This window comes from Bradyrhizobium genosp. L, from assembly GCF_015624485.1.
Taxonomy (GTDB): Bacteria; Pseudomonadota; Alphaproteobacteria; order Rhizobiales; family Xanthobacteraceae; genus Bradyrhizobium.
Genome location: NZ_CP061378.1, coordinates 2,722,666 through 2,953,351 on the forward strand (window position 1 = coordinate 2,722,666; position 230,686 = coordinate 2,953,351).

205 protein-coding genes and 1 riboswitch (2 of these 206 running past the window's edge) are annotated in these 230,686 nt (G+C 64.2%); of the genes, 120 read left to right on the top strand and 85 right to left on the bottom strand.

The genetic code is table 11. The annotated features are described in order from the left end of the window. A protein-coding gene (locus IC762_RS12690; protein ID WP_195789126.1) for a hypothetical protein crosses the window boundary here: on the bottom strand, positions 1-444 show its 5' portion. The gene continues 687 nt to the left of window position 1, outside the view; the window shows 444 of its 1,131 coding nt (coding positions 1-444); its start codon is at positions 442-444; its stop codon lies beyond the left edge, outside the window. Between the two features lie 160 nt (positions 445-604). Here IC762_RS12690 and IC762_RS12695 point away from each other — a divergent pair, with 160 nt between their 5' ends. From IC762_RS12695 to IC762_RS12705, 3 genes are all read left to right on the top strand, one after another. Next, positions 605-835: a hypothetical protein gene (locus IC762_RS12695; protein WP_195789127.1), complete on the top strand. Its 231-nt coding sequence runs from the start codon at positions 605-607 to the stop codon at positions 833-835. 136 nt (positions 836-971) lie between these two features. Then, entirely contained in the window at positions 972-1,226 is a 255-nt protein-coding gene (locus tag IC762_RS12700) for a hypothetical protein (protein WP_195789128.1), read from the top strand. Between the two features lie 32 nt (positions 1,227-1,258). Further along, on the top strand, positions 1,259-1,711 hold the full coding sequence (locus tag IC762_RS12705; protein WP_246801529.1) for a hypothetical protein: 453 nt from the start codon (positions 1,259-1,261) through the stop codon (positions 1,709-1,711). 6 nt (positions 1,712-1,717) lie between these two features. On the opposite strand, the gene IC762_RS12710 is transcribed toward IC762_RS12705, so the two are convergent. Next, positions 1,718-2,359 (bottom strand): hypothetical protein, encoded by a 642-nt coding sequence (locus tag IC762_RS12710; RefSeq protein WP_195789129.1) that lies wholly within the window; start codon positions 2,357-2,359, stop codon positions 1,718-1,720. A gap of 43 nt (positions 2,360-2,402) precedes the next feature. Beyond that, on the bottom strand, positions 2,403-3,140 hold the full coding sequence (locus IC762_RS12715) for a metallophosphoesterase family protein (RefSeq protein ID WP_195789130.1): 738 nt from the start codon (positions 3,138-3,140) through the stop codon (positions 2,403-2,405). A gap of 195 nt (positions 3,141-3,335) precedes the next feature. Here IC762_RS12715 and IC762_RS12720 point away from each other — a divergent pair, with 195 nt between their 5' ends. Further along, complete coding sequence (locus IC762_RS12720) at positions 3,336-3,965, top strand: transglutaminase-like cysteine peptidase (RefSeq protein ID WP_195789131.1); 630 nt, start codon at positions 3,336-3,338, stop codon at positions 3,963-3,965. Between the two features lie 512 nt (positions 3,966-4,477). Then, positions 4,478-4,843, top strand: a complete 366-nt coding sequence (locus IC762_RS12725) for a hypothetical protein (protein WP_195789132.1) — start codon at positions 4,478-4,480, stop codon at positions 4,841-4,843. A 12-nt stretch (positions 4,844-4,855) separates the two neighbouring features. On the opposite strand, the gene IC762_RS12730 is transcribed toward IC762_RS12725, so the two are convergent. From IC762_RS12730 to IC762_RS12745, 4 genes are all read right to left on the bottom strand, one after another. Then, complete coding sequence (locus IC762_RS12730; RefSeq protein WP_195789133.1) at positions 4,856-5,077, bottom strand: hypothetical protein; 222 nt, start codon at positions 5,075-5,077, stop codon at positions 4,856-4,858. A gap of 80 nt (positions 5,078-5,157) precedes the next feature. Further along, the gene (locus IC762_RS12735) at positions 5,158-6,426 is read right to left on the bottom strand and encodes a hypothetical protein (protein ID WP_195789134.1); all 1,269 of its coding nucleotides are present in this window, start codon (positions 6,424-6,426) and stop codon (positions 5,158-5,160) included. A 139-nt stretch (positions 6,427-6,565) separates the two neighbouring features. Next, on the bottom strand, positions 6,566-6,850 hold the full coding sequence (locus IC762_RS12740; RefSeq protein WP_195789135.1) for a hypothetical protein: 285 nt from the start codon (positions 6,848-6,850) through the stop codon (positions 6,566-6,568). Between the two features lie 91 nt (positions 6,851-6,941). Continuing rightward, positions 6,942-7,490 carry a hypothetical protein gene (locus tag IC762_RS12745; RefSeq protein WP_246801531.1) on the bottom strand — a complete coding sequence of 183 codons (549 nt, stop codon included), beginning with the start codon at positions 7,488-7,490 and terminating at the stop codon, positions 6,942-6,944. 293 nt (positions 7,491-7,783) lie between these two features. On the opposite strand from IC762_RS12745, the gene IC762_RS12750 reads away from it, so the two are divergent. The 9 genes from IC762_RS12750 to IC762_RS12790 all read left to right on the top strand — a co-directional run bounded on the left by IC762_RS12750 (position 7,784) and on the right by IC762_RS12790 (position 20,037). Further along, entirely contained in the window at positions 7,784-8,983 is a 1,200-nt protein-coding gene (locus tag IC762_RS12750) for a polysaccharide biosynthesis/export family protein (protein WP_195789136.1), read from the top strand. A gap of 156 nt (positions 8,984-9,139) precedes the next feature. Next, the gene (locus IC762_RS12755; RefSeq protein ID WP_246801532.1) at positions 9,140-9,682 is read left to right on the top strand and encodes a hypothetical protein; all 543 of its coding nucleotides are present in this window, start codon (positions 9,140-9,142) and stop codon (positions 9,680-9,682) included. A 24-nt stretch (positions 9,683-9,706) separates the two neighbouring features. Next, positions 9,707-11,209 carry an O-antigen ligase family protein gene (locus tag IC762_RS12760; RefSeq protein ID WP_195790100.1) on the top strand — a complete coding sequence of 501 codons (1,503 nt, stop codon included), beginning with the start codon at positions 9,707-9,709 and terminating at the stop codon, positions 11,207-11,209. Positions 11,210-11,337: 128 nt separating this feature from the next. Further along, positions 11,338-11,958, top strand: a complete 621-nt coding sequence (locus IC762_RS12765) for a hypothetical protein (RefSeq protein ID WP_195789137.1) — start codon at positions 11,338-11,340, stop codon at positions 11,956-11,958. A gap of 239 nt (positions 11,959-12,197) precedes the next feature. After that, on the top strand, positions 12,198-14,465 hold the full coding sequence (locus IC762_RS12770) for a polysaccharide biosynthesis tyrosine autokinase (protein ID WP_195789138.1): 2,268 nt from the start codon (positions 12,198-12,200) through the stop codon (positions 14,463-14,465). A gap of 28 nt (positions 14,466-14,493) precedes the next feature. Then, positions 14,494-15,219 carry a hypothetical protein gene (locus tag IC762_RS12775; protein ID WP_195789139.1) on the top strand — a complete coding sequence of 242 codons (726 nt, stop codon included), beginning with the start codon at positions 14,494-14,496 and terminating at the stop codon, positions 15,217-15,219. A gap of 422 nt (positions 15,220-15,641) precedes the next feature. Next, positions 15,642-17,789: a glycosyl hydrolase family 28-related protein gene (locus tag IC762_RS12780; RefSeq protein WP_195789140.1), complete on the top strand. Its 2,148-nt coding sequence runs from the start codon at positions 15,642-15,644 to the stop codon at positions 17,787-17,789. A gap of 160 nt (positions 17,790-17,949) precedes the next feature. Next, the gene (locus IC762_RS12785) at positions 17,950-19,191 is read left to right on the top strand and encodes a hypothetical protein (protein WP_195789141.1); all 1,242 of its coding nucleotides are present in this window, start codon (positions 17,950-17,952) and stop codon (positions 19,189-19,191) included. 18 nt (positions 19,192-19,209) lie between these two features. Beyond that, on the top strand, positions 19,210-20,037 hold the full coding sequence (locus tag IC762_RS12790; RefSeq protein WP_195789142.1) for a DUF268 domain-containing protein: 828 nt from the start codon (positions 19,210-19,212) through the stop codon (positions 20,035-20,037). A gap of 39 nt (positions 20,038-20,076) precedes the next feature. On the opposite strand, the gene IC762_RS12795 is transcribed toward IC762_RS12790, so the two are convergent. The 8 genes from IC762_RS12795 to IC762_RS12830 all read right to left on the bottom strand — a co-directional run bounded on the left by IC762_RS12795 (position 20,077) and on the right by IC762_RS12830 (position 28,201). Then, complete coding sequence (locus tag IC762_RS12795) at positions 20,077-20,778, bottom strand: FkbM family methyltransferase (RefSeq protein WP_195789143.1); 702 nt, start codon at positions 20,776-20,778, stop codon at positions 20,077-20,079. 10 nt (positions 20,779-20,788) lie between these two features. Then, positions 20,789-22,105, bottom strand: coding sequence for a hypothetical protein (locus IC762_RS12800; protein ID WP_195789144.1), 1,317 nt, complete (start codon positions 22,103-22,105; stop codon positions 20,789-20,791). Next, entirely contained in the window at positions 22,102-23,052 is a 951-nt protein-coding gene (locus IC762_RS12805) for a hypothetical protein (protein WP_195789145.1), read from the bottom strand. Before IC762_RS12805 ends, IC762_RS12800 begins: the two co-directional genes overlap by 4 nt. 26 nt (positions 23,053-23,078) lie before the next feature. Further along, a complete protein-coding gene (locus tag IC762_RS12810) occupies positions 23,079-24,221 on the bottom strand; it encodes a glycosyltransferase (protein ID WP_195789146.1) in 1,143 nt (380 codons plus the stop codon). A gap of 29 nt (positions 24,222-24,250) precedes the next feature. Next, positions 24,251-25,267 (bottom strand): glycosyltransferase family 4 protein, encoded by a 1,017-nt coding sequence (locus tag IC762_RS12815; RefSeq protein WP_195789147.1) that lies wholly within the window; start codon positions 25,265-25,267, stop codon positions 24,251-24,253. A 49-nt stretch (positions 25,268-25,316) separates the two neighbouring features. Then, on the bottom strand, positions 25,317-25,973 hold the full coding sequence (locus IC762_RS12820; protein ID WP_246801535.1) for a WcaF family extracellular polysaccharide biosynthesis acetyltransferase: 657 nt from the start codon (positions 25,971-25,973) through the stop codon (positions 25,317-25,319). A 77-nt stretch (positions 25,974-26,050) separates the two neighbouring features. Further along, complete coding sequence (locus tag IC762_RS12825) at positions 26,051-26,677, bottom strand: O-methyltransferase (RefSeq protein WP_195789148.1); 627 nt, start codon at positions 26,675-26,677, stop codon at positions 26,051-26,053. A gap of 24 nt (positions 26,678-26,701) precedes the next feature. Beyond that, on the bottom strand, positions 26,702-28,201 hold the full coding sequence (locus tag IC762_RS12830; RefSeq protein WP_246801537.1) for an undecaprenyl-phosphate glucose phosphotransferase: 1,500 nt from the start codon (positions 28,199-28,201) through the stop codon (positions 26,702-26,704). 376 nt (positions 28,202-28,577) lie between these two features. Here IC762_RS12830 and IC762_RS12835 point away from each other — a divergent pair, with 376 nt between their 5' ends. From IC762_RS12835 to IC762_RS12850, 4 genes are all read left to right on the top strand, one after another. After that, positions 28,578-29,459, top strand: a complete 882-nt coding sequence (locus IC762_RS12835) for an ABC transporter substrate-binding protein (RefSeq protein ID WP_246801539.1) — start codon at positions 28,578-28,580, stop codon at positions 29,457-29,459. A gap of 214 nt (positions 29,460-29,673) precedes the next feature. Continuing rightward, positions 29,674-29,955: a hypothetical protein gene (locus IC762_RS12840; RefSeq protein ID WP_246801540.1), complete on the top strand. Its 282-nt coding sequence runs from the start codon at positions 29,674-29,676 to the stop codon at positions 29,953-29,955. A gap of 239 nt (positions 29,956-30,194) precedes the next feature. Continuing rightward, positions 30,195-31,169 (top strand): GDP-L-fucose synthase family protein, encoded by a 975-nt coding sequence (locus tag IC762_RS12845; RefSeq protein WP_283816356.1) that lies wholly within the window; start codon positions 30,195-30,197, stop codon positions 31,167-31,169. A 61-nt stretch (positions 31,170-31,230) separates the two neighbouring features. After that, positions 31,231-32,538 (top strand): WcaI family glycosyltransferase, encoded by a 1,308-nt coding sequence (locus IC762_RS12850; RefSeq protein WP_195789150.1) that lies wholly within the window; start codon positions 31,231-31,233, stop codon positions 32,536-32,538. Positions 32,539-32,644: 106 nt separating this feature from the next. Here the strand turns inward: IC762_RS12850 and gmd are convergent, their stop codons facing one another. Then, positions 32,645-33,736, bottom strand: a complete 1,092-nt coding sequence (gene gmd, locus IC762_RS12855) for a GDP-mannose 4,6-dehydratase (protein WP_195789151.1) — start codon at positions 33,734-33,736, stop codon at positions 32,645-32,647. A 575-nt stretch (positions 33,737-34,311) separates the two neighbouring features. Here gmd and IC762_RS12860 point away from each other — a divergent pair. The 5 genes from IC762_RS12860 (at position 34,312) to IC762_RS12880 (ending at position 39,501) form a co-directional block, all read left to right on the top strand. Next, the gene (locus IC762_RS12860) at positions 34,312-35,028 is read left to right on the top strand and encodes a class I SAM-dependent methyltransferase (protein WP_195789152.1); all 717 of its coding nucleotides are present in this window, start codon (positions 34,312-34,314) and stop codon (positions 35,026-35,028) included. Positions 35,029-35,347: 319 nt separating this feature from the next. Further along, positions 35,348-36,682: a UDP-glucose dehydrogenase family protein gene (locus IC762_RS12865; protein ID WP_195789153.1), complete on the top strand. Its 1,335-nt coding sequence runs from the start codon at positions 35,348-35,350 to the stop codon at positions 36,680-36,682. 25 nt (positions 36,683-36,707) lie between these two features. After that, positions 36,708-37,082 (top strand): VanZ family protein, encoded by a 375-nt coding sequence (locus tag IC762_RS12870; RefSeq protein WP_195789154.1) that lies wholly within the window; start codon positions 36,708-36,710, stop codon positions 37,080-37,082. Positions 37,083-37,101: 19 nt separating this feature from the next. Continuing rightward, complete coding sequence (locus IC762_RS12875; RefSeq protein WP_195789155.1) at positions 37,102-37,671, top strand: hypothetical protein; 570 nt, start codon at positions 37,102-37,104, stop codon at positions 37,669-37,671. A gap of 393 nt (positions 37,672-38,064) precedes the next feature. Beyond that, entirely contained in the window at positions 38,065-39,501 is a 1,437-nt protein-coding gene (locus tag IC762_RS12880; RefSeq protein WP_195789156.1) for an undecaprenyl-phosphate glucose phosphotransferase, read from the top strand. A gap of 190 nt (positions 39,502-39,691) precedes the next feature. Here the strand turns inward: IC762_RS12880 and IC762_RS12885 are convergent, their stop codons facing one another. From IC762_RS12885 to IC762_RS12905, 5 genes are all read right to left on the bottom strand, one after another. Next, a complete protein-coding gene (locus IC762_RS12885) occupies positions 39,692-39,997 on the bottom strand; it encodes a hypothetical protein (RefSeq protein WP_246801542.1) in 306 nt (101 codons plus the stop codon). Positions 39,998-40,436: 439 nt separating this feature from the next. After that, positions 40,437-42,692, bottom strand: coding sequence for an AAA family ATPase (locus IC762_RS12890; protein ID WP_195789157.1), 2,256 nt, complete (start codon positions 42,690-42,692; stop codon positions 40,437-40,439). A 30-nt stretch (positions 42,693-42,722) separates the two neighbouring features. Then, positions 42,723-43,139: a hypothetical protein gene (locus IC762_RS12895; protein ID WP_246801543.1), complete on the bottom strand. Its 417-nt coding sequence runs from the start codon at positions 43,137-43,139 to the stop codon at positions 42,723-42,725. A 202-nt stretch (positions 43,140-43,341) separates the two neighbouring features. Next, a complete protein-coding gene (locus tag IC762_RS12900) occupies positions 43,342-43,599 on the bottom strand; it encodes a hypothetical protein (protein WP_195790449.1) in 258 nt (85 codons plus the stop codon). A 144-nt stretch (positions 43,600-43,743) separates the two neighbouring features. Continuing rightward, a complete protein-coding gene (locus IC762_RS12905) occupies positions 43,744-43,920 on the bottom strand; it encodes a hypothetical protein (RefSeq protein ID WP_195789158.1) in 177 nt (58 codons plus the stop codon). A 132-nt stretch (positions 43,921-44,052) separates the two neighbouring features. Between IC762_RS12905 and IC762_RS12910 the strand changes: the two genes are divergently transcribed. From IC762_RS12910 to IC762_RS12925, 4 genes are read left to right on the top strand one after another with little or no spacing between them, the layout of a single operon-like run. Further along, positions 44,053-45,279 carry an acyltransferase family protein gene (locus IC762_RS12910; RefSeq protein WP_195789159.1) on the top strand — a complete coding sequence of 409 codons (1,227 nt, stop codon included), beginning with the start codon at positions 44,053-44,055 and terminating at the stop codon, positions 45,277-45,279. Further along, positions 45,276-46,619 carry a hypothetical protein gene (locus IC762_RS12915; protein ID WP_195789160.1) on the top strand — a complete coding sequence of 448 codons (1,344 nt, stop codon included), beginning with the start codon at positions 45,276-45,278 and terminating at the stop codon, positions 46,617-46,619. The genes IC762_RS12910 and IC762_RS12915 overlap by 4 nt, the downstream gene beginning before the upstream one ends. A 20-nt stretch (positions 46,620-46,639) precedes the next feature. Beyond that, a complete protein-coding gene (locus IC762_RS12920) occupies positions 46,640-47,746 on the top strand; it encodes an acyltransferase family protein (protein WP_195789161.1) in 1,107 nt (368 codons plus the stop codon). Beyond that, complete coding sequence (locus IC762_RS12925) at positions 47,743-48,837, top strand: acyltransferase family protein (protein WP_246801544.1); 1,095 nt, start codon at positions 47,743-47,745, stop codon at positions 48,835-48,837. The genes IC762_RS12920 and IC762_RS12925 overlap by 4 nt, the downstream gene beginning before the upstream one ends. Before the next feature lie 13 nt (positions 48,838-48,850). On the opposite strand, the gene IC762_RS12930 is transcribed toward IC762_RS12925, so the two are convergent. The 3 genes from IC762_RS12930 to IC762_RS12940 all read right to left on the bottom strand — a co-directional run bounded on the left by IC762_RS12930 (position 48,851) and on the right by IC762_RS12940 (position 52,668). Continuing rightward, positions 48,851-49,987 (bottom strand): glycosyltransferase family 4 protein, encoded by a 1,137-nt coding sequence (locus tag IC762_RS12930; protein ID WP_195789162.1) that lies wholly within the window; start codon positions 49,985-49,987, stop codon positions 48,851-48,853. An 83-nt stretch (positions 49,988-50,070) separates the two neighbouring features. Continuing rightward, positions 50,071-51,546, bottom strand: coding sequence for a lipopolysaccharide biosynthesis protein (locus tag IC762_RS12935; RefSeq protein ID WP_195789163.1), 1,476 nt, complete (start codon positions 51,544-51,546; stop codon positions 50,071-50,073). Positions 51,547-51,837: 291 nt separating this feature from the next. Then, a complete protein-coding gene (locus IC762_RS12940; RefSeq protein WP_195789164.1) occupies positions 51,838-52,668 on the bottom strand; it encodes a polysaccharide pyruvyl transferase family protein in 831 nt (276 codons plus the stop codon). Positions 52,669-52,806: 138 nt separating this feature from the next. Between IC762_RS12940 and IC762_RS12945 the strand changes: the two genes are divergently transcribed. Then, positions 52,807-54,288, top strand: a complete 1,482-nt coding sequence (locus IC762_RS12945) for a lipopolysaccharide biosynthesis protein (protein WP_195789165.1) — start codon at positions 52,807-52,809, stop codon at positions 54,286-54,288. Between the two features lie 11 nt (positions 54,289-54,299). Here IC762_RS12945 and IC762_RS12950 read toward each other — a convergent pair whose 3' ends face one another. The 7 genes from IC762_RS12950 to IC762_RS12980 all read right to left on the bottom strand — a co-directional run bounded on the left by IC762_RS12950 (position 54,300) and on the right by IC762_RS12980 (position 67,620). After that, positions 54,300-55,439 carry an acyltransferase family protein gene (locus IC762_RS12950; RefSeq protein ID WP_246801546.1) on the bottom strand — a complete coding sequence of 380 codons (1,140 nt, stop codon included), beginning with the start codon at positions 55,437-55,439 and terminating at the stop codon, positions 54,300-54,302. Positions 55,440-55,722: 283 nt separating this feature from the next. Beyond that, entirely contained in the window at positions 55,723-60,138 is a 4,416-nt protein-coding gene (locus IC762_RS12955) for an RHS repeat protein (protein ID WP_195789166.1), read from the bottom strand. Positions 60,139-60,778: 640 nt separating this feature from the next. After that, positions 60,779-62,170, bottom strand: a complete 1,392-nt coding sequence (locus IC762_RS12960; RefSeq protein ID WP_195789167.1) for a hypothetical protein — start codon at positions 62,168-62,170, stop codon at positions 60,779-60,781. 58 nt (positions 62,171-62,228) lie between these two features. Further along, complete coding sequence (locus tag IC762_RS12965; protein ID WP_195789168.1) at positions 62,229-63,452, bottom strand: glycosyltransferase family 4 protein; 1,224 nt, start codon at positions 63,450-63,452, stop codon at positions 62,229-62,231. Positions 63,453-63,540: 88 nt separating this feature from the next. After that, on the bottom strand, positions 63,541-64,893 hold the full coding sequence (locus IC762_RS12970) for a cellulase family glycosylhydrolase (RefSeq protein WP_246801547.1): 1,353 nt from the start codon (positions 64,891-64,893) through the stop codon (positions 63,541-63,543). A 105-nt stretch (positions 64,894-64,998) separates the two neighbouring features. After that, a complete protein-coding gene (locus IC762_RS12975; RefSeq protein WP_246801548.1) occupies positions 64,999-66,165 on the bottom strand; it encodes a glycosyltransferase in 1,167 nt (388 codons plus the stop codon). A 363-nt stretch (positions 66,166-66,528) separates the two neighbouring features. Further along, complete coding sequence (locus IC762_RS12980) at positions 66,529-67,620, bottom strand: glycosyltransferase family 4 protein (protein WP_195789169.1); 1,092 nt, start codon at positions 67,618-67,620, stop codon at positions 66,529-66,531. A 474-nt stretch (positions 67,621-68,094) separates the two neighbouring features. On the opposite strand from IC762_RS12980, the gene IC762_RS12985 reads away from it, so the two are divergent. Beyond that, on the top strand, positions 68,095-69,507 hold the full coding sequence (locus IC762_RS12985) for a mannose-1-phosphate guanylyltransferase/mannose-6-phosphate isomerase (RefSeq protein ID WP_195789170.1): 1,413 nt from the start codon (positions 68,095-68,097) through the stop codon (positions 69,505-69,507). 54 nt (positions 69,508-69,561) lie between these two features. Here the strand turns inward: IC762_RS12985 and galE are convergent, their stop codons facing one another. After that, on the bottom strand, positions 69,562-70,566 hold the full coding sequence (galE, locus tag IC762_RS12990) for a UDP-glucose 4-epimerase GalE (RefSeq protein ID WP_195789171.1): 1,005 nt from the start codon (positions 70,564-70,566) through the stop codon (positions 69,562-69,564). 212 nt (positions 70,567-70,778) lie between these two features. Beyond that, positions 70,779-71,156, bottom strand: coding sequence for a VanZ family protein (locus IC762_RS12995; protein ID WP_195789172.1), 378 nt, complete (start codon positions 71,154-71,156; stop codon positions 70,779-70,781). A gap of 256 nt (positions 71,157-71,412) precedes the next feature. On the opposite strand from IC762_RS12995, the gene IC762_RS13000 reads away from it, so the two are divergent. The 11 genes from IC762_RS13000 to IC762_RS13050 all read left to right on the top strand — a co-directional run bounded on the left by IC762_RS13000 (position 71,413) and on the right by IC762_RS13050 (position 86,616). Beyond that, positions 71,413-72,084: a response regulator transcription factor gene (locus tag IC762_RS13000; RefSeq protein ID WP_195789173.1), complete on the top strand. Its 672-nt coding sequence runs from the start codon at positions 71,413-71,415 to the stop codon at positions 72,082-72,084. Positions 72,085-72,173: 89 nt separating this feature from the next. Beyond that, entirely contained in the window at positions 72,174-73,550 is a 1,377-nt protein-coding gene (locus IC762_RS13005; RefSeq protein ID WP_195789174.1) for a sensor histidine kinase, read from the top strand. 264 nt (positions 73,551-73,814) lie between these two features. Beyond that, the gene (locus tag IC762_RS13010; protein WP_195789175.1) at positions 73,815-75,212 is read left to right on the top strand and encodes a hypothetical protein; all 1,398 of its coding nucleotides are present in this window, start codon (positions 73,815-73,817) and stop codon (positions 75,210-75,212) included. Positions 75,213-75,361: 149 nt separating this feature from the next. After that, the gene (ccmI, locus tag IC762_RS13015) at positions 75,362-76,468 is read left to right on the top strand and encodes a c-type cytochrome biogenesis protein CcmI (RefSeq protein WP_195789176.1); all 1,107 of its coding nucleotides are present in this window, start codon (positions 75,362-75,364) and stop codon (positions 76,466-76,468) included. A 59-nt stretch (positions 76,469-76,527) separates the two neighbouring features. After that, on the top strand, positions 76,528-77,010 hold the full coding sequence (ccmE, locus tag IC762_RS13020) for a cytochrome c maturation protein CcmE (RefSeq protein WP_195789177.1): 483 nt from the start codon (positions 76,528-76,530) through the stop codon (positions 77,008-77,010). Beyond that, positions 77,007-78,995 (top strand): heme lyase CcmF/NrfE family subunit, encoded by a 1,989-nt coding sequence (locus IC762_RS13025; RefSeq protein WP_195789178.1) that lies wholly within the window; start codon positions 77,007-77,009, stop codon positions 78,993-78,995. Before ccmE ends, IC762_RS13025 begins: the two co-directional genes overlap by 4 nt. Beyond that, positions 78,995-79,501, top strand: coding sequence for a cytochrome c-type biogenesis protein (locus IC762_RS13030; RefSeq protein ID WP_195790111.1), 507 nt, complete (start codon positions 78,995-78,997; stop codon positions 79,499-79,501). Before IC762_RS13025 ends, IC762_RS13030 begins: the two co-directional genes overlap by 1 nt. Positions 79,502-79,671: 170 nt before the next feature. After that, positions 79,672-81,252 carry a Do family serine endopeptidase gene (locus IC762_RS13035; protein WP_195789179.1) on the top strand — a complete coding sequence of 527 codons (1,581 nt, stop codon included), beginning with the start codon at positions 79,672-79,674 and terminating at the stop codon, positions 81,250-81,252. Between the two features lie 265 nt (positions 81,253-81,517). After that, positions 81,518-82,198, top strand: coding sequence for a response regulator transcription factor (locus IC762_RS13040; protein WP_195790112.1), 681 nt, complete (start codon positions 81,518-81,520; stop codon positions 82,196-82,198). A 3-nt stretch (positions 82,199-82,201) separates the two neighbouring features. Further along, positions 82,202-83,656: a sensor histidine kinase gene (locus IC762_RS13045; protein WP_195789180.1), complete on the top strand. Its 1,455-nt coding sequence runs from the start codon at positions 82,202-82,204 to the stop codon at positions 83,654-83,656. Then, positions 83,653-86,616, top strand: coding sequence for a bifunctional [glutamine synthetase] adenylyltransferase/[glutamine synthetase]-adenylyl-L-tyrosine phosphorylase (locus tag IC762_RS13050; RefSeq protein WP_195789181.1), 2,964 nt, complete (start codon positions 83,653-83,655; stop codon positions 86,614-86,616). Before IC762_RS13045 ends, IC762_RS13050 begins: the two co-directional genes overlap by 4 nt. Positions 86,617-86,729: 113 nt before the next feature. Here IC762_RS13050 and IC762_RS13055 read toward each other — a convergent pair whose 3' ends face one another. The 5 genes from IC762_RS13055 to IC762_RS13075 are packed head-to-tail and all read right to left on the bottom strand — an operon-like array spanning position 86,730 to position 92,705. After that, positions 86,730-86,951, bottom strand: a complete 222-nt coding sequence (locus IC762_RS13055; RefSeq protein ID WP_195789182.1) for a formate dehydrogenase subunit delta — start codon at positions 86,949-86,951, stop codon at positions 86,730-86,732. Next, positions 86,935-87,771 (bottom strand): formate dehydrogenase accessory sulfurtransferase FdhD, encoded by an 837-nt coding sequence (gene fdhD / locus IC762_RS13060; RefSeq protein WP_195789183.1) that lies wholly within the window; start codon positions 87,769-87,771, stop codon positions 86,935-86,937. Before fdhD ends, IC762_RS13055 begins: the two co-directional genes overlap by 17 nt. 2 nt (positions 87,772-87,773) lie before the next feature. Continuing rightward, the gene (gene fdhF / locus IC762_RS13065; RefSeq protein WP_195789184.1) at positions 87,774-90,650 is read right to left on the bottom strand and encodes a formate dehydrogenase subunit alpha; all 2,877 of its coding nucleotides are present in this window, start codon (positions 90,648-90,650) and stop codon (positions 87,774-87,776) included. 13 nt (positions 90,651-90,663) lie between these two features. Beyond that, complete coding sequence (locus tag IC762_RS13070) at positions 90,664-92,232, bottom strand: formate dehydrogenase beta subunit (RefSeq protein WP_195789185.1); 1,569 nt, start codon at positions 92,230-92,232, stop codon at positions 90,664-90,666. Next, positions 92,229-92,705 carry a formate dehydrogenase subunit gamma gene (locus IC762_RS13075; RefSeq protein WP_195789186.1) on the bottom strand — a complete coding sequence of 159 codons (477 nt, stop codon included), beginning with the start codon at positions 92,703-92,705 and terminating at the stop codon, positions 92,229-92,231. The genes IC762_RS13070 and IC762_RS13075 overlap by 4 nt, the downstream gene beginning before the upstream one ends. 243 nt (positions 92,706-92,948) lie before the next feature. On the opposite strand from IC762_RS13075, the gene IC762_RS13080 reads away from it, so the two are divergent. Then, positions 92,949-93,845, top strand: a complete 897-nt coding sequence (locus IC762_RS13080) for a LysR family transcriptional regulator (RefSeq protein WP_195789187.1) — start codon at positions 92,949-92,951, stop codon at positions 93,843-93,845. 376 nt (positions 93,846-94,221) lie between these two features. On the opposite strand, the gene IC762_RS13085 is transcribed toward IC762_RS13080, so the two are convergent. Beyond that, positions 94,222-96,543 (bottom strand): sensor histidine kinase, encoded by a 2,322-nt coding sequence (locus tag IC762_RS13085; RefSeq protein ID WP_195789188.1) that lies wholly within the window; start codon positions 96,541-96,543, stop codon positions 94,222-94,224. A gap of 256 nt (positions 96,544-96,799) precedes the next feature. Then, entirely contained in the window at positions 96,800-98,179 is a 1,380-nt protein-coding gene (locus IC762_RS13090) for a cation diffusion facilitator family transporter (RefSeq protein ID WP_195789189.1), read from the bottom strand. A gap of 235 nt (positions 98,180-98,414) precedes the next feature. Between IC762_RS13090 and IC762_RS13095 the strand changes: the two genes are divergently transcribed. Beyond that, entirely contained in the window at positions 98,415-99,383 is a 969-nt protein-coding gene (locus tag IC762_RS13095; protein WP_195789190.1) for an aldo/keto reductase, read from the top strand. A gap of 163 nt (positions 99,384-99,546) precedes the next feature. On the opposite strand, the gene IC762_RS13100 is transcribed toward IC762_RS13095, so the two are convergent. The 13 genes from IC762_RS13100 to IC762_RS13160 all read right to left on the bottom strand — a co-directional run bounded on the left by IC762_RS13100 (position 99,547) and on the right by IC762_RS13160 (position 112,033). Then, positions 99,547-100,515 carry a zinc-binding dehydrogenase gene (locus IC762_RS13100; RefSeq protein WP_195789191.1) on the bottom strand — a complete coding sequence of 323 codons (969 nt, stop codon included), beginning with the start codon at positions 100,513-100,515 and terminating at the stop codon, positions 99,547-99,549. 27 nt (positions 100,516-100,542) lie between these two features. Continuing rightward, positions 100,543-101,538 carry an alpha/beta hydrolase family protein gene (locus IC762_RS13105; protein WP_195789192.1) on the bottom strand — a complete coding sequence of 332 codons (996 nt, stop codon included), beginning with the start codon at positions 101,536-101,538 and terminating at the stop codon, positions 100,543-100,545. A 62-nt stretch (positions 101,539-101,600) separates the two neighbouring features. Next, the gene (locus tag IC762_RS13110) at positions 101,601-102,596 is read right to left on the bottom strand and encodes an NAD(P)H-dependent flavin oxidoreductase (RefSeq protein WP_195789193.1); all 996 of its coding nucleotides are present in this window, start codon (positions 102,594-102,596) and stop codon (positions 101,601-101,603) included. A 205-nt stretch (positions 102,597-102,801) separates the two neighbouring features. Continuing rightward, the gene (locus tag IC762_RS13115; RefSeq protein WP_195789194.1) at positions 102,802-103,236 is read right to left on the bottom strand and encodes a CBS domain-containing protein; all 435 of its coding nucleotides are present in this window, start codon (positions 103,234-103,236) and stop codon (positions 102,802-102,804) included. A gap of 261 nt (positions 103,237-103,497) precedes the next feature. Continuing rightward, the gene (gene oxlT, locus IC762_RS13120) at positions 103,498-104,814 is read right to left on the bottom strand and encodes an oxalate/formate MFS antiporter (protein WP_195789195.1); all 1,317 of its coding nucleotides are present in this window, start codon (positions 104,812-104,814) and stop codon (positions 103,498-103,500) included. A gap of 240 nt (positions 104,815-105,054) precedes the next feature. Continuing rightward, positions 105,055-106,344 carry an oxalate/formate MFS antiporter gene (oxlT, locus tag IC762_RS13125; RefSeq protein WP_195789196.1) on the bottom strand — a complete coding sequence of 430 codons (1,290 nt, stop codon included), beginning with the start codon at positions 106,342-106,344 and terminating at the stop codon, positions 105,055-105,057. A 258-nt stretch (positions 106,345-106,602) separates the two neighbouring features. Further along, entirely contained in the window at positions 106,603-106,740 is a 138-nt protein-coding gene (locus tag IC762_RS13130) for a hypothetical protein (protein WP_195789197.1), read from the bottom strand. Between the two features lie 217 nt (positions 106,741-106,957). Next, positions 106,958-107,437 (bottom strand): DsrE family protein, encoded by a 480-nt coding sequence (locus IC762_RS13135; protein WP_246801549.1) that lies wholly within the window; start codon positions 107,435-107,437, stop codon positions 106,958-106,960. Positions 107,438-107,470: 33 nt separating this feature from the next. Then, entirely contained in the window at positions 107,471-108,013 is a 543-nt protein-coding gene (locus IC762_RS13140; protein WP_195789198.1) for a hypothetical protein, read from the bottom strand. After that, positions 108,010-109,047, bottom strand: a complete 1,038-nt coding sequence (locus IC762_RS13145; RefSeq protein WP_195789199.1) for a TAXI family TRAP transporter solute-binding subunit — start codon at positions 109,045-109,047, stop codon at positions 108,010-108,012. The genes IC762_RS13140 and IC762_RS13145 overlap by 4 nt, the downstream gene beginning before the upstream one ends. An 87-nt stretch (positions 109,048-109,134) precedes the next feature. Continuing rightward, positions 109,135-111,108, bottom strand: a complete 1,974-nt coding sequence (locus IC762_RS13150; RefSeq protein ID WP_195789200.1) for a hypothetical protein — start codon at positions 111,106-111,108, stop codon at positions 109,135-109,137. Between the two features lie 214 nt (positions 111,109-111,322). Continuing rightward, on the bottom strand, positions 111,323-111,631 hold the full coding sequence (locus tag IC762_RS13155; RefSeq protein ID WP_195789201.1) for a monooxygenase: 309 nt from the start codon (positions 111,629-111,631) through the stop codon (positions 111,323-111,325). 3 nt (positions 111,632-111,634) lie between these two features. Further along, positions 111,635-112,033 (bottom strand): tautomerase family protein, encoded by a 399-nt coding sequence (locus tag IC762_RS13160; protein WP_195789202.1) that lies wholly within the window; start codon positions 112,031-112,033, stop codon positions 111,635-111,637. Positions 112,034-112,142: 109 nt separating this feature from the next. Here IC762_RS13160 and IC762_RS13165 point away from each other — a divergent pair, with 109 nt between their 5' ends. Both IC762_RS13165 and IC762_RS13170 read left to right on the top strand, forming a co-directional pair. After that, the gene (locus tag IC762_RS13165) at positions 112,143-112,997 is read left to right on the top strand and encodes a LysR family transcriptional regulator (RefSeq protein WP_195789203.1); all 855 of its coding nucleotides are present in this window, start codon (positions 112,143-112,145) and stop codon (positions 112,995-112,997) included. 283 nt (positions 112,998-113,280) lie between these two features. After that, positions 113,281-113,847 (top strand): hypothetical protein, encoded by a 567-nt coding sequence (locus IC762_RS13170; RefSeq protein ID WP_195789204.1) that lies wholly within the window; start codon positions 113,281-113,283, stop codon positions 113,845-113,847. Positions 113,848-114,004: 157 nt separating this feature from the next. Here the strand turns inward: IC762_RS13170 and frc are convergent, their stop codons facing one another. From frc to IC762_RS13185, 3 genes are all read right to left on the bottom strand, one after another. Beyond that, on the bottom strand, positions 114,005-115,282 hold the full coding sequence (gene frc, locus IC762_RS13175; protein WP_195789205.1) for a formyl-CoA transferase: 1,278 nt from the start codon (positions 115,280-115,282) through the stop codon (positions 114,005-114,007). A gap of 64 nt (positions 115,283-115,346) precedes the next feature. Then, positions 115,347-117,080 (bottom strand): oxalyl-CoA decarboxylase, encoded by a 1,734-nt coding sequence (gene oxc / locus IC762_RS13180; protein ID WP_195789206.1) that lies wholly within the window; start codon positions 117,078-117,080, stop codon positions 115,347-115,349. 87 nt (positions 117,081-117,167) lie between these two features. After that, on the bottom strand, positions 117,168-117,863 hold the full coding sequence (locus tag IC762_RS13185) for a GntR family transcriptional regulator (RefSeq protein ID WP_195790114.1): 696 nt from the start codon (positions 117,861-117,863) through the stop codon (positions 117,168-117,170). A 217-nt stretch (positions 117,864-118,080) separates the two neighbouring features. Here IC762_RS13185 and IC762_RS13190 point away from each other — a divergent pair, with 217 nt between their 5' ends. The 4 genes from IC762_RS13190 to IC762_RS13205 all read left to right on the top strand — a co-directional run bounded on the left by IC762_RS13190 (position 118,081) and on the right by IC762_RS13205 (position 122,926). Further along, positions 118,081-120,210, top strand: a complete 2,130-nt coding sequence (locus IC762_RS13190; protein ID WP_195789207.1) for an acetate--CoA ligase family protein — start codon at positions 118,081-118,083, stop codon at positions 120,208-120,210. A 178-nt stretch (positions 120,211-120,388) separates the two neighbouring features. Beyond that, positions 120,389-120,775, top strand: coding sequence for a DUF1236 domain-containing protein (locus IC762_RS13195; RefSeq protein WP_195789208.1), 387 nt, complete (start codon positions 120,389-120,391; stop codon positions 120,773-120,775). A 170-nt stretch (positions 120,776-120,945) separates the two neighbouring features. Further along, positions 120,946-121,731 carry an NYN domain-containing protein gene (locus IC762_RS13200; protein WP_195789209.1) on the top strand — a complete coding sequence of 262 codons (786 nt, stop codon included), beginning with the start codon at positions 120,946-120,948 and terminating at the stop codon, positions 121,729-121,731. 133 nt (positions 121,732-121,864) lie between these two features. After that, entirely contained in the window at positions 121,865-122,926 is a 1,062-nt protein-coding gene (locus IC762_RS13205; protein ID WP_195789210.1) for a ketopantoate reductase family protein, read from the top strand. A gap of 118 nt (positions 122,927-123,044) precedes the next feature. Here the strand turns inward: IC762_RS13205 and IC762_RS13210 are convergent, their stop codons facing one another. Together IC762_RS13210 and IC762_RS13215 are read right to left on the bottom strand one after the other, a co-directional pair. Further along, the gene (locus tag IC762_RS13210; protein WP_195789211.1) at positions 123,045-123,644 is read right to left on the bottom strand and encodes a thiamine pyrophosphate-dependent enzyme; all 600 of its coding nucleotides are present in this window, start codon (positions 123,642-123,644) and stop codon (positions 123,045-123,047) included. An 8-nt stretch (positions 123,645-123,652) separates the two neighbouring features. Next, positions 123,653-124,204 carry a thiamine pyrophosphate-binding protein gene (locus IC762_RS13215; RefSeq protein WP_195789212.1) on the bottom strand — a complete coding sequence of 184 codons (552 nt, stop codon included), beginning with the start codon at positions 124,202-124,204 and terminating at the stop codon, positions 123,653-123,655. Positions 124,205-124,374: 170 nt separating this feature from the next. Between IC762_RS13215 and IC762_RS13220 the strand changes: the two genes are divergently transcribed. The 5 genes from IC762_RS13220 (at position 124,375) to IC762_RS13240 (ending at position 130,992) form a co-directional block, all read left to right on the top strand. Beyond that, positions 124,375-125,340, top strand: coding sequence for a Bug family tripartite tricarboxylate transporter substrate binding protein (locus IC762_RS13220; protein WP_195789213.1), 966 nt, complete (start codon positions 124,375-124,377; stop codon positions 125,338-125,340). A 4-nt stretch (positions 125,341-125,344) separates the two neighbouring features. After that, complete coding sequence (locus IC762_RS13225) at positions 125,345-126,241, top strand: amidohydrolase family protein (protein WP_195789214.1); 897 nt, start codon at positions 125,345-125,347, stop codon at positions 126,239-126,241. Positions 126,242-126,256: 15 nt separating this feature from the next. Continuing rightward, complete coding sequence (locus tag IC762_RS13230) at positions 126,257-127,306, top strand: hydroxyacid dehydrogenase (protein WP_195789215.1); 1,050 nt, start codon at positions 126,257-126,259, stop codon at positions 127,304-127,306. Between the two features lie 321 nt (positions 127,307-127,627). Beyond that, a complete protein-coding gene (locus IC762_RS13235; RefSeq protein ID WP_195789216.1) occupies positions 127,628-130,351 on the top strand; it encodes an autotransporter outer membrane beta-barrel domain-containing protein in 2,724 nt (907 codons plus the stop codon). A 425-nt stretch (positions 130,352-130,776) separates the two neighbouring features. Next, positions 130,777-130,992 (top strand): hypothetical protein, encoded by a 216-nt coding sequence (locus tag IC762_RS13240; protein WP_195789217.1) that lies wholly within the window; start codon positions 130,777-130,779, stop codon positions 130,990-130,992. A gap of 6 nt (positions 130,993-130,998) precedes the next feature. Here the strand turns inward: IC762_RS13240 and ilvD are convergent, their stop codons facing one another. Beyond that, a complete protein-coding gene (gene ilvD / locus IC762_RS13245; RefSeq protein ID WP_195789218.1) occupies positions 130,999-132,846 on the bottom strand; it encodes a dihydroxy-acid dehydratase in 1,848 nt (615 codons plus the stop codon). A gap of 134 nt (positions 132,847-132,980) precedes the next feature. Then, on the bottom strand, positions 132,981-133,976 hold the full coding sequence (locus IC762_RS13250; RefSeq protein WP_195789219.1) for a LysR family transcriptional regulator: 996 nt from the start codon (positions 133,974-133,976) through the stop codon (positions 132,981-132,983). A gap of 104 nt (positions 133,977-134,080) precedes the next feature. Between IC762_RS13250 and IC762_RS13255 the strand changes: the two genes are divergently transcribed. The 10 genes from IC762_RS13255 (at position 134,081) to IC762_RS13300 (ending at position 147,441) form a co-directional block, all read left to right on the top strand. After that, entirely contained in the window at positions 134,081-135,106 is a 1,026-nt protein-coding gene (locus tag IC762_RS13255) for an ABC transporter permease (protein ID WP_246801550.1), read from the top strand. Positions 135,107-135,172: 66 nt separating this feature from the next. Next, positions 135,173-136,195: a sugar ABC transporter substrate-binding protein gene (locus tag IC762_RS13260; protein WP_195789220.1), complete on the top strand. Its 1,023-nt coding sequence runs from the start codon at positions 135,173-135,175 to the stop codon at positions 136,193-136,195. Positions 136,196-136,293: 98 nt separating this feature from the next. Further along, positions 136,294-138,444, top strand: coding sequence for an ABC transporter permease (locus tag IC762_RS13265; protein ID WP_195789221.1), 2,151 nt, complete (start codon positions 136,294-136,296; stop codon positions 138,442-138,444). Positions 138,445-138,448: 4 nt separating this feature from the next. Beyond that, the gene (locus IC762_RS13270; RefSeq protein WP_195789222.1) at positions 138,449-139,570 is read left to right on the top strand and encodes an SMP-30/gluconolactonase/LRE family protein; all 1,122 of its coding nucleotides are present in this window, start codon (positions 138,449-138,451) and stop codon (positions 139,568-139,570) included. After that, positions 139,567-141,102: a sugar ABC transporter ATP-binding protein gene (locus IC762_RS13275; RefSeq protein WP_433995890.1), complete on the top strand. Its 1,536-nt coding sequence runs from the start codon at positions 139,567-139,569 to the stop codon at positions 141,100-141,102. Before IC762_RS13270 ends, IC762_RS13275 begins: the two co-directional genes overlap by 4 nt. Positions 141,103-141,510: 408 nt before the next feature. After that, positions 141,511-143,823 carry a bifunctional salicylyl-CoA 5-hydroxylase/oxidoreductase gene (locus tag IC762_RS13280; protein WP_195789223.1) on the top strand — a complete coding sequence of 771 codons (2,313 nt, stop codon included), beginning with the start codon at positions 141,511-141,513 and terminating at the stop codon, positions 143,821-143,823. Further along, on the top strand, positions 143,820-144,599 hold the full coding sequence (locus tag IC762_RS13285; RefSeq protein ID WP_195789224.1) for an SDR family NAD(P)-dependent oxidoreductase: 780 nt from the start codon (positions 143,820-143,822) through the stop codon (positions 144,597-144,599). Before IC762_RS13280 ends, IC762_RS13285 begins: the two co-directional genes overlap by 4 nt. 11 nt (positions 144,600-144,610) lie before the next feature. Further along, entirely contained in the window at positions 144,611-145,450 is an 840-nt protein-coding gene (locus IC762_RS13290; RefSeq protein ID WP_195789225.1) for an enoyl-CoA hydratase family protein, read from the top strand. Position 145,451: 1 nt separating this feature from the next. After that, positions 145,452-145,847 carry a RidA family protein gene (locus IC762_RS13295; protein WP_195789226.1) on the top strand — a complete coding sequence of 132 codons (396 nt, stop codon included), beginning with the start codon at positions 145,452-145,454 and terminating at the stop codon, positions 145,845-145,847. Positions 145,848-146,199: 352 nt separating this feature from the next. Continuing rightward, on the top strand, positions 146,200-147,441 hold the full coding sequence (locus tag IC762_RS13300; RefSeq protein ID WP_195789227.1) for a flavin-dependent oxidoreductase: 1,242 nt from the start codon (positions 146,200-146,202) through the stop codon (positions 147,439-147,441). 198 nt (positions 147,442-147,639) lie between these two features. On the opposite strand, the gene IC762_RS13305 is transcribed toward IC762_RS13300, so the two are convergent. After that, entirely contained in the window at positions 147,640-148,092 is a 453-nt protein-coding gene (locus IC762_RS13305; protein ID WP_195789228.1) for a cupin domain-containing protein, read from the bottom strand. 23 nt (positions 148,093-148,115) lie between these two features. After that, the gene (locus IC762_RS13310; protein ID WP_195789229.1) at positions 148,116-149,282 is read right to left on the bottom strand and encodes an ABC transporter substrate-binding protein; all 1,167 of its coding nucleotides are present in this window, start codon (positions 149,280-149,282) and stop codon (positions 148,116-148,118) included. A gap of 262 nt (positions 149,283-149,544) precedes the next feature. Between IC762_RS13310 and IC762_RS13315 the strand changes: the two genes are divergently transcribed. The 3 genes from IC762_RS13315 to IC762_RS13325 all read left to right on the top strand — a co-directional run bounded on the left by IC762_RS13315 (position 149,545) and on the right by IC762_RS13325 (position 152,645). Beyond that, positions 149,545-150,039 carry a MarR family winged helix-turn-helix transcriptional regulator gene (locus tag IC762_RS13315; RefSeq protein ID WP_195789230.1) on the top strand — a complete coding sequence of 165 codons (495 nt, stop codon included), beginning with the start codon at positions 149,545-149,547 and terminating at the stop codon, positions 150,037-150,039. Between the two features lie 3 nt (positions 150,040-150,042). Continuing rightward, positions 150,043-150,858, top strand: coding sequence for an alpha/beta hydrolase (locus IC762_RS13320; protein WP_195789231.1), 816 nt, complete (start codon positions 150,043-150,045; stop codon positions 150,856-150,858). A gap of 143 nt (positions 150,859-151,001) precedes the next feature. Continuing rightward, positions 151,002-152,645 (top strand): benzoate-CoA ligase family protein, encoded by a 1,644-nt coding sequence (locus IC762_RS13325; protein WP_195789232.1) that lies wholly within the window; start codon positions 151,002-151,004, stop codon positions 152,643-152,645. A gap of 34 nt (positions 152,646-152,679) precedes the next feature. On the opposite strand, the gene IC762_RS13330 is transcribed toward IC762_RS13325, so the two are convergent. Further along, positions 152,680-154,287, bottom strand: coding sequence for an MDR family MFS transporter (locus IC762_RS13330; protein WP_195789233.1), 1,608 nt, complete (start codon positions 154,285-154,287; stop codon positions 152,680-152,682). A 28-nt stretch (positions 154,288-154,315) separates the two neighbouring features. After that, positions 154,316-155,509, bottom strand: a complete 1,194-nt coding sequence (locus IC762_RS13335) for an HlyD family secretion protein (RefSeq protein ID WP_195789234.1) — start codon at positions 155,507-155,509, stop codon at positions 154,316-154,318. A gap of 263 nt (positions 155,510-155,772) precedes the next feature. Here IC762_RS13335 and IC762_RS13340 point away from each other — a divergent pair, with 263 nt between their 5' ends. Continuing rightward, complete coding sequence (locus IC762_RS13340; RefSeq protein WP_349629752.1) at positions 155,773-156,381, top strand: TetR/AcrR family transcriptional regulator; 609 nt, start codon at positions 155,773-155,775, stop codon at positions 156,379-156,381. After that, positions 156,381-156,803 carry a hypothetical protein gene (locus IC762_RS13345; protein ID WP_195789236.1) on the top strand — a complete coding sequence of 141 codons (423 nt, stop codon included), beginning with the start codon at positions 156,381-156,383 and terminating at the stop codon, positions 156,801-156,803. The genes IC762_RS13340 and IC762_RS13345 overlap by 1 nt, the downstream gene beginning before the upstream one ends. 10 nt (positions 156,804-156,813) lie before the next feature. Here IC762_RS13345 and IC762_RS13350 read toward each other — a convergent pair whose 3' ends face one another. Next, positions 156,814-158,508, bottom strand: a complete 1,695-nt coding sequence (locus tag IC762_RS13350) for an ATP-binding protein (RefSeq protein WP_195789237.1) — start codon at positions 158,506-158,508, stop codon at positions 156,814-156,816. A gap of 357 nt (positions 158,509-158,865) precedes the next feature. Here IC762_RS13350 and IC762_RS13355 point away from each other — a divergent pair, with 357 nt between their 5' ends. Beyond that, positions 158,866-159,993 (top strand): PepSY-associated TM helix domain-containing protein, encoded by a 1,128-nt coding sequence (locus tag IC762_RS13355; protein ID WP_195789238.1) that lies wholly within the window; start codon positions 158,866-158,868, stop codon positions 159,991-159,993. Continuing rightward, positions 159,990-160,181, top strand: a complete 192-nt coding sequence (locus tag IC762_RS13360) for a hypothetical protein (protein WP_195789239.1) — start codon at positions 159,990-159,992, stop codon at positions 160,179-160,181. The genes IC762_RS13355 and IC762_RS13360 overlap by 4 nt, the downstream gene beginning before the upstream one ends. A 4-nt stretch (positions 160,182-160,185) precedes the next feature. Here IC762_RS13360 and IC762_RS13365 read toward each other — a convergent pair whose 3' ends face one another. Further along, the gene (locus IC762_RS13365) at positions 160,186-161,112 is read right to left on the bottom strand and encodes a LysR family transcriptional regulator (protein WP_195789240.1); all 927 of its coding nucleotides are present in this window, start codon (positions 161,110-161,112) and stop codon (positions 160,186-160,188) included. 207 nt (positions 161,113-161,319) lie between these two features. On the opposite strand from IC762_RS13365, the gene IC762_RS13370 reads away from it, so the two are divergent. The 12 genes from IC762_RS13370 to IC762_RS13425 all read left to right on the top strand — a co-directional run bounded on the left by IC762_RS13370 (position 161,320) and on the right by IC762_RS13425 (position 175,140). Continuing rightward, positions 161,320-162,300 carry a class 1 fructose-bisphosphatase gene (locus tag IC762_RS13370; RefSeq protein ID WP_246801650.1) on the top strand — a complete coding sequence of 327 codons (981 nt, stop codon included), beginning with the start codon at positions 161,320-161,322 and terminating at the stop codon, positions 162,298-162,300. Between the two features lie 11 nt (positions 162,301-162,311). Beyond that, positions 162,312-163,187, top strand: a complete 876-nt coding sequence (locus IC762_RS13375; protein ID WP_195789241.1) for a phosphoribulokinase — start codon at positions 162,312-162,314, stop codon at positions 163,185-163,187. Then, positions 163,184-165,202 carry a transketolase gene (tkt, locus tag IC762_RS13380; RefSeq protein ID WP_195789242.1) on the top strand — a complete coding sequence of 673 codons (2,019 nt, stop codon included), beginning with the start codon at positions 163,184-163,186 and terminating at the stop codon, positions 165,200-165,202. The genes IC762_RS13375 and tkt overlap by 4 nt, the downstream gene beginning before the upstream one ends. A 15-nt stretch (positions 165,203-165,217) precedes the next feature. Continuing rightward, positions 165,218-166,300 carry a class II fructose-bisphosphate aldolase gene (gene fba, locus IC762_RS13385; protein WP_195789243.1) on the top strand — a complete coding sequence of 361 codons (1,083 nt, stop codon included), beginning with the start codon at positions 165,218-165,220 and terminating at the stop codon, positions 166,298-166,300. A 30-nt stretch (positions 166,301-166,330) separates the two neighbouring features. Continuing rightward, positions 166,331-167,794, top strand: a complete 1,464-nt coding sequence (locus IC762_RS13390; protein ID WP_195789244.1) for a form I ribulose bisphosphate carboxylase large subunit — start codon at positions 166,331-166,333, stop codon at positions 167,792-167,794. A 12-nt stretch (positions 167,795-167,806) separates the two neighbouring features. Then, the gene (locus tag IC762_RS13395) at positions 167,807-168,232 is read left to right on the top strand and encodes a ribulose bisphosphate carboxylase small subunit (RefSeq protein WP_195789245.1); all 426 of its coding nucleotides are present in this window, start codon (positions 167,807-167,809) and stop codon (positions 168,230-168,232) included. 109 nt (positions 168,233-168,341) lie between these two features. Beyond that, a complete protein-coding gene (cbbX, locus tag IC762_RS13400; protein WP_195789246.1) occupies positions 168,342-169,262 on the top strand; it encodes a CbbX protein in 921 nt (306 codons plus the stop codon). Further along, positions 169,259-169,975, top strand: a complete 717-nt coding sequence (locus tag IC762_RS13405; RefSeq protein WP_195789247.1) for an HAD family hydrolase — start codon at positions 169,259-169,261, stop codon at positions 169,973-169,975. Before cbbX ends, IC762_RS13405 begins: the two co-directional genes overlap by 4 nt. A gap of 406 nt (positions 169,976-170,381) precedes the next feature. After that, complete coding sequence (gene chvE, locus IC762_RS13410; RefSeq protein WP_195789248.1) at positions 170,382-171,449, top strand: multiple monosaccharide ABC transporter substrate-binding protein; 1,068 nt, start codon at positions 170,382-170,384, stop codon at positions 171,447-171,449. A gap of 45 nt (positions 171,450-171,494) precedes the next feature. Next, positions 171,495-173,060, top strand: coding sequence for a multiple monosaccharide ABC transporter ATP-binding protein (gene mmsA, locus IC762_RS13415; protein ID WP_195789249.1), 1,566 nt, complete (start codon positions 171,495-171,497; stop codon positions 173,058-173,060). Further along, on the top strand, positions 173,057-174,247 hold the full coding sequence (gene mmsB / locus IC762_RS13420) for a multiple monosaccharide ABC transporter permease (protein ID WP_195789250.1): 1,191 nt from the start codon (positions 173,057-173,059) through the stop codon (positions 174,245-174,247). The genes mmsA and mmsB overlap by 4 nt, the downstream gene beginning before the upstream one ends. A 59-nt stretch (positions 174,248-174,306) precedes the next feature. Beyond that, positions 174,307-175,140 carry an inositol monophosphatase family protein gene (locus IC762_RS13425; protein ID WP_246801552.1) on the top strand — a complete coding sequence of 278 codons (834 nt, stop codon included), beginning with the start codon at positions 174,307-174,309 and terminating at the stop codon, positions 175,138-175,140. 171 nt (positions 175,141-175,311) lie between these two features. Here IC762_RS13425 and IC762_RS13430 read toward each other — a convergent pair whose 3' ends face one another. Then, a complete protein-coding gene (locus IC762_RS13430) occupies positions 175,312-176,481 on the bottom strand; it encodes a glycosyltransferase family 87 protein (protein WP_195789251.1) in 1,170 nt (389 codons plus the stop codon). A 244-nt stretch (positions 176,482-176,725) separates the two neighbouring features. On the opposite strand from IC762_RS13430, the gene IC762_RS13435 reads away from it, so the two are divergent. Beyond that, the gene (locus IC762_RS13435; RefSeq protein WP_195789252.1) at positions 176,726-177,421 is read left to right on the top strand and encodes a DUF4336 domain-containing protein; all 696 of its coding nucleotides are present in this window, start codon (positions 176,726-176,728) and stop codon (positions 177,419-177,421) included. 52 nt (positions 177,422-177,473) lie between these two features. Here IC762_RS13435 and IC762_RS13440 read toward each other — a convergent pair whose 3' ends face one another. Beyond that, positions 177,474-178,400: a LysR family transcriptional regulator gene (locus IC762_RS13440; protein ID WP_195789253.1), complete on the bottom strand. Its 927-nt coding sequence runs from the start codon at positions 178,398-178,400 to the stop codon at positions 177,474-177,476. 113 nt (positions 178,401-178,513) lie between these two features. Between IC762_RS13440 and IC762_RS13445 the strand changes: the two genes are divergently transcribed. The 5 genes from IC762_RS13445 to IC762_RS13465 are packed head-to-tail and all read left to right on the top strand — an operon-like array spanning position 178,514 to position 183,711. Further along, positions 178,514-179,770 (top strand): CaiB/BaiF CoA transferase family protein, encoded by a 1,257-nt coding sequence (locus IC762_RS13445; protein WP_210338436.1) that lies wholly within the window; start codon positions 178,514-178,516, stop codon positions 179,768-179,770. Between the two features lie 56 nt (positions 179,771-179,826). Next, on the top strand, positions 179,827-181,047 hold the full coding sequence (locus IC762_RS13450; RefSeq protein ID WP_195789255.1) for an ABC transporter substrate-binding protein: 1,221 nt from the start codon (positions 179,827-179,829) through the stop codon (positions 181,045-181,047). Positions 181,048-181,065: 18 nt separating this feature from the next. Next, a complete protein-coding gene (locus IC762_RS13455) occupies positions 181,066-181,683 on the top strand; it encodes a DsbA family protein (protein WP_195789256.1) in 618 nt (205 codons plus the stop codon). Positions 181,684-181,703: 20 nt separating this feature from the next. Then, on the top strand, positions 181,704-182,435 hold the full coding sequence (locus tag IC762_RS13460) for a glutathione binding-like protein (protein ID WP_195789257.1): 732 nt from the start codon (positions 181,704-181,706) through the stop codon (positions 182,433-182,435). A 1-nt stretch (position 182,436) separates the two neighbouring features. Further along, positions 182,437-183,711, top strand: coding sequence for a CaiB/BaiF CoA transferase family protein (locus IC762_RS13465; protein WP_195789258.1), 1,275 nt, complete (start codon positions 182,437-182,439; stop codon positions 183,709-183,711). A gap of 6 nt (positions 183,712-183,717) precedes the next feature. Here the strand turns inward: IC762_RS13465 and IC762_RS13470 are convergent, their stop codons facing one another. Next, positions 183,718-184,686: an NAD(P)-dependent oxidoreductase gene (locus IC762_RS13470; RefSeq protein ID WP_349629755.1), complete on the bottom strand. Its 969-nt coding sequence runs from the start codon at positions 184,684-184,686 to the stop codon at positions 183,718-183,720. Positions 184,687-184,782: 96 nt separating this feature from the next. On the opposite strand from IC762_RS13470, the gene IC762_RS13475 reads away from it, so the two are divergent. Next, the gene (locus IC762_RS13475) at positions 184,783-185,925 is read left to right on the top strand and encodes a 2-methylaconitate cis-trans isomerase PrpF family protein (protein ID WP_195789260.1); all 1,143 of its coding nucleotides are present in this window, start codon (positions 184,783-184,785) and stop codon (positions 185,923-185,925) included. Here IC762_RS13475 and IC762_RS13480 read toward each other — a convergent pair. Genes IC762_RS13480 through cobU form a run of 5 tightly spaced genes read right to left on the bottom strand, consistent with a single transcriptional unit; the run spans position 185,922 to position 188,300 of the window. Next, positions 185,922-186,662, bottom strand: a complete 741-nt coding sequence (locus IC762_RS13480; RefSeq protein ID WP_195789261.1) for a CbtA family protein — start codon at positions 186,660-186,662, stop codon at positions 185,922-185,924. The genes IC762_RS13475 and IC762_RS13480 overlap by 4 nt on opposite strands. 10 nt (positions 186,663-186,672) lie before the next feature. Further along, positions 186,673-186,834 (bottom strand): CbtB domain-containing protein, encoded by a 162-nt coding sequence (locus IC762_RS13485; RefSeq protein ID WP_195790119.1) that lies wholly within the window; start codon positions 186,832-186,834, stop codon positions 186,673-186,675. A 50-nt stretch (positions 186,835-186,884) separates the two neighbouring features. Continuing rightward, positions 186,885-187,187, bottom strand: coding sequence for a hypothetical protein (locus IC762_RS13490; protein ID WP_195789262.1), 303 nt, complete (start codon positions 187,185-187,187; stop codon positions 186,885-186,887). Continuing rightward, entirely contained in the window at positions 187,165-187,800 is a 636-nt protein-coding gene (bluB, locus tag IC762_RS13495; RefSeq protein ID WP_195789263.1) for a 5,6-dimethylbenzimidazole synthase, read from the bottom strand. Before bluB ends, IC762_RS13490 begins: the two co-directional genes overlap by 23 nt. Further along, the gene (gene cobU, locus IC762_RS13500) at positions 187,797-188,300 is read right to left on the bottom strand and encodes a bifunctional adenosylcobinamide kinase/adenosylcobinamide-phosphate guanylyltransferase (RefSeq protein WP_195789264.1); all 504 of its coding nucleotides are present in this window, start codon (positions 188,298-188,300) and stop codon (positions 187,797-187,799) included. The genes bluB and cobU overlap by 4 nt, the downstream gene beginning before the upstream one ends. A gap of 128 nt (positions 188,301-188,428) precedes the next feature. Here cobU and cbiB point away from each other — a divergent pair, with 128 nt between their 5' ends. Beyond that, entirely contained in the window at positions 188,429-189,370 is a 942-nt protein-coding gene (cbiB, locus tag IC762_RS13505) for an adenosylcobinamide-phosphate synthase CbiB (protein ID WP_195789265.1), read from the top strand. A 12-nt stretch (positions 189,371-189,382) separates the two neighbouring features. Beyond that, positions 189,383-190,348 carry a threonine-phosphate decarboxylase CobD gene (gene cobD, locus IC762_RS13510; protein WP_195789266.1) on the top strand — a complete coding sequence of 322 codons (966 nt, stop codon included), beginning with the start codon at positions 189,383-189,385 and terminating at the stop codon, positions 190,346-190,348. 4 nt (positions 190,349-190,352) lie between these two features. Here the strand turns inward: cobD and IC762_RS13515 are convergent, their stop codons facing one another. After that, positions 190,353-191,801: a cobyric acid synthase gene (locus tag IC762_RS13515; RefSeq protein WP_195789267.1), complete on the bottom strand. Its 1,449-nt coding sequence runs from the start codon at positions 191,799-191,801 to the stop codon at positions 190,353-190,355. An 11-nt stretch (positions 191,802-191,812) separates the two neighbouring features. Then, a complete protein-coding gene (gene cobO / locus IC762_RS13520; RefSeq protein WP_195789268.1) occupies positions 191,813-192,466 on the bottom strand; it encodes a cob(I)yrinic acid a,c-diamide adenosyltransferase in 654 nt (217 codons plus the stop codon). A 36-nt stretch (positions 192,467-192,502) separates the two neighbouring features. Next, positions 192,503-192,718, top strand: a riboswitch (cobalamin riboswitch). Positions 192,719-192,807: 89 nt separating this feature from the next. On the opposite strand from cobO, the gene IC762_RS13525 reads away from it, so the two are divergent. The 7 genes from IC762_RS13525 to cobJ are packed head-to-tail and all read left to right on the top strand — an operon-like array spanning position 192,808 to position 200,717. Then, positions 192,808-193,182, top strand: a complete 375-nt coding sequence (locus tag IC762_RS13525; RefSeq protein ID WP_195789269.1) for a DUF1636 family protein — start codon at positions 192,808-192,810, stop codon at positions 193,180-193,182. Further along, positions 193,179-194,213, top strand: coding sequence for a cobalamin biosynthesis protein CobW (gene cobW / locus IC762_RS13530; protein ID WP_195789270.1), 1,035 nt, complete (start codon positions 193,179-193,181; stop codon positions 194,211-194,213). Before IC762_RS13525 ends, cobW begins: the two co-directional genes overlap by 4 nt. Continuing rightward, a complete protein-coding gene (gene cobN / locus IC762_RS13535) occupies positions 194,213-197,464 on the top strand; it encodes a cobaltochelatase subunit CobN (RefSeq protein ID WP_195789271.1) in 3,252 nt (1,083 codons plus the stop codon). The genes cobW and cobN overlap by 1 nt, the downstream gene beginning before the upstream one ends. After that, positions 197,461-198,624 (top strand): precorrin-3B synthase, encoded by a 1,164-nt coding sequence (gene cobG / locus IC762_RS13540; RefSeq protein ID WP_195789272.1) that lies wholly within the window; start codon positions 197,461-197,463, stop codon positions 198,622-198,624. Before cobN ends, cobG begins: the two co-directional genes overlap by 4 nt. Beyond that, entirely contained in the window at positions 198,624-199,253 is a 630-nt protein-coding gene (locus IC762_RS13545; RefSeq protein ID WP_195789273.1) for a precorrin-8X methylmutase, read from the top strand. Before cobG ends, IC762_RS13545 begins: the two co-directional genes overlap by 1 nt. 1 nt (position 199,254) lies before the next feature. Then, positions 199,255-199,986, top strand: a complete 732-nt coding sequence (locus IC762_RS13550; RefSeq protein ID WP_195789274.1) for a precorrin-2 C(20)-methyltransferase — start codon at positions 199,255-199,257, stop codon at positions 199,984-199,986. Beyond that, the gene (cobJ, locus tag IC762_RS13555) at positions 199,983-200,717 is read left to right on the top strand and encodes a precorrin-3B C(17)-methyltransferase (protein ID WP_195789275.1); all 735 of its coding nucleotides are present in this window, start codon (positions 199,983-199,985) and stop codon (positions 200,715-200,717) included. Before IC762_RS13550 ends, cobJ begins: the two co-directional genes overlap by 4 nt. Here the strand turns inward: cobJ and IC762_RS13560 are convergent. Continuing rightward, positions 200,693-201,442: a cobalt-precorrin-6A reductase gene (locus IC762_RS13560; RefSeq protein WP_195790120.1), complete on the bottom strand. Its 750-nt coding sequence runs from the start codon at positions 201,440-201,442 to the stop codon at positions 200,693-200,695. The genes cobJ and IC762_RS13560 overlap by 25 nt on opposite strands. On the opposite strand from IC762_RS13560, the gene cbiE reads away from it, so the two are divergent. The 6 genes from cbiE to cobF are packed head-to-tail and all read left to right on the top strand — an operon-like array spanning position 201,441 to position 206,558. Beyond that, positions 201,441-202,622 carry a precorrin-6y C5,15-methyltransferase (decarboxylating) subunit CbiE gene (cbiE, locus tag IC762_RS13565; protein ID WP_195789276.1) on the top strand — a complete coding sequence of 394 codons (1,182 nt, stop codon included), beginning with the start codon at positions 201,441-201,443 and terminating at the stop codon, positions 202,620-202,622. The genes IC762_RS13560 and cbiE overlap by 2 nt on opposite strands. Continuing rightward, complete coding sequence (locus tag IC762_RS13570; protein ID WP_195789277.1) at positions 202,619-202,987, top strand: cobalamin biosynthesis protein; 369 nt, start codon at positions 202,619-202,621, stop codon at positions 202,985-202,987. Before cbiE ends, IC762_RS13570 begins: the two co-directional genes overlap by 4 nt. Further along, positions 202,984-203,769: a precorrin-4 C(11)-methyltransferase gene (gene cobM, locus IC762_RS13575; protein ID WP_195789278.1), complete on the top strand. Its 786-nt coding sequence runs from the start codon at positions 202,984-202,986 to the stop codon at positions 203,767-203,769. The genes IC762_RS13570 and cobM overlap by 4 nt, the downstream gene beginning before the upstream one ends. After that, on the top strand, positions 203,766-205,076 hold the full coding sequence (locus tag IC762_RS13580; protein ID WP_195789279.1) for a cobyrinate a,c-diamide synthase: 1,311 nt from the start codon (positions 203,766-203,768) through the stop codon (positions 205,074-205,076). The genes cobM and IC762_RS13580 overlap by 4 nt, the downstream gene beginning before the upstream one ends. Further along, positions 205,073-205,801 carry a uroporphyrinogen-III C-methyltransferase gene (gene cobA, locus IC762_RS13585; RefSeq protein WP_195789280.1) on the top strand — a complete coding sequence of 243 codons (729 nt, stop codon included), beginning with the start codon at positions 205,073-205,075 and terminating at the stop codon, positions 205,799-205,801. Before IC762_RS13580 ends, cobA begins: the two co-directional genes overlap by 4 nt. Before the next feature lie 7 nt (positions 205,802-205,808). Further along, on the top strand, positions 205,809-206,558 hold the full coding sequence (cobF, locus tag IC762_RS13590) for a precorrin-6A synthase (deacetylating) (protein WP_195790121.1): 750 nt from the start codon (positions 205,809-205,811) through the stop codon (positions 206,556-206,558). A 5-nt stretch (positions 206,559-206,563) separates the two neighbouring features. Here cobF and IC762_RS13595 read toward each other — a convergent pair whose 3' ends face one another. The 3 genes from IC762_RS13595 to IC762_RS13605 all read right to left on the bottom strand — a co-directional run bounded on the left by IC762_RS13595 (position 206,564) and on the right by IC762_RS13605 (position 208,017). Further along, on the bottom strand, positions 206,564-206,755 hold the full coding sequence (locus IC762_RS13595; protein WP_195789281.1) for a hypothetical protein: 192 nt from the start codon (positions 206,753-206,755) through the stop codon (positions 206,564-206,566). A 185-nt stretch (positions 206,756-206,940) separates the two neighbouring features. Beyond that, the gene (locus IC762_RS13600) at positions 206,941-207,447 is read right to left on the bottom strand and encodes a YkgB family protein (RefSeq protein WP_195789282.1); all 507 of its coding nucleotides are present in this window, start codon (positions 207,445-207,447) and stop codon (positions 206,941-206,943) included. A 33-nt stretch (positions 207,448-207,480) separates the two neighbouring features. Beyond that, positions 207,481-208,017 (bottom strand): carboxymuconolactone decarboxylase family protein, encoded by a 537-nt coding sequence (locus IC762_RS13605; protein WP_195789283.1) that lies wholly within the window; start codon positions 208,015-208,017, stop codon positions 207,481-207,483. 130 nt (positions 208,018-208,147) lie between these two features. Between IC762_RS13605 and IC762_RS13610 the strand changes: the two genes are divergently transcribed. Further along, on the top strand, positions 208,148-209,128 hold the full coding sequence (locus IC762_RS13610; protein WP_195789284.1) for an AraC family transcriptional regulator: 981 nt from the start codon (positions 208,148-208,150) through the stop codon (positions 209,126-209,128). On the opposite strand, the gene IC762_RS13615 is transcribed toward IC762_RS13610, so the two are convergent. The 4 genes from IC762_RS13615 to IC762_RS13630 all read right to left on the bottom strand — a co-directional run bounded on the left by IC762_RS13615 (position 209,118) and on the right by IC762_RS13630 (position 213,383). Further along, entirely contained in the window at positions 209,118-209,792 is a 675-nt protein-coding gene (locus IC762_RS13615; protein WP_195789285.1) for a peroxiredoxin-like family protein, read from the bottom strand. The genes IC762_RS13610 and IC762_RS13615 overlap by 11 nt on opposite strands. Before the next feature lie 155 nt (positions 209,793-209,947). After that, on the bottom strand, positions 209,948-210,826 hold the full coding sequence (locus IC762_RS13620; RefSeq protein WP_195789286.1) for a LysR family transcriptional regulator: 879 nt from the start codon (positions 210,824-210,826) through the stop codon (positions 209,948-209,950). 155 nt (positions 210,827-210,981) lie between these two features. Continuing rightward, positions 210,982-212,196, bottom strand: coding sequence for an ABC transporter substrate-binding protein (locus tag IC762_RS13625; protein ID WP_433995907.1), 1,215 nt, complete (start codon positions 212,194-212,196; stop codon positions 210,982-210,984). A gap of 47 nt (positions 212,197-212,243) precedes the next feature. Further along, on the bottom strand, positions 212,244-213,383 hold the full coding sequence (locus IC762_RS13630) for an acyl-CoA dehydrogenase family protein (RefSeq protein WP_195789288.1): 1,140 nt from the start codon (positions 213,381-213,383) through the stop codon (positions 212,244-212,246). Positions 213,384-213,463: 80 nt separating this feature from the next. Between IC762_RS13630 and IC762_RS13635 the strand changes: the two genes are divergently transcribed. From IC762_RS13635 to IC762_RS13655, 5 genes are all read left to right on the top strand, one after another. Further along, positions 213,464-214,327: a FadR/GntR family transcriptional regulator gene (locus IC762_RS13635; protein WP_195789289.1), complete on the top strand. Its 864-nt coding sequence runs from the start codon at positions 213,464-213,466 to the stop codon at positions 214,325-214,327. 55 nt (positions 214,328-214,382) lie between these two features. Next, complete coding sequence (locus IC762_RS13640; RefSeq protein WP_246801553.1) at positions 214,383-215,192, top strand: enoyl-CoA hydratase/isomerase family protein; 810 nt, start codon at positions 214,383-214,385, stop codon at positions 215,190-215,192. A 101-nt stretch (positions 215,193-215,293) separates the two neighbouring features. After that, positions 215,294-217,426 (top strand): acyl-CoA dehydrogenase family protein, encoded by a 2,133-nt coding sequence (locus IC762_RS13645; protein WP_246801554.1) that lies wholly within the window; start codon positions 215,294-215,296, stop codon positions 217,424-217,426. 10 nt (positions 217,427-217,436) lie between these two features. After that, a complete protein-coding gene (locus tag IC762_RS13650) occupies positions 217,437-218,636 on the top strand; it encodes a CaiB/BaiF CoA transferase family protein (RefSeq protein WP_195789292.1) in 1,200 nt (399 codons plus the stop codon). 91 nt (positions 218,637-218,727) lie between these two features. Continuing rightward, a complete protein-coding gene (locus IC762_RS13655; protein WP_195789293.1) occupies positions 218,728-219,963 on the top strand; it encodes a cytochrome P450 in 1,236 nt (411 codons plus the stop codon). Positions 219,964-219,965: 2 nt separating this feature from the next. On the opposite strand, the gene IC762_RS13660 is transcribed toward IC762_RS13655, so the two are convergent. After that, positions 219,966-220,460 (bottom strand): MarR family winged helix-turn-helix transcriptional regulator, encoded by a 495-nt coding sequence (locus tag IC762_RS13660; RefSeq protein ID WP_195789294.1) that lies wholly within the window; start codon positions 220,458-220,460, stop codon positions 219,966-219,968. Between the two features lie 204 nt (positions 220,461-220,664). Here IC762_RS13660 and IC762_RS13665 point away from each other — a divergent pair, with 204 nt between their 5' ends. The 10 genes from IC762_RS13665 to IC762_RS13710 form a co-directional block, all read left to right on the top strand. Beyond that, positions 220,665-220,988, top strand: coding sequence for a type II toxin-antitoxin system HicB family antitoxin (locus IC762_RS13665; RefSeq protein ID WP_195789295.1), 324 nt, complete (start codon positions 220,665-220,667; stop codon positions 220,986-220,988). A 13-nt stretch (positions 220,989-221,001) separates the two neighbouring features. Then, the gene (locus IC762_RS13670; protein WP_195789296.1) at positions 221,002-222,321 is read left to right on the top strand and encodes a Rieske 2Fe-2S domain-containing protein; all 1,320 of its coding nucleotides are present in this window, start codon (positions 221,002-221,004) and stop codon (positions 222,319-222,321) included. Positions 222,322-222,324: 3 nt separating this feature from the next. After that, the gene (locus tag IC762_RS13675; RefSeq protein WP_195789297.1) at positions 222,325-223,287 is read left to right on the top strand and encodes a PDR/VanB family oxidoreductase; all 963 of its coding nucleotides are present in this window, start codon (positions 222,325-222,327) and stop codon (positions 223,285-223,287) included. Positions 223,288-223,320: 33 nt separating this feature from the next. Continuing rightward, positions 223,321-224,538 (top strand): ABC transporter substrate-binding protein, encoded by a 1,218-nt coding sequence (locus tag IC762_RS13680; RefSeq protein WP_195789298.1) that lies wholly within the window; start codon positions 223,321-223,323, stop codon positions 224,536-224,538. A gap of 38 nt (positions 224,539-224,576) precedes the next feature. After that, positions 224,577-225,869 (top strand): CaiB/BaiF CoA transferase family protein, encoded by a 1,293-nt coding sequence (locus tag IC762_RS13685; RefSeq protein ID WP_195789299.1) that lies wholly within the window; start codon positions 224,577-224,579, stop codon positions 225,867-225,869. After that, positions 225,866-227,062 carry a thiolase C-terminal domain-containing protein gene (locus tag IC762_RS13690; protein WP_195789300.1) on the top strand — a complete coding sequence of 399 codons (1,197 nt, stop codon included), beginning with the start codon at positions 225,866-225,868 and terminating at the stop codon, positions 227,060-227,062. Before IC762_RS13685 ends, IC762_RS13690 begins: the two co-directional genes overlap by 4 nt. Continuing rightward, a complete protein-coding gene (locus IC762_RS13695; RefSeq protein WP_195789301.1) occupies positions 227,059-227,517 on the top strand; it encodes a Zn-ribbon domain-containing OB-fold protein in 459 nt (152 codons plus the stop codon). Before IC762_RS13690 ends, IC762_RS13695 begins: the two co-directional genes overlap by 4 nt. Before the next feature lie 305 nt (positions 227,518-227,822). Next, positions 227,823-228,977 (top strand): transporter substrate-binding domain-containing protein, encoded by a 1,155-nt coding sequence (locus IC762_RS13700; RefSeq protein WP_210338437.1) that lies wholly within the window; start codon positions 227,823-227,825, stop codon positions 228,975-228,977. After that, a complete protein-coding gene (locus IC762_RS13705) occupies positions 228,974-229,615 on the top strand; it encodes an ANTAR domain-containing response regulator (protein WP_195789302.1) in 642 nt (213 codons plus the stop codon). The genes IC762_RS13700 and IC762_RS13705 overlap by 4 nt, the downstream gene beginning before the upstream one ends. A 127-nt stretch (positions 229,616-229,742) precedes the next feature. Next, positions 229,743-230,686, top strand: the 5' portion of a protein-coding gene (locus IC762_RS13710) for a transporter substrate-binding domain-containing protein (RefSeq protein ID WP_195789303.1). It continues 307 nt past the right edge of the window; 944 of the gene's 1,251 nt are visible here — the first part of the coding sequence; its start codon is at positions 229,743-229,745; its stop codon lies beyond the right edge, outside the window.

A 230,686-nucleotide genomic window follows, 5' to 3' on the forward strand; every position in this document is an offset into this window, starting at 1 on the left:
GGCGCCGATGATTGCAACCAGCAGGAGCACGGCGGCCAATCGCATGACGACTGTGAGGGCTCCGCTGCGTTTCGCCCGGTCGGCCGGCGTGCCGGCCCGGCCGATCTCCGCTTCGATCTTGCGCAGCAGGGATGCGCGATTGCCCGGCTCGGACGTCGCGGCCGGCGGGAGAGCGGGCGGCGCAGCCGCGGCTTCCTGCGCCAACGTTTCCTCGACCGCCTCGACGGCGCGATCGAAGGCGCCCAGGATCTCGCGCGCGCGGCCGGCGTCGTCATGGGTGAATTGCTCGAGCAGCTTGATCCGTGCCAGCTCGTAGACCATCTCCCGCATCTGCGCCGGGTTGCGCGAGATCGACTGGACCCGGCCCGCCAGAATGCGCACGAACCCGGCCGCCATGGCTTCGGTTGCCGCGTCCGCATCAGCCGTCTTGCTGGTCTCGCTCATCGGAGCCGATCACCTAACCCGGAAAGCGCTGCTTCGCCAGAAATTTGCACGCGTTACAGGGACATACCGACGCAGCATCCTCGGGAAGCTACGGCAACGGGCTTGCTTTTGCGGAAAAACCTGCAACATTCCGGCGAAATTTCTTAAGGGGTGTCCGACCATGCGCGGCCTCGTCACGGCTCTCTTCGTTTCGGCGTTCCTCATGCAGCCCGCGCTGGCGCAGGGCATCAAGGATCCGGCCAACTTTCCGGTGACCCAGAGCACCAAGAAGACGACGACCCAAACCACGCAGACCGCGTCGCGGCCGACGGCGATCCGGAACCTGTCCGGGACCGGCGTCACCGCTCAGGGCGTTTGGAAAGACGGCAAGCTGACCGCCGTGCCGCGCTAGCACGCGATCGGATCGCTCACGCGCGATGGGGATCGCTGAAGCGCGATGGGGATCGCTGACGCGCGACGGGGATCGCGAGCCCGCGATCGGGAACAGCGGCGCGGCGTTCGGCGTTGGTGCGCGAGAGGGTTTTGCGATGAAGCGCTTTGCTGCGATATATCTGGCTCTGACCGTGATTGCACTGACGATCCCTGCCGGCGCCCGGGCGCAAGGGGTCAATGATCCCTCGACACCGAACCACAACGTGATCATCGTCAATCCGTCGCAGCCGGCACGGCCCAATGCGACCCGCAATATTCCGACCGGGATCCAGGCACCTCCCGTCGTTCGCGGCCGCGCCCGGGTCTATCACGGCCCCCGCACGCGGGGCAGCGGCACGGGCCGGCGGTAACGCCGTCTGGGACAGGTTCGATCCAGGGCGCCATGACGCTGCATCCGACCGAGAGAGGTCTGTCCGTCCGCCTGAGCCGGATGCGGCTAGCGTTGCTGGCCATTGCTGTCGGTCTTGCCGTCGTCCTTGCCGTTTTGCCTGCAACGAGCATCGCCGCCGAGCAGGACGAGCCGGGCGCTACGGCTGGCGAGGCGCCCAATACCGACGCGCCGGAGCCCTCACGCGATCAATGGCGGCAACGGATCGATGCGGCGAGGCAGCGCGCCAAGGAGGTCGCCAGGGAGCGTCGGGAGAATCCGCAGGCCTATTTGCCTGTTCCGGAAGACCCGGACCTCGCCGCAAACCGGCGCATTCTCAATGACGACAGCCTGCACCCCGGCGATATCGTCACGACGTCGCAGGGGATGTTCATCTACCAGGGACGGCCGGACCAGCCGCGCAGCCCGGAGGATTTTGTGCCCGTCAATCCGAAGCCAGGCCGCTGAGACGCGTCAGTAACGCTGCAAAGTGGCGTTGAATTTCGGATCGATCGATCGCGTCGCATCCAGCAGCAGCGCCTTTCCTGCTGCCGTTGCCTTGACGTAGACGCCGATCAGCGGCGCCTGGAAATGAGACCCGTTGGCAAGCGTCGCGCGGACGTCGGACTGCGCCAGCAGCTTGACCTCCTCGTCGAGGGCGGCCGGCGTCGACGTGACGGCTTGCAGCCGGGCCAATGCGACCTCTACCGGCACCGTGCCGGTCAAATAGGACATCTTCAGCGCCGGGGCGACAGCGGCGCTCGATCCGGTCCTGAGCTGGCCCAGCGCGAGCCAGAGCGCGGGCCTGATCGGGGAGATGTCGAGCGCGGCGACCACGGCGTCCTGGGCGTTCGTGTTGTCTTCGGCGTTGCCGGGCGTACCGAGCGGCTTCGCTGCCTTCACGGCGGCGGCGTCGGCGAGCAAATCGCCATTGAGCGACAGGCGCGCTGCCAACCCGGCCGAGGGCGCGCCGGGTGCAGGCGAACGGCCAAGGAACAGATCGCTTGCATGAAATGCTGGCTGCGCGAGGTCGCCGACGAAGCTCAATCCGGCGTAGGTCGCAAGCGCGACTGCGACGCAGGCGCCGAGCGCGCGAAGCAAGGTCAGCTGCTGCATGGTGAAAACTCGATGATTGCCGAAGCGCAGAAAAATTGGCCGCCTAAATCGCCAGCAGACTATCACCCTGGATCGTCAGCAGGGTCAAGTTGCCGGTCGCATAGGCTCCGGTGTCGATGTTGATCCGGTTGGGACGGATGTCGGGGGTGGGGACCGGCGTGTGGCCGTGGACGATGTACTTGCCGAACCGTTCCTCCGACTCGAGGAATTCGTCACGGATCCAGAGCATGTCCTCGTCGCGCTGGCGGTCGAGCGGCACGCCCGGCTTGATGCCGGCATGGACGAAGAAGTAGTCGCCGCAGGTGAAGCTCGACGGCAGCTGCTGCAGGAACGCCAGATGCTCGGGCGGGATCACCTGCTTCAGCCGATCGATCAGCTCGACCTGCTGTTCGGCCGAGGGATTCATCGTCGGCGTGATGCCGTAGGAGACGAGCGTCAGCAGGCCGCCATAGTGCCGCCACTCCTGCAGCCGGGCCGGATCGTTGAGGACCTCGAGCAGGAACACCTCGTGATTGCCCTTCAGGCAGACCGTCTCGTGCGTCTGCGAACGATCGATCAGCAGGTCGAGCACCGCGCGGGAGTCCGGTCCGCGATCGACATAGTCGCCGAGGAAGACCTGGATCGCGCGCTCCGGCGCCGAGCGCGCGAGGTCGGCATCGATCACCGTTAACAGCGATTGAAGAAGATCGGCCCGGCCATGCACGTCGCCGATCGCGTAGACCCGAAGACCGTCGGGAAGCCGCGGTCTTGGTTTCTTACGGAAACGTCTGGAAAGGCCCATATTGCCGATTGAATCCTGGCGAATCTGGATGCTGCCAGATCATCCCTCGCTGGTAACAGAACAAGCTCTGCAACGGTATTGTTAATTGTTTGCCAAAGAGATGATTTGACTTTGATTCAATGACGCCCTGGCCGGTGAGCGTGATCTCAACGCGCGCTTTGTAGGTTTCCCCCAACAAGAACGGGGGAGCGCAAAATGCGCAAAGTTGCAAAATTCGTCGCAGGATCGTTGGCGATCGCCGCGGCGGTATTGGGGATCGGTGTCACGCCGGGCGCGAAGGCTGCATTCGTCGGCGCGCCGATGGGCCTGCGCGGTGCCATCCAGTACATCAAGTTCGATCAGCCGACGCTGCCGCCGATGGCGTTCACGATGTTCTGCCTGAAATATGAAGGCGAGTGCAGGCCGCACCGGATGATGTTCAGGGGCGGTCGCCTGAAATTGACCGACGAACGGATGGCGCAGCTGCAGGAAGTCAACGCGCTGGTCAACCGCGCGATCCGTCCCGAGCCCAACCTGGAAGGCCTGCGCGGCGAGAAGTGGCTGCTGCATCCGGTGAGCGGTGACTGCAACGACTATGCCGTGACAAAACGTCACGACCTGATCGCCAAGGGCTGGCCGGCCCATTCGCTGCTGCTGAGCGAGGTCGTCACCACCTGGGGCGAGCATCACCTCGTGGTCGTGGTGCGGACCTTCTCTGGCGACCTCGTGCTGGACAATCTCTCCGGCCACATCTCGCCGTGGTCGAAGAAGCCGTATCGCTGGGTCCGCATCCAGACCCCGAAGAACCCGAACTACTGGGCGGCGCTGGGCGACCGCACGGTCTGACAATGTCGGTTGGCGTCTCCTCGTCCGGCTGGAGCCTGTGACGGGGAGCATGGCCGAACGCAAATCACTTCAGATCATGTCATCTCGGCTGGCCGCAGCGCTCCGCTCCGAGATCCTGCGCTCGGATGACCAGTCGATCTGAGGCGTTCGCCGGCGCTCGCGGTCAAGTCCGAACGCGATCTTCAATCGCGTTCGTGCGAGATCGAGGGCAACACCCGCAACACCGATGAGCACCAGGACCGAGTAGATCGCGGTCCTCACTACGAGGGGCATCCGGTTCAAGGTTGTTCGATCATGCATCGTGCCGGCCAGCAAAGCTGACGGGCTTGAACGTGCCGTTAAGGAATTCATCACCGCGCGTTATGAGGGTATCAGTCCTCTCCGGTCAGCGATCGCGCGATGTTCGTGACGTTTTGTTTCGCTGGATGGCCGACACGGCTTCCGCATTGACTGCGGCCGGCGCGTGATAGCTTCATGGCTCCCATGATGCTGCCGGCCGGGGGACATGCTGCATGGACGGGAAGATCGTTGCTTTAGGAATTTGCATTGCTGCGTTTGGCGCGATTGGGCGCGCCCCGGCGGGAGAGTGCCTGTCCCGCCCCAGACTGGCTCAGTTGAATTCCGATACCGTCCATTGGACCATCGAGGTGGCGCGCTGGGCCGAGTGTCTTCAGGGCCTCCGCGGCAAAACGATGCTGATCGATCAGGTGCGGATCGTCGATCCGCCGAAGGCAGGCACGCTCACGCTGTCTGGACCATCGTTCCGCTACACGGCGCCGGCGACCGATGCTGCCGACAGCTTCAGGCTGGAAATCACCGGCGAAAATCGCAAGGTGCGCGGCACGTCCGTCATCGAGGTCGACGTCGTGCCGCGCTAGGAGCCGATCTGTCTAGCGTTGCGACTTCTTGTCGGACCCCATGCCGGGGCTGGTGCCGAAGTTCGGGGTCCCTGTCCCCTTCATGGCGCCGCCCATCGGGTCAGGTTTTGAACCGCCGGTGCCGCGCGACGTCTGCGATTGCGTCGATTGGTTGTCCTTGGTGCCCTGGCACCAGGACGGAGAGCTGTAAGCGACCGCGGCCGCTGCGGCGATGACAAGAGCAAGCTTAGTCATGAAGTCCCTCATGTTCGAACACGCTTTTATTTTGAGCATGATCTTCTCGGAAAACCACTTCGCACTTTCCCGGATCAGGCTCATCGTCCGGATTGGCCGACGCTTTGCGACAGCCCGAGTCCGATGATTGCCGCAAGGCAGATCACCGCTCCCGGCCGCAGCAAGCCTGGACCGGCGAATGCCTCGACCATTGCAAAGCAGAGGCATCCGGCTGACGCCGCGGGAAAGAACGAGTCACGACCACGTTGTAACGCGCCGAAGAACAAACGGATCAGCAGCGCAGCCGCAACGATAATCGCGGCCGCGAGACCGATCCAGCCGGTATCGGCAAAAATGCCGACGGCAGCGCAGGGCGCGGTGAGGAGCGCGGCGGCGTCGCTTTGATAGATCTGGCCGACGGCCGCAAAACTGCCGGCGCCCGCGCCGAGCCACCTCGTATCGGCCAGCATGCGCTCCAGCGCGGCCGTGGTCTCGGCCGGCAGTGGCGGGACAAGCCGCAACAGCGTCAGGCCGGTGCTCTTCTCGAACACGAACGCCAGCACGATGCCGGCGCCGACCAGGGCAGCGACCGATAGAGCGGTAGCGGCGATCGTCGACAGATCGAGCCTGCGGATGACGAGGATGAGCAGCAGCAGCACCATGCCGAAGGTCGCGGCGACCGCGCTGTTGGTGCTGGCGAAGCCAAAGATCGCAACCGCACTGATCAGGACGCCGGCAAGGCCGGCGAGGCCGATCGCGACCGAGCGCGACAGCGCGTGATGGGTCTCGGCCCGCTCGGCGGCGAGCTGCATCACCGCGAGATTGAGCACCAGGCCGAACCCGGCCAGGGCAGGGGCGCCATCGACCGTTTCGGCGCTGACCAGCCCCGGCACCGAGCGGTGCAGGTCCAGCGCCAAGGCCGACACCGCGGTTACGCCGGCGAGGACGAACAGGATCAGCTCGGCGCGGCTGCGATCGCGGGCGACCACGATCGCGACGCCGATTAGCGCGATGGCTGATAGCTCCAAGACCAGCGCGCCCAGCGTCAGGCCGAGATCGGCCGTGACATAGCCGGTCGGCAGGCCGCCCAGGGCGTCATGGGCGCTGCTCCAGATCGGGTGCGCCAGCGGAAGCCATATTGGGACCAGTTGGACCGCGATCAGTGTGGGAATGACGAACAGGGCCCAGCGCACCCAGGCTGACGCGCGTAGATAGTGATCGTAGTCGGCCTTGCGGGCGGAGAGCGAGGCCGCCAGCAGGCTCAACGCCGCGGCCATCGTCCCGAGCTGCGCGCCGAATCTGGCGCCGGCAATGTCGAGATTGGAAGCAGAAACGATGGAAACGATGAGGGCAAAATAAGCGAGGGACAAACGGCGCGCTCGAGGCAATGTCTGGGACCAGCGCGGGCCACCATACAAGCCGTCAGTCGGTTTTCAAGCAGGGGCGCATCACAAGACGCGGATGCACGCGCTTTAGCGTCGCGACAAGCGCGAAGCGTTTGCGTGGGGGTCAGCGCGCGGTCTTCGCGGCCTTGAAGGGACGGGGCAAGACGCGTGTCGCACGGGCGGCGGCAAGCCAATAGCGCACCGCCGATCCGAAGAGGTAGCCCGCTTGCAGCACCAGGGCGCCGAGCACGAGATCCTTCAACGCATCGAGAAAGCTGAGGTTGGCGATCAGCCCGGCCGGGATCGCAATCAGCGCCATGACAAAGGTCAGCGGCAGCAGCACCAGCACCTGGAAGCGCTGGCCCAGCACGGCTCCGACGAGAAAGGTCAAAATCAAAATCGCGGTCATTCCAAAGCACTCCAGTGCTTCGGAGAGTGCCGTTTGTGGCCTTAAAACGGCATTAAGTTGAGGACAGTGATTTTATCCTTTGCGGCTAATTTTACAGGCTGCAGCTGGCGAGCAGCGAATTATAGGCTTCGCGGAGCCCGTTCAGCGCGACCATCCCTTTGATCTCGCTGTCGTTTTCTTTCACGCTGATCGCGAGCGAGGGCGTGGTTTGCCATTTTGCCGCAGCAAAGGCCGACACCTCGTCGGGCAACAGCACGGCTACGCCTGCTCCGGCCATGCTGGCCTCGAACGTCAGGCTGCCGCCGCCCGCCGAGGCAATCGTCACCTGGGGATGGCTGCGTGGCGGGAACGGGCGGATCAGGGCCACCAGCACGTCGACCTTGCCCTTCGGTGCGCAGCGCACGATCAGGCCGGCAAAGTCCGGGTCGGACTGGGCGGTGTCGGCGGTCTTCATGATGGCGGCTAAGGTCTCGCCCTCCTTGGCGCCCTGGGTCCGGGTGAACTTCCAGGCGGAGGAGGGGGCGGCCGTCTGGACGATGCAGGACGACCGCGACAGATCGCCTGCGCACGACCGGTCGGCGGGAGCCGCAACGAGATGGCTGGAGACCAGTCCAGCGAGAGCAACAGCCAAAGTCGGCACGTTCGAAGGCTCCTTGGATCGCGAGAATGGCTTCTTACCAACGACAGTGCGCGGAATGAGATCAGGCGCGCCGTGGGGGGGATGTCTACCTACAATCAATTTGCACTCAGAAGCGGCAAAGAAAGTACATCGTTTAGTCATAAACAATTGGTCGGGCTGCGAAAGAGTCACCGCCACGCAACACTGTCGGACTCATTGCGCCGTTAACCACCCTGTTCCGGCCTGGAACCCTTGCCGCACCGCCCTCGACGCCGTACCAATTTCCCCAATTGGGGATTTCTGGGGCGCGATTCATGCATTCCTTTGCCAAGACCTTTGTATTTCGGCCGGTATTTCTGGCCGCCGCGCTGGCCCTCGGGGCCTGCTCGACCAATCCTGGTTCGGGACCGCTGACCGACGACGTGCTGTCGCAGCAGACGGCCAACGGTCCGCAGTTTGAGCTCATTCCGATCAACAACGCGACGGTGAAGATCCTTCACACGCACGAGCCGCAGGGGCTCGCGGGTGCCTTCACCGACCAGCGGCCGCCGGCGAGCATCGTGTTCGGCATCGGCGACGTGGTCAGCGTCACGATCTTCGAAGCCGCCGCGGGCGGTCTGTTCATCCCGGCGGAAGCCGGCGTCCGTCCGGGCAACTACGTGACGATCCCGGACCAGACTGTCGACAATGACGGCTTCATCACGGTACCTTATGCCGGCCAGATCAAGGCCGATGGCAAGACCGCCGTCGATATCCAGCGCGCGATCGTCGAGAAGATCGCCAACCGCGCCATCGAGCCGCAGGCGGTGGTCTCGATGTCGTCGCAGCGCACCCAGCTGATCAGCGTGCAGGGTGAAGTCAACGCGCCGGCGCGTTATCCGGCGAGCGCCGCGGGTGCCAAGGATCGCGTGCTCGATGCCATCACCCGTGCCGGCGGCATCAAGGGCCAGGGCTTCGAGACCTGGGTCATGCTCGAGCGCAAGGGCAAGCGGGCGACCGTGCCGTTCGAAAATCTCGTGATGGCGCCCGAGAACAACATCTATGTGCGGCCCGACGACAGCATCTATGTCTATCGCGAGCAGCAGAAGTTCATGGCGTTCGGCGCCAGCGGCCAGAGCGGCGAGTTCAATTTCGATGCCTGGCGAATCAATCTGAGCGAAGCTGTCGGCAAGGCCGGTGGTCTGCTCGACGCCCAAGCCGATCCGGCCGCCGTGTTCATGTATCGCCGCGAGCCGCGTGACGTCGCCCAACAGCTCGGCATCGACGTCAGCAAGTACACGTCCGACACCATTCCGGTGATCTTCAGCGTGAACCTGCGCGATCCCGGCGGCTTCTTCCTGGCCACAAAGGTCATGATGAAGAACCAGGACATCATCTACGTCTCGAACTCGCGCAACGTCGAAGTCACCAAGTTCCTGACTTACCTCCGGGTGATCATGGGTACGGGCAGCGATGCGGTGAACCTCGCCAACGACTCGCTGATCTTCCGCAACAACATCAAGCTCGCGCCGTAAGGTTAAGGCGCGAAGGCTGCGAGACAGATGGCACCGGGCTTTGTCCCGGTGCCATTTTCGTTTAGATGCAATCCTTCGCTTGGATCGAGGTCATTTCGCCGCCCTTCGGGAGCCCTTATGCATTGCAGGCAGCCATGGCTTTGCCGCGCTCTGATCGTGGTGGCGGTCATCTGCGGGCCCGGTCGCGAAGCTGCGCCGGCCCAGACGACGATGGGGGTCCGCCATCGGATCGATGTCGTCGTCTCGGCCGAGCCCAACTCGCCGATCCTCGCGCGTTTGCGCCGCGCCAAGGGCTCGCTGACCTTCACCGTCAGACTTTCGGCCAACTCCATGGAGAGCCGGTTTTTCGGCATGCTGCATCCCGCCTTTTCGGATATCGTGGTGCCGGACAAGGCGGGTGAACCGCTCGTCAGACAGACCAAGCTGTGGGAGGAGGAGAAGTGCCATCAGCGGCGAGGGCTGCCGAAGGTCACCGTGACGCAGCTTGCCGGGGAGTTTGGCGAGGGCGAGCACCGGATCGCCATCTCAGCCATCAACCGTCACATCGGGCTGCTCGTGCCGCCTGACGAACTGACCCCGGGAATAAAGCTCGAGCCGGGGAGTGATAGTCTCGGGCCATTCTATGCGTTTCGGGCGCAGACCCGGGACAGCAGGCTGAATGTCGACCTGAAGATCTATCCGTTCGATTGCTTCCTTTAAGAACAGGCCCCGGCCTTGACGACGATGCGCCTTCGGCTTCCCAACATCAGCTGGTCCAATATCTCCTGGTCTTGGAGCCTGCCGGCTACGTTCATCCTGTTTTTCGTCGTCGCCAGCGCGCCGTTTCCGTTCGGCTCGACCAACGACATTTCGATTGCGTTCTGGTGCTTGTGCCTCGGCGTCGCATTGATGGTGGCGCCGTTGCGCGATCTGCGCCGCCCGCATTTGTGGATGATCGCAGGCATCGGTGTGATCGTCGTGGCTTACGCCTTCGTGCTGCACGAGCAGCTCTCCGACCATCCCTGGGTTGCCCCGTTTCATCCGATCTGGAAGCAGGCCTCGGAGCTGCTCGGCGTGCCGATCGCGCCGTCGGCCTCGATTGTGAAGAACGAGGCGTTCTTCGCACTAGGGGCGCCGCTTGCGAATATCCTCGCCATCCTGCTCGGAATCTGCGTCGGTGCGGACCGTGGCCGGGCGCGGCAGATCCTGTGGGTGATCGCGATCTCCGGCAGCCTCTATGCGCTGTATGGCGTGTTGTCGTTCCTGATCGAGCCGACCATGATCCTGTGGCGCGACAAGCAGTATTATCTCGGCAGCGTCACCGGCACCTTCATCAACCGCAACACGGCGGCAGCTTATTTCGGCTCGTCCGCGGTGATCTGGATGCTGCTGATCCTTGAGGACGTGCGCCGCCGGCTTCCCGAACGGCACCTCGAATGGCGGCGGCTGTGGCGGGATGTCTCCGACATCCCGCCACGCGAGATCCTGCCGCAGCTCGCCGCGCTGTTGATCTGCCTGATGGCGATGTTCATGACCACCTCGCGCGCTGGCGTCGGCCTATCGCTGCTCGCCATGATCGTGTCGTTCACCGTATTCCTGCGCAAAGATCTGCCGCCGCGCATCGGCATCTGGATTTCGCTCGGCTCGGGCGTCGCGGTCGCGCTCGGCCTGCTGCAGCTGCTCGGCGGCCGGGTCTCCAGCCGCTTCGACAGCCAGGGCCTGGTCGACGAGGGGCGGGTGGAGGCCTGGAAATCCACGCTGCATATCATCGCCGACAATCCCTGGTTCGGCACCGGCATGGGCACCTTCCAATGGGCCTTCCCGCCCTACCGCAGCCCGAACATCTCGATTCGCGGCATCTGGGATGCGGCGCATTCCACGCCGCTCGAGCTTGCCTCCGAGGTCGGCATCCCGATGGCGCTTTTGGTGGCGGCCGCATGGGCAATCATGTTCGTCATCCTCGCCAAGGGCGTGTTCGGACGCCGGCGCGACGCCATCATCCCGCTGGCAGCGGCGGCCACCGCGACCCTGTCGCTGCTGCATTCGTGCCTCGACTTCACCCTTCAAGTCCCCGGTTACAGCATTCCGTTCTTTGCACTTTTCGGCGTGGGGCTGGCGCAATCCTTGCGCAGCACCGAGGCTGCCGGACGGGTCGAGATGGTGCCGCAAAATCCGCGCGAGGAGGAGCCGGGCGCGAGCCGTAACGGGACTGCCCGACGGACACCGGAGCTTCATAAAAGTGTCTAGATTTGAAGCAGTTGCGCTATTTACGAAGTCTTTAGATTAAGTGGACAGTTCCATCGGCTTCAGCTAGTTTCTGCAATGCACAGCCATTTTGTCCGCTGCAAGCGGCAGTCGATATTTGGAGATTTGTTATGAGCGTTTTCAGCTTTGCGCTTCGTCTGGCTGCGGCCGCAGCCGTCGCGGCGACGATTTCGACGGCGGCAAGCGCCGCCGTCTATCCGCCGCAGCGCCAGCTGCCGCCCCAAGTCATCACCGATTTCAAGGCCTCGCCGAAGACCCTGCTACAGCAGTACCAGGGCGGCCCGCAGCTGATCTCCCGCGTCCGCGACCTCGGCGCGTCCGACCCGACGACACTCCCGGGCATCATTTCGCTGTTGACCGATCCGACCACGACGAAGGAGCAGGTTCGCGCGATCGTCGCCGGCCTCGCCCAGGTGGCGCGTATGGCGGCCTCGACCGACCAAGCCTACGCCAATGAGATCCAGACCGCGATTGCGGGGACGAAGAATGCCGACGTGATCGCTGCGTATCAGGCCGCAACGGGTGACGTCGCGATCGCGGCGTCCGGCGGTGGCGGTGCAGGCGGCGGTGGTTCGGGCGCAGGTGGTTCGACCGGCACCGGTGGCTTTGCGTTTGGCGGGACGAGCACCGGCGCCAGCTCGATCGGTGGGCTGCACTATGCGACGTCCGGGTCGAGCATCAGCGGCGGCGGCGTCGGCGGTGCCTCCGGCAGCAGCGTCAGCCCGCGCTGAGCTCCAAACCGAGTAAGTTGTGACCTGACTTGGCACGGGGTCACTTGACAGTTGAAACGGCGCGTCGTTGAGCGCCGTTTCGCGTTTTGGCGTTAAGCTTTTGAGCAAATTGTAATGCGCCAACGCCTTTGTGCGACCGCAATTGAGTTCAGGTGTGCTCTTGAGCGTGCTATAGCTAACATAGGTCGTTGATCTCATTTTGCGACGCCGATGTCGGAATCCTTTTCAGGAAAAATTCAATGTTGCAGGTGAACAAGCCGTCATCCGAGATCAACCGCGATTACGTCGCTTCGGAAGGCTCAACGGTCCAGACACTCACCTCCTACGTTGATATCATTCGCCGGCAATTTCCGACGATTGTCGCTATCGTATCGGCCTGCGTGCTCCTTGCCTTGCTGTATCTCTTCACCGCAGCTCCGCAATTCACCTCGACCGCGACGATGGTGATCGACACGCGCAAGGTTCAGCTATTCCAGCAACAATCGGTGCTTGGTGATATCGCAGTCGATTCAGCAACTGTGGAGACGCAGGTTGAGATCCTGAAATCCGAGAATATCAGCCTCGCGGTGATCCGTGATTTGCACTTGATCGAGGATCCCGAATTTACCGGTAGTGGAGGCGGGCTGCTTGGCTCGGTGATCAGCAGCATTTCCGATTTGTTTTCGGATGGGCGCGCACCATCGGAGTTCGAGCAGACCCGTAAGGCTCTGGAGCGCTTCGAGAAGAACCGTACCATCAAGCGGCTCGGGCTGACTTACGTGATGGAGATCGGCTTTACGTCGAAGGACCCGCAAAAGGCGGCCAAAATTGCAAATGCGATCGCGGACTCCTATATCGTGGACCAGCTGGAAGCGAAGTATCAAGCGACCCGCCGCGCGAGCGTCTGGTTACAGGACAGGATCAAGGAGCTGCGCACGCAGGCTTCTGGTGCTCAGAAGGCCGTGGTGGATTTCAAGACCGCCAACAATATCGTCGACACAGGCGGTCGGCTGATGAATGAGCAGCAGCTTGCGGAAGTGAATAGCCAGCTCGTTCTGGCGCATGCCGCTACTGCGGAGGCCAAGGCGCGGCTCGATCGCATGACCGAAATCCTCAAGCAGGATATTCCGGATGCCAACGTGGCCGACGCGCTCAAGAACGACACCATCGTCAAGCTGCGCGGCCAGTTTGTTGATATGGCTTCGAAGGAATCGATCTGGTCGGCCAGATATGGCTCGGACCATCTTGCCGCCGTCAATCTGCGCAAGCAGATGGCCGAGATCAAGAAGAACATTCAAGACGAACTGAAGCGCATTCAGGAGTCCTACAAGAGCGACTACGACATCGCCGTTACGCGCGAGGACGCAATCAAATCGAGTCTCAACAATGTTGTCTCGGAATCGCAACTCACCAATCAAGCGCAGGTGCAGCTGCGCGAGCTTGAGAGCAATGCGCAGTCCTACCAGGCCATGTATGACAATTTCCTGCAGCGCTACATGGAATCGGTGCAGCAGCAGTCATTCCCGATCACCGAGGCGCGAGTCATCAGCGCGGCGACCACGCCGCTGAAGAAGAGCTATCCCAAGACGTTGATCATCCTCGCTATAAGCTTGCTCGGTGGGTTGATCCTGAGCTTCGGCACGGCGATGGCACGAGAGCTTACCGACAAGGTCTTCCGCACCACGGGTCAGGTGGAGGAGGCGCTGGGCGAGAATTGCATCGCCATCCTGCCCGCACTCGGCGCTGCCGCGTCGGTGCAGGGGCTTGGAGAGAAATTTGCCGGTCGCAAGTCTCCGAAGAAGAACAATCCGCAGCCTGACCTGCTGCGCTATGTCGTCAACAATCCGCTGTCGCGCTTCTCGGAGGCGATCCGCTCGCTCAAGGTGGCGGTGGATCTCAATTCAATCGTACGTGAAAACCGAGTGCTCGCAGCCACATCTACGCTTCCTAACGAGGGCAAGAGTACATTGTCGACCAACCTCGCCCAGCTCATCGCACATGGTGGCGCGCGCGTTATCTTGGTCGATGCGGATCTGCGCAACCCATCACTATCGCGCGCTCTGGTGCCGGACACCAAAGTCGGGCTGGTGGACGTTGTGGCGCAGAAGGTGCAACTCGAGGATGCCGTCGTCGTCGATCCGGAAACTAAGCTCTCGATCTTGCCAGCCGGTACGACCTCAAAGTTGTTGCACACGAATGAAATTCTGGCGTCAAAGGCGATGCATGCCCTCGTGATGCTCTTGCGCTCGAAATACGATTACGTCGTGCTCGACATGCCCCCGATGGCGCCTGTGGTCGACGTGCGCGTGACATCGTCCTTCGTGGATTCCTATGTGTTTGTAGTGGAGTGGGGTAAGACCAATATCGATGTCATCAAGCATAACCTGCGCAGTGCGCCGGAGATACAGGAGAAGTTGCTTGGCGTCGTCCTGAACAAGGCCGATACCAAGCTTCTCGCACGTTATCAATCTTACCATGGCCGCTACTATTACCAGAAGTACTACGCCCGCTATGGTTACGTGGAGTAACCTTCATCCACTGCGACGCGTGGTTTCTATGGTGCCCCTGTTTGCGCTTGGGCTCGCCTCGGTAATCTGGTCCTGTTCGGCTTTACCTCTTTTCGTGCTCGCGCTGCCGGCCCGGGACATTGCCGGTCGGATTGTAGCCGACGAGCGCTTCCGAGCCGGCACGCTGGCTGAGATGGTCTCAAACGCCAGGCTCGAACAAAAAGTGGCCATCCTGCAACCGGAGTTGGCAAGCGCCCGGGCATTAATGCAGCTGCGCGTCGCAGAAGAAGCGATGCAGCGAGAGAGCTCAGACGTAACGTCACGCAAGATGGACGAGGCCTACGAGGACGTTAGAACAGCGCTGACCGTGGCGCCAACTAACTCGTTCCTCTGGCTATTGCTCTATTCGGTGCAGATGGTCCGTACGGGACTTGAATCTAGCGTGGTCGTCTACCTCGGTCATTCATACACCACCGGGCCCCTGGAGGGCTGGATTGCCTTGCGGCGAAATCGGCTTGCTCTGTCTGCCTTTCCATTTCTCAACCCGGTCACACAAAGATTGGCAATTTCCGAGTTTGCCGAGATGGTTGATGCGGATCTTACTGACGAGTCGGCCACGAACCTGTCGGGGGTGGGTTGGCTTTATCGTGATCGGTTGTTGGCGGGACTGGAAGGCGTTGATATGGCCAGTCGCGAGAAATTGGCCAAGCGTCTCGCGCGCGATGGCATTAAGGTACGTGTTCCAGGTGTCGAACAGGATGACAGGCCGTGGTAGTAGCGACCAAATGTGCGCGCAACTCACTCGATTTTTGTCTCATCTTGCTGGTTACTGTCCAGTCGACCTGTTCGCCAGCGCGATCCCAGACAAGTCAGCCCTCATCCAGCACATCGCGTTTGACGTTGCAGGCGCCGATCGAGCAGACCGGCACCGGCATAGTCCGAGATGGGCTGGGACGGCCCTGTCTCGACGTTGAGGCCGCAGCGCGAGGGCACGTCGCGAACCCCCAGGTGGTCGATCATGTTGTTAGCGTTAAGAACAACTGTCCTCGTGTGATCAAAGTGAAGGCCTGCTACTATGGGTCTGACCGATGTAACAATCTCGTGCTGCAGCCCTACGGGCGGGTCGACACAATATTGGGGACGATGTCAGGGGTGACGACCTTTCGATACTCGTTGTCTCAACAATGACAGGTCCCGATGGCCATCTCGCGTCGCCTTTTTCATCGACTTGCCGGCGGATCCGTACCAGCACTTGCCGGAAGCTCGAGTGGTGGTCTGGCCTCCGAGCGGACATCCGGTGTCGTCCGTTCAATTGCCGATCTGCGTAATACATCCATCGCAAGCGATCTCGTATTTTCCGAAGGCTTTGCCGCACCAGGAGATGGCGGCGGCGGTTTCTTCTTTTGGTCTCCCAATGATGAGCGTCCCGACGACGGGGCTATGATCGTTGCTCGGCCGGACGGCGCACTAGGCCGATGGGTCCGTCAACATACCTTCGGCGAGATCGATGTTCGGTGGTTCGGCGCAAGGGGAGATGGTCAATCAGACGATACTCTCGCTTTCGAGAAGGCGCGGGATTTCGCCAAGAGCCGATCGCGAAAGGATCCGCAACTTGCGACGGACCCTCTCGGATCAATCAAAATAAGGATTCCTTCCGGGACGTATCTGATCACCCGGCCTGAAGCCATGCTCGATCGCGACTGGCCGAGCTCGACACTCGGACTGAGCTACGAAGGCGCGGGGGCAGGAATATCAGCGATCAACTATCGGCCGGCGCGGGCCGGTTCGCTTTTCTTCAACAACAACGCGGTCCTGTACCTGCGCTTGTCCGGAATTCTGTTCGCGTGCAACGACGGACTCTCAGTTTTCTATGAGGCGGTGTCCGCAGCGAAGGCTCAGGACGTCCGCTGCGACGACATCGTTTGGAATGGTTCGTGGTCAACCGGCTTCAAGCTGTCGGGAACGAATACCAACAGCGAATACAAATGGACGGCATGCACGATCGCCGGATCATGGGACTACTTCCTGGACCTTGACGGAAACGATCAGCTCCTCAACTATTGGTTCACGCAGTGCAAATTCTGGGTGACGAGAGGAGGCGGATGGGTCCGTGCCAGGCGCGGAGGCCATATAAAAATCTCCGAGTGCGACGTTAGCGGTTGGATCGAGCGAACCGGTCGCCCGCTGTTCGCGCTGTTAGGAACGGCGCACGCGCGAGGCGTATGCCACTTTCTCTGCATTGGATCTCGGTTCGAAATTCGGGCTGACAATGCGCCGATCATCAGATCGCAATGGCCGCACGGAGTCATCTCGTTCATAAACGTCGACTTCGGGTCGCAGGCGCCCTGGCGATCTCATGACTATGTAGAGGCATCGTTCGAGATCGGTCCGGCTGGCCACGCGATGGTGCGGTGGCAGGATTGCTCACTCATCGGCCGGCACACTTACGCGGCAATCCAATCGCCGGTGCCGACGAGCCTTAGCGAAGCGTACCGCTACCTGGCCGATCCGATACGCACTCAACCGCGAGTTATGGTGCAATATGATGGCTGCACTCATCTTTCCGCGGCTACGCCCGACGAAATGGTTGTCTTGGATGAAGCCCTTTCCAAATCGTCAAATTCCCCACTGATCACCTTTAACAATTGTCGATCTGAGAACGTACGCGACGGTCGTCCTGTCCTGCCGTGGACGAACACGTTCGGGTGGAACTCTTCGCGTCCCTCGATCATTTGCCGCAAGACCGAGTGCTGCTCACTGTTCCTTCCCAATCTTACCGGCCTGAGAGCCAGCGTCCCCCAAGGCGCACTTATAACTAAGGTCCAGCTTTGCATCTTGCAGGATACGACCTTCAAGGAGCAGGATTTCGTCAGCGTGTCCGCGCCAGGGCCGGAGGTTGTCCTGTACGAACCTGCAAAGAGCGAAGGGCCGGACGGTTGGTTGATCCCGGATCCAGGAAATTATCTGGTTAGGGTGGTTGTAAGTGGCCGGTCAAAAGGCTCGCTGGTTTTACGCGATCCTCAGAGGGAATTGGGGCGCGTTTCGCAGAATGGCCCTTCCTCGTTGCTTTTCTCCATGAAAGTCGGTGAAAAAGTTACTGCCGAGAAAGACAGCGAATTTGATGGAAAGCTCGAGCGGATCGTCGTTCGTCGGCTTGGCGCAAGGAAGATTTGCGAATTCGACGGGCGTGCACTCCAGAGTTCGTCACTTGCCGTCGATAACCTGAGTTTCCTCGTCGACGGCTTCAACGGTGGTATCCTTGATGTCGCAGCAAGCATCGGTGATCACACGCGGAACTCGAGCGATAAGGCTTGGGGAATTGTGTTGATCGACTTTCTAGGCTGACTTCCCAGCGGGCGATATGACAATTGCAAGAGAACTTCCCCGGTTTGAATCTGTCGCGCGGTCTACCAGTACGCGGAATGCGTTCTGGGTTGACATTTGCTTTGCGACATTGGTCGCGACGTACGCGGCGTACTATTTAGTCACGCTGATTGCGGGCAACTTGATCGACGATGCTGCGGTTCTGATGTTGTTTGCGATATCGATCATCAACGCTTTCGGGGTGGTCATCGCGCTTAGAAAGAACAGCCTGTCCTACACGGCCATCTTTTACTTCAACACGACCTTTTTTGTTTTTGCTCCCCTTCAGCAGCTGTATCTGGCCTTCGATCCAATATTCAACAACGCGGAGGTGATGCATACCGCGCTCGCGCTCGTTCTCATGTGGTGCACTTTAAGCATGATCTTCCTGATCAGGAGTCAAGACGGCGGTAACTCCAGAGAGTTCTGGCGAACACAATCTCTTCCGTTCAATCCCCTGGTCCTTTGGATATTCAGCATCACCGCGTCCGCGGTCGGCATAACCATATACGGATCCAATCTGTTTAGCTCGCGGGAGCTTGCGAGCAAGGCCATGGCCGAACGGTTCGATTTGTCGATCAGCCTCCTGCTTACGGGTTGTATCTTCCCGTTCTCGTTTTATAGCGCGCTGGTCGGGTTGCGCCTTGCCTACTTGAGAAATCATGTGCATTGGCGATTTCTATTTCTGGTCGCCATGGTCATGTCGCTCATGCTCAACAACGTGACCGTCCTTTCTCGATATCAGGTCGCAGCGTTTGCTTTCGCTGGTCTGTTCTTTTGGCTCGGTGTACGCCCGTGGAGTTCCAGGCTGCTGCTGGTTACCTTGTTGGCAGGCACTTTCGCGTCGCCTCTGTTTCACGTCTTTCGATCGACGCAGGGAACGACGGGAAGCCTGGACTATGAGACCTTCTTTTCCGCGATGGATTATGATGCGTTCTCGATGCTCTGCCACACGATCCTTCACGTTGATCATAGTGGTACGACCTACGGCGCAAACATCCTTAGCGCGGTATTTTTCTTTGTTCCCAGAGGTGTTTGGGCCGACAAGCTCCAGGCGACGCCGTTCTATCTGATGGATACGCTGTCATTCTATCGCGGACTGTGGAGTTTCAATCTTTCAGAGCCCCTGATCGCAGAAGGCTATTTTGCCTTGGGTTGGGCGGGAGCCGTGGCTGTTTCGGCGATATTCCTCATGCTCGTTAACAGGCTGGAGTCAGCCAGCCGCGGGTCGTTTAGCACCTTGCTTTTATTCGGATGCGCCTTTCCGATTATCGCGCTAATGGTCTTGCGGGGATCGCTGATTGTTGGCGTCTCAATCGTTATCGGCCACTTGATTGCAGTAAAGATGGCGATCGTACTTTCCCAACTCAGAGCGTCACGATGACAACTGGTGAACAATTGTATGGATAGCAGTGTTGGAACGGCGCAACAGGGCGCGGCCTCTGTTGGCGAGGCGCCCCGTCAATCTCTGTTCGAGGCCGTGGGACGTCTCCTGCTGGCCGTTGGTCTTGACCCCCGGCGGCTGCGGCTGCTTGTCAAGTATCCACGGTACATCGTTGACTACCGGAAGTTTAAGGCTAGGGGCGGTCGTGTTGCAAAAATTTATCCAGTGCTCATTGACTTTGCGGCGCAGGCTGGATCTGTCCGCGGCCATTATTTCCATCAAGACCTGCTTGTTGCATCGCTCGTTTTCCAGGCTAATCCGGTACGGCATATCGACATCGGCTCGAGGGTAGACGGATTCGTCGCGCATGTGGCCGCATTCAGAAGCATCGAAGTGATGGATATTCGAGCCCTCGATGACACCGGTCATCCAAACATCAGTTTCCTGCAAGCAGATCTGATGCAGTTGCGAGCTGAGTATACCGAAAGTGCGGATTCGATTTCATGCCTGCATGCGCTCGAGCATTTTGGTCTTGGACGATATGGCGACGATATCGACCCTGCCGGCCACATTGCCGGATTTCGCAACATACTGAAGATGCTCAAGACGGGCGGCACGCTTTACATCAGCTTCCCGATCGGTCGATCGAGCCAGGTTCATTTCAACTCGCAACGGGTTTTCACCCCGCTCGAGGTGCTCGGCTGGATCGATTCGGACGTGAAGCTGGAGTTGATGCGCTTCGATTTTGTCGACGATGATGGCGTCCTGCATACGAAGGTGAATATCCACGAAGCCGATATCGACGTGAGATATGGATGCGGGATTTACACCTTCTGTAAATTGTAGGTTCTGCCAGCTCGATGTTGGCTTGAGGAGCGGCGCAACTCAAGCAGGCGAAACAAAGAGGTTGCAGCCGATCTCGTTGACTATCTTGTAGCCCGCACGGTCGAAGATCTGCGCGGCAGTCTCCCGGGTCTCGCTTGAAATGATCTCAACGCAGATCAATGAAGGACGAAAGCGGGAGTAGTCGATCGAATTGATCACGTCCGCATCCAAGCCTTCAATATCGATCGAAAGGAAATCGACTTGGCCTTGCTCTGTTGTTTGGCGGATAACCTGATCAATAGTCAGAACCGGAATGTGGTATTTCTTGAGAAGCGTAGCTTTCCCTTGGGCTATGTACTCATTCGCGACCGATGCATCGAGCGTCGAAAGCACCGACGGAAGCATCTCGAAGAACTCGAGCTCACCTGCGGTCGTACCCACGCCGACGGGCAGCAGCTTATCTCTCGGACGCCATCGTCTGTGAAGCGCTCCGAGGCGTGGAATTGGTTCAACCGTAACCCCTTTCCAGCCTGAGCGATAAAGGAGGTAAGTATTGCTTATCTTGAAGGGATGAGACGCTCCAATGTCCAAGTACACGCCCGTCTTTCGCGACGTGAAGAAATCACGAATGAAGCGGTCTTCACCATGCTGCGAGAAACTGCCCTTTCGGGTCGCCCTTACCCACACCTGTAGGTCATGAGCCCACATCGCGCTGGAATAGATCGGACTCGTTCTGATCCGCTTGGCAATCTCTAGTTTCACTCTAAACCCCTCAGGTTTGCGAGCCGGCCTTAGTGCCGCTTCGCCAAATTAGATGGTGGATCGCCACCAGCAAGATCATTGGTAGGCCCATTCCCAAAGCGAGGACTTCAAGTGCGCGGTGAGGCCCACCTGTAACCCAGCCAACGACGGCTGCAACCGATGCGGCCAGCACGACGGCGAATGTTCCTAGGGAAAGAAGGCGCGCTTCTGCAATCGAATAGACCAACTGGGCGTATGCCTTTTGTGCAACGATAGCGCCGAAGAACAACGCGATCGCGACGAGGTCGAATGTCGTCGGTCGAGGAAGATCGTGGAAGATCGATAAATAGTGATCTGAGCCAAAATAGATGACGCTTGCGACAACGCATCCGTAGGAAAGCCCCACCATGGCCATGGTTCGAATGGCCCTGAGGCGAGTTTGTAAGGGCCAATGCGGCCATTTGAGAGCAACAAAGGTCGTTACCGGCAAAAGAACTAATAACACCGGGGCAAGTAGAGTTTGAAATGCGCGCATCAGGGTGCCGTACCAAGCAGCGACATCGGTCGCGCCAAGAGCTCCGAAGCTATATAGGCTGGTATTCAGGGCGGCAAAGACGGCTCCGTCGGCAAGCGTGACCAATAACGCCGACCTCAGAATTTTCGGTATCTCGGGTGAGAACTTGAGGTTGATCAGGATAGGGCGCTCCCGAATCAACATGAGAAACGTCAACAGGCTTGAAACAACGAAGGGCAGCGTCAGCACGAGCCCTGACGTGAATACCGCGCCTTGTGCCACACCAAAGTAGATGACGATGCCATAGATTATGAGCTGCGATATCGTGAGGAAGACAGCGGTTATGTACTGCTCGTTATAAGCGGCCCGGAGATTGTCGAAGATATTTGCGGAAGCTGCCGCGACGGGGAGGATCGACAAGGCGGCGAGCGACCAGCTACTGGCCGTGACCGCAGCAACGATCATCGTAGGGAGAGCTGTGACGAGACCGACCAGGAGGGAGCACAATATGGCCTCCGAAACTGCGACGGATTGGGCCGTAACGTCACCACGGGCGACCACGGCGCCTAACCGGCGGCGTCCGACGACGTTAATGCCTCCAAACAGGAGGGTGGACGCTGAACCGAGAGCCAGCATCGAAAGAAATTCACCGTATGCCGCGGTGCCGAGGCTCTTGTTGATCAGCGGAAGAACGACTCCGATTGCCAAAATCGCCGGAGACTTCGCAACCAAGTTTAATCCAACCGACGCAAGCAAGCGCAGTCTGTCCGGCGACATCGCAAGTCGTTTGCAGGCAATCAGCATCGAGCCGTATCGAATCTTATAGGTTGTCATGTCGGGAAGGAGCTCAGAGCTCCATCGGCTCCCACCGGGATGTAGTACATATTTCGATCATCGCGAGATGGAGTTTCGTCTCGCTTCAGACGTGCTGTCCAGATGGATGGCATTCCGCCGAGGAAGGATGCCCAGCGCGAGAACGTCGAGTTGGATCCAACAAGAAGTGAAGCGGACGCCAGGGACAAAAGGTCACCGATATCTGATCCGGTTCTCAACAATCGTGCGCCTGCATTGATCAGTTCTGCGAGTTCGGCCTCTTGGCCGTCGGAGACGATCAGTATCGGTCGATCCGGAGACGATTGCTTTATTCTTTTGATGATGTGGACATACCAAGACATCGGTACGCGCTTGTTCGACGCTCCCCCGTTGATGGCTGCAATATCCGTCGTGGTCGCAAAATCGCCCAGCCGCACATGGATCGCCGCATAAGGAGAACTCCCCCAGCCAAAGCCATCGGGAAGCGACTTACGGGTCATAGCGACGAGGCGTTTGCGAATGAGGTCCTTGTGCTCATAAAGGCCGCGAAAAATGAACTCCTTGCAGTTTACCAAGTTCAGTCGCGCCGCGTCGACCGTAACTCGTTCGGCGTCACCTATGGTAATTACGTTTGGGCGAAAAAGGGCTTTTCTGAGCAGGACGTACTTCATCAGTCCGGCCATCTCGTCATCCTGCGGCTCGAACAGCCCGATATAGAGCCGCTTGCTTGCGTCACCGCGCCGAATGGGGCCCGACTTCAGGGACATCCAAGCAGGAAAGATCAGTTGCCCATTGCATTGGTTCGCCAGCACGAATGCGTGAAAATAGCTGTAGAAGCTGTTTCCGAGACCATTGCCGGATAGTCGCACAAAGCCAAGATCCTTGGCGCCCCCGAGCACGGGATAAATGATTGGCCGATCTCGCCCTGATCTAGTAGCGGTATCCAACTGATGATTGAGTTGAGTCATTGGCTTTGTGCTTGATGAATGTTGTCTTATCTGCGCGCGTGGATCGAGGTCGCGCCTTCCAAAATTCCGCGAGCGGCTATTTGCGGGGTGAAAGCCTCGCTCTTCTGTATGCATGCCTCGGCGATGGAGAGCCCGTCGCTGAAGCGCGCGGGAGCGCTGACAATTTTGTCCGTGAGGTCGTCGAGACTACCCCAGTCGAAGGAGTATCCGGTTTGCCCCTCGTCGATCAATTCTGGCACGCAGCCACAGCGATTGCTGACGATAGCAGGACATCCGAAGCTGAGGCTCTCGTTCACGACGAGTCCCCAAGGTTCGCTGTAGCTCGGAAGAACAAGGCAAGTTGCTTTCAGATACTCTTCGACGAGGCTTTCGTCGAACTTTGCCCCCGCAAATTGGACGTGCTGCGATATGCCAAGGTTGCCCGCCAGTTCTTGCAACGCATTTTCCGCCGGCCCCTTGCCGACCAGGACAAGCGTCGCGGAGGGGTGTTTCGGCAGTACGCGAGAAAATGCTCTCAGCAGTAGGTCTAGGCTCTTCTCGGTAGAAAGCCGGCCAACGTACAAATATCTAGGCTTATCCGGGCTGGGTGACAGAGCGGCGCGCCGCGCGAAGGCGGTTTCGCGCGAATAATCCTTTGGCAGCGCTGCTGCTTGCCGTCGTATAAAGATCTTGTCCTTAGGCACACCATGGTTGTGGATGTAGTCCGATGCTCGCTCTCCGTAACAAAATACTCCGTCGGCCATTCGAAACAGAACGCGTTTGGCGAGGCTCTTTGGGCCATTCGGTGGATTGTCGTAAATTGTCGAGTCGCAGAACCAGGCAAATCGTCTGCGCAGAAGGAACAGAACGCACGCTTGAACCCAAATATGTGGATGTTCATAGCCGGTGAGTATCGTTACATCGGCCCGGTCACTCCAGGTGCGACGAACAAGTTGCTTCAATAGGGCGAGGCGCGGTATGGCCGAATATGGACCTTTGAATAACAGTACATGGGGGTATACATGCCAACTGGCGTCAACAGGCGAAAGTGCAACGCGATTGCTGTCCGTTTCCGCGATTTGGTAGATCCTTAAGCCAACGCCCTGGCTCTTGGACTGTTGGTGCAGCGCGGAGAAAACCGCGGCCTTGTAGCGGGCCCACATGATATTGTGCCAAACGATTAGCTTCATGAGGCGGCCCAATCCCAATCCGACCGTGGTCAGGTTGCTGTCAGGTTCGTCGCCGCGGCAAGCGCGAGAGCCCTGGATTGATTGAAGTTGCGAATAATGGTCCGCCGCTGGGCGGCGGACCTTTGTTGACTGAGTTCCAGAATGAAGTCGCAGGCTCGTGCGCAGAAGTCATCTGTGGCCGCAATCGCAATTCCATTTTGTTTCACTTGGGACGCTATGCAGCCACGGTCGAACGCAATGATCGAGTTGCCGGCGGCGAGCGCCTCGAAGAGAACGGTCGGCTGGGCTTCGTTCGCGTATTGCGTAGGAAAGACAAAAACATCGAGCTCGCGATAGAATTGATCCTTCGCCGCGCCATAGACAGGGCCGACGTAGTTAAGCGCGCCGCCCAATTCTCTTTCTGCCACGGCGACGTTGGCCTGGTCCCGCGGATCCGCGATCGGACCTGCCAAGACGGCCTCTACTCCGAGCTTCATGTCCTTCAAGGCTCGTACTAGGTCGATGAATGTGTAGAGCCCCTTTTCCCGCGTGAGATTGCTCAGCATCCCAATCCGGATTGGATTGGATTGGATGGAGGAGTCCTGGATGTCCTGTCCGGGCGCGACGAAAGCGGCATTTGAGATGATCTGAGTATAATGAGCTCGACCGTATTGGCTCTCAAAGCGGTCACGCATGGTCGTGCAGAGAAATATGTGGCGAATGTGATCGCCGCCAATGTGAGTAATGAACCGCATCATCGAGAATGATTTGTCGACATAGCCAAAGCTATGATGGTGAAGAAGGACCGCATAACCAAGCATGCGTGCGGTCATAACGAGCGCGCTTGTATAGACGAGTCCCCAGTCGCCTTCGCAGCCGATGTAGGTAAGCTTTGCGCCTCTGGTGTGGCGCGTCAGCTGCCAGCAAGCCCATAGGGTTTGATAAGTCTTGTGCACGTGCTTCAGCACGCCACGGCGATGACCGGGCGAAATGTTGACCGTTTCGACCTCAGCGGATTGCTGGAGGGTTTCGATCATGCGGGCAGTGATGTACGCGTAACCGGTCACGGGAGGGGGAACTTGTCCCACTGCAATGATCCGGGCTCGCGCGCCGGGTCTAGCTGCTGCAGGCACTTCTATGTCCTTTGAACTCCGCTGGATGACCGGCGACAATGGTCGCCGGAGCAACAGAGCTTAGCACGGTGCTGCGAGCGCCCACTATGGCTCCAGCGCCGATTGTTACCCCCGGTGCAATAAAGCAGTCTGTGGCGATCCAAGCTTCACTTTCGACGAGGACGGACCTCGCTACGAGGGGAAACGTGATGTCGTTGTAGTTGTGTGTTGCGGCACAGATGTACGAGCGCTGGGAGATCACCGCGTGTTCGCGGATCGTGATCGAGCCCAAGCTGTAGAGCTCGGCATTGTCACCGATCCAGCAGTAGTCACCGAGTTTGACTTTCCACGGATACGTTATGCGGGCGGTAGGCCTCACAAGGACTCCCTTGCCCACCTCAGCTCCAAACAACCGCAGCAACCATCTACGCCAAACGTAGGCTGGTTGAGGAGACCACGCGAATAGAGTTTGATGGACGATCTGCCAAAGCAGGACAATTATCCCCGAACGGCCTCTGAAGTCCGCGGGCACGGTGAATCGCGATAGATCTTGAAACCTTAGGCGTTCGTGGGCCGTCATTTCTGGTTCGCGATCAACGGGGAAGGCGCGGTCAAGCTGGCCACCAGCACGCGCGCCGACCTGAAAGACGAAGAAACCCATTTGATCTCGGCCAGCTTCCGAATCAGTTTCAGCCGATGGCGTCCAATCGCGTTCATGTTCGATCCCGGACGCCGCCTCTACGACAACTTCGTAAGCAGGGTGGTTTCGTTAGGATGCAGCACACCCGGTGCGTAACCTGAATATCTTTCGACGTCGAAAGTGCCTGAAGCGAGTGCAGCTGGGATTAGATCGAGATTTACGTCTGTGTTGTCGAGAATGAGTAGACCTCCCTTGCGTAGCCTAGGAACCCCTTCCTCGACGCAGCGCCGGCGATTAATTCCGTCGACCAGGATTATATCGAAACTTTCCTCCGACAGATTGATCCGACGTGCATATTCTTCAGGATCTGAAACAAGTAGGACACCGGCCTTACCTTCGGTCGCAAGAGCCGAGTTGATTCGATTTGCCCAGTCCTTGTTGGATTCTACCGAGGTGACCGAAGCTGCCCTCTCCGAGAACCACAACGTGGACATTCCCGCGCCAAATTCAAACACACGGGCGTCGTTGACGTGGCGCTCAATGGCGGGAAGTGCCTTGCCGACAAGCCAAGGGCGCTTTGCGAGTATTCCAAATACGGCGCGGTTGAATGTCGTGGCCGCCGCATAGCTGAGCTCAAGAGGGTCGGCGCACAAGACGCCTGTGGCGGTGTGAAAGCGCGACTTGCGGCTTTCGTCAGCGCGGTAGACACGCTCGATGAAATTCAAACGAGTATCTCCGTACGATAGTGGCTAGTAAGCCTTGCCCTGCTCAAAAATGCCTACGCCAGTGCCGATAATGATCCGCACATCCAACCACAGGGTCCAATTGTTGATATACCACAGATCATACTCCACGCGCTTCTCCATCAGCTCGAGCGTGCGGGTTTCTCCGCGGTAACCATTAATTTGGGCCCAGCCCGTGATGCCGGGTTTGACGTGGTGGCGGAAGGCGTATTGGCCGATCAGGCGCTCATATTCGGAATTGTGAGCGGCAGCGTGAGGGCGGGGGCCGACCAGGGACATGTCGCCCTTGAGCACGTTGAAGAGTTGCGGCAACTCGTCGATCGAGGTCTTGCGCAGCCATTTGCCGACCGCCGTCACGCGCGGGTCGTCCTTGGTCGCCTGCACGATCTTCGGGCCATCCTCGAGCACGCGCATGGTACGGAATTTGAAGATCCTGAAGGCGCGGCCGTTGAAGCCGTTGCGGGTCTGGCGGAAGAACACCGGGCCGCGCGAGGTGCATATGACGAAGAGGGCTGCGACCAGCATGATCGGGCCGAATACGATGAGGGCGACGCTGGCGCCGACGATATCGAGCAGGCGCTTCAGCGCGCGTTCCTTCCAGCTCAGCGGCGCGCGGCGGAGCTCGGCGGTCCAGGTGTTGCCGGTGTTGGCCAGCGGATAGCTCAGGAAGCGCGATACATTGGCGTCCGGCACGAGATGCACCGGGATCGGCAAGATCTTGAGTGCATCGAGGATGCTGTTGATGGCGTGCTGGCGGCTCCAGTCCATCAAGAGGAATACGTGCTCGATGCGGTGCTCGCGCGTGAAGGCAATCAACTCCTCGAACTGGGCGTTGATCTGCGACATCAACAGTGGCGAGGCGAGCTCTTTGCCGCGGATCTCCAGCGTGTGCATGACGCGATAGCCGTGCTGGCACAGGTCCATCAATGCCGCCGAGGAGGCCGGCAATCCGAATTCGGCGATCACCACCACCTGGCTGTTGGCAAACGCGCCGGTGCGCAGGGTGTTTGCGGTCCAGCGCGAGGCGGCCGTGCGCCAGATCAGTAGCGCGATGAGGCCGACGAGATAGAACGAGATCGTGGTGCCGCGGGAGAACTCGTCGCTCACCTTCATGGTGAAGGCGATCGCCAGCAGCGCGGCGAATACGCCGGTCCACGTTGTCAGGATGATCCGCCACTGCCGCGGCAGGTTGGTGATGTTCTTCAGGCGGTAGCCGTGCTGCACCGTGACCAGCAGGCCAAAGTTGACCGCCACCAGCAGGCTAGCGGCACCGTAGACGTCGGTCTTCCCGAGCGACGACTGCGTGTATAGGTGATATACTACCGCGCAGCCAATGCCGCAGGCCAGGATCAGGAAGGCGTCGCTGACCATCATCAGCCACTCGACGAATTCGGGACGCAGCCACGTCAATCCGGCACGGGCGGGCGCAAGGGCCGGCGCGTCCGCGACCCGCAAATCGGCCCGCTCGTCGGGGCCGGGATCTGAGCGATAGGATGCAATCGTCATAAGTATGAAGGGTCCTGCCCCTAAAAAAGCTTACCAGTATCCGCCGCACACTTGAGAAAAATGACAGTTAGAACAACGATTACGGTTAAGTAACCTTAACGCCATCAGTGTACCGCGACGGCTCCATAAGCTCAACTGGTGCGCTCTGCGCGAAGACTGCAGGAAATCCGAAGTGGCTCGAACACGGTCGCGGCGAACGCCCAGGCGAAGGTCCCGAATGGTGCTCAGTGTTGCGCTTGCGGTCGCGGCCGTCGCGGGCTTCGTCCTCCTGGCGCTGCGTCCAGACGTCGTGCCGCTGACGACAAGCCATCCCGAGGAAGCCGCGCAGCTGGCCTTCTTGCTGGACGGTCCGCTCGGAGCGCGTTTCGCCGGCGAGATGATCGCCCAGAAGCAGGGCTTCTTCGCTTCCAACATGGTGCTGCACGCCGACCCGGACGATCCCGATTTTGTGGCAACCGTCGCACGCCAGCATGCCATCGGCGTGACAAGCGGCCAGAAGTTCTTGCTGGCGGCCTGGCGCGGTGCGCCCGTGACCGCTTTCGCGGCGAGCCTGCTCGACACCTCAACCACGATCTTCACCCTGGAGAGCTCGGGCCTGCGGCGCCCGGCCGACCTGGTTGGCAAGCGGGTCGGCTACAGAATTGGCAGCGACGGGGATGTCATATTCGACGCGATGATGGCGCAGCTTGGCCTGCCGCGAAGTCAAATCACCAAGGTGGCCGGCCGGGACACCTTCGATGCCCTGCAGAAGGGCGAGGTGGATGCGATCATCGCGGCGGTCGGCCAGGAGCCGCTGCCGTCGGGCCCCGCTGCCCCGCGGTTGAACGCGATCAAGCCGCAGGAATATGCCATCCACGTCCCGGGGATGGTCTATTTCGCCAGTTCTGACCTGCTTCATGATCGTCCCTCGGCGATTGCGAAAGCCCTCGAGGGCCTCATCAAGGGCTGGCAGTTCGCCTATTCCGACTATGCACGCAGCGTGCCTGTTCTGGTCGGCTATGATCCGAAAAAGCTCGATCCGGACCGGGTGAAATTCGAGCTGCAGCAGCAACGCAGCCTGATCCTGCCGACCGGTGGCCGCATCGCCGACTATGACGAAAGCCGCTGGAGAACGCTGCGGGATATCCTGATCTTCGCCAAGCTTGGGGAGGAGGACGTCCCGCTTGCGCAGTCGATCAATTACCAGATGTTGCGTGATGTCTACCGCCGTTCGCCTGACCTCGGCGCCCCCGGGGCCTGGAGCGGCAGTGAGAACTAGGACACAGAAGCCACAGTCCCGGGCTATATCGACCCAAAGGGCAGATTTCGTTCCATCAGCACGTTGCCTTCCCCGGGGACGGCTTGGTAAACTTAAGCCGGCTATTGGGCTGACTCTATGAGTGTTTGGGGATCTCGTTTGCAGCCGGCCGCTGTTCGTTCGCAGGCTGCGCAATTCATTGGCAGATTCCGTTAGGGGCAAGGGAGCTTTTCGGATGTTGAAGACATGGGCGCAGGTGGGTCTGTTGGCTTTGGCCGCTTCGGTCGGGCTGGCGGCCAGCTCGAATGCCGCAGTGCTGATGCCTGCAAAGGCCGCCATCCTAGCGGGTGAAGCGCAGGCCACGACGCCGGTCACATTCTGGGCCCAGCCCTATCCCTACCGCTTCGTACCGCGGCACGTTCGGTGCCCGCGGGTTCGCGTCGAGACTCCATACGGCTGGTATTGGGATCGCGCCTGCGTTGCCTCCGGCGAGCCGGTTCTCCGTCGCGCTTACTGAGCTTCAAAGTTAGCTCGCATTGAGACCAGAGAGGCAGCTCCGCCGCTTGATGCGGCTGTGGCTGCCTATTTGCGCGTCGGGATCTGTTCTCATTTTGCGCATCTGAGTTGCATTCACCATTAACCGCCTCGCGTTGCGAAACAGGCTGTTGCATGGTGAAGATTGTGTTAGCAATTTGCTGAGATTTCGCCGGTCTGCACGCCAGGTCGGGCTCTAGACGTTTTATTGAAGGCTGTAGCATGACAGGGGTTTCGGCCTACGGGTTGTCCGGAAAGCGGGTTTTCGTTGCCGGGCATCGCGGCATGGTGGGGTCAGCCATCGTGCGCCGCCTCGCTTCGGAAACTTGCACGGTGCTGGTGGCAGACCGTCGCGAGCTTGATCTCACGCAGGAAGCGCCGACGCTCCGATGGCTGGAGGCCAATCGGCCCGACGTCGTGGTTCATGCGGCCGCAAAGGTCGGCGGGATCGCCGCGAACAGCAATTTCCCGGTCGATTTTCTCTGCGACAATCTTGCCGTCGAATTGAACGTCATCCGGGCGAGCCACGCCATCGGCGTTCAGCGTCTGCTGTTCCTGGGCTCGTCCTGCATCTATCCCAAGCACGCCAGGCAGCCGATCAGTGAGGATGAGTTGCTGACCGGCCCACTCGAGCCGACCAATGAGTGGTACGCCATCGCGAAAATCGCCGGCCTTAAGATGTGTCAGGCGTATCGTCGGCAATTCGGCGACGACTTCATCTCGGCGATGCCGACCAATCTCTATGGCCGCGGCGACAATTATCATCCCGATCACAGCCACGTGCCGGCGGCGCTTATCCGGCGTTTTCACGAGGCCAAGCTGGCGCAGGCGCCGACCGTCACCGTCTGGGGCACCGGAACGCCGCTACGCGAATTTCTCAACGTCGAGGATCTGGCCGACGCCTGCATCTTCCTCTTGAAGAATTATTCGAGCGACCTGCCGATCAATGTCGGCAGCGGCGACGAAGTGTCGATCGCTGATTTCGCGACGCTGGTGGCTGAAGTCGTCGGCTTCACGGGACAGCTGGTTTTCGACACATCCAAGCCCGACGGCACGCCGCGCAAGCTGCTCGACAGCTCGCGGATCCGTTCGCTCGGATGGCGTCCGACCGTTGCCCTCAAGGCGGGTCTGCGCGCGGCCTACCACGATTTTCTCCAAGGCTATGGTCGACACCTCGAAGTCGACGCAGTCCGCTGACTTTGGCCGGCTCGCGCCGGTCAAGAAGCTTGGTGTGGAATTTTGAGTTGGATTGTATTTGATGCGGATTCTTCTCATCGGAATTAATTATGCGCCCGATCTGATCGGGGTCGCGAAATATAATACTGAGCTGTGCGAGAGCCTCGCGGCTGATGGCCACGAGGTGAGGGTGATCACTGCGCCGCCCTACTACCCGGATTGGAAGATACCCGCGGCTTTTCCGAACTCGTATTTCAAGGCGCGAAACGTCGGCGGCGTTCGCGTGACGCGCACACCGATCTACGTGCCCGCGCGTCCCTCCGGCGCCAGGCGTTTGCTCCATCACGCGTCGTTTGCGCTGACCAGCGTAGTGCCGATTCTTCGCGAAGCTTTCTCCTGGCGGCCCGATATCATGCTGTCTGTCGCCCCCTCGTTGATGTCGGCCGCATTGGTCCCCGTCGTTGCGCGCCGGGTCGGCGCGAAATCGTGGCTGCACGTGCAGGACTTCGAGGTCGACGCTGCGTTCGACCTTGGGCTGCTCAGCAACGGCTCGCTTCGCAAATCGATGCTCAAGGTCGAGGCGTCCATTCTTCGTTCGTTCGATCGTGTTTCGTCGATCTCGTCTCAGATGGTGGGGCGCCTGAAGAGCAAGGGGGTCGCTGCCGAACAAACCGCCGAAGTCCGCAACTGGATCGACACCGTCGCGATAACTCCTGGTTCGAAGCGCACGAGCTATCGCGAGGCGTTGGGTCTTGGCGAGGACGACGTCGTGGCGCTTTATTCGGGGACCATGTCGGCCAAGCAAGGGCTCGATCTCGTGATCGAAGCCGCTGCGCTCCTCGAGGAGAGCCATCCGCGTATTCATTTCATCCTCGCGGGCGAGGGGCCACATAAGGCAAGGCTGGTCGAAATGGGCGCCGGCCGATCGCGTGTTCACTTCCTAGGATTGCAATCCAACGAGCGCTTCAACGAACTGATGGCGACCGCCGACATCCATCTGATCCCGCAAAGGGCCGAGGCCGCAGATCTGGTGTTGCCATCGAAATTGGGGGCGATCTTCGCGTCCGGACGGCCTGTGATCGCGATGGCCGGGCAGGGCACTGGCCTTGCGGCCGAGGTCGAGGGAGCGGGTCTCGTCATTCCGCCCGGTGACTCCCGTGCGCTCGCATCGGCGATCTGCAGGTTGAGCGAGGACCCGGCGATCTGCGCGCAATTTGCCGCGGAAGGGCGCAGTCGCTCGATCGAGCGTTGGGATCGCCAGACCATCGTTCGCCGCTGGGCCGACGATATGGCCGCAACGCGGGGCCTCGCCGGCAGTGAAGGCGTCGGCCGTGCAAAGTCCGGGCAGAGGTTGCCGCTTCCGGTAGAAGACGCGATTCACTCATCCTGACGGAAACGAAAGACCGCCTGTTGGTTGCAGGCGGTCGCGGATCGAAAGCGTCCAACTGGGGCGCCGCGCGAGCTCGGCGCCCTGAAGCCAAGCTATCGCCTGGCCGTCATTCGTGCCGCGGGAAATACCGGAAGCCGTGCTGCTTGATGAGCTCGTCCCGCTTGGCCGCCGCGAGGTCTTCCTGCATCATTTCTCGCACCAGGCTCTCGAACGAGGTCTTGGGCACCCAGCCGAGCTTCTGTTTTGCCTTGGAGGGATCGCCGAGGAGGGTGGCGACCTCGGTTGGCCGGAAGTAGCGCGGGTCGACCGACACGATGCACTTGCCGGTTGCGGCATCGTAGCCCTTCTCGTGGGCGTCGCTGCCTTCCCAGCGCACACGGATCCCGACCTCGTTGGCTGCGACATTGACGAAGTCCCGCACCGAGTGCTGTACGCCGGTCGCGATCACGAAATCCTCGGGCTTCTCCTGCTGCAGCATCATCCACTGCATTTCGACGTAGTCCCGGGCATGGCCCCAGTCCCGCAAGGCGTCGAGATTGCCAAGATAGAGCCGCTCCTGCAGACCAAGGTGAATGCGCGCGAGCGCCCTTGTGATCTTGCGGGTGACGAATGTCTCGCCCCGGACCGGAGACTCGTGATTGAACAGGATGCCGTTGCAGGCGTACATCCCGTACGCTTCCCGATAGTTGACCGTGATCCAGTAGGCGTAAAGCTTGGCCACCGCGTAGGGCGACCGCGGATAGAAGGGGGTGGTTTCCTTCTGTGGAATCTCCTGCACCAGGCCATAGAGCTCGGACGTGGAGGCCTGGTAGAATCGGGTCTTCTGCTCGAGCCCGACGATGCGCATCGCCTCGAGGAGGCGTAAGGTACCGAGCCCGTCCGAATTTGCGGTGTATTCGGGCTCCTCGAACGACACGGCGACGTGGCTCTGTGCCGCGAGATTATAGATCTCATCCGGTTGCACCTGACCGACAATCCTGATCAGGCTCGATGAGTCCGTCAGATCCCCGTAGTGAAGGCGAAACGGCGGATCCGGCTCGTGCGGATCGAGGTAAAGATGGTCGATGCGGTCGGTGTTGAACAGCGAGGTCCGGCGCTTGATGCCGTGAACCTCATAGCCCTTCTCGAGAAGCAATTCCGCCAGATAGGCGCCGTCCTGACCCGTGACGCCGGTGATCAATGCTCGCTTTTTAGCCATGCAATATCTCTTACGTATTGAAGCGCTGTTCTTACCCAAAAGGCGCCAACGGTGCTACCCAAAGCTAGAGATTTTCGGTCCGATCGTCCGCTAGTATTAATGGATGGCGCATGGTTGTCCGAGATCGCCACACCCCGATAGTGGGCCAACGACGCCCAAGTTCTGGTTCGTGGCAGGGAGCGGCGAGAGCATCTTACTGGCAGATGCTCCCTACCGATACGCTCGTAAACCTAATCCCAAGTCTGCCTCTTTATCCGTCGAGGAAGACGTGTTTTAAGGCGGCCGTGGGCATATTCTGCTCGTCAAGGTCGGGTTCTTAATGTGCGTTGTCCGAACGAGGGGCGATCTCGAATAAGTCTCCTACGCGTATTTTGCTGGAGGGGCTCGTCCGTCGGTATGGAGCCCTACGCGGAATGTCTTGCGTCTGGGAGACCGAGAACAACTTGGACGTGAATGATCGGATCTAGCAAGCCAGATCAGTCGGAGAATTGAAGAGCGTGACTTTCAATAGGTGAGAGTAGCTTAGCTGATCGTGTCACAACAGTGCGATCGACGCGCATGTGCGGGGTAATTCGATGCTTTCAGAAAGATTCGTTGTTCCCGCCTTCAACGTACATTACGAGGGCGAGTACTCGGAACGAGAACTTGTTTGGCGCCAGATCTGTGCGCGTGACAAAGCCGCGAATCTCCGAGCGTTGCTTGGAGATCGCAAAGTTGATGCAGTCCTTGAGGTCGGCTGTGGAACGGGGGCGGTCTTGGCTGCGGTAAGGGACGCGGGTGTCGGGCTGTCGCACGTCGGGGTTGATTACGCAGACCCTTCGGAACATACCGACCCACAGGCAAAAGACCTCAAACTAGGACCGTACGACGGCAAGAAACTTCCCTACGATGATGGCCGTTTTGACCTTGTCTTCGCGAGTCACGTCGTTGAGCATGTCCCGGACCCTCGCGGGTTCTTGGGAGAATTGGCAAGGGTTTCGCGCCGTTTCGTTTACGTCGAAGTTCCGTGTGAATTGCACTCGAGGACGTCGTTGTCGGCAATGCAGCGCACATTAAATATCGGTCACATCAATGCTTTCACGCCGGATTCGTTCTTGCTCCTTTTGCAAACGAGTGGACTCCAAGTAGAGAAAATTGACATCTTCGACCATTCGCTTGAAGTCCATTCCTTTCAGAAAGGACGGCTGAAGGGGAGCGTCGCGATGTCGCTGCGTCAAGCTCTTCGGAAATTTGACCGAAGGCTGGCTTCACGGGTGTTCACGTATCATTGCGGCGCGCTGTCAACTCGGTAATCGAATCGATTGGTCGAGGGGTCTGGAGGTCTCGAGAGGAACTGACGGGCGGCGCTTCCACAGCCAGGGCTGGAGATTCTGTGCATCCAAGTTCGATCGGGCCGCGCATTTCAACAATGGGATGGCTCTCGCTCGAATCTCGGTGCTGGTGAACCGAGTGCAATCGTTGGGCGTGTCGGTTGTACTGATGCTGCGGGACGTCCACGCGTTTTGGCACCGCTGCAGACCTTATCGCCAAAGCAATCCTTTCACGCCAAGTGAAATGCGTGTTCTAAGACGTCAATAGACGTTCGCCACTTTAGACAGACAGGATTTACTTATGCGCATTGCGATGATCGGCACGGGTTACGTGGGATTGGTATCCGGTGCCTGCTTTGCGGATTTCGGTCACGAGGTGACTTGCGTCGACAAGGATGCGAGCAAGATCGCAGCGCTCCATCGCGGCGAGATCCCGATCTACGAGCCTGGACTGGACGAACTGGTCGTAGCCAATGTGAAGGCGAAGCGGCTTGACTTCACGACGGATCTTACTGGGCCGGTGGCCGAGGCGGACGCCGTGTTCATCGCCGTCGGCACGCCGTCGCGTCGCGGTGATGGTCACGCCGATCTGTCCTATGTCTACGCGGCTGCGCGTGAGATCGCGAAGGCCATTTCCGGCTTCACCGTCGTGGTGACGAAATCCACCGTTCCGGTCGGCACCGGCGACGAAGTCGAGCGCATCATTCGCGAGACCAATCCCGACGCCGATGTTGTGGTCGCCTCGAATCCGGAGTTCCTGCGCGAAGGTGCGGCCATCCGTGACTTCAAGTTTCCGGACCGGATCGTCGTCGGCACGGCCGACGAGCGCGGCCGCAAGGTGATGGGGGACATTTACCGTCCGCTGTCGCTGAACCAGGCGCCGCTGATGTTCACCGCGCGGCGGACCGCGGAGATGATCAAATACGCCGCGAATGCGTTCCTGGCGACCAAGATCACCTTTATAAACGAAATTGCCGATCTCTCCGAAAAGGTCGGCGCCGACGTGCAGGAGGTCGCGCGCGGCATCGGCCTCGACAACCGTATTGGCACCAAGTTCCTGCATCCGGGCCCGGGCTTCGGCGGCTCATGCTTCCCCAAGGACACTCGCGCGCTGATCAAGATCGGGCAGGACTACGACGTGCAGCTTCGCATCGTCGAGGCCGTTCTGGCCGTCAACGAGAACCGCAAGCGCGCGATGTCGCGCAAGGTGAGCCAGGCGCTCGGCGGCACGTTGCGCGGCAAGACCATCGCCGTGCTTGGCCTGACGTTCAAGCCCGATACTGACGACATGCGCGAGGCGCCGTCGATTCCGCTGGTCACCGGTCTGTTGGACATGGGCGCGAAGGTGCGCGCCTATGATCCGGCCGGGATGGAGCAGGCGCGCGCCGATCTGCCCAGTATCGAATACGCCACGGACGCCTATGCTTGCGCTGCCGGCGCCGACGCGCTCGTCATCGTGACTGAGTGGGTGCAGTTTCGCGCGCTGGACCTCGATCGCCTGAAGCAGGCGATGGCGCAACCTGTCATCGTCGATCTGCGCAATATCTATCGGCCGGAGGAAATGGCCGCCGCCGGCTTTGTCTATGAAAGCGTCGGGCGGACGACGATTTCTGCCGAAACAACGGGCGAGCGTTGATTTTAGAGCAAGTCAACCAAAGCTGATGTCCAGAAAGCTAGTCATAGGGGCCGCTGCAGGAATTCTCGTCCTGATTGTTTTTGCAACATTGTCTCCGATGGCGTGGCGGCCTGTGCTTATCAGCCACATGGAGAGCGAAAATATTGCGGTTGTCGAGCGATTGCTTGCCTATGCTTTGATGGGTGCACTGATCGCTGTCCTGCTGCCAAGGCGCGCGCTCCTGGCCTATATACTTATCGTGTTGTTGGCGGCTGGTCTGGAATTCCTGCAGGAGTTTCGTCCCGACCGCCACGCCCTGATCGGGGACGGGCTCCAAAAGGCCGCTGGGGGCGTTATTGGCGTATTTCTCGCCAACCTGATCAATGCGAAACTGTTTGGCGTCAAGCACGGCGAAAAGTGAGGGCCGTAGAGCAAGTCGTGTGTCTTTCCTGGACGAGACTTGTGAAAACCCGATTCGGAGCCGGAATCCTGAGGAGATCCCTATTTTCGAGCTGGCGCAGATCGCTTTGCGAGCCGGATTGGCACCGATCGCGGCGGACGGCGCCGCCGGACCAGCTATCGGGCGCGCATTGGTCTCCAGCCCAGGTGCGGTGAGCACGTCGCGTGCTCTGGTTGGGTTCGGCGATTTTGATAACAACGGTCACGGCGATATTTTCTGGCGTGAGAGCAACGATGCCGTGACGATCCGGGATAACGGTCAACGGGGCTCGCTCATACGAGTGGTCCTGGTGGAGCCGCGACCGAGGTGGGCGGCCGACGCGAGCATCCGGTTACGCCACAAAGCGGCATCCTCAAAAAATCCGTATGGCTCTAGAGTTCCTGCCGCGAATGCAATTTATCGGGCGACCGTCGCAGCGACCCGCTCGAAGGAGCATTTCATTGCACGAGCCGCGCCGCACAGCGTTAGCTGGACGATCTGCATCCAGGCCTGGACGATTGCGAGGCATATCGAACAATGGGAGCAGAACAAGTTCTGCATATGTGGGTAAATTTATTCAGAGGAAGAAGAAAAAGACTCAGCCAACCGGTACGGCAGAGCTGAAAATGGAACTGCGAGAACCAAGCGATAGGCAGCGTGTAGCAATTCGATAGAATGCGCGTATTGCGTGTGCAGCAGTGTTCCATTCTTGTTATCGATCAAATTGCGTACAGAACTCGCTGCAAAATGTGGCACCATCTGCACATCATGTCAGCTTGGTGACAGAAGCAGAGCACGTTCGTCGCATATGTGAATCCAATGAATCTGCATCGCGACTCTGCAGCGCAAAAATTTGCGTGCAGCGCCACAATGTCGCTCTGATCAGTTCGCACTTTGCGCCGCGCAAGTTGCAAATCACCGCATCGCGATGAGTGTCACGTGCTCTCGAGACGTAGAGGTTCGAATGGCTGTTGCTGCTTACGGTTCTCATAACACCCATTCCGTCTCTGCCCCTCGCGGCACCGCTCTTCAGAGACCGTTCCAGGTTTTCGTCATCGCCGCGGATCTGCTGCTGATCCTGCTCAGCTACGCAGTGGCTTTCGAGCTCTATCACGCTGCGATGACATCCGGCGCGGACGGCACGTCGACGTCGCTTGGCGCAGGGCTGATCGTCGGTGTCGTATTCGTCGCGATCGGCTATTTCCAGGGCATCTATGACACGCACCGGCTGCTCAACCTGATCTGGCAATTGCGCAAATCGGTCGTCATCTGGCTGGTGTCGCTGACCATTCTCGCGGTCGCCGCCTTTCTGTTGAAATCGACCGACAATCTGTCTCGCGGAACGGTGATCGTCTTCGCCGTCATTGGCGGCGTGGGCCTGATCAGCCTTCGTTTTGCCTGGCAGTTCGCGCTTGGCACGAGCTTTGCCAAGGGGCGGTTGGTTGACCGCAAGGTCGTACTGCTCAGCCTGAAGCCGCTCGATTTCACCTCCAGCCGCTTCAAGGATTTGCGCAAGAACGGTTTTGACGTGGTCCGCCATTTCGTGCTCGGCGCCGACAGCGACGACAATCAGTGGGATCGGGAAATCCGCGACGTCATCCGTCAGTCGCGCGCGGCCGATGTCGATGAGTATTTGCTGGCGCTCGACTGGAATGAGCTGCCGCTGCTGCAGAAGCTCGGCCAATATCTGCGCGCCGTGCCGCAACCCATTCGCCTTCTGCCCGACAATTCGATCGCGGACCTGGTGTCGCGTCCGTTCCTGCCGGTCAGCGGAACGGTCGCGATCGAGATCCAGCGGCCGCCGCTTTCGGTGTTCGAACGTCTCCAGAAGCGCTGCCTGGATGTCGGCGTGGCCTCGCTCGCTTTGGTGACGTTGCTGCCCCTGATGATCACGGTCGCGATCCTGATCAAGCTGGATTCGCCGGGGCGCGTGATCTTCCGGCAGTCGCGCCGCGGCTGCAACGGCAAGCCGTTCGAGATCTGGAAGTTCCGCAGCATGACGGTCACCGAGAATGGCCAGACGGTCACCCAGGCCACCAAGGGGGATCTCCGCGTCACCCGGATCGGTCGTTTCCTGCGGATGACCAGCATCGACGAACTGCCCCAGCTCTGGAACGTGATCCGCGGCGACATGTCATTGGTCGGGCCGCGACCCCACGCGCTCGCCCATGACAATTATTATGACGAGCTGATCAGCAACTACGTGTACCGCCACCACATGAAGCCGGGCCTGACCGGCTGGGCGCAGGTCAACGGCTTCCGCGGCGAGACGCCGACCATCGACCTGATGGAAAAGCGCGTCGAATACGACGTCTGGTACGTGAGCAATTGGAGCATCTGGCTGGATTTGAAAATCCTGATCAAGACCGCGACGGCCTTGATCGCCCAGGAAGCCTATTGAGCGACGTTGCAGCGCGCGGCGGGCAAACTAGCTAATCCAATCCCGCGCTCCTGCTTCTTGCTGCCCGTTCGCAGACGATGCGTTTTGGCGCGAGAGCAATAGCTCTACAACTTTCCGGATAGTGCTCTGGACGCCGTGGCGGCGCTCAGCAGCGCATCCGCAGCCGGATGGTCTGCCTCACCGGCTCTGCTTAGCCGGGATCGTTCCTGCCCAGCGTTCTCTTCACCAGCCGCTCGATGGCATGAAGTGCTGCGATTAGCGGCGGCGTGAGGACGAAAAAAGCTCCCATCGCGATCGCCATGATGACGTGCCGCAGCGAGAGCGGCTCGTCGTGGTCGACCGGGCCTGCATTGTTGTTGTCGATCGACACCGGCGACAGCGCGGTTCTGGCAAGGTCGAGCTGCTTCCGCGGCTTGCGTGGGGGAACCATGATCAACACGAACAGGACGTTGATCAGCACCCATATTCCCAGGCAGGTCAGTACGGCTGTCAACATTTCAAACCACCGGAAAAGCCATATGAATATCGGGACAGCCTAGTTCCCAGATGCTTAAAAAGCATGCGCAAAATCATCGCACTGTCGATCTGCACGCCGTTTTGGTGATTATCGGCTTTATGCGAGCAATTTTCCGCCCTTCAACCCCGTGAATAGCTGGAAGGCCCGGCCAAGGCAACGCCCAGCGGACCGCATCCGGAGCACTACGGGTGGGCCGTCTCCTTGCGGCCTTAGGGCGCGCTAAGGAGCTGGCTCAGGCCAGATGGGGCAGGCGAAAACCTGCGGGGCGCGATCCGCGCGAGGCGCTGCGGCCCGCGGGTGCGGTCCGGCAACCGGAACTGGCGCTGCAAGCGCAAAAAGGCCGTCGGTTCCGTGGAACCGAGCGGCTGCGGCTGGATGTTCGAACGTCTGGGCGGGGAGGGAACGTGCTTGCGGCCGCTCACGCCCCTTCGACGTAATAGCTGTTGTAATGCGAGCCCTTGTAGGCCTCGATGCGCTTCAGCATGTTCGGGTCGGCGCGGTTCAGCACGGCGCCGAGCAGCTTCTTCTGGATCGCCTCCGAGCTCGACACCGATTCCTGCAGCGCGCTGCGGGTCGTCTTGCCCCATTCGATCACATAGACCATGGCGTCGACGAGATGGCTCATCGCCTTGGAATCGGCAACCGGCATCACCGGCGCGAGGTCGATGACGATGTAGTCGTAGTTCTGCCTGACGACCGCGAGCAGGTCGGCCATCGCCTTCGACGCCATGATGTCGGCCGAGTTGACCATGCGCGTCAGGTAGATCGAGGGCAGGAAGTCGAGGCCGGTCTCCTTGCTGCGCTGGATCTGATAGCCGAACGAATTCGGGTCCTGCAGTGCCTCGACGAGGCCGTTCTTGGCGTTGGGTGCCAGCTCGCGCGTCAGCGAGCGGGTGTGAAGGTCGCCATCGATCAGGAGCGTGCGATGGCCCGACAGCGCGGTGAGGTGGCCGAAATTCGCCGCCACCGTGGTCTTGCCCTCCTTCGGCAGCGACGACACGATGCCGATCACCTTCACCTCGCGGGTCAACCGAGCGACGTCGATCGAGACCTTGATGTTGCGCAGGGTCTCGGCGAAGCGCGAGAACGGTCGATCGACGACGTAGCGCGACATCTCCGTTCCCATCCTGTCCTTGGCTGGCACGCCTTCCGATGGCAGCAGTGCACGCGCCTTTTCGGTCAGGCTCGGCTTGCGGATATCGGGCAGCACGCCGAGGCATTTCACGCCGATCTCGTCCTCGACCTCGGCCGGGGTACGGAGCACGTCGCTCAACAGTTCGCGGGCGAAGGCCGCGCCGAAGCCGAGGCAGAGGCCGCCGACCAGGCCGCCGGCGAGCGCGAGCAGTGTCTTCGGCGAGCTCTTCTCATAGGGCTTGACTGCGGTGCCGATGATCCGCGCGTCGCTGATCGGGAAGCTCTGGTTCTGCGTCGCGTTCTGCAGCTTCTCGAGGAAGTTGTTGTACAGGTTCCGGTAGGTGTCGGCCGCGCTTTCGAGATCGCGCAGCTTGACCTGGGCCTGCCCGGTGTTGTCGGCCTGGGCGACCAGGCTCTTGACGTTCTGATCGAGCGACGCTTCGCGGCTCTTGGCGATTTCATAGTCGCTGCGATAGGCGTCGCCGATGCGGTGAACCTCGTCGGCGATGGCCTTCTTCAGCTCTTCCATCTTGTTGGCGAGGTTGATCGAGGCTTGGTGGGTCTTGCCGTATTTGGTCGACCAATCCGCATATTGGGCGGCCAGATCAAGATACTGGGCACGCAGGCGGGTGATGACCGTGTTGCTGAGGGCATCGGTCACGGTCGGCTGCACCAGGTCCTTGTCCTGGACCGCTTCGATGCGGTCGAGACGAGCCTTGGCTTCAGCGGTCGCCGCACGGGCCTGGACCAGCTGGGTGTTGAGGTCCGACAGCTGCTGCTCGCTCATCAGGCCGCGGCTGGTGCCGACGATATTGTTCTGCGCCTTGAAGGTCTGCACGGCGCGGTCGCTGGCGGTGGCCTGCTGGCGCAGCTCCTCGCTGCGCGCCTGGAGCCACTCGGTCGCGCGCTTGGTCGAATCGTATTTGGCTTCGAGCGCGCCTACGATATAGGCATTGGTGATGGCGTTGACGATCTTCATCGCCTTGTCCGGATCAACCGATTTGTAGCTGAGCGACATCACATAGGTGGTGAGAACGCGCTCGACCCTGAGGTTCTTCTGCAAGATGACGACCGCACCGTGCTCGATGCGATCCTTCGATGGCGGATCGCCGGAGCTGAACAGCGCCATCACCTTGCCCGCGATGAAGCCGATCACGCCGGGATTGGAGCCATTGAATTCAGGGTCATCGGTCAACCGCAGCCGGCGGACCACCGACAGGATCAGATCGTCGGAGTTGATGATCTCGACCTGGCTGTCGACAAAGCCGGGGTCGATCAGGGCGGTGTTGTTGCTGTCGCTGTCCTTGTTGAGGACCTGGGCCTGCTTGATATCGATCAGGATACGAGCGTTCGCCGTATACATCGGCTTGGCTACCAGCAGATAGACCACGACGAGCGCCATCACGCCGCCAAGCACCGAGGCGATCAGGGGCCATTGCCGGCGCAGGACGTCGAGCACTCGTTCGGCGCTGAGGACCGCCCCGCCGATCTCGATGGCGAACTTCTGGCTGGGATGGAACTGTTCTCGCGGCTGATACATCTGGGGCGCTTCGCTGTGTTCGGGGGCGGGCTATTGCGGAATTGCGATCGGCTTGAACGGGTCGGCGATCTGGGTCCGCCACTGTCCCTCGAGCAGACCGTCGCCGGCGGGCGCCTTTTTCTTGTCGTCCTTTGCCGGCGTCGCGGTTTGGTCCTCGCCGGCCGTGTAGTATCCCTTGGCCACGGCCATATCGTCGATCCGCTGCGCGAAAGTGCTGATCTTCTGCGCGACACTTGGCTTGGTCACCGTGCAGCGCATCTCAGCGATTCGAAGCGCTGCGCCGATCGCCGAGCGTTCATTCGAGCTCGCTTCGGCGATCAGCGTTCGCACCGGCGTCAATAGATCGGGATTGGTGACGAGATAGGCGGCAAGCTGGGTCTTCAGCTTGTCCGCGTCGTTATGCATGCTTTCGAGCAGAATGATCGGCGATTTCGAGAACGTGTCCATGTCAAGCTTCTTGGCACGTTCGGAAAAATCGACGCACTGGGCGCGGCATGGCGCAGCCGCAAGTGCAAAAGTCCCGCAGACCAGCAGTAGCGCCAGCTGTCGGCCTCTCGCAGTACGTCCCAAGCGTTGCATCATCGGCGTACTGCGCATGCACGTCCTCGAATGTAGTGGTGAGTGATTGCGACGTTGACCGCTAACTGTGTCAATTTTTGTGCGCCGCAAAATTGTTTTGTAGAATTGTGCAGCCTGCATCTTTCACGCCGCACAGATTGCGCGCGAATGCAGAGCCGCATGCGTCGTCAATGCGGAGAGAACAAGGCAGAGCATTCGGTGATGCCATCGCGTGCGAACTGGCGATGATGCAACTGACGCTGGCGTACAAATGATGCAGGTGTGACGTCATCGTGACAGCATCGGCGATGTTGCCTTGAGAGATTCCAGTTCTCGCCGAATACTTCATCAGTGAAGATCGATATCTGCGCATCGCGCGAGCAAAGCACAACATGTCGTGCCTCGCAGAAAGTCATGCGGCCACGGAGTTGACGGATATGTGTCGAGCCGTCGCAACCTCGCCTCATTCGTGCAAGCGACGGTCGTATTCCCGCTATGATGCAGTTCCGTTGACGACGGGAGCGACAACAGAAGCTGCTTTGGCGTCCTTATCGGCAATATGCCGCCGCTTTCTCGGGCGCATCGTCCAATGTTCGATCAAATAGCGCGCCTGAAATCGCTCGAGCAGATTCGTGAGAGCTTCCCCGGCAAACAATTGGCGCAGCGTCATCAAAATGCCGCTTCCTGCGATGCATCAGTGAGGCGTGCCGCGCTGCAACCGTTGAGAGGGACGATGCTGGTCCATCGCAACGTTGTGGCAAGACGAAGATCAAGACGAAGATAGCGTCGGGATGTTGTGGTGATGCAGCCGGTCCATCGTGAGAAAGCGCATGTCCTGCCGCTCGACAGCATCCGGGGGATTGCCGCGATCTCGGTGGTGATTCACCATCTGATCCTGATGCCGACCTTCCTCGCGGCGTTTCCGCACAATGCGTGGATCAACTGGTCGTTCTTCCGCAGCGCCTGGCTGCTGGTCGACCTGTTCTTCGTGCTGAGCGGCATCGTGATGTCCCTGAGCTACGTCAGGGGCGAATTCGGGCAGTTCTCGCTGCGCGAATTCATGGGGCGGCGACTGGCGCGCGTCTATCCGCTGCACATCGTGATGCTGTTTGCGAATCTGCTGTTTCGCCTGGCGCGAATCGCCCTTGTGATGGGCGGCGTCGTGGTGGCGGTACCCGCCGCGTTCGAGGTCAACAACGCCTATTCGTTCGTGCTCAATCTGTTCCTGCTGCATTCCATGGGACCGATCGACTATCTGAGCTGGAACGCGCCGAGCTGGAGCATCAGCGTCGAATTCTACACTTATCTGGTGTTTGGCCTGGTGGTGCTGTTCGCGCAGCGGCTGAGGTCGCTGCGTTACCTCTATCTCGGCGCGCTGCTGCTGGTCGCCGGGAGCTTGCTCTTCATCGTGTTCGTGCTGCAGAAGAAAAGCCTTGGGCTGCAGACCGATTTCGGCGTTTTGCGCTGCTTCGTAAGCTTCTTCCTCGGTGTGCTCACGGTGAGGGCGGTCGAGGTGCTGCCGCGCAGGATCGGCCCGGCCCTGCAGGGTGCCGTGCAGCTTGCGGCCATGATCGCGAGCATCGTCGTGGTCTCGCTGGTCGAGGCCTATCCGGCGGTCAGCTTCATCGCGCCGTTCACCTTCGCGGTCTTCCTCGGCTCGCTGCTGGCCTTCCCGGATGCCGCGCTGGTGCCCAGGATGCTGGTTGCGAAGCCCCTGGTCTGGCTCGGGCGGCGGTCCTATTCGGTCTATATGGTGCACGCGCTGGTGGTGCTGTTCGCGGAATACTTCGTGCGCGCGGTCGGACCCAAGCTGATCCATGCGCTCGATTCGGTCTGCGCCGGACTGCCGGCGACGCTGAACCTCGTGGTGTCGCTTGCCGCGGTGCTTGCCGTTTCGCACTTCACTTATCTCTATGTCGAGATTCCCGGCGGCAAATTCGTCAATGATTTGTTGCGGAGCCGTCGTCGTCGCGAATTCGCGACGTCCGCTGCGCCTGCCACGGCGGTCGAAATGAGGCGCGGGCAGTGACAGCAATCGCGCAACGCCAGCCGGCGCTACCCCTCAGCATCAATATCGAGGCGATCGCGCTTGCGGTCTACCTGATACGCGACGCGTTCGGCGGCGTGATGCGATACTACACCAGCATCACGCATCTGGATGCGCTGTGGTACGTGCCCGACGGGGTCGCCATGCTGTGCTTCGTCCAGTTCATCGTCTATTGCATCATCCGTAATCGCAGCGTGATGGCGGTGCTGGTGTTGCTCCAGATCATGCTGTCGGTGGTGCTCGGCTATTTCTTTCTCGGCACCTCCACCGCAGCGGTATCGTCGTTCAAGATGATGCTTCCGGTGTTCGTCGGGTTCTGCTTCTGCGATTCGAACCTCGGCACCTACAAGAGGCTGCTGACGGTCATTGCCGTGACCTTCTATCTCTCCGTCGTCGGCGTGATCCTCACGAAGTTCTATGTGATGCCGTGGGTCGGCTTCAAATACGAATCGTTCGGCGCGACGCGCGAGGCCGGCCGGCTGTGGTGGGCCTATGGCGGCGACGACCAGCGGCTGATGGGCTTTGCCGCCGACAACACCATGGCGGCGTTCTTCATCCTGGTTTCGTTCACCGTGACCTCGATCCGCAAGAGCACGCGCTGGTGCCTGGTGTTCGGGGGCATCGCGCTCTATACGATCAAGCTGACCACCAGTAAGACCACGATGATCGTGCTCTTGCTCTATCTCATCCTGCTGGTGCTGGTGCGGATGTTGCCCGAGCAGCAGCGTTTTCCCGCGATCCGCAAGATCGCGCTGTGGTCGTTCGTCTCGATCCTGGTTCCGTTCTTCCTGATCCTGGCATTCGCAGGCTACGTTCCGATTGCGCATTCGACGATGTTCAGCATCCTGGACCGGATCAACAACAGCTGGCAGCTGCCGTTCGTCTATCTGAGCCAGCTGATGCCGGTCGGCATCTTCACCGGCTGCGGCGCAGGCTGCTTCAACTATCCGCAGAAGCTGTTCTCGCCGTTGGCGTCGTTCTGGGTGCCGGTCGACAATTTCTACATCGGGACCTACCTGATGTTCGGGCTTCCGTTCGTTATCTTCATGCTGATGGTGATCCGGGCGACCTTCGCGGTCACCGACGTCTACAAGCTCTCGCTGATCTTCGTGTCCAATCTGTTCACGATCACGGTCCTCAACTACGGGCCGGCGACCGGTCTTCTGATCATCGCGCTCGGCTTCAGCGAGGTGTTCTCGCGGCGTGTGACGGCTGCGACGGCCCAGACCACGCCCACGATTCGCGTGCGCCCGGTGCAGGCGCTCGGACCTCAGGGCGGACTGGGAGAATTGGGCGGCGAGTTGCCGAGGCCGGCGCGCTAGGTTGGAGACGAGAGGGCACGATGCACAAACGGCTTGCATTCATCGATACGCTGCGCGGCATTGCCGTGATGTCGGTTCTGCTGCAGCACGCGCTCGAGGTGATCGTGCAGGACCACCCGACCGGCGCCTATTACTGGACGTTCCACGATCTGATCGGCTACTACATGAACTTCGGCCGCTTCGGCGTCGTGCTGTTCTTCTTCGTCAGCGGTTTCGTGATCCCGTTCAGCTTCCCGGACAGCGCAACGCCGATCCGCGACTTCACCATCAGCCGCTTTTTCCGGCTCTATCCGGCGTACTGGACCTCGATCGTGATCGGGCTGGTCACGATGTTCCTGCTCGACAGCAAGGCTTATCCGTTACATCAGATCCTGATGAACGTGACGATGTTCCAGACGTTCGTGAACGTCCCCAATCTCTGGATCATCTACTGGACGCTGGCGATCGAGCTGATCTTCTACATCAGCTGCACCGTGCTGTTCGCGATGGGGCTGTTGAACCGGCCCATGACGGCGGTCTACATCGTTGCCGCGACGTCGCTGGTCTGCGCCATCGGCGCGGTCGCGATCGAGAACCGGCTGTTGTGGTCGCTGATGGAGGTCACGCTCAACATCACCGCGATGTTCCTCGGCAAGGTGATCCGTGACACCGTGATCGGTGGAAAGCTGCGCTGGCAGCACGTCGCCGGCTGCATGGCGCTTTACAGCGTCTTCGCCATCGTGCTGTCATACAAGCGTTTCGGCGGCGTCTATCACGAGAACTTCTTCTACAGCTACTCGATTGGCTCGGCCTATGTCTGCGCCGGGCTATTGTTCGTGCTGTTCGCGACGTTCGGTGAGCGGATGGCCTGGCGTCCGATGGCCTTTGTCGGCGTGATCAGCTATTCGGTCTACCTGATGTCGCCGTTCGTCATCGTCTGGGTGCATCACGGCATGGATATCGGCAGCGGGCCGCTCGGGTGGTCGTTGTTCGTCGCCGTGATCGTCGCGGCCTCGCTGCTGACGAGCTGGGTAACGTTTACCTTTGTCGAGAAGCCGTGCATCGCCTATGGGCATCGTTTCCGCTCGCAGCGCAAGCGGCCGGTGGTGCTTGAGCCGGCGCTCTCGAGCCAGGGCGCCGCCGAGTGACGGCGACGGCGGCCGCTCCAGGCGTGAGCACCGACGGCTCGTTCGTGCCGTCGGTGCAGGGGCTACGCGGCATCGCGGCACTCAGCGTCCTGATGGACCATTTCTACGACATGCCGAAGGGCGGGGTGTACGACATCCCGAATCCGGGCTTCCTGCCGCCGCTCTGGCTCTGGCTGCAATCGGTCATCAATGTCGGCGGCCATGGCGTCGAGCTGTTCTTCATGATCAGCGGGTTCCTGATCCCGGCGAGCCTCGTGCGCCATGGCTCGCTGCCAAAGTTCTTCTTCGACCGCGTGCTGCGCATCATGCCGGTGTTCGTCGTGCTGCACCTGGCGCTGTTCACGCTCGGGCCGATCGTCGGCTACAAATTCTTCCGCGGCATCGACGTTGGCAGCTATCTCGGGATCTTCTTCGCCAACCTGTTCTTCCTGCAGGATGCGGTCGGGCTTCCGATCGCCCAGCAGAACGCCTGGACGCTGACCTATGAGTGGGCGTTCTATATCTGGTTCGCGCTCGCCTTCGTGGCGATGCGGCTCGGCGGCTGGCTGCTAGCGGCACCATTGGTCCTGCTCGGGCTTGCCTGCGCGTTGCAGTGGCCGATCACGGCGTTCTTCTGCATCGGCATGCTGTTCAGCGCCGTCGACTTCCGCATCGATATCGCGGGGCGGACCGGGCTGGTCGTGGGCCTGATCTGCGGTGCGGCGCTCTATGCGAGCCTGACGCTGTTCCACCCGTTTGTCGGCTTGCTGCCGGGCTTCCTGCTGTTCGGCATGGTGCTGGCGCAGGGCTCAGGCCTCAGCAATGCGCTGAGCACGCCGGCGCTGCAATATGTCGGCAAGATCAGCTACAGCCTTTATCTTGTGCACCCCTTCGTGCTGTTTCCGTTGCAGATGATCGGGCTCAAGCTCGTCGCCATGGGCGTCGATCGCTGGCTGTTGTGGGCGGCCTTCATCGTGCTGGGGTTGGTCATGGCGCTGGTTGCAAGCGCGATCAGCTATGAGCTGATCGAGGTGCGGCTGCGCCGCTTGCTGGACCATGCCTTCCGCGGCCTGTTGTTCCGCCCGCTCGGCAAGATCGGGCAGTCCGTATGACCGGCGGGCCTGCTTAGGCTGCGACGCCGGCGACTTGCCGATAAGTCGCGAACAGCCTGTCGGCGATGTGATCCCAGTTCAGCGAGCCGGTCGCGGTCTGCCGCGCGCCGTCGTGCAGCGTCGCGGCGAGCGACGTCGAGGTAAGCACGCGCTCCAGCGCGTCGGCCAGCGCTGTGGCGTCACCGGGCGGCACCAGGAGCCCGTTGACGCCGTTGCTGACCACGTCGGGAATGCCGCCGGTCGCGCTCGCAACCACGGGGCGCTGGTTGCCGAAGGCAGACGCCAGCACGCCGCTCTGGGTGGCGTCCTTGTAGGGCAGGGCGACCACCGCGGCGGACTGGAATAGCCGTGAGGTATCCGCGGGTGAAATGTAGGCATTGACTGCCTCGATTGTCGGCATCGCAACCATCCGCGCGCCGAGCCGCGTCATCTCCGGCCCACGACCGGCGACGACAGCCCGGTGCGGCACGTCGCGCTTGGCGAGCATATCGATGGCGTCCAGGAAGACGTCGAGGCCCTTGTAGGCCCACATGCGGCCGAAGAACAGGATGCGCCCGGCGATCGGCTCAATCGGCGCGGCGTTGGCCGGCGGCACCATCAGCACGCCGTGCATCGAGGACGTGACGCCGCCCTTGAAGGCAGGCGAGGCGTGGCGGAAATCCGCGATGCAGCTCTCGCCGTGCAGGGTGACATGCGCCGCAGCGGCGCGCATCCGCAGCCGCAGCCGCTCCTCGCTCTTGTTGGTGCCGGAGCCGCCTTCCGAATGCGGAATGGCGTCGTGCACGGTCAGGACCTGCGGAATGCTGGAGATGCGCAGGAGATCCATCAGCGCGGCGGTATAGTATTCGGGACATTCGTGGCAATGCACGACATCGGGCCGGAACCCGATCACGTCGCGGAACGAGTTCGGCAGACCGATTGCACCGAAACCGCGCATGCTGAGGTCGCGGATCTTGGTGTCGAACCGCTGGGGCGCCGGGATCGCGGACAATTCCCATTGCTGGTTGGCATCCTTGCGGCTGAGCACCACGCGCACGTCGCAGTGACGCGCCAGCGCGGCGGCAAGGCGGTAGGAATATTCCGCGAAATGCGGCGCGTAAATCGCGACGCGAAGTCGACGTTTTTCGTAAACTGCCTTGGTTCCGTGCACCGATAGCTCTCTCGTGTCGCCGCGGATGATTGCCGGCCAACATAGCGATGAACACGGCTGAATTCAGGCTCGCGTCGATCACATCATCTGCTGATGATATCCGGCACGTAACGGCGAATTTCTCCGCGGCTGACCGGAAACAGCGAGACGATCGACAACGAGATCGCGTAGGACATGCAGAAGCAGGCCACAAGGTCCGTCAGCGCATCGATCGATCGCATCTCGAGCCAACGATGCAGCAGGCTGGTGGCCGCGACCGACGCGATCGCGCCGGCGAGATGCGGCCCGACCACCTTGACGACATCGTGATGACGGATCGGGCCGCTGCGTCCGACCAGCCACCACAGGATCGGCGTTCGCAGGCATTCGCTCAGCGAGTAGGCACCTGCGACGCCGATCGGGCCGAAGGGCAGGCCGATGGCGAAAGCAAGCACGGACGTGCAGGCACTGAAGAGGCCCCAGCGCATATATTCCCTGGTGCGGCCTTGGCTCAGGAACAGCCAGTTGGCCGGACTGTTGGTGGTCTGCAAAAGGCCGGCCACGCTCAGGCCGATGAAGATCGGCGTGACGTCTCTCCACTGCGCGCCGAGCAGGGTTTCGACCAGGGTATCCGCCGAGCCGATCATGAATGCAACGCCAGGTAGCACGACGAGGAAGGCCGGCAGGATGGCGCGTCGAAACGAATCGCGGTAGCGCGCGGGCTCCTTCAACTGGCTCGACAGCATCGGCAGCATGATGCGGATCATCGGATTGGTGACCTGCTGCAGCGGAAACAGCAACAGGCGGTAGGCGCGGTTATAGGCGCCGAGCGACGCGGCGCCCCAGACCTTGCCGATCAACACGCCGTCGGTGTTGCGCGACAGGAATTCGGCGAGGTTGAATCCGGTGACGCCGAGGCCGAAATTCAACATGTCGCGCGCGCTCCTGATCGAGCCTGGCTTCGATGGCAGCCATCCCGAGCTCAGCCACGCGCCGCTTGCGAGCACCACACCGGAGGCGAGGCTGCCGGCGAGGATCGCCCAGTAGCTGTGCAGGAAGAACGCCGTTACGATCGAGGTCAGAAGGCCGCCTAGCGCGGCCGCGGATTCCAGGCCGGCCAAGGTCCAGAAACGCATCTGCCGTGTCAGTAGCGACAGATGCTGGACGTCGGCGCCGCTGAGCAGCAGCGTCAGGCTCATGCCCGATGTCAATGCGGCGAGGTCCGGATCGCCGTAGAACAGCGCGACCAGTGGCGACAGCAGGATTTGCGTCAGCGCGAGCAGCGCGCCGACCGACAGGTTGACCCAAAACAACGAGCTCAAATCGTTCTGCGTCAACTCGTCCTTCTGCACCGTTGCGTGTCCGAGGCCGAGATCCTGAAACAGCACGGCAAAGGCGAGCACCGGCGAGGCCATCGCATAGGTGCCGAAGTCCGAAGGCGTCAGCAGGCGCGAGAGCGTGATGACGGAGCCGGCCTGCGTTGCGACGCGTACGACCTGGGTGGCGACACCGGCGAGTGCACCCTTCCGCATATTCCGGGACTGCTCATCCTCGGAGAAACGCATGTTGAGTTCGGTCAAGACAGGCTTCTCCGAGAGGCTAGCGAAGGAGTCTTCAGGCACCGCTTGAAAACGGATGGTCGCTGCAGCGACAAAGCGCGCGCTACAAACGCGTCGCGATCGATCGAGCACGTCGGACGCGAGACGTCGTCATCGACGTGCGTTGCGCACAACATCGCGTGCAACGTCGTCAACAACGGCGACTATCCGTCGGCGCATGTCTTTTGAATGGCGTCGATCAATCGATCGCGCGGAAAAATTCAGGCGTGAGTGCGATACGACGAAGATACACGCTAAGCTGTCAGCTCGGTGTCAGCTTCTGCTCCAGAGATCGACAGGGAATGAATCGATCAGCGGCTGATGATTAAATTGCGGGCGCGCGACGCCGCCCATCTCCTTGCCTTCGTCGATGCTTGACGCGAACTCGACATCGAAGCGTCCGGTGCCCTCGTAGTAGTCGCGATACTTGAACTCAGCTTCCGCGTTACTCAACCTGACGTAGCGTGCGGGAATGCCGTAGGCTTCGGCGATGATGATGCCGTGCAGCGAGCTCGCCAGCACGAACTCCGCTTCGAGGATGGCGTCGATACGACGATTCCAAGAGCCGAGCGGCGTGATGATGTTGGCGGCGTTCGGATCGAACATGCTGAGGTCGTGCAAATTGGGGACGAACGCCCACGGCAGTTTTGCGCGCGGCTGAAAGCGGCCGGGAAACAATTGCGGCATGAGCAACGCCGGATCGCCGAAAACCTCGGGCACCGACAGGCCGCGGCGACGCAGGATCTCCCTGGTGCGGGGACCGCGGACGGCGCGGACGTCGAGCTGCGTCACCGACGGATGCAGGTTCTCCTGGCCGGCGCGGCCGTTCAGGCCCGAGCCCCAGACGACGTCGCCATTGCGTGCGTAATGCAGGATCGATCCGATCGCGAGCATCCGCGCGCTGCGCGGCGCCTCGTCGGCGCGGGTGTAGCCGAACTGTCGCAAACATTGGTCGACGACGATGGCGGACAAAAAATCGCCGAAGTTGATTGTTCCGTCATCCGGCTCCCAATAGAACAGTTCGACATGCGGATAGGGAAGCGGATACGAATAGTCATAGCCGAACTTCCTGATCAATTTTCGGAAGTCGTGTCGAAAGTTCATGCGGTGTCGGACCCCAAATGCTAGGATACGGATAGTGGCATTCCAGCGTCGAGGCAAGGCGACCGTTCGTCATAGCGACGCGCTGTGGTTGAAGTTCTGGAGGTCGCCCGTGTCCGAAATCTTGCGGCAAATTCGACATTGAACCAACACATTTCCTTCAAGCCGCGCTCGATCGTCTCGGGCGTGATCTGGTCCACGATCGACTCTGCCGTCGGGCAGGCGTTGACGCTTGCCATCTACGTGATGATGGCGCGGCTGCTGTCGCCGCAGATCCTCGGCATCGTGGCGACCGGCGCGCTGGCGCTGGATTTCTGCCGCGCCGTCATGATCGAGAGCATCGCGGTGGCGGTGCAGGCACGGCCGCATCCCAAGGACGAGGACTATAACGCCTCGTTCTGGCTGATCGCGGGCCTCTCACTGTTCGCCGCCGCATTGCTGTTCGCTTCGAGCAACGCGCTGGAGCGGTATTTCGGCCTCCACGATCTGTCCCTTGTCCTGAAGGGATTTTCCGTCGTGGTCGCGGTGCAGGGGCTGTCGCGCACGCACGAGGCCTGGCTGACCCGCAACCAGCAGTTCCGCTCGCTGGCAATGCGCACGCTGCTGTCGATCTCGATCGGCGGTGCAGTCGGCATCGGGCTTGCGAGCCAAGGCTACGGTGTGCTGGCGCTGGTCGGACAGCTGGTGACGACGGCGCTGACATCGCTGATCGGCCTGTGGTCGTTGACGCCGTGGCGTCCCGGGTTCCGCTTCGGCCGGAACACCGCCTATGAGCTGCTGCGCTATGCACGCTACGTGGCGCTGACCGGAGTCACCAATTTCGCCAACGCCAATTCCGACCTGATCTTCGTCACCTGGTACACCGGCGCGGCCGGGGCGGGCTTCTACAGCCTGGCCAAGCGACTGGTCAATGCGGTCAGCACGGTGATCGGCAATGCACTCAACCGGGTGTTCTTCGCAACGGTCGCCGGCCTGCAGCACGATCGCGAGGCGTCGGCTGCGACGCTGCTCAACTTCGTGATGTATACCTCGCTCTTGACCGCACCGGTGTTTGCCGGGATCGCCGCGCTGTCGCCGGATCTGATCGCTGCTTTCTTCGGCGCGAAATGGCAGGACTCGGCGCCGCTGCTCTCGATCATGTCAGTGACGGGCTTCCTCACCACCATCGGACTCTACAACCACTCGGTGATCCTGGCCTTCGGCAAGCCGCACTGGCAGACTTGGCTGACCTTCATCTACGCGGTCTCGAACATCGCGATCTTCTTCATGGCCGCCCCGTTCGGATTGATCGCGATCGCGGTGGGCTATGTGGTGCGCGCGCTGCTGCTCTATCCATTGTCGGCCGGCGCGTCGATCCGGATCCTGTCGGTGCCGGTCAGGCGATATGCTGCGGCCTTGCTGCCGGCCTTGACCGGCTCGGCGGTGATGGCCGCTGCCGTGGTCGCGGCATCCTTCGCGCTGCCGCCGGCATCACCCTGGCTGCGGCTTGCCGCGCTCACCGTGCTCGGCGCGATCGTCTATCTCGCCGTCGTCCTGCTGGTGGCGCGGCCCGCGGTCAAGGAGGTGTGGCATCAGGTCATGAGCCGCATCCGCCGCCCGGCGGGTGGCGCGACTACAGTCTAAACCTGCACTTGCTAACCTACGCTGGCTGGTTGTCCGCGCTCGGCGAGGTCGAGCACCTCGCTGCCGCTGGGGCGCGCCTCGCCAGCGGGCTTGGCGACCGCGGGAGCCAGACGGTTGATCAGCTTGCGCGTGGGATTCTCGACATAGGTGTAGGTGAGGTCGGCTGCGATGGTCAGCACAATGCAGCAGGCCAGCGCGAACAGCGCAAACGAGCCCGGCTGCAGGCCAAGATAGCTCCAGGCCGGCTTGAACAGGAGCAGCAGCAGCAATTCGTGTAGCATGTAGATCGCGTACGAGGTGTTGCCGAGACGGCCGAGCCAGGCCGCCCCTGGAAAGTTCTTGAATGCGCTTTCGCCGATCGCGGTGAAGAGGATCGCAAGCGAGAACAGGATGATTGCAAGGTCAGGCTTGGCGAATATGTTGAGGATCAGCACCGCGAGGCCGAATACGGCGATGCCCAGGATCGCAACGGGCTTCTTGCGGTAGGGACCGGACAGCTTGAACAAGATCGCGAGCAGGATGCCGTTCAGGAAGCTCGGCAGCGCGCGCAGCATGCCATAGTCGAAGTTCGCGCCGTACATCTGCGAGCGCTCCGCCCAGATCGGCAGGAAGCCGTGAGCGAGGATGCCGTAGCTCGCCGCCACGATGATCGCGAGCACGACCGGACGGACCGAAGTCGCCAGCCACATCAGGAGCGGGAATAGCAGATAGCAGAACAGCTCGGCGCTGATCGACCAGGCCGGCGAGTTGAAGCTCAGATGATCGGTGACGCCCCAAGCCTGCACCAGGAACAGATTGTAGAGGAAGTCGGCGAAACTCTCGTGTCCCGCCGGGCCGGTGATTCCGATCAGGGTGAGCCCGGCGAAGACCAATAGCGTCAGGACATGGAGCGGATAGATCCGCGCGATCCGTCGGACCAGAAACCGCACATAGGAGCGAACGCCTGTCGATGCCGGATAGGAATAGGAGATCACGAAGCCCGACAGGATGAAGAACATGTCGACGAACAGGCCAAAGGAGCCGTTCCACGCCGGCGAGATGCCCTGGTCGACGTTCTTGAGGTGGAAGATGAAGACGCCGAGCGCGGCGACGAAGCGGTAGAAATCGAGAACGACGAATCGCTTTGGCTCACTGACTTCCATATCGGGCATCGCGTTTCTTGCAGACGGTCTTGGGGAGAGAATGTCTTAGACAGCGATTGTGACACAAGTGCGCGTAGGCGGCAGGGTGCGCCCTGCAAATGATGGTGAGATGCCGGCGCCATCTGCATGACGCTGCTACGTCAAATCCCACGAAATAAAGAATGCTAATTGCGCCGCATGCGCCTCTCGGTGAGGCAGTCGCCCAATAATTGATCGGATGATCGGGACGACGCCCAGCATCGTTCCCGGTCATCCGCAATGTTGATTCACTCTCGCCAACAATCCGCCGTGTTCAGACGAAGTGGAAATCGTGGCTGGTCAGGCTGGCGACATTGATGTTCTTCAACAGGATCGAGTCGTTGGCCGAGATCGTGACCATGGCGTCGGTGCCGGACTGCGTGATCTGCAGATGGCTATAGTCCGTCACCAGGGCCTTGGAGATCTCGATCGTGTCGTGGTTGGTGGCATCGCCGGCGTGGAAGTTGAGCACCTGGTCATGGCCGTGATCGAACAGCACGCTGATCGATCCCGGCGCCGTCGAGAAGCTGTCGTTGCCGTTGCCGCCCTCCAGCGTGACGCCGCTGGCGACCGCGGTCACGTTATGGACGCCATCGGTGTTGAAGTCGTCGAAGAACTGCAGTTGGCTCGAGGCATTGTAGTTCTCGTGCTGGGTGACGCCCTCCTGGCCGTTGAAATTGAACAGGAAGACGTCCCGCGAGCCGTCTGCATTGTTGTCGACCTCCTGGGTCTTGGTGCCGCTCGCGTCGTAGAGGTCGGTGACCTTGCTGCCGTCGCTGTTGATGACCTGCTGGTAGTCGAGCGTCCCGTCGGCGTGGGTCCGATCGATTTCCGTGAGGGTTCCGGACGCATTCAGATGCTGGTGCTGCGTGGTGTAGCTCTGGCCCTTGATGTTGTAGGAGTAGTTGTCCTGGCTGCCGTCGGCATTGTGGATGAAGGCCGCGGTGGCCACGCCGCCGGTGTACGTGGTCGTTGAATCGTAGCCGTTCGCCTTCGTCACGACTTCGCTGGTGATGACGCCGCTGGCGTCGTAAGCGTCGGTGGTCTTGGTGCCGTCGGTCGTCTGCAGCAGCTGGAAGGCGAGGCTGCCGTCGTCGTGAGTCCGCACGATGCTGGTGAGGAAGCCCGTCGTGTCGTAGCTGTCGTGCTCGCTGGTGTAGTTTTGCCCCGTGATGTTGGAGAGGAAGACGTCGTGCGAGCCGTCGGCGTGATAGTCGGTCTCAGTCACCTTCACCCCAGCCGCGTTGTAGTTATCGACGATGCTGCTGCCGTCGGGATTGATGACCTGCAGGTAATCAGCCGTGCCGTCGGCGTGGTGGCGGTCCACTTCGGTCACCTTGCCCGACGCGTCGAGATGCTGGTGCTGGCTGGTGTAGGTCTGACCGGTGATGTTGTAGGAATAATTGTCCTGGGTCTGGTCGGCATTGGTGACGAAGACGCTCATCACCGCGCCGTTGGTGTAGAGCGTGGTCGAGCTGTAGCCGTTGGACTTCTGCACCGTCTCGCTGGTGAGGTGACCCGTGACGTCGTACCAGTCGGTGGTCTTGGTACCGTCGGTCGATTGCTGCAGGCTGAAGGCTAGGCTGCCGTCGGCATGACTGCGCACCAGTGCGGTGAGGAAGCCGGTGGCGTCGTAAGTGTCGTGCTCGCTGGTATAGGCCTGGCCGGTGATGTTGTAGGTATAGACATCCTTTGAGCCGTTGGCGTGGTAGTCGGTCTCCGACATCTTGACGCCGGTCGCATTGTAGTTGGCGACCACGCTGCTGCCATCCGTATTGATGACCTGGGTGTAGTCGAGCGTGCCGTCGGCGTGGGTGCGGGTCACCGCCGTCACCTTGCCCGACGCGTCGAGATGCTGGTGCTGCGTGGTGTAGCTCTGGCCGGTGATGTTGTAGGAATAGTTGTCCTGGCTGCCGTCGGCGTTGTGGATATAGGCCGCCGTCTTGACGCCGTTGGTGTACACGGTCGTCGAGTTGTAGCCGTTGGCCATCTGCACCACTTCGCTGGTGAGGTTGCCGGTCGCGTCGTACCAGTCGGTGGTCTTGGTGCCGCTGGTGGTCTGCACCAGCTTGAAGGCGAGGCTGCCGTCGGCGTGCCGGCGCGCCAGCGTGGTCAGGAAGCCGGTCGTATCGTAGACATCGTGCTCGCTGGTGTAGCTCTGCCCGGTGATGTTGTAGGTGTAGACGTCCTTCGAGCCGTCGGCGTGATAATCGGTCTCCGCCATCTCGACGCCGGTCGCGTTGTAGTTGGTCACCACGCTGCTGCCGTCCGGATTGATGACCTGGGTGTAGTCGAGCGAGCCGTCGGCGTGCCGGCGGGTCACTGCGGTCACCTTGCCGGAGGCGTCGACGTGCTGGTGCAGCGTCGTGTAGCTCTGGCCGGTGACGTTGTAGGCGTAGTTATCTTGGCTGCCGTCGGCATTGTGGATGTAGGCCGCGGTCTCGACGCCGCCGGTGTACACGGTGGTCGAGTTGTAGCCGTTGGCCATCTGCACCACTTCGCTGGTCAGCGTGCCCTTGGCGTCATACCAGTCCGTGGTCTTGGTGCCGCCCGTGGTCTGCACCATCTTGAAGGCGAGGCTGCCGTCGGCGTGCCGACGGGCGATCGTGGTCAGGAATCCGGTCGAATCGTAGATGTCGTGCTCGGTCGTGTAGCTCTGGCCGGTGATGTTGGAGGTGTAGACGTCCTTGCTCTTGTCGGCGTGATAGTCGGTCTCGACCAGCTTGACGCCCGCGGCGTTGTAGGTGGTGATGACGCTGCTGCCGTCGCTGTTGTAGACCTGCGTAGAGTCGAGCGAGCCGTCGGCATGGGTGCGGGTCACCGAGGTGACCTTGCCGTTCGTATCGACGTGCTGGACCTGCGTCGTGTAGCTCTGCCCGGTGATGTTGTAGGTCGTGTTGTCCTGGCTGCCGTCGGCATTCTTGACGTAAGCCTGGGTTTTCGCGCCGTTGCTGTAGAGCGTGGTCGAGTAGTAGCCGTTCGACTTCTGCACGACTTCCCGGGTGACGGTGCCGGTCGCATCATAATAGTCGGTGGTCCGGGTACCGTCGGTCGCGACGTGGATGAAGGAGGTCTTCACGCCGTTCGAATAGCCGATCGCGTCCGAGGAGCCGTCGACATAGCTGACATTGGTCGTCGTCGGCTGGCCGCTGCTGGTCAGGCCGGTGTTCGACGTCGACACCAGCTTACCGGTCTGGTCGTAGCTGAGCGTGCTGGTCCAGTTCGAGGCCGAATTGGTCACGGAGAAGGAATAGCCGCCCTGGATCGCCGCCAGCGCCTTGCCGTAGTGCGAGATAATGTAGTTCATCGTCGACTGTGAGGCGACCGGCAGCACATGGGTGTCGGTCAGCGTGATCGACTGCAGCGCGGTCGCGTCGTTGAGCTCCGAAAGCTGCGGCACGATCTCGGCGGCGGTGCCGCTGACCGTGGTCGGGTTGGGTGGCGTGACCGGCGTGGTGTCGGGCGCGTCGATCTCGATGATCACAGGGTGATCGGTGACCGGAATGGTGATGGTGCTGACATCGGTATAGGTCGCGATCGCCGTGGTTCCAGTCAGCGTATCGTAGACCTTCACCGAGTGGTGCACGCTGCCGAGGTTGACGGTAACGGTCTGCGTCGAATTGGAGATTTCGGTATCGGTCGCATCGTTCCAGAGTTGCGGCTCGGCCCACACGACGAGGTCGTAGGCGCCGTTGCTCTTGCCGAGCACCATGCTCTCGCCGGTCGACGGCATGTTGCTCAGCGAATAGTCCAGCGCGGCGGTGGGCTGATGGCCGCCGGTGCCGTCGTCGGCGAGGATGGTGGTCAGGTTGTGGATCGCGGTCGCCGCCAGTTTCGGCGTCCCGTCGGAATTGAACAGGCCGTACTTGTCCTCGGGATTGGTGTCGCTGGTGGACGAGTTGCGATCGAACAGCTCGTAAAGATAGGTCGAGGAGACGCCGGCCTTGTAGGCATCGACCAGGGTGTTGAGGATGGACTTCGCCTGCACCGTCTGATCGACGCCGACATAGCTCGTGTTGGCTTGCGTCGTGTAGCCCGTCTCGGTGATGACCACCGGCTTGCCGGGCGCCGCCGACTCGACCGCGCTCAGTGTCGCGGCGAGCGAGCTTTCCGGATTGGTGCCGGTAGAGACATAGGCGTGGGCGTTGGTGTAGTCGGTCGAGCCCGACATGTTGCCGAGCTGGCTGTAGCCCTGCGGATCGTTGTAGGCGAGCGTGAGATTGTAGACGGCAATGTCGGACAGATTGCCGTCGGCCTTCACGGCGTCGTAGAGCGCGGTCTGGAATGCCGCGGCGGCGCTGAGGCTCGAGCTGCCGTTGTAGGAGAACGGCTGGTGATTGGCCTCGTTCAGGCCTTCGATGGCGGAGATGCTGTCGGGATGCGCGGCAAGGAACTTGTCCAGCGACGCCAGATAGTTCTGCAAGCCGGCGCTGCCCGACGACGGCAGCGCCGAGGAGACGATGAAGTCGAAGCTGTAGCCGGCGGCGGCCAGGCCATCGACCACCGGTTGTGCGGCCGGACTGGTGGCCATCGCATCGCGCAGATGCGTGACGCCGAGATATTTCAGATCGTCGGTCATCATCGCGAGATCGTTGTACGCGCCCCACCCGAATCCCGCATGCGTGTTGACGCCGATGGAGTTGATGAAGCCGCTGGCGGAGAGGACCGTCTGGTCGGTTGAGGTCGACATTGCATACCCGAGTTGGAGGCGAACGGAATTGTCCGCTGGCTTAGTGGTGAAGCGTCTACGTTGGGTATGAATTTCAGATAAAAATCGAAGCAGCCAAGATCGGATGTCGCAGTTCCGTTGCGGAACTCCTCCAACGTCGCCAGCGCGCGATGTACGTCTTCATGGCTAGGCACGATGGCGTGAGAAAGGCGTTTTTGCGAACTCACGCCCCGAAGACTGCGATTGCCGAAATTATGCGCAGCTTGCTTACAGATTCGCGCGTGCAACGACTACGCTTGCGAGACTCGTAGCGAAAGTTCACGACATGCGAGTGATGCACGCGCGTTGCCTGCGCGAATCTTCTTCCATCCGATCTTCGTCACGTGTGACGCATCCGCAATTCTACGGATAGGCCGACGGCTCATCGGGCGATGGAAATAATTTTTTGCCGAAGACGCTGCGCTCGAAAGAATCGGCGCCGCCGTCGATGGCTCAAACGCGCAATGCGACAAGGTACAATCACTGATTGAACGGATTTTTAAGGCTTCCAGTTCCGTAGACGGAACTGGAAGCGCCGCGCCACGATCGCTCGCCGGGCCGGAAGGTCGCGCGCGCCCGGACGGGACGGGATCAGCGCCATGTTCGATCGCGGGCATCGCCTTCAGTCGCGGCGGGCCAGCATCAGGAAATCGCCGCGCCAGGCCACGATAGCGGTCGCGACGGCGGCGAGGGCGATCTTGGCCGCAAGCCAGGCCGGTGGCAGCGAAGGCGGAATCGCGAGCGACGCGATCAGGATGCCGGCCACGATCGCCTCGATCGCCAGCCGCACGCGCAGCAGGGCGTGGAAACGCAGCGTCGGGCCGAGCGCGAGCAGCAGCGTGCAGGCGGTTGCGGCCGCCGCGCAGCCGACCGAGCCGGCTGGCGATAGGCCGAGGCTGGTTGCAATGGCCGCGCTCGCCACGACGCTCGCCAGTTGCCCCACTGCCACGACGACCAGCCGGGTCGCGAGCTTTTCCAGATGCGGAACGACGGCGGCCGTGGCCTGCAAATGGGTGTGCAGGAAATAGAACACCGCCACCATCGGCGCCGTGGCGATGAAGCCGTCCTGGCTCGCCTGCGGCAACAGGATGCGGGCCGCGTCGGGAATGAAGCCGATCAACCCGCCGAGCAGCACGATGGTGACGCAGATCATGAAGTCGAACATCCGTCCGGTGGTCTGTCGCGCCTTGAGTTCGCCGCCATGCTCGAAGTCGCGCACCACATCCGGATAGCTGACGGTGTGGATCGCCGCGTTGAGCACCCAGAACGGCCGCTGCAACAAATCGAGCGCGATCGAGAAGCCGGCGCCGGCACCGGTCGCGCCGAGCCTGTGGATCACGATGTAGCGCAGCATCACCGGGACCGACAGATGCACCACGGAAGCGCCGGCCGCGAGCATGCCGTAGCGGCAGAACTCGGCCCAGTGTGCCAGCAAGGTTCGGAACGACACGCGTTGCAGTGGCGTGCGATGCGCGATCAAGCCGACAACAAGGCCGGTCGCATGGCCTGCGGCGACGCCGAGCAGCGTCGCCTGCGCCGTGCCTTCGACCAGCGCGCCGGTGACCGCTCCGCCCAGCACGGCGCTCGCCCGCAGCGCCAGCAGGAACGACGCCATGCCGAGCCCACCCGACAGGCGGATCGCCATGAAATAAAGGTCGGTGACCCCCTGCAGCACCGCGACCGCAAGCCCGACCACGATGACCCCCTCCGCGAACGCACCGACCAGGGATGCGCCGCTACCGACCGCAACCAGCGCCACCGCGCTCAGGCCGCCGGCGGCGAACAGCGATGCGCGCAATCGTGCGGCCTCGTCCTCCTTGGCCGCGGCCAGGAAGCGCAGCCCGGCCAGTTGCAGCCACTCGAACATCAGGACGCAAAGCAACTGGCTCGAGGCCAGTGCGAGCGAGAAATTGGTGTAGTCGGCGGCGGGCAGCAGATGACTGATCGCGAAGATCAGGACGATCGCGAGCAGGCTCTGGTAGACATAGCCGGCAATGGCGAGGAGGCGGATCATGTCGGCTCTGAAGGTGCTTCGCGGCGGATGCCGGGGTGGCCCGCTGGGCTGAGAACTCTCAGCCGGCGCGCAACGCCATCGTCGACCTGACCTCGCGCAACCGTTCGTACAGCTTGCGATACTCGGTCACGACGTCGGCAAACGTCCACACATTCTTCGCATTGATCAGGCGTTCGCTGATCTCCACGATCTTTTGCGGATCGGCTGCGATCTCGCGGATGCTTTCGGCCAGCGATTCCGGATCGGGTTCGGTCAGCCAGCCGGTGACGCCATGCTCGATCGCTTCCGGCATGCCGCCGAATCGTGTTCCGAGCAGCGGCCGGCCGGCGGCCTTGGCGTCGGCGACGACGAGCGGTCCCGGATCATGCCAGATCGACGGCGCAACCACGACATCCACCGCCCGGTAGAAATCGTCGGGCGCGACGAAGCCCATGAACTCGACCCGTGCATCGGCCGCAAGCTCCTTGAGGCGCTGCTGCTCCTCCTCGCTGACACGGCCCGCGATCAGGGTGCGGAAACGGTCGCGCGGCAGCATGGCGAGCGCGCGCATCAGGTTCTCGATGCCTTTCTCCTCGGTCAGCCGGCCGATGAAGCCGAACGTCACCTCGCCGGCGCAGAGCGGCCGCGGATGCGGCGTGGTCGGCGGCGCCGTCGAGGCATTGTGGATCACGGTGCGGATCGGCGTATCGGCGAACAGGCCGAGATCGGTATGGATCGACAGCACCCGCTCGCTGACGCCGACGACGGCGCTCAGCCAATGCGTGGCGCGCCTGCGATGATAGGTCAGGAGCTCGCAGCTCGGGCAGGTGTGCTCGCAGACGCGTCCGTCGGTGAACCGCGAGCATCGCGGGCAGGTCAGATAATAGTCGTGGATGGTGTGGATGACGGGAACGCCGAATTGCGCGGCAACGCGCCAGATCGCGGTCGTCAGTCCGGACAGGTTGTTGGAATGCAGCACGTCCGGCTTGAAGGTGCGGATTCGTTCCGCGATGACCGGTGCGAAGATCTGCCAGTCCTCGACGCTATGCCACAGGCTGCGCAACGCCACATTGCGCTGCTTGGTGAAGGGAAGATACAGGTTCTGCACCGGCGCGGAGTAGATGTCGATGCCGTTGCACTGCTCGAGCTCCTGTTCGGGCTCGGACGCAGCACGGATCACCTCGACCTCGTCGCCATGCTCCTTGAGGTCTTCGGCGAAGCGACGGGCGAAGATTTCGGCGCCGCCGACCAGCTTTGGCGCCTTCGGGGTCGGGTAGAGGGAGGACGTCAAAAGGATCTTCATTGTCAATCTCGCTCGAAAATCGGCCCTGAGGATTGCGTGATGCGGCCCCAAGGTCCGAACTCTGGATACAAGTCAGCTCATCGACCAGCTACCGGGCTGGCCGCAATTCCAGGTCGGGAACGACACCGCCGACCGCGGTAATCAGAAGAGGCGTGCTTGAAACAGGCATCCACGCGCCCGAGGCGGGCTTGGCGGAGGCATCGCAAGGTGTTGCAAAGGTCGCATCTGGAACGTCGGCCTTCAGCCGCGCCTCGTAGCGTCGGCTGGGATCCTCGGTCCACACCGCAAGCTTGTCGCCGCCCGCGCCCGAGGCGTGGATGGCAACGACGTCACTGGACAATTTCTTGAGGTCTGCCTTGACGCTGGAGCGAATGAAGGCCCAGGTGTCTTGAACCGCGCATGCAGCGGGCTTCGGCGTGTTGTCGAAATGGAATAGGCCGAAATTGTCTTCAAGTTCTGCCGGATTCTTTCCGCTGTCCTTGAGCTCGTAGAGCGAGATGCCCTTGAGCCAGGATGACGCGGTCGATGCCCACAGAATCAGCTGCGCCATGTTGTCGGCTTGCGCCTGCTCGCTGACGCCGCATTTAGCCGACGTCGTCGGCCAGCCGGTCTCGGTGACGTAGATCGGAAAGTCCGCCTTGCCGCTCGCCTGCGTCACCAGCCGGCGAAACGCCTGCAGCCGATCGATGACTTCGGCCGAGGTCCGCCGGTTTGGCGCCATGCAGAAATTGTAGAGATGGACCGAGATGCCGTCGGCATATTGCAGGACTCCGGTCTGCAGCATCTGCTGGGTCCAGGCCCAGCCCGGATCGTCGGCGATCGCACCGACGACGAAGGTCGCATCGGGCGCGGCGCGCTTCACTGCCGGCTGCGTCGCCTTCGCCAGCGCCAGATAATTTGCCGCGGAGAAGCCGACAGGGTCCTTCTTCGCCGCACCATTCCATTCATTCCAGAGCTCGAACACCGGGCGTTGCGGCGCCACGGCGCGTGCTGCGGCGGCCGCGTAATCCGCAAAGCGCCGCCGCGCCTCGTCGGTGGTCGGCGGCATCGAGTTCGGAACGAGATGATGACCGAAGGCGAGGATCAGGAATGGGCGCGCGACGCTCGCATCGATCTGGCGTTGCAGCCGGTTGAGCTGCGGCGTGAAACCCATCCTGCGGCCCGGCAACTCGAAATCCGACCATGGAAAATCGTCGCGGAATGCGGTCAGGCCGAGCTGCCTGATCTGGTCGATGTTGACTGACGGCTCATACCCCCGCGTGCTGACCGGGCCGCCCAATCCCTGGTGGGTGCCGACGCCGAGCAGAAGCCGTTGGTCCAGCGGCTGTTGCGCGCCGGCGCTTGCGGTCAGTGCGCAGAGGCTGACAGCGAGCGCGGCCGCGGCAAGCCGGCAGCCGTCGCGCCACGCCCGGGATCCAGAGATATTCCCAGTCCTATCCATGTCAGCCAGCTAGCTTGGGTATGATTCGTTCAGCGCTGCAAAACCCGGCACCGCGTCGACGTGATGTCCGTCCCGCAGATCGCCGCATCTATTCGTGCGTCGAAATCACAACGTGTTGGAGAGATTGGACTGCAGCTCGGTCTGCTCTCTGGAACGAGAGAGATCGTCCTGCAGGACATCGAGATAGACCTGGCGCAGATTGCGATGCGTCTTCTCGATGTCATAGAGCTGCTTGAAACGGTCGTAGCCGCGCCGCCCGAGCACGCCGAGATCCTGCTCGAGCAATCGCTTGAAGCCGTCGGCCAGCTGGGTGGCGGTGACCGGCTGGCAAAGCACGCCGGTGACGCCGTCCTCGACGATCTCCGGCAGCGCGCCGATGCGAAACGCAAGGATGGGTTTGGCCGCGCGCATCGCCTCCAGCGCGACGAGGCCAAAGCCTTCCCATCGCGACGGGATCACGACGATGTCGGCCGCATCGAGCTGGGCCTCGATCTGCTGCCGATCGAGCCAGCCAAGCAGCGTGACATTGGCGGGGATGTTCGATCCGTCGAACTTGCCGACGACGGCAGCCCCGACGATGCGAACATCGAGCACGTCCTCGAGCGACCGCGCCGCCTCGACCAGCAGGTCGTAGCCCTTTTGTCGATCCAGTCGGCCGATGAACAGCACTTTCTTCTTCGCCGAAGGCCAGCTCGCCGCGATCGTCCGCGGCGACGGGCGGCTCCGCGAGATGCCGTTATGCACCAGGCTCAGGCGGTCGGACGGAATGCCGGCGCGCACCGCCTCGGTATGCTCGTCGCCGGAAATGCAGATGATTCGATCGGAGGTGCGGGCCAAGAGGTTTTCGATCGACTTGGTGGCCGCATGGCTCAACCGGCTTGTCTCGCGCGAGAAAGCCCAGCCATGTGGGCAATAGATGACGCGTGGTCTGCGGGTCCTGGCGGCGAGCGCCGGGCGCAGCACCAGCCCGGCAAAGGAGGAGTGCAGGTGGACGATGTCGGGCTGCATCGCGTCGATTGCCTGCAACGTCGCGCGCAACATCTGAAACAGGCCCGTGACGCCGCGGCCGGAGCGGTCGAACGTGGTGATCTCGGCGTCTTCGATGCCTGCAAGATCGTGCCGGTGATCGGACGGCACGACATAGTGGACATTGCCGGCACCGAAGCTCGCGCGCTGCTGAGGATGAAGCTCGTTCAGGTAACTCGCGATGCCGCCTCGGATCGTTTCAGCGACATGCAGAATCTTGATCGATGGTGCTGTGAGACCTGACACGGTTGATCCTTCGCTAAGTCGACGTCGGTACGACTAAAGTGCATTGCCATGCGCAGCAATATTGTGGCCGCGATGTGGTGTTCTTGGGCCATCATCTTCTGACGCATCAATCACGACATGTTCGTGAAGCGGTCGGCGATCTTGCTGACTGTCGAATAAGCTTGTCGTGATGAATTCGCGCGCAGGATTGCGCGACATCGCGGCCAATCTTCACGGAGAACGGCCGATCCCGTTCAATTTTGACGAATTCAATTGGAGATTGTTCTCGACGATCGAGACCGCGGCCGAAATGGACAGCAGGCCACGTATGCTTCGCGCGCTATGTCATGAATCTGTTGCTGCGCGCGACGTTTTGGAGCCGTTCTAGCGGTCTCCCTGTGTCGACAGGAACTGCAACAAACCTTCCGCGGACTTTCGCCACGAAAACGCCGCGATACGCTCGCGTTGCCTGCTGCGCTCGTCCTCGGTGATTGTTCCGGCTGCCAATCTTTCGAGCATGCGCTGACGCAACTCGTCGGCGTTGCTGGCATCGAAATAGGCAGCGGCATCGCCGCAGGTCTCGCGAACCGCGTCGGCGGTCGAAGCGATGACCGGACATCCGAACAGCATCGCTTCGAGCGGCGGCACGCCGAATCCTTCGTAAAGGCTGGGGAACACGAAGGCCAGCGCTCGCGCATAAAGTGCAGCGATCTCGCTGTCGCTCAACCGACCGGCGAGAATGAGACCAGGATCGGCGACAGCCGTGTTGTCCTGGAACACTTTATTGTTGCCGCCGCCGACGACGACCAGTGGAACATCCGGGCGATCCAGCCGTCGCGCGGCCTCGATCGCGAGTGAAATGTTCTTGTTCTTGGTCATGGAACCGACGGAAAGAAAATAACGATTAGGTGCGAGGCCGAGCCGATCGAGGACCGCGAAATCCGGCTTCGTTGCGGCAAAATGTTCCGCGCTGTTCGAGAACACCGGAATTCTTTCGACAGACAAGTTCAAGACGGCTGCGAGCTCGCGACGCGAAAAGTCGGACACCGTGGCGATGGTCGCGCGCCGGGCGAGCAGGCGATCGAGTGTGCGGTGAACGGTCAGATAGCGCCGGCTGAAGAAATCCGGCCGCCGGAACACCTGTGCGTCGTGGATGACGACAAGGTGATCGGAATGCAGCACAGGGCCGGAATTGGCGAGGCTGATCAGGCGGCCGCCCGCGGCGGCGCGCGGAAGATCGAGCTGATCCCAGGCGTGACCGTTCAACCGCCCGACATTGCGAATCCTTATGGCGCTCAGCGCGAGTTCCTCGCTCGCATCGAGCGGCGCGAGCAAAGTCCACTCTGCGCCCTGCAGCAAAGCGGACGCGTCACCGGACGTCAGCAGGCCGTCCATCGCCTTGACGATTTCGGCGGCATAGCGCTGAACGCCGGTCAGCTTCTGCGACAGAAAGCGGCCATTGATGAAAATCTTCAAGATATCGCCTCATCGGGGATCGGTGCGTTGAGAAGCACATCGCACCTGTGCGATCAATCATCAATCGTGCCCGCGAAGCATCTTCAATATGCAGCCTCTGCGCGACATTTGATCAACGGGACTCAATCGATTCACAGATTCACCAAATTGTTGTCGTGACGGTGTGTGCAAACACATCTCTCTTGCACTGCCTGACATCAATCCGTGCACGCCGCGCACGCGCGAAATGTTCGATACCGTGAACATGATCGTGAATCCCTCCACGATGCTGCGGGACAGAGAGAAAATCTTGAGGCACGGAGATATGACGAACGCGGAATGCCCGGCGCTTGTCCTCGTTCGGTCACTTTCACACGGATGAAGTGGTTCGTGCTTATTGGCAGAGCAACCGGCAGCCGAGGGCGATGCCATCTTCCTGGCATCGTTCTTGCTGCGTAAGTAGCGCGATCACGACAGAACTAACTAGAGGCATCGATGGACCGACGAATTATTCCCCTGATCATGTGCGGCGGCGCGGGGACGCGGCTGTGGCCGGCCTCGCGCGAGGTGCATCCAAAGCAGTTCCTGTCGCTGTTCGGGGCCCGCTCGACCTTCCAGGAGACGCTGCTGCGGGTCGCGGACGCGACGCTGTTCGAGCGTCCGATCGTGATTACCAACGAGGCCTATCGCTTCATGGTGCTGGAGCAACTGGCCGAGATCGGCCGCGAGGCCGACGTGCTGCTGGAGCCGATGCGGCGCGATTCGGGTCCGGCGATCGCGGCCGGTGCGGCGTTCGCGCAAGGCCGCGAGAGCGGCGCGATCGTGCTGGCACTCGCCGCCGATCATCTGGTGCGCGACACGCCCTCCTTCGTCGCCGCCTGCCGCGAAGGATTGGCGGCGGCGGAGCAGGGCCGTATCGTGACGTTCGGCGTCCGGCCGGAACGACCCGCGACCGAATATGGCTACATCAACCCGGGCGAGACGGTCGCGGGAGAGGTGAGGGCGGTTGCAAAATTCGTCGAGAAGCCGGATGCGCAGACCGCGGCCGGCTATATCGACGCAGGCTATCTCTGGAACAGCGGCAACTTCATGTTCCGCGCCAGCATGCTGCTCGATGAATATCGCAACGTCGATGACGCGAGCATTGCTTCGATCGAAGGCTCCGTGTCGAACGCGGCGCGCGATCTCGGCTTCGTCAAGCTCGATGCGCAGGCGTTCGGCGCGGCCAAGGCGATCTCGATCGACTATGCGGTGATGGAGAAGACCTCGCACGCCGCTGTCGTCCCGGTGGCCTGCGGCTGGTCCGACATCGGCTCGTGGCGCCAGGTCTGGGAGCTCTCCGACAAGGACAGCCAGGGCAATGCGGCGCGCGGCGCTGCGGTGTTCGAGGACTCCCGCAACTGCAACGTCACCACCGACCGTGCGCTGGTTGCGCTCGAAGGCGTCGACGATCTCGTCGTGGTCGCGACCCAGGACGCCGTGCTGGTGTCACGCCAGAAGGACGCCAACGGGCTGAAGCGGCTGGTCGCCAAGCTCAAGGCCATCGCACCTGAGGTGACCGAAAGCCACATCCAGGTGCATCGCCCCTGGGGCTCCTACCAATCGGTCGACAATGGCGACCGCCACCAGGTCAAGCGCATCATCGTCCGGCCGGGCGGGCGGTTGTCGCTGCAAAAGCATCACCACCGCTCCGAGCACTGGATCGTGGTGCGCGGCACCGCGCAGGTCACCGTCAACGAGCTGATCAAGACCGTGCACGAGAACGAATCGATCTATATCCCGATCGGCGCGGTGCATCGGCTGGAGAACCCCGGCAAGATCCAGCTCGAGCTGATCGAAGTGCAGACCGGCAGCTACTTCGGCGAGGACGACATCATCCGCATCGAGGATGATTACCAGCGCGCGTGAGTTCTAGAGATCGTGATGCGATCGATCGCGATCGCATCACGACCCGATCGCATCTCACGCATATCCGTTCGGATTGCTGCTCTGCCAGCGCCAGTGGTCGGCGCACATCGTCTCCAGCGACCGGGTCGCCTTCCACCCGAGCAGTCGCGTGGCGTAGTCGGTCGCGGCATAGTAAGCGTCGATGTCGCCGGGGCGCCGCGGCTTGATCTCGTAGGGGATCGGGCGGCCGCTCGCGGTCTCGAAGGCTTTGACGACATCGAGCACGCTGGAGCCGGCGCCGGTGCCGAGATTGACCGCAAAGCATTGCGGCGTGTCGAGCAGCTTGAGGGCGGAGACATGGCCGGCGGCCAGATCCATCACATGGATGTAGTCGCGCACGCCGGTGCCGTCAGGCGTGCCATAGTCGTTGCCCCAGATGTTGAGCCGGTCGCGGCGCCCGATCGCGACCTGGGCGACGAATGGAACGAGGTTGTTGGGAACGCCCTTGGGATCTTCGCCGATCAGGCCGCTCTCATGTGCGCCGACCGGGTTGAAGTAACGCAGGATCGCGATCGACCAGTTGGCGTCGCTGACATACACGTCCCGCAGCATCTCCTCGATCATCAGCTTGGTGCGGCCATAAGGATTGACCGCCCGCAGCGGGTGCTGCTCGGTGTAGGGCAGGAACTGCGGCGTGCCGTACACCGTCGCGGACGAGCTGAACACGATCTTGCGCACGCCGGTCGCGCGCATCGCGCGCAGCAGCCGGTGCGAGCCGATCACGTTCTGATCGTAATATTCGAGCGGATCGGCAACCGAATCCTGCACCGATTTCAGGCCGGCGAAATGCATCACGGCGGTGCAGCCGTGCTGCGACAGCGCCTTCTCCAGCGCGCTTTGGTCGCGCACGTCACCCTCGACGACGGTGAGTTGCTTGCCGCAGATCGCTTGCACCCGTTGCAGTGCTTTCGGGCTGCTGTTGGAAAAATTGTCGAACACGACGACGTCTTCGCCGGCCGACAGCAGCGCGACGCAAGCGTGTGAACCGATATAGCCGGCGCCGCCGGTGACGAGGATCATGCGATGTCTCTGCGTTGTGCGACGGCGATTTTCGCTTCGTCGCACCACTCATAGCACCGCGCATTTTTCGACGCCAAGCGCTGTTTGCGGGTGTCTCGAATTATGGTTGCGACGATCAACGAGAAACGCTCTAGGTGCGGGCGGGCGGTGGCCGCAACACGCCTGCCATCCAGGTTAACGCCCGCAGTTCCGGCAGTGCGTCGCTACCGCGATCAGCCTGCCGACTGTTCGGGCAGCTTCTTGAAGCGGCCGACCTGTCCGAGCAGGACCGCGAGCACGAGCCAGCCTGCGCCGATCCCGCAAATGCCACCGGCTGCTTTCACCATCGCATCGAGCACGCGGCCATGACGATCGGGCGTCAATAGCTGCATCGCCTCCAGCGTGAACGCGCTTCCGACGACAATGGCGACGATCAGCAGCAGGCGCCGCGGATAGCCGAGCACGAGCGCAAGGCCGAGCAGCGCGAAGGCCGCAAAATGCTCGATCTGCGCACCGGTGATCGAGGGCCGGTCGTTGATCGGCGACAGCGTCACGAACGCGATAGAGGCGAGGGCGAGCCACCCCGCGATGCGGGCAATTGTTTGGGTCATAATGGATAGGGGTAGGCTACCGCCGCCACGACCGCAACCCCCGGGCCTTCGCGGGGAGCGCTGCGACGGTTCGATCGGGGAATTATCGTTAATTCTGCGGTCCGTGATCTTGCGTGTCCCGGCTGTCCCAAATCTGCTATCAGGTCGGCAAATGACCAAAATGTAACATTTTGCCTGTTGACCCGTTCATAGCCCGTTCACCGCCGAAAGCCTCATCTGATGCCAGAAATTGCAATGCTCACTCTCGGAGGCCAAGGTGCGTCTGCTCGTCGTTGAGGATGATCCCGATCTGAACCGCCAGCTCACCACCGCACTGACCGATGCCGGCTATGTGGTCGATCGCGCATTCGACGGCGAGGAGGGACATTTCCTCGGCGACAGCGAACCCTACGATGCCGTCGTGCTGGATATCGGCCTGCCGAAGATGGACGGCATCTCGGTGCTCGAATCCTGGCGCCGCAACAAGCGGGTGATGCCGGTCCTGATCCTCACCGCGCGCGACCGCTGGAGCGACAAGGTGCAGGGTTTTGACGCCGGCGCCGACGACTATGTCGCAAAGCCGTTTCATCTCGAGGAGGTGCTGGCGCGGATTCGCGCGCTGCTGCGCCGCTCCACCGGGCATGCCCAGGTCGAGCTGGTCTGCGGCCCCGTGATCCTGAACACCCGCACCAAGCGCGTCACGGTCAACGGCAACCCGATCAAGCTGACCTCGCACGAATACAATCTGCTCGACTATCTGATGCACCACACCGGGCGGGTGGTGTCGCGCACCGAGCTGGTCGAGCATCTCTACGACCAGGACTTCGACCGCGACTCCAACACCATCGAGGTGTTCGTCGGCCGCATCCGCAAGAAGCTCGAGGTCGAGATCATCCAGACCGTGCGCGGCCTTGGCTATATGCTGGCGCCGCCGCCACCAGGCGCTTGATCGGCGCGCGGGTATCGGCATCATCTGCACGCCCCGGAGGGGATTGCCATGTCGACGCCCGCTGACCCGACCTTCGAGACCGTGCCCTGATGCGCGGAAGCTCCCTTGCCACCCGACTGTTCGTGTCGGCGACCGCTTGGCTGGTGGTGATCCTGGCAATCACAGGCGTCATCCTGTCATCGGTCTACCGCGACGCGACCGAGCGCGCCTTCGACCGCCGGCTCAATCTGTATCTGCGCACGCTGATCGCGGAGGTCGCGACGCCGGACGAGCCGGCCGACCGCCAGTTCCAGTCGCTCGGCGAGCCGCTGTTCGACCTGCCGCTGTCGGGCTGGTACTGGCAGATCACCCGCACCGACACCGAGAAAGGCGAAACCCGCGCGTCGCGCTCGCTGTGGGACAAGAAGCTGCCCAAGCTCGAGGAGAACGGCGTCGAGTTGACCGCGGCCGGCGTCCGCCTCGGCTATGTCGACGGGCCCGAGGGCCAAAGCCTGCGCATGGTCGAACGTCCGGTCGACCTCGGTGCCGACGGCAAGTTCCTGGTCAGTGTCGCCGGCGACGCCACCGAGATCTTCGACGAGACGCGCAGCTTCGATTATTATCTCGGCGGCACGTTCGCCGCGCTCGGCATCGTGCTGCTGCTGACGACGGTGTTCCAGGTCCGTTACGGTCTGGCGCCGCTCAAGCGCATCTCGGATGCGATCGCCGACATCCGCTCCGGCCGCGCCGAGCGGCTGGAGGGCAACTTCCCGGTCGAGATCGCGCCGCTGGCGCGCGAGACCAATGCGCTGATCGACGCCAACCGCGAGATCGTCGAACGTTCGCGCACCCATGTCGGCAATCTCGCGCACGCCATCAAGACGCCGCTGTCGGTGATCGTCAACGAGGCCGGTGCACATACAGCGGATCCCTTCGCGAGCAAGGTGCTGGAGCAGGCCGAGGTGATGCGCGACCAGGTCGCCCACCATCTGGAGCGTGCGCGGATCGCCGCCCGCGCCAGCATCGTCAGCACCATCACCGACGTGGCACCCGCGATCGAGGCGCTGCGGCGGACCATGGAGAAGATCCATCGCGATCGCGAGATCTCGATCCAGGCCAAGGCCGATCCCGCGGCGCGGTTCCGCGGCGAGCGGCAGGACCTCGAGGAGATGGTCGGCAATCTCGTCGACAATGCCTGCAAATGGGCCGCCTCCCAGGTCTTCGTCGAGGTCCTGGTCGAGCCGCCGAAGGAGGCCGGCGCCGGACGCCGCTTGCGCATCGTGGTCGACGACGACGGACGCGGTCTGTCGGAGGCCGAGCGCGCCCAGGTGTCGCGGCGCGGCCAGCGGCTCGACGAGTCGAAGCCGGGCTCGGGGCTCGGCCTGTCGATCGTGACCGATCTCGCGGGCCTCTATGGCGGCAACCTCAATTTGTTGAATGCGCCGATCGGCGGCCTGCGCGCAGAGCTCGTGCTGCCGGGCGTCTAGCCAAAACATCGAAAACAACCCCATGCAAAGGAACAGGCGGCCGCCGGCTTCGAAATAGCGCTTGACGCGTCGGGCAAATCAGTCGTATTTTTTCATTATTCCGAAATCCTGCATCCACCCGCCGCGCACATGGTTGGCACGGCGTATCCGCGCGTCTCGGAGCTGTCACTATTCCTAAACGGCTTCTTAACGGCCCCCTCCTATCATCGGGCGCGGGAGGCGCCTCGGGCGCTCCGTGGGGCATCGAGCTTCATCACCGGGCGCATGAGCCAGAATTCGACCGAGCGGCTGAAGGATTATCTTGCGCAGCTTCCGCCGCAATCGCAGGCGCTGCTGATGCGGGAGCTCGAGCGCGCGGTCGAGCGTGGCGACGACGTCACCGTCGCCAACCTGGTGCTGGAGCAACTGCGCAAGATCGTCCGCGGTGTCGAGGAGGACGAACAGGTCCTGCCGCGCACCGACGACCCGGCGCGGCTGTTGTTCCGGCCGCTCGAGCCGTTCCTCGCCGAAACCAATTTTCCGACCCGGCCGGGCCAGGTCAAGCGCGGCTCGCTGCTGCCGATCTGGCAGTGGCTGGCCCGCGAGGGCGCGCCGGAGCCGGCGCGTGAATTCGAGGCGGCGTTGGCTGCGGCGTCGGACAGCGGCCCGATCGAGACTGCCGCGCGCAAGTTTCAGCTCGCGGCTGCGGAAGCCATCATCAAGATCGCGACGCCGGTGCAGGGCGAGGACCGTCAGCGCGCGCTGTCGCGCGTCGGTCCGCCCGCCGTGATCGATGACTTGCTGCCGATCGGTGCCGTCCTGCAGGCGCACGAAGCTTTGGAAACCCTGGGCAGCCGGCTGCCGAGCCAGATCCGGATGTTCGCCGATTCCCAGATCGCCTCCGCCACCGATGCGCTCAAGCTGCCCTCGTTGCAGACCCCGCAACTGCTGCCGTTCGCGCTGTCCTTGATCGCGCAGCGGCTGGCCGCGCCGTGGCAGATCGTCCGCCTTGCGATCAAGATGGCGGCCTCCGACGACGAGCTGCGGGTCGCGGCCACGCCGTACGGCATCGCCGTCACCATCGCGCTGCATGACCTGTCCTTCGTCGCCGCCTGCCTGCGCACCGACATCCGGCGCGGCCATTTCGACTATGTCGGCGAGCAGCTCAAGACCCTGCATGACGGTGTCCGCGGCCTGCGCACGGAGCTCGATCTGCGCAACGATTCCACCTGGGGCCGCCAGCTCACCTCGGTGCGCGCCGATACCTCCAACGCGCTGCAATCGGAGATCGACAGCGTGCCGGGCCGGGTCCGCCGCATCCTGCGCCAGCGCGCCGACAAGGACATCTCCGCAGGCGCCAAGATCGACCAATCCGAGGTCGAGGACGCCGCCGCCCTGATCGATTTCGTCGCGGTGTGCCGTACCTATGCCAGCGAGCTTGCCATCAACGAGGTGACGCTGCGAACCTTCTCCGACCTGCAACATTATGTCGAGCAGTCGACCGAGGGGCTGGTGCAGTCGCTGCGCGGCGGCGACGCCCGGGTGCGCGTCTTTCGGCAGCAGCAGGTCAAGGCCGCGATCCGGTTCTGCGAGGTGCTGTTCGGCCACGACTATGCCTCGCTGATGAACCGGGCGGCCGAAAACGCCATCACCGGCGAGCGGAAATCCTCCCGCGCGGGCTAGCGAGACCGCGGCGGCCGCCGGCCAGGACCGCGCAGTTTCGAGGCCCTCTTTCGATCCAGTAATTGTCAATTGCCGGGCTCGCCGCCTGTAGTGTAAAGCGATTCTAAGGCGGCTTGCCGGAAGCCGCCGTTCCGTCCGGGAACCGCTTGATGACGCTGTGGTTTGTGTTCGCGCTGATGACGGTCGCGGCGATCTTTGCCGTGCTGTGGCCGCTCAGCCGTGCCGGGCGGGCGGAGAGCGGCGGCAGCGAGGTCGTGGTCTACCGCGACCAGCTTGCCGAGATCGACCGCGACATGGCTTCAGGGGTGATCGGCGCCAACGAGGCCGATGCCGCCCGGATCGAGATCAGCCGACGGCTGCTGGCGGCCGCCGACCAGAGCAGCCGTGAAGCACCCGCCAAAGGCAATCTCAAGCTCCGGCGCGCCGCCGCGACGGTGGCCCTGGTCGGATTGCCGGTCATTGCGGCCAGCTTCTACCTCACGCTCGGTTCGCCGCGGCTCGGAGACTTCCCGTTGTCCGAGCGCACTCGGGTCGCCGACGCCAACCAGCCGCTGGCCAATCTGGTGGCGCAGGTCGAGGCCCATCTGGAGAAGAGCCCGACCGACGGCCGCGGTTGGGCCGTGCTGGCGCCGGTGCTGTCGCGGCTCGGCCGTTACGACGATGCGGTCCGCGCCTACCGCAACGCCATCACCTATGCCGGCGAGACCGCCGACCGCCGCGCCGATCTCGGCGAGGCGCTGATGGGCACCGCCGGGGGCGTCGTCACCGCGGAAGCCAAGGGCGAGTTCGAGCGCGCGGTGGTGCTCGATGCCGATAACGCCAAGGCCGACTATTTCCTCGGCCTCGCCGCCGAGCAGGACGGCCGCAAGGCTGACGCCAGCGCGATCTGGCAGAAGATGCTGGCCAAGGCACCGGCCGACGCGCCATGGCGGCCGCTGGTGCAGGCCGCGTTGGTGCGGGTCGGCGGCGTGACCGCACCGGTCCTGCCGGAGGGCGCGATGGCCGCGGCGAAGAACATGAGCGAAGCCGATCGCGGCAGCATGATCCAGGGCATGGTCGATCGGCTGGCGACCCGGCTGAAGCAGAACGGCGACGATGTCGATGGTTGGCTCCGCCTGGTGCGCGCCTATCTCGTGATGGGCGAGCGCGACAAGGCGATGAGCGCACTTGCCGATGCGCGCCAGGCTGTGGGCAAGGATGCCGAGCGGTTGCGCCAGCTCAACGAGGGGCTGAAGAATCTCGGGCTGGATGGATAGCGCATGACGCCGAAAAGTGCGCAGCGGTTTTCGGAGAACGTCATGCGCAAGGATGGATTATGACCAGGAAGCAACGGCGTCTGACGCTGATCGGCTGCGCGCTCGTGGTGCTCGGCATCGCCGCGGGCCTGGTGCTGAACGCGCTGCGCGATTCCATCGTGTTCTTCTCGACGCCGTCGATGGTCGCCGAGAAGCATATCGGGCCCGGCAAGCGCTTCCGTCTCGGCGGTCTGGTCGAGACCGGTTCGCTCAAGCGGGGCGACAATCTCGCCGTCACCTTCACCGTTGCCGACGGCAGCGCAACCTTGCCGGTCGCCTACAAGGGTATCCTGCCGGACCTGTTCCGCGAAGGGCAGGGCATCGTCGCCGAGGGCGCACTGGACGCGTCCGGCGTGTTCCGCGCCGACACCGTGCTCGCCAAGCACGATGAGAATTACATGCCGAAGGATGTCGCCGACGCCCTGAAGAAACAGGGCCACTGGAAAGACGACTACGGCAAGCCGAGCGCCTCTGCGGCGCCGACCGGGGGAACGATGCGATGATCGCCGAAAGCGGACATTATGCCCTGGTGCTCGCGCTTGGGCTGGCGTTGATCCAGTCGATCGTGCCGCTGATCGGCGCGCGCTGGCGCGACGCAGCGCTGATGAATGTGGCGCGCTCCACCGCGCTCGCGCAATTGCTGTTCGTCGCGGCCTCGTTCGCAGCGCTGGTGACCTTGCACGTCACCTCGGATTTCTCGGTCGCCAACGTCTACGAGAATTCGCATTCGCTGAAACCGCTGATCTACAAGATCACCGGCGTCTGGGGCAATCACGAAGGCTCGATGCTCCTGTGGGTGTCGATCCTGGCGCTGTTCGGCGGCCTCGTTGCGGCCTTCGGCAACAATCTGCCGCTGTCGCTGCGCGCGCATGTGCTGGCGGTGCAGGCCTGGGTCGCCAGCGCCTTCTATCTTTTCATCCTGATCACCTCGAACCCGTTCCTGCGCATCGCCAATCCACCGCTCGAGGGTCGCGATCTCAATCCGGTGCTGCAGGACATCGGCCTCGCGGTGCATCCGCCGATGCTCTATCTCGGTTATGTCGGATTCTCGATCTCGTTCTCCTTTGCGGTGGCGGCGTTGCTCGAGGGCCGTATCGACGCCGCCTGGGCCCGCTGGGTGCGGCCGTGGACGCTGCTGGCGTGGATATTCCTGACGCTCGGCATCGCGATGGGCTCGTACTGGGCCTATTACGAACTCGGCTGGGGCGGCTGGTGGTTCTGGGATCCGGTCGAGAACGCCTCGCTGATGCCGTGGCTCGCCGGCACCGCGCTGCTGCATTCGGCGCTGGTGATGGAGAAGCGCAACGCGCTGAAGGTCTGGACCGTGCTGCTTTCGATCCTGACCTTCTCGCTGTCGCTGCTCGGCACCTTCCTGGTGCGCTCGGGCGTGCTGACATCGGTGCACGCCTTCGCCACCGATCCGACCCGCGGCGTCTTCATTCTCCTGATCCTGTTCGTCTTCATCGGCGGCTCGTTGTCGCTCTATGCCTGGCGCGCGCCGGCGCTGAAGCAGGGCGGGCTGTTCGCGCCGATCTCGCGCGAGGGCGCGCTGGTGCTCAACAATCTGCTGCTGACGACGGCCTGCGCGACCGTGTTCATCGGCACGCTGTATCCGCTGGCGCTCGAGGTGCTTACCGGCGAGAAGATCTCGGTCGGTGCGCCGTTCTTCAACTTCACCTTCGCGCCGTTGTTTCTGCCGCTGCTGATTGCGGTGCCGTTCGGGCCGCTGCTGGCCTGGAAGCGCGGTGACCTGCTCGGCGCGGCGCAGCGGCTGATCGCGGCCGGCATCGTTGCGCTGGTTGCGATCGCGCTGGTGTTTGCCTGGACCTATGGCGGCGCAACCCTGGCGCCGCTCGCGATCGGGCTTGCGGTGTTCGTGATCGTGGGCGCGCTGTGTGATCTTGCCGAGCGCGTGGCGCTGTTTCGCGTTCCGACATCGATCTCGCTGCGCCGCGCCCGTGGCCTGCCGCGCTCGACCTGGGGGACCGCGCTGGCACACGCCGGCCTCGGCATCGCGCTGATCGGGATCGTCTGCGAGACCACGTGGAATAGCGAATATATCGGCGCCATGAAGCCGGACGACGTCGCCCGGGTCGCCGGCTACCAGTTGAAGCTCGACGGCCTGACGCAGCGGCAGGGGCCGAATTTCCGCGAGATGGTGGCCCAGTTCAGCGTTAGCGAGGGCGGCGAGAAGATCAGCGTGATGACGCCCTCGAAACGCAACTTCACTACGCGCGGCGCCTCGACCACCGAAGCCGCGCTGCTGTCGCGCGGCGCGAGCCAGCTCTACATCTCGCTCGGCGATACCGCCGCCGACGGCGCCATCGCCGTGCGCATCTATCACAAGCCGCTGGTGCTGTTGATCTGGTGGGGCCCGGTGCTGATGGCCTTCGGCGGCATGCTGTCGCTGTCGGATCGCCGCTTGCGGGTCGGTGCGCCGAAGCCGGCGAAGGCCGCAGCCGCCCGCGCATTGCAGGCGGCCGAATGATGCGGTCGCGCCATCTTGCCGCCGGCCTGCTGGCCGCGACCCTGGCGCTGGGCGCGATGCCGGCGCGTGCCGTGCAGCCCGACGAGATCATGGCTGATCCGGCCAAGGAGGCGCGGGCGCGCGAGCTCTCCAAGGAGCTGCGCTGCATGGTCTGCCAGAACCAGTCGATCGACGATTCCGAGGCGCCGCTGGCGCGCGACCTCCGCCTGCTGGTCCGCGAGCGCATCGCAGCCGGCGACAGCGACCGCCAGGTGATCGACTTCCTGGTGGCGCGCTACGGCGAATTCGTCCTGCTGAAGCCAAGGCTCAACGAGCACACGCTGCTGCTCTGGCTGACCCCGCCGTTCGCGCTCTTGGCGGGCGGTTTCGCGCTCTGGCGCCTTGGCCGGCGGCGGCCGAATGCGGCAAATCGCGAGGGGGACACGGCCGCGGCGCTGACGGCCGACGAAGAGGCCCGCCTCAACCGGCTGCTGGCGGGGGACGTCGCGCCCGAAGAGCGGATTTAGTTCCTTCGTAACCTCTTATTTTGCCTGCGCTATTCTGCCGCACGCCGGGTTGCGCTTAATTACAAAAGTTTAATTCCGCCTCCAGCGCGCTGTAAGGCTGCTGACCCCATGTTCAGCCGCATCGGGTGCCTGCCCCCGCACCGCCGATTCTGGCCTTGGAGATTTCAAGAATGACCGACCGTCCCGACCTCTCGTCCCTTCCGTCCTACAAGGCGCCGAAGCGCTCTCTGTTCTCCGCCCGCAGGCTGGCGCTGATGGCCTCGGTCGTGGCCGGCCTCGGTGCCGCCACCTATGGCCTCAGCCCCTCGCACAATCCGGCCGACCTGTTCACGACCCCGGCGCACGCGCAGGTCAACAACGAGGTCAAGAAGGTCCAGCAGCCGGTCGGCTTCGCCGACATCGTCGAGCGCGTGAAGCCGTCGGTGATCTCGGTCAAGGTCAACATCCGCGAGAAGGTCGCGAAGGATGATGGCAACGACGATTCGCCGTTCCAGCCGGGTTCGCCGATGGAGCGCTTCTTCCGCCGCTTCGGCGGTCCGGATGGTCTGCCCCCGGGTCTGCGCGGTGGACCGCGTGGCGGTGGCGTGGTCACCGGCCAGGGCTCCGGCTTTTTCATCTCGGCTGACGGTTATGCCGTGACCAACAACCACGTCGTCGACGGCGCCGACAAGGTCGAGGTCACGACCGACGACGGCAAGACCTATTCCGCGAAAGTGATCGGCACCGATCCGCGCACCGACCTTGCGCTGATCAAGGTCGAGGGCGGCTCCAACTTCCAGTTCGCAAAACTCTCCGACACCAAGCCGCGGATCGGCGACTGGGTGCTGGCGGTCGGCAATCCCTTCGGTCTCGGCGGCACCGTGACCGCGGGCATCGTGTCGGCCTCCGGCCGCGACATCGGCAACGGTCCGTATGACGACTTCATCCAGATCGACGCGCCCGTCAACAAGGGCAATTCCGGCGGCCCGGCGTTCGACGTCTCGGGCGAGGTGATGGGCGTCAACACCGCGATCTACTCGCCGTCCGGCGGCAGCGTCGGCATCGCGTTCTCGATTCCCGCCGCGACCGTGAAGAGCGTCGTCGCCCAGCTCAAGGACAAGGGCTCGGTCAGCCGCGGCTGGATCGGCGTCCAGATCCAGCCGGTGACCTCTGACATCGCCGACAGCCTCGGCATGAAGAAGGCGGAAGGCGCGCTGGTTGCCGAACCGCAGGCCAACGGCCCCGCGGCCAAGGCCGGCATCGAGTCCGGCGACGTCATCACCGCCGTCAACGGCGATCAGGTGAAGGATGCCCGCGAGCTCGCCCGCACCATCGGCGGTCTGCCTCCCGGCAGCGCCGTGAAGCTGAACGTGCTGCACAAGGGCCAGGACAAGGTCGTCAACCTCACGCTCGGCCAGTTGCCGAACAACCTCGAGGCCAAGGCCGATACCGACAACAGCGACAAGGGCGGGGCGTCCCGCGGCACCGACGTGCCGAAGCTCGGCCTGACCGTGGCGCCTGCCAACAGCGTGGCGGGTGCCGGCAAGGATGGCGTGGTCGTGACCGAAGTCGATCCCAAGAGTGCTGCCGCTGAGCGGGGCTTCAAGGAAGGCGACGTGATCCTCGAGGTCGCGGGCAAGACCGTCGGCACCGCCGGTGAGGTGCGTGATGCAATCACCGCGGCGCGCAATGACAACAAGAACAGCGTTCTCATGCGCGTGAAGAGCGGCGGTTCGTCGCGCTTCGTGGCCGTGCCTTTGGCCAAAGGCTAACTATCTATGAGATGGGAAGTGTCGCCGGCATCAGTCGCCCCCGCCGACGGCGCTTTCCGGGGGGCGGGCCCTTTGCTCGCTCCCATTGTTGCCTTTCGATGGAATATGCCCCCCTCCGTCGGAAGGTCTCAGGGCGGTGGAGTCCCCCAGCTTCACCGCCCACTTTTCTCAAAAAATCAAGAATATGCGCGGTCGTCTTGCATGTGCAGGCCGGCCGCGCCATGGTGAGAGAGGGCCCATTCCCGTGACTGCAACCGCTCCGCAAATGCGCATCCTGATCATCGAAGATGACCGCGAGTCGGCCGACTATCTGGTCAAGGCGTTTCGGGAAGTCGGCTACATCGCCGACCTCGCATCCGATGGCGAGGAAGGGTTGTCGATGGCCGAGACCGGCGACTACGACGTGCTGGTGGTCGATCGCATGCTGCCGAAGCGTGACGGCCTCTCGCTGATCGGCAGCCTGCGCGACAAGGGCAACCGCACGCCGGTCCTGATCCTCTCCGCGCTCGGCCAGGTCGACGACCGCATCAAGGGCCTGCGCGCCGGCGGCGACGATTATCTGCCGAAGCCGTATTCCTTTGCCGAGCTGCTCGCACGTATCGAAGTGCTGTCGCGGCGCAATGTCGGCCCGGCCGAGGAGACCACCTATCGGGTCGGCGATCTCGAGCTCGATCGCCTCTCGCACCGCGTTGCCCGCGGCAAGGACGAGCTGACCTTGCAGCCGCGCGAATTCCGCTTGCTCGAATACCTCATGAAGCACGCCGGCCAGGTGGTGACGCGCACCATGCTGCTCGAGAACGTCTGGGATTATCATTTTGATCCCCAGACCAACGTGATCGACGTGCACATCTCACGGCTGCGCTCCAAGATCGACAAGGGGTTCGAGCGGCCGTTGCTGCACACCATCCGCGGCGCGGGTTACATGATCCGCGACGGCATCAGGTAGACCGTGACCGCCTTCGGCAAACTGATCCGCACCACCGCGTTCCGGCTGACGCTGGTGTATCTGTTCCTGTTTGCGCTGTTTGCCGCCTCGCTGCTGGCCTATTTCGCCTGGAATACGCGCCGGCTGATCACCGAGCAGATCACCACGACCGTCAATGCCGAGATCGGCGAGATCGCTGCCATCTATGATCGCCGCGGCTTGACCGGCGTCTCGCGCACGATCAGTTACCGCGCGCTGCGGCCCGGCGCCAACCTCTATCTGGTCACGACCCCGGCAGGGACGGCGTTCGCCGGCAATGTCGAGTCGCTGGCGCCGGGCGTGATGGGCATGCAGGGCTGGTCGGAGACCGCCTACCGGCGGTTCGACGACCAGGACAAGACCGACCATCGTGCGCTGGTGCGCGTCACCGAGCTGCCGAACGGCTTTCGCCTGCTGGTCGGGCGCGATCTCGAGGAACGGCGGCGGCTGTTCGGGATCGTCGCCAAGGCTGCGCAATGGTCGATCCTCGTCGTCGTCGTGCTCGGCATCGGCGGCGGCATCTTCGTCGCGCGCCGCGTGCTGCACCGGATCGACGCCATGACCGGCACCACCAAGCGCATCATGGCGGGCGATCTGTCCGGCCGGCTGCCGGTCGGCCGCAGCGGCGACGAGCTCGACCGCCTGGCGGAGAACCTCAACGCCATGCTGGAGCGCATCGAGGCGCTGATGATGGGGCTGAAGGAGGTCTCGGACAACATCGCCCACGACCTCAAGACGCCGCTGACGCGTCTGCGCAACCGCGCCGAGGAGGCACTGGCGCGGTCCGGCAGCGAGGCCGACTATCGGGCGGCGCTGGAGCGCACGATCGAGGAGTCCGACGGCCTGATCCGCACCTTCAATGCGCTGTTGATGATCGCGCGTGCCGAGTCCGGCCAGGCACGCGGCAACATGGATGATTTCGACGGCGCCGACGTCGCCAACGGCATCCACGAATTGTACGAGCCGCTGGCCGAGGACGACGGCATGACCCTGCAGGTCAAGACCGCGCCGGCGCCGGTCCACGGCAACCGTGAATTGATCAGCCAGGCGCTCGCCAATCTGGTCGAGAACGCCATCAAATACGGCAAGCCCGATGCGGCGGTGCCGCCGCTCGACGCCGATGCGCGAGAGATCCTGATCGAGGCGCGGCACGAGGGCGACCAGATCATGCTCAGCGTCAGCGACCACGGTCCGGGCATCCCCGAGGGCGATCGCAAGCACGCGGTGGAGCGATTCGTGCGGCTCGAGGCGAGCCGCACCTTGCCCGGTTCCGGCCTCGGCCTCAGCCTGGCCTCGGCGGTGGCAACGCTGCATGGCGGCGAGCTGCGGCTCGGCGATGCGCGCCCGGGCCTGGTCGCCACCCTGGTGCTGCCGGCGCGGGCGGGCGGCAGTGACAGGCTTGCGGCTCAAACGCAGGATGTGCCACAGAAGGCGGCATGAATGCCGCCGCGCCGGGAAACGCGGATCGACATCGTCTGGCCGCGCGGTTCGTGGCCGGACCATGTGTCGCCGCGCCGCAATCTGCCGATCAGCGCCTGACCGACTGGTTCGCCGAACTCGAGCCGGCGCAATCGGCCGCGCTCACAGCATTGCTGGAGCATCCGTTCGCGCGCGATATCTTGCGCGGCATCGCCGAATTCTCGCCCTATCTGTTCGAGCTGGCGCGCGCCGATGCCGCGCGGCTGGTCCGGATCCTGTCATGCGACCCGGAGTCGCACCTCACGGCCCTGATCGAGACCACCTCGCGCGAGGTGTTCGCCGCCGGCAGCGAGGCCGACGTCATGCAGCTGCTCCGCCGCATGAAGGCGGAGGCCGCGCTTGTCATCGCGCTGTGTGATATCGGCGGCGTCTGGCCGGTCATGAAGGTGACCGCGGCGCTGACCGATATCGCGGTATCGTCGGTGCAGTCGGCGCTGCGCTATTTGTTCCGCCTGGAAGTCGCGCGCGGCCGCATGACGGCCGTCGATCCCGAGCATCCCGAGATCGGCTCGGGCCTGATCGTGCTCGCGATGGGCAAGATGGGCGCCGGCGAGCTGAACTATTCCAGTGACATCGACCTGATCGTTTTCTTCGACCGCACGGCGACCTCGCTGGCCGAGGATATCGAGCCGCAGCCGTTCTTCGTCCGCGTCACCCAGGCGATGGCGCGGATGCTGCAGCAGCGCTCGGGGGAGGGCTATGTCTTCCGCGTCGACCTGCGGCTGCGCCCGGATCCGGCCTCGACCCAGGTCGCGATCTCCACCGACGCCGCGCTGCATTATTACGAGCGGGAAGGGCGCACCTGGGAGCGCGCCGCGATGATCAAGGCGCGGCCCTGCGCCGGCGACGCCATGGCGGGCGACGCGCTCGTCGCCGAGCTCGCGCCGTTCGTCTGGCGCAAGCATCTGGATTTTGCCGCGCTCGCCGACGTTCACGACATGAAGCGGCAGATGCAGACCTATCGCGGCCAGAGCGAAATCTCGGTCGAGGGCCACAACGTCAAGGTCGGTCGCGGCGGCATTCGCGAGATCGAGTTCTTCGCCCAGACCCAGCAGCTGATCGCGGGCGGCCGGCATCCCGAGCTGCGCGTGCGCCCGACGCTGCAGGCACTCGACGTGCTCGCTGATAGCAACTGGATCACCCACGAGGCGCGCGACGAGCTGACGACGGCCTATGAGTTCCTGCGCAGGGTCGAGCACCGGCTGCAGATGATCGCCGACGAGCAGACCCATGCGCTGCCCGAGCAGTCGGACGCGGTCGAACGCTTCGCGCATTTCTTCGGCTACGAGAATCGCGAGGCTTTTGCCAGGGACCTGCTCGGCCAGCTCAAGATCGTGCAAGGCCATTACGGCAAGCTGTTCGAGGGCGACGATCCGACCGGCACCGCAAGGTCTCCGGAGATCAATTATGGGGCCGGGCCCGAGGATGGGCGCCTGATCGAGCATCTCGCCCATCTCGGCTTCAAGAAGCCGGTCGCCGTTGCCGGCACCGTGCAGCAATGGATCGAGGGTGACTATCGCGCGCTGCGCGTCGAGGCGACGCGCGCGGCGTTCATCGAATTCATCCCCGGCCTGATCGACGGGCTCGCGCATGCCGAGGAGCCCGACGATGCGGTGGTGGCGTTCGACCGCTTTCTCGGCGCGCTGCAGCGCGGCGGCCGGCTGATCTCGCTGCTCAGCCAGAATCGCGACTTCGTCGCGCTGGTGGCGCTGATCCTGGGTGCCGCGCCGCGGCTCGGCGACATGCTGGCACGCCAGCCGCAGATCATGGACGGCCTGATCGATCCGCGCTTCTTCGGCGCGATGCCGGACAGGAAGGAGCTGTCCGAGCGGCTCGCCGCCACGCTGCAGGATGCCTCGTCCTATGAGGACTTTCTCGATCGTCTGCGGCTGTTCGGCCAGGAAAGCCTGTTCCTGATCGGCACGCGGATTCTGTCCGGCACGGTGTCGGCGCAGCATGCCTCTACGGCCTTTGCCGACGTCGCGGAGGGCATCGTGCACACCGTGCATGGCCTCGTCACCGACCAGTTCGCCGCGCAATATGGCCGCATCAAGCGGCAAGAGACCGCGATCATCGCGATGGGCCGGCTCGGCAGCCGCGAGATGACGGCGTCCTCCGATCTCGACCTGATCCTGCTCTATGACTATGACAGCGAGGCGCCGGATTCCGACGGCGAACGTTCGCTGCATGGCGCGCAATATTTTGCCCGCTTCACCCAACGCCTGATCAGCGCATTCACGACGCGCACCAATTACGGCGTGCTCTACGAGGTCGACATGCGGCTGCGCCCGTCCGGGCGCGCCGGCCCGGTGGCCTCGCGGCTCGATGCGTTCGCCGATTACCAGGAGCGCGAGGCCTGGACTTGGGAGCACATGGCGCTGACGCGGGCGCGGGTGATCTCGGCCGCGCCGGAGTTCCGCGAGAAGATCGAGGCGATCATCCGGGGCGTGCTGACGCGGCCGCGCGATGCGGCGTCGACCGCGGCCGACGTCGCCGATATGCGGCGCGCGATCGCGCTTGAAAAGGGCGAGGGCGATATCTGGGACCTCAAGCTCGCCGCCGGCGGGCTCGTCGACATCGATTTCATCGCGCAGTATCTGCAGCTGGCGCATGCTGCGGTGAAGCCGGAAATCCTCAGCGTCTCGACGCTGCAGGTGCTCGACAATGCCGCCAAGCTCGGCCTGCTCGGCCAGTCCGAGGCCGAGATCCTGCGCCAGGCGGCGCGGCTGTATCACGATCTGACCCAGATCCTGCGGCTCTGCGTCACCGGCAAGTTCAACCCGGAGACGGCCGGCGAGGACCTGCGGCGGGTGATGGCCCGCGCCGGCGACACCCCGGATTTTTCCTCGCTGGAAGCCCGCCTGCGCGAGACGCAAGGCGAAGTGCGCCGCGTGTTCAGTGCGATCGTGAGCGGTGGTTGAGCTGTGTAGGGTGGGCAAAGCGGAGCGTGCCCACCTTCGCGAGCACGTCGCGGATGGTGGGCACGTCGCTGCGCTCCTTTGCCCACCCTACGGCTCGGTGCACGCTCCGAAAGTTACGCCTGCAGCTTCAGCTTCTGCAAGGCGTCGAGCACGTCGGGGTCGAGGCCGGCGCCGCCGGCGTCGAGATGGGAGAAGATCTGCTTGCGCATCCGCGGATCCCAGAACTTCCAGATGTGCTCGGAGATGCCCTGCACGGCGCGATCGTGGCCCTGGCTCTGGAAGAACTTTCCGATCTGGTTTGCCATATAGACCAGTTTGTCAGGCGACGACGACATACGGGGACTCCTTGCCGGCGACCGCGCCCGTGACGCGTTCCGGATGCGTGAATATCTCAAATCCGTCCGAGCGGGCGATCGCGGCCAGCGTGATGCCGGCGGCATCGGCCATCCTGACCGCGAGCGCGGTCGGGGCCGAGACGGCGGCAATCAGCGGCGCGCCGATCGCGGCGGTCTTCTGCACCATCTCGACCGAGACGCGGCTGGTCAGCAGCACCATGCCCTCATGCGCCGCGACCCTGTCGCGCGCGAGTGCGCCGGCGAGCTTGTCGAGGGCGTTATGGCGGCCGACATCCTCGCGCAGTGCGACGATGCCGCGTGCCGGCGTCCAGAACGCGGCGGCATGCACCGCGCGGGTCTGGTGATTGATCTCCTGCAGCGGCGCGACCGCGGCCACCGCCGTCATGATCTCGCGCGGCGAGAAGGCGCGGCCGGCGGACACGGTCGCGGCCGGCCGAACCGCCTCGGCGATCGAATCGATGCCGCAGAGGCCGCAGCCGGTCGGGCCGGCAATGTGCCGCCGCCGTTCGGAGATCCGCCCGGCCTGCTCGGACTTCAGCCACATCCGCAGCTCGATGCCGTCGTCGAGCTCGACGATATCGAGCGTCTCGATCTCGTCAGGCGATCGCACGATGCCTTCGCTCAGGCTGAAGCCTGTGGCGAAATCGTCGAGGTCCTCCGGCGTGCCCATCATCACGGCATAGGTGCCGCCATTGTAGGTCAGCGCCAGCGCCGTCTCTTCGGGTATGAGACGCGTGCCGCCGCTGAAGGCGCCGTCGCGCCAGACCTTTCGCCTCGCCTGTTGGACGGGCTCGCGCATCGCTACTCCGCGGCTTCCACGACCGGCGCGATGCGGCGGGAGTTGCGCGCCTGCTCGTCATAGGCCTTCTGCCAGTCGCTCGGGCCGTTCGACGGCGAGATCTGCACCGCCGTGACCTTGTACTCCGGACAGTTGGTTGCCCAGTCGGAGAACTCGGTCGTGATGACGTTGGCCTGCGTGTCCGGGTGATGGAACGTGGTGTAGACCACGCCCGGTGCCACGCGGTCGGTGATCAGCGCGCGCAAGGTGGTCTCGCCGGCGCGGCTTGCGAGCCGGACCCAGTCGCCGTCGCGCACGCCGCGCTGCTCGGCATCGTGCGGATGGATCTCGAGCCGATCCTCGGCATGCCACACCACGTTCTCGGTGCGCCTTGTCTGCGCACCGACATTGTACTGGCTGAGGATGCGCCCCGTCGTGAGCAGCAGCGGATAGCGCGGGCCGGTACGCTCGTCGGTCGCGATATATTCGGTGACGATGAACTTGCCCTTGCCGCGCACGAAGCCGCCGATATGCATCACCGGCGTGCCTTCCGGCGCCTTCTCGTTGCAGGGCCACTGCACCGAGCCGAGTTCCTCGAGCTTGGCAAAGGACACCCCGGCGAAGGTCGGCGTCAGCGCCGCGATCTCATCCATGATCTCGGACGGATGGTTGTACTTCATCTCAAAGCCCATCGCCTTGCCGAGCATGATGGTCACTTCCCAGTCGGCATAGCCGTTGCGCGGCGTCATCACCTTGCGGACCAGCTGGATGCGGCGCTCGGCATTGGTGAAGGTGCCGTCCTTCTCCAGGAAGGTCGAGCCGGGCAGGAACACGTGCGCGTAGTTCGCGGTCTCGTTCAGGAAGAGATCGTGCACGATGACGCATTCCATCGCCGACAATGCTGCGACCACATGCTTGGTGTTCGGATCCGACTGCAGGATGTCCTCGCCCTGCACGTAGAGGCCCATGAAGGTGCCCTCGATCGCGGCGTCGAACATGTTGGGGATGCGCAGGCCCGGCTCCTTGTTGAGCTTGACGTTCCACATCGCCTCGAACTGCTCGCGCACGGCGTCGGTGCCGACATGGCGATAGCCGGTGAACTCGTGCGGGAACGAGCCCATGTCGCAGGAGCCCTGTACGTTGTTCTGGCCGCGCAGCGGGTTCACGCCGACGCCCGGACGGCCGATATTGCCGGTCGCCATCGCCAGGTTGGCGATCGCGATCACCGTGGTTGAGCCCTGGCTGTGCTCGGTGACGCCGAGCCCGTAATAGATCGCGCCATTGCCGCCGGTGGCGTAGGTCCGCGCCGCCTCGCGCAGCACTTGCGGATCGACGCCGGTCATGATCGCGGTGGCTTCCGGGCTGTTCTTGGGATCGGCGACGAACGCCGCCCAATCCTGGAACTCGCTCCAGTCGCAACGCTCGCGCACGAAAGCTTCGTCGACGAGGCCTTCGGTGACGATGACATGCGCCAGCGCGGTGAGCACGGCGACGTTGGTGCCGGGCAGCAGCGGCAGATGCAGTGCCTTGACGTGCGGCGATTCCACCATCTCGGTGCGGCGCGGATCGATCACGATCAGCTTGGCGCCCTGGCGCAGCCGCTTCTTCAGGCGCGAGGCGAACACCGGATGCGCCGAAGCCGGGTTGGCGCCGATGATCACGGCGACGTCGGTGTCCTCCACCGAATCGAAATCCTGCGTGCCGGCCGAGGTGCCGAAGGTCGAGGACAAGCCGTAACCGGTCGGCGAATGGCAGACCCGGGCGCAGGTGTCGACGTTGTTGTTGCCGAAGCCGGCGCGGATCAGCTTCTGCACCAGGTAGGTCTCTTCATTGGTGCAGCGCGACGAGGTGATGCCGCCGACGGCATCGCGGCCGTACTTCTGCTGAATGCCCTTGAACTTCGCCGCGGCGAAGTTGAGCGCCTCGTCCCACGACACCTCCTGCCAGGGATCCTCGATCCGCTCGCGGATCATCGGTTTCAGGATGCGCTCCTTGTGGGTGGTGTAGCCCCAGGCAAAGCGGCCCTTGACGCAGGAATGGCCGCGATTGGCCTTGCCGTCCTTCCAGGGCACCATGCGCACCACCTCCTCGCCGCGCATCTCGGCCTTGAAGGAGCAGCCGACGCCGCAATAGGCGCAGGTGGTGACCACCGAGTGCTCGGGCTGGCCGATCTCGATCACGGATTTTTCGGTCAGCGTCGCGGTCGGGCAGGCCTGCACGCAGGCACCGCAGGACACGCATTCGGAGCCGAGGAAGCTCTCGCTCATGCCGGGCGAGACGCGGCTGTCGAAGCCCCGGCCGGAGATCGTCAGCGCGAAGGTGCCTTGCACCTCCTCGCAGGCGCGGACGCAGCGCGAGCAGACGATGCACTTGGAGGGATCGTAGGTGAAGTAGGGGTTGGACTCGTCCTTCGGCATCCAGGCGTCGTTGTCGCAGCCATGGGATTTAGCGAACACATGGTTCTCGCCCTCATAGCCGTAGCGCACGTCGCGCAGGCCGACTGCACCGGCCATGTCCTGCAATTCGCAGTCGCCGTTGGCGGCACAGGTCAGGCAGTCCAGCGGATGGTCGGAGATGTAGAGCTCCATCACGCCCTTGCGCAGCTTCTTCAGCCGCTCGCTCTGGGTGTGCACCACGAGGCCGTTCATGGCGGGCGTGGTGCAGGACGCCGGCGTGCCGGCGCGGCCCTCGATCTCGACCAGGCAGAGCCGGCACGAGCCGAACGCGTCGACCATGTCGGTGGCGCACAGCTTCGGGATCTGGGTGCCGGCTTCCATCGCCGCGCGCATGATCGAGGTGCCCTCGGGCACCGTGATCCGGTTGCCGTCGATGGTCAGCGTGACCATCGTCTCGGATTTGGATTTGGGCGTGCCGAAATCGGTTTCCTGGATCAGCGACATCGTGATCTCCTTGCTATTCCGCGGCCTGCAGACGGGCCGGTGCGGGACCTAGATTTCCGCCGAAATCTTCCCGGAAATGTTTCAGTGCGCTCATCACGGGGTAGGGCGTGAAGCCGCCGAGCGCGCAGAGCGAGCCGAATTTCATGGTGTTGCAAAGGTCTTCGACCACGGCGAGGTTTTCCGCGACACGGTCGCCGCCGATGATCTTGTTGATGGTCTCGACGCCGCGGGTCGAACCGATCCGGCACGGCGTGCACTTGCCGCAGGACTCGATGGCGCAGAATTCCATCGCGAAACGCGCCTGCTTCGCCATGTCGACGCTGTCGTCGAACACCACGACGCCGCCATGGCCGATCAGGCCGTCGCGCGCCGCAAACGCTTCATAGTCGAACGGCGTATCGAACAGGGCGCGGGGGAAGTACGCGCCGAGCGGCCCGCCGACCTGCACCGCGCGCACCGGGCGTCCGGTGAACGTGCCGCCGCCGATGTCGTCGACGAGATCGCCGAGCGTGACGCCGAATGCGGTCTCGAACAGCCCGCCATATTTGATGTTGCCGGCGAGCTGGATCGGCATCGTGCCGCGCGAGCGGCCCATGCCGAAATCGGCATAGGCCTTGGCGCCGTTGTCGAGGATGAAGGGAATCGCGGCGAACGACAGCACGTTGTTGATGACTGAGGGGCGGCCGAACAGGCCCTTGTGCGCCGGCAGCGGCGGCTTGGCCCGCACGATCCCGCGCCGACCCTCGAGGCTCTCCAGCAGCGAGGTCTCCTCGCCGCAGACATAGGCGCCGGCGCCGACCCGCACTTCGAGATCGAACTCATGCCTGCTGCCGCAGATAGCGTTACCTAGGAAGCCGGCGCGCCGGGCGGCCGCAATCGCCGCGTTCATCGCCTCGACCGCATGCGGATATTCCGAGCGGATGTAGATGTAGCCCTTGGTGGCGCCGACCGTGATGCCTGATATCGTCATGCCCTCGATCACGACGAAGGGGTCGCCTTCCATGATCATGCGATCGGCGAAAGTGCCGCTGTCGCCCTCGTCGGCGTTGCAGACGATGTATTTGCGGTCGGCGCTGGTCTGCGCCACCGTCTTCCACTTGATGCCGGTCGGGAAGCCGGCGCCGCCGCGGCCGCGCAGGCCCGAGGTGGTGACGTCGGCCAGGATCTGGTCGGAGGTCAGCGTCAGCGCCCGCTCCAGGCCCTTGTAGCCGCCATGGGCGCGGTAGCTCTCGACCGAGCGCGGATCGACCACGCCGCAGCGGGCGAAGGTGAGGCGGGTCTGCCGCTTCAGCCAGGGAATTTCGTCTGCGACGCCAAGCCGCAGGGCATGCGGACCGTTGCTGGCCATCGCGTCGAACACGGAAGCGGCATCCGCCGCGCTCACCGGGCCATACGCGACGCGGCCTTTGACGGTTGCGACCTCGACCATCGGCTCCAGCCAGTAAAGCCCGCGCGATCCGGTCCTGATGATCTCGATCGGGAGGCCGCGCTGCTCGGCAACCTGCTCGAGCGCCGCAACCACATCGTCGGCACCGACGGCAATCGCGCCGGCATCGCGGGGAACGAAGATCCGCATCTTCATCGCTGTGCCTCCGCGACCAGCGCGTCGATCCGCGCCGCGTCGAGCCGGCCGACCACGCGGCCGTCCAGCATCGCCGACGGCGCGGTGGCGCAGAGCCCGAGGCAGTAGATCGGCTCCAGGGTCACGCGTTCATCCGCGGTGGTATTTCCAAGGGAAACCCCGAGCTTGGCCTCGGCGCGCGCCGCCAGCGCATCGCCGCCGGCGGCCTGGCAGGCCTCGGCGCGGCACAGTTTCAGGACGTGCCGTCCGGCCGGTTGCTTGCGGAAGTCGTGGTAGAAGGTGAATACACCGTGCACCTCGGCGCGGGACAGATTGAGCGCCTCCGCCACCATCGGGATGGCTGGCTCCGGGACGTAGCCGAAGGCTTCCTGCAGTGCGTGCAGCATCACCAGCGTGGCGCCTTCGAGCCCGGCATGTTCGGCGATGATCTCAGCGCCGCGCGCCTCGTCCCAGGGTTCGTATGGCGATGTCATCCGCGCTCTCACGATCAGTTTCTCTCGTCCGATATTTGAATTGGAATCTTTCGAAACATCAATAAAGCTGTCCCATGCGGCGATTGCGAAAGGCGATTAATAGCGTTGCCGGATGGGGTGATTTAGGATCGCAATAATGGTTGGGAATCACGGGCTTCCAGCGCGCTTTGGGATTACCGGTCACAGCGCGGACGTGATAGTCCTGACCGTGTTGGGACACGGTTTCGCGATGAGGTTTGGCCTTTGATCGACAAGCTGGAACTACTGCTGGCACTGGCCAAGGAGCGGCATTTCGGCCGGGCTGCGGAGGCCTGCGGCGTCACCCAGCCGACCATGTCGACCAGCCTCAAGCAGCTCGAGGAAATCCTCGGCGTCATGCTGGTGCAGCGTGGATCGCGCTTCCAGGGTTTCACCCCGGAAGGTGAACGGACCCTTGATTGGGCCCGGCGCATTGTCGGCGACGCGCGGGCGATGAAGCAGGAGATCAACAGCCTCAAGGACAAGCTGTCGGGCGAGATCCGGATCGCGGCGATCCCGACCGTGCTCGGCATGGTGGCGGCGCTGACCACGCCGTTCCGGGCGCGCCATCCGGAGGTGCGCTTCCGGATCCAGTCCTGCACCTCGGCGGACGTGCTCGGCCTGCTGGAAAACCTCGAGGTCGATGCCGGGCTGACCTACATCGAGAACGAGCCGATCGGCAAGGTTCGCACCATCCCGCTCTACAACGAGAGCTACCGCCTGCTGACGGCACCGGACGCCATGTTCGGCGACCGCAAGCAGGTGACCTGGCAGGAGGTCGGCACCGTGCCGCTCTGCCTGCTCACCCCAGACATGCAGAACCGCCGCATCATCGACCGCGCGCTGACCTCGGTCGGCGCCGAGGCGAGGCCGATGCTGACCTCCAACTCGCTGCTGGTGCTCTACACCCATGTGAAGACCGGCCGCTGGGCCAGCGTGATGCCGGCCAAGCTCGCCGAGACGCTCGGGCTCGAGGACGCGGTTCGCAGCATCCCGATCGTTGATCCCGTCGTCGACTACAGCATCGGCATGGTGATCCCGCAGCGCGATCCGATGACGCCGCTGATCGCAGCCCTGGTGCAGGTCGCGCGCGAGGTCGCGCCGACGCTGGGGACGGCGTAGCGCGCGTTATTCGTAGCCCGGATGGAGCGAAGCGAAATCCGGGCTACGCACCCCGCAAGCGCGGCGAGGTGAAGCCTAAAGCATGATGCGATTAAGTTGAATTGGAGCAGCAACGGAGGTCACCTCTCCCTTGGGAGAGGTCGGCGCGCAGCGCCGGGTGAGGGGTTACGGTCTCTCGTTAGCGCTGCGGCCCCTCACCCGATTTGCACTGGACGATGCTCGCCAGGCGCAAATCGACCTCTCCCCGCTGGGAGAGGTGAGCCGAACCTGAGGCGAAATCGATTCAACCTAACTCCATCCCGCTTTAGCGCGCCTTGCGGAAGGTCAAATCGATGCGCTGGCGGCCGACCGCGCTGCAGAAGAAGGATGCCTGACGCTAGGCCGCCTGCGACAGCTTCGCCCGCAGCGCGTGCGGATCGCGCGGCAGCGTGATGCGGACGACGGTGCCGACGCCGAGCTTGGAGCGCAGCTTCATCGAGCCGCCGTGCAGATTGGTGAGCGAGCGCGCGATCGCAAGCCCGAGGCCCGAGCCCTGGTAGGTCTTGGTGAGCTGGCTCTCGACCTGCTCGAACGGCTTGCCGAGCCGCCGCAGCGAGTCCGGCGCGATGCCGATGCCGCTGTCGGCGATCAAAAGTACGATCGAGTCGTTCACCATCTGGCCTCGGACCAGCACGCGGCCATGGTCGGGCGTGAACTTCACCGCGTTGGAGAGCAGGTTGACGATGATCTGCTTGACCGCGCGGCGATCCGCCACCGCCGAGATCGTGCTTTCGATTTCCGACTCCAGCGACAGGCCCTTGCCCTCGGCGCGGCCTGACACGACCTTCAGCGACTCCGCGAGGATACCCGAGAGGTCGAGCGGCTCCATGTCGAACTTCATGCGGCCGGCCTCGATCTTCGACATGTCGAGGATGTCGTTGATCACCTCGAGCAGATATTTCCCCGATGTCAGGATGTCGTGGCAGTATTCCTGGTACTTGTCGGAGCCGAGCTGGCCGAACAGGCCGCTGCCCATGATCTCGGAGAAGCCGATGATGGCGTTGAGCGGCGTGCGCAGCTCGTGGCTCATATTGGCGAGGAATTTCGACTTGGCGGCGTTGGCGTCCTCGGCGCGGGTCTTCTCCTGCGAGTATTTCTGGGCGAGGTCGGCGAGCTCGATCGCCTGCCGCTCCAGCTCGCTCTGCGAGCGCTTGAGGTCGATGACGGTGGCGCGCTGGCGCAGGTCGTTGTCGACCAGCTTCTGCTCATGCGCCTTGATGCGGGTGATGTCGGTGCCGACCGAGACGTAGCCGCCGTCCTTGGTGCGGCGCTCGCTGATGTGCAGCCAGCTGCCGTCGTCGAGCTGGGCCTCGAAGGTGCGCGCGCCCGGCGCCGGCACGCCGCTCTCGTGCAGGCGGGTGCGCACCTCCGGCATGCTGCCGACCTCGATCACGGTTTCGTAGGAGGTGCCGGGAGTCACGGCGCTGTCCGGCAGCTTGTGCAGGCGCTGGAAGTGCGAGTTGCAGAGCACCAGGCGATCGTCGGCGTCCCACAGCACGAAGGCTTCCGGAATGGTCTCGATCGCGTCGCGCAGGCGGAGATCGGCTTCGACCGATTTCTCGGCGAGGCTCTTCTGCTCGGTGATGTCGACGGCGATGCCGATCAGATGCAGGCCGCCATCGGCCGCCGCCTGGCTGAGCTCGCAGCGCACGCGGAGCCAGATCCAGTGGCCGCCGACATGCTGCATACGGAAGGTCTGGTCGATGTGGTCGATCTTGCCGGCGATCAGCTGGTCGGCGATCTCGAACAGGTTGATGTCGTCGGATTTCACCAGCGCGTTGACCTCGCCGAAGGTGAGCAGGTCGTTGCGGGTATCGAGCCCGAGCAGGGTGAACATCGACTGCGACCAGAAGATCCGGCCGCGCGACAGGTCCCAGTCCCACAGCCCGCAGCGCCCGCGGTTCAGCGCGGTGTCGATCCGGCCGCGCACGGCGTCGTTGATCAGGTCGCCCTCGCGGGCGCGGGTCGATTGCCAGTGGAAGGCGAAGCCGAGGATCAGCACCACGAAGCTCGTGGTCGCCGACAGCGTCACCGAGAGCGCGGCGTCGGATCCCCAGATCGGCTCGTTCATCTCCTGGATCACGACGATCTGGCCCGGCAGCGACTTGACCAACCGTGAGATCGCCAGCGCGTTGGTGCCGCCCGGCAGCGTCATGTCGCTGACGATGCCCTGCTGGCCGGGCGCGACCATCAGCTGCGCGGTCGAGACGATGTCGAGGATGCGGTCGCTTTCGCCGGCACCGTCGATCGGCACCCGCGCCAGCACGCGATGATCGGCGCCGGTGATGATGACGTGGCGGCCGAACGCGATGCCCCAGGACGGAATGAGGTCGGGCAGCAGCTCCTGGAGATGCTCGATGTTGGCGATGCGGTCGCGGCGCACCGAGGTGAGGCGGTCGAGACGCTCGGCCAGGATGTCGGAGAGCGCGGCGAGGTCGCGCTTCATCGCGCCGCGCTTCTGCCGGCTCTGGTCGATGACCTGGACGAAGGCGCCGAGGCAGATCGTGATCAGGAAGGCGATGATCAGGGTTGGCACGGCGCGGCGCAATGCAGGCTCGGCAGTCAGCAGCCTGTGATATGCCGGTTTTGCGATCGACTGCGCCAATCCCTTGATCGAATCGGATTGGACGCACGCGTTCGCCGCATGCGCACGCGCCATGCCCTAGACCCCCATTTGAAGCTGTATTTTACGCGGTTCGGACGCTCCCCACGATGCATCCGAATCATCATGATTTGAATCCAGATTGCCGGGGCTGTCGAGAGTCAACGAATCGTTAATGCGAAATAAATCTTGCCGCGAGTGGAATCGGTTACCGCAATTCGAGTCCGAAACAGGAACGACTCCGTAGAACTACAGAAGTTTGTTTGAGATTGCCGCTTCACACTTTGCGCTCACGCGGTCCTCCGGGTCCGGATCATGCTCGGTCGCGCGTCGGCTCGGCGTGACTGATCACACGCTTGATGGTCGGGAAGGCGCGGCGCAGCGCGCGCTCGATCTCGTCGACGCCTTCGTGCACCTTGAGCACGCTCATCGCGGGCGCGGCGCGGCAGTGGAAGTTGACGATCTCGCCGGCGTCGGTGTTGCGGACGCGCACATTGTGGATGTCATGGATCGCGCCATCGGCGGCGAAAGAGGTCAGCGCGGCCTTGATCGTCTCGACGCGCTCGGCGCTCGCATCGGTTCCCCATGGCAGTTCCGGCTCGAGCGGCTCGATATGGGTGTCGACCTCGACGTCCTCGCCGAAGTCCTCGCGGATCGCGCGCTCGAGCTCGTGGGCGATGTCGTGCGCCGCGTTCAGCGCCATCTCGCCGTCGACCTCGAGGTCGATGCTGACGATCAGCTTGCCGCCGAGGTCGTGCAGGGTGACGTGGTGGATGGCAAGGCCGGAATTGCGCGCGATCACCATGATGCGCTCCCGCACGCTCTCATTGTCGCGCGCCACCGGCACCGCGGTGAAGGTCAGGTCGGCGTCGCCGAAGGTCCTGGTCATCGCCTCCTGCGCCCTGCGCTTGATCTCCTCGACGCGGTCGATCGGATAGGTGCGCGGCACGGCGGCGATCGCGTCGATGAAATGGGTGGCGCCGACCATGCGGACGCGCAGGCGATTGACGTCGAGGACGCCGGGCACCGTCTTGATCGCGGCGGTGGCCTTTTCCAGCGCGCCTTCGGGGGCGCGGTCGAGCAGGGTCTCGACGGTCTCCCGCGCCATGCGCAGGCCGAGCAGGGCGATCATGACCGCAACCGCGATCGCGGCCGCGGCATCACCCCACCAGAAGCCGAAGCCTGCCAGCACGAGGCCGACGATGACCGCGGTCGAGCCCATCACGTCGGACGCGAAGTGCAGCGCGTCGGCGGCGAGCGCCTGGCTCTTGGTGTCGCGCGCCGCCCGGTGCAGCGCGCGTGCGCGCCACAGATTGACGACGATGTCGAGCACGAGCACGACGAAGGGGACGGCCGAGATCGTCGGCGGCGGCGCGCCCTCGCGCAGATGGCTGTAAGCCTGCACCAGGATGCCGCCGGCCAACACGTAGAGCAGGGCAATGATAAACAGCGCCGAGACGCTCTCGAACTTGCCGTGGCCGTAATGATGCTCGGCATCGGCCGGCTGGTCCGACACCCGCACCACCGCCCAGGTGATGATGGTCGCGACCAGATCGATCGTCGAGTGCAGCGCCTCGGAGATCAGCGCCAGCGAGCCGATCGCGATGCCGACGACGAATTTTGCGATCGCCATGCCGCCGCTGGCGAAGATCGAGATGGTGGCGACTGACGTCTTGGTGCTGGGAGCGCTCATGGGCGGCTGTCTAGCAGGCGGACGTTGAACATCAAGTGTCGTTCGCGAACCGCAATCGCTACTCACTTGCAACAGCAACGGGCGTTGCGAATTGTTCCGAATTAAGAGGCCGTCTCGCGTGTCGCCAGCGATCGCGCTAAAAACCACGCGTGTCGTCCTGGCGAAAGCCAGGACCCATAATCGCGCGACCTTCGGAGGAATGGCGATGCAGATGCGGATCTTTGGACGCACGGGAATGCAGCTCTCGATCCTCGGCTTCGGCTGCGGTGCGGTAGGCGGATTGATGGTGCGTGGCGATCCTGCTGACCAGGAGCGGACCGTCGCGCGGGCGGTCGGCGCCGGCGTCAACTATTTCGACACGGCGGTGCAGTACGGCGATGGACAGTCCGAGACGAATCTCGGCCGCGTGCTGCGGCAGCTGAAACCGACCAACGCGGTCGTCGGCACCAAGGTGCGTCTGCGGCCCGGCGAAGCTGGCCGCGTCGCCGACAGCGTCCGCGCCTCGCTCGAGGGCAGCCTGGCGCGGCTCGGTCTCGAGCGGGTCGACATCTTCCACCTGCACAATCCGATCACCGCGCATGGCGGCGGAACGGTGCTCAGTGTCAGCCAGGTGCTTGACGACGTGGTGCCGGCGTTCCAGCGGCTGCGCGAGCAGGGCAAGGTGCGCTTTCTCGGCATGACGGCGGTCGGCGAGACCGCGGCCTTGCAGCAGGTGATCGATGCCGGCGCCTTCGACAGCGCGCAAATCGTCTACAACATGCTCAATCCGTCGGCCGCGGAGGACCTGCCGCCGGATTATCCGGCGCAGGATTATGGACGCCTGTTCGATCGCACAAGGGCTGCCGGCGTCGGCGTCGTCGGCATCCGCGTGCTGGCCGGCGGCGCGCTGTCGGCGTCGACCGAGCGGCATCCAATCGCGGGCGCCGCGCCCGAACCGATCGGCTCCGCCATGAGCTACGATGCCGATATCGCGCGCGCACGGCGGCTGATGCCGCTGGTCGAGGAGGGATTTGCGGCCAGCCTGACTGAAGCCGCCACGCGGTTTGCGCTGTCGCATCCGGCGATGGGCACGATCCTGGTCGGCATGGCGACGCCGCAACAATTCGAGGACGCGCTTGCGGCCGCTGAGAAGGGGCCGTTGCCGCAGGCCGCACTGGCGCGGCTCTCGGAGTTGCGGCAGGGGTTTGCCGGCGAGGCGCGGTGAACGCGCGGGCGAGGGCTTGATGGGTATCGCTGCTCCACCCATCCGACGAAGTCCGTAGGGTGGGCAAAGGAGCGTAAGCGACGTGCCCACCTTTCTTGCTCAGTGCCTGTGATGGTGGGCACACCTCGCTTTGCCCACCCTACAGGATGCCTCCAAGATGCCGCTACAGCGTCACCACGATCTTGCCGAGGTGCTGGTTGGCTTCCATGTGCGCGAACGCCTTGCCGATGTCGGCGAATTTGTAGACCGCATCGATCGGCAATTGCAGTTTGCGCGACTCGACTGCCGGCCAGATGTCCTTGCGTACCTCGTCGAAGATCTCGCGGATCTCCTCGATTGAGCGGGTGCGGAAGGTGACGCCGATATACTGGATGCGGCGTGCCGCGTGCAGGTCGAAGTTGAAATCGCCATGGGTGCCGCCGAGCCGGCCGACATTGACGATGCGGCCCTTGACCCTGGTGGCCTTGAGATTCTGGTTCGCGACCGGACCTGAGACCTGATCGACGATCAGGTCGACGCCTTCGCCGTTGGTCGCCTGCAGCACCTGATCGACCCAGCCGGGATCCTTGGAATCGACCGCGAGATCGGCGCCGAATTCCTTCAGGCGGCCACGGCGCATCGCATCGGTCGATGACCCGATCACCAGCTTGGCGCCCTTCAGCTTTGCGATCTGCATCGCCATCAGGCCGACGCCGGAGCTCGCGCCCTGGATCAGCACGCTCTGGCCCGGTTGCAGCGCGCCGTTGGTGACGACGGCGTTGTGCATGGTGGCGAGCGCGACGGGCAGGGTGGCGGCCTCGTCGAAATTCATGTTCGAGGGCGCGCGGAACAGCCGGCCGTGATCGGCCAGCGTGTATTCGGCGAATGCGGCACCGCCCGAGCCCATGATGCGGTCACCGACCTTGACGCCCCTGGCCTCGGGGCCGAGTTCGGCGACCTCGCCGGACCATTCCATGCCGAGCACGGTGCCGACGCCGCCGGCCGCACCGTGGACGTGGCCCTTGGTCATGCCGAGGTCGGCGCGGTTCAGCCCGCAGGCATGGACCTTGACCAGCACCTGCGTGCCCTTTGGCGTGGGCTTTGCGACCTCAGTGATCTCGGGGCCGTTGCTGCCGTACACATAGGCTTTCATGTTTTCTCTCCGGCGTTGCTGGCCGCGTTATGGTTGACGATCTTCGATCAGATGCTCACGGAAGAAGGTGACAATACGCGCGTTCCACTCCTTGTGGAAAGCGACGCGATCGAAGCCCGGCGGATCCGTGCAGATCTTCGGCCGGCGCTGGGCCAGATCGGCAGAGCAGGGCACCAGGAAGGCGAAGTGTCCGGCATTGCGGACCACATGATAGTCCGGCTTGACCGGAAGCTCGTCATTGATGGCTGCGACGTAGCCCGGATTGATTTCCGTGATGTGATCTTCGCCGCTGAGCTCCGAGGCCCAGAGCTGAACCGGTATTTTGACGTCCTTCAACGCGTCGCGATCGAACAGCGGACCGAACGCGGGATCGGCGACGACCATGGCTTTCACGCGCGGGTCGTGAACGGCCGGTTCGGCCGGAAGCTTGTTGCGTTGCAGCTCCTCGCAGCTCGGCAGGCGATTGCCCTCCGGGCAGAACGCCGTCGCCTTGCGGATGTCGGGATTGGCGCCGGCGACGACGAGGCCGGTGTAGCCGCCGCGCGAGAAGCCGAAGAAGCCGATCCTGCCGGGGTCGAGCCTGGCGTGGTCCGGCCAAGCGCCGAGCATGTAGTCGATCGCGCGCTTGATGTCGGCGGAACGCTCGACCAGCACGGCAAGCGTATCGGCCCGCGTCATGTCGCCGGAGCCGGTATCGACGGGATGATTGACGGCGACCACGACAAAGCCGGCATCCGCCAGTGTCTCGGCGGTGTCGTGGTGTCCGGTGAAGCTGCCGCCGTAACCGTGCGACACCATGATGAGCGGCAGCTTGTCGCCGAGCACGGGGCAATCCGCCGTTCCCGGTAACGTCAACGTGCGGATCTTCACCTCGCCTGCGGGCGTGGCGCAGGGCGACCACACCGCGATTTGCATCGGTGGGGCGCCGTCGACCGGCACCTGGACGAGCCGAAGCCCGGCCGCATCGGCGCAGCTGGAGACCAGGCACAGGGCGGCCGCAACGACTGATGCGAACAGACGCATATGAACTCCGTCAGAGGACGTCCGGCGTCAGGAAGCCGGCTGACGTGGCAACAGCCAGGCCGCTATTCAGCGGCTTGGCGCTTGCCGCCGGACATCATGCGCTCGAGCCGCTCGGCGATGATCGCTTCGGCTTCGTGCACGATGCGCGAGATCAGCTCGGCGCATGTGGGGATGTCGTGGATCAGGCCCTGCACCTGGCCGGCTGACCAGATGCCCTCGTCGGCGTCGCCGGTGGCGTAGACCATCTTGCCGCGGGCGCCGGCGACGAGCTCGCGGACGTCCTCGAATTTGGCGCCTTCCTTCTCCATCTGCACCACCTTGGTCGAGATCGCGTTCTTGGCGACGCGCGAGGTGTTGCGCATGGTGCGGAAGATCAGCTCGGTCTCGCGCTCGTCATTGGCGACGATGCGCTCCTTGACGAGCTGGTGGATCGGGCTCTCCCTGGTGCACATGAATCGGGTGCCCATGTTGATGCCCTCGGCGCCGAGCGCCAGCGCAGCGACCAGGCCGCGGGCATCGCCGAAGCCGCCCGAGGCGATCATCGGGATCTTGACCTTGTCGGCTGCAGCCGGAATCAGGATCAGGCCGGGCGTGTCGTCCTCGCCCGGATGGCCGGCGCATTCGAAACCGTCGATCGAGATCGCGTCGGCGCCCATGCGCTCGGCGGACAGCGCGTGGCGGACGCTGGTGCATTTGTGCAGCACCTTGATGCCGTGCCTCTTGAACTCGTCGACATGCTCCTGCGGCTTGTTGCCGGCGGTCTCGACGATCCTGATGCCGCTCTCGATGATGGCCTGGCGGTATTCGGCGTAGGGCGGCGGCTTGATCGCGGGCAGGATGGTGAGGTTGACGCCGAACGGCTTGTCGGTCAGCTCGCGGCAGCGCGCGATCTCCTTGCGCAGGTCGTCCGGCGTCGGCTGGGTCAGCGCGGTGATCATGCCGAGCGCGCCGGCATTGGCGACGGCGGCGACGAGCTCAGCGCGCCCGACCCATTGCATGCCGCCCTGCACGATCGGGTGATCGACGCCGAACATCTCGGTGAAGCGTGTGGTGATCATGCCGCCCTCGGTTCCCGCTCGCATTTTCCGCGGCGCGGACATCCCCGCGCGCGCTTGTTTGGATGTCGCGCGGGAGGATGCCGTCGGGTCCGGCAAAAGTCTATCCTGCACCGGCGGCGCGCCCATGCGGAAATGAAGGGGGCGTGAGATCAGGCGAGGGCCGCGCTGATCTCGCGATGCATCCGCAAAACCGTCAGCTGCGGTCTCAGGCCGGTATGGCTTCCATCACCGGCGCGGTGGCTTCGTCGTCGAACGCCGCCGAGATGTCGCGCATGCTGACCACGCCGATCAGGCTGTAATCGTCGATCACGGGGACATGGCGGATGTGGTGCTTGTTCATCAAATGCCGCACGTGCTCGAGCGTATCGGTCGAGTTGCAGGAGACGAGCTGCTGCACCGAGACGAATTGCTGCACCCGCATGCCGGCGCCGGCCGCGCCGTATTGCGCGATCGCGCGCACCACGTCGCGCTCGGTGAACATGCCGACGGCGGTGTTGCCCTCGGTGCGGACGACATCCTTGACCACGAGCGCGCTGATATTGCTGGCACGCATCAGCTGGGCGGCGATCGCGACCGTCTCGTTCATGCGAACCGTCGCAACGCGTGGGGTCTTCTTGCGCAGGATATCTCCGACTTGCATGGCAACCTCCCTGGGGTCTCTGAGGCGACAAGATTGGTATACATAATACCAGTTGTCAACTCCGATGTGACGGAATCTACCACCAGGAAAACGCTGAAATAGGCAGCTTTGCTGACGTTTCGAGTGATTTTTAGGGGATCCGACGATCGGGCAGAAATTCAGCCGGGGCAATATGGTATGTGGCATGCCTGTGTCGGATGAAAGAAAAAGGCGCACGTTCCGGTGCGCCCTTCTCAGTCCCTCGGAATGAGCCTGTCTCGATCAGGCCGTCTTGGCGTTCGGCGCAGCCGCGGCTTCGGCGGCGGCTTCGTTGCCGAGAATGAAGGCGCGCCGCAGCGGCTTGATCACGAACAGCGCCATCAGCGCGGCGGTGGCGTTGAGCGCGACCGCGATCACGAACACCGCGTGCCAGCCGTAATTGGTGGCGACGATGCTGGCCGCCGGCACCAAGAGCGAGGCGGTGCCCTTGGCGGTGTAGAGCATGCCGTTGTTGGTGGTCGCGAACTTCGAGCCGAAGGTGTCGCCGCAGGTCGCCGGGAACAGCGAGTAGATCTCGCCGAACACGCCGAAATAGACCGCGGTCGACAGCACGAACACCAGCGGGTTGTGGCCCCAGGTCGACAGCGTCAGCAGCATCAACGCGCCGGTGCCGAAGGCGATGAACATGGTGTGCTCGCGGCCGATATTGTCGGACACCCAGCCGAAGAACGGGCGGCCGAAGCCGTCGAAGATGCGGTCGAGCGAGATCGCAAAGGTCAGCGCCGCCATCTGGAAGCCGGCGAGCGAGACCGGCGTGCTGGCGATCTTGTAGTCGTGCGCGATCGGGGCGATCTGCGCCGCCGCCATCAGCCCGCCGGAGGCGACCATCACGAACACCAGGTACATGACCCAGAAGATCGGGGTGCGCAGTACCTGCGGCGGCGTGAAGTCGATCTTGGTCTGCGGGAGGTTGAGCTGCTTCTTCTTCGGCGGCATCAAGAGCGATGGCGGACGGATGAAGAAGGCCAGCACGAACACGACCAGGCCTTGCCCGATGCCGAAATTGAAGAACGCGCTCTGGTAGCCGCTCGCGGCGATCATCTTGGCGATCGGCACCACCGTCAGCGCAGCGCCGGCACCGAAGCCGGCTGCGGTGGCACCGGCGGCAAGGCCGCGGCGATCGGGAAACCATTTCAGCGCATTGCCGACGCAGGTGCCGTACACCGAGCCCGCGCCGATGCCGCCGAGCACCGCGGCGGCGTACAGCAGCGTGAGGGAATCGGCATAGGAGTTCAGCACCCAGGACAGCGCGATCATCACGCCGCCGAACGCAATGACGAGACTAGGGCCGTATTTGTCGACGAACCAGGCTTCGACCGGCACCAGCCAGGTCTCGGTCACCACGAAGATCGTGAAGGCGAGCTGGATCGCCGCGCGGCCCCAGTGATGCGCGCCGTCGATCGGATCGACGAACAGGGTCCAGCCGTACTGCAGGTTGGCGATCATCGCCATGCAGACGATGCCCATGGCGAGCTGCAGCCAGCGGAAGCCACTGGACGAAGGTTGAGCTTGTGTGACGGCTGTATTGCTGGAAACCATCAAGTCCTCCCGAACGCGCCGGTCTTCTTTGAGACTCAGTGTCGCAATTGTAGTGACGTATCGTCGCTACTGTTGAGGGGATGTTGGTATACTATATTCCAGAAAGCAAGCCTATCATTCCGCTGCACCGCAGCAAATCTGGCATACTTAGGTCGAGTCCGGCACGTCATTTCTACGCGTAAAACGAAACGCGCCCGGCGTGCGGCCGGGCGCGTTGTGATGCGGGAAGGGCGAGGCTGGCTACGCGGCCGACTTCGCCACCACGAGCCTTCGCCAGGGTTTCAGCACCGCGATTGCGAGCAGCGAAGCCAGGATGTTGGCGCCGGCGGCGATGATGAAGACGTTGTCCCAATGCCCCGACGACTGCTGCATGTAGTTGGCGATCGGCACCAATAGCGCGGCGGTGCCCTTCGCGGTGTAGAGCAGGCCCGCATTGGTGGTCGCGAATTTGGCGCCGAAGGTGTCAGTGCAGGTCGAGGGAAATAGCGAGTAGATCTCGCCCCAGGCAAAGAACACCAGGCCCGACAGGATCACGAACCACACCGGATCGTGGCCGAGCATGTAGAGCGCCCAGATGCCGAGGCCCTCGATGCCGAAGGCGATGAACATCGTGTTCTCGCGGCCGATCATGTCGGAGATCCAGCCGAAGAACGGACGCGTCAGGCCGTTGAGGATGCGGTCGATGGTCGCGGCGAAGGTCACCGCCGTCATGGTCATGCCGACCAGCGTCACCGGAACCGCATCGACCTTCCAGTCGACCGCGATCGGCTTCAGGTTCGCCGTCACCATCAAGCCGCCGGCGCCGACGATGACGAACATGAAGTACATCAGCCAGAAGATCGGCGCCCGCAGCACTTCGGCCGGCTGATAGTTGCGCCTGGTCTGGATCAGATTGGCGTTCTGCACCACCTGCGGCACTTGCCCCGTTTTCGGCGCGAGCAGGAAGAAGGACAGCGCCACGATGACGATGCCCTGGCCGAGACCGAAATACAGGAACGTGCTCTGGAAGCCGGAATCCTTGATCATCGCCTGGATCGGCGCGACCGTCAGCGCCGAACCCGCGCCGAATCCTGCGGCGGTGATGCCGGCGGCGAGCCCGCGCTTGTCGGGAAACCATTTCAGCGCATTGCCGACGCAGGTGCCGTAGACGCCGCCGGCGCCGATGCCCGCGATGATCATGCCGAGATAGTAGCCGTTCAGCGTGGTCGCCTGCGCGTTGATCGCCCAGCCGATCGCGCAGAGGATGCCGCCGATCAAGACCACGATGCGCGGACCATACTTATCGACGAACCAGCCTTCGACCGGCACCAGCCAGGTCTCGAACAGCACGAACAGGGTGAAGGCCCACTGGATCGAGGCGCGATCCCAACCGAATGTCTTCTGGATGTCGGGGACGAAGAACGTCCACCCGTATTGATAATTTGCGATCATCACCATTGCGGCGACGCCGATCGCAAGCTGTGTCCAGCGATAGGTGTCGCTGACGCGCGCAACCGTAGGGGCCGTGGTTGCCTGAACCATGTCCGACATTGCTCCTCCCAAGGCGCGCTTATCGTCTTTCTGCTTGTGGCGCGCGATGGCCAGTTTGGTATCCGATATGCCAAGCTTCAACGCGGCGTCCGGCCGCGTGCGATTATGCCGCAGAGCTTTCGACGATCCCGACAGAAGACTAGTTCAAGGCAAAAACAAATGGCCCCAAAAAATTGGGGCCATTGGTCGAAGGTACAATTTCAGGTCGCATTTCGCGGCGAAAGCACTTCGCCGCCGAACGCCGCGGATGGCCTGCGCTCAGAGGCCGACGCGCGGCAGGTCGCCGTTGCGGTTGGAGATCTCCGCGCTCTTCATCAGCAGGCGGTCGATGGTGGCCAGCAGGCGGCCGAAGAGAGAGGTGGACGGCGCGAACGCGATTGCAGTGGTCTTTGACATCGTGTGTCCCCTTGTCTGGGTGCCGGCAACGCGCCGGCTCATCGTTGGGGATAATCTATGTATACCAGATACCAGCAGCAACGCGTTTGTTTGCATAGCAGCATGGAAAGATATGCAATGCAGCAAAATGAGCTGATTGGCATCCCAGATCGCCAAAAAACCGGCTTCCCGGAGCCGGCGACCTGCATTTCAGCGTGAGGACGTCGACCGCCGGAAGCTAGGGCTTCACGTAGGACCAGCCTTGCTCCTGAAGTTCCATCACGCGCACAACGCCTGAACTCACCACCTTCGCCTGGGGAACGAGGGTAATGTCCTTGTTTTCGGCCTTCCGCATTTTCTCCTGGGTATTGCCGCAGGCCCTGAACGAGATTTCCGGCGTGCTGAGTGCGAGCGTTTCGATCCGTGCCTTCACCGGAGAGGTGTCCTGGCGCAACATGTGCAAGCCTGGGCCGAACGTGACGATTTCGACCGAAACTTTCTTACCCAGGCCTTTGTAGTATTCCACGACGTTCGTGGCGTTGTTGAGCGTGAGGTTCATCATCGCTGGGTCGTTGCTGTTGACCTGCAGAATGAGACGGTGCTGCGCCTGGCTGGCGGTGTGCCGCTTGCCGCGCGTCACGTCCCCCGCCGATGCCGACGCGGCCGTGACCAGAGCGATGGCCGCGATCGCTCCCATCATGCTTCCAAATCTCTTCACGATGCTTCTCCCTTTGAGTGTTCGGTTTCGTCGTCATCCGCTGCGCGGTTTGCTCATCGCCTGTGGCCAGTTGCATGCTCTCGCCAGCTTGTTTCGTACCGCGCTCAAGCCGTTGAGCGAGAAATGCACTTCGCGCAGCGGACCGGTTCGAGGCGCGAGGCGGATCGCGATTTCGCCCGCGTCAGGCAAGGACTGCAGTAAAACAACGATATCGCCGGGAAAGACGGCACCGCTTCCGGACGATGGTGAACCAACTCCCAGCTGCACCGGCTGGTGATCGTCGATGCGGTACGAGATGGCATAGTCGTCGCCGCGGCCCGAGATGATCTGTCCCGTCACCACGAGACCGGTGCGACCATTGCGGCAGGAAATGGTAAGCTCCGATGCGGCGCCCTTTGCGGTGTCTCGGGATCGCGCGACGGCAACCACAACCGGCCTGTAGTCCAGCGGAGAGGTGGTTTCACTGATAATCCAGTTGTCGGCGGCAGCCGGAGATTGCGACAGGTTTTCCGCAAGCGCGCCTGCGCTCCCGACCGCGAAAACCGCCACGAGCAGGGGCCGCGCAACGATCCTCATTGCGAGGCTTGTTTTGCACGCGGCTGACGATCCAGCCACGCTTGCGCCGCGGAAGACCGTGCGATCCCCGGAACGGTAGCAGCGAGATTGATCGATTTCCATTTCGGGTCGAAGCCGGGAGCCTGCAACCTGTCGATCCGGGAAAACAGATAGTCGACGAAGCGCGCCACGCGTGCATAGCGGTTCGAATTCCTGGGCCAGTTGAAGGAAAGCAACACCGTCGGGACCGCGATCGTGGATATGCGTTCGCCCTGCTTGATCAGGTTTGGATAATCGCTGGGCTCGAGGGCCGAGGGCAGGTAATAATCTTCGAACTTGCGGTCGTATGCGACCGGAAGGAATTTGAAACCGGGCTCCCAGCGACCGCGAACGAAGGCGTCAATCGGCTTCGACGTGATGAAGACGACGGCCGCGAACTCGCCTTTGCGCATCTGCTCCAATGCGATCTGGTGCGGGATGAAGGTCTTGTCGACGTCGATGCCGAGACGGCTGAAGATCAGCGGCCCGGAATAGGCCGCAGCGGTGCCCAAGGTATTGAAATTGACCTTCTTGCCGGCGAGATCCTGCAGACTTTGAATTTCCGGCCGAACGAAAATGTGCAATTCGGAAGGGAACAGGTTGAGAAGGTAGACGACGCGGTTCTGAATGTCCGGCAACTGGACCTTGTATTCTTCGAGCGCGTCGGAATTGACGATCGCCATGTCGACGCCGCGCAAACTGAGCAGCGCGTTCATGTTTTCCACCGGCCCCCGGGTCACGATCGGCAGGACGAGCATATTCGACCCGTCGTCGACGACCCGCGCGATCTCGGTGGCAAACCGTATCGGAGCGCCCTCGAGTTGACCGCCGGCCAAGCCGACTGTCCATGCGTTCATCCGTTCCTTTTGCATGGCCAAAGGTGATGTAACGGGTGAAGCCGTCTTCGGCTGGACGATATGTGTCTGCGCATCCACGCTTGCCGGCGACAGTGTGAAAATGACTGGCGCGAGTGCGGCAAGAAGTCGAAAGAATGCTCTTCTAGGAAATGAGTTCATCGATCAGCCTCTCTCCTGTGGCCAGCTCAAGCTCCCGGACGGGTCATCAAAGCTGCGAACCGGTGCCTGCGGCCGAGACGTCAATTTTCACTTAGGTAACGACTCCAATCGATCCTTGGCCTTTGCGATGCCGCCGGCAGCCGCCCTGGCATAGAACTCTCGTGCCTTCGCCGCATCGCCGCGGGTACCATACGTCTTCCAGCCCGAAAGGACGCGCGGGTCATAGGTCTCTGCGATCGCGAAGCTTGCTCCGGCGCTGCCCATCTCCACCGCGCGTTCGAGAACACTGCGGGCCCCGCTGATATTTCCCTGGGCGAGCAGCTCGTTGGCGCGCGCGACCAGCCGGTCTTCCGCATCGACATTTCTTTCGGGAGCCAGTTGCGGCGCCACGATCGGCTTCGGCGGAACCGCTCGTTCCTCGATGCGATCAGGCGCCACGGCGGATTCGAGGGCCGGCTGCGCGCGATCAGGACCACGCATGGGCGGGCCATTCCCCTGGCGCTCCTGCGGAGCCCTGGCCGTTACTGCGTCCGCCGACGTTTTGAGCCGGGCGTCGTCGGCCCCGGAGTTCGACGCCAGCTTTTTCTCGAAGTCGCGGCGCGCGGCGGCCAGTTCGCCGGTCAGCGCCGCGGTCTTTTGGCGCTCCTGCTGCAGCTCCGAGTTCGCAATTTCCAGCGACCTTCCGAGCTTGGTCGCGTCATCGGCCGCTGCGCTCGACGACGCCAGCTTCGCCTCGAAGTCGCGGCGCGCGGCAGCCAGTTCGCTGGTCAGCGCTGCGGTCCTTTGGCGTTCCTGCTCCAGCTCTGCGGTCGTAGTTTCAGCCGACTTTCTGAGCTTGGTCGCGTCATCGGCCGCTGCGCTCGACGATGCCAGCTTCGCCTCGAAGTCGCGGCGCGCGGCGGCCAGTTCGCTGGTCAGCGCGGCGGTCTTTTGGCGCTCCCGCTGCAGCTCTGCGGTCGCAGTTTCCGCTGACTTTCTGAGCTTGGCCGCGTCATCGGCCGCTGCGCTCGACGACGCCAGCTTCGCCTCGAAGTCGCGGCGCGCGGCAGCCAGTTCGCCGGTCAGCGCTGCGGTCCTTTGGCGTTCCTGCTCCAGCTCTGCGGTCGTAGTTTCCGCCGACTTTCTGAGCTTGGCCGCGTCATCGGCCGCTGCGCTCGACGACGCCAGCTTCGCCTCGAAGTCGTGGCGCGCGGCAGCCAGTTCGCTGGTCAGCGCTGCGGTCCTTTGGCGTTCCTGCTCCAGCTCTGCGGTCGCAGTTTCCGCCGACTTTCTGAGCTCGGTCGCGTCATCGGCCGCTGCGCTCGACGACGCCAGCTTCGCCTCGAAGTCGCGGCGCGCGGCAGCCAGTTCGCTGGTTAGCGCGGCGGTCCTCTGGCGTTCCCGCTCCAGCTCTGCGGTCGCAGTTTCCGCCGACTTTCTGAACTTGGCCGCGTCATCCGCCGCCGTGTTCGACGAGGCGAGCTTCGTTTCGAAGTCACGGCGCGCTTTGGTAAGGTCGTTGGTCAGCACCGCAGTCTTTTCGCGCTCTTGCTGCAGCTCCGCGATCGTGGTTTCCGTCGACTTTCTGATCTGCTCCTTCTCGTTGGTCGCGTCGCGCAACAACTCTGCCATATAATCGAGGTCGCGGCCTGTGGGGACGGGTTCGCCGGCGGTCGTGTCTTCAGCGGTCTTCCCGGCCAGCATCGGCCGATCAACCGCTTGTCCGACGAGTTTCGGCGCGATGACGTCAAAATAGAGAGCAACGAATATCGTCGCGGCAAGCGAGGCAGCGGCGGCAAAACCGAAAGCAAGAAATCGCCGCCAGCGACGAGGACGGCCGACATGCGGGCTCGCAATTGGTAGCGAGAATTCCCCGATAAGTCGTGCAGGTGGCGGGTCACGATCTTCATGGCCGCCGGCAAGGACCCGCAAGGCCTCGTTGGTGGCTTGCTGGATTCGCGTCTGCTCCGGTCCCTTTACGTCGCCTTGCATCGTTCCAGGCCTCCCAAATTTGAGCCCGTCAGGAATGAGCGGCGACGATGCAGCGCCGAATAAAACAACCGTCGGATACGAAAGCGTCATGGTCGAAAACGTGAAATCCCCAAGTCAGGCGCGGGGCTTAATTTAAATACAATTTAATAAGTTGTAATTTAAATCGTATTATAAAAATTATTTAATGTAAATTCTAATTATATGCCGTCCGTCGATCGGGTCCCGTTTGAGGGCCGACGACGACCTCTGCGCAACAGGGAACCGCCGCGGTCGCCCGCGGCGGGGAAAATCGCGCTTCTCCCAATCATGTCTCCGCCGTCCCGCTGGCGGGATCAAGGCGCAGCGGTGCTTCGAACACCTCGATCCGCGGCGCGGAACCGTAGCGCGCGGCGACCATCGCCCGGTAGTCGGCACCGTGCCAGCGCTCGACGGCGGCGTGCGAGCGCCAGACGTAAATGCCGCCACCTTCCGAGCGCTCTGCGTCGAACAGGTAATATTTCTCGACCAGGTCCGGATTGCCGAGCCAGCCGCGGGCGCTCTGGTCGTAGAGCGCCCGCGCCATATCGCGGGTGGTGCCAGGCGGCAGGTCAAAGCGCACGATCGCGACGATCATGCCTCACGCTCCATCCTGGTTGTAGCGATGTTCCTGGGTGAAGCCGCCGTAACCGTAGGACACTGCGCCGCAGTCGACGATGTGGACGTTCGAATGCGGATGCAGATTGCCGATCAATTCCGACAGCAGCGCGAAGGCCTGCCGGTGGTAGGCGATCTTCTCGCCCCGCGTGTTGGTGTCCTCGGTGATGGTCACCTCGAGCCGGAACGAGTTCTTGCCGTGATCGGCCAGCGAGCGTTGATCGATGAACCAGTGCTCGGGCTCGATGTAGTGGACCTGCACCATGGTTCGCTCGGGCTTCTTGCGCAGCGTCCTGCAGGTGAGGGCGGTGAGCTCCACGGCAAGGCGGCGGCTCAGCGCCTGATCGGGCCTTCCCGATACGGTCAGCTTGATTCCGGGCATCGAACTCTCCAATCGTTTTCCCAACCCGTGACGCACGCTAGCCGGATTTATCGATCGAAAAAGCGGGAATATATGGTATGATCCATCGGATTAGCCGATGGATTGACCCATGCGCCTCGACCTCGATCTGCTGCACGCCTTTGTCGTGATCTGCGAGACCGGCAGCCTGACCGCGGCCTCGCGCCGGGTGCACCGCTCGCAATCCGCGCTCAGCGAGCAGATGCAGAAGCTCGAGGAGGCCTGCGGCCGTCCGCTGTTGATCCGCGGCAAGGCCGGCGCGCAGCCGACGCCGGCCGGCGAACGGCTGCTGCAGCACGCGCGGGCGCTGCTCGGCCTCTCCGAGCTCGCCTATCAGGACGTGCAGGGCATCGAGATCGCGGGCACGCTCAGGCTCGCGATGACCGACTATTTCCGTCCGACGCAGGTGATCGACGTGCTGGCGCGGATCCGCGCGCGCTATCCTCGGCTGCGGCTGCAGGTCTCGGTGCGCAAGAGCGCGCTGATCGAGGAGGATCCCGAGGATTTCGACATCGGCATCTCGATGCGGCTCGTCGACCTCAGGCGCAAGGCACCCGACGACGGCCGCATCCTGATCGCCCGCGAGAGGGTGTCATGGATCGCGCCCGACGGCTTCAAGCCCGCGAAGGCCGCGCGCTGGCCGCTCGTCACCTTGCCCGAAACCTGTTCGCTGCAGCGCGCGATCGTGCGCACACTGAACCGCCATCGGGTCAAGTTCGACGTCGTGATGACGGCCTCAGGCGTCGCCGGTCTGCATATGGCGGTCGCCGCCGGCCTCGGCGTCACCTGCCTGAACGCCTCGGCCGCGCCATCAGGCGTGCGGCGCTTGGCATCCGACGAGCTTCCCGAAATGCCCGACGCCGAGTTTTGTCTGCTGCCGCCGAAGCCGAACGAGCCGGCGCTGGTCGGCGAGGTGCGACGGCTGCTGATGGCGCAGTTCGCGTGAGGCGCCCAATTGAACGCATTTAGTTAGATGTCTCGCGAACTGTTGAGCAACGTTCGCTGGCCTCGACGACAGGCCCATCGACTGAGGCGCGTTGGAAACAACGAGCAAACTTTCTTGTGCGCGCCGCTGTGATTTGGATCACGGCAACACACGCTCGGCGTGCATTAGCGTCAGAAGCAAGCGGGATCGCCTGGCGACCTCTCGCGACATCAGCCGGTGCTGCGACAGGTTCGCGGCTCACCGGTTTCCAACAGGAGAACCCCACTCCGAGGAGAACAGCGTCATGACTGATATCTGGATTCGTTCCGCGAGCAATTTCTTCGCGTTCCTGCGCATGGACACCTCCAGGGTGACCAGCTCCAGCGGTGCCGGCAGCGGCACCGTCAACTGCCAGTTCTATGCACCGGGAAGCGAGCCGGTCACTGCGACGGGCAATGATGAGGTCTTCTTGTTCGTCCCAGTCTCCGACACGGCGTTCGCGCTCAGGTCGATCGTGTCCGCAAATGCGTATCTGCGCATCGACGGCGCGAGCGTCACCGAATTCAATGCCGCCGGAAGCGGGACGGTCAACTGCCAGTACTACCCTCAGGGCACCCAGCCGCAGGCGGTGCCGGGGAACGACGAGGTGTTCCAGTTCGTCGCGATCCCGAACAGCCCGGTCGTTGCGATCCGCTCCTTCAACTACCCGAATGCCTATCTGCGGATGAATGCGGCCGGCGTCGGGTCGCGGCAGGGCAACGGCAGCGGCATCGTCAACTGCCAGTACTATGCCCGGGGAACCCTGCCGCAATGGGCGCCCGGCAATCTCGAGGTGTTCCACGTCTCCGGCATTCCGATCAAGGTTTCCTGAGACGGCGGAAGCCTGATGATGCGAGATCTTCGGTGTTGCGTCATGCGACGCCGACGGCCCGATCGGCCGATTGCACGACCACGCATGAGAAAGGCCGCCGGAAATCCGGCGGCCCTTGCAGGTGAGATGCAGCCCTTGCAGGTGAGATGGAGTGTCCTTACTCCGCCGCCTGCTTGCGCGGCGGATCGAGCGCGCCGGAGTCGTGGATTTCGGCGACCTGGTGATCCGAGAAGCCGAGCACCTCGCGCAGGATCTCGTCGGTGTGCTCACCGAGCAGCGGCGAGCGGGCGACGTCGCTCGGGGAATCCGACAGCTTGATCGGGTTGCCGACCGAGAGGTACTTGCCGCGGGTCGGGTGATCGACCTCGACCACGGTGCCGGTCGCGCGCAGCGACTGGTCCTCGGCGAGCTCCTTCATCGACAGGATCGGGCCGCAGGGGATGTCGTCCTTGTTGAGGATCTCCATCGCCTCGAATTTCGTCTTCGTCATCGTCCACTGCTCGATGCGGGCGAAGATCTCATTCAGCCGCGGCAGGCGGGCGGCCGGCTTGGCATAGTTCGCATCGGTCTTCCAGGTCGGCTCGCCGATCACGTCGCAGATCTTCTCCCAGACCGGGGCCTGGGTGATGAAGTAGATGTAGGCGTTCGGGTCGGTCTCCCAGCCCTTGCACTTGAGGATGCGGCCGGGCTGCCCTCCGCCGGAATCGTTGCCGGCGCGCGGCACGGCATCGCCGAACGGGATGCCTTCGCCGAACTGGCTGTATTCCTTCAGCGGACCATGGGCGAGCCGCTGCTGGTCGCGCAGCTTCACGCGCGCCAGATTCAGCACGCCGTCCTGCATCGCCGCGGTGACCTTCTGGCCCTTGCCGGAGTGCGTGCGCTGGTAGAGCGCGGTGACGATGCCGAGCGCGAGATGCAGCCCGGTGCCGCTGTCGCCGATCTGCGCGCCGGTGACCAGCGGCAGGCCGTCGCGGAAGCCGGTGGTGGAGGCGGCGCCGCCGGTGCACTGCGCGACGTTCTCGTAGACCTTGCAATCCTCGTACGGGCCGGGGCCAAAACCCTTGATCGAGGCGACGATCATCTTCGGGTTGATGGCCTGGATCTTCTCCCAGGGGAAGCCCATGCGGTCGAGCACGCCGGGGCCGAAGTTCTCGACCAGCACGTCGCAGCTCTTGATCAGCGCGGTCAGCACCTCCTTGCCCTTCGGGTTCTTGGTGTCGAGCGTGATCGAGCGCTTGTTGTGGTTCAGCATGGTGAAATACAGGCTGTCCACGTTCGGGATGTCCTGCAGCTGGCCGCGCGTGATGTCGCCGACGCCGGGACGCTCGACCTTGATCACGTCGGCGCCGAACCAGGCCAGCAATTGCGTGCAGGTCGGGCCCGACTGGACGTGGGTGAAATCGAGAATGCGAACGCCCTTCAGCGCCTTGGTCATATCGTGTGCTCCGTACTCTTGTAGCCCCTGCACCCGCAGGGAGTGATTGGGTTGAGGGGATGAACTACTTCTTCTTCTGCAGAACGCTCTGCGGATTGAGGTTGCCGATGCGGCCGCTCTCCGAGCCTGCGGCTGGATCGATCACCGCGTTGATCAAGGTCGGCTTGCCGCTATCGAGCGCCGCGTTGACCGCACGCTTCAGCTCGTCCGGCGAGGTCGCGTTGACGCCAATACCGCCGAAGGCTTCCATCATCTTGTCGTAGCGCGAGCCCTTGACGAACACGGTGGTCGCGGGATCGGAGCTCGCGTTGTTGACGTCGGTGCCGCGATAGATGCCGTCATTGTTGAAGATCACGATGCAGATCGGCAGCCTGTAGCGGCAGATGGTCTCGACCTCCATGCCGGAGAAGCCGAAGGCGCTGTCGCCTTCGACCGCGAGCACGGGGTGGCCGGTCTCGATCGCGGCCGCGATCGAATAGCCCATGCCGATGCCCATCACGCCCCAGGTGCCGACGTCGAGCCGCTTGCGCGGCTTGTGCATGTCGACGACGCCGCGGGCGAGGTCGAGCGTGTTGGCGCCTTCGTTGACGAAGATGGTCTCCGGGCGTTCCGCGATGATGGCGCGCAGCGCGCCGAGCGCGCCGTGATAGTCCATCGGCGAGGCGTTGCTCATCAGCTTCGGCGCCATCTTGGCGACGTTGTCGTCACGCTTCTTGGCCACGGTGGCGAGCCAGTCGCTCGGCGCCGCGGTCCAGTTCGCGCCCATGGCGTCGAGGAATGCCGAGACGCAGGAGCCGATATCGCCGACCACGGGGGCTGTGATCTCGACGTTGGAATCCATCTCCTTCGGCTCGATGTCGACCTGGATGAATTGCTTCGGCGCCTCGCCCCAGCTCTTGCCCTTGCCGTGCGACAGCAGCCAGTTCAGCCTGGCGCCGATCAGCATCACGACGTCGGCATCCTTCAGCACGGTCGAGCGCGCGGCGCCGGCGCATTGCGGATGCAGGTCGGGCAACAGGCCCTTGGCCATGCTCATCGGCAAGAACGGCACGCCGCTCTTCTCGACGAAGGCCTTGATCGCCTCGTCGGCCTGCGCATAGGCGGCGCCCTTGCCGAGGATGATCAGCGGACGCTTGGCGCCCTTGAGCACGTCGAGCGCGCGCTTGACCGCGGACGGGGCAGGGAGCTGCGCCGGCGCTGCGTCGATCACCTTGACCAGCGACTTCTCGCCGGCCGCGGCGTCCATCACCTGGCCGAACAGCTTTGCGGGGAGATCGAGATAGACGCCGCCGGGACGGCCCGACACCGCGGCGCGGATGGCGCGCGCCAGCCCGATGCCGATGTCCTGGGCGTGCAGCACGCGGAAGGCCGCCTTGCACAGCGGCTTGGCGATTGCGAGCTGGTCCATCTCCTCATAGTCGCCCTGCTGCAGGTCGACGATCTCGCGCTCGGAGGAGCCCGAGATCAGGATCATCGGGAAGCAGTTGGTGGTGGCGTGCGCCAGCGCGGTGAGGCCGTTGAGGAAGCCGGGCGCCGACACCGTGAGGCAGACGCCGGGCTTCTTGGTGAGGAAGCCGGCGATCGAGGCGGCGTAGCCGGCGTTCTGCTCGTGGCGGAAGGAGAGCACGCGAATGCCCGCCGCCTGGGCCATGCGGCCCAGGTCCGTGATCGGGATGCCCGGCACACCATAGACGGTGTTGATGCCGTTGAGCTTGAGCGCATCGATGACGAGGTGGAAGCCATCAGTGAGCTCCTGCTCGGTGCCCGGTGCCTCGGACTTGGCGGCGGTATTCAGCATCGGCCTCGTCTCCCTGATCGTTCTTGTTCGGACGATCTCTGTGTCGTCTGAAGCGAGTGGACTCAAAGTCTCTAAGTGAACAGTTCTCTACGTGAATAGCTCCTGGCCGTGCGCCTCGACATAGGCGGCAAGGCCGAGCGTATGGTCGCGGGCGCGCTTTTCGGCGAGCTCGGTGTCGCGGGCTTCGAGCGCCTCGATGATCCCGAGATGCTCGGGCAGCGAGGTCGCGGTGCGGTCCTTGCGGCCGATCGTGAGCTGGCGATAGCCGCGCACATGCAAGAGGAGATCGTTGGTGAGGTCGACCAGCACGGGCGATTCCGACAGCGAGATCAGCGCCTGGTGGAAGGCGATGTTGGCTTTGGAATATTCCTCGACGTGATCCTGCGGCAGCCGGTCGGGGCCGAAATCCTTGAAGAAGTCGCGCAGCGAGGAGATGTCCTTCTTGCGCGCGGTGGTGGTGATCAGGCGCGCGGCCATGCTCTCCAGCGCGGCCCAGGCGCGGATCATGTCGACGATCTCGGCCTTGCTGCGACGGACCACGACGATGCCGCGGCGCGGCACGGTCTTCACAAAGCCGTCCTGCTCGAGCATCGCGATCGCTTCGCGGATCGGCGTACGGCTGACGCCGAGCCGTTCGGACAGCGCGCGCTCGTCGAGCATCACCGGCTCCGGCGTCGCGTAGATGTCCATCTTCAGGATCGCTTCCTTCAAGGCTTCATAGGCCTTGTTCTTGAAGCTCGTCTCGGGCGCGATCCGGACGATGGCGATGTCTGTGTCAGCCATGTTGAGCGACGCCTTGATCTGTTTTGGTTCGGGCACGACTCGTCTCCTCCTCTAGGAGACGTCTTCTTAGCAGAAGAAATTACCTTAGTTTTTTGGCATGCCAAATACCAGAATGTCAAGATGGCCTTGTTTCCCGATATTTTTGGGCCCTCGATCCGCTTGACAATTGCGTTTTTGGCATACCAAATGCCACGAAATCTGTCCCAGGAGGAAGCCAATGTCAAATGCGAAGGATGCGGTCCGCAAAATTCTCGATGCGGTCAAGGCCGACAAGCGCACGAGCCTCACCGCGCCCGAAGGCAAGGTGGTATGCGACGCCTACGGCATTCCGGTGCCGAAGGAGGGCGTCGCCAAGTCCGCCACTGATGCCGCCCGCATCGCCTCCGACATGGGTTTCCCTGTCGTGATGAAGATCGTCTCGCCGGATATCCTGCACAAGACCGAGGCCGGCGGCGTCGTGGTCGGCGTCAAGAGCGCGGCCGAGGCCGAGACGAGCTACGAGACCATCCTGGCGAATGCCAGGAAGTACAAGGCTGACGCCAAGATCGAGGGCATCCAGGTACAGCAGATGCTGGCCGGCGGCACCGAGGTGATCGTCGGCTCGATCACCGACGGCTCGTTCGGCAAGCTGGTCGCCTTCGGCCTCGGCGGCGTGCTGGTCGAGGTGCTCAAGGACATCACCTTCCGCCTGGCGCCCGCGACCAGGGACGATGCGCTGTCGATGCTCGACGGCATCCAGGCCCATGAGATGCTGAAGGGCGTGCGCGGCGGCGACCCCGTCAACCGCGAGGCGCTGGCTGACGTCATCGTCAAGGTCTCGCAGCTGGTCAGCGACTTCCCCGAGATCGTCGAGCTCGACCTCAACCCGGTGTTCGCGACCAAGGCGAATGCGATCGCGGCCGACGTCCGCATCGTGGTCGACTTCGACTACAAGCCGCGCCCGGCGCCGCGCCCGACCGAAGAGATCGTGGCCGCGATGAGCCGCATCATGCAGCCGAAGGGCGTCGCCGTGATCGGCGCCTCCGCCGAGGACGGCAAGATCGGCAATTCCGTGATGAAGAACCTGATCAATGGCGGCTACAAGGGCGAGATCTACCCGATCCACCCCAAGGCCGCGGAGATTTTGGGCTACAAGGCCTACAAGAGCGTCAAGGACGTGCCGGGCGTGATCGACACCGCGGTGTTCGCGATTCCCGCGAAATTCGTCGCCGGCGCGCTCGCCGAGTGCGGCGAGAAGAAAATCCCGGGCGCGGTGCTGATTCCCTCGGGCTTTGCCGAGGCCGGCGCGCCCGAATTGCAGGCCGAGATCGTCGAGGTCGGCAAGAAGTACAATATCCGCCTGATGGGGCCGAACATCTATGGCTTCTACTATACGCCGGCCAACCTCTGCGCCACCTTCTGCACCGCCTATGACGTCAAGGGCCACGCCGCGCTGTCGTCGCAGTCCGGCGGCATCGGCATGGCAATCATCGGCTTCTCGCGCTCGGCCAAGATGGGCGTTTCCGCGATCGTCGGCCTCGGCAACAAGTCCGACATCGACGAGGACGATCTGCTCGCCTTCTTCGAGCAGGACCCCAACACCAACCTGATCGCGCAGCACTGCGAGGACCTGAAGGACGGCCGCGCCTTTGCGGAAGCTGCAAAACGCGTCTCCAAGAAGAAGCCGGTGGTCGTGCTCAAGGCCGGCCGCACCTCGGCCGGCGCGAAAGCGGCCTCGTCGCACACCGGCGCGCTTGCCGGCAACGACAAGATCTATGAGGACGTGTTCAAGCAGTCCGGCGTGATCCGCGCCCGGTCATTGCGGCAGCTGCTGGAATTTGCCCGCGGCGTGCCGGTGCTGCCGACGCCGAAGGGCGAGAACGTGCTGATCATCACCGGCGCCGGCGGCTCCGGCGTGCTGTTGTCCGACTCTTGCGTCGACAACGGCCTGTCGCTGATGCAGATGCCGCCGGACCTCGATGCGGCGTTCCGTAAATTCATCCCGCCGTTCGGCGCGGCCGGCAATCCCGTCGACATCACCGGCGGCGAGCCGCCGATCACCTATGTCAACACCGTCAAGCTCGGCCTGTCGGACGAGCGCATCCATTCGCTGATCCTCGGCTACTGGCACACCATCGTCACCCCGCCGATGGTGTTCGCGCGCAACATGGTCGAGGTGAAGAAGGAGATGGAGGCCAAGGGCTTTGTGAAGCCGATCGTCGCCTCGCTCGCCGGCGACGTCGAGGTCGAAGAGGCCGCCGAATATCTCTATCAGAACGGCATCCCGGCCTATGCGTACTCGACCGAGCTGCCGGTCGAGGTGTTAGGGGCCAAGTACAAATGGGCGCGTGGTGCGGGCTTGCTCTGATTCAGCGCTGATCTGAACCAACGATGAATACCGCCTCGGAGGTGATCCGAGGCGGCATTTTCATGTGCGCGGGAATGGCACCGGAACCCGGTTTCGCACCCGCGTTGCAGTGCCGGAACTGGAACGTTTCTTTCCTCGCGATGTTGAGAGGCGTCAATCAACTCGGAGGAGGAGAATGATGAACAAGCGTGTTGTTATCTCACTTGTCGCCGCGTCGCTGCTCGCGTCCGGTTCGGCCTTTGCACAATCCACGACGGCGGCCGGCGCCGCGAACGGCGCCCGCGCGGGCGGCGAGGTCGCGGGTCCCGTCGGCGAGATCGTTGGTGGCACGGTCGGTGCTGCGGTCGGCGCCGGCCTCGAGATTCCGAATGCGGTGATCACCTCGATTCCGCGCGACGAGCCGTCGGTCGTGGTGCGCGAGCGCGTCGTGGTCGGCGAGCCCTTGCCCGACACCGTCGTGCTGCGCCCGGTGCCGCAATACACCCAGTATCGCTACGCGATCGTCAACGATCACCGCGTGATCGTCGAGCCGCGCACCCGCCGCGTGGTCAGGATCATCGAGTGATCCGGCATTCCTAGCCATCGACGCCATCCCCGCGGGCGATCGTCCGCGGGGATTTGCGTTGCCGGCTCGCAGGCGAGGGAAATTAGCGCTGGCGGCGAGCGCCCGGACCTCGCTATATCCATCCATCGTCGCGGGGCAATGTGCTCCGACCAGCGATGGGGAACGCCGCCATGCCGTCCGAACTCCGCTCGCCCCGTCTTGCCGTCCTGATCGACGCCGACAATGCATCCGCAAAGATCGCCGACGGGCTGTTCGAGGAGATCGCCAAGATCGGCGAGGCCAGCGTCCGCCGCATCTACGGCGATTTCTCCAATCCGCGATCCCGGGGCTGGGCCGATATCCTCTCCAAGCACGCCATCATCCCGCAGCAGCAATTCGCCTACACCACCGGAAAGAACGCGTCCGACATCACGCTGGTCATCGACGCGATGGACCTGCTGCACAGCGGCCGGTTCGACGGCTTCTGCCTGGTGTCGTCGGACAGCGATTTCACCCGGCTTGCCGCCCGCATCCGCGAGCATGGCGTCGACGTGTTCGGGTTCGGCGAGCAGAAGACGCCGGAAAGCTTTCGGCAGGCCTGCCGCAGGTTCGTCTACACCGAGAATTTGCGCGGCGGCGTAACCAGCACCCAGGGTACGGCTGCGCCCGCGAAGTCGCTGCAGCCGCCCGAGGCGGCCGTCCCCTTCATCAAGAAGATCATCACCCAGATGGAAAGCGAGGACGGCTGGGTTGCCCTCGGCGAGGTCGGGCGGCGGCTTGCCAACCTCGCATCCGATTTCGATCAGCGGACCTACGGCTTCCGCAATCTGAGCGATCTCGTGCGCAAGACCAACGCCTTCGAGATCGATCAGCCCAAGGACGGCTCGATGCGGATTCGCGTCAAGCCGGCCGCCGCAGCGCCGCCGCCGAGACGGCGCAGTTCCCGCAAGCCTGCGCCGCCCGCGCCCAGCTCCTGATTGCCGGCATGGCACGGGTCCGCTTTTGCATGTAGCGGACCGTTGGCGGATGGCCTCGATCCACTACAGTGCTTGCCAACGGACGAGGGGCGCGGGCGGTGCGCTCGATCGACCAAGAAACAGGGAGGCCAGCATGGGTCGGAAGATCGCAATCGTCGGAGCAGGGGCCGTCGGTGGTTACGCCGGTTCGCACATGGTGCAGGCCGGCGAGGATGTCACCTTCATCGACCCCTGGCCCGAGCATGTCGAGCACATGCGCAAGCACGGCCTGCGCGTCACCCACGCCATGGACGTCGCCGAATTCACCGTGCCGGTCCGCGCGCTGCACGTCACCGACGCGCAGCAGCTGGCAAGGGAGAAGCCGGTCGACATCGCCTTCGTCTGCATGAAGTCCTACGACACCGCGTGGGCCACCATGATGATCCGGCAATATCTGGCGCCGGACGGCTACGTCGTGTCGCTGCAAAACTGCATGAACGAGGAGACCATCGCCGGTGTCGTCGGCTGGGGCAAGACGCTCGGCTGCATCGCGAGCAGCATCACCGTCAATCTGCCGGAGGCGGGCCACATCCACCGCGGCGCCGGCAAGGGCGGCGCCGCGCACACCGTGTTTCGCGCCGGCGAGGTGCATGGCCGGATCACGCCGCGTGCGGAGGAGGTGTGCCGTCTCGTCGCCTATTCCGACAGCGCGAAAGTTACGCCGAACCTGTGGGGCGAGCGCTGGTCGAAGCTGGTCGCCAACGCGATGCAAAATGGGCTCTCGGCCTGCACCGGGCTGCCCGGTGGCGAGATCCTGCAAAGCGAGCCGCTGCGCCGCTTCTCGACCCGGCTCGGCAGCGAGGCGATCCGGGTCGGACAGGCGCAGGGCTACCAGCTCGAGGAGATCCTGCATCTGGAGCCCGAGACCATCGCCCGCGCCGGCGAGGGCGACGAGGCGGCGATGCGCGCCTGCGACGAGCAGCGCTTCAAGGACTCGAAGCGCATGTCATCGGCGCAGCGCCCCTCGATGGGCCAGGACATGCAGAAGGGCCGCCGCACCGAGATCGAATTCCTCAACGGCTTTGTGGTGCGCGAAGGCGAGAAGCTCGGCCTGGCCTGCACCGCCAATGCCGCACTGACCGACATCGTGAAGCGGGTGGAGCGCGGGGAGTTGAAGCCGGATCCGAGGCACATCACGGAATTGCGGATGAATTGAGCGGCGCGGTTCATCCCCGTCATTGCGAGGAGCGAAGCGACGAAGCAATCCATCCATCCGCTTATGCTGACCGATGGATTGCTTCGCTTCGCTCGCAATGACGGAGGTGGCCGTTCCCCTACAGCAACTGCCTTACCCCCATCCCGTTCATGAACCGCTCGCGGATTTGCACCGGATCGCGCCGCGTCGTGCCGGTGCCGGGCTTGTCGTCGATGCGGACGCCGATCAATGTCGGCACTGACGCCGACATCGACTGTTCGATCAGCCGCTCGAAATCGTCCTCGTCGGCGGCCCAGGACGACTTGGCGATGCCGCTGGCGATTGCGACTGCAACCATGTCGGTATGGCCGGCGGCCGGCGTCGGCTGGCTGCCGGTGATCTGGTAGATGCCGTTGTCCATCACCACCATAGTGAGGTTCTTTGGCGCTTGCGCTGCGATGGTCGCGAGGCAGCCGAGCTGCATCAGCAGCGAGCCGTCGCCTTCGAGCGCGAACACCCGCCGCTTGGGCTGCGCCAGCGCCACGCCGAGCGCGATCGGGAAGGCGAGGCCCATGCTGCCCAGCATGTAGAAATTCTGCGGCCGATGGCCGGCGGCCCAGAGGTCGAAATTGGTGTTGCCGATGCCGCCGATCACGGCCGCGTCCTTGAGCTTCGCGACGAGGCGCTGGGTGAGGTCGAAGCGGTTCATCACCTTGGTGTTGCGCTGGGTGTCGGTCATGGCTGATCTCACTTGTCGAAGGTCTTGCCGCCGGTGAGCAGCGGGTTGAGGATCAGCGCCACCGGCGCCTGGGTGGTGACGGCCTGCTTGATCGAGCGGTCGGCGATGAATTCGAGCTCGTCGAGCCGGGTGACGGTGTGATGCTCCATGGCCAGCGAATCCAGGACCGGGCGCATGGTGCGGCAGACCAGCGCCTGGCCGTAATTGAACTCGCCGAGCGTGCCGCGCTCGGAGACGAACATGATCAGCGGGATCTGATAGGGCACCGCGAGCGAGGCCAGCACGTTGGCAAGCGTGGCGAAGCCCGAGGTCTGCATCAGCACGGCGCCGCGCGTTCCGGCCATCCAGGCGCCGGAGACGATGCCGACCGCCTCTTCCTCGCGCGCGGTCGGAAACACCGTGAAATAGGGATCGGCGTGCAGGCTCTTGATCAGCGGGGTCAGCACCTTGTCCGGTACGTAGGGCACGAGGCGAACCTCGTTGCGCTTCAGCGTCTGCTGCACGATGCCGTACCAGGTTGCCTGATGTTGGGCTGAGCTTTGTTCCGCGGCGGCCGCCATCCCGTTCTCCCTGATCGCGCGACGCTGAAGGCCGCGTGCGGGGCCAAAACTTGACGCGGTGCATGTGATTGTCAACATGCCCCGTCCGCAACGCGATCTGCGGAATTCGGCGGTCCAGCCACAGGTCCGCCGTGCGATACAGGCGGCAACGATAAAGACGGGAGGCGCGCATGGCCGGGTGGGTCTGGCGAACGGCCATTGGGCTGGCTGCGATGGTTGCGGCCGGCGTTGCGTCTGCCCAGCCGTTCCCGACGAAATCCGTGCACATTCTCGTCCCGTATCCGCCCGGCGGCGGCGTCGACGTGCTGACCCGCACGCTGGCCGACGTGGTCTCCAAGACCTGGGGCCAATCGATCGTGGTCGAGAACCGGCCGGGCGCGGGCGGGGTGATCGCCTCGCAGGCGATCGCGACCTCGGCCCCCGACGGCTACAATCTGATCATGGTAGCGAGCGGCCACGCCACCAATCCGTTCCTCTATCCAAAACTGCCCTACGACACGTTCAAGGATTTTTCGCCGATCTCGTTGCTCGCGTCGTCGCCGAACGTGCTGCTGGTGCGCGCGGACTCGCCGTTCAAGACGGTCGGCGACGTCATCGCCGCGGCGAGGGCGAAGCCCGGCAGTCTTTCATTCGCCCATGCCGGCAACGGCACCTCGACGCATCTCGCCGGCGAGCTGCTCAACAGTCTCGCCAAGATCGACCTCGGCGGGATCCCTTACAAGGGCGGCGCGCCCGCGATCAACGACCTGCTCGGCGGGCAGATCCCGATGTCGTTCAACAACGGGCCGGAATCGGTCGGGCAGTTGCAGGCCGGCACGGTGCGCGCGCTGGCGGTGACGACGGCCGTGCGGGCGCCGTTCCTGCCCGATGTCCCCAGCATGTCGGAAACCGTGCCGGGCTATGACACCGAAGTGTGGTGGGGCCTGCTCGGGCCGGGCAACATGCCGGGCGATCTCGTTGCAAAGATCTCGCACGATTTCGTCGCGGCGGTGAACACCGATTCCGTGAGGGAACGGCTCGGCAAGCTCGGCGCCATCCCGATCGGCTCCGCGCCTGCCAAATTCGACGCCAAGATCCACGCCGACTACGACAAATGGGGGCCGATCATCAAGGCCGCCGGTATGAAGGCGGAGTGAGCCGATGGCAACGTCCGAGATTCCCGCCTGCCTGCCGCCGCGCCCGGTGACGCCGCCGCGCGAGAAGCTGCCGCCAAAGGCCTGCGACACCCATGCGCATGTGTTCGGCCCGGCCGACCGCTTTCCCTACGCCGACGATCGCAGCTACACGCCGCCGGACGCGCCGCTACAGACCTATCTCGGCATGCTCGATGCGCTCGGGTTTGCCCGCGGCGTGCTGGTGCAGGGCAGCGCGCATGGCCGCGACAATTCCGCGATGCTGGACGCGCTGCAACGCGAGCCGGCGCGGCTGCGCGGCGTTGCGGTGGCCGATGCCGACGTCGCGCCGGGCACCTTGCGGCAATGGCATGTGCTGGGCGTGCGCGGCCTGCGCTTCAATCATTTCTTCCGCGGCGGGCAGTTGCATTACCGCGGCGGCATTCCCCTTGATGTCGCGAAGATGCATGCGCCCGTCATGGCCGAGCTCGGCTGGCATCTGCAGCTCTGGATCGACGTGAAGGACCTGCCAGCGACGATCCCGACATTGAAGGCGCTCGGCCTGCCGGTCGTGGTCGATCGCATGGGCCGCACTGATGCCGGCGCCGGCATCAGCACCGAGGGCTTTCAGAGCCTGCTGCGTGCCGTCAGTGAAGGCTGGTGCTGGACCAAGCTGTCCGGCGCGCATCGCCTGAGCCAGCGATCGCCCGACTACCCCGACGCGCGGCCGTTCCACGAGGCGCTGGTCGCGGCCAATTCCGAGCGGCTGGTGTGGGGCGGCGACTGGCCGCATCCGCGGGTCGAGGGCGAGATGCCCGACGCCGGCCGTCTGCTGTCATTGTTCCAGGAGTGGACGCCTGATGCCGCGACCCGGCTGCGCATCCTCGTCGATAATCCCGCACGACTCTATGGCTTCCCGAACTGAAAGCTGCTCGCAGACATGACCGTCAACAACAAGCGCGTGTTCTACGTCAAATATCTGGCCCACCCGATCTATACCGAGATCATGCGGAAGCGGCCGGATGTGCGGCTCGACCGGCTCGAGAACGATACGCCGGAGACGCAGTTCGCGCCTGTCCTGACCGAGGCGCACGCCTACCAGATCGGCGCTGCGCGCGACGAGCTGGCGCCGCATTTCCACGCCCATGCCGAGCTGCTGAAGCGCGCGCCGAACCTGCTGATCGTGTCCTCGAACGGCGCGGGCTTCGATCCGGTCGACGTCGATGCCTGCACGGCAGCTGGCGTGCTGGTCCTCAACCAGTCCGGCGGCAATGCCAATTCGGTTGCCGAGCATGCGCTGGCGATGATGTTGACATTGTCGAAGCGCATCATCCAGTCCGACCGCACCTTGCGCCGCGAGCGCAACGTCAACCGCAACGATCTGATCGGCAACGAGCTGAACGAGAAGACCGTCGGCATCATCGGCCTCGGCAATGTCGGACGCCGTATCGCCGAGCTGTGCAAGGGCCTGCTGCACATGAAGGTGATCGCCTACGACCCCTATCTCACGGCGGAAGAGATGGCGAAGCGGGGCGGCGAGAAGGTCGAGCTCGACGATCTCCTGCGCCGCGCCGATTTCGTCTCGATCTCGTGCCCGCTGGACAACAAGAGCAGGGGCATGATCGGTGCGCGCGAATTCGCGCTGATGCAGCCGCACGCTTTCTTCATCACGACCGCGCGCGGCTTCATTCACGACGAGAAGGCGCTGGAGCAAGCGCTCCGCGAAAAACGCATCGCGGGCGCCGGCCTCGACGTCTGGGACAAGGAGCCGCCGCCGCCGGATCATCCGCTATTGCAGTTCGATAACGTGCTGGCGAGCCCGCACACCGCCGGCGTCACCCGCGAGGCGCGCATGAACATGGGCAAAATCGCGGCCGAGCAGTTGCTCGACGCACTCGACGGCAAGCGTCCGCCGCGCATCATCAATCCCGAGGTGTGGCCGGCGTATGCGAAGCGATTCGAGAAGGCGTTCGGATTCGCGCCGCAGTAGTTAAGCCCGGTGCCGGTCATAAGACTGGCCGCGACTGGAACAGGAGACGTGCAGTCGGAGCTGTGTGCAACTAACTAAACCTAAAGCTGTGGTTTATTCGCAACGCGCGAAAGGCAAACAGCAATAAGATGCGCGGCTTCATTGCTCGACAGCCACGACTGCGTCACTCTGCGCGCAGGGGCACTTCGCTGTGACTGAAAAGAGCCTGCCGTGAATGCTATTGTGGTGAACCGGCGCGGTACGCCGGGATTGTGCGCGCGACGAATTCTCGCTCCGCTGTGTGTCGCGTTGCTCGTGTCCGCAGTGTCGCTTGCGACTGTCATGCCGGCCGCGGCTCAGAACGCGACCTGGAACCTCAACCCGACGGTCGCCGGACCCAGCGGCGGGACGTTCGATTACAATGGCGCCGCCAACTGGACACCGGCAACGATACCGGCCGGCACCGCCACATTCGGAGCGACGAACGGCCCAAGCCTGTCGTTCTCGGCGGCCAACACCAGCATCGGTGGCTGGACTTTCAACGCCGGGGCTGCCGCCTACACGTTCGGGCTCGTCGGTCAGACACTTACGTTCAACGGCGACGGCATTGTCATTAATGGCGGCAGCGCCACCCTCAACGTCAACGCTAACGGCGCCCTAACAAGTACAGTACAATTCCGCAGCGCGAGCACGGCCGGCAACGCCACCATCATCAATAACAACTCACCAGGCGCCGCCGTAACCACCAACACGGTCGAGTTCCTCGACGCGAGCACGGCTGGCAACGCCACCATCTCCAACAACCGCAATCTCAACTTTCGCGACAGCAGCACGGCCGGCAACGCCAGAATCGTCAACACCGCCATAACGGAGTTCTTCAACGCGAGCACGGCTGGCAACGCCACCATTACCGAGAATGGCTTCCTGGTCTTCCACAACACCAGCACAGCTGGCAACGCTACCATCACCAATATCGGCGGCACGGCAATGAATTTCGAGGATACGAGCACGGCCGGCAATGCCACGATCATCAATAATTTCGGTTTGGCTTTCGCGAATTCGAGCACGGCCGGCGCCGCCACCATCACGACAAACAGCGGCGGCACGACTTTCATTCAGGACTCGGCCAGCGGCGGGACCGCGCGCTTTATCCTGAACGGGACCGGTGCGCTGGACATTTCAGGACTCACCAGCGGCGGCACAACCGCCGGCTCGATCGAAGGGGGCGGCAATATTCGTCTCGGCGCGAACACACTCGCGGTTGGCGGCAGCAATCTCTCGACGAATTTTTCCGGCATCATCAGCGGGAGCGGCGGGCTGAGCAAGGCCGGCGGCGGTACGCTGACGCTGACCGGCATCAATACCTACACCGGCTCGACTGCCGTCAACGGCGGTACGCTGGAAGTCGACGGCTCGATCGCCGCCTCGTCGAACGTGACGGTCAATTCCGGCGCGACCTTGAGCGGTACCGGCATCGTCGATCCCGCGGCCACCACCATCATGAACGGCGGCACCTTGGCGCCCGGCAACGTGTCGAATCCCACGGGCACGCTGACCGTCACGAGCAATCTCGCGTTGCAGTCGGGTGCGATCTATCTGGTTCAGGTGACGCCGGCGCTTGCGGCATCGAGCAATGTCAGCGGCACCGCGACGCTCGGCGGGGCCACCGTCAATGCGGCGTTCGCCAACGGCAGCTATATCTCGAAGCAATACACGATCCTGAGCGCCGGCAGCGTCAGCGGCACCTTCGGCACGCTCACCAATGCCAATCTTCCGACGAATTTCACCGACGCGCTGAGCTACGACGCCACCCACGCCTATCTCAATCTGACGCTGAACTTCACGCCGCCGCCGTCAGGCCCCACGGCGCCGAACTTCGGCGGCGGCCTCAACCTCAACCAGCAGGCCGTCGCCAACACGCTGGTCAATTTCTTCAACTCGACGGGCGGCATTCCGATGGTCTACGGCACGCTGACCCCGGCGGGCCTGACGCAGGCCTCGGGCGAACTGGCGACCGGCTCGCAGCAAACCACCTTCGACGCCATGAACCTGTTCCTCGGCTTGCTGACCGATCCCTTCATGAACCGCGCCTGTGAGGCAGGTTCGGCGCCGCGCACTCCGGGCTATCCGGAGGAGAACGATGCCAGCGGCTGTGCGGCCGCCCGGAACCGGGGCGCGTTTGCGATGTTCACCAAGGCGCCCCCGGTACCGTTCGTGCCGCGCTGGAGCGTCTGGGCGGCAGGCTACGGCGGTTCGCGGTCGACCGACGGCAACGCTGTAGTTGGATCGAACGACACCACCAGCAGCGTGTACGGCACCGCCGTCGGCGCCGATTATCTGTTCTCGCCGAATACCATCGCGGGCTTCGCGCTGGCCGGTGGCGGCACCAACTTCTCGGTCGTCAACGGCGGCAGTGGCCGTTCCGACCTGTTCCAGGCCGGCGCCTATATCCGCCACACCGAAGGTGCGGCCTACATCTCCGCCGCGCTCGCCTATGGCTGGCAGGACATCACCACCAACCGCATCGTTACGGTCGCCGGCTTCGACCAGCTCCGCGCCGAGTTCAATGCCAACACGTATTCAGGCAGGGTCGAAGGCGGCTATCGTTTCGTCGCGCCGTGGAGCGGCGGCATCGGCATCACGCCCTATGCCGCGGGCCAGTTCACGACCTTCGATCTGCCCGGTTATGCCGAGCAGGCCGTCGTCGGTTCACCTGCCTTCGCGCTCGCCTATGATGCGAAGAGCGTCACCGATGTTCGCAGCGAGCTGGGCCTGCGCACCGACAAGTCGTTTGCGATGGCCGACGGCATGCTGACGCTGCGCACCCGGTTTGCCTGGGCGCATGATTACGACCCGGACCGCTCGATCGCCGCGGCCTTCCAGGCGCTGCCGGGCGCGAGCTTCGTCGTCAACGGCGCGGCACAGGCCTCCGACTTGGCGCTGACCACGGCGGCGGTCGAGATGAAATGGATGAACGGCTGGTCGGCCGCGGCTACCTTCGAAGGCGAATTCTCCGACGTCACCTCGTCCTATGCCGGCAAGGGCGTGGTGCGGTACACTTGGTGAGCGCCATTATTTGCGGCGCAGCGTCTCAAAGGACCGGAGAATATCTCCTTCGCCGCGACCTCACACGAGGCAATAAATCCACTGCCGAGCGACCGTCTCGCGACGCGTCTGTTGTTATTTTCCCTGAGATATCGACGGCTTAGCCCGATATTGCCATCTTCCACGTATGCCGGGCCATTCCCGGCACGGAAGGAAGATGTTCCATGCGACAGGTCCAGTCATTGCTCCGCAACGCGCCGGCGAAAATCGGCCGCCGGATTGCGCAGATCGTCGCCATCGCTGCCGCCAGCCTGCCGCAGGCCGGCGCCTAAATTATCCCCGCTGCGAACAGCCGCGTGCCGCGGCGCACGAATTAACTCAACCTCATCTCGCGCAAGTGCTAGCGTGTGAATCCCAGGCTCTGCCGGTGCAGCAGGGAGGGTTCCATGTCACGCTTCGTCGTTCACTTCATGAAGGACGTGCTCGGCGGCAATGGCCGCCAGCGCGAGGTCTGTCAGAGTGCGCTCGAGATCGACGCACCAAGCGAAGGCCAAGCCACCGAACTGGCCAAACTCAAATTCTGCGAGTCGCAATCGCTGTGCGACTGGTCGCTACATGCCGACCGCATCCGGATCGAAGCGGCCGACCTGCAGCGGACCTGACGTCGGCTATTCCTCAGGCAGGATGCGCACCGCGCCCTTGGCGGCGCTGCTTGCGAACGCCGCATAGGCCTTCAGCGCGGTCGACACCGCACGCTTGCGCGGCGCCGCCGGCTTCCACGCGGCCTTGCCCTTGGCTTCCATCGCGGCGCGGCGGCGCTTCAGTTCGGCGTCGTCGACCTTGAGGTTGACCTTGCGGTTCGGGATGTCGAACTCGATGATGTCGCCTTCCTCGACGAGGCCGATCAGGCCGCCCTCGGCCGCTTCCGGCGAGACGTGGCCGATCGACAGGCCCGAGGAGCCACCGGAGAAGCGGCCGTCGGTGATCAGCGCGCAGGCCTTGCCGAGGCCCTTCGACTTCAGATAGCTGGTCGGATATAGCATCTCCTGCATGCCCGGGCCGCCGCGCGGACCCTCATAGCGGATCAGCACGACATCGCCGGCCTTCACCTTGTTGCCCAGGATGGCGTCGACCGACGCGTCCTGGCTCTCGAAGATGCGGGCCGGGCCGGAGAATTTCAGAATGCTCTGGTCGACGCCCGCGGTCTTCACGATGCAGCCGTCTTCCGCAAGGTTGCCGAACAGCACGGCGAGACCGCCGTCCTTCGAGTAGGCGTGCTCGGCGTTGCGGATGACGCCCTTGGCGCGGTCGAGGTCGACCTCGTCGAAGCGGCGGTCCTGGCTGAAGGCCTCCTGGGTCGGCACGCCGCCCGGCGCGGCCATGTAGAAGTTCCGCACCTTGTCGCTTGATGTCCGCACCACGTCCCAACGGTTCAGCGCGTCGTCGAGGCTCGCGCTGTGCACGGTCGGTCCATCGGTGGTGAGCAACTTGGCGCGGTCGAGCTCGCCCAGGATCGCCATAATGCCGCCGGCGTGATGCACGTCCTCCATGTGGACGTCCTGCACCGAGGGCGCGACCTTGCAGAGCACCGGCACTTTTCGCGAGAGCCGGTCGATATCGGCCATCGTGAACGGCACCTCGCCCTCGCGCGCGGCGGCGAGCAGATGCAGCACGGTGTTGGTCGAGCCGCCCATCGCGATGTCGAGCGTCATCGCGTTCTCGAACGATTTGAAGCTCGCGATATTGCGCGGCAGCACTTTTGCGTCGTCCTGCTCGTAATAGCGGCGGGCGAGATCGACGATCAGATGGCCGGCCTCGACGAACAGGCTCTTGCGATCGGCATGGGTCGCCAGCACCGAGCCGTTGCCGGGCAGCGCCAGGCCGAGCGCCTCGGTCAGGCAGTTCATCGAGTTCGCGGTGAACATGCCCGAGCAGGAGCCGCAGGTCGGGCAGGCCGAGCGCTCGATCACCTCGACCTCTTCATCGGTGACGTTGGAATCGGCCGCGGCGACCATGGCATCGATCAGATCGACCGCGCGCTTCTTGCCCTTGAGCAGGATCTTGCCCGACTCCATCGGACCGCCCGAGACGAACACGGTCGGGATGTTGAGCCGCAAGGTCGCCATCAGCATGCCGGGCGTAATCTTGTCGCAGTTGGAGATGCAGACCATCGCGTCGGCGCAATGCGCATTGACCATGTATTCGACGCTGTCGGCGATCAGCTCGCGCGAGGGCAGGCTGTAGAGCATGCCGTCATGGCCCATCGCGATGCCGTCATCGACCGCGATGGTGTTGAACTCCTTCGCCACGCCGCCGGCCTTTTCGATCTCGCGCGCCACGAGCTGGCCGAGATTCTGCAAATGGACGTGACCGGGCACGAACTGGGTGAAGGAATTGACCACCGCGATGATCGGCTTGCCGAAGTCCTCGTTCTTCATGCCGGTGGCGCGCCAGAGGCCGCGTGCACCCGCCATGTTGCGGCCGTGGGTGGTGGTGCGGGAGCGATAGGCGGGCATCGTAAATCCTTGGGTTTTGGGCGCTTTTTTAGGGGAGGCGCCGTCCTTATGCCCGCCCGGGCCGGCCGGTTCAAGCGCGGAACCGCATGGCTGGACCGCGCTATCCGGCCGCGGCCACAGCCAGGCACGGGTCCCTACTCGGCGGCGAGGCCGGCCGGTACCGACAATCCGCCCTTGGCCGTGGTCTTCGCGACGCGGCCGTTGCCGCGTCCAAAATGGCTTCGCGCCAGCACGCAGGCGGCCGCCCGCAGCTGCTCGCGCAGCCACTGGTTGGTGGTGTCCTCGTCGGCGGTGGCGTGCCAGTACATGTAGTTGAGGTGCGGGCTGATCCGGAACGGGCAGGGGAACTGGCGCAGCAGCCCCGGCCGCTCCAGCAGCGATGCCGCGCTCCCGGATGCCGTCAGCAGCATGTCGTTGCGTGCCACGACGTGGCAGGCCGTCGTGAAATTCTGGCAGGTCAGGCGAACAGTGCGCTTGATGCCGAGACGCTGGAACTGGAAATCCTCGAACGAGATCCCGCTGCGCCGCGACGTCACGCAGACATGCTCCATCCGCAAATAGGTCTTCTTGTCGAGCCGGGTGCCGAGCGCGGGATGGTCGCGGCGGGCGAACACCGCGATGTGCTCGGTCAGGATCTGCTCGCGCCGCACCTCTGACGACAGCGGCAGCAGCGTATCGATCGCGACGTCGAGCGTGCCGGCGGCGAGCTCGCGCTCCAGATTGTTGCGCTCGCAGCGCACGGTGGCGATCTCGACCAGCGGCGCCTGCGTGCTGATCCGATTCATCAGCGCGCTCAGCATCGGCGCCTCGAGATTGTTGCGCAGGCCGACCACGAACCGCTTCGGCGTCTTTGCCGGATCGAAGCGGTTGGTGTGGGTCAGCGTCGTCTCCAGCCCGTTGAGCGCCTGGCGCACCGTGGTGATGATCTGGCGTGCCAGCGGCGTCGGCGTCATCACGTGGTGGCGGCGCACGAACAGCGGATCGTTGAACATCGCGCGCAGCCGGCCGAGCGCATGGCTGACCGCGGGCTGGGTCAGATTGAGGCGGAAGCAGGCGCGGCTGACGCCGCCCTCGGAATAGATCGCATCGAAGACGACGAACAAATTGAGATCGATGTCGCGCACATGCATGATTTTAATCAATCCGTATCCGTCGAATGCATTTGACGAATACTAGTTGCCACTCTTAAAGTCTCAAGCAAAATAAGACCTGAGAACAAGAACCGGAGGAAACGATGAGCGTGCAATCGCCATCGCGCGATGTCGCCGTCTCGGCGCCGGCATCCCGCCCGCGCGCGATGCTTGCAAAGCCGAGCCAGGAGCAGATCGTGCTCCTGATCACCATCGCGCTGCTGATCGTGTTCGGCCTGACGCTGAACGGCTTCGCCACGGTCTCCAACTTGCTCAATCTGTTGCGGAGTATTTCCATCCTTGGCGTGCTCGGCCTCGGCATGGGGCTGATCGTGATCAGCCGCGGCATCGACCTTTCGGAGATCGCGATCCTGGCGGGTTCCTGGGCAATCGCGCTGATCGAGATGCAGAACGGCATGCCGGTGTTCACGGCGGTGCTGCTGGCGCTGGCCATCGCAGTGCTGATCGGTGTCGTCAACGGCGTGATGGTCGCCTTCGTCGAGGCGCCGGCGCTGTTCGTGACGCTCGCTGCCGGCTTCGTGATCTACGGTCTTGCCTTCTGGATCGCGCCGGCCTGGGTGGTCTATGCGCCGAAGAATGCACCTGCCCTGATGTATCTCGGCGCCGGGCGGCTGTTCGGCGTGCCGGTTCCAATCCTGGTCTTCGCGGTCTGTGCCATCGCGATGCACCTGTTCCTGTCGCGCACCTCGATCGGCCGCTTCATCTATGCGCAGGGCGACAATCCCGAAGCCGCGCGGCTGACCGGCATTCCGCTGCGGCCGCTGATCGTGCTGGAGCACGTGCTGGTTGCGCTGCTCGCCTGGATTGCAGGGCTGGTCTGGGTCGGCACCACCGGCAGCATGCAGATGGCGATCACGCAGGGGACCATGATCTTCGACGTCGTGCTGGTCGTCGTGATCGGCGGCATCAGCCTGATCGGCGGCCGCGGCAGCGTGTTCAGCGTCGTGGTCGGCTGCGTCCTGATCGGCACGCTGCTCAATGCCTTCACCATCATGGACGTCAACAGCGAGGTGCAGAACATCATCAAGGGCGTCGTGCTGCTGGCGGCGATCGTGCTCGACAACTGGCTGCATCCGAGAGACGAGGAGACCGCGCGGCAGGGCGACTGATGCGCCCCACGCCAAATCGATCGAACGACACCAAATCAATCAAAAGAAATTCTTGTGGAGGAGACGATGAAGACGACCAAGTTCTGGACGATCCTGCTCGCCGGGGTGGCACTCGCGACGTTGCCGCTGGTGGCATCGGCGCAGGAGGAAGGCACCAAGACCGCGCGTGAATTGCGCGCCGTCTATGACAAGGCGCTGCAGGGCAAGACCATCGCCTATCTGCCGATCGCGCTCGGCGTGCCCTTGTCCGACGAATGGGGCCGCGTGCTGCAGGAAGAAGCCGAGTGGCGCGGCATGAAATACGTCGTGCGCGACCCCAACAACAATCCGTCGGCGATGCAGCAGGCGCTGACCGCACTCGTCGACCAGAAGCCGGACGTTCTGATCGTGCAGAACCCGAGCGTCACGCTGCTGATGAAGGATCTGAAGCGCGCCGAAAGCCAGGGCACGCATGTGATCCAGATCAACATGTCGTCGAACTACAAGTCCGGCGCCTTCGTCGGCGCCGACTGGCGCGAGATCGGCAGGATGCTTGCCAACGAAACCGTCAAGGCCTGCGGCACCGGCTCCGGCAAGTCCGGCAAGGTGCAGATCGTGCAGGGCGAACTGACCGCGGCCGCCAGCGTCGACCAGGTCGGCGGCATCATGGAAGTCCTGAACAAGGATCCCGCGATCAAGGTGGTCTCGAACCAGGCCGCGAACTGGGACGCCAACACCGCGCTCAACATCACCGCAACGGTGATCCAGCAGCATCCGGACCTGTGCGCCTCGATCGGCTTCTGGGGCATCATGGAGTCGGGCGCGGCGCAGGCGATCCGCAACGCCGGCAAGATCGAGGACGTCAAGGTGTTCGCCTCGGGCGAGGGCTCGCAGCTCGATTGCGACCAGGTCAACTCGGGCAATTTCACCAAGCTCCTGAGCTACAAGGCGACCGAGCAGGGCCACGATCTGATGTTCGCGGCCGAGACGCTGCTGGTCTCCGGTGAGAAGCCCGGCACCCGCAACCTCGTCTACTACACGCGCCCGATCTGGCTCGATAAGTCGAACGCCTCGGGCGCCAACTGCTTCGCGCTACCGAAGAAGAACTAACAACGGCGCGGCCGGCCGGCGCGGGGGCATTTCCACGCCGGCCGTATCCGTGGTGCGATGTCCCGTCATCGCATCATGATCGAGGGAGTGCATCTGCGATGTCGATGGCCGTCGATTCCTTTGCCGCATCGGTGCGGCGATTCTCACCCCGGCTCCTGCTGTCGGAGCTGCTGCTCAAGCAGTGGTTCGAGCCGGTCGTGCCCTTCACCGTGATGATCGGGCTGTGGGTCTATTTCGCGCTCACCATTCCCGACTACGCCTCGGTGCAGAACTCGGTGTCGCTGCTGCGGCTGTTCGCCGAATTCGGTTTCGTCGCGCTCGCGATGGGCTTTTGCCTCGTCACCGGCGGCATCGATCTCTCGGTCGGCGCGATCTTCGCGCTGTGCAATTTTGCGGCGCTGTATTTCCTGCTGGTGCGGGAATGGCCGGTCGGCCTGGCTGTGCCGGCGACGCTTTTGGTCGGTGCTGCCCTCGGCAGCATCAACGGCTTCCTGATCGGCTTCCTGAAGACCCGACCGTTCCTGACCACGCTGGTGACGCTGATCATCCTGCGCGCCTCGGTCAATCTGCTCAACACCTCCTACGCGCAGGTGTTCGCCACCAATTCGGTGGAGAGCGATGCCTGGGATTTCATCGGCGGCGGCAGCGTGCTCGGCATCCCGATCAATGCGGCGACGCTGTTCGTCGTGCTGCTGATCTGTCACATCTTCCTGTCGCGCTCGCGCTATGGCTGGCATCTCACCGCGATCGGCGCCAGCCGCAAGGCGGCGCGCCATGCCGGCATCCGCGTCCGCCTGATGCTGTTCTCGACCTACGTGCTGTCGGGCACCCTGTGTGCCGCGAGCGGCATTTTCTACGCTGCACGTCAGGCTTCGACGGATTCCACCACCGGCGTCGGCTGGGAGTTCCAGGCGCTCACTGCCGTCGTGCTCGGCGGCGTCTCGCTCGCTGGCGGCAAGGGTACGGTGTGGCGGGCGATGATCGGCGCGCTGATCGTCTTCCTCCTGATCAACGGCCTGGTGCGGATGGGCATCCCCGGCTACGTCACCTCGGCGGTGACGGGTATGATTCTGCTCGCCGCCGTCGGCATCGACGTCAAATGGTCGAAGAACCGCGGCAAGGCGATCCAGAAGATCTATGTCAATCCGGCCTATGTGGCGCTGGCGCCGGCGCCATCGGTGCAGCGCGGCTCGGCCTCGGCTTACGCCCAGAACGACCGGTTGATCGCGGCGCAGGCGATCGGCCTCGACCAGGTCGAGGGACCGGAGGACGTCATCGTCGACCGCCAGGGCCGCGTCTATGGCTCGACCCGCGACGGCAACGTGATCCGTTTCTCGGGGCCCGATTTCGAGACCCGCGAGGTGTTCGCGCATATCGGCGGCCGGCCGCTCGGCATGCAGTTCGATCGCGACGAGAATCTGATCGTCGCGGTGGCCGGCATGGGCGTCTACGGCATCGCGCCCGACGGCCGTGTCTTCAAGGTCACCGACGAGACCAACCGTACCTGGTACAAGCTGAACGACGATTCCCGCCTGCGCATGGCCGACGATCTCGACATCGCGCCCGACGGCAAGATCTATTTCAGCGACTGCACCACGCGCTACGAGATGACGACCAACACCCTCGACATCCTCGAGGCACGGCCGAACGGCCGCCTGGTCTGCTACGATCCCGCGACCAAGACCACGCGCACCGTCATCAATCACTTCTATTTCCCCAACGGCGTCTGCGTCTCGCATGACGGGCGGTCGGTGCTGATCGCCTCGACCTCGCTGTGCAAGATCTTCCGCTACTGGATCGAGGGGCCGAACAAGGGCCGCACCGAGGTCCTGATCGATGAGTTGCCCGGCAACCCCGACAACATCAACCGCGCCTCCGACGGCACTTACTGGCTGGCGCTGGTCGGCATCCGCACGCCGACCTTCGATCTCTCGGTGCGCAAGCCCGGTTTCCGCTTGCGCATGGTCAAGCAGGTGCCGGCCGACGAGTGGCTGGCGCCGGGGCTCAACCACGGCTGCGTGCTGAAGTTCAACGAGCAGGGCGAGGCGCTGGAATCCTGGTGGGATCCGACCGGCACCTCGCATTCGGTGCTGACCTCGATGCGCGAGCACAAGGGCTACCTCTATCTCGGTGGTCTCGAGAACAACCGGATCGGCCGCGTCAAGCTCGATGGCGCCGACGAGGGCTGGACCGGATACGACGCCTATTGGGGCAACAAGAGCCGGGTGACCGCAGGGGTGACGAGGTAACGCCGTGGGACTATTCGATCATCTGTTGCGCGATATCAGGAGCGTCGTCGATCGCGATGGCGGGCAGAACGCGATCCCGCCGCTCGATGGCGCGCTGAGCCCGAACGACCGGCTCGACACCGCGGTTGCGATCGGCGAGCCGCTCGCCGGGATCGACGATGTGATCGCCGACGGCGATGACGCGGTCTATGTCTCGGCAGGCCGAAACGTCTGGCGGTTCAGCGGCAACGGTTTTGCGACCCGCACACAGGTGGCCGAATTCGAAGACGACGCCGGCGGGCTGGCGCTGCATCCGGACGGCCGGCTGCTGGTCTGTGTCGCGGGCATGGGACTTGCCGCGATCGACCCGGCGCAGCCCGCGCCGCGCTGGTGCGAGACCGCTGACGGCGGCGCGCTGACAGGTCTTCTCTCGGTTACCGCGGCTCCCGACGGTCGCATCTATGCGGTCGAGGGCAGCGTTGGACGTCGTCCCGCCGAATGGCGCCACGATCTGATGGAGAAGCGCTCGAACGGGCGCCTGATCGCGTTTGGTGCGGGCCTCGACAATCCACAAGTGCTGCTGCGTGGCCTGCCATATCCCTATGGTGTCAGCGTCGCCGCTGACGGCAAGAGCCTGTGGCTGACCGAAAGCTGGGCGCATCGGCTCAGCCGCTTCGCGCTCGGCGGCGACGGGCTCGGCGCCCGTGAGATCGTCGCCGGCAACATGCCCGGCTACCCGGCGCGGCTGCATTCGGATGGCCATGGCGGCCTGCTGCTCGGCCTGTTCGCGCGCCGCACCCATCTGATCGAGTTCGTGCTCAAGGAAGACGATTTCCGCGTGGAGATGATGGCGACGATGCCGCCGGACTATTGGGTGGCGCCAGCGCTGGCCGGCGGTGCCGATTGCCTGGAGCCGATGCAGATCGGCGGCGTCAAGGCGCTCGGCATCCAGAAGCCGTGGGCGCCGCCGCGCTCCTATGGCCTCGTGGTGCATCTCGACGCCGAGGGCGAGGCGGTCGACAGCCTGCACAGCCGCGCCGGCGGTCGCTTCCACGGCATCACCGCCGCCTGCGCCACGCCGCGCGGCCTGGTGATTGCCGCGCGCGGCACCGGGCGCCTGCTGCTCTACACGGGAGACCTGCGATGAATGACGGCGTGATGCAGGCGAGCAAGGCTGAGACCGCGACCCGCGAGCCGGTGCTGCGGATCACCAGCGGCTCCAAGATCTATGGCGGCGTCCACGCCATCGAGGGCGTCAATTTCGATCTTTATCCCGGCGAGGTGCACGCGCTGGTCGGCGAGAACGGCGCCGGCAAGTCGACGCTGTGCAAGGCGATCGCCGGCGCGATCAATCTGACCTCCGGCGACTATCTGCTCGACGGCAAGCCTGCAAAATTCGAGCAGCCGCGCGATGCGCTCGATGCCGGCATCTGCATGGTCTATCAAGAGACCAGCCTGGTGCCGACCATGACCGCGGCGCAGAACATCGAGCTCGGCAACGAGAAGCTGCTGACGCGCTTCCGCACCCTGAACATCCAGGCCCAGCAATTGCTGCAGTCGCTCAACTTCCACGTCGATCCCGCGACGCCCGTGGCGCTGCTCGGCACCGCCAAGAAGCAGATGGTGGAGATCGCGCGCGCGATCTACAACAAGGCGCGCATCATCATTTTCGACGAACCGACCGCGTCGCTGACGCCGGAGGAGATCGTCCACTTCTTCCATCTGGTGCGTGACCTGCGCGCCCGCGGCGTCTCCATCATCTACATCTCGCACGCGCTGGAAGAGTCCTTGCAGATCGCCGACCGCATCACCGTGCTGCGCGACGGCAAGCTCGTGATCACGGCGCCGGCCAAGCAGCTGACGCGCGATGCGCTGGTGCAGCACATGGTCGGGCGCGAGGTGGCGCAGGCGGTCTATGGCCGCAAGGAAAAGACCCACCAGCGCCGCGAGAAGGTGCTGACGGTCGAGAACGTCACCATGGGCATGGCGGTCAAGAACATGTCGTTCTCGGTCTATGCCGGCGAGGTGGTCGGCATCGCCGGCCTGATCGGCTCCGGCCGTACCGAGATCGCCAAGATCGTCTACGGCGCGCTGAAGCGCAATCTGGTCAATGGCGGCACCATCCGGCTGCGCGGCAAGCCGATCCGCTACCGCGTGCCGCGCCAGGCGATCAACGACGGCATCGCCTACATCACCGAGGATCGCAAGGCCAACGGCTTCTTCGAGACCATGGTGGTCGACGACAACGTCTATCTCGGCAGCCTCGCCACCCGCGCGGGGTGGAGTTTTCTGCTCTCGCGCGCCCGCCGCAGCAAGCTCGCCAATTACTGGGTCGAGCGGCTCAAGATCTCGGCGCTGCAGCGCAAGGCGAAGATCATCGAATTGTCCGGCGGCAACCAGCAGAAGGTGGTTCTGGCGAAGACGCTGGTGCAGGAGCCCTCGATCATCTTTTTCGACGAGCCGACTCGCGGCGTCGACGTCGGCACCATCCCGCACATCCACGGCGAGATCCGCCGCCTTGCCGACGAGGGCAAGGCGGTGGTGGTGATCTCGTCATACCTGCCGGAAATCCTCGCCGTCTCCGACCGCATCCTGGTCGCCCGCACCGGCCGCATCGTCGCCGAGTTCGACGCGGCGGATGCGACGCAGGACAAGATCCTGTACGCGGCGGTGCATTAACCTCCTTCTTCCGTCACTCCGGGGCATGAAGCATGAGGCCGGAGTCCATTGTGCCGCGGGTTCTGTGGCTCAATGGATTCCGGGCTCGCGCTACGCGCACCCCGGAATGACGAGGAGAGGACGCCCCTCACTGCGGCAAGTGGTCCGGGTCGCGCCACCCATTCGATGTCGTCCTGGCGAACGCCAGGACCCATTACCCCAAATGCCTTTTGTTGCATGACGCTGGGGCCGCGGTCCCTTGATCATCGAATTCGGTGGTGATGGGTCCTGGCTTTCGCCAGGATGACGGCAGTGGGCCGGGCTGCCGCCCCTTGACAATTATTTTAAGTATAAAATATTATCCCTGCATCGGCTCCATGGGAACGCGCTCCGTCCGAGCTCCCGGGCGGCCGCCAACGGGAGATCGCCATGCGCATCGTTTGCATTGGAGGCGGGCCGGCCGGGCTCTACTTCGGCATCCTGATGAAGATGCTGGATCCCGCGCACCGGATTTCCGTGGTCGAGCGCAACCGGCCCTACGACACGTTCGGGTTCGGCGTGGTGTTCTCCGACGCCACCATGGACAACATGCGCAAATGGGATCCGGTCACGGCTGATACGATCGAACAGGCATTCAATCACTGGGACGACATCGAGGTCCTGATCAAGGGCCGGCGGATGCGCACCACCGGCCATGGCTTCGTCGGCATCGGCCGCAAGCGGTTGCTGAACATTTTGCAAGCCAGGGCCGAGCAACTCGGTGTCGAATTGATCTTCGAGCGCGAGGTCAGTTCCGATCTTGAGTTCCCGGACGCCGACCTGATCGTCGCCTGCGACGGCGTCAACTCGAAGCTCCGCGTGAAGTATGAGAAAGACTTCCAGCCGGACATGCAGATGCGGCCGAACCGCTATATCTGGCTCGGGACGAACCGTCCGTTCGACGCCTTCACCTTCGATTTTCGCAAGACCGAGCACGGCTGGTTCCAGGCGCACATCTACAAGTTCGAGGAGGGCACGGCGACCTTCATCGTCGAGACGACCGAGGAGGCGTTTCTCGCCCACGGCCTCGACAAGATGGACCAGGACGGCTCGATCGCGTTCTGCGAGAACGTGTTCGCCGAGATCCTCGAGGGGCATCATCTGGTCTCCAACGCGCGGCATCTGCGCGGCTCGGCGTGGCTGTCATTCCCGCGGCTGATCTGCGGCAAGTGGACCGCGTTCAATGGCAGCAGCCATGTCGTGCTGATGGGCGATGCTGCCCACACCGCGCATTTCGCGATCGGTTCGGGGACAAAGCTCGCGCTGGAAGACGCAATCGAACTGACCAACCAGTTCAAGCAACATGGCACGGCGCGCGAGACCATCCCTGCGGTGCTTCACGCTTATGAGGAGCTGCGCCGGGTCGACGTCGCGCGGATCCAGAACGCCGCGCGCAATGCAATGGAATGGTTCGAGGTGGTCGGCTCGCGCTATGCCGATACGCTGGAGCCGGAGCAGTTCATGTATTCGCTGCTGACCCGCTCACAACGCATCAGCCACGAGAACCTTCGCTTGCGCGACAAGGCCTGGCTCGAAGGCTACGAGCGTTGGTTCGCCGAGCACAACGGCGTGCCCGCGACCAATGATCGCGTCACGCCGCCGATGCTGACGCCGTTCAGCATCCGCGGTTTGTCGCTCAACAACCGCATCATCGTGTCGCCGATGGCGATGTATTCGGCGGAAGAGGGCGTGCCGGGCGACTTCCACCTGGTGCATTTCGGCTCGCGCGCGCTCGGCGGTGCCGGGCTGATGTTCACCGAGATGACCTGCGTCTCGCCGGAAGCGCGGATCACGCCCGGCTGCTGCGGCTTGTGGAATGATGCGCAGACTGCGGCCTACAAGCGCATCGTCGACTTCGTGCATGGCAACTCGCAGGCCAAGATCGGCATCCAGCTCGGCCATGCCGGCCGCAAGGGCTCGACGCGGGTGGCCTGGGAGGGCATGGACGAGCCGCTGCCTGACGGCAATTGGCCGCTGGTCTCGGCATCGGCGGTTCCGTACCTGCCTGACGGGCAGGTGCCGGAGCCGATGACCCGCGCCGAGATGGACGAGGTGCGCGAGCAGTTCGTTGCAGCGGCCGAACGCGCGGCCACGGCCGGCTTCGATATTCTGGAACTGCATTGTGCTCACGGCTACCTGCTGTCGAGCTTCCTGTCGCCGCTGACCAACCATCGCAGTGACGCGTATGGCGGATCGACCGAGAACCGCGCGCGCTATCCGCTCGAGGTGTTCCGTGCGGTCCGTGCGGTGTGGCCGGCGGAGAAGCCGATGTCGGTGCGGCTGTCCTGTCACGACTGGGCCGAGGGCGGCAACACGCCCGAGGATGCGCTGGCCTTTGCAAAACTGTTCAAGGAGGCCGGTGCCGATCTGATCGATTGCTCCTCCGGTCAGGTTTGGGCCGACGACCATCCGGTCTACGGCCGGCTCTACCAGACGCCGTTCGCCGACAAGATCCGCAACGAGGTCGGCATCGCCACCATCGCGGTCGGCGCCATCTCGGAGGCCGATCACGCCAACTCGATCATCGCCGCCGGCCGCGCCGATCTCTGCGCCATCGCACGGCCGCATCTCGCCGATCCGGTCTGGACGCTGCATGAGGCGGCCAAGATCGGGGTGACATCGATTGCCTGGCCGAAGCAGTATCAGTCGGGCAAGTCGCAATATGAGGCCAACCTCCAGCGCGCCGCCGGAGCAAAGTCATGATGCGGTTCTGGCCCAATGCCCATGCTCTCGTCACCGGAGCTGGCTCCGGCATCGGTGCCGCGACGGCGATTGCGCTGGCAAGGGCCGGCGTCCGCGTCAGCATCGCCGGGCGCCGGATCGACGCGCTCAAGGCGACGGCATCGTCGCTTGGCGAAAACGCAGGCGCCGTCGTGGCGATCGACGTAACGGATGAAGCCGCCGTGCATCGCGGCGTTACAGAGATCGAGGCCGAGGCAGGCCCGATCGATATCCTCGTCAACAATGCCGGCAAGGCCGGCAGCGCTCCGTTCGACAAGACCGGCGCCGCGCTGTGGGCGGAGATGCTGGCGAGCAATCTCTCCAGCGTCTTTCTGGTGACGCATGCGGCGCTGCCCGGCATGGCCAAGCGCGGCCGCGGCCGCGTCATCAACGTCGCTTCGACCGCAGGCCTGACGGGCTACGCCTACGTCTCCGCCTATGTCGCGGCCAAGCATGGTGTCGTCGGCCTGACGCGGTCGCTGGCGCTGGAATATGCCCGGCGCGGCGTCACCGTGAATGCGGTCTGTCCGGGCTATACCGACACGCCGCTGGTCGCCGGGGCCGCCGCCAATATCGTTGCCAAGACCGGGCGCAGCGAGGACGAGGCACGCGCGGCGCTGGCAAAGGTCAATCCGATGCAGCGGCTGGTGACGCCGGACGAGGTCGCCGATGCGATCCTCTGGCTCGCCTCCGAAGGCGCCGCATCGATCAACGGACAAGCCGTCGCGGTTGCCGGCGGCGAAGTCTTTACCGGGTGAAGGAACATGCGATGTCCGAAATGAAAGCAAAACTCCGTCCGTTCAAGGACTATCCCGCAAAGCACTTCCGCTGGTCGACCGAGGACAGCGGCCGCGTCGCGACCATCACGTTGAACCGGCCGGACAAGAAGAACCCGCTGACCTTCGAGTCCTACGAGGAGCTGCGCGATCTCTTCACTAATCTCAGATATGCATCCGACGTCCGCTCGATCGTGCTGACCGGCGCCGACGGCAATTTCTGCTCCGGCGGCGACGTGTTCGAGATCATCGAGCCGTTGACGCGGATGACGATGCCGGACCTGCTCGCCTTCACCCGGATGACCGGCGAGGTGGTGCGCGCGATGCGCAAATGCCCGCAGATCATCGTCGCCGCGATCGACGGCATCTGCGCCGGTGCCGGCGCGATGCTGGCGCTCGCTTCCGACCTCCGGCTGGCGACGCCGCAGGCCAAGACCGCGTTCCTGTTCACACGTGTGGGCCTCGCCGGCGCCGACATGGGCGCCTGCGGATTGCTGCCGCGCGTGATCGGGCAGGGCCGCGCGGCCGACCTGCTTTACACGGGACGCGCGATGAGCGCCGAGGAAGGACAGGCGTGGGGCTTCCACAACCGCCTCGTGCCTTCGGCGGAGCTTGCCGGCGCCGCGCACGATTTGGCGCGCTCGCTCGCGGACGGGCCATGGTTCGCACATGGCGTGACCAAGACCATGTTCAACCAGGAATGGGCGATGGGCGTCGACGAGATGATCGAGTCGGAAGCGCAGGCGCAGGCGATCTGCATGGTGACCGGCGACTTCCGCCGCGCCTTCGAGGCGTTCGCCGCCAAGCAGAAGCCGGCCTTTGAGGGCAATTGAGATGAACCAGATTTTGCAACCGGACGGATGGGCGAAGCCGAGCGGCTACGCCAACGGCATCGCCGCGCGCGGCAAGCAGATATTCATCGCCGGCCAGATTGGCTGGAGCGGGCAATGCGTGTTCGAGAGCGATGATCTGGTCGCGCAGATCGGCCAGACCCTGCGCAACATCGTCGCGGTGGCGGCGGCGGGCGGCGCGGGCCCTGAGCACATCGTGTCGATGACCTGGTATCTGCTCGATCGCAAGGAATACTCCGCGCGGCTGAAAGAGATCGGCGTCGTCTACCGCGACGTCATCGGTCGGCGCTTTCCGGCGATGACTGCGATCCAGGTCGCCGGCCTGATCGAGGACCGCGCCAAGGTGGAAATCCAGGCGATCGCGGTGGTGCCGGATTGACGATGATGCCCAAGTGGCATCAAACGTGCAGCGTCGTCCCGGCGAAGGCCGGGACCCATAACCACCGAGCGTCATTACTGCGTGCCGGTGGAACGACGAGCTCCCTCCGCAGCATCCGCCGCGGAGTATGGGTCCCGGCCTTCGCCGGGACGACAGCGGAGAATGCGGCGCCGCTTGCACGTCGGGGTGACGGGAATAGATGAGAATGCGATGAAGCAATGTTAATCCTAAGCCCAAACAGAGCAGGCCTGCCCTAGTCCTGCACGACAAACCCGCTTGCGGCCCGGCAAGAGGCCATGCGACCCTAGGCCTGGCTGGTTAACCGTCCTGTGTTCGAGTGGAGTAGCGGACGATGAAGGCGATTATCGTCGGAGGCGGCATCGGAGGCCTCACCACCGCATTGATGCTGCGTGCGCGCGGCATCGCTTGTGAGCTGTACGAGCAGTCCGACACCATCCGCGAGCTCGGCGTCGGCATCAACACGCTGCCGCATGCGATCCGCGAGCTGGCCGGGCTTGGCCTGCTCGACAAGCTCGATGATGTCGCGATCCGCACCTACGAATTGTTCTACTTGACCCGGCATGGCCAGCAGGTCTGGCACGAGAAGCGCGGGCTCGACGCCGGCCATGACGTGCCGCAATTCTCGATCCACCGCGGCCGCCTGCAAGGCGTGATCCATCAGGCCGTGATCGACCGGCTCGGTGCGGATGCGATCCGGACCGGCTGCCGGCTCGGCTCGTTCACGCAGGATGAGGGCGGCGTCTCGGCGTTTTTCTTCGATCGCGCGGGCAGCCATGTGCACACCGCGCGCGGCGACATCCTGATCGGCGCCGACGGCATTCATTCCAAGGTGCGCGAGACGCTGTTTCCGGACGAAGGCGGCCCGTGCTGGAACGGGCTGATGCTGTGGCGCGGCGCGACCGACTGGCCGGCTTTCCTGACCGGGCGCTCGATGATCATTGCCGGTGGGCTGAATGCAAAGGCCGTGATCTACCCGATCGCGCCGGGTTCGAGCCCGGCAAGCCGGCTGACCAATTGGGCGGTGCTGGTGCGGATCGGCGACGGCTCTTCGCCACCGCCGCGCCGTGAGGGCTGGTCGAATCTCGGCCGGCGCGAGGAGATGATGCCTTACGTCACGAGCTTCTCGATCCCGCAGGTGGATTTCACCGGGCTGATCAGGGCGACGCCGGAGTTCTGGGAGTATCCGTGCTGCGACCGCGATCCCTTGCCGTACTGGTCGAGCGGCCGCGTCACGCTGCTCGGCGACGCCGCGCATCCGATGTATCCGGTCGGTTCGAACGGCGCTTCGCAGGCGATCCTCGATGCGCGCTGCCTTGCGGACGCGCTGGCGCGCGCCGAGCATCCGCGCCAGGCGCTAACGGCCTATGAGCGGCAGCGGCTGCCGATGACCGCCGACGTCGTCGCTTCCAATCGCCGCGGCGGCCCCGAGGGCGTGATCGACGCGGTCGAGCAGCTCGCTCCGCAGGGCTTCACAGACGTCGATACGATCCTCAACTACGAAGCCCGCGAGGCGATCGTGCGCGGCTATGCCGCCAAGGCCGGCTTCGCCGCGCGCGTGGTGGCGCGGCAGTAATTCAGACGGAGACGGCGTTATCCGTCACCCTAAGAGGATGCGAGGATCTATCCTTGCCCACGGGTGTCATCGCCCGGCTTGACCGGGCGACCCAGTACGCCGCGGCCGCTCGGCTCAATCACAACTGCCTCTGGAATACTGGATCACCCGCATGCGCGGGTGACGACACCGAGTAAGCTGAGCATCCGTTACCATACGCTAACCGGGCGGCGGCGGCAGGAAGTGGATGTTGTGCTCGGCGGCGAGCCGCACCACGTCGTCCGGGTTCTGCTCCTTCATGTTGTGGATCGCCCAGAACAGGTCGTAGAGCCTGCGGGTCGGCGACACCCAGAACAGCGTCTTGGCCGGCTGCTGCGACTTGTTGAAGATGCCGTGCGGCTTTCCCATCGGCAGCCGCACCAGGTCGCCGGGCGTCGCAGATTCATCGGCGCCATCGAGAAAGAAATCGAGCTTGCCCTCGAGGATGTAGAGATACTCATCCTGGTCGGGATGGATGTGCGGCGGCACGAAGGTGCCGGGCGGAAAGGTCGCGTGCCAGGAGAAGGAATGCTCGCTGCGGGTCTTCGGCACATAGATCTGGCCGAGGATGTTCCAGGAGATGCCCTGGATGCCCTCATTGGCGCGGGTGATGCCGGCGATCTCGTCTTTCATGATTGCGTCTCCTGTTGTGGACGTTATTTGGCCGCGCAGTCCTTGGCGTAGCGGTCGCCGTAATCCGAAAACACCTTTTCGACGATCTCGGTCTGGAATTTGCCGTCCGGCCGCTTCGCCACCTTGGTCAGGTAGAAGTCCTGGATCGGATAGCCGTTGGTGTTGAACTTGAAGTGACCGCGCAGCGAGGTGAAGTCGGCCTTCCTCAGGGCCGCGGCAACCGCGTCCTTGTTGCTGAGGTCGCCCTTCACGGCCTTCACCGCGCTGTCGATCAGCATCGCCGCGTCATAGGCCTGCATCGCATAGGTGCCGGGCACGCCGTTATAGGCGGCTTCATAAGCCGCGACGAACTTCTTGCTCTGGGGATTGTCGAGGTTGGGCGCCCAGTTCGCGCCGCCAAACATCCCGACCGCGGCGTCCTGTTGCGCCGGCAGGGTGGATTCATCGACCGTGAAGGCGGACAGCACCGGCAACGTGGCGCCGGCCTGCTTGTACTGCTTCACCAGATTCACGCCCATGCCACCCGGCATGAAGGTGAACAGCGCGTCCGGTTTCAGGGACGCGATCTTGGAGAGCTCGGGCTGGAAATCCAGCGTGTTCAGCGGCGTGTAGGATTCTTCCACGACCTCGCCCTTGTAGTCGAGCTTGAAGCCGGCAACCGAGTCGCGGCCGGCCTGATAGTTCGGCACCAGCAGATAGACCCGCTTGTAGCCGCGGTCCTGCGCCACCTTGCCGAGGATTTCGTGCACCTGGTCGTTCTGGTACGAGGTCACGTAGAAGAACGGATTGCATTCCTTGCCGGCGTAGCTCGACGGCCCGGCATTGGGGCTGATCAAGAAGGTCTTGCTGTCGGTGACCGGACGATGGATCGCAAGCAGGATGTTGGAGAAGATCGGGCCGACCACGAAATCGACCTTGTCGCGCTCCAGAAGCCCGCGCACCTTGACCACGGCAGCGTCGGGCTTCAGCTCGTCGTCGGCATTGACGATCTCGACCTCGCGACCGGCCATCTTGCCGCCGAGGTCCTTGATCGCGAGCGCAAAGCCGTCGCGCACCTGCTGGCCGAGTGCCGCCGCAGGACCCGACGTCGTGACCAGCACGCCGATCTTGATTTTTTCCTGCGCGGCAGCCGGCGTGATCGCAGCCCCAAGCAATGCCGTCATCACCGCCAATCTGGTCAGCCGTGTCATATGATCCCCCCGATCATTGCCCTGATGTTCTGCTCCCAGCTTAGTCTGAGGCGCAGGATCGCTGCAAGCGATGTGGCGTCGCGGCGGGCAGGTGACATGGAGCATGCAAGCGTCGCGCCAATTGCTTGAAGGTTAAAGAAATTGTCAAATACGGGCGAGCAGATCTCCTCGATCCGCAATTGTCCTTGCGGCGCGCCGCGAATTGCTTGAAGCTCAAAATATCCGGTCCGACCATAATCCGCCGCGGAGGCCCGATCGCTGCATGATCCTCGATTCAGAAACCAAAGCCGTCGAACTGCCCGACGATCACGGCACCGAGCTCAGGCTGTGGCTGCGCCTGTTGACCTGCACCACGCTGATCGAAGGCGAAGTGCGCAGCCGGCTGCGCGAAAAGTTCGACGTCACGCTGCCGCGCTTCGACCTGATGGCCCAGCTCGACAAGGTGTCCGACGGCATGACGCTGTCCGATCTGTCGAAGCGGATGATGGTCTCCAACGGCAACGTCACCGGCCTCGTCGAACGACTGGTCGAATCTGGTCATATCGACCGCCGAACGTCCGAGACCGATCGTCGCGTGCAGTTCATCCGGTTGACCAAGCTCGGCCGCGCCGAATTTCGCAAGATGGCCGCGGAGCACGAGAAATGGATTGCCGATATCTTCGGCGACCTTTCGCCGAAGGATATCCGCGAGTTGATGCGGCTGCTCGCCAAGGCCAAGGGCTCCGCGCAGCGGTCGGCCAAGGCGAGGACAGCGTAAGCCGTGACCGGGATCGACTACGAGGTCGAGTACAACAACCGCGCCCGGGTGCCCGAGAACCCGGCGCTGATGGCCGGTTGGGCACGGGACTCCGCCGCCTATCGCGAGCTGCACCAGCCGCGGCGGCTGACCTATGGTCCCAGCACTCGGAACGTGATCGACCTGTTCGAGGGGAGCGGCGACGGGCCGCTCGTCGTCTTCATCCATGGCGGCTATTGGCAGGCGCTCGACGGCTCGTCCTCGAGCCATTGCGCGCGCGGGCTCAACGGCCACGGCATCAGCGTAGCGGTGCCGAGCTACGATCTCTGTCCCAGCGTCGCGGTTGCCGACATCATCGGCCAGATGCGGGCGGCATCGCACAAGCTCGCGAAGCTCGGGCGTCCGCTCGTGGTCAGCGGACACTCGGCGGGCGGACATCTCGCCGCATGTATGCTTGCGACCGATTGGCCGGCCTATGACGCGTCCCTGCCGAAGGATCTGGTCAGGGCAGCCTATGCGATTTCCGGCCTGTTCGAGCTCGAGCCGCTGGTCACGACCTCCGTCAACAAGGCGCTGGGTCTCGACCACGACGCGGCAAAGGCCGCAAGCCCGCTCTATTGGAAGCCGCCCGCGGGCAAGACACTCGACGCCGTCGTCGGCGGCAATGAGAGCGCCGAATATCACCGGCAGAGCCGGACCATGGCGGAAGTCTGGGGCAGGGCGGGCGTGGCGACGCGGTTCGGCGTTGTGCCCGATGCCAACCATTTCACCGCGATCGCACCGCTCGCCGACCCCGACTCCGCGATGGTCAAGCGGCTGAAGGAGCTTACGCAAATCTAGTGCCGCGCGGATTTTCCGATTTCCGCCTCTTGCGCCGAATTGTTTTAAGTATAAAATGATTTCTATCGGTACGCTGCCGGCGTCCTCGATTCTGGTCTTCTCGATGTTGATCTTGGCCTTCCTGGAAAGCGAGGGGCAATCGAATGTCAGGTGAAATTCCCGGGCTTGGCCCGTCGGGGCATGTCGACGATTTCGCGCGACGCAATCTGCCGCCGGTTCAGCAATGGCCAAAACTGCTGCTCGAGCGGCCGGAATTCCAGTATCCCGATTATCTCAACGCCGCGGTCGAACTGACCGATCGCATCGTCGCGCAGGGCATGGGCGACAACATCGCGCTGATCGGCAATGGCCGCCAGCGCACTTACAAGGAACTGACCGATTGGTCGAACCGTCTGGCGCACGCCTTGGTGGAGAATTACGGCGTCAAGCCCGGCAATCGCGTGCTGATCCGCTCCGGCAACAACCCGGCGCTGGTCGCGGCCTGGCTCGCGGCGACCAAGGCCGGCGCGGTCGTCGTCAACACCATGCCGATGCTGCGCGCGGGCGAGCTGGCAAAAATCGTCGACAAGGCCGAGATCTCGCTGGCGCTGACCGACAGCCGCATCGCCGACGAGCTGGTGGCCTGCGCCAAGACCAGCAAATTTCTCAAGCAGGTCGTCAATTTCGACGGCACCCAGAACCATGACGCCGAGCTTGATCGCATCGCGCTGAACAAGCCGGTGAAGTTCGATGCGGTGAAGACCGGACGCGACGACGTCGCGCTGCTCGGCTTCACGTCCGGCACGACCGGCGAGCCGAAGGCGACCATGCATTTCCATCGCGATCTCCTGATCGTCGCCGACGGTTATGCGCGGGAAGTGCTGCAGGTGACGCCGGACGACGTGTTCGTGGGCTCGCCGCCGCTGGCCTTCACGTTCGGTCTCGGCGGGCTCGCGATCTTCCCGTTGCGGTTCGGCGCCACCGCGACGTTGCTGGAAAACGCAGCACCGAGCGAGATGATCAGGATCATCGAGACCTACAAGGCGACCATCTGCTTCACCGCACCGACCGCCTATCGCGCGATGATGGCCGCGATGGACAAGGGCGCCGACCTCTCTTCGCTTCGGCTTGCGGTCTCGGCCGGCGAGACGCTGCCGGCGCCGGTGTTCGAGAGCTGGATCCGGAAGACCGGCAAGCCGATCCTCGACGGGATCGGCAGCACGGAGCTGCTGCACATCTTCATCACCAACCGTACCGGCAGCGCCGTTGGCGGCACGACGGGAACGCCGGTCGGCGGTTATGAGGCCCGGATCGTCGATGAGAACATGAACGATCTGCCGCCTGGCGCGGTCGGCAAACTGGCGGTACGCGGTCCGACCGGCTGCCGCTATCTCGCTGACAGCAGGCAGGCCAATTACGTCCGCGACGGCTGGAACGTCACCGGCGACGCCTTCATGTGTGACGCGAACGGCCGGCTGTCATTCGTGGCCCGCGCCGACGACATGATCATCTCCGCCGGCTACAACATCGCCGGTCCGGAGGTCGAGGCGGCGCTGCTTGGGCATCCCGACGTCGCGGAGTGCGCCGTGATCGGCGTATCGGACGAGGAGCGCGGGCAGATCGTCTCGGCGTTCGTCGTGCTGAAGCAGGGTGCGCGCAACGACGAGTCCGAGGTCAAGCTGTTGCAGGATCATGTCAAGGCGACGATCGCGCCGTACAAATATCCCCGCGCGATCTCGTTCGTGGAGGCGTTGCCGAAGACGCAGACCGGCAAGATCCAGCGATTCAAGCTGCGCGAGGCGAGCTAAGGAGGCGACGGCACCCGGCCGTCGCCCCAAGCGTTCAGTGCGCACCGGCGCCGCCGGCAGCGCTCTTCGGCTTGCCGGTCAGAACGATTGCGATCGCAGCCAGCGCAAGCACCACGCCGATCACCGCGAAGGCATCGCTGAAGCCGAGCACCAGCGCCTGCCGCTTGACCGTGTTGCCGAGCGCCACGATGGCCTGGTGCTGCGCGGCGGAGGGATCGGTGACACCGCGGCTGAGGAAGTAGTTGGTCATCTCCGCGATCCTGGTGCGCACCTCCTCGCGGCCAAGATGCACGGACTGGCCGATGATGTTGGAATGGAACTGCTCGCGCTTGGTGACGATGGTCGCGAGCAGCGCGGTCCCGATTGCGCCGCCGAGGTTGCGCATCATGTTGGAGATGCCGGAGGCGGCCGGGGCATCCTGGGGCGCGACGCTGCCGAGGCTGACTGCGGACAGCGGAGCGAGCGTCAGCGCCTGGCCGACCGCGCGGACGATATTCGGAACGAAGAACTGGTCGCCGGAATAGTCGAGCGACATCGTGATGTTCATGAAGGAAGAGATCGCGAACAGCGACATCCCGGCAAAGGCGATGAAGCGGGCGTCGATGCGCTGCATGAGCTTCGGCACCAGTGGAATCAGGATCAGTTGCGGCAACCCGGTCCAGGCCAGCACGTTGCCGATCTGCTCGGCGTTGTAACCTTGTACCTGACCGAGATAGGCCGGCAGCATGTAGACCGAGCCGAACAACGCGAAGCCGAGGAACACCGCCGAGATGGTGCCGAAGCCGAAGCTGCGCTGGGTCAGCAGCCGCAGCCGGAGCAGCGGCTTCTCGACCACGAGCTCGATCCAGATGAACAGGGTCAGGCTGACCGCGGCGACCACCGCGAGCTTGACGATGAAGGGCGAGCCGAACCAGTCGTCCTTGTTGCCTTCCTCCAGCACCGCCTGCAGCGCCGATAGGCCGATCGCCATCGTCACGATGCCGCCCCAGTCGCCCTCGCGCAGCAGATGGAGCTGCATCGGCTGGCGTTCCAGCGTGAAGTAGAGCGTGATGACCATCACGGCGGTCGGGATCACGTTGACGAAGAAGATGGTCTGCCAGCCGTAATTTTCGGTGAGGTAGCCACCGATGGTCGGGCCGATCGCCGGTGCGAAGGTGACGGCGAGCGCGAACATCGCGAGCCCGATCGGCTGCTGCGGCTTCGGCAGCTTGGTGAACACCAGCGTGAACGCCATCGGGATGAGGACGCCGCCGAAATAACCCTGCAGGCCGCGCATCGCGATCATCGACGGCAGATCGTGGGTGAAAGCGCAGGCGACGGAGAAGATCGCGAACAGCGTGGCATGACCGATCATGATCCTTCGGAACGAGAACACGCGGCTGAGGTAATCGGTAAGCGGGATCACCACGATCTCGCCGATCAGATACGACGTCGAGATCCAGGAGCCGTTGTCGACGCCGGTGCCGATGCCGCCCTCGATGTTGAGCAGCGAGGCGTTGGTGATCTGGATGTTGAGGATCGCCATGAAGGCGCCGATCATGGCCGCCAGGATCGAGATCCAGACGGTCATGCTGGCGCGGTTGGGATCGGCTGTGACGGCGCGAGGTGCCGGGGCGGAGGAGGAGAGCGCGAGGTCGGACATGACATCACCTGTTTCTTTTCTGGCTCACCTATTTGAATGAAGCAACGGCAAGCTTCGGGGTGGTCTTGGCGTGCGGAGCGTCCTCGGCGGAACGCGACAGCGTCGCGATACTCGGAATCACCGACATGCCGGGGCGCAGTTCGACTTGCGTTGGATCGAGCGTGATCTTCACCGGGATACGCTGCACCACCTTGGTGAAATTGCCGGTCGCGTTGTCAGGCGGCAGCAGCGCGAATTCCTGGCCGCTCGCCGGCGCCAGGCTGTCGACGTGGCCGCGCACCACCTGGCCGGGGAACATGTCGACCTCGATCTCGACCGGCTGGCCCTTGCGGACGTTGGTGAGCTGCGTCTCCTTGTAGTTGGCGATCACATAGGCGCCGGTGGCCGGCACCAGCGACATCAACTGCGTGCCGGCCTGGACGTACTGGCCGGTGCGCAGCGTGCGGTTGCCGACCACGCCGTCGATCGGCGCCGTGATCGTGGTGTAGCTGAGATTGAGCTCGGCCTGCTGTTGCAGGGCGCTCGCCCGTGCCGACGCCGCGACCGCCTGGACGATCTCGGCCTTGAGCAGTTCGACCTGGCGCTGTGCGGAGGCGAGGTTGGCGGTGTCGCGGGCGATCGCGGCCTGCGCGCTGGCATAGCGCGACTGCGCCTGCTGCGCGTTCTGCACGCTGCCATAGCCGGTACCGGCGAGGTCGGTGTAACGCTTGTTCTCCTGCTCGGCGAAAGTCTGCGTCGCGTTGTCGACCGCGAGCGTCGCGCGCGCCGCCTCGATCACCGAATGTTGCACGTCGAGCTGGGCCTGCTTGCTCGTGACCGCAGCGTCGGCGGCGGCGACGTCGGCCTTGGCCTGGTCGAGCGCGACCTTGAAGTCGCGCTCGTCGATCCGCGCCAGCACCTGGCCGGCATGCACATGCTCGTTGTCGCCGACCTGCACCGCACTGAGATAGCCGGAGACCTTTGGTGCGATCGTGGTGTTGTCCGCCTTCACATAGGCGTCGTCGGTGGAGATCTGGAAGCGGCCGACCGTCCAATAGTCCCAGCCGTACCAGGTGGCACCCGCGAGAGCCGCGATCGCGACGCCGGCCAGCAGCAGGCGGCGCAGCTTGCCTTTCGCGGCAGCGGGAGGCGGGGCGGCTGTTTCCGCGTGCGCGATCAATTGTTTGGCGGTGTCGGCCGGAACCTGGCTCTCGGCCTTGAATGCGGTTTCATGCTGGCTCATGGCGGTGTTCCCTGTGCTCTATCCCTCTGGAAAGTCTCGCTAATCCTCCCGTCGTGATGTGGCGGTTAATTAGGAAACTTGATATTTTCCAAAATAGAGCCCATATTGGGTCTGTCAATAGGATGACAGGCATCATTTAAAAGCATGGCTCTCGGATGGACCTGAAAGACAAACAACAGACGGAGGGGGGCTCGCCAGCGCCGGCGCCGGAGCGGCGTGGCCGCGGACGGCCGCAACTCCGTTCCGACGAGGAAACCCGCGCCGTGATCTATGACGCTGCGCGCCATGAATTCGCAGTGCGCGGCTTTGCCGTGACCAGCATGTCGGACGTGGCAGCCAGCGCCGGCGTTTCGACCAAGACGCTGTACCGGCTGATTCCGACCAAGCTCGCGTTGTTCGAGGCCACGGTGACCGATCGGATGGATCGCTTCATCTCGGTGGTGAATCTCGGTGCCTGCGACGGCCGCGACATCGCCGCCGCACTGGAGGCCGCGCTGCTGACCTGTGGTGAACTCATCCTCGACGCTGAAGTTATCGCACTCCAGCGCATCATCCTGGCCGAGAGCGACAAATTCCCGGATATCGCCGAGATGTTCTACGCGAAGGCGATGCAACGCACGCTCGGCGCGCTGGCGGCGTGGCTCGGCGTGCAGCAGAGAAGGGGACGGATCGCGCTGGACGATGCGCCTGCCGCCGCCGGCATGCTGCTCGGCATGCTCGTGTTCCAGCCGCAGCGCGACGTGATGTATGGGCATCGGCCGGCTCCGTCGCACGACGAGCTCGAGGCGCGCGCCAAGGCCTGTGCAGCGCTGTTTCTCGCGGGATGCGCCGCGCGCGAGGGCAGCACCAGCAAGCAGAGCGGAGATGCATGATGCCGGACGCGGCCACGACCTTTACCGTCGACGCACAGATCTCGCCCGACGATCGCGCGCAATGCGAGGACCTGCTGATGCGCTGGATGGCGGCGCTCAATAGCTATGATGCAGCGGCGATGGACGCGCTGATGCATTTCCCGCATGTGCGGATGGCGGGCGGTACGGCGACCGTCTATCAGCACGGCGGCGGCAATCCGATGGACCTGTTCGAACGGCTGCGCAGGCAGGACGGCTGGCACCACAGCGCGTGGGACGAGATGGAATTGATCCAGTCATCACCGGTGAAGGCGCATTATGCGCTGCGCTACACCCGCTACCGCGAGGATGGCTCGGTCATCGGCGTCTACGATTCGCTCTATGTGCTGAGCCTGCGCGACGGCGCGTGGAAGATCCAGAGCCGCTCGAGCTTCGGGCCTTGATCAGCCACGGTCACTTCGCTGCTACCGACGCCGGCGGCTGCGCCAGCACCTGCCTGATCATCCGCGCGAGGTCGGATTTGCGGTAGGGCTTCGGCAGCAGCGTGACGTCGGGGTCGAGCCGGCCGTGGTGGAAGATCGCGTCTTCGGTATAGCCCGAGGTGAAGAGCACGCGCACCGAGGGCAGCTTGGCGATCACGGCATCGGCGACCTGCCGGCCGTTCATGCCGCCCGACATGATCACGTCGGTGAACAGCACGTCGCAGACGAATCCCTTGTCGACCGCAGCCACCGCCTCGGGGCCGTTGGCGGTCACCAAGGTGCGGTAGCCGAGCTGCTCGAGCTGGGCGCTGACGTAGTTGCGCACCAGGGGATCGTCCTCGACGACCAGGATGGTCTCGTTGCCGCCGCGGGCGTCGACGACGGGCGGTGGCTCGACGTCGACCATGTCGCCGCTCGAGCGCGGCAGATAGAGCTTGATCGAGGTGCCGTGGCCTTCTTCGGAATAGATCTTGAGATGGCCGTCGGATTGCTTGATGAAGCCGTAGACCATGCTCAAGCCGAGGCCGGTGCCCTTGCCGGTGTCCTTGGTGGTAAAGAACGGCTCGAACACCTTTTCGCGGATATGCTCGGGAATTCCCGCGCCGGTATCGCTCACCGCGATCATGACATACTCGCCCGGCCGCGCGTCGATATTGGCGGCGGCGTAGGTCTCGTCGAGCACGACGTTGCTGGTCTCGAGCATCAGCTTGCCGCCGTCAGGCATCGCATCGCGCGCGTTGACCGCGAGATTGAGCAGCGCGGTCGACAGATGGTTGGGATCGATGAAGGCCGGCCATGCGTCGGGCTCGAGCGCGGTGTCGATCTCGATCTGCTCGCCGAGCGAGGGGCGCAGCAGCCGTGCGGTGTCCTGCACCAGTGTGTTGAGGTTGGCCTCGCGCGGCTGCAGCGGCTGCTGCCGCGAGAAGGCGAGCAGATGCTTGGTCACCTCAGCGCCGCGCGATGCCGCATCGCTGATCATGTTGGTGACCGACGTCAGCGCGGCGTCGTGCGCTACGGCATCGGCAAGGATGTCGATCAGGCCGGTGATCACGGTCAGGATGTTGTTGAAGTCGTGCGCGATGCCGCCGGTGAGATGGCCGACCGCCTCCATCTTCTGCACCTGGCGCAGCTTCTGCTCGGTTTCGAGCTGCTCGCGGGCGGCCTCGACCTCGCGGGCGCGCATGAAGATCTCGGCTTCCATCTGCTCGGTGCGCTCGCGCAAATGGTCGGTCAGCCGATCCTGCTCGACGCCGCGCTGTCTCAGCTGGATGAAACTGGTGACGTCCTCGACCCGGTGGATGATGTAGGTGGGCTGCCCGTTCGGCCCGAACACCGGCGTGTTGCGCGGGCTCCAGAAGCGTTCCTCGAATCCGCCGCCCTCCGAATCGGGCTTGCGGATGTCGTACTTCTGCACCGACATGGTGTCGGGCCGCCGGAACTGGACCACGCGCTCGAGCGAGGCGCGCAGGTTCCGCACGCCGTCAGCGGCCGGATCATCGGGATTGTCGGGGAATACCTCGAACAGGCCACGCCCGAGGATCGCATTCCGCTCGGTCCGCGTCGCGCGCAGATAGGCGTTGCTGACCGCGACAATGCGAAAGTCGGCCGGCATCAGCACAAGATAGAGGCCGGGCGCCGCCTCGAACAACGCCTTGAAGTCAGGCATGGGCGGGGACGGGGTCTGCAGGTCAGTCTCCCTCGCTTAGGACATCGTTTGGCGAGTGGTCCACCAAGATGTCGCATGCGCGTCGGTCGAGTGCAATGCTTAACGCGCGGCGCTGCCTTGAGATTTCCGGCTGACGCGAATTGCCGCGGGCCCGGCCGACGGTAGATGCAAACCGGCCGGCGTATCATTGCACTGGAACCCGGCCGGCAAAGCGCAAGCCTCGATATCACTTAGAGTCCTTCTATTGGCGATATCTCGATCGCTCGCATAAGCCGTCAGAGACTTGCTGCGAGCGGGCACGACGCGTTTGATTCATTTCTGTGTGTTGCGAGGTGCCGCGTCGGTGACGAGGGTCGGATGAAGGCGCGGACCGTCAGGATTTGGTCGCTGGTCCATGGCTGGACCAGCCTGATGTCGACCGTATTTCTGCTGTTGCTCTGCCTCACCGGGCTGCCGCTGATCTTCCATCACGAGATCGACGAGGCGCTTGGCTATGCGCCGCAGCCGGAGGCCGCGGCGGGCCGTGCGCCCTTGCCCGCGCAACAGATCGTGCAGGCTGCGCTCGCTGCGGATCCCGGCCGGGTGATGCAATACGTCTCCTGGGACAAGGATGAACCCGGCATCGTCATGGCGTTCACCAACAACGCGCCCGACGGCAAGCCCGACGATGCCACCGTGCGCGCCTTTGACGCGGTCACCGCCAAGCCGCTCGGGCTGGTCGGCGTCGGTCCGATGCTGATCGTGCTGAAGCTGCACACCGACATGTTCGCGGGGCAGGCCGGCAAGCTGTTCCTCGGCGCGATGGGCCTGCTGTTCGCGGTCGCGATCGTCTCCGGCGTGGTGCTGTATTGGCCGTTCAGCCGCCGCCTGCGCTTTGCCACCATCCGTGACAGATCGGCGCGCCGCGTCGCCTGGCTCGACTGGCACAATCTGATCGGGGTGGTCACGGTCGTCTGGGCGCTGGTGGTCGGTCTCACCGGCGTGATCAACACCTGGGCCGAGCTGATGCTGAACCAGTGGAAGGCGACCGAGCTTGCCGAGATGGTGAAGCCCTATGCCGGCAGGCCGGCGCCGATGCAGCTCGCCGCGCTCGATCGGGTCGTGGCGCAGGCGAAGGGGGCCGCGGCGGGAATGGAGGTCGCCTTCGTGGCCTATCCGGGGACGCCGTTCACCTCGTCGCATCACTATGCGGCGTTCATGCGTGGCGCTACGCCGCTGACCTCGCGGCTGCTGAAGCCGGTGCTGCTCGATGGCGAGACCGCCGAGGTCTCCGACACGCGTGCGCTGCCGGCCTATCTGCAGGCGCTCTTGATCTCGCAGCCGCTGCATTTTGGCGATTACGGCGGCATGCCGCTGAAGATCATCTGGGCGGTGCTCGACATCCTCACCATCATCGTGATCGGAAGCGGGCTCTATCTCTGGTTTGCGCGACGGCGCAAGCGGACCCGCGGCGCCGTGGTGGGTCACGCGGTGCCGGCGGAATGAGATCCGCGGGGCGATCGCAGGGCTGGATCGGCGTCTTCGGCGCGCCGATCGTGCTGGGCATCCTGTCGCTGGCAGGGCTGCTGGCCGCGTTGCTTTACGATGATGTCGGCCGCTATTTTTCCTGGCTTGCGGTCGGCGCGCCGGTGCTGGTGACGGTCTGGACCTGGTTGCGGCTCAGATTGTTCTGAAGGTTCAGCGCGAGTTCGGCAGATAGCGCCAGCCGTCCTTGCCGAGGAAGTCCATCATCGCCTCCGCCGGTGGCAGCAGGATCTTGTCGGCGCGCCGCATCGCGTGCCACTGCCGCACGATCGGCAACCCCTTCACCTTGAGCACGACGAGCCGCGCATCCTCCAGCTCGTGAAACACCGTGTGCTGGGAGATGAAGGCGATGCCGAGGCCGGCCATCACCGCCTGCTTGATGGTCTCGTTGCTGTCCATGATCATGCCGACCCGCGGCGCCAGCCGCACCCGCTCGAAAAATTCCTGCATCAGCATCCGCGTGCCCGATCCCTGCTCGCGGGTAATGAAGGTCTCCTCGGCGAGCTCGGACATGGTGATATGCCGCCGCCGCGCCAGCCGGTGATCGGGTGCTGCGATGATGAAATGCGGATGCCGGCCGAGCGGCCGCATCTCGACCTCGACATCGGCCGGCGGCCTTCCCATCACCGCGATGTCGAGATCGTAGCCGCGCAGCGCGTCGCGGATCTGCTCGCGGTTGCCGATCCGGAGCGTGACGTCGATCTTCGGAAAGCGGCGTGAGAACGCCGCGATGGCGAACGGCACGAAGTATTTCGCGGTCGAGACGGCGCCCATCGCGACGCGGCCGCCGCTGCGGCCCGCGATCATATCGAGCGACTGCTCGCAATCGCGCAGCGCCGCCTCGATCCGCTCGATCATGGCGAGCACATGGGCGCCCGCGTCGGTCACGGCCATGCCGTCGCCGGTGCGCTGGATCAGCGGCAATCCGGCGAGCGCCTGCAGGTTGCGCAGCTGCAGCGTCACTGCCGGCTGCGTCAGGTTGAGGCGGTTGGCCGCTGACGTGATCGATTTGGCCTCGTGCACGGTCGCCAGCGCGCGCAGCTGGCGGATGGTGAGGTCGCGCGAGAACCGGCCGACCATGATTGGCTCCATAAGAAAAACTTTGTTCCATCCAAAGATAATGAAATTTCCCTAATCATGCAATTCGCGCGTTGATAGGGGCCTGGGCGACTCCATTCGGGTCGTCGATCGAAGCCTCGGCACAGAGGGCGTGACCAAAGGGAGAGACCCGTGGAGATTCGTCCTGCATTGCATGCCCATCTGGAGTGGCCGGCGCAGCACAACCCGATGCGTGCGGCCGCGGTCGCGGTGGTCGAGGCGTTGGCGCGCGCCGCGGTCGAGCTTGGGCGGATCATTGCCGCCGGCTCGCTTGCGAGCGCCGGTGCCGAGAGCGGAGGCATCAATCCCGACGGCGACCGGCAGCGTAACATCGACATCGTCGCGGACCATTTGATGCGCGACGCGTTGCGTGGCGCGCCGGTGGCCGCGGTGCTTTCCGAGGAAGCGGAACTGCCCGAGACGCTCGATCCTGACGCGCCGCTCTGCGTCGCGATCGATCCGCTCGATGGCTCCGCCAATCTCGAGAACAACGTCTCGGTCGGCACCATCTTCTCGATCCGGCCGAAGGGACACGACATCATCTCGACCTTCTTCGAGCCGGGCACCGCGCAATGCGCCGCCGGCTGCTTCATCTACGGTCCGCAGACAGTGTTGGTGCTGGCGCTCGACGGTTGCGTCGATTGCTTCACGCTCAACCCGCAGAGCGGCGAGTTCGTGCTGACCGCGCGCGACCTGCGGGTGCCCGCGGACAGCGCGGAATTCGCCATCAACGCCTCGAACCGGCGGCACTGGAGCGGCGCGGTGCGCGGCTATATCGATCAGTGCCTGGCCGGGGTCGATGGCGAGCGTGGCCAGGACTACAACATGCGCTGGATCGGCTCGCTGGTCGCCGAGGCCTACCGCATCCTGATGCGCGGCGGCGTGTTCCTCTATCCTGCGGATGCGCGCCAGGGCTATCGCGAGGGTCGGCTGCGGTTGCTGTACGAGGCGCATCCGATCGCGCTGATCATGGAATGGGCGGGCGGCGCTGCGTCGAACGGCCGCTCCCGCATCCTCGAATTGTCGGCACGCACGCCGCACCAGCGCGTGCCCCTGATCATGGGATCGGCGCGCGCCGTGCGCGACGTCGATGCGGTCCACCTCACCGTCGAGCCGCTTTACGAGAGCAGCGATGCCCCGCTGTTCGCGCGGCGCGGCCTGTTCCGCTGAAGGGGACGCGCATGTCACGTCGACATCCCATCATCTCCATCACCGGTTCGTCCGGCGCCGGCACCACCTCGGTGAAGAAGACGTTCGAGAACATCTTCCGTCGCGAGAATGTGGTTGCCGCATACATCGAGGGCGATGCGTTCCATCGCTACGACCGCACCGAGATGCGCAGCAAGATGCTGGAGAAGGCCGAGCGTGGTGACAAGAATTTCAGCCATTTCAGCCCCGAGACCAATCTGTTCGAGGAGCTGGAGAAGCTGTTCAGCGACTATGCCGAGACCGGCAACGGAACGACACGGCACTACGTGCATGACGAGGAGGAGTCGCGGCTTTATGGCGCCAAGCCCGGCACCTTCACGGCATGGGAGGCGCTGCCGGAGAATTCCGATCTCTTGTTCTACGAGGGGCTGCACGGTGCCGTCGTCACCGACAAGGTCAATGTCGCGCAGCATGCCGACCTGAAGATCGGCGTCGTGCCGGTCATCAATCTCGAATGGATCCAGAAGCTGCACCGCGACCGCAGCCATCGCGGCTATTCCACCGAGGCGGTGACCGACACCATCCTGCGCCGGATGCCCGACTATGTGAACTACATCTGCCCGCAGTTCACCGAGACCGACATCAACTTCCAGCGTGTGCCGACGGTTGACACCTCGAACCCGTTCATCGCGCGCTGGATTCCGACTCCCGATGAATCGATGGTGGTGATCCGGCTGCGCAACCCGCGCGGCATCGATTTCCCCTATCTGCTGTCGATGATCCCGGGAAGCTTCATGTCGCGCGCCAACTCGATCGTGATTCATGGCGCCAAGCTCGACCTCGCGATGCAGCTCATCCTCACTCCGCTGATCCTGCAACTGATCGAACGAAAGAGGCGAACGATATGACCGCACTTGCGCACCTGGCCAGCCGCCCGCGCGCCGACGTCGGCTATGCCGAGATGGCCAACGCGATCCGCTTCCTCGCCATCGACGCCGTCGAGCAAGCGAAATCCGGCCACCCCGGCATGCCGATGGGCATGGCCGACGTCGCGACCGTGCTGTTCCAGGATTTCCTGAAGTTCGATCCGGCAGACCCTGCCTGGCCCGACCGCGACCGTTTTGTGCTATCGGCCGGCCACGGCTCGATGCTGCTCTACGCGCTGCTGCATTTGACCGGCTATGAGGGCGTGACGCTCGAGCAGCTCAAGGCCTTCAGGCAATGGGGATCCAAGACGCCGGGACATCCTGAGTACGGCCATACACCTGGTGTCGAGACCACGACCGGGCCGCTGGGGCAGGGGATCGCGACCGCGGTCGGCATGGCGCTCGCCGAGCGGTTGATGAATGCGCGCTTCGGCGACGACCTCGTCGACCACTTCACCTATGTGATCGCGGGCGACGGTTGCCTGATGGAGGGCATCAGCCACGAGGCGATCTCGCTCGCCGGTCATCTCAGGCTGAACCGGCTGATCGTGCTGTTCGACGACAACCATATCTCGATCGACGGCGCCACCTCGCTGTCCTGCTCGGACGACCAGATCGCACGGTTCAAGGCCAGCGGCTGGGATGTCTGCAGCATCGACGGCCACGACCCGGTCGCGATCGCCGCCGCGCTCGGGCAGGCAAAGGCGAGCGATCGGCCCTCGCTGATTGCCTGCCGCACGGTGATCGGTTTCGGCGCGCCGAACCGGCAGGGCAGCGAGAAGGTTCACGGCGCGCCGCTCGGCGCCGACGAGACCCAGAAGACCCGCGCTGCGCTGGGCTGGCCCTATCAGCCATTCGAGATTCCGGATGCGGTGCTGACCGAATGGCGCGACGTCGGCGCGCGCGGCAGCGATGCGCGGCGTGCCTGGATCGAGCGCTCGCGCCGCGCCTGCAATGGCGAGCGATCGCCGTTCCACGACGCGCTGAACCGGAAATTACCATGTGCCTATGCCGAGGCGATGGCGAAGCTGACGACGCGCTTCACCACCGAACGACCGAAGCTTGCGACGCGGCAGGCATCGCAGCAGGTCATCGACGTGATCGCGAGCGCCTTGCCGAACCTGCTCGGCGGCTCGGCGGATCTGACGCATTCGAACCTCACCATGGCGAAGACGCAAACGCCGGTGCGGCCGGAGACACTCGACGGCAATTACATCCACTACGGCATCCGTGAGCATGGCATGGCCGCGGCGATGAACGGCATCGCCCTGCATGGCGGCTTCATTCCCTATGGCGGCACATTCCTCTGCTTCGCCGATTACAGCCGGCCGGCGATCCGCCTTGCGGCGCTGATGGGCATCCGCGTTGTCCATGTGATGACCCATGACTCGATCGGGCTCGGCGAGGACGGGCCGACGCATCAGCCGGTCGAGCATCTGGCCGCACTGCGCGCGATCCCGAACCTGCTGGTGTTTCGCCCCGCCGATGCGGTCGAGACCGCGGAAGCCTGGGATTGCGCGCTGAAGGCCGAGACCTCGCCGTCGATCCTTTGCCTGTCGCGGCAGGCGCTGCCGACGGTGCGCGACACAACCAAGGACAACCAGGTCGCGCTCGGCGCCTACGTGTTGGTCGAGCCGGCCCTCGGACGTGACGTCACCCTGATTGCGACGGGTTCGGAGGTGGCGATCGCGCTCGAGGCCGCAACGCTGCTGGTGGAAACAGGGGTGAAGGCCGCGGTCGTCTCGGCGCCGTGCTTCGACCTGTTCCGCCAGCAGCCGCGCGACTACCGCGCTCACGTGCTGGGCGATGCCCCGCGTGTCGGCGTCGAAGCCGCCGTCGAAGGTGATTGGGCGCGCTGGCTCGGCGAGCACGGCGAATTCGTCGGCATGACCGGCTTCGGCGCCTCTGCACCGGCCGACATGCTCTACCGCGAGTTCGGCATCACGCCGGCGGCGGTCGCAGACGCGGCGAAGCGCGTGATCGATCAATCGAACTGAAAGGAGGACGCCACCATGGCACGGATAACCCTGAGGCAATTGCTGGATCACGCCGCCGAGCGCGGCTACGGCGTGCCGGCCTTCAACATCAACAACATGGAGCAGGGCCTCGCCATCATGGAGGCGGCGGCTGCCTGCGATGCGCCGGTGATCATCCAGGCCTCGCGTGGCGCGCGGGCCTATGCCAACGACATCATGCTGGCGAAGATGATCGATGCGCTGGAGGCGATGTATCCGCAGATCCCGCTCTGCCTGCATCTCGACCACGGCAACGAGGAGGCGACCTGCGCCACCGCGATCCGCCACGGCTTCACCTCCGTCATGATGGACGGCTCGCTGAAGGCCGACGCCAAGACCGCGGCGGATTATGACTACAACGTCGGCATCACCCGCCGCGTCGTCGAGATGGCGCACTGGGTCGGCGCCTCCGTCGAAGGCGAGCTCGGCGTGCTCGGCTCGCTCGAGCATGGCGGCGGCGAGCAGGAGGATGGTCACGGCGTCGAGGGCAAGATCAGCCACGACCAGCTGCTCACCGATCCCGACCAGGCCGTCGATTTCGTCCGCGCCACCAAGGTCGATGCGCTGGCGATTGCGATGGGCACCTCGCACGGCGCCTACAAATTCACGCGCCGGCCCGACGGCGAGATTTTGGCGATGCGTGTGGTCGAGGAGATCCACGCGCGCCTGCCGAGTACGCATCTGGTGATGCACGGCTCGTCCTCGGTGCCGCAGCCGCTGCAGGACATGTTCAACGCGTTCGGCGGCGAGATGCCGCAGACCTGGGGCGTGCCGGTCGAGGAGATCGTCCGCGGCATCAAGCACGGTGTGCGCAAGGTCAATATCGACACCGATTGCCGCCTCGCGATGGCCGCTGCCTTCCGCAAGGTCGCGACGCAGTCGAGGAGCGAGTTCGATCCGCGCAAGTTCCTGAAGCCCGCGATGGATGCGCTGCGCGAGCTCTGCCGCGACCGCTTCGAACAGTTCGGCACGGCCGGCAATGCCGCAAGGATCAACGTCGTGCCGCTGCCGGAGATGGCGCGGCGCTACCGCGCCGGCGCGCTCGACCCCCAGATCGGAAACATGACCCAGGCCGCTTGAGCCGGCCGCGACCAACGACAGGAGACACAGATGAATATTCAGCAGTCGATCACGGTGCGCGGCAAGGATCGCTACAAGTCCGGCGTGATGGAATACAAGAGGATGGGCTATTGGGAGCCGAACTACGAGCCCAAGGACACCGACGTCATCGCGCTGTTTCGCGTCACGCCGCAGGATGGCGTCGATCCGACCGAAGCCTGCGCCGCGGTGGCGGGCGAATCCTCGACCGCGACCTGGACCGTGGTGTGGACCGACCGGCTGACCGCCGCGGAAAAATACCGCGCGAAGTGCTATCGGGTCGATCCGGTGCCGAACTCGCCGGGCAGCTATTTCGCCTACATCGCCTACGACATCGATCTGTTCGAGCCGGGCTCGATCGCGAACCTGACGGCGTCGATCATCGGTAACGTGTTCGGCTTCAAGCCGCTGAAGGCGCTGCGCCTCGAGGACATGCGGCTGCCGGTCGCCTATGTGAAGACGTTCCAGGGCCCCGCGACCGGCATCGTGGTGGAGCGCGAGCGGCTCGACAAGTTCGGCCGTCCCTTGCTCGGCGCCACCGTGAAGCCGAAACTCGGCCTGTCCGGCCGCAACTATGGCCGTGTCGTCTATGAAGCGCTGAAAGGCGGGCTGGATTTCACCAAGGACGACGAGAACATCAACTCGCAGCCCTTCATGCACTGGCGCGAGCGCTTCCTCTACTGCATGGAGGCGGTCAACCGCGCGCAGGCCGCGACCGGCGAGATCAAGGGCACCTATCTCAACGTCACCGCGGCGACGATGGAGGACATGTACGAGCGCGCCGAATTCGCGCATGAGCTCGGCTCCAACATCGTCATGATCGACCTCGTGATCGGTTACACGGCGATCCAGTCGATGGCGAAATGGGCGCGCAGGAACAACATGATCCTGCATCTGCACCGCGCCGGTCACTCGACCTACACGCGGCAGCGCAGCCACGGCGTTTCGTTCCGCGTCATCGCCAAGTGGATGCGGCTTGCCGGCGTCGATCACATCCATGCCGGCACCGTGGTCGGCAAGCTCGAGGGCGATCCGAACACCACGCGCGGCTACTACGACATCTGCCGCGAGGACTTCAACCCGTTGCAGCTCGAGCATGGCGTGTTCTTCGATCAGAACTGGGCGAGCCTCAACAGGCTGATGCCGGTCGCCTCCGGCGGCATCCATGCCGGCCAGATGCATCAGTTGCTCGACCTGCTCGGCGAGGACGTCGTGCTGCAATTCGGCGGCGGCACCATCGGCCATCCCCGCGGTATCCAGGCCGGCGCCACCGCCAACCGCGTCGCGCTGGAAGCCATGATCCTCGCCCGCAACGAGGGCCGCGACTACGTCCATGAAGGGCCGGAGATCCTGGCCAAGGCTGCGCTGACCTGCACGCCGCTGCGCGAAGCGCTCGATATCTGGAAGGACGTCACCTTCAATTACGAGTCGACCGATGCCCCCGACTTCGTTCCCACGCCGAGCATGGCGGTCTGACAGGAGGTTCTCATGCGCGTTACCCAAGGCTGCTTCTCGTTTCTGCCCGATCTTACCGACGAGCAGATCGCAGCGCAGGTGCAATACTGTCTCGACAAGGGCTTTGCGGTGAACATCGAGTTCACCGACGATCCGCATCCCCGCAATACCTATTGGGAGATGTGGGGCCTGCCGATGTTCGACTTGCGCGATGCCGCCGGGATCATGAAGGAGTTGGCCGACTGCCGGCGCGTCTATGGCGACCGTTACATCCGGATCTCCGGCTTCGATTCCAGTCCTGGCTGGGAGTCGGTGCGGCTGTCCTTCATCGTCAACCGGCCGCGCGAGGAGCCGGGCTTCCGGCTCGATCGCCAGGAGACCGTCGGCCGCAACCTGCGCCATTCGACCCACGCCTATGCCGCTGCTCGACCCGAGGGCGAGCGCTACCGAGATCAGTGACCGCATCCGGCTCAAGCCAGGCGGATTGCTCCCTCGGCCGTCCTGGTCCGGATGCACCTCTCCGTCGTCGCTGCCGCGCGGCGACGGAGCTTTTCGATAAGAGAGCAGGATGACGCAAGCACAAGAACAGACCCTTGAGAAACCGCCCGAGACCATCGATCTCCGGCACGAATTCGCCGATCTCGGCATCGGCGCCGTGCTCGACCAGCTCGATTCCGAATTGATCGGGTTGAAGCCGGTGAAGACCCGGATCCGCGAGATCGCCTCGCTGCTTCTGGTCGAGCGCATCCGGCAGAAGATGGCGCTGGCGACGACGTTTCCGACCCTGCACATGTCGTTCACCGGCAATCCCGGCACCGGCAAGACCACGGTGGCGCTGCGGATGGCCGGTATCCTGCACAAGCTCGGCTTCGTGCGCCGCGGCCACGTCATCAGCGTCACGCGCGACGACCTGGTCGGGCAATATATCGGCCACACCGCGCCGAAGACCAAGGAGATCCTGAAGAAGGCGATGGGCGGCGTGCTGTTCATCGACGAAGCCTATTATCTCTACCGTCCCGAGAACGAGCGCGACTACGGCCAGGAGGCGATCGAGATCCTGCTCCAGGTGATGGAGCAGCAGCGCGAGGACATGGTGGTGATCCTGGCCGGCTACGGCGACCGCATGGAAAAATTCTTCCAGAGCAATCCGGGGTTCCGCTCGCGGATCGCGCATCATGTCGACTTCCCCGACTATTCCGATGCCGAGCTATTGTGGATCGCCGAACTGATGCTGCAGCAGCAGAATTATCGTCTTTCTCCTGAGGCACGCGAGGCCTTCGTCCGCTACATCGCCGCGCGCAAGACGCAGCCGCTGTTCTCCAATGCCCGCTCGATCCGCAACGCGCTCGATCGCATCCGGCTGCGCCAGGCCAACCGGATCGTGGCCAAGCTCGACCGCACGCTGACCGCCGACGACGTGATGTCGATCGAGGCCGGTGATGTGCTGGCGAGCCGCGTGTTTTCCAAGCCAGCGGGCGAGGGGCGATGAACCAGGCGCTCGCAGCGATCCGGTCCGGTGGGATGCGGGACATCATTGCGAGCGCCCGCGCGTTGATCTTCGATGTCGACGGCACGCTCGCCGAGACCGAGGAGGTGCATCGCCAGTCCTTCAACGAGGCGTTCGCCGAAGCGGGGCTCGACTGGTTCTGGGACCGGCCGACCTATGCGCGGCTGCTTCGGGTCGCCGGCGGCAAGGAGCGCATCCGCGCATTCGATCAGCGCAACGCGGTTCCATTGCTGAGCTTTGCCGAGATCGCCGCATTGCACCGGGTCAAGACCGCGCGCTACGCCGCGCTGATCGCGGCCGGCGGCTGCCCGCTCCGGCCCGGCGTGTGGAGCTGGCTTTCCAGCGCGCGCCGCCGGGGCCAGCGTCTGGCGATCGCCACGACCACCTCGCACGGCAATATCGATGCGCTGCTGTCGGTTGCGCTGGGGCTGGACTGGGCCGATCTGTTCGAGACGATCGTTGCCGGCGACGACGTTCCACGCAAGAAGCCGGCGCCCGATGTCTACGACGCCGTGCTCGCGCGGCTCGCGCTCAGGCCGGCGGATTGCATCGCCATCGAGGATTCCGGCAACGGACTCGTCGCTGCATCGCGGGCCGGCATTCCCGTTGTCGTCACCCGCAGCGCGTATTTCCACGACGACGATTTGACCGGGGCTCTCTTGGTCGTCGATGATCTCTCTCAGGTCGACTACTGAGGTACCGCTTGCCGGGCGTGACCTCTCGCGGCCGCTAAATAGTCAAATAATATGACTAGTCGAGGCATCCCTTCCGTGAAATAGTACGGCTTCACCCCGCAAGAGGGTGGCCAAGGGGTGCCAGAACACCGCGATCCGCGGCAGCTGGCGCGCACGAACGACCTCGGGAGACCGCGCCTCATGATTGCCAACGCCATTCCTGCGCCTGCTTCACTGCATCCTCTCGCGTCCCGCTGAACCCGGCGGGCGGTTCGTGGATTGGCTGGTCGCGAAGGCGAGCATTGGCGATGGCAATGGCTGCATCACATTTTCGCAACTTCCAGGTGTGACGGTGGCGCATAGGATGCGGCGGGCAGGCGACCGGTGGCCGGCGATAGAAACAATTCAACAAGAAAGGGAGTGACGCATGTTTGGGTTGAGGACCACATTGTTTGCGCTCGCGCTGGCGGGCTTCGCCGGCGCACCATCGGGCGCGCTCGCCCAGAGCAAACCGACCATCGGGATCGCGATGCCGACCAAATCCTCGGCGCGCTGGATCGATGACGGCAACAACATGGTCAAGGTGCTGAAGGACCGTGGCTACGGCACCGACCTGCAATATGCCGAAGACGACATCCCGAACCAGCTCTCCCAGGTCGAGAACATGGTGACCAAGGGCGCCAAGGTGCTGGTGATCGCGGCGATCGACGGCACCACGCTGTCGGATGCGCTGAAGCAGGCCAAGGCGCAAGGGATCACCGTGATCGCCTATGACCGCCTGATCCGCGACACGCCCAACGTCGACTATTACGCGACCTTCGATAATTTCCAGGTCGGCGTGCTGCAGGCGCAGTCGATCGTGAACGGGCTTGGCCTGAAGGACGGCAAGGGGCCCTTCAACATCGAATTGTTCGGCGGCTCGCCCGACGACAACAACGCCTATTTCTTCTACAACGGCGCGATGTCGGTGCTGAAGCCCTACATCGACAGCGGCAAGCTCGTCGTCGCCAGCGGCCAGATGGGCATGGACAAGGTCGCCACCCTTCGCTGGGACGGCGCGACCGCACAGGCGCGGATGGACAATCTGCTCAGTGCCTTCTACGGCAAGAAGCGCGTCGATGCGGTGCTGTCGCCCTATGACGGCCTGTCGATCGGCATCATCTCGTCGCTGAAGGGCGTCGGCTACGGCAGCAAGGATCAGCCGATGCCCTACATCTCCGGCCAGGACGCCGAGGTTCCCTCGATCAAGGCGATGCTGCGCGGCGAGCAGTATTCGACCATCTTCAAGGATACCCGCGACCTCGCCAAGGTGACGGCCGACATGGTCGATGCGGTGCTGAACAAGAAGGAGGTCGCCGTCAACGACACCAAGTCCTACAACAACGGCGTCAAGGTGGTTCCCTCCTATCTGCTGAAGCCGGTTGTGGTGGACAAGACCAATTGGGAGAAAGTCCTGGTTGACAGCGGCTACTACAAGAAGTCGCAATTCGAGTAGGGCGATTTCGAGCGAACTGGATACCGCGCTGCGGGACGTGATGCGATGACGGCAATGCTTGAGATGCGCGGCGTCAGCAAGAGCTTTGCCGGCGTGCAGGCGCTGCGCGACGTCAGCTTCACCGTGGAGGCCGGCCAGATCCATGCGCTAGTCGGCGAGAACGGTGCCGGCAAGTCGACCCTGATGAAGGTGCTGAGCGGGGTGTACCCCGCCGGCAGCTACGAAGGGTCGATCGTGTTCGACGGCGAAGAGCGCCGGTTCCGCGACATCAACGACTCCGAAGCGCTGGGGATCATCATCATCCACCAGGAGCTGGCGCTGATCCCGCAGATGTCGATCGCCGAGAACATCTTCCTGTCCCATCCGCCATCCCGGTTCGGCGTGATCGATCGCAACACGGTGTACCGTCGCACCGCGGAGCTGCTCGCGCAGGTCGGCCTGCGGGAGCAGCCGGATACGCTGGTCACCGATCTCGGCGTCGGCAAGCAGCAGCTGGTCGAGATCGCCAAGGCGCTGTCCAAGCGGGTCAAGCTCCTGATCCTCGACGAGCCGACCGCGAGCCTCAATGAGGCCGACAGTGCGGCGCTGCTGGAGCGGCTGATGACGTTCCGCGAGCAGGGCATCGCCTCGATCCTGATCTCGCACAAGCTCAACGAGGTCGCCCGCGTCGCTGACCGCATCACGGTGCTGCGCGACGGCCGCACCGTCGACAGCCTCGATTGCAGTACCGAAAAGATCGAGGAGGACCGCATCATCCGCAGCATGGTCAATCGCGATCTCGCGCATCGCTTCCCGGAGCGCAATGTCGCGATCGGCGATCCCGTGCTGACGGTCGCGAACTGGTCGGTGCATCATCCGCTGCACACCGCGCGGCAGGTGATCCGGAACGTCGATTTCACCGTGCGCCGCGGCGAGGTGATCGGCATCGCCGGCCTGATGGGCGCCGGCCGCACCGAATTCGCGATGAGCCTATTCGGCCGCGCCTGGGGCACCAACATCTCCGGCAAGGTCCGTCTCGACGGACGCGAGCCTGATCTGTCCAGCGTGCCGGCGGCGATCGACGCTGGGCTTGCCTACGTCACCGAGGACCGCAAGCAGCTCGGGCTGATCCTCGGCCACGACGTCCGCAAGAACGTCACGCTGTCGAGCCTTCGCCAGGTCGCCGAGCGCGGCGTGATCGACGACCTGGTCGAGCTGAAGGCCGCGAGCGACTACCGCAGCCGGATGCGGATCCGCTGTTCCGACGTCTATCAGGAGACCGGCCAGCTCTCCGGCGGCAACCAGCAGAAGGTGGTGCTGTCGAAGTGGCTGATGACCGACCCCAAGGTGCTGCTGCTGGACGAACCGACGCGAGGCATCGATGTCGGGGCCAAATACGAGATTTACTGTATCATCAACGAGCTCGCGGAGGCCGGCAAGGGCGTCGTGGTGATCTCGTCGGAAATGCCGGAACTGCTCGGCATTTGCGACCGGATCTGCGTCATGAATGACGGCGCCTTCGTCGGCGAGTTCGCGGCCGCCGACGCCACGCAGGAGAAGATCATGCGCGCCATCATGCGCAATGTCAGGATGCCCGGCGCCGGCGCGGCGCTGCAAGGAGCGGCACAATGACCGATAAGACGGTGTCACTTCCCGAGGTTCCGACGCATACCGGTTTCATCAAGAACAATCTGCGCAACTACGGCATGCTGCTGTCGCTGCTTGCGATCATGCTGTTCTTCGAGATCGTGACCGACGGTACGCTGCTGCAGCCGCTCAACCTCACCAACCTCGTGCTGCAGAATAGCTACATCGTGATCATGGCGCTCGGCATGTTGCTGGTGATCGTCACCGGGCACATCGATCTTTCGGTCGGATCGGTCGCGGGCTTCGTCGGCGCGGTCGCGGCCGTCTTGATGGTGCGCTACCACGTCAGCTACCCGATCGCCTTCGTCGCCTGCCTCGTGGTCGGCGCCGCGATCGGAGCGGCGCAGGGCTACTGGGTGGCCTATTTCGGCATTCCGTCTTTCATCGTGACCTTGGCCGGCATGCTGGTGTTCAAGGGCCTGGCGCTCGCGGTGCTGCAGGGCCAGTCGCTCGGGCCGTTCCCGTCGACCTTCCAGAAATTGTCGTCGGGCTTCATCCCGGAGTTGTTTCCGAGCGCCGGCACGCTGTATCCGACCTCGCTCCTGATCGGCATCGTGCTTGCCTTCGCGCTGGTGCTGGCAAGCGCCAAGACCCGTGCGCGCGAGTTGTCGCACGGCATCTCGGTCGAGCCTTATGTGTTCTTCGTCGCCAAGAGCGTGGCGCTGGCGGGCGCGGTGCTCTACTTCACCTATCTGATCGCCTCGCATCGCGGCCTGCCCAACGTGCTTGTCATCATGACGGCGCTGATTGCACTCTATGGTTTTGTCACGCGGCGCACCGTGATCGGCCGGCAGATCTATGCGGTCGGTGGCAATGCCAAGGCGGCGAAGCTGTCGGGCGTCAAGACCGAGCGGCTGACCTTCTTTACCTTCGTCAACATGGGCGTGCTCGCGGCGCTCGCTGGTCTCGTGTTCGCCGCGCGGCTCAACACGGCGACGCCGAAGGCCGGGCTTGGCTTCGAGCTCGACGTGATCGCCGCCTGCTTCATCGGCGGTGCCTCGGCCTATGGCGGCGTCGGCCGTGTCGGCGGAGCGGTGGTCGGCGCCATGATCATGGGCGTGATGAACAACGGCATGTCGATCCTCGGCATCGGCATCGATTACCAGCAGGTCATCAAGGGCCTGGTGCTGCTCGGCGCCGTCTGCATCGATGTCTACAACCAGCGACGCTGAGCCGAACACGCGGTCACATTTCTGCGGTAGGCTCCCGAATCAATGAGGGAGAACGCCGCGTGAAACTGTCCCATGCCGATGCGCTGAACATAGGACAAATCCTTGCCGAGGTCGGCCGCACCGAGATCATGCCGCGGTTCCGTCGCGTGCGGGAGATCGAGGTCCGCACCAAGACCTCCGCCTTCGACGTGGTCACCGAGGCCGATGAGAAGGCCGAGGAGGCGATCGCGGCAGCGCTGCTGCGCGCGTTTCCGGGTGCTGCCATCATCGGCGAGGAGGGCACGTCGCGTGACCCGGCGGCGCTCGATCAGGTCGGGACCGCGGAACTCGCCTTCATCATCGACCCGATCGATGGCACGCGCAATTTCACCTCCAGCCTGCCGCTGTTCGGCAGCATGGTGGCCGCCACCATGCGCGGCGAGATCGTGTTCGGTGCGATCCACGATCCCGTCTGCAACGACACCGCGTTCGCGCTGCGCGGCGAGGGCGCCTGGCTCGAGATGCCCGACGGCAAGCGCCACGATCTCAAGGTCGCAGCCGCGGTGCCGGTCAAGGAGATGGACGGCGTGATCGGCGTCAACTTCCTGCCCGAGCCGCTGCGCACCACCGTGGTCGGCAACATCTCCAAGCTTGGCATGACGGCGTGGCTGCGCTGCGCCGCGCACGAATATCGGCTGGCGGCATCGGGGCATTGCCACCTGCTGTTCTACAACAAGCTGATGCCGTGGGATCATGCGGCCGGCTGGCTGCTGCATCGCGAGGCCGGGGGCTATAGCGCGCATTTCGACGGATCGCCGTACAAGCCGGTCAACACGACAGGTGGGTTGTTGTGTGCGCCCGGTGAAGCGAGCTGGCACGCGGTGAAGCAGGCGATCTTGACGGAGGGTGGGTAGGCTGCTGCAACAACAACGGTGTCGTCCCGGCGAAGGTCGGGACCCATAACCACAGGATTGAGTCGTTAAGGAAGACTGCGGCCCCAGAGCCGTACAAAAATGACCTTCAGTGGTAATGGGTCCCGGCCTTCGCGGGGACGACGCTGAGTATTTGGTGCCGCTTGTCCCCCGTCACGACGGCGGCAGATGCCTGATACGGCGAGCCACCAGCAGGGTCAGTCCCATGATTGCGATCGGGCCGAGCGGCACGCCGTTGGCGCCCGCTGGCACCATGGCGAAAGGCGTGAGATAGAGCGCGGCGAGCGTGACGCGTTCATACGGCAGCCAGCCACGTGCGATCGCCTGCGCGGCCAGCCACGCGCCCGGGATTGCCAGGATCACCATCTCGTAATTGCCGAAGAACGGCACGCACAGGCCTGTCACGGCCGTCATCAGCGCGATCTCGGCGGCGCCGCCGGGCCGGGTTCGCAATGTCAGCACCAGCGCGACAATTACGGCGGCAGCGGTCACAAGCTGCACCAGCCAGGCGGTGTCGCTGGAGCCACCGAGCAGGCGGACACCAGCATAGAGGCTGGCGAATTTCTCGAAGCCGGGTGCGCCGCCGATGTTCCAGGCGCTGGCCTGGGGCAGGACGTTGATGAATCCCACCCAGGCGTCGATGCCGAACAGCGCGGTGGCTGCCGCGACCAGCACCAGTGTCGTTGCGACCGCCGCAGCGAGCGCGCGCCAGCGCCGCGTCACGATCAGCACGAGCGGGGCAAGGAAGGCGATTTGCGGCTTGAAGGTGAGGCAGCCGATCAGCACGCCGGCGGCGACGGGATAGCGGTCGAGCGTGAGCGCGGATCCGCCGAGCAGGCCGGCCGAGAACAGCGAGTTCTGTCCGAACAGCGCGCACACCCAGGCGGCCGGGAAGGCGAGCGCCGGCACGACTGAGCCGCCCCTGAGCATGGCTCGCACCGCGGCGGAGTAAGCGGCGCCAGTCGCGGTGATCCAGACGGACGCTGCCGCCGCAAACGGCAGCAGCGCGAAGGGCAACCAGACCAGCAGCGCGGTCGGCGGATAGAAGAACGGCGCGTAGGTTTTGTCACCGAGCACGGCGGCAACGGCGGCGCGGCCCGCATCGCCATAGGCATCGCCGGCATGGCCTGCGAACGCGAGCCGGCCTGCGGTCCAGAACGCCGCGAAATCGTGGCCGACCTCCATGGTCGGCGCAGCCCACGGGATGCTCGCGACCGCGCCGATCATCAGCACCAGCAGCACGCGGGTGAAGGCGGTGACGCGGTCGGCCGTCAGCCAGTCGGCGTCACGCAGCACCGACAGCGAGCCCGAGCCCCGTGGCAAGTCTTGCGACGCGTCCTGCGATATCTGCCGGTTCATAGGTGTCCGCGTATGCCGTGTCCCTCGCGATATCTGATTGAAATCGTCTAAGGTTACGTAAACCGGACCTCCGCCATCCTTCAGCACGGAAACTGGAATCCAGACCATTGCCGCCGTCTGTGACTGTCATGGCAAACATGGTAAAGGAATCTGGAACGAGCTTTGGCGCGGCTCGCACCGAGGCTCGACGCCAAACGGATCGTCGCGAATGGCGACATTGCAGCAGTTCGGTCTTGAGATCTGGATCGCCGAGGGACCATGCGTTGCTGTCGCCGGATTCCACTATCCGACCCGGATGGCCGTCATCCGGCTGGCTGACGGGAACCTATTCATCTGGTCGCCGGTCCGGCTGACCGAGAGCCTTGGCGCCGCGGTGGATGCGCTCGGTCCCGTGCGGCACATCGTGGCGCCGAATTCGCTGCATCATCTCTTTCTTGCGGAGTGGAAGCGCGCCTATCCCGGTGCCGTGCTTTACGTCCCGCCTGGCCTGCACAAGCAACGCAAGGATATCGCCTTCGATGCCGATCTTCGGGACATGCCGAGCCCCGATTGGGCCGGGCAGATCGATCAGGTGGTGGTGCACGGCAATCTGATCACTACCGAGGTGGTGTTCTTTCACGTGAGGAGCCGCACCGTGCTGTTCACCGACCTGCTGCAACAGATTCCGGTCGAACTGCTCTCGGGCTGGCGGGCAACGATCGCAAGACTGGACTTGATGGTGGGGCCAGAGCCGTCGGTGCCGCGCAAGTTTCGCTTCGGCTTCACCAACCGCCGCGCGGCGCGGGCAGCGCTGGGGCGCATTCTGGCATGGCCGGTCGAAAAGGTGCTGATGGCCCACGGTACACCGGTCGAGACCGCCGCGCCTGCATTCTTGCGCCGTGCCTTCGCGTGGCTCATCAAGTGATGTGAGAGGCAGCTGCGATTTATTTGCGCGAGGCCTGACGGTCTCCGGACAGCTACCGCCGCGACGCGCTGAGAAACAGCGGGCGGAAAATGTCCAGAAATCCGGTGGCTGCCGGCGTCAGCGGGCGATTTTTCAGCCGCAGGATTCCGATCCTGCGGATCAGCGGCGGCGAGACCAACTTCTTGACGACGACGCCACGCGGCGCGCGCGGCGGCAGCGCCGAGGCCGGAACGATCGAGATGCCGACATTGGCGCCGACGAAATCATAGAGCGTGCCGAACTGCTCGACGACCGTGCTGTGCTTGAGCACGATGCCATTGGCGGTCGCGACGCTGTCGATCTGCTGCCGCAGGCCGGAGCCGGTGGGCAGCGACACGAACGTCTCGTGGCGCAGCTCGCGCAGGCTGAGCGTGCTCTTCTTGCAGAGCGGATGGCGGGCGGGCAGGATCGCAAAGCAGGACTCCTGCACCGCGTCGTCGCTGACGAACTCCGGGCCGAGCGCGGTGACATTGCCGACGCCGAAATCGGCGAGGCCGCTGCGGACGTCTTCATAGACCTCGCTGCCGAGACCCTCGCGCAGATGGATTTCGACGCCGGGATGCGCCTTCCGGTACTTCAACACGGCCTCGGGCACCACGCGATGGGTGAGTGACAGCAGGCAGGAGATGATCAGGCGGCCCTTGATCTGCTCGCCGAGCGCGCGGGCGTTGTCGACCTGGGTGCCGAGATCGGCGAGCAGGCGCTGCGACGATGCCGTGAACTCGCGACCGGGCGCGGTCAGGATCACGTTGCGGGTCGAGCGCAAGAACAGCGAGACGCCGAGCTGCCGTTCGAGCTGCAGCACCAAGCGACTGACGGCCGACTGCGTCATGCCGAGGTCGGCGGCGGCCGCGGTAAAGCTGCTATAGACCGCGACCGAGTTGGCGGCGCGGAGATGTTTGAGGCTGACCTCGAACTGGCGTGGGCGGCGCGTTCGCATCATTCATTCCATTCTTGCATCAAAATTCCGGATCGGAAAAGATTTGACCTAGATGCCCGCGACGTCAACGATGAAAACAACAAACAGACCGATGCGCGGGAAGGAATTTTCGGATGATGGCGGACCCGAGGACTGTGACGCAAGGCGCGCTGCACGGCGTCCGGGTGCTCGATCTGACGCGCTTCTATTCCGGCCCGTTCGCGACCCTGATGCTGGCGGGGTTCGGCGCCGAGGTCATCCGCATCGACGGGCCGGAGCAGGGCGATCCCACCATGACCGGGCCGCCATTCCTCGGCAAGGACGGCGTCTCGCTCGATCGCAGGCACGACAGCGATCTCGGGCTCGCCTATCTCAAGCGCTGCCGCGCCAAGAAGTCGATCACGCTGAACATGCGCGATCCCGAGGGCATGGAACTGTTCCGCGCGCTGCTGCGCAAATCGGATATCCTGGTCGAGAATCTGCGCCCCGGCGCGGCGGAACGGCTCGGCATCGACTATGAGGCGAACCGGCAGGTCAATCCGGCGATCGTGCACTGCGCGCTCACGGGCTATGGATCGACCGGCGCGGATCGCCGTCTCAAGGCCTACGATCTGATGATCCAGGCGGCGAGCGGCCTGATGTCGATCACCGGCGCGCCGGACAGCGGCCCCAGCAAGGCGGGCACCGCGCTCGCGGACGGCATCACGGGCGCCTTCGCCGTCTCCGGCATCCTCGCCGCGCTGACCGAGCAACGTATCTCGGGGCAGGGCCAGTTCGTCGACGTTGCGATGGCCGACTGCCTGCTGTCGCTGGTGCTGGACGAGCCGCTGGACTGCTATCCGCAGATGGGCATGGCGCCGCGGCAAGGCAATCGCATCATGCGATTTTCGCCCTTCAACACTTATCCGACGCGCGATGGCGCGATCGCGCTGGGGGCGGCCACCAACGAAGACTGGCTGCTGCTGCTGCGGGTAATGGACAGGCTCGACCTCGCGCAGGATGAGAAGTTCATGAACACCGGCTGGCGCGTCAGCAACAATACCGTGATCGATGCCATCGTCACCGAATGGTCGCGCGCCCGCACCACGGCGGAGGCGATCGAGGCGCTCAACAAGGGCGACGTCGCCGCCAGCCCGATCCGCGATATCGACGACATCCTCGCCTGGGAGCATCTCGGTGCCCGCGACATGCTGCAGGCGGTCGAGCATCCGACCGAGACGGTGCAGCAGCGCGTCATCGGTGCCGGCTTCCCGATCAAGATGAGCCGAACCCACAAGGGATACACCGCGCCGTCGCCGACCCTCGGCCAGAACAACGAGGAGATCTATGGCGGGCTGCTCGGGCTGTCCGGGCCGCGGCTCGACGAGTTGAAGTCCAGGCGGGTCATCTGAAGCAAAGAGGCCGGCACATGCATGCCGGCCCATAAGGGGAGGGGTCGAGGAATATCATGGCGAGGATACGAACAACACTTGCGGCCATCGCGCTCGTGATCGGCGGCGCATTCGGGACGTCTGTTCAGGCAGAGGACGCGCAGCCGGTGAAGATCGGCGTGCTCACCGACATGTCCGGCATGTACCGCGATATCATGGGGCCGGGGTCGGTGCTCGCCGCCAAGATGGCGGTGGAGGATTTCGGCGGCAAGGTGCTGGGTCGGTCGATCGAGGTGGTCTCCGGCGATCATCAGGCTAAGCCGGACGTCGGCGCTGCGATCGCCCGCAACTGGTTCGACAATGGTGGCGCCGATGTCATCGTCGACGTCGCGCAGTCGGCGGTGGCGCTCGCGGTGCAGGAGCTGGCGCGGTCGCGCAACAAGATCGTCATTCACGGCGTCACCGGCTCACCGGCGATCACGCAGCAGGCTTGCGCGGCGACCGCCTTCTCCTGGTCACTCAACGCCTATGCGATCTCGGCGCCGCTGCCGAAGCCGCTGATCGAGCGCGGGCTCGACACCTTCTTCTTCCTCTCGGCCGATTATTCCTTCGGCAAGGCGATGGAAGATGCCGCGGCGAACGCCATCAAGGCGGCCGGCGGCAAGGTGCTGGGCTCGGTGCGATTCCCGCAGAACAACCCGGATTTCAGCTCGTTCCTGCTGCAGGCGCAGTCGTCCAAGGCAAAGGTGATCTGGCTGATCTCCGCGGCCGAGGACACCACCAACGCGCTGAAGCAGGCCAAGGAGTTCGGCCTCGCCGAGCGCGGCCAGCACATCGTGGTGCCCTTGACTTACATCACCAACGTGCATGCGCTGGGCATTTCGAACGTCCAGGGATTGACCTTTGCGACGCCGTTCTATTGGGATCGCAACGACGAGACCCGGGCCTGGTCGGAGCGCTTCTATAGGCAGCATCACGCGATGCCGACCATGGATCAGGCGGCGGTCTATTCGGGCACGCTGCACTACCTGAAGGCCGTGGCGGCCGCCAAGACGCTGGACGGCCTGAAGGTCGCCGACGAAATCAGGAAGCTGCCGGTCAACGACATGTATGTCGAGAACGGCTCGGTGCGCGCCGACGGCTGGCTGATGCATCCGTTCTACATGGCGAGCATCAAGTCGCCGAGCGATGTCAAGAAACCCTGGGACTACTACACCATCGAGAAGGTCATTCCGGCATCCGAAGCTGCGCAGCCGCTGTCGGAAAGCCAGTGCCCGCTTGTCGCCCAATCGCAGTGAGATCGTAAAGGAGAGACAATGTCCCGCGAAATCCTCAAGATGTATTCCGACTACAAGAGCCCCTATGCCTGGCTGGCGTTCGACCCGGTGTTCGAGCTGGAGAAGAAGTACGACATCAAGGTGCAGTGGCGGCCGTTTCAGCTGCGCATCAAGGGCTCCGGCCAGCGCAGCGTCTATTCGGAATACAAGGTCAAGTACTCCTACATGGATGCGCGGCGCACCGCGAACGAGCGCGGCGACAAGAAGATCATTCGTGGCCCGTTGAAGATCTACGACACGGCGCCGGCACTGATCGGCGGTCTGTTCGCGGACAAACAGGGACGGCTGGTCGAGTACAGCCGCCTGGTCTACGAGCTGTTCTTCCGCCGCGAGCTCGCAATCGACGAGGCCGATGCGATGCAGCGTTTCATCGAATCGCTCGGCATGTCCGGCGCCGACTACAGTGCCTATCTCGAAGGCGATGGCCAGCGCGAATACGAGGAGGCGCAGCAGGAGAGCCAGCAGGACCAGATCTTCGGCGTGCCGATCTGCGTGTTCCGCGGCGAGCAGTTCTGGGGCAACGACCGGGTGCCGATGCTCGACGGGCGGCTGAAGCAGGCCGGCCTCGCGCTCGCCCGCGAAAAGCAGACGGCCTGAGCGGCCCCGCGGAGGCTCCGATGATCGATCTCCATTTCGCGCCGACGCCGAACGGCTGGAAGATCTCGATCATGCTCGAGGAGTGCGAGCTGCCCTACACGGTCGTGCCGGTGAATATCACGCGGGGCGACCAGTTTTCGGCGGAGTTTCGCGGACTCAATCCCAACGGGCGGATTCCTGTCATCGTCGACAGCGATCCACCCGAAGAGAGAGCGCCGGTGACGATCTTCGAATCCGGCGCGATCCTGCTCTATCTCGCGGAGAAGACCGGACGCTTCATGCCGCGCGACCTGCGCGGCCGTTATTCCGTGCAGCAATGGCTGATGTGGCAGATGAGCGCGCTCGGGCCGATGCTCGGCCAGAATGGCCATTTCTCGCTCTATGCCCCGACACAAATTCCCTACGCGATCGAGCGGTACCGCAACGAGGCGCACAGGCTCTACGGCGTGCTCGACGCCCGCCTGGGCGAAACCGGCGCCTATGTCGCGGGCGACGACTACTCGATCGCGGACATCGCCTGCTTTCCCTGGGTGATGACCCATAAGGCGCAGGGTTTTTCGCTCGACGAGTTCGTGCATGTCCGGCGCTGGTTCGGCGAATTGCGGGCGCGTCCGCTGTTGCAGAAGGGGCTCGCGGTCGGCCGGCGCGCCGTCCGCAAGTCGCTCGACGACAAGGCGCGGGAAAATCTGTTCGGCGCGAGGCCGGCCGACGATCGGCGCGAAACACTCGAAGCACAAAAATTGGATCATTGAGATGACACTGCCCCCAAAGATGCTGACCGGCTATCGCGTGCTCGACATCACCCAGTTCGTCGCGGGCCCGACCTGCACGCGCCTGCTCGCCGAAGCCGGCGCCGATGTGATCAAGATCGAGCTTGCGCCATTCGGCGACCGCTCGCGCTTCCAGGGGCTGAAGCCGCGCGATCCCGCCTACAAGAACACCTCGCAGAGCACCTATTTCATCCAGCAGAACCATTCCAAGCGCAGCCTGGCGCTCGACTTCAAGCACGAGAAGAGCCGCGAGATCCTGAGAAAGCTCGCGGCCAAGGCCGACGTGCTGGTCGAGAACTTTACGCCCGGCGTGATGGAGCGCGCCGGCCTCGGCTACGAGGCGCTGAAGACAATCAATCCGGGATTGATCATGTGCTCGATCTCGTTCGCCGGGCAGACCGGGCCGCTCAGCGATAAGCCGGGCTTCGATTACATCGCGCAGGCCTTTGCCGGCATCACCGGCGTGATCGGCGATCCCTTGGGCAAGCCGGCGCAGGTGCCGGTTGCGATCGGCGACGCCTCGACCGGCGTCGCAGCCGCGATGGCGGTCGGCTTTGCGTTGCTGCATCGGGAGCGTACCGGGCAGGGACAGTTCATCGAGACGACGCTGCTCGACACCTACTTCCACATGCATGAAGCGAACGTGCCGAAGGTGTCGTTGCGCGGCGACAGTTTCGTGCCGCAGCGGGAGGGCTCACTGCATCCGAATGGCGGCCCGGTCGGCGTGTTCGACTGCGGCCGCGGCGAGTTTCTCGTGATCTGCGCGCTGGCGCATCAATGGCCACAAATGGTGCGCGCGCTGGGCCGGCCAGAGCTGGAGAAGGATCCGCGCTTCGAATCGGCGCGCGCCCGTGCCGATAACCGCGTCGAAGTCGGCGAGATCGTGGAGGCCTGGCTGAAAACCTTCCCGTCGCGCGAGGCGGCGGTCGCGGTGCTGGAGCAGGAGCGGATTCCCTGCGCGCCGGTGCTGACCTTGAACGACGCGATGGCGCAGCCGCATCTGATCGAGCGCGGCACGGTGCGCTATGTCGACGATCCCCAGATCGGCAGGTTCGCCATTCCCGGCTCACCGGCGCGCTTCTCGGAATGGGCGCCGCGCACCGACCTGAAGGGCGATTTGCTCGGCGAGCATAATGAGACGATCCTGGGCGAGCTTGGCCTCGCGCAGGAGGAGATTGATCAGCTCTACGCCGAGAAGGTGCTGGTGCAGGATCGCGATCTGCGCGCCGCGAAGACGAAGCAGCGCCGCATCGCCTAGACAGCATCAATCCGGCTTGGCCCAGTTCTGATACATCATCAGCAGCGCGACGATATCCTGGCCGCGAAATCCCTCGGCCAGCGCCAGCGCGTAGAGTTCGCGCGTCGCGGATGCCGAAGGCGTCGGCATCTTGGTCATGCGGCCGAGCTCGACGGCGAGCGCAAGATCCTTCTCGCCGAGCTCCATCTTGAAGCCCGGCGCGAAATCGCCCTTCAGCGCGTTGGGGAAGCGTTTGGTGAAATGGTGCGAGCGGCCGCCGCTCACCGACAGCACGTCATAGAGCTTCGCTGGCTCGACACCGGCGGCAACACCGAGCGCGAAGGCCTCAGCGGCGACCAGCACGTTGCCCATCGACATCATGTTGTTGACGATCTTGACCACCTTCGCGGTGCCGACCGGGCCGGTGTATTTCCAGTCGGTGCCGAGCAGCTTCAGCACGGGCTCGGCGCGTTTGACGTCGGCTTCTTCGCCACCGGCGATCAGGATCAGTTTGCCGGCGCGGGCCTCCTTGGGGCTGCCGCTGACGGGGCAATCGACCACCGCGATGCCGCGTGCGGCCGCGGCGGCGGCGACCTGGCGCATGGTCTGCGGATCGATGGTGCTGAGCTCGATGCACAGCGTGCCTTTGGCGGTATGCGCGACGATGCCGTCAGTGCCGAGCCAGGCCTCGTTCACCGCCTTGGGATCGGGCAGGCTGGTCAGCACCACCGTCCGGCCCACCAGCGCCTCGGCGATGCTCGATGCCATCGCGAAGCCGTCCTTGGTGAGGCGAGCGCGCTGCTCGGCGTTGACGTCGAAGCCGACGACATCGAGGCCGGCCTCCTTGAGCCGTCCCGCCATGCCGGATCCCATCTGCCCCATTCCGATGACCGCGATCTTCTCCGCCATGCGCGTTTCCCTTAAGTCTCGTTCTTGGCCGATGTTCAGCCACCATCTGGCACGATCCTGCGTGCGCGAGCCAGTCCCGCAATGCAGGGGCGACCGACGTCACCGCATGAGACGACGCGAGACAGCCTGCGTTCCCGGCGATATCGTCCCGGGCCGTTGCAATGATGACGAGAGGGACCCGCCATGGCCAATGCCCGACTGCGCGCCGTGTTCATGCGGGGCGGCACCTCCAAGGCGGTGATGTTCCGCAGCGCGGACCTGCCGGCGAGCCGCGATGCCTGGGATCCGATCTTCCGCGAGGTGATGGGCTCGCCCGATCCCAACGGCCGGCAGCTCGACGGCATGGGCGGCGGCATCTCGTCGCTGTCGAAGATTTGCGTGATCGGTCCGCCGAGCCGCCCTGACGCCGACGTCGACTATACGTTCGCGCAGATCGGCGTCCGCGACAGCTTCGTCGATTACGGGGCCAATTGCGGCAACATGTCTTCGGCGGTCGGGCCGTTCGCGCTGGAGGAGGGGCTGGTGCGAGGTCCCGACAGCGGCGAGGCCACGGTCCGCATCCACAACACCAACACGTCGAAAATCATCGTCGCGCGGTTTCCGGTGCTTGGCGGAACGCTCGCCGCGGGCGGCGATATCGAGATCGACGGCGTCGCCGGTGCGGCAGCGCCGATCCGGCTGGAATTTCTCGAGCCTGGCGGGGCGCGGACCGGGAGGCTGTTGCCGACCGGCAGCGCCACCGACGAGCTCGAGGTCGAAGGGCTCGGCCGCGTGCAGGCATCCTGCGTCGACGCCGCCAACCCCTGTGTCTTCGTTGCGGCGGAGGCCGTCGGCAAGACCGGCGATGAATTGCCCGATGCGCTCGATGGCGATGCGGCCTTCCTGCAGCGCATGGAAGCGATTCGCCGCGCGGCGTCGGTCAAAATGGGGATCGCCGGCGATCTCGAAACCGCGGGGAAAATGACCGGCATTCCGAAGGTCGCGATGGTCACCGGCCCGCGCGCGGGACGCACCTTGTCCGGGCGCGAGTTGACGGCGGATGATGCCGACATCTGGGTGCGGATGATCTCGGTCGGCCAGCCGCATCGCGCGACGCCGATCACCGGCGCGATCTGCCTTGCGGTGGCGACGCGGATTCCCGGCAGCATTCCGGCGCGACTGTGCCGGGCAAAGGGGCCGATCCGGATCGCGCATCCTTCGGGCGTCACGCTGGTCGATGCCGGCGTGTCGGGAAGCGATGGCGGCCTGAAGGCCGACTACGGCGCGGTCTATCGCACCGCGCGCCGCCTGTTCGAAGGCAATGTCGTGTATCGAATGCCCGATTAGGTCGAGGCGCGATCGAAGCGCGCGAACACGGCGCTGGTCAGGCCGCCGAGCAACGACCAGAACACCAGGCTGGTCAGCGTCACCGCGACCACGAACTGATGCGACAGCGACGAGGGCACGTTGGTCTCGACATGCTCCAGCTCGGGCGCGCCGATCAGATGCGGCAGCATGATCAGGACCACGCCTGCGATCGCCGACGGCATCGAGCGCCGGAATACGATCAGTCCGAGGCCGGCCGCGGTTCCCAGCACCGCCGTCACCCACCAGATCTGGCGCGACAGCAGCGGCGCTGCCGGCACGCCGGGAAGTTCGGGCGGCAATCCCAGCCCCGGCGCGATCGTGAACACGGCGAAGCCCGCGAGCCCCCACATCAAGCCCTCGTGCCACGAGACCGGCTCGCCGGTCGCGCCGCTGCGAACGGAGAGGAAGCCGGCAAGCAACAGCGAGAATCCGATCGCGGTGAGGATGTTTGCCGCTGCCGTGTAGGCATTGCGCTCCAGGCCGTCGCGCGGCTCCCAGGCCTCCGCGCCCGCATCATGGTCGGCATGATCATGCACCAGCGTCACCTGAGGCGTCGCGATGGCAGCTCCATGCTGATGATGTTCCGCAGCCTTCTCGTAGACCTCGGCCTTGAGGATCAGGGGTACCGTGCCGACCTGCTGGACCGCGGTGACGATCAGGCCAACGATGAACCCGGCAATGACGGAGGAAAAGACGATCGAGCGAAAGGTGCCCATGCTGCAGAGGTCAGTGGCAGGGGAACGCGTTCGAATGGCGCACGTCGTGCGCGGCGTTGTGGATCACGTCGATATGGGAGAAGCCGACGACGCCGACGATGAACAGGCCCAGCGCCATAGCCATCAACGACTGCGCAAGCCGTCCCGCCTGCTGCCCGACGGCGACCGGCATATGCGTGACTTGCAGGTCCGTGACTTGCAGGTCCGTGACTTGGGACTGGCTCATGGTTGCTCTCCGCGTTCTCTTGTGTCGGCTTCTAGCAGCTTTCGGGCGATGTCGCGACTGGTAAGATGCAGATTTGTACCCGGTGCAATGCGCTTGCGCGCAATTTTGGCGCGCGCCGCGGCCCGGAATGCAGCCTCGAAGCGCGCGAAATGACCGAGGCAGGCGTCCGGCGTCGGGTCCGCACCGAGCAGGGTGCGGAAAGCGCCGCGATGAACGGCGCAGATCGCGCCGTGCGCCCCGATCGGGAAGACCAGGGACGCGATGTCATCGCGCCAACTAGCGTCGGATGGTGAACTCACCCGGACCTCGCCTTGATTCCCATTTGGCCTGCTCAAGCTCGGGCCGGTCGCACTCGGCTTCGGGATAGCCGATGCAGAGATAGCCGATGAACTTCCAGGTTTCCGGCACCTCGAGAATGTCGTGGACGCGGACTGGATTGAGGATCGAGACCCAGCCGAGCCCGACGCCGTCGGCCCGCGCAGCCAGCCACATCGAAGCGATCGCAGCCACGACGGAATATTCGGTCGTCTCCGGCATCGTGGCGCGGCCGAGGCCGGCGCCGATCGGGCCTTCCTTTTCGGCGAACACGGCAAGATGGCCCGGCGCCTCTTCGAGGCCGGCCAGCTTGAGCGACGCGTATTTCGCGGCGCGCTCGCCGGAATAGGCTTGCAGGGCATCGGCGTTGCAGGCCTTGAAGTCGTCGATCACGGCGCGGCGCCGCGCTTTATCGTCGACGATGACGAATCGCCAGGGCTGGCTCAACCCGACCGATGGCGACAGGCAGGCGATCTCGATCAGTCGCTCGATGACGCCGTCGGGCAGCGGATCGGTGCGAAAACGCCGGACGTCGCGGCGCCACACGAACAATTCGTGCAGCTGGCGGCGAAATGTATCGTCGAAGGCAACGGTCATTTCAGCTTCGTCGGCAGGCCGGCCACCACGAATTCCACTTCATCCGCGACGTCGGCAATGGCCTGGTTCATCAGGCCGGCAGCATCGCGAAATGTCCGCGCCAACGCATTGTCGGGCACGATGCCGAGGCCGACCTCGTTGGTGACAAGCACGACCGGACTGCGCTGGCGCGGCAGCGCGTCGGCAAGGCGCGTCACCTCCTGAGACCAGTCGCGCTCCGCGTGCAGCAGGTTCGACAGCCAGAGCGTCAGGCAATCGACCAGCCGCGCGCCGCCGCCATCGGTCGCGGACAGCGCCTCGACGAGATCGAGCGGCACTTCGCGTTCGATCCAGTCGTGTCCCCGTCGCGCGCGGTGGGCGGCGATGCGCGCGTCCATTTCCGCATCGAGCGCTTCGGCGGTCGCGACATAGATCGGCTGCCCCGGACAGCTCTTCGCGCGCGCTTCGGCACGCCGGCTCTTGCCCGATCGCGCCCCGCCCGTGATCAAAACCACCGCCATCATGATCTCCTGCACCGCCCGCTATAACCACCAAACGCCGTCAAAGACAAAGCCGAAATCCGCCGCCCGGGGCTTGCGCTCGGCCGATGTCTTGCCCATCAGGGGAGGCCGGGGCGGGAGAAAAGTGCGTGGGCTTTGCGGGAGCGATGGCGGTGGCGATGGCGATGGATGCCCTGATCGGCTGGCCCGACTGGCTGTTCGCCCGCATCGGTCATCCCGTGACCTGGCTCGGCCGGCTGATCCATGCCGTCGATACCGGCTGGAACCGGAGCGCCGATCCGCCCGCGCTGCGCCGCGCGGCCGGCGTCGCTGCGGCCGTTGTCGTGATTGCGCTCGCCGCTGCTCTCGCCTGGGCCGTTCAGGCGGCGCTTGGCGCGGGATGGATCGGCGTCATCCTGGTGGGAATTCTGGCTTGGCCCCTGGTTGCCTTGCGTTCGCTCCACGATCATGTCGCCGCGGTCGCTGGTCCGCTGGGCGGCAGCGACATCGCGGGGGCCCGCGCGGCCGTCGGACAGATCGTCGGGCGTGATCCCGCTGTGCTCGATGACGCCGGTATCGCGCGCGCGGCGCTGGAGAGCCTCGCCGAAAATGCATCCGACGGCATCGTGGCGCCGGTGTTCTGGGGCGCGCTGCTGGGCCTGCCCGGGATCGTCGGCTACAAGGCGATCAACACGCTGGACTCGATGATCGGCCATCGCACCGAGCGGCACGAAGCCTTTGGCTGGGCCGCCGCCCGGATCGACGACCTTGCCAATCTGATTCCGGCACGCCTGACCGGCGTGCTGTTCGTGCTGCTCGCGCCGAAGCCATCGCAGGCGTGGTCGTGCATGCTGCGCGATGCGCGCCGCCATCGTTCGCCGAATGCCGGCTGGCCGGAAGCGGCGATGGCCGGCGGGCTCGGCGTGCGGCTGAGCGGTCCGCGCACCTATCACGGCAGCATCGCCGATGAACCCTGGCTCAACGCGGGCGCGCGTGATCCTGGTGCCGCCGACATCGACGCGGGGCTAAAACTCTATCGTCGCGCCATGCTGGTGTTGGGTGGAGCGCTCGTGATCCTGGCGCTTGTGTGAAGGAGCCGGCGGATGCGTGAGCACGGTGGCAATCTCGATGTCGCGGTTGAACGCTTCGGTGGCCGGGCGGAAGACTGGATCGATCTGTCGACCGGCATCAATCGGTTGCCTTATCCTGTCCTCGACGTCGAGCCCGGACAGTGGAGCGCCTTGCCGTCGCGATCCCTGATCGAATCGCTGCATCAGGCCGCACGGCATGCCTACGCCACCGATGCGCCGATCGTGGCGATGGGCGGCGCGCAGGCCGCCATTCAGTTGCTGCCGCATCTCGCGCCGCGCGGCCGGGCGCGCGTCCTGGCACCGACTTACAATGAGTATGCCGCGGTTCTCTCGTCTGCCGGCTGGGACGTCGCGGAGGTCTCCGATCTCAAAGCGCTTGCGGGCGCCGATCTTGCGATCGTGGTCAATCCGAACAATCCGGATGGACGATGCCACGGCCGGAGCGAGTTGCTGGGGCTGCTGCCGCAGGTCGGCCGGCTCGTGATCGATGAGAGTTTTGCCGATGCCGTTCCTGACCTCTCGCTGGCAGCGGAGGCAGAGCGACCGGGATTGCTGGTGCTGCGATCGTTCGGAAAGTTTTACGGGCTGGCCGGCTTGCGGCTCGGCTTTGCGATCGGTAGCGAGCAGGACATCGCGGCCCTTGCGGCGATGGCGGGGCCATGGCCGGTATCGGGTGCGGCGATTGCGATCGGGCGGCGTGCGCTACTTGACGACGACTGGGCGAAAGCAACGTCGGCTCGCCTGGCGCGCGACAGTGTCCGCCTCGACAGGGAAGCGGAGGTACAGGGCTGGCAGCTGGTCGGCGGCACATCGCTGTTTCGGCTCTATGAGACCGGCGATGCGCTCGCCGCGCAGGAAAAGCTGGCACGCAGCCGAATCTGGTCGCGTGTGTTCCAGAAACAGCTGGGATGGCTGCGTCTTGGTTTGCCCGGGGATGACACCGAGTGGTCGCGCCTCGCCGCGGCGCTTTCGATTTGAAGCTTCAGCGGGCCAGCGCGAGCAGCCCTTCGACGTCGAGATGAGCCTCGATGTGATCGGCGAGCGCATCGAGCGCGCTCTCGACCTTCGCGCCATAGGGTTGATCGGCGGCGGGAATATCGAGCTTGGCGAGGAAGGCCTTTCGGAAATCGTCCGAGGTGAACAGGCCGTGCAGATAGCTGCCATGCACACGCCCATCGGAGGAAACAGCACCTTCCGGCGCGCCATCGACGAGCGCGAATGGCTGCGCGCGATCCGGCCCGTCGGTGTGTCCAATGTGGATTTCATAGGCTGAGATCGGCTGATCCGTGGCGGCATGCACGGCCGTGACGCGCGTCAGTGTCTTCTGTTCGGTCATCACGGTGGTGATATCGAGCAGCCCAAGACCTCGGGTCTCGCCGGCGGGACCTTCGATCCCTTGGGGATCGGTAACACTCTGCCCGAGCATCTGATATCCGCCGCACAGGCCGAGCACATGGCCGCCACGGCGATGATGCGCCAGCAGATCGATGTCCCAGCCTTGCGCGCGCAGGAAGGCGAGGTCGCCGCGGGTCGATTTCGAGCCGGGCAGGATGACGAGTTTTGCGTCGCCCGGGATCGCTTCGCCTGCACGCACCATCACGAGATCGACGCCGGGCTCGAGCTTCAGCGGATCGAGATCGTCGAAATTGGCGATCCGCGACAGCGCGAGAAAGGCGATCTTGCACTGTCCAGGCCTGCGCGCCTCGCCGAGCCCGAGCGCATCCTCCGCCGGTAAATCGCCGGCGCGGGCGAACCAGGGCAGCACGCCAAAACCACGCCACGCCGTGCGTGCCTCGATCAGCCGGTAACCGTCATCGAACAGCGTCGGGTCGCCGCGGAATTTATTGATGACAAAACCCTGGATCATCGCGGCATCATCAGGGTCGATCACCGTCTTGATGCCGACGAGTTGCGCGATCACGCCGCCGCGGTCGATGTCGCCGACCAGCACGACGGGGACACCGGCCTTGCGCGCGAAGCCCATATTGGCGATGTCGTTCTTGCGCAGATTGACCTCGGCTGGGCTGCCGGCGCCTTCGACCAGCACGAGATCGGCGCGAGCCTTGAGCCGCGCAAAGCTCTCCTCGACCGCGCCCATCAGCGACGGCTTCATTGCGGCATATTCCCGCGCGCGTGCGGTCGCGATCCGCTTGCCCTGCACGATGATCTGGGCGCCGACGTCGCTCTCCGGCTTCAGCAGCACCGGGTTCATGTCGGTGTGTGGCGCTGCGCCGGCGGCGAGCGCCTGCAGCGCCTGGGCACGTCCGATCTCGCCACCATCGACGGTGACGGCTGCATTGTTCGACATGTTCTGCGGCTTGAACGGCAGCACGCGCAGGCCGCGTCGCGCCGCAGCGCGCGCGAGGCCCGCGACGATCAGCGATTTGCCGACGTCCGAGCCTGCTCCCTGGATCATCAATGCGCGCGCCATGATGATTGTCGTCAGAACTCCACGCCCGGCTGGGCTTTGATGCCGGAGCGGAACGGATGCTTCACCAGCGTCATTTCGGTGACGAGGTCGGCGATCTCGATCAGCTCATCCTTGGCGTTGCGCCCGGTAAGCACGACATGGGTCATCGGCGGCTTCGACGCCTTCAGGAAGTCGACGATTTCTGCGACCGCCAGATAATCGTAGCGCAGTGCGATGTTGATCTCGTCGAGCACGACCATGCGCAGGCTCGGATCGGAGATCAGCTCCTTGGCCTTCTCCCAGCCGGCCCGCGCCGCGGCGATGTCGCGGGCGCGGTCCTGGGTCTCCCAGGTGAAACCTTCGCCCATCGCGTGGAATTGGCAGAGATCGCCGAAATGTTCCGTGAGCAGGCGGCGTTCGCCGGTATCCCAGGCGCCCTTGATGAATTGCACCACGGCGCAGGGGAAGCCATGCGCCACGCAGCGCACGATCATGCCGAACGCAGAGGAGGATTTTCCCTTTCCGGCGCCGGTATGAACGATGATCAGGCCCTTTTCGCCGCTTTTGGTCGCCATGATACGGTCGCGGGCAACCTTGATCCTGGCCATCTTGGCGGTATGGCGCGCACCGAGGGAATCTTCGGTATCGAGGGCCTCGTCGTGCGTCTCGTCTCCCTCAGAGATCATGGCGTTCCTTCGGCTTGACAAGTTCGAGCCACGGACGAATGGTGGGTCCGCGTTGGTTCCTGTCCTACGACAGGCGAAGAGGGAATGCGATAGGCCAAAACCGGAAGGCTAGGCCCGAAGCGCAGCCGCCCCCGCGACCGTGACCGGAGAGAGACCCAAAGCCACTGGTTCCAGCTGGAATCGGGAAGGCGGGGATCGAAGGCGAAAGCCTGCTCCGCAAGCCGGGAGACCTGCCAACGCAGACGTTGAGACCGGCGGACGGGGTGTTCCGCGACGGGGAACGGACCTGTCTCGACCGGTTCGTGTGCCTCATCGCCTCCGCTGTCAATTTAGGATGGGCGATGAGCGTTACACTTCATGTCTGCATCACGTGCAAGGCCGGCCAGACGCTGGCGGAAGGCGAGACCGCGCCCGGCGCGCGCCTGCATGCCGCGCTTGTCGAGGCCGGCATGCCCGACGACGTCGATCTGGTTCCGGTCGAATGCCTGTCCGCCTGCAACCAGGGCTGCTCGGTCGCGCTCAGCGCCCCGGGGCGGTGGTCCTATGTCTATGGACGGCTGTCGGAAGCCAATGCCAAGGACGTCATTGCTGGTGCATCCGCCTATGCCGCTGCGCCCGACGGCATCGTGCCGTGGCGCAGCCGGCCCGAGATCTTCCGCAAGCAGTCGCTTGCCCGTATTCCACCCATCGCCGTCGTGCCTGAGGCCGCTGAATGAACACGCTGACAAAAGTCCCGGTGACGGTCGTGACCGGCTTTCTCGGATCCGGCAAGACGACGCTGATCCAGCATCTGATCCGGAACGCCAACGGCAAGAAGCTCGCGGTGCTGGTCAACGAATTCGGCAGCGAAGGCGTCGATGGCGAGATCCTGAAGTCGTGCGCCGACGATAATTGTCCGACCGAAAACATCGTCGAGCTCGCCAATGGCTGCATCTGCTGCACCGTCGCCGACGATTTCATCCCGGCGATGGAGCAATTGCTGGCGCGCCGCGTGAGGCCCGATCACATCGTGATCGAGACATCCGGGCTCGCACTGCCGAAGCCGCTGTTGAAGGCGTTCGACTGGCCGGAGATCCGGTCGCGGATCACGGTCGATGGCGTGATCGCGCTGGCCGATGCGGCGGCCGTCGCGGCCGGCCGTTTCGCGCCGGATCCTGCCGCGGTGGATGCGCAGCGCGCGGCCGACGACAATATCGACCATGAGACGCCGCTGTCGGAGGTGTTCGAGGATCAGATCGCCTGCGCCGATATCGTGCTGCTGACCAAGGCCGATCTGGCTGGGGCCGACGGGCTCAAGGCTGCCAAAGCGGCGATCGCGGCCGAGATGCCGCGAGAGGTGCCAATGTTGCCCATCATCGATGGTGCGGTCGACGCGCGTGTGATCCTCGGCCTTGGAGCTGCGGCGGAGGACGATCTTGCAGCGCGTCCGTCTCACCATGACGGCGAAGAGGAACACGAGCACGACGATTTCAATTCCGTGGTGATCAATCTCCCCGAAATTGCTGATGTCGACGCGCTGATCGCGTCGATCAAGGGCCTGGCGCGCGAGCAGAACGTGCTGCGCGCCAAAGGCTACATCGCGGTCGAAGGCAAGCCGATGCGTCTGCTGGTGCAGTCGGTCGGCGAGCGGGTGCGGCATCAATTCGACATGCCCTGGGGCACGCGTCCCCGGCAGTCGAAGCTCGTCGTGATCGGCGAGCACGGCGATATCGATGAAGCCGCCATCAAGGCGCGTCTAGGGGTCTGATGCACGTCGTTTTCCGCGAGAGCCGCGGTCTCGAGGAGACCGCGACACCAAGGGACATCGGCCAGGATCCGGCCGATCTCGTGATGCTCTCGTTCTCCGACAGCGACCTGGCGGCGTTCGCGGCCGGCTGGCGGCGTGGCCGGAGCTCGCTGCCGTCGCTGCGGCTTGCCAATCTCGCGGAGCTGCGCCATCCGCTCTCGGTCGACACCTATGTCGAGCGAACCTTGTCGCCGCAGGCGCGCGGCATCCTGGTGCGGCTGATCGGCGGGGAGCCGTATTGGTCATACGGGCTTGCAGCCATGCATCGGCTGGCGAGGGAGCGCGGCATCGCGCTGGTGGTGCTGCCGGCCGACGGCCGCGACGATCCGCGGCTCGATGAATTCTCGACGCTGCCGGTCTCGACGCTGCGGCGGCTGAAGCTGCTGTGCGACAAGGGCGGACCCGTTGCGGCGCAGGCCGTGATCGCGCAACTGGCGCTGGCGTCTGGACTCTATGCCGGGCCAGTCACCGGCGAGATCGATCTCCCCGAGATTGGTTGCTACGATGCACGGCTCGGCGTTGTCGCCGCGCTGCCGGCGCCGGACACACGGCCGCGGGCGCTGGTGACCTTCTATCGCTCCTATCTCACCGCCGGCGATATGGCGCCCGTCGATGCGCTGATCGAAGCGCTGCGGCAGCAGGGCTTTGCTGCGCACGGCGTGTTCGTCACGTCGCTGAAGGCGCCGGGGGTACGGGATTGGCTGCACGAACAATTCGCGCAATGTCCGCCTGCCGCCATCGTCAATGCGACCGCGTTCTCCGCCGTCGGCGATGACGGCACCACGCCGTTCGATGCGGTAGCGTGCCCGGTGTTCCAGGTCGCGTTGTCGACGGCGAAGCGCGAAGACTGGGCGGAGTCGCTGCGCGGTCTCGCACCCGGCGATCTGGCGATGCATGTGGTGCTGCCGGAGGTCGACGGCCGGCTGTTTGCGGGTGTCGTCAGCTTCAAGTCGGCAGCCGAGCGTGATCCCGATCTGCAATTCGCGCATCTGGCACATCGGCCGGACGCCGAGCGGGTCGCCGCCGTGGCCGCGCGCGTCGCGGCCTGGCACCGGCTCGCGACTAAGCCGGCGCATGACAAGCAACTCGCGATCGTGCTGTCGAACTATCCGGGTCGCCCGCACCAGATCGCGCATGCCGTCGGTCTCGATGCGCTCGCCTCGGTCGAGGCTGTGCTCGCCGAGCTTGCCGCCGCCGGTTTCGACGTCGAGGCAGTCGAGATGCTCGGCGATGTTCTCTTGCGCGAGACATTAACATGGAGCGTCGCCGACTATCGCGTGGCGGCTTCCAGCCTGTCGCAGCAGTTGCAAGACGATCTCGCGCGCGCCTGGGGCGCGCCGAAGGATGATCCCGACTGTCGCGACGGCGCGTTTCATTTCGCGGCGATCCGGAGCGGCAAGTCGATCATCGCGGTTCAGCCCGAGCGCGGCGAGATCGGTCACCGCGATGCTGACTATCACGATCTCTCGCGCACGCCGCGCCATGCCTATGTCGCGTTCCATCTGTGGCTCCGGCAGCAGGGCATCGACGCCGTCGTGCACATGGGCGCGCATGGCACGCTCGAATGGCTGCCCGGCAAGTCGGTTGCGCTGTCGGCTTCGTGCTGGCCGGAAGCATTGATCGCCGATCTGCCTGTCATCTATCCCTTCATCGTCAACGATCCCGGCGAGGCGGCACAGGCCAAGCGGCGGATCGGCGCGGTGACGATCGGCCATCTGCCGCCGCCGTTGGCGCAGGCCGCGGTGCCGGAGGGCCTACGCCGGCTCGAACAGTTGCTCGACGAATATTCGACCGCCGACGGGCTCGATCCGGCGCGACGCCAGCGCCTGATCGCGGCGATCCGCGACGAAGCACGGCTGGCCGGGCTGGAAGACGATCTCGGCCTGGCCGCATCGGTCGCTGCGGCGGAGGCCATTCCGCAGATCGACCGCTTCGTCTGCGATCTCAAGGAGAGCCAGTTTGGCGACGGCCTGCATGTGTTCGGGCAGGGCGCTTGCGGCGAAGCCGAGACGCGCGCACTGCTTGACGCGCTCGCTGGACGGCGCGTCGCGCCGGGACCTGCGGGTTCGCCCTATCGTGGGCGGAGCGACGTGCTGCCGACCGGGCGCAATCTGTTTGCCGTCGATCCGCGCGCCGTGCCGACACCGTCGGCGCATGCGCAGGGCGTCAAGCTCGCCGAAGAGCTGCTGCGCCGCCATTTGCAGGACCACGGCGACTGGCCGAAAGGGCTCGTCGTCGACCTCTGGGGCTCCTCGACGATGCGCACGGCCGGGGAGGACTTTGCGATGGCCCTGCATCTTGCCGGTATCGCGCCGCGCTGGGATCACGGTTCGGGCCGGGTGTCGGGTTACGACATCATCGCGCCCGCGGAACTCGGCCGTCCGCGCATCGACGTCACGCTGCGCGTATCGGGCCTGTTCCGCGACGTCTTTTCGGGGCTTGCCCAGTTGTTCGAGGCGGCCGCCGAGGCGCTGTCTGCGCGCAGCGACGAAGCTGATGAGAACCCCTACATGCAGCGGATCGCGCGCGTGTTTGGTCCTCGGCCCGGACACTATGGTGCCGGCATCGCCGCGATACCCGACGAGTTCACGCAGGATTCGCGTGAGGCGGCCGGCGAAGCCTGGCTCTCGGCATCCTCCTGGTCCCTTGCGTCTGACGGCGAGATGCGGCCCGACCGCGCCGGGATTGAAGCACGGCTCGCGACGGCGGACAGTTTTGTGCATACCCAGGATTTGCCGGAGACCGACCTGCTGCTGGCAGCCGACTACGCCGCCCACGAGGCCGGTGTTGCGGCGGCAGCGGCGCGCCTCGGCACCAAGGCGCCATCGCTCTATCACCTCGATTCGACACGGCCGGATCAGCCGCATGCCCGCTCGCTGACCGAGGAGATCTCGCGGGTGGTGCGTGCCCGCGCCGCCAATCCAGCGTGGATCGCGGGCATGATGCGCCACGGCTTTCGTGGCGCCGCGGAGATCACGGCAACGCTCGAGCACATGGCGGCGTTCGCGCATCTTGCCGGCACGGTACCGCCGCATCTGTTCGACCTCTATTACGATGCGACGCTCGGCGACAGCGAGGTTCGCGCCTTCATGGCGCGCGAGAATCCGGCTGCATTGGCCGCGATCGAAACCTGCTTCACCCGGCTGCACGAGGCGTCGCTGTGGAAGACGCGGCGCAATTCGATCGCGGCGGCACTGCAGGAGGCCTCATGAGCGCGGTCGCGATCAAGGGCTGGTGTCCCGGCGCGCTGCGGCCGATGCCGTCGGGCGACGGGCTCGTGGTGCGCATCCGCCCGCGCGGCGGACGGTTGGATGCGGCGCAAGCGGCTGGGATCGCCGACCTTGCGGGACGATACGGCAACGGCCTGATCGATCTGACTAGCCGCGCCAATCTGCAGATCCGCGGTGTCACCGATCAAAGCTTCCCGCCGCTGAGCGATGGCCTCGCACTGCTCGGATTGCTCGACCCGGATGAGCGGACCGAGGCGCGCCGCAACATCCTGGTGACGCCGTTCTGGGCCGACGGCGATGACACCGCGCCGCTCGCGGCCGAACTCGAGCTTGGTCTGGCGAATTTTCCGTTCGACCTTCCGACCAAGTTCGGCTTTGCGATCGACGACGGCCGTGAGCGGGTGCTGGCGGGCAATTCCGCGGATATCAGGATCGAGCGCGACCGCGACGGAAAGCTACTGGTGCGCGCCGATGGCGCGAGGCGCGGCCGTTCAGTCACGCGCAGCGAGGCCGTGCAGGTCGCGCTTGCTTTGGCCGAATGGTTCGTCGCGTCCGACGGCGACAACGGCGAGCGGAAGCGGATGGCAGCCAGTCTGGCCGCCGGTACGCACCAGCCGAAGTCGCTGCAAGGCGATGCCGAGCCCGCGCCACAGGCCGCCGATCCGGTTCCAGGCCTGTGTGCGCTCGGCGCGATCGTTGGGGTCGCGTTCGGGCAATTGCCATACCGGACGCTCAGCCATCTCGCCGCGTCCGCGCAGGCACTGCGCGTGACGCCGTGGCGGATGCTGCTGGCCGAGGGGTTGCGCGAGATGCCCCGCGATGCCGATCTCATCACGCGCGCCGATGATCCGGCGCTCCGCGTCGTTGCCTGCAGTGGCGCGCCGCGCTGCGGTGAGGCGTTTGCCGACACGCGCGCGCTGGCGTCGCGACTGGCGCCGCTCATCCCGCAAGATGCCCGGCTTCACGTCTCCGGCTGCGGCAAAGGCTGCGCGCATGCCGGTCCGGCCGACATCACGCTGGTTGCGACGCGCGAGGGATTTGAACTGATCCGCGGCGGGTCGACCCGCGATGCGCCGGCCATGCGTGGATTGACTGCTGCCGGCCTCATCGCAGATCCTGCCGCGCTGGCGGGAGGCCGCTGATGCCGCACAGCTACGAGACCGACGGTGCGGCGATCTATCGGCAGTCCTTTGCGACCATCCGCGCGGAGGCCGATCTGGCGCGCTTCACACCCGACGAAGAGCCGGTGGTGGTGCGCATGATCCATGCCGCGGGCATGATCGGACTCGAAGCGCAGATTCGCTTTACCCCGGGCATGGCAGCCTTCGCGCGCGCGGCCTTGCAGAACGGCGCGCCGATCCTCTGCGACGCGCGGATGGTGTCGGAGGGAATTACGCGTGCGCGGCTGCCGGCCGGCAACGCCGTGATCTGCACGCTCGGCGATCCCGCGGTGCCTGTGCTTGCGCAATCGATGCGCAACACGCGCTCTGCGGCGGCGCTCGAGCTGTGGCGGCCGCATCTTGACGGTGCGATCGTCGCCGTCGGCAATGCACCGACCGCGCTGTTTCATCTGCTCAACATGCTGGAAGACCGCGACTGCCCGCGGCCGGCGGCGATCATCGGCTGTCCGGTCGGCTTCGTCGGCGCCGCCGAGTCCAAGGCCGCCTTGATGGCCGATCCGCCGGCGCCGGCGCTGACGGTCGCGGGACGTCTCGGCGGTTCGGCGATCACGGTCGCGGCGGTCAATGCGCTCGCGAGCCGGAGCGAATAGGATGGGACGCATCATCTGCTGCGGCCTCGGCCCAGGTGATTCCGACCTGATGAGCGTACGGGCCGATCGCATCGTGCGCGCCGCCAAGCACGTCGCTTATTTCCGCAAGAAGGGCCAGCCGGGACAGGCGCGCCGCATCGTCGAAGGCTTGCTCGCCGCCGATGTCAGCGAATACCCGATGGAATATCCCGTCACAACGGAGATCGCGTTCGACAGCCCCGAATATGCGCGGCTGCTCGGAAGCTTCTATGACGAATGGGCCGAGCGGCTGGCGCGGCTTGCGGGCGCGATCGACGTCATCGTGCTCTGCGAGGGCGATCCCTATTTCTACGGCTCGTTCATGCACCTGCACGCGCGCCTGCAGGGGCGCGTCGCGCTCGAGGTGGTCGCCGGCATTCCGGGCATGGTCGGCTGCTGGAATGCGGTCGGCCAGCCGATTGCGCTCGGCGACGACGTGACGACCGTGCTGATGGGCACGCTGCCGGAAGCCGAGCTCGCCCAGCGGATGCGCACGACAGACGCGCTCGTCGTCATGAAGACCGGGCGTAACCTGCCCAAGATCCGCCGCGCGCTGGCGTCCGCCGGACGGCTCGATGCTGCCTGGCTGGTCGAGCGCGGCACCATGCCGGATCAGCGCGTCGCCCGGCTTGCCGATCTCGGCGACGCCGATGCGCCGTATTTTGCGATCGTGCTGGTGCACGGGCAGGGGCGACGCAGGGAGACGGGCGAATGACGGGCACGCTGGCCATCGCAGGCCTTGGGCCGGGCGATGAGGCGTTGATCACGCCGGAGGTCTCGCGCGCGCTCGCGGCTGCGACCGACATCGTCGGCTATGCGCCCTATGTCGCGCGCGTGCCGCCGCGCGACGGGCTGACGCTGCATCCGTCTGACAATCGCGTCGAGCTGCAGCGTGCCGGCGAGGCGCTGCGGCTGGCCTCGGAAGGGCGGCACGTCGTTGTGGTCTCCTCGGGCGACCCCGGCGTGTTCGCGATGGCGTCGGCGGTGTTCGAAGCGCTTGAACAAACGCCCCAATGGTGCGACCTGCCGATTCGCGTCCTGCCCGGCGTCACGGCCATGCTGGCGGCGGCAGCGAGCGCCGGCGCGCCGCTCGGCCATGATTTCTGCGCGATCAACCTCTCCGACAACCTGAAGCCATGGCCGGTGATCGAGCAGCGGCTGCGGCTCGCAGCGCAAGCCGACTTCGCGATCGCGATGTACAATCCGCGCTCGGCCAGCCGGCCCGACGGCTTCGGTCGCGTGCTCGAGATCCTGCGCGAGGCGGGCTGCGGCGAGCGCATCGTGATCTTCGCGCGCGCGGTCTCGACACGAGAGCAGCGGATCGAGGCGGTCACGCTGCGTGACGCGACCCCCGGGATGGCCGACATGCGGACGCTCGTGATCGTGTGCAATTCGGCGACGCGGCAAGTCGGCCGCTGGGTCTATGCGCCGAGGCAGGTCCGATGACCGAGCCACGCCATCACCTCGGCGACACTCTCGACCCGCGGCCGCGCGGGCAGATGTGGTCGCGCGATGATGATGACGGGAAGGCCCAGCGCGCGGGCCGCATCGATCTTGGCGCGCGCACCCGTTCCGCCGGAATTGCGGGCGACGATCCATTGGATGCCGCGGGTTCGCATCGTCTCCAGTTCACCGGCGAGCGTGAAGGGGCCGCGCGATACGATGACGTCGGCATCCGGCAGGGGCAGCGCGTCCTCCGGCGGATCGACGAACCGCAACGTATAGGCATGCTGCGGCCTGGCGCCGAACGGCGCGAGGTGCTGACGGCCGATCGCGAGGAACACGTGCGCACGCTGATCGGGCAAGGCCGTAACGGCCGACGCGACGTCCGGGACATCGATCCAGACGTCGCCGGATGCCTTGATCCATGGCGCGCGTTCGAGGGCGAGCAGGGGCGTTCCGGTTTCGGCACATGCCGCAATCGCGTTTCGGCTCATCTCGGCGGCGAAGGGATGGGTAGCGTCGATCACATGGGTGATGCGTTCCTCGCGGAGATAGTCGGCAAGACCGCTCACGCCACCGAAGCCGCCGACACGCGTCGGCAGCTTCTGCACGGCGGGTGCGCGGGTCCGGCCGCCATAGGAATACACCGCGTCGATCCCAGCCCGCGCGATGTCTTCCGCGAGCACATTGGCATCGGCTGTTCCGCCCAGGATCAGGGCGCGCATCATGGGTAGTCCCTGGTTGACCATCATCGGCATCGGCGAAGATGGCCTTGCCGGCCTCTCGGACGCAAGCCGAAAGGCACTCCGCGAAGCCGAGACGGTGTTCGGCGGCGGGCGGCATCTTGCGCTCGCTGGCGTCACCGAGCGCGGCCGCGTCTGGCCGGTGCCGTTCGATGCCGATATCGTGCTGAGCTGCCGTGGCCGCCCGACCGTGGTGCTCGCCTCGGGCGATCCGTTTTGGCACGGCGCCGGTGGAAGCCTTGCCGAGAAGCTGCAGGCCGGCGAGTGGATCGCCCATTCCGGACTATCGACATTTTCGCTTGCAGCGGCACGCTTGGGCTGGCGGCTCGAACATGTCGTCTGCCTCGGCCTGCATGCCGCGCCGTTCGAGCGCCTGGTGCCGCATCTGGCGCGCAGTGCGCAGATCATCTGTCTGGTGCGCGATGGCCAGGCGGCCGCCGACCTCGCAAAATGGCTGACGGAGCACGGCTGGGGTGAATCATCGCTGTGGACGCTATCCGCGCTCGGCGGCCCGCGCGAAGCGATCAGCCAGCATCGCGCGGACGGCTACGCGGCCGATCCGAACGACAGGCTTGTGGCCGTTGCGCTGGAGGCGAGGGGTGCGCAGGGAATCGCGCGCAGCTCAGGCCTTCCCGATGCGCTGTTCCTCCATGACGGGCAATTGACCAAGCGACCGATCCGCGCGCTAGCGCTTTCGGCGCTCTCGCCGCGGCCCGGCGAGCGACTGTGGGATGTCGGCGCCGGCTCGGGCTCGATCTCGATCGAATGGGCCTTGTGCGGCGGCGCCGCTGTCGCCATCGAGGTGCGCGGCGATCGCGCGGCGAACATCCGCGGCAATGCCGAGAGTTTTGGGCTGACGCATCGCATCACCGTCATCGAGGGAACGGCGCCGAGAGTTCTCGCCGATCTCGCGACGCCGGATGCCGTGTTCATCGGCGGAGGTCTCGATGTTGTGCTGTTCGAAACCGTGTGGTCGCGGCTTGCGCCGGTCACGCGACTGGTCGCGCATGCGGTGACGCTGGAAACCGAGGCACTCCTCTCCGATCTGCATCGGCGCCACGGCGGCGAACTGATGCGCCTGGAGATCGCCCACGCCGATGAATTGGGCCGCTACCGGTCGTGGAAGGCGTCGCGGCCGGTCGTGCAGTGGAGTGTGGTCCGATGAAGGTCGCCGGCCTGGGGTTCCGGCGCGAGGCCAGCCTTGGCTCGCTGCGCGATGCGCTTGACGCAGCCGGTGGTCCCGACGGCCTTGCGGCGGTCGTCACGGTGAGTGACAAGGCGGATGCGGCAGTGTTGAAGTCCCTTGCGCAAGAGCTGGGATTGCCGATCAGGGGCATTCCGGCCGAGCTGTTGGCCGGGATCGAAACTGTGACGCAATCCGAATTCATCGATGCCAGCTTTGGCACCGGCTCGGTTGCCGAGGCCGCAGCGCTGGCTGCGGCGGGACGCGGGGCGCGGCTGATTGCGGCCCGGGTGGTGTCGCAGGATCGGATGGCGACCGCGGCGATCGCGGAAGGAGACGGCGAATGACGGTGCATTTCATCGGCGCGGGACCCGGCGCCGCCGATCTGCTGACCTTGCGCGGGCGCGATCTCATCGCGTCCTGTCCGGTGTGTCTCTATGCCGGCTCGCTGGTGCCCGAGGGCGTGCTGGCGCATTGCCGTGATGACGCGCGCATCGTCAACACCGCGCCGTTGTCGCTCGACGAGATCATCGCGGAGATGGCGGCTGCGCATGCCGACGGCAAGGACGTCGCGCGGCTGCACTCCGGCGATCTCTCGGTCTGGTCGGCGATGGGCGAGCAGCTGCGCCGCCTGCGCGCGTTGCAGATTCCCTATTCGGTGACACCAGGCGTGCCGGCCTTCGCGGCGGCTGCGGCGGCGCTGGAGGCCGAGCTCACGCTGCCCGGCCTTGCCCAATCGGTGGTGCTGACGCGCACGCCGGGCCGGGCCAGCGCGATGCCGGAGGGCGAGACGCTTGCGGCGTTCGCGGCGACCGGCGCGGTGCTCGCGATCCATCTCTCGATCCATATGCTCGACAAGGTCACAGCCGAGCTCACGCCGCATTACGGTGCGGAGTGTCCGGTCGCGATCGTCTGGCGCGCGAGCTGGCCGGACCAGCGCATCGTGCGCGCCACGCTTGCGACCCTCGATGCCGCCGTCGGCGCCGAGCTCGAACGCACCGCGCTGATCCTGGTCGGCAAGACACTGGGCGCAGACGAATTCGCCGACAGCCGCCTCTATGCAGCCGACTACGATCGCCGTTATCGCCCGGTCGGCGCGGAACCGCGCTTTCCGGAACCATCGCGATGACGGCGGGGCTGATGATCTCGGCGCCGGCCTCCGGTGTCGGCAAGACCACGCTGACGCTGGCGTTGGCGCGTGCCTATCGCGATCGCGGGCTCAAGGTGCAATGCTTCAAGAGTGGGCCGGATTATATCGACCCTGCCTTTCATGCGGTCGCGACGGGGCGCGCGTCCGTCAATCTCGACAGCTGGGCGATGGAACGCGATGTGATCGCGCATCTCGCAAGCCGCGCTGCCGATGCCGATCTCGTTTTGGCCGAGGGATCGATGGGCCTGTTCGACGGCGTTGCCGCGCGCGGCGTCTCCGGCACCGGCGCAACCGCCGACATCGCTGAAACGATGGGATGGCCGGTGCTGCTGGTGATCGACCCCTCCGGCCAGGCCCAGACGGCGGCGGCGATCACAGCGGGACTGCGCGATTTTCGCGCCGGCGTCGAGCTCGCAGGCGTCGTCCTCAACCGCGTTGCAAGTCCGCGGCACGAGGACCTGGTGCGCGGCGCCATGGCGGCCGCCGGCATTGCCGTGCACGGCGCGCTGCCGCGTCATGCAGGAATCAATTTGCCGAAGCGGCATCTTGGCCTGGTGCAGGCGGAAGAGCAGGCCGAGATCGACGGCTTGATCGGTGAAGCGGCGCGATTCGTGGCCGAGCATGTCGATCTCGACGCGGTGCTGCGATCGGCCCGTGCGTGGTCGCCGCATGCTGCCGCCGGTCGTGTCAGGGTGACGCCGCCCGGCCAGCGCATTGCATTGGCGCGCGACACCGCATTCTCCTTCGTCTACCCGCATATGCTGGAGGCGTGGCGCGATGTCGGCGCCGAGATCGTGACCTTCTCGCCGCTTGCCGACGAAGGTCCCGATGCCGGCGCCGATGTGTGCTGGCTGCCCGGCGGCTATCCGGAGCTGCATGCCGGCCGGCTTGCCGCCAATGCGCGGTTCCTTCGGAGCTTGCGCGGCTTCGCCGAGACGCGGCCGGTGCATGGCGAATGCGGAGGATATATGGTGCTGGGCCGCGCCCTGACCGACGCCGATGGTGCGCGCCACGAGATGGCCGGATTGCTCGGCCTCGAGACCAGCTATGCCAAGCGCCGCATGCATCTGGGTTACCGCCTCGCCGAGCTCGTTGCGGCGATGCCCGGGCACGGCCCTGGTGCACGGCTGCGCGGCCATGAATTCCACTATTCGACGATCGTTACGGAGCCCGACGTGCCGCTCGCAGTCGTCCGCGATGCGACTGGCGCGACCGTGGCCGAGACCGGCTCGCGTCGCGGCCACGCGACGGGCACCTTCTTCCATTTGATTGCGGAGGACCGGTGAGCGGTTTTGTCTCCTTTGTCTCGGCCGGCCCCGGCGATCCCGAACTGCTGACGGTGAAGGGCGCCGCGCGGTTGCGCGACGCCGACGTCGTGCTCTATGACGACCTCGCTTCGGGGGCGATCCTCGATCTTGCACGCAGCGGCGCCAATCTCGTCGCGGTCGGCAAGCGCGCCGGCCGCCTGTCGGCCGGGCAGCATCACGTCAGCCGGCTGCTGGTCGACTATGCCGCGACCGGCATGCGCGTCGTGCGGCTGAAATCGGGCGACGCCGGAATTTTCGGTCGGCTCGAGGAAGAGATCGAGGCGCTGCGCGCGGCAGGCATCGGCTACGAGATCATTCCCGGCGTGACTTCGGCCTCCGTCGCGGCCGCGCAGGCCGGCATTCCCTTGACGCGACGCCTGACGTCGCGGCGGGTCCAGTTCGTGACCGGCGCCGACGTCACCGGCGAACTGCCGGCTGATCTGAATTGGACGGCGCTGGCGGATCCGGAAGCGACCACCGTCGTCTATATGGGGAGACGAACGTTCCCGGCGCTCGCAGCGCAGCTGATTGCACACGGCCTTGCTCCCGATACGCCCGCATTGCTGGCAGAGCAGCTCGGCCACGCCGATGAACGACTGGTCCGGACGACGATCGCAGAGCTTGCCGGGCAACTCACGCAGGCGGGTGTGGCAACGGCGGCGGCGGTCATTCTGTTTGGCGCGCTGGCTCCGGGGCAGGGGTGATGCGGCCATGCTGACGCTGTCCCTGATCGGCATCGGTTGCGGCGATCCGCAGCAGCTCACGCAGGCGGCGATCGGCGCGATCAACGCCGCCGACCTGATCCTGATCCCGCGCAAGGGAAGCGCGAAATCCGATCTCGCCGAGCTGCGGCGGACGATTTGTGCTGATGTGCTGAGCAACGGGCGAACGCGTATCGCCGAGTTCGACCTGCCGGTGCGCGATGCCGGCGAGGAGGATTATCGCAAGGGTGTCGATGATTGGCATGACGCGGTCGCGGCCATCTGGTTGCAGGAAATCGCGCGCCATCTCGGCGGCGAGGGCCGCGTGGCAATGCTGATCTGGGGCGATCCGTCGCTCTATGATTCGAGCCTGCGGATTGCGCGCAGGCTTGCTCCGCTGCCGACCATCGAAGTGATCCCAGGCATCACGTCGATCCAGGCGCTGTGCGCGGCGCATGCCGTGCCGCTTAATGAGATCGGCGAGCCCTTTCTGGTAACGACGGGTCGGCGCCTGCGTGAGGATGGTTGGCCGTCGGGTGTGGACACCGTGGTGGTGATGCTCGATGGCGGCGCAGCGTTCCAGACCCTCGATCCCGACGGCGTGCGGATCTGGTGGGGTGCCTATCTCGGCATGCCCGACCAGATCATCATGGCCGGCGAGCTTCGCGACGTCGGCCCACGCATCGTCGCCGCGCGGCTTGAGGCGCGCGCCAGGCACGGCTGGATCATGGACAGCTATATTCTCAAGCGGCGCGCCTGATCGCGCTAGCCTTTGAACGCGCGGATCGAGGGCTGGATGGTCAGGCGGTAGGCGACAAGCCTGTCGCCGTCGAACAGCTCCAGCGTCGTTTCACAGACCGGACAACGATACTGGCCTTCGGTCCCAGCCTCGGAGGCGAGCTCAAGGCGTCGAAACCCAGCCCCACAGCGTGGGCACGTCACATCGTCCTTTTTCATGCGGCTCACCCCAGAACAGCACCGGCCGGCTAATCTAACGCAGCCGACACGGCGGAACTATGTTCACGGCCGCCAACGGCGATGCGGGATGGCTGCCATGTCGCTGCGCCGACGGTTCCACCCTCGCGCAATTGCCGGTGAGCTGGAGGGCTCGCCGGCAACGCATCGCCATCCGCAGCGGCCACCTATTGCCGCGTCAGGCGAACCAGGTCCTGTTTCAGCAAATAGAGCGAGACCGCGAGCAGGACGACATCCTTCATCAGGAACGGCACGTTGCCGGTCATCGCGGGAAAACCTCCGGCCGCGACATCCCAGCCATCAGGCATGAACGGGATGATGGTGACGGTCGCGATGAAGGTGCCGGTCGAGCCGAGGGCGCCGAGCACGCCGAGCCGCTTGTCCCAGAAGCCTGCGAGCAGCAGCGATCCGAAGGTCCACTCGGAGGCGCCGAGGAAATAGCTGGCGCCGGCGTGGCCGAAGGCCGGATACAGCCACCAGATCAGCGGACCGTTGCTGATGAACGGGACCAGCCGTTCGAATTCGTAGGGAAACCACTTCTGGTAACCGAAGAACAGGAACATGATCACCATCGCGGCGCGGACGACGTGATAGTCGAGATCATGCGCGAGCAGGCCGGAGCGATCGAGGGCGCCGAGAAGCGGGTTTTGCGTGGTGCTGGAAAGCGTGGTCATGGTCGTGATCCTTTCGTTCGACATCTGCGCGCTCTAGGCGACCGCGGGAAAGTCGATGTCGGTGTCGTTGATGCGGTTGAAGACGTTGGTGAACACGGTGGTCGCGAACGCCAGGCTGATTTCGACCAGCTGACCGTCGCTGTAGCCGACAGCCCTGATCGCGGCGAAGTCCGCGTCGCTGACCGTTCCGCTCGACTGCGCGAGCTTGCGGACGAAGCCGACCAGCGCGTCGCGCTTGGCGTCGCCGGTCGGCTCGTCGTCTCGGATATGCTTGAGCACGTCGGCCTTCACGCCGGCGAGCTTGGCGAGATGCGAATGCGCGGCGACACAATAATCGCAGCCGCCGGCGGCGCTGATCACGAGCTTGATGACCTCCCGATCGCTCTTGCTCAGGCTGCCGCCGGCAAGCACGGCGTCGGCGGCGAGGATCGACTTGAGCGCGGCCGGGCCATGCGCGGCGATCGCCGCATAGGTGTTCGGCACGCTGCCGACCGTCTTCTTGATCTGGGCGTAGATCTGGCCCGAGGGGCCGGTGTCGGTTTCGAGATTGGGGACTGAAAGGCGGGACATGGTGGCACTCCGTGTTGGGGGTGGTGAACGATTGCGAAGTGACGGTATGTCTGCTGAATGAGAGTTTGAATGTTACAAAAGCTCAATTATATGCTCAAATGTCTCGCGTGAGATGCTTGAGAGGTCAGCCATGGATTGGCTCAGCCGGCTGTTCGAGATGATCCCGGTGCGCGGGCGGCTCGACCTGCGCTGCAGCTATGGGGCGCCCTGGCGGATCGATCAGGGGCCGGCTGCGGCTGGCGAGATTCCCTATCACGCGGTGCTCGCGGGCTCCGCGATCCTTGACGATCCGGCAGGCGGCCGGCCGTTGCAGCTGAAGGCCGGCGACATTCTGCTGCTGCCAGGCAATCCGCGGCATGTCATGCATGACGGCGGCGGAGCCGCGCCGCTGCCGGCGCGCAACCGGCCGGCGCAGAATTTCACGATCAGCGAAAACCTCGGCTCCGATCAGCGGCTCGACCTGTTGTGCGGGCACTTCGCGATCACGCCTCCGCACGATCGTCTGCTGCGCAGCTATCTGCCGCCGCGTCTCGTCGTGCATGCCGGCGCGCAGGCCGGCGAGGGGACCGAAGCGCAGCTCGCCGGGCTGGTGTCGCTGATGCGCAGCGAGGCGGTGGACGATCGTCTCGGCGGCCGCGCCATGCTGAACGCGCTGTCGACGGCGATGTTCGCGCTGGCGCTGCGGCTTGCGAGCGAAACCGGCGCCGCACCGCGCGGCCTGCTGGCGATGGCCGGTCATCCCCGCCTGGCGCCCGCGGTCGCAGCGATGTTCAGGGAGCCCGCAAGCGCCTGGTCGCTGCCGGAGCTCGCCCAGCTCTGCAACATGTCGCGGGCAACGCTGGCCCGCCAGTTTCAGGAGAAGCTCGGGCGATCGGCGAGCGACCTGCTCACTGATATCAGGATGACGCTCGCGGCGAACGAGCTGAAAACCTCGTCGCTCGCCACGGGCGCTGTCGCTGATATGGTCGGCTACCAGTCGGAGGCCGCCTTTCAGCGCGCCTTCAAGAGCCACATGGGCGTGACCCCGGCGCAGTGGCGAAAGGGGCAGTCGCCCGGACGAGCGGCCGATGACGAGATGCCATCGGCCACCGCGAGCGACGTCACGCCCTGACGGCAGCCGCTTGCTGCAGAACCGGGATCATGTCTTCAGGCTCGGGGCGACGGGTGTAGTCGGGGTTGACTTCGGAGTAGAGGATCACGCCGTCCTGGCCGATCACGTAGCGCGCCGGCATCGGCAGCGTCCAGCTCGGATCGTCGTTGAATACGGGCAGATCGTTCTTGAACTGCTTGTAAAGCGCGACCAGATAGTCGGGCAAATGGAAGCGCAGTCCGAAGGCCTCGCTGACCTTGCCCTTCGCATCGGACAGGATCGGGAAGGACAGCTTATTCTGACGCACCGACTTGCGGCTGTTCGGCGCGGTCTGCGGCGAGATCGCGATCAGCGAAGCGCCGTATTTGTCGAACTCCGGCTTGGCGGCTTCGAGCGCCTGCAGCTCCATGTTGCAATATGGGCACCAGACGCCGCGGTAGAAGCTGAGCACCAGCGGGCCGCGCTGCAGCAGATCCGCCGAGTTGACGACGTTGCCGTCGGCATTCCCGAGCGAGAAGGACGGAGCGATGTCGCCGGCCTTTTTCGCGCGCTGCGCGGCGCCCGACGCGATCAACTCAGCGGTGGCGCGGTGCATGATCTCGATGTCCGAGCGCGGACGGCTGTAGGGCGGCTTGCCGGCTTCGAAATCGGCCTTGAAGGCATCGAGCTTGGCTTGCAGCGACATGGCGGTTCTCCTCTTGATGTCTGCGTGGAGGGGCGGCGGCGCCGTCCTCTCGTCGAACTTGCACGCAGGAAACTAAGGGAAACCGGCGTCCGAGGTAGCGGGGCCATCGGACTACTTTATATTCCCCTTGGGAATAAAGCTGGCGGCCGGCTCGGTCAGGCGCCGAAAGTCTGCTCGAAGAAATCCACGAAGGCCCGCGCCTTGGCGGTCGCGGCGCGGCCGGACGGAAGCACGGCCCAGAGGTCGAGCGCGGGCAGGCTCCATCCCGAGAGCACGGCGCGCACGGCGCCCGACCGGATCTCGGGACTGAACATCCATTCCGATGCGACAGCGAGCCCGGCATCGGCGAGTACCGCGGCGCGGACGCCTTCGGCCGCCGTGACCCGCAGCCGGCTCTGCACGGTCACGGCTACTTCGGTGCTGTCGCGCTGGAACGACCACACGCTGCCTTCCCTGAGATAGACGATCGCCTGATGCCGGCTCAGCTCGCTCGGCGTCGACGGTGTGCCGGCGCGATCGAAATAGGCCGGCGTGGCCAGCACCAGGCGCCTGCATCTGGCGACGCGGCGCGCCGTCAACGTCGAATCCTGCATCTTGCCCATCCGTAAGGCCACGTCGATGCCTTCCTGCACCAGGTCGATCTGGCGATCATCGAGCACGATTTCGAGCTCCAGCTCGGGATTGCGCGCGAGGAATTTTGGCAGCATCGGAATGAGATGGATGCGGGCGAAGGTGACGGCGGCGCAGATCCGCAGACGCCCTTTCAACCCGGCGCCGGCGCCGCGCGCGGCGAGCTCGGCCTCGGCGGCTTCCTCCAGCGCACGTCGGGCGCGCTCGAGATAGCCGAGACCGGCTTCGGTCGGCGTGAGACCGCGCGTCGAGCGGGCGAGCAGCTTGACCCCGAGATAGTCCTCGAGCTGCGCGACGGACTTGGAGATCGCGGGCTGTCCGACCCGAAGCTGTCGGGCCGCTCCGGAGAACGATCCCGTCTCGACGACCCGCACGAACGTCTCCATCGCGGCCAGACGATCCATCCTATTCTCCACAGGAATGAGCGATTTCGCTCATCCTGTCTGCCATGATCGGCGGCGCTTGGCCACCGGCTCGGGACAGGGGAGAAAGGCTGCGCGTGCCGTGATGATGCCTGACGGCAGATCGCGAGAACCCGCGGGGGTTTTTTGCTGCCGTTTCAGTCGGCCGACAGCGGATCGCCCGTCAGCGACCAGCTTTCGCCGTCGAACGTCGCAATTCGCAAGGTGCGGAACGGCGTGTAGTCGCCGGGCCTGGTGCTGATCGTGACGCCTGGGAGCATCATCGGCAGCCGCTCGCCGTTGAGCGAGGTCGCCTGCTTGACCAGATTCTCGCGCGTCAGCTGGTCGCCGCATTTGCGCAAGGCGAGCTCGACGGCGTGGACGTTCATATAGGCGACCAGCACCGAATAGTCGTCCGGGTTGGCCGCGGGCGCGTAGGTCTTCAGGAAGGTCTTGTAGGCCTTGACCTCGTCGTCATTGGCCCAGGCCGGATCGCCGGGCTGCTTGAGGAATTGCGTCGTTACCAGCCCCTTCGAGGCCTCGAGGCCCGCCGGCTTCAAAATGGTCTCGACCGAGGCCGTCGAGCCGCCGATCACGTGCAGGGGCTTCCAGCCGAGCTCGTAGACCTTGCGGATCGATTGTGCGGCGGCCTTCGATGAGGATTGCTCGATCAAGGTATCGACGCCGGCGGCCTTCAACTGGACGATTTGCGAATCGATCGTGGGATCGGTGAGTTCATAGGACGCCTCGGCGACGATCTGCGAGGCCTTGGGGCCGAGGCCCGCACGCAGGCCCTTCAGATAATCCTTGCCGTAATCGTCATTCTGGGTGAGCACGCCGATCTTGGCGTCGGGCTTGGCGCCGAGGATGTATTTGGCGACGACCCGGCCTTCGGTCTCGAAATCCGGATAGAGCGGGATCGTCCACGGGAAGGTCTTCGGATCGTTGAAGCGGCGGCCGCCCGCGGTGATGAAGAGCTGCGGCACCTGCTTGCCGTTGAGATATTTCTGGATCGCGACGTTCGGCGCGGTGCCGATGGTGCCGACCTCGGCGAGCACGCCGACATCCTCGATCAGCTTGCGCGACTGCTCGACCGCTTTCGGGGCGCTGTAGGCGTTGTCGAGCTGCGTGAAGGCGATCTTGCGGCCGTTGATGCCGCCTTGCGCGTTCAGCATCTCGAAATAGCCGACGACGGCGCGGCCCGCGCCGGCGCCGAATGCGGAAGCCGGACCGCTGAGCGGCGTGGATTGGCCGAGCTTGATCTCGGTATCGCTGGCGCCCGGACCGTAGGCCTTTTGCGCGTAGACGGGCGTCGCCAGCAGGCCGCACAGTGCGACCACCGCCAGCGCGCGGTTGGTGGTGTGGTTCAAGATCGTCTCCTCCGTGTTCAAAATTCTTTTCTTGTGAAAATCGATTTGGGTTAGCGCAGCAGCTCGCGCGCGATCACGACGCGCTGGATCTGGTTGGTGCCTTCGAAGATCTGGGTCAGCTTGGCGTCGCGCATCATGCGCTCGACGGGATAGTCCATGGTGTAGCCGTAGCCGCCGAAGATCTGCACGGCATCGGTCGTCACCTTCATCGCCATGTCGCTGCCGACGCATTTGGCCATGCTGGCGAGCACGTTGAGGCGCTTCCAGTCGCCGACGTCGCCGGCCCGCGCGCATTCATAGACCAGCGCGCGCGCCGCCTCGATCTGCATCGCCATGTCGGCGAGCATGAACTGCACGCCCTGGAATTCGGAGATCGATTTCTTGAACTGCTTGCGCTCCTTGGCGTAAGCGATGCAGGCATCGAGCGCGCCCTGCGCCAGGCCGACCGACTGGGCGCCGATGGTCGGGCGGTTGAGATCGAGCGCGCGCATCGAGGTGCGAAAGCCCTTGCCTTCCTCGCCGACCAGGTTCTCCACGGGCACCCGTACATTGTCGAAGAAGATCGGCGTGTTGGGCGCGCCGCGAAACCCCATCTTGCGTTCGTGACGGCCGAAGGTGATGCCCGGCATCGTCTTCGGCTCGACGATGAAGGCGGAAATGCCGTCGGCGCCGGCACCGTCGCTGGTCCGCGCCATCACCACGATATAGTCGGCGGCGACGCCATAGCTGCACCACTGCTTGCGGCCGTTCAGCACGTAGCAGTCGCCGTCCTTCTTGGCGCGGGTGTTGAGCGCTGCGACGTCGGAGCCGGCCTGCGGCTCGGAGATCGCGATCGCGGTGACGATGCCGCCCTGCGCAATGATCGGGAGATATTTCCTGCGCTGCTCCTCCGAGCCGAAATGCAGCAGCGGCATGATGAACATGGTGTTGAGCGCCGCGATCGAGGCGCAGGCGGGCGAGACCTTCGAGATCTCCTCGCGCGCGATGCAGGCCATCGTCAGGTTGCCGTTCGGGCCGCCATATTGCTCGGGCACCCAGAGCTGCATCAGCCCCATCTCGCCGAACAGTTTCACCAGCTCGAGCGGAAAGCGGTCGGTCTCGTCGACTTCGGCGGCGATCGGCGCCACGTGCCTGGCGACCATCCTGCGGACGTTGTCGCGGAATGCGACCTGCTCCTCGGTAAAACTCATGCGGGCTCCCCGTCGTTTTCTTTGCCGGACGCCAAAATAGGGCTTCCATTGAATGGGTGATCCATTTAATAATCCACCGCATGAGCACCAAGTCAAGCCCCCGCGCGCCGCTGCGCGCCCGCGCCGCATCTCCCACCCGGCGCGAGCGCGCCGCCGATCTCCGTGCGGCGGCGGCGACCTCGCCGGCGTTCAAGCCGATCCACACGCGGCGGACGTTCGAGGAGATCTGCGAGCGCATCCGCGAGCAGCTGGCGCTCGGCGTGCTGAAGCCGGGCGACAAACTGCCGCCGGAACGCGAGCTGGCGCAACAGCTCGGCGTCAGCCGCAACGTGCTGCGGGAGGCGCTGCGCAGCCTGGAGATGGCCGGCGTGCTGCGGCTGCAGAAGGGCGTCAAGGGCGGCGCCTTCATCCAGCAGGGCGACACCCGCCGGATGAACGAGGTGATGCGGGACATGCTGAGCCTCGGGACGATCTCGGTGCGGGAATTGTCCGAGGCGCGCGTCCACGTGCTCGACCTCGTGGTGCGGCTCGCCTGCGCCAATGCGCGGCGCGCCGATCTCGACGCGCTGGAGGCGAATATCGTGCGGACGGAGCTTGCCACCAAGGAAGGTCGCCTGCTCGATCGGGTGGAATGTTCGCGCGAGTTCTACAAGCTGCTGGCGGCGTCGACCGCCAACAAGGTGATCGCGATGATCGTGGACTCTGTCACCGAGATCCACATGCGCTTTGTCTATGCCAAGGTCGCCTCGAGCGGGGTTGCGATGGCGCGGCTGACGGAAAAGCGTCGCCAGTTCCTCGCCGCGCTCAGCGACCGGGACGTGAATTTGGCGAGCAAGCTGTTGCGCGCCCATTTGGAATCCGTGCAGCGGATGCTGGAGCAGGACCCAGGCGCGATGTCGCTGCACGTCGCGCTGGCGGACGTTCAGCCGGGAATGCGCCGCTGACAGAAATCCCGGCGCGCCGATCAACATGCAAACAGCAACAACAAGGGAGGCAAACATGTCCAACTACGCAAAGTACGAATGTCTGAAGGTCGAGGTCGCGGACAAGGTCGCGACCGTGACCTTGAACCGTCCGCAGGCGCGCAACGCCATCAATCAGAAGCTGATCCGCGAATTGCGCACGATCTGGGATGACCTTGCCGACGATCACGCCGTCAATGTCGTGGTGCTGACAGGTGCGGGCGAGTTCTTCAGCGTCGGCGGCGACGTCAAGGCGATGTCGGAACGACCCGGCGGCGACGTGCTGGAGGAGGGTGAGGTCCACGATCCCATGATCAGCCGGCGCGGCGTCACCCGCCAACTCGAGCTCGACAAGCCGATCATCGCGGCGATCAACGGCGATGCGATCGGGCTGGCGGCGACCCACGCGCTGCTCTGCGACATCACCGTGATGGCCGAGGACGCGCGGATCGGCGATACCCACGTCTCGCGGGTCGGCCTCGTCGCGGGCGACGGCGGCACGGTGATCTGGCCGCTGCTGATCGGCATCAACAAGGCCAAGGAGTATCTGATCCGCGGCACGCTGCTGAAGGGCCACGAGGCCGAACGGATCGGACTGGTCAATCACATCGCGCCGCGCGCCGACGTGCTGGCGAAGGCCCGCGAGATCGCGGTCGAGCTCGCCAACGGCCCGACCTGGGCGATCCGCTGGACCAAGCTGTCGATCAACCAGATCGTCAAGGAGCGCGTCAACATGCTGCTGGAGGCCTCGATGGCGCTGGAGCAGGTCACCTTCGAGACCGCTGACCACAAGGAAGCGACGATGTCGTTCAAGGAGAAGCGCAAGCCGAAATTCGGCCAGAGCTAGCGCCGGCGATGTCGGCGCCCGAAGTCGCAGGAGACGACGTAGCGGCGATGCTCGGGGAATCCGTGCGCGGATTCCTCGCAGAGCATTGGCGCGCAGACGCCATGAAGGACGCGGCGTCCGCTGATGCGGTCACCGCGATCTGGCAGAAGCTGGTTGGGCAGGGGATTGCGGCGCTCGGCGCCAATCCGGAGGAGGGCGGCCTTCGCGAAATCCTGGTGGTGATGGCCGAGCTCGGCCGCGCCGCCTGTCCCGCGCCGATGGGTGCCACAGCGCTCGCCAATCTTGTGCTTGCGGCCGCCACCGATGACATCGCGCTGGAGTTGCGGAAGCGGCTTCATGCCGGCGCGGCCTGCGTTGCGGTTTCGTTTGGTGGCCTCGACCCGGATCCCGGCGCGGGCACGGTCCAGCTCAGCGGCGGCGCAGCGTCGGGACTGCTTCGCTTCGTCGAGGCGGCGGGAAGTGCCACGCATCTGCTGGTGCCGGTCGATGCGTCGCGACTGGCGCTGGTCGATCTCAACGCGGCCGGCGTAAGCCGCGTGCCGACCCGAGCGATGGGCGCGTGGGGAAGTTGGGAGGTCAAGCTCGACTCGGTCCCGGTCAGGCTGATCGATTTCGAAACCCCCAGCGTGGACGATCTCCGGCTGGTGGCAAGGACAGCGCTGCTGGCCCGCGCACACGGTGCTGCCCGGCGCGCGTTCGAGCTGGTCGTGGACTACGCCAGGGAACGCCAGCAGTTCGGGCAGCCGATCGGAAAGTTTCAGGCGATCCAGCACAAGCTCGCCAACTGCCTGATCGATCTCGAAGGCGTGCGGCTCGTGCTGCATCACACCGCGCGGCTGTACGAGGCGCGGGATCCCCACTGGCGCTATTTTGCCGATTGCGCGTCGGCTTTCGCGAGCGCGGCGTTGCGGCGCGTTTCGCTGGAGACGCAGCACGCCTTCGGTGCCATCGGCTATGCCGAGGAGCATGAAGCGCCGCATCATTTCAAGCGCGTCCATCTCGATACCATTGCGCTCGGCGGCGCCGCGCACGCCAGGCGCGCGCTTGCATCGCATTTGTTCGACGATGGCGGCGCCGGGCTGCCGGAGTACGATCTCGGTCCAGCCGGCAATGCGCTGCGGGAACAAGTCAGGGAATGGCTCGCCCAGCATTGGTCCGGCGACGCAAAGTCCGCCTTTGACGGCCGGCCGTTCGCCAAGCGCGAGTTCGACGCCGCGTTCGCGCGGGAGATCGGCCAGACCGGCTGGATTGGCCTCGGCTGGCCGGAAAAATTCGGTGGCCAGGCGCGTTCGCCGCTGGAGCAGATCGCCTTCATGGAGACGATGGAGCGCGGCGAGGCGCCGCGGATCGGCGCGTCGATCCAGGCCAACGCGCTGATGATGTTCGGCACTGCCGAGCAACAGGCAAAATATCTGCCGGAGATCCTGCGTGGCGAGGCCATGCACGGCATGGGCTACAGCGAACCGCAGGCGGGATCCGACCTTGCCGCGCTACGCACCAGCGCGGAGCGGGACGGCGATCACTGGGTGATCACCGGCCAGAAGATCTGGACCACGACGTGGTGGGGCAAGTACATGTTCCTCGCCGCGCGGACCGACAAGCAGGCGAAGCCGCCGCATGCCGGCATCAGCATGTTCATCGTGCCGATGAATACGCCGGGGATCACGATCCGCCCCGCGACCACGATGTATGACGGCTCGTTCGCCAACATCTTCTACGACGACGTGCGGATCCCGCTGGAGAACCTGGTCGGCGAGGTGAATGGCGGCTGGAAGGTCTTGACCGGCGCGCTCGCCTTCGAGCGCGGCCTGGTCGGCGGCGGCATCGTGCTCAAGGTCGCGCATGCCTTCGAGCAGTTGCGTCGGCACGTGCTGAACAGCGGCGCCGGGAGCGATCCGATCATTCGCGACCGGATGGCGACGCTTGCGAGCGAGATCGAGGTCGGCCGCCAGCTCATGATGTATTGCGCCGAGCTAGCGTCCGACGGCGTCACGCCGCCCGAGTATGGCGCGATCAGCAAGGTGTTTTCCGGTGAGCTGATGGAGCGCTTCGGTGAGGCGGCGCTCGATCTGCTCGGCTCCCGCGCCGCGCTGTCCGAGCAGATGCCTGATGCGATCGACAACGGCCGGTTCGAGCAGAATTTGCGGCACTCGTTGATGTGGGTGATCAGCATCGGCACCAACGAGATCCAGCGCAGCTTGATCGCGCAGCGCGCGCTCGGCCTGCCGAGATAGGAGGAAACGGATGGACAAGAAAGCCACGGCGCCGCTCGAAGGCCTGCGCGTGCTCGATTTTTCGATCATGCTGGCGGGACCGTATTGCGCGCGGCTGCTTGCCGATGTCGGCGCCGACGTCATCAAGATCGAGCCGCCTGAGGGCGACGACATGCGGCTGCGGACCCCGCTGCGCGATGGCCACAGCACCTATTTCGGCCAGCTCAACGCCGGCAAGCGCAGCCTGGCGCTCGACCTCAAGAACGCCGACGCCATCAAGCTCGTGCATCAGCTGGTCGCGGAGACCGACATCCTGGTCGAGAATTTCCGCCCCGGCGTGATGGATCGCCTCGGGCTCGGCTATGAGGCGCTGCGCGTGATCAATCCGCGGCTGATCTATTGCTCGATCTCGGGCTACGGGCAGTCCGGCCCTGCTGCCGAGCGCGCGGCCTATGCCATGATCGTGCACGCCGAGAGCGGCCTCGATCAGTCGCTGGCGCGCTATGCCGGCGACCGGGAGCGGCCGGCGTCCGGCGCGATCTTCGTTGCCGACGTGCTTGGCGGTATCTTCGGCTATTCCGCGATCCAGACGGCCTTGGTTCAACGCACGCGCACCGGAGAGGGCCAACGGATCGACGTCGCGCTGATGGATTGCATGCTGAACCTGCTGGTCTACGAACTGCAGGAGGCGCAATTCCCGATCCGCGCGCCGCGGCCGACCTATGGCCCGGTCCGCACCCGCGACGGTGATATCCTGATCGCTCCGGTCACGCCGCGCAATTTTTCCGCGCTGTGCGAGGTGACGGGGCAGGCCGAACTGACCAGCGATCCCCGCTTTGCGACGATCCCGGCGCGCGGCGCCAACTGGACCGCCATGATGCAGGTGATCGAGAAATGGACTGAGCGGCACACGGTGCGCGAATGCATCGATGCACTCGATCGTGCCGGCGTTCCCTGCGCGGAATACCGGACACCAGGCGCGGCGCTGAGCGATCCGCATCTGGTGCAGCGCGGTGCCTTCGCGAAAGTGACGGATGGCGCCGGCGAGTTCGTCGGCGTCAATGCACCGTGGAAGATGTCGGCGGCGGATACGACAATCGGCAATGAAGTCCCGGCCATCGGCGCGCAGCGGGACGAGGTGTTGACGCGTGTGCTCGGCCTGTCCGGCGAGGCGATCGCGCGACTTGCCGAAACGGGAGCATTTGGAAGCCGCGGAGAGACGCGCCTGTAGCCGACACGGCAACTGGGTTGCCGCCGGCCGGTGCCGATCATGCGAGAGGTTGGAAGAACTGCATAAAACATAAATCATCGGGGAGGCCGGAATGCTTGACATCGCGTTGGACAATACGATTGCCGACCACAAGACCTACGGGAACGTCGACCTGCAGCATCGCATCTTTGCAGGCTTGCGGCGTGACGATCCGATCCATTGGACGCAGCCCGACGGCTACCGTCCATTCTGGACGATCGCCAGACATGCCGACATCATCGAGATCGAACGCCAGCCCGATCGCTTCATCAATGCGCCGCGCACCAAGCTGCTCAGCATCGAGTTCGAGAGCAAGGTGAGGGAAGCGATGAACGGCAGGCCCATGCTGGTCCGGGCGCTGCCGCAGATGGATAATCCTGATCACGCCAAGTATCAGAAGTTGACCCACGCCTGGTTCCAGCCGCGGCATATCCGGACCCTGGCGGAGCGCATGGAGGCGCTGGCCAAGGAAAGCGTCGACCGGCTGCTTGCGTTCGGCGGCGCATGCGACTTCTACAGCGAGATTGCGATCTACTATCCGTTGCGTGTCCTGATGACGATCCTCGGGCTGCCGCGCAGCGACGAGCAGCGTCTTCTGAAGATCACCCAGGCCTATTTCGGCGGCGGCGATCCCGAGATGCAGAAGGGATCGGATCTCATCGACGCCACCATCGCCTATGTCGACTATTTCAAGGACGTCGCACAGGAGCGCCGGCAGAATCCGAAGGACGACGTCGCGACGGTGGTGGCGACGTCGGAGATCGACGGCCGGCCGATCGAGGATTTCGAGGCGTATTCCTACTACATCGCGCTTGCGAGCGCCGGCCACGACACCACGAGTGCCACCATCGCGGGCGGATTGCTGGCGCTGATCGAGAACCCGGATTGGATCGACCGGCTACGCAACGATTCCGGCCTCGTGCCCGATGCGGCCGAGGAGATGGTGCGCTGGGTCTCGCCGGTCAAGCACTTCTTCCGGACCGCCGCCGTCGACTACGAGATTCGCGGCAAGACGATCAAGGCTGGCGACAGCCTGTTCATCAGCTATCCCTCGGGCAATCGCGACGAGGAGGCGTTCGATCGTCCCTTCGAATTCATTCCGGATCGCTCGCCCAATCGCCATCTCGGTTATGGCTACGGCATTCACGCCTGCATTGGCCGGCATCTGGCCAAGGCGGAGATCGTGGCGTTCTTCCGCGAGCTGGTCGGCCGCGTCGATCGGATCGAGCTTGCGGGCGAGCCGGCCTGGACCGAGACATCGTTCCTCGGCGGCGTGAAGCGCCTGCCGGTGCGCTGTCGCGCCAGGTAGCGTCAATCGTCCGCGGACGTGACCGGCGGCGGGGCCTTGGCGATCGCCAACAGGCATTTGAGGAAATGCGCGCGGTCTTCCTTGCGCAGCGGGGCGAGCATGACGTTCTGCAACTCGGCTGCGACCGGAACGACCGCCAGCAACGCTTCCTCGCCCTTGGCGGTGATCTGCACCTGGAGCGAGCGGCGATCGTCCGGATGGGTCTTCTTCGAGACCAGCCTGCGCTCGACCATCCGCTTCAGCATTTCGCTGAGCGTGTTGCGATCGCAACTGATACGATCTGCCAGCACGGAGGGGGTGAGGGCGCCCATCTGGTACAGCGCCATCAGCACGCCGAACTGGCGCGGCGTGATGTCGCTCTGACGCGTCATGCTCTGATAAAGCCCGTCGTAGCGGGCCTCCAGCAGCCGGATCAGAAATCCGATGCCGCCCTCGAGTTGCCAGTCGTGGGCAAGTTGCGCGGCTGCGTCTGCCTTCGTTGCCGTGTTGGCCGCCATGCCGTCGCTCGATCCCCGCGGTTGCAAGATTCGCATAGCCGTTAGCAGCTTGGATATTGGCTCTCAACCCCTTGGAAAGCCAGAAGGGCAGTAAGGTTTCAAGAACCGATGCAAACATGGCTCAGCCCTTGCCATCCGCAACGGCATATAGTACGTATACGTATCAATGACGATGCAAAGACATCGTTCCGAGGGAGGTTCGTCTTGGACCTGCGTGAGCTGTTGTCGATTCCCTATCTGCTCGAGGCGGAGGCGGTGGAAACCGCACCGGGCCAGTGGTTGATCCGTCTCGCCTATCCCGAGCTGCCGGGCTGTACCGCCGAAGCTGATGTCGTCGAGGATGCGCTGCGGAACCTCGAACGGCGCCGCATCGAGATCATCGTGGGCATGGTGGAGCAGGGCAAACAGCCTCCGATCCCGCGACAGCCGCTCACGGCATCCGACCCACTCTGGACCGCACAGGATCTCGGCCTGTCCCAGCGCATCGCCGCGCTGCTCGGCGGCGCGCGCCCAATGCCATCGAATTGAATGGAGGCACATCATGCTCTCGCACGAAGATAACGAACGCCTGGTGAGGGTCGGAAAGGGAACGCCGCTCGGCGAGCTGTTCCGCCTTTACTGGATTCCGTTCCTGCCGTCGGCTGATCTCACCAAGGACGGGCAGCCCAAACGCATCCGCCTTCTCGGCGAGGACCTTGTCGCCTTTCGCGACTCCGAGGATCGCGTCGGGCTGATCGACCAGGCCTGTCCGCACCGCGGTGCGCCGCTGGTGTTCGGGCGCAACGAGGATTGCGGCCTGCGCTGCGTCTATCACGGCTGGAAGTTCGATGTGACCGGCGCGGTGACCGACATGCCGGCGGAGCCGGCGCGCAGCCGGCTGAAGGAGCGGGTGCGGATCAAGGCCTATCCTTGTCGCGAGCGCAACGGGATGATCTGGACCTATATGGGCCCCGACCGGGCCGAGCTGCCGCCGCTGCCCAATGTCGAATGGAATCTGGTGCCGGAGGCGCAGGTGCACATCTCCGTCCGCGTTCAGGAGTGCAACTGGCTGCAGGCGGTCGAAGGCGAGATCGATTCGGCGCACGCGCCGCTGCTGCATGGCCGGCTCGACGCGCAGGGCACGACCAGCGCCTGGATCCAGAAGCGTGACCTGCGCCCGACCTTCGAATGCATCAAGCAGGATTTCGGCATGAGCATCGCGGCGCGGCGCAATTACGACGCCAACACGCTGTACTGGCGCGTCAACCAGTTCATGCTGCCGTTCTATACGCTGGTGCCGCCGCTGTCGCCGTTCCCCGATCTCAGCGGTCACGCCTGGGTGCCGATCGACGACGAGAACACGCTCTGCATCATGTTCTCCTATCATCCGTCGGAGCCGCTGTTGCCGAAGACGCGGCAGGTTTTTGCCGAAGGACACAAGGGCCGCGAGAGCGGCCACGCCAGCCGCCACGCGCTGGTGCAGCATCCGGTGACCGTGCCCTACGCGGGGTACTGGACCAAATACAATCCGCAGAACGGGTTTCAGTTCGACTACCAGGCGCAGCAGACCACCTGGTTCTCCGGCCTGCCGGGGCTCTGGGTGCAGGATGGCGCCTGCCAGAGCGGCGTCTCGCCGATCTTCGATCGCACCAGGGAGAATCTCTGTTCCAGCGACACGGGTATCGCGATGACGCGGCGCTTCATCCTGGAGGCGCTCGGCGCCTATCGCGATCACGGCACCAGGCCGAAGGGCGTGAGCGACCCCGATGTCTTCATGGTGCGGGCGGTGTCGCTGCGACTGCCGCCGGAGGATTCCTGGGTCGATGTCGGCGCCCCCTTCATGCGCGCCAGGCTCGGCGCGGATTTCGGATACGAGCTGTGAGCCATGGCTGAGCCGCTTCTCGAGCTCCGCGTCAAGCGCATCAGTTATGAGGCCGAGAGCATCAACTCCTATGAGCTGGTGTCGCCGACTGGTTCCGATCTCGCTGCCTTCACTGCCGGCAGCCATATCGATCTTCATCTAAGCGGCGGCATGATCCGCAGCTACTCGCTGGTGAACGACCAGCGCGAACGGCATCGCTACCTCATTGCGGTCAACAAGGACGCGAAGGGCCGCGGTGGCTCCCGCCTGGTCCATGACACTCTCAGGGTGGGCGATATCATCGCGGTATCGCCGCCGCGGAACAATTTTGCGCTTCACGAGGACGCCGAGCTCACGGTCCTGGTCGCGGGCGGGATCGGGATCACGCCGCTGCTCTCGATGATCCGCCGGCTCGAGACATTGGGGCGCGCATGGAAGCTGTTCTACGCCGCGCGGACGCAGGCCGCCGCGGCATTCATCGACGAGCTCAGCGCGCTGCGACCGAACGTCCACGCCAACCTGCATCTGGATTTCGACGATCAGCGCTCAGGCGGCGTGTTCGATCTTGCCGGCATCGTGAACAACACGCCGGCGCATGCGCATCTCTATTGCTGCGGGCCCGTGCCGATGCTCGCAGCCTTTGAGGCGGCAACGGCCGATCGCCCCACCGGCCACGTACATGTCGAGTATTTCCAGGCCAGGGAAGCGCCTGCGACCGACGGAGGATTCGAGGTCAGGCTGGCGCGCAGCGGCCGCACCATCGCAATTCGGCCTGGCAAGACCATCCTCGATGCGCTGCTGGAAGCCGGAATAGCCGCAAACTACGCCTGCACGGAAGGCGTCTGCGGCACCTGCGAGACCCGCGTGATCGACGGCATTCCCGACCATCGCGACCAGTTCCTGAGCAAGGACGAGCAGGCGGCGAACACCAGCATCATGATCTGCTGTTCGGGATCGAAATCGCGTTCGCTGGTGCTGGATCTCTGAAGACAAAACAACATCGATATGGGGCGGAAACACATGAAACTCCTTTCTTGCATTCTCGGAGCCTCTCTCGCCGTTGCGACGTGCTCGACGGTGCTTGCCGAGCCGCGCGCGATAAAGATCGGCGTGCTCAACGACGCCTCGGGTCCGTATTCGGACAACGCCGGCGAAGGTTCGGTGACAGCGGCCAGGATGGCGGCCGAGGACTTCATGCGACAGCATCCGGACTTCAAGGTCGAGATCATCTCGGCCGATCACCAGAACAAGGCGGATGTCGGCGCGGCGATTGCGCGGCGCTGGGTCGAGCAGGAAAAGGTCGACGCGGTGGCCGACGTGCCCAACTCGGCTGTCGGTCTCGCCGTCAACGAGGTCGTTCGCGGCGGCAAGGCGGCGCTGATCGCCTCCAGCGCGGCCTCGTCGGATCTGACCGGCAAATATTGTTCGCCCAACACGATCCAATGGACCTTCGACACCTGGGCGGCCTCGCACACGCTCGGCAGCTATCTGGTGCGTCACGGCGGCAGGAAGTGGTACTTCATCGCGACCGACAACGCGCTCGGCAAATCGATGGTGCGCGACGGCACCGCGGTGATCGGCGCGGGCGGTGGCACCGTGCTCGGCTCGGTCAATGTGCCGATCAACAATGCGGACTATGCCTCGTTCATCCTGCAAGCGGACTCCTCGGGCGCCGATGTGATCGCCTTCGCGACCGCCGGCGGCGACACGGTGAGCCTGATCAAGCAGTCCGCCGAGTTCGGGCTGAAGCAGAACGGCCGGACCTTCGCCGCGCTGCTGACCACCACCAACGACGTCGAAGCCAGCGGGCTTGCGGTCGGGCAGGGACTCGTGATCACCCAGCCGTTCTATTGGGACCTGAACGACGCCAGCCGCGCCTGGTCGGCGAAATTCACGGAGCGGCAGCACGGCCAATCGCCGACCGCGTTCCACGCCGGCGTGTATTCGTCGGTATCAGCCTATCTCAACGCGGCGCTGGCAGCGGGAACCAACGACGCCCAGCCGGTGATCGCGAAGCTGAAGGAAAAGCCGATCGATGACGCGCTGTTCGGTCCCGTCGTCGTCCGCGCCGACGGCCGTGCCATCCACAACATGTATATCCTGAAAGTTAAGGACCCGAAGTCGTCGAAGAGCAAGTGGGACATTCTGGAGAATGTCGGCGTGCTCAGCGGACCGGAGGCGTTCCGGCCGGTCGATCAGGGCGGATGCGCGCTCGTCGAGCAGTCGAAGAGCAACTGACGCGCGGTGCAGCGGAAAGACAGCCAGTAGGTAGAGACATGTTGGACAAGATCGAAACAGACTTTCCGGCGCACACGCCGCGTCCCTCCAATGCGCCGCGGGCGCTAGAAGGGATACGGGTGGTCGATTTCTCGCATTTCATCGCCGGTCCGTTTGCGACGATGATCCTGGCCGACATGGGGGCCGATGTCATCAAGGTGGAAACGCCCGGCCGCGGTGACGATCTCCGCCGCTATCCGCCACTGCATGCCGAGCTCAAGCACGGTGCGCCGTTCCTGTGGACCAACCGCAACAAGCGCAGCGTCGCGCTCGACCTCAAATCGCCCGAGGGCGTTGCGGTGGCGCGTGACCTGATCGCGACCGCCGACGTCGTGGTCGAGAATTTTTCGACCGGCGTCATGGCGCGGTTCGGGTTGGATTATGAAGCCTGTCGCAAGATCAAGCCTGATCTCGTCTACTGCTCGGTGTCGGCCTATGGCCGCGAAGGCTCGTTCGCCGACCGGCTCGGTTTCGACCCGATTGCGCAGGTCGAGAGCGGCTTCGTCTCGATGAACGGCTATGCCGACCGCGAAGGCGTGCGCGCGCTGTCGCCGGTGATGGACATCTCGACCGCGATGATGGCCTGCAACGCCATCCTCGGCGCGCTGGTCTCGCGCGAGCGGGGCGGCCCGGGCCAGCAGGTCGAGGTCTCCTTGTTCGACAACGCGGTGCTGATGACCGGCTATGCCACGATGCAGCATCTGTTCAGCGGCATGGATCCGCAGCGGCATGGCAACACCAGCCCGGACACCTGTCCGTCCGGCGTGTTCCAGGCGAAAGACTGCACCTTCTATATCAACTGCGGCAACGACAAGATCTTTCAGCGCCTGATGGCGCAGGTGATCGAACGCGCCGATCTGGCGGAGGCAGCGATCTATGCGACAGGCCCCGAGCGGATCCGCCGCCGCGACGAGCTGTTCGCAATCCTCGGCGAGGTCTTCGCGCAACAGCCATGGTCGCACTGGCAAGCGCGGATGCGCGCAGCCGGCGTTCCCTGCGGCCAGGTCCGCACCGTCGGCGAAGCGATCCGCTCGCCGGAGGCGAGGGAACGCGGGATCGTCACCCGCATTCCACACGACACCGTGGGTTGGGTGCCGAACGTGAACCTGCCGATCCGCTATTCAGCGACGCCGATCGTCGATCCCGTCGCGGCACCTGCGGTTGGCCAGCACACGGAGCGCGTGCTGCGTGAGCTGCTCGGCTATGACGAGGCGCGTCTGACACAGCTTGCGCAGGCGGGGGCGTTCGGCGATGCTGCGGCCGTTGCATCGCGACGGGAGGCCAAGGCATGAGCGCGCGGGCGAGACACGAGCGCACGCTGAGAGGCCGCGTCGCCGTCGTCGGCATCGGCGAGACCGACTATTACCGGCACGGCGGTTCGCCCGACGCGGAGTTCAAGCTTGCGCTCAAGGCGATCCTGGCGGCCTGCGAGGACGCCGGCCTCGACCCGCGCGAGATCGACGGCTTCTCGTCCTACAGCGAGGATCGCAGCGAGGCCTCGCGGCTGGCCGCCGCATTGGGGACGTACAGGTTGCGGACCGCAACGATGCAGTGGGGCGGCGGAGGCGGCGGCTGCTGCGCGGCGGTCGGCAACGCGGCGGCCGCGATCGTCGCCGGCCTTGCCGATTGCGTCGTCGTGTTCCGCTCGCTGGCGCAAGGCCAGTATGGCCGCTTCGGACAGACGACCGGGCTCAACACCGTCTCGGGCGAACGCGCTTATCTGATGCCGTACGGCGTGCTGGCGCCGCCGCAACGCTTTGCGATGCGGGTGACCCGCTATATGCACGAGCATGGCGTCCGGCAGGAGGCCCTGCGCGCGATCGCGCTGGCATCCTATCGGCACGCGCAGGCCAATCCGCGCGCGGTGATGTATGGCCGGCCGCTCGATGTTGCCAAATACGAAGCGTCGCGCTGGATCGTGGAGCCGTTCCATCTCTACGATTGCTGCATGGAGAACGACGGTGCCGCGGCGATTGTGCTCGTCGCCGAGGAGCGCGCCAAAGACTTCAAGCACAAGCCGGCCTATCTGCTCGGGGCCGCCATGGGCTCCGGCCATCGCGCGGCGGCGACCGCGCACAACTCGCCGCTTTACGCGACCTCCAGCTTCGACACGGTCGCGCCGGATCTTTATCGCATGGCCGGCGTCGGGCCGTCCGATGTCGGCGTGGTCCAGGCCTATGAGAACTTCACCGGCGGCGTCGTGATGGCGCTGGCCGAGCACGGCTTCTTCAAGCCGGAGGAGGCCAACGACTTTTTGACCGTCGAGAACCTGACCGCGCCATCCGGGCGGCTGCCGCTCAACACCAGCGGCGGCAACCTCGCCGATTGCTACATGCACGGCTTCGAGCTCGTGGTCGAAGCAGTCCGCCAGGTGCGCGGCACGTCGACCAGCCAGGCAAAACGAAGCGATGTCGCGATGGTCATCGGTGGCCCGATGGTGACGCCGGCGTCCAATCTCCTTCTCGGCTCGGAGGCTGTGCTATGAGCAAGACCGCGAGCTCGCACTATCTTCCTGCCGGGCTGCCTGGTCCGGCCGCCGAGACCGATGGCCTGTCGACGCCCTATTGGAGCGGCTTGCGTGAGAATCGTCTGCGCGTGCAGCGCTGCAACCGCTGCCAAACCTGGCAGTTCGGGCCGGAGTGGATCTGCCACCACTGCCACGCCTTCGATCCCGGATGGATCGAGGTCGAGCCGGTCGGCCGCATCTTCAGCTGGGAGCGCGTCTGGCATCCGTCGCACGCGGCGCTGAAGCAGCACGGACCCTACATCGCGGTGCTGGTCGAATTGCCGCACGCCGGCGGCGTCCGCATGGTCGGCAACCTGATCGGCGATCCCTTACAGGATGTCATCATCGGCGCCGATGTCGAAGGTGTTTTTGAGCACCATGCCGATGCGGATCCAGCATTTTCACTGCTGCAATGGCGCCTCCGCGCCAGCTGACAGGCGGGAGCGCGATCACGGGGATGCACGCTTGCGCGCGGGCTCCAGCGCACGATGCCTGCTTCGGACTTGCTATCGATGCGCGAACTGGTCGGATCGTCTACCTGAACTAGACGAATAGCGACGCGCCTGCGGTTGTCCGCGTTCCTCTAAGGTGCGTCTGCCTTCCTTTTCGCCACCGGCGCACATTGTTCAGTCCTTGTGCATCGGCAGACGCCGTGCAATTCTCCGCGGCCGGCAACCCAGTCGAGAGCAACAAGAACAACAATCACTCTCGTCCCTCCTGCGATGTTGAGGGCTTGATCATGTCGAACCTTGCAGAGACGACGTCCGCGCCATGGCGGATCGGAGTGCTGTTTTCGCGGACCGGCTTCATGTCGGTCATCGAGGAAACCCAATATCAGGGCACGCAACTCGCGATCGAGGAGGTCAACGACGCCGGCGGCGTGTGCGGCCGCGAGCTGGTTCCATTCGCCTACGATCCCGGTTCAGACTCATCGGCCTATGGCCACTACGCGAAGCGGCTGATGATCGAGGACCAGGTCAGCACGATCTTCGGCTGCTACACCTCGTCGAGCCGCAAGGCGGTGCTGCCGGTCGTCGAGCGGTTGAACGGTCTGCTCTGGTATCCGACCCTCTACGAGGGTTTCGAGGCCTCGCCCAACGTCATCTACACCGGCGCATCGCCGAACCAGAACAGCCTCGCGCTGTGCCGCTACCTGATGGATAGCTTCGGCAAGCGGTTCTATTTCGTCGGCTCCGATTACATCTATCCGCGCGAGTCGAACCGCGTGATGCGCGAATTGCTCAAGGCCAATGGCGGTTCGGTGGTCGGCGAGCGCTACGTCAACGTCTACGCCCGCTGGCAGGATTTCCTGCCGATCATCCAGGACATCAAGCGACTGCGGCCCGACGTGATCTTTTCCACCGTGGTCGGGGAGGGCACGGTGTTCCTCTATCAAGCCTATGCCAATGTCGGGCTCGATCCCAGGCAGATGCCGATCGCGAGCCTGACCACCACGGAGGCCGAGATCGCGGCGATGGGTTTCGACGTCGGCGAGGGGCACATCACGGCGGCATCCTACTTCCAGGGCATCGAAGGCAGCGCCAACGAGGCGTTCGTGCAGCGTTTCAAGAAGCGGTTCGGCGACGGTGTCTCGACCAATATGTGCGCCGAAGCGTCGTACTTCCAGTTGCGTTTATTCGCCAAGGCGCTCGAGCAGGTCAACACGCTCGACACCGAGGTGTTGCGCTCGATGGTGTTCGGCTCGAGCTTCGAGGCGCCGCAGGGCGCGGTCACCGTCAACCCGATGTCGGGCCATACCGACTTGTGGACCCGCATCGGGCGTGCCAATCATGATGGACAGTTCGATGTCGTGCGCCAGTCCAAGGAAGCGGTGCATGCGGATCCGTTCTTGATCGGCTATGGTCGCGCAACGCAAACGGGAAGCGTCCAATGAACGAGATTTCGCGTAAGCCGTCCGCCAGCCGCGAGATGGGTGGACGGAAGACCATGGTGCAGGAGCTTGCCGATCTGTCGGCGGTCGTGGTCGCCCCGGTCGACGATCAGACCGGGATGTTGCTGCGCGAGCTGCAGCGCTTCCGGATGCGGGTCCGCCAGGTGTGGCCGATGCCGGAGAGCGTGCCGGCCGATGCCGACGTGGTGTACTGCGAGTACTCGCCCGACCTGGCGCGGCGGCTGCCGTGGATTCCCGGCGACGCGCGCTCTGCGCTGGTCGTCATCCTGCCGGTCACGGAAGCCATTCACGCCGACGCGCTGTGCAACGCGACGCCGAATGCGATCCTGCCGCGGCCGTTCACGCCGAACGCGGTGCTGTCGAGCCTCGTGCTGGCGCGCAGCCAATATGGCTACGAGCGGCGGCTGCGCAGCAAGATCGAGAAGCTCGACGACAATTTGCGCTCGATGCGCACGGTGGAACGCGCCAAGGCCATCCTGATGGCGACGCGGCAGATGCCGGAGACCGAGGCCTATGGCTTCATCCGGCGGCAGGCGATGGATCGTCGCGTGTCGGCGAGCGCGGTCGCTGCGGCGATTGTTGACTCGTTCGAACTGCTTGGCTACGATCATCAACAGTAAGCCCCAATAGCGGGGCCGGCGGCGACAGCGCCGCCTTCGACACAACCGGCAACAAAGCCCTCCCAATGCTCGCGTCAGCGCGCATCGGGAGGGCTTTTTGTTTTTTCAGTCCTGAAGGGAGCGAGGGATGAGCATTACGAGGCGGAAGTTACTGAGAAATACGGCGGCGTTCGGCGCCTTCACCGGCGCCGGCTTTCCGCACATCTGGATCAAGAATGCCGATCTTGCCCAGGCGGCCGGCGGCGAGATCAAGGTCGGCGTGCTGTTCTCGCTGACGGGAACGACCGCGATCATCGAGGAATCCCTCAACAAGGCGACGTTGCTGGCGATCGAGGAGATCAACGCGGCCGGCGGCATCAAGGGCAGCAAGATCGTGCCGATCGTCGAGGATCCCGCCTCCGATCCCGCGACTTTCTCGGAGAAGGCGCGCAAGCTCGTCGTCGGCGACAAATGCGTCAGCGTGTTCGGTTCCTACACCTCGGCGAGCCGCAAGGCGGTGCTGCCGGTGTTCGAGCGGCAGAACAATCTCTATTGGTATCCGACGCTCTACGAAGGCCGCGAGTGCTCGAAAAACGTCATCTACACCGGCGCGGTGCCGAACCAGCAGCAGGATGAGTTCGTGCCCTGGCTGGTCAAGAAATTCGGCAAGAAGTTCTACCTGATCGGCTCGAACTACATCTATCCGAAGGAAGAGAACAACTACTGCAAGAAGCTGTTGGAGAAGCTCGGCGGCGAAGTCGTCGCCGAGGAGTATGTGCCGCTCGGCCACTCCGAATTCTCGTCCGTCATCAACAAGATCCGCTCGACCCAGCCGAACGTGATCTTCTCTACCGTGGTCGGCGATTCCGTCGTCGCGCTGCATCGCCAGTATCGCGCCGCCGGCCTCGATCCGGAGAAGATGCCGATGGCGAGCCTGACCACGTCCGAGAACGAGGTCGCGGCGATGGGCGGCGAGGCCGCCGCCGGCCACTTCACCTCGGCGCCGTACTTCATGGTGCACAAGTCGCCGGAGAACGAAAAATTCGTCGAGGCCTACAAGAAGCGCTGGGGCGCCGACAAGGTCACGCATTT

Excerpts from the sequence above, each read along its gene's own strand:
- IC762_RS13405 (WP_195789247.1), top strand. The coding sequence starts at position 169,259 with ATGAACCAGGCGCTCGCAGCGATCCGGTCCGGTGGGATGCGGGACATC.
- IC762_RS13675 (WP_195789297.1), top strand. The coding sequence starts at position 222,325 with ATGGCTGAGCCGCTTCTCGAGCTCCGCGTCAAGCGCATCAGTTATGAG.
- IC762_RS13395 (WP_195789245.1), top strand. The coding sequence starts at position 167,807 with ATGCGCGTTACCCAAGGCTGCTTCTCGTTTCTGCCCGATCTTACCGAC.
- IC762_RS13055 (WP_195789182.1), bottom strand. The coding sequence starts at position 86,951 with ATGTCGTCGTCGCCTGACAAACTGGTCTATATGGCAAACCAGATCGGA.
- IC762_RS13310 (WP_195789229.1), bottom strand. The coding sequence starts at position 149,282 with ATGACACGGCTGACCAGATTGGCGGTGATGACGGCATTGCTTGGGGCT.
- IC762_RS12790 (WP_195789142.1), top strand. The coding sequence starts at position 19,210 with ATGGATAGCAGTGTTGGAACGGCGCAACAGGGCGCGGCCTCTGTTGGC.
- IC762_RS13690 (WP_195789300.1), top strand. The coding sequence starts at position 225,866 with ATGAGCGCGCGGGCGAGACACGAGCGCACGCTGAGAGGCCGCGTCGCC.
- IC762_RS12955 (WP_195789166.1), bottom strand. The coding sequence starts at position 60,138 with ATGTCGACCTCAACCGACCAGACGGTCCTCTCCGCCAGCGGCTTCATC.
- mmsA (WP_195789249.1), top strand. The coding sequence starts at position 171,495 with ATGACGGCAATGCTTGAGATGCGCGGCGTCAGCAAGAGCTTTGCCGGC.
- IC762_RS12885 (WP_246801542.1), bottom strand. The coding sequence starts at position 39,997 with ATGTTGACAGCCGTACTGACCTGCCTGGGAATATGGGTGCTGATCAAC.
- IC762_RS13105 (WP_195789192.1), bottom strand. The coding sequence starts at position 101,538 with ATGCGTCTGTTCGCATCAGTCGTTGCGGCCGCCCTGTGCCTGGTCTCC.
- IC762_RS13130 (WP_195789197.1), bottom strand. The coding sequence starts at position 106,740 with ATGTCAAAGACCACTGCAATCGCGTTCGCGCCGTCCACCTCTCTCTTC.
- IC762_RS13480 (WP_195789261.1), bottom strand. The coding sequence starts at position 186,662 with ATGGGCACCTTTCGCTCGATCGTCTTTTCCTCCGTCATTGCCGGGTTC.
- IC762_RS13215 (WP_195789212.1), bottom strand. The coding sequence starts at position 124,204 with ATGGCGGCCGCCGCGGAACAAAGCTCAGCCCAACATCAGGCAACCTGG.
- IC762_RS12740 (WP_195789135.1), bottom strand. The coding sequence starts at position 6,850 with ATGACCGCGATTTTGATTTTGACCTTTCTCGTCGGAGCCGTGCTGGGC.
- IC762_RS13325 (WP_195789232.1), top strand. The coding sequence starts at position 151,002 with ATGTCAGGTGAAATTCCCGGGCTTGGCCCGTCGGGGCATGTCGACGAT.
- IC762_RS13155 (WP_195789201.1), bottom strand. The coding sequence starts at position 111,631 with ATGATCGTCGCGATCGTGCGCTTTGACCTGCCGCCTGGCACCACCCGC.
- IC762_RS13670 (WP_195789296.1), top strand. The coding sequence starts at position 221,002 with ATGCTCTCGCACGAAGATAACGAACGCCTGGTGAGGGTCGGAAAGGGA.
- IC762_RS12970 (WP_246801547.1), bottom strand. The coding sequence starts at position 64,893 with ATGGATAGGACTGGGAATATCTCTGGATCCCGGGCGTGGCGCGACGGC.
- IC762_RS13560 (WP_195790120.1), bottom strand. The coding sequence starts at position 201,442 with ATGATGCGCGCCCTGATCCTGGGCGGAACAGCCGATGCCAATGTGCTC.
- IC762_RS13025 (WP_195789178.1), top strand. The coding sequence starts at position 77,007 with ATGATCGCCGAAAGCGGACATTATGCCCTGGTGCTCGCGCTTGGGCTG.
- IC762_RS13085 (WP_195789188.1), bottom strand. The coding sequence starts at position 96,543 with ATGGCGCGTGCGCATGCGGCGAACGCGTGCGTCCAATCCGATTCGATC.
- IC762_RS13650 (WP_195789292.1), top strand. The coding sequence starts at position 217,437 with ATGGACAAGAAAGCCACGGCGCCGCTCGAAGGCCTGCGCGTGCTCGAT.
- IC762_RS13640 (WP_246801553.1), top strand. The coding sequence starts at position 214,383 with ATGTCCAACTACGCAAAGTACGAATGTCTGAAGGTCGAGGTCGCGGAC.
- tkt (WP_195789242.1), top strand. The coding sequence starts at position 163,184 with ATGACCGCACTTGCGCACCTGGCCAGCCGCCCGCGCGCCGACGTCGGC.
- IC762_RS12695 (WP_195789127.1), top strand. The coding sequence starts at position 605 with ATGCGCGGCCTCGTCACGGCTCTCTTCGTTTCGGCGTTCCTCATGCAG.
- IC762_RS13095 (WP_195789190.1), top strand. The coding sequence starts at position 98,415 with ATGCAGCTCTCGATCCTCGGCTTCGGCTGCGGTGCGGTAGGCGGATTG.
- cobW (WP_195789270.1), top strand. The coding sequence starts at position 193,179 with ATGAACACGCTGACAAAAGTCCCGGTGACGGTCGTGACCGGCTTTCTC.
- IC762_RS13235 (WP_195789216.1), top strand. The coding sequence starts at position 127,628 with ATGCCGGCCGCGGCTCAGAACGCGACCTGGAACCTCAACCCGACGGTC.
- oxc (WP_195789206.1), bottom strand. The coding sequence starts at position 117,080 with ATGCTGAATACCGCCGCCAAGTCCGAGGCACCGGGCACCGAGCAGGAG.
- IC762_RS12995 (WP_195789172.1), bottom strand. The coding sequence starts at position 71,156 with ATGACCCAAACAATTGCCCGCATCGCGGGGTGGCTCGCCCTCGCCTCT.
- IC762_RS13525 (WP_195789269.1), top strand. The coding sequence starts at position 192,808 with ATGAGCGTTACACTTCATGTCTGCATCACGTGCAAGGCCGGCCAGACG.
- IC762_RS12730 (WP_195789133.1), bottom strand. The coding sequence starts at position 5,077 with ATGACTAAGCTTGCTCTTGTCATCGCCGCAGCGGCCGCGGTCGCTTAC.
- ccmE (WP_195789177.1), top strand. The coding sequence starts at position 76,528 with ATGACCAGGAAGCAACGGCGTCTGACGCTGATCGGCTGCGCGCTCGTG.
- IC762_RS13165 (WP_195789203.1), top strand. The coding sequence starts at position 112,143 with ATGCGCCTCGACCTCGATCTGCTGCACGCCTTTGTCGTGATCTGCGAG.
- IC762_RS13160 (WP_195789202.1), bottom strand. The coding sequence starts at position 112,033 with ATGCCCGGAATCAAGCTGACCGTATCGGGAAGGCCCGATCAGGCGCTG.
- IC762_RS13225 (WP_195789214.1), top strand. The coding sequence starts at position 125,345 with ATGGCAACGTCCGAGATTCCCGCCTGCCTGCCGCCGCGCCCGGTGACG.
- IC762_RS13345 (WP_195789236.1), top strand. The coding sequence starts at position 156,381 with ATGCCGGACGCGGCCACGACCTTTACCGTCGACGCACAGATCTCGCCC.
- IC762_RS13700 (WP_210338437.1), top strand. The coding sequence starts at position 227,823 with ATGTCGAACCTTGCAGAGACGACGTCCGCGCCATGGCGGATCGGAGTG.
- IC762_RS13570 (WP_195789277.1), top strand. The coding sequence starts at position 202,619 with ATGAAGGTCGCCGGCCTGGGGTTCCGGCGCGAGGCCAGCCTTGGCTCG.
- IC762_RS13210 (WP_195789211.1), bottom strand. The coding sequence starts at position 123,644 with ATGACCGACACCCAGCGCAACACCAAGGTGATGAACCGCTTCGACCTC.
- IC762_RS13285 (WP_195789224.1), top strand. The coding sequence starts at position 143,820 with ATGATGCGGTTCTGGCCCAATGCCCATGCTCTCGTCACCGGAGCTGGC.
- chvE (WP_195789248.1), top strand. The coding sequence starts at position 170,382 with ATGTTTGGGTTGAGGACCACATTGTTTGCGCTCGCGCTGGCGGGCTTC.
- IC762_RS13485 (WP_195790119.1), bottom strand. The coding sequence starts at position 186,834 with ATGCCGGTCGCCGTCGGGCAGCAGGCGGGACGGCTTGCGCAGTCGTTG.
- IC762_RS13030 (WP_195790111.1), top strand. The coding sequence starts at position 78,995 with ATGCGGTCGCGCCATCTTGCCGCCGGCCTGCTGGCCGCGACCCTGGCG.
- IC762_RS13645 (WP_246801554.1), top strand. The coding sequence starts at position 215,294 with ATGAAGGACGCGGCGTCCGCTGATGCGGTCACCGCGATCTGGCAGAAG.
- IC762_RS13295 (WP_195789226.1), top strand. The coding sequence starts at position 145,452 with ATGAACCAGATTTTGCAACCGGACGGATGGGCGAAGCCGAGCGGCTAC.
- IC762_RS13305 (WP_195789228.1), bottom strand. The coding sequence starts at position 148,092 with ATGAAAGACGAGATCGCCGGCATCACCCGCGCCAATGAGGGCATCCAG.
- IC762_RS13685 (WP_195789299.1), top strand. The coding sequence starts at position 224,577 with ATGTTGGACAAGATCGAAACAGACTTTCCGGCGCACACGCCGCGTCCC.
- IC762_RS12830 (WP_246801537.1), bottom strand. The coding sequence starts at position 28,201 with ATGACGATTGCATCCTATCGCTCAGATCCCGGCCCCGACGAGCGGGCC.
- IC762_RS13070 (WP_195789185.1), bottom strand. The coding sequence starts at position 92,232 with ATGAAGATGCGGATCTTCGTTCCCCGCGATGCCGGCGCGATTGCCGTC.
- IC762_RS12715 (WP_195789130.1), bottom strand. The coding sequence starts at position 3,140 with ATGGGCCTTTCCAGACGTTTCCGTAAGAAACCAAGACCGCGGCTTCCC.
- mmsB (WP_195789250.1), top strand. The coding sequence starts at position 173,057 with ATGACCGATAAGACGGTGTCACTTCCCGAGGTTCCGACGCATACCGGT.
- IC762_RS13200 (WP_195789209.1), top strand. The coding sequence starts at position 120,946 with ATGCCGTCCGAACTCCGCTCGCCCCGTCTTGCCGTCCTGATCGACGCC.
- IC762_RS12770 (WP_195789138.1), top strand. The coding sequence starts at position 12,198 with ATGTTGCAGGTGAACAAGCCGTCATCCGAGATCAACCGCGATTACGTC.
- IC762_RS13205 (WP_195789210.1), top strand. The coding sequence starts at position 121,865 with ATGGGTCGGAAGATCGCAATCGTCGGAGCAGGGGCCGTCGGTGGTTAC.
- IC762_RS13445 (WP_210338436.1), top strand. The coding sequence starts at position 178,514 with ATGATGGCGGACCCGAGGACTGTGACGCAAGGCGCGCTGCACGGCGTC.
- IC762_RS13195 (WP_195789208.1), top strand. The coding sequence starts at position 120,389 with ATGAACAAGCGTGTTGTTATCTCACTTGTCGCCGCGTCGCTGCTCGCG.
- IC762_RS12895 (WP_246801543.1), bottom strand. The coding sequence starts at position 43,139 with ATGGACACGTTCTCGAAATCGCCGATCATTCTGCTCGAAAGCATGCAT.
- IC762_RS13330 (WP_195789233.1), bottom strand. The coding sequence starts at position 154,287 with ATGTCCGACCTCGCGCTCTCCTCCTCCGCCCCGGCACCTCGCGCCGTC.
- IC762_RS12880 (WP_195789156.1), top strand. The coding sequence starts at position 38,065 with ATGGCTGTTGCTGCTTACGGTTCTCATAACACCCATTCCGTCTCTGCC.
- IC762_RS13390 (WP_195789244.1), top strand. The coding sequence starts at position 166,331 with ATGAATATTCAGCAGTCGATCACGGTGCGCGGCAAGGATCGCTACAAG.
- IC762_RS13375 (WP_195789241.1), top strand. The coding sequence starts at position 162,312 with ATGTCACGTCGACATCCCATCATCTCCATCACCGGTTCGTCCGGCGCC.
- cobN (WP_195789271.1), top strand. The coding sequence starts at position 194,213 with ATGCACGTCGTTTTCCGCGAGAGCCGCGGTCTCGAGGAGACCGCGACA.
- IC762_RS13110 (WP_195789193.1), bottom strand. The coding sequence starts at position 102,596 with ATGATCACCACACGCTTCACCGAGATGTTCGGCGTCGATCACCCGATC.
- IC762_RS13145 (WP_195789199.1), bottom strand. The coding sequence starts at position 109,047 with ATGAACTCATTTCCTAGAAGAGCATTCTTTCGACTTCTTGCCGCACTC.
- IC762_RS12860 (WP_195789152.1), top strand. The coding sequence starts at position 34,312 with ATGCTTTCAGAAAGATTCGTTGTTCCCGCCTTCAACGTACATTACGAG.
- galE (WP_195789171.1), bottom strand. The coding sequence starts at position 70,566 with ATGATCCTCGTCACCGGCGGCGCCGGCTATATCGGTTCACACGCTTGC.
- IC762_RS12775 (WP_195789139.1), top strand. The coding sequence starts at position 14,494 with ATGGTGCCCCTGTTTGCGCTTGGGCTCGCCTCGGTAATCTGGTCCTGT.
- IC762_RS12820 (WP_246801535.1), bottom strand. The coding sequence starts at position 25,973 with ATGGGTTTCTTCGTCTTTCAGGTCGGCGCGCGTGCTGGTGGCCAGCTT.
- IC762_RS13355 (WP_195789238.1), top strand. The coding sequence starts at position 158,866 with ATGAAGGCGCGGACCGTCAGGATTTGGTCGCTGGTCCATGGCTGGACC.
- IC762_RS12845 (WP_283816356.1), top strand. The coding sequence starts at position 30,195 with ATGACAGGGGTTTCGGCCTACGGGTTGTCCGGAAAGCGGGTTTTCGTT.
- IC762_RS12865 (WP_195789153.1), top strand. The coding sequence starts at position 35,348 with ATGCGCATTGCGATGATCGGCACGGGTTACGTGGGATTGGTATCCGGT.
- IC762_RS13630 (WP_195789288.1), bottom strand. The coding sequence starts at position 213,383 with ATGAGTTTTACCGAGGAGCAGGTCGCATTCCGCGACAACGTCCGCAGG.
- IC762_RS13660 (WP_195789294.1), bottom strand. The coding sequence starts at position 220,460 with ATGGCGGCCAACACGGCAACGAAGGCAGACGCAGCCGCGCAACTTGCC.
- cobO (WP_195789268.1), bottom strand. The coding sequence starts at position 192,466 with ATGATCTCTGAGGGAGACGAGACGCACGACGAGGCCCTCGATACCGAA.
- oxlT (WP_195789195.1), bottom strand. The coding sequence starts at position 104,814 with ATGGTTTCCAGCAATACAGCCGTCACACAAGCTCAACCTTCGTCCAGT.
- cobM (WP_195789278.1), top strand. The coding sequence starts at position 202,984 with ATGACGGTGCATTTCATCGGCGCGGGACCCGGCGCCGCCGATCTGCTG.
- gmd (WP_195789151.1), bottom strand. The coding sequence starts at position 33,736 with ATGGCTAAAAAGCGAGCATTGATCACCGGCGTCACGGGTCAGGACGGC.
- bluB (WP_195789263.1), bottom strand. The coding sequence starts at position 187,800 with ATGACCGTTGCCTTCGACGATACATTTCGCCGCCAGCTGCACGAATTG.
- IC762_RS12800 (WP_195789144.1), bottom strand. The coding sequence starts at position 22,105 with ATGACAACCTATAAGATTCGATACGGCTCGATGCTGATTGCCTGCAAA.
- IC762_RS13360 (WP_195789239.1), top strand. The coding sequence starts at position 159,990 with ATGAGATCCGCGGGGCGATCGCAGGGCTGGATCGGCGTCTTCGGCGCG.
- IC762_RS12760 (WP_195790100.1), top strand. The coding sequence starts at position 9,707 with ATGCGCCTTCGGCTTCCCAACATCAGCTGGTCCAATATCTCCTGGTCT.
- IC762_RS13455 (WP_195789256.1), top strand. The coding sequence starts at position 181,066 with ATGTCCCGCGAAATCCTCAAGATGTATTCCGACTACAAGAGCCCCTAT.
- IC762_RS13435 (WP_195789252.1), top strand. The coding sequence starts at position 176,726 with ATGGCGACATTGCAGCAGTTCGGTCTTGAGATCTGGATCGCCGAGGGA.
- cbbX (WP_195789246.1), top strand. The coding sequence starts at position 168,342 with ATGACGCAAGCACAAGAACAGACCCTTGAGAAACCGCCCGAGACCATC.
- IC762_RS13220 (WP_195789213.1), top strand. The coding sequence starts at position 124,375 with ATGGCCGGGTGGGTCTGGCGAACGGCCATTGGGCTGGCTGCGATGGTT.
- IC762_RS12710 (WP_195789129.1), bottom strand. The coding sequence starts at position 2,359 with ATGCAGCAGCTGACCTTGCTTCGCGCGCTCGGCGCCTGCGTCGCAGTC.
- IC762_RS13035 (WP_195789179.1), top strand. The coding sequence starts at position 79,672 with ATGACCGACCGTCCCGACCTCTCGTCCCTTCCGTCCTACAAGGCGCCG.
- IC762_RS13440 (WP_195789253.1), bottom strand. The coding sequence starts at position 178,400 with ATGCGAACGCGCCGCCCACGCCAGTTCGAGGTCAGCCTCAAACATCTC.
- cobD (WP_195789266.1), top strand. The coding sequence starts at position 189,383 with ATGCGTGAGCACGGTGGCAATCTCGATGTCGCGGTTGAACGCTTCGGT.
- IC762_RS13100 (WP_195789191.1), bottom strand. The coding sequence starts at position 100,515 with ATGAAAGCCTATGTGTACGGCAGCAACGGCCCCGAGATCACTGAGGTC.
- IC762_RS12720 (WP_195789131.1), top strand. The coding sequence starts at position 3,336 with ATGCGCAAAGTTGCAAAATTCGTCGCAGGATCGTTGGCGATCGCCGCG.
- IC762_RS12840 (WP_246801540.1), top strand. The coding sequence starts at position 29,674 with ATGTTGAAGACATGGGCGCAGGTGGGTCTGTTGGCTTTGGCCGCTTCG.
- IC762_RS13335 (WP_195789234.1), bottom strand. The coding sequence starts at position 155,509 with ATGAGCCAGCATGAAACCGCATTCAAGGCCGAGAGCCAGGTTCCGGCC.
- IC762_RS12750 (WP_195789136.1), top strand. The coding sequence starts at position 7,784 with ATGCATTCCTTTGCCAAGACCTTTGTATTTCGGCCGGTATTTCTGGCC.
- IC762_RS13280 (WP_195789223.1), top strand. The coding sequence starts at position 141,511 with ATGCGCATCGTTTGCATTGGAGGCGGGCCGGCCGGGCTCTACTTCGGC.
- IC762_RS13605 (WP_195789283.1), bottom strand. The coding sequence starts at position 208,017 with ATGTCCCGCCTTTCAGTCCCCAATCTCGAAACCGACACCGGCCCCTCG.
- IC762_RS13370 (WP_246801650.1), top strand. The coding sequence starts at position 161,320 with ATGCGTGCGGCCGCGGTCGCGGTGGTCGAGGCGTTGGCGCGCGCCGCG.
- IC762_RS13050 (WP_195789181.1), top strand. The coding sequence starts at position 83,653 with ATGAATGCCGCCGCGCCGGGAAACGCGGATCGACATCGTCTGGCCGCG.
- IC762_RS12700 (WP_195789128.1), top strand. The coding sequence starts at position 972 with ATGAAGCGCTTTGCTGCGATATATCTGGCTCTGACCGTGATTGCACTG.
- oxlT (WP_195789196.1), bottom strand. The coding sequence starts at position 106,344 with ATGTCGGACATGGTTCAGGCAACCACGGCCCCTACGGTTGCGCGCGTC.
- IC762_RS12985 (WP_195789170.1), top strand. The coding sequence starts at position 68,095 with ATGGACCGACGAATTATTCCCCTGATCATGTGCGGCGGCGCGGGGACG.
- IC762_RS13150 (WP_195789200.1), bottom strand. The coding sequence starts at position 111,108 with ATGACGCTTTCGTATCCGACGGTTGTTTTATTCGGCGCTGCATCGTCG.
- IC762_RS13365 (WP_195789240.1), bottom strand. The coding sequence starts at position 161,112 with ATGGTCGGCCGGTTCTCGCGCGACCTCACCATCCGCCAGCTGCGCGCG.
- IC762_RS12810 (WP_195789146.1), bottom strand. The coding sequence starts at position 24,221 with ATGAAGCTAATCGTTTGGCACAATATCATGTGGGCCCGCTACAAGGCC.
- IC762_RS13265 (WP_195789221.1), top strand. The coding sequence starts at position 136,294 with ATGTCGATGGCCGTCGATTCCTTTGCCGCATCGGTGCGGCGATTCTCA.
- cobU (WP_195789264.1), bottom strand. The coding sequence starts at position 188,300 with ATGGCGGTGGTTTTGATCACGGGCGGGGCGCGATCGGGCAAGAGCCGG.
- IC762_RS12905 (WP_195789158.1), bottom strand. The coding sequence starts at position 43,920 with ATGACGCTGCGCCAATTGTTTGCCGGGGAAGCTCTCACGAATCTGCTC.
- IC762_RS13115 (WP_195789194.1), bottom strand. The coding sequence starts at position 103,236 with ATGCAAGTCGGAGATATCCTGCGCAAGAAGACCCCACGCGTTGCGACG.
- IC762_RS13255 (WP_246801550.1), top strand. The coding sequence starts at position 134,081 with ATGAGCGTGCAATCGCCATCGCGCGATGTCGCCGTCTCGGCGCCGGCA.
- IC762_RS12765 (WP_195789137.1), top strand. The coding sequence starts at position 11,338 with ATGAGCGTTTTCAGCTTTGCGCTTCGTCTGGCTGCGGCCGCAGCCGTC.
- IC762_RS12890 (WP_195789157.1), bottom strand. The coding sequence starts at position 42,692 with ATGTATCAGCCGCGAGAACAGTTCCATCCCAGCCAGAAGTTCGCCATC.
- IC762_RS13300 (WP_195789227.1), top strand. The coding sequence starts at position 146,200 with ATGAAGGCGATTATCGTCGGAGGCGGCATCGGAGGCCTCACCACCGCA.
- cbiE (WP_195789276.1), top strand. The coding sequence starts at position 201,441 with ATGGGTAGTCCCTGGTTGACCATCATCGGCATCGGCGAAGATGGCCTT.
- IC762_RS12910 (WP_195789159.1), top strand. The coding sequence starts at position 44,053 with ATGCAGCCGGTCCATCGTGAGAAAGCGCATGTCCTGCCGCTCGACAGC.
- IC762_RS13230 (WP_195789215.1), top strand. The coding sequence starts at position 126,257 with ATGACCGTCAACAACAAGCGCGTGTTCTACGTCAAATATCTGGCCCAC.
- IC762_RS13450 (WP_195789255.1), top strand. The coding sequence starts at position 179,827 with ATGGCGAGGATACGAACAACACTTGCGGCCATCGCGCTCGTGATCGGC.
- IC762_RS13635 (WP_195789289.1), top strand. The coding sequence starts at position 213,464 with ATGAGCACCAAGTCAAGCCCCCGCGCGCCGCTGCGCGCCCGCGCCGCA.
- IC762_RS12950 (WP_246801546.1), bottom strand. The coding sequence starts at position 55,439 with ATGCCCGATATGGAAGTCAGTGAGCCAAAGCGATTCGTCGTTCTCGAT.
- IC762_RS13250 (WP_195789219.1), bottom strand. The coding sequence starts at position 133,976 with ATGCATGTGCGCGACATCGATCTCAATTTGTTCGTCGTCTTCGATGCG.
- IC762_RS13315 (WP_195789230.1), top strand. The coding sequence starts at position 149,545 with ATGATCCTCGATTCAGAAACCAAAGCCGTCGAACTGCCCGACGATCAC.
- IC762_RS12940 (WP_195789164.1), bottom strand. The coding sequence starts at position 52,668 with ATGAACTTTCGACACGACTTCCGAAAATTGATCAGGAAGTTCGGCTAT.
- IC762_RS13460 (WP_195789257.1), top strand. The coding sequence starts at position 181,704 with ATGATCGATCTCCATTTCGCGCCGACGCCGAACGGCTGGAAGATCTCG.
- IC762_RS12870 (WP_195789154.1), top strand. The coding sequence starts at position 36,708 with ATGTCCAGAAAGCTAGTCATAGGGGCCGCTGCAGGAATTCTCGTCCTG.
- IC762_RS13040 (WP_195790112.1), top strand. The coding sequence starts at position 81,518 with ATGCGCATCCTGATCATCGAAGATGACCGCGAGTCGGCCGACTATCTG.
- IC762_RS13580 (WP_195789279.1), top strand. The coding sequence starts at position 203,766 with ATGACGGCGGGGCTGATGATCTCGGCGCCGGCCTCCGGTGTCGGCAAG.
- IC762_RS13190 (WP_195789207.1), top strand. The coding sequence starts at position 118,081 with ATGTCAAATGCGAAGGATGCGGTCCGCAAAATTCTCGATGCGGTCAAG.
- IC762_RS13240 (WP_195789217.1), top strand. The coding sequence starts at position 130,777 with ATGTCACGCTTCGTCGTTCACTTCATGAAGGACGTGCTCGGCGGCAAT.
- IC762_RS12900 (WP_195790449.1), bottom strand. The coding sequence starts at position 43,599 with ATGAAGTATTCGGCGAGAACTGGAATCTCTCAAGGCAACATCGCCGAT.
- ilvD (WP_195789218.1), bottom strand. The coding sequence starts at position 132,846 with ATGCCCGCCTATCGCTCCCGCACCACCACCCACGGCCGCAACATGGCG.
- IC762_RS12965 (WP_195789168.1), bottom strand. The coding sequence starts at position 63,452 with ATGAAGATCCTTTTGACGTCCTCCCTCTACCCGACCCCGAAGGCGCCA.
- IC762_RS12705 (WP_246801529.1), top strand. The coding sequence starts at position 1,259 with ATGACGCTGCATCCGACCGAGAGAGGTCTGTCCGTCCGCCTGAGCCGG.
- IC762_RS13655 (WP_195789293.1), top strand. The coding sequence starts at position 218,728 with ATGCTTGACATCGCGTTGGACAATACGATTGCCGACCACAAGACCTAC.
- IC762_RS13465 (WP_195789258.1), top strand. The coding sequence starts at position 182,437 with ATGACACTGCCCCCAAAGATGCTGACCGGCTATCGCGTGCTCGACATC.
- IC762_RS13350 (WP_195789237.1), bottom strand. The coding sequence starts at position 158,508 with ATGCCTGACTTCAAGGCGTTGTTCGAGGCGGCGCCCGGCCTCTATCTT.
- IC762_RS13695 (WP_195789301.1), top strand. The coding sequence starts at position 227,059 with ATGAGCAAGACCGCGAGCTCGCACTATCTTCCTGCCGGGCTGCCTGGT.
- IC762_RS12780 (WP_195789140.1), top strand. The coding sequence starts at position 15,642 with ATGGCCATCTCGCGTCGCCTTTTTCATCGACTTGCCGGCGGATCCGTA.
- cobJ (WP_195789275.1), top strand. The coding sequence starts at position 199,983 with ATGACGGGCACGCTGGCCATCGCAGGCCTTGGGCCGGGCGATGAGGCG.
- IC762_RS13010 (WP_195789175.1), top strand. The coding sequence starts at position 73,815 with ATGAGCCAGAATTCGACCGAGCGGCTGAAGGATTATCTTGCGCAGCTT.
- IC762_RS12960 (WP_195789167.1), bottom strand. The coding sequence starts at position 62,170 with ATGATCCGCCTCCTCGCCATTGCCGGCTATGTCTACCAGAGCCTGCTC.
- IC762_RS13615 (WP_195789285.1), bottom strand. The coding sequence starts at position 209,792 with ATGTCGCTGCAAGCCAAGCTCGATGCCTTCAAGGCCGATTTCGAAGCC.
- frc (WP_195789205.1), bottom strand. The coding sequence starts at position 115,282 with ATGACCAAGGCGCTGAAGGGCGTTCGCATTCTCGATTTCACCCACGTC.
- IC762_RS13610 (WP_195789284.1), top strand. The coding sequence starts at position 208,148 with ATGGATTGGCTCAGCCGGCTGTTCGAGATGATCCCGGTGCGCGGGCGG.
- IC762_RS13595 (WP_195789281.1), bottom strand. The coding sequence starts at position 206,755 with ATGAAAAAGGACGATGTGACGTGCCCACGCTGTGGGGCTGGGTTTCGA.
- cobG (WP_195789272.1), top strand. The coding sequence starts at position 197,461 with ATGAGCGCGGTCGCGATCAAGGGCTGGTGTCCCGGCGCGCTGCGGCCG.
- IC762_RS13090 (WP_195789189.1), bottom strand. The coding sequence starts at position 98,179 with ATGAGCGCTCCCAGCACCAAGACGTCAGTCGCCACCATCTCGATCTTC.
- IC762_RS13600 (WP_195789282.1), bottom strand. The coding sequence starts at position 207,447 with ATGACCACGCTTTCCAGCACCACGCAAAACCCGCTTCTCGGCGCCCTC.
- fba (WP_195789243.1), top strand. The coding sequence starts at position 165,218 with ATGGCACGGATAACCCTGAGGCAATTGCTGGATCACGCCGCCGAGCGC.
- IC762_RS12725 (WP_195789132.1), top strand. The coding sequence starts at position 4,478 with ATGGACGGGAAGATCGTTGCTTTAGGAATTTGCATTGCTGCGTTTGGC.
- cobF (WP_195790121.1), top strand. The coding sequence starts at position 205,809 with ATGCTGACGCTGTCCCTGATCGGCATCGGTTGCGGCGATCCGCAGCAG.
- IC762_RS13620 (WP_195789286.1), bottom strand. The coding sequence starts at position 210,826 with ATGGATCGTCTGGCCGCGATGGAGACGTTCGTGCGGGTCGTCGAGACG.
- IC762_RS13680 (WP_195789298.1), top strand. The coding sequence starts at position 223,321 with ATGAAACTCCTTTCTTGCATTCTCGGAGCCTCTCTCGCCGTTGCGACG.
- IC762_RS12920 (WP_195789161.1), top strand. The coding sequence starts at position 46,640 with ATGCACAAACGGCTTGCATTCATCGATACGCTGCGCGGCATTGCCGTG.
- IC762_RS13005 (WP_195789174.1), top strand. The coding sequence starts at position 72,174 with ATGCGCGGAAGCTCCCTTGCCACCCGACTGTTCGTGTCGGCGACCGCT.
- IC762_RS13140 (WP_195789198.1), bottom strand. The coding sequence starts at position 108,013 with ATGAGGATCGTTGCGCGGCCCCTGCTCGTGGCGGTTTTCGCGGTCGGG.
- IC762_RS13475 (WP_195789260.1), top strand. The coding sequence starts at position 184,783 with ATGGCCAATGCCCGACTGCGCGCCGTGTTCATGCGGGGCGGCACCTCC.
- IC762_RS13290 (WP_195789225.1), top strand. The coding sequence starts at position 144,611 with ATGTCCGAAATGAAAGCAAAACTCCGTCCGTTCAAGGACTATCCCGCA.
- IC762_RS13545 (WP_195789273.1), top strand. The coding sequence starts at position 198,624 with ATGCCGCACAGCTACGAGACCGACGGTGCGGCGATCTATCGGCAGTCC.
- IC762_RS12850 (WP_195789150.1), top strand. The coding sequence starts at position 31,231 with ATGCGGATTCTTCTCATCGGAATTAATTATGCGCCCGATCTGATCGGG.
- IC762_RS13550 (WP_195789274.1), top strand. The coding sequence starts at position 199,255 with ATGGGACGCATCATCTGCTGCGGCCTCGGCCCAGGTGATTCCGACCTG.
- IC762_RS12835 (WP_246801539.1), top strand. The coding sequence starts at position 28,578 with ATGATCGCCCAGAAGCAGGGCTTCTTCGCTTCCAACATGGTGCTGCAC.
- IC762_RS13185 (WP_195790114.1), bottom strand. The coding sequence starts at position 117,863 with ATGGCTGACACAGACATCGCCATCGTCCGGATCGCGCCCGAGACGAGC.
- IC762_RS13075 (WP_195789186.1), bottom strand. The coding sequence starts at position 92,705 with ATGACATCGCCATACGAACCCTGGGACGAGGCGCGCGGCGCTGAGATC.
- IC762_RS13275 (WP_433995890.1), top strand. The coding sequence starts at position 139,567 with ATGAATGACGGCGTGATGCAGGCGAGCAAGGCTGAGACCGCGACCCGC.
- IC762_RS13515 (WP_195789267.1), bottom strand. The coding sequence starts at position 191,801 with ATGGCGCGCGCATTGATGATCCAGGGAGCAGGCTCGGACGTCGGCAAA.
- fdhD (WP_195789183.1), bottom strand. The coding sequence starts at position 87,771 with ATGCGCGAGCCCGTCCAACAGGCGAGGCGAAAGGTCTGGCGCGACGGC.
- IC762_RS13705 (WP_195789302.1), top strand. The coding sequence starts at position 228,974 with ATGAACGAGATTTCGCGTAAGCCGTCCGCCAGCCGCGAGATGGGTGGA.
- IC762_RS12805 (WP_195789145.1), bottom strand. The coding sequence starts at position 23,052 with ATGACTCAACTCAATCATCAGTTGGATACCGCTACTAGATCAGGGCGA.
- ccmI (WP_195789176.1), top strand. The coding sequence starts at position 75,362 with ATGACGCTGTGGTTTGTGTTCGCGCTGATGACGGTCGCGGCGATCTTT.
- IC762_RS13170 (WP_195789204.1), top strand. The coding sequence starts at position 113,281 with ATGACTGATATCTGGATTCGTTCCGCGAGCAATTTCTTCGCGTTCCTG.
- IC762_RS13260 (WP_195789220.1), top strand. The coding sequence starts at position 135,173 with ATGAAGACGACCAAGTTCTGGACGATCCTGCTCGCCGGGGTGGCACTC.
- fdhF (WP_195789184.1), bottom strand. The coding sequence starts at position 90,650 with ATGTCGCTGATCCAGGAAACCGATTTCGGCACGCCCAAATCCAAATCC.